The organism is Aeromonas sp. 62-46, assembly GCF_001898585.1.
Lineage (GTDB): Bacteria > Pseudomonadota > Gammaproteobacteria > Enterobacterales > Aeromonadaceae > Aeromonas > Aeromonas caviae.
Window position 1 is genome coordinate 285,818 of the sequence record NZ_MKUI01000058.1, and the last position, 230,686, is coordinate 516,503.

A 230,686-nucleotide genomic window follows, 5' to 3' on the forward strand; every position below is an offset into this window, starting at 1 on the left:
GGCCAAGCAAGCTTGGCCGTTCATCAACTAAATCAGCGCAGAGGCTAGATTAGAAGTTGTATTGCAGGGCAACAGTGAACTCGTCGTCCTTGTCGTTGATACCCTGGATTTTGTACTCGGTGTACGCCTTGAACTTGGAAGTGAAGTTGTACTGCACGCCCAGCAGGGTTTCGTCGACGATGTCTTCGTAAGAAGAACCGGCGGAGTTGGACAGTACCTTGCCTTCGGCGAAGTTGTAACCGGCCAGGAAGGTCCAGGCGTCAACGTTGTAGGAAGCAGCCAGCTCGTAGCCACGGCCCTTGTCCTTGTTGTTGCCTTGGGTGGTGTTGTCGTAGCTCAGGTCACCCTGGGTGTACATACCGGCGAAGTAGAAACCGTTGATGGCGTAGTGTGCGCCCAGGGCCCACTCTTTCTTGTCGCCAGAAGCGGTGCTGACGGTGCTTTCCAGGTCGGAGTAAGCGTAACCGGCGTTCAGGCCCAGACCGAAGTCGAAGTCGTAGCCAGCAGCAGCGGCGTAGCCGTAGTTGCGCTTGACGTTCGGACCGTAGACGTCGGTTTCCTTGATGCCTTGACCGATGTCAGTAACCTTGACGGCTACGTCATCGTTGGTCTGGTAGGACACTTTGCCCTTGAAGCCACCGAAGGTGTTGGAGTAGATGATCTGGCCTTCTTGACGACCGTCGTAGAAGTTACCTACGTCACCCCATTCGTTGAAGATATCGGTCGGCTCCAGCACGTCGTAGAACGCGGTGTCGGTCTGGCCGAAGATGATCTTGCCGTACTGGGTACCGTCCAGGCCGACATAGATGTGACGGGAGTTGAACTTGTTGTCAGAGTTTTCGGCGGATACTTGCCACTCGGTCTTGGCGATACCGGACCAGGTGTTGTTCAGGCCGACTTTGCCGGACCAGCCCAGACGGGAGGAACCAACCAGTTCAGCGTCGGTGTCGTCGTGGTCTGCGTACATGTTGGCTTGTACACGGCCGTAGATGTCAAAGGAGGTGCCGTCTTTGTCGTAAACGACAGCAGCGTTGGCTGCGGATGCGAACAGAGCCGGGATAGCAATAGCCAGAATTGTCTTTTTCATAGTTTCCAATGCCTACTGTAATTAAACACTAAGTCCTTGTTATTCCCTGTGTTAGCGATGTTCTTTGCATCACTATGGCGCCGAGACTATCACCGGGTTTTCGAATCCGCAATGAAAAAACTTGGAACTTTTTATGAAAACCATAGTCACAGGGAAAAATTTGTGAGCTGAATCTCACAATGTTTGCCCCATCAGGGAAAACGTTTACAGCGATACTCTCTGCCTGAATCCCTCTTTTTTGGTGGTTTATTGCAACCCCCTGTTCCCTCATAACATATGTGCAAAGCCGGGGCTGACCCGACTGCTTCTCCCCTGCCTCGACCCGGGCCGCCTGTTGCGGGTATCCTGTTGCCATCCACACCGACACGGCCACACCTTCTTTATGCTATCGACTCGCCTCAAAGCCACCATCCGCAATACCTATCGCCAGATTGCCGATGGTTTACCCGGTTTTGTGCCGCGCAAGGAGCAGAATTTCCTGGTTGCCGAAATCGCCAAGACCCTGACGGGAGAATATGACAGGAGTCGCCGCATCCTGGTGGCCGAGGCAGGCACCGGCATCGGCAAGTCCCTCTCCTATGCCCAGGGGGCCATACCAGTGGCACGGCTGACCCAGAAGAAGCTGGTGATCTCCACCGCCACCGTGGCCCTGCAGGAGCAGCTCATCCACAAGGATCTCCCCTTTTATCACCGTCACAGCGAGCTGCCGTTTCGTTTCATGCTGGTCAAGGGGCGCCAGCGCTACTGCTGCGAGCACCTGCTGGAGCAGGCGGCAAACGGCAGCGAGATGGCCAATTTCGAACTCGACTTCGGCGCATTGAGCAAACACAAGCCATCGGATGCTGACAAAGCGTGCTACCAGGGGCTGTGGCAGGCCTACACCGAAGGCAAGTGGGACGGGGATCGGGACAACTGGCCCAAACCCATTACGGACCCTTGCTGGGATCGCATCGCAGCCGACCGCCACACCTGCAACAAGGCCCTGAGCCACCATCAGCACTGCCCCTTCCATCGGGCCCGCAACGACATGGACGCAGCAGACGTGCTGGTGGTCAACCACGCCCTGCTGCTCTCCGACCTCACCATGGGAGGCGGCATCATATTGCCGCCGCCGGACGAGTGCATCTATGTGCTGGACGAAGCCCATCACCTGCCCACCATCGCCCGGGATCACGGCGCCGCCAGCGCCAGCATCAAGGGATCCCGCCGCTGGCTGGAAAAGCTGGTGCAAAGCGCGGGCAAGCTGGCAAGGACGCTGAACAAGGAGAGCCTCCTCGACCCCCAGCTCAAACTGCAGGATGCCCTGGCCTCTCTCCAGCCGGATCTCAAGGCCCTCGAACAGTGGCTCGCCAGCAATGATCACCTCTTTGGCGGCGAGCCCCACCACAGATTCGCCGATGGGGTGCTGCCGGATCCCCTGCCCATGCTGGCGGAAAACCTCAAGGAGGCGAGCAAGAAGGCACTGAGGGCGCTGGACAGAATGCAGGGGGCCATCGGCGAGGCGCTCAAGGATGGCGAAATCCGTCGCAAGGAGGCCGAGCCTCTGCTGGCGGAGAGTGGTTTTCACTTGCAACGGCTCGAGAGCTTCTGCGCCCTCTGGGAGATGCTGAGCCGCCATGTTCCCACCGGCAAGACGCCCCTCGCCCGCTGGATGGCCAGAAGCGAAGACGGAGACATCTGGCTGCACGCCTCCCCCATCGAGGTGGGGTATCTGCTGGAGGAGTGGCTCTGGTCCCGCTGTCTCGGGGCCGTGCTGGTGTCGGCGACCCTCACCGCCCTCTCCTCCTTCAGTTATTTTCGCCACCAGGTAGGGCTCAAGGAGCATGACGGCACCCGCTATCTGCGGCTGCGCTCCCCCTTCGACTACCACAAGGCCGAACTCTATCTGCCCAAGATGGCCCATGAGCCCAGTGCCCCCGCCTTCACCCAGGAGTTGATCGATACCCTGCCCCGCCTGCTGGCAGGCAAGGAGGCCAGCCTGGTGCTCTTCTCCTCCTATCGCCAGATGAACGAGGTGGCGGTGGGGCTGCGGGCCAAGGGGATGTCGCTTCTGGTACAGGGGGAAGCGTCCCGCAGCGCCCTGCTCCTCTTGCACAAACAGAAGTGCGACGGCGGCCAGGCCAGCATCCTCTTTGGCACCGGCAGCTTCTCGGAAGGGCTGGATCTGCCTGGCCACTACCTCACCAACCTGGTGATCACCAAGCTCCCCTTCGCGGTGCCCAACTCCCCCGTGGAAGAGGCAACCGCCGAGTGGATAGAGCAGCGCGGCGGCAACCCCTTCCTGCAACTGACGGTGCCGGAGGCGTCGCGCAAGCTCATCCAGGCCTGTGGCCGCCTCATCCGAAAAGAGGCGGATAGGGGGCGGGTCACCATCCTGGACCGGCGCCTGCTGACCAAGCGCTACGGCAAGGGCCTGCTGGACGCCCTCCCCCCCTTCACCCGACGCATCGAGTGACACGGCTGACGCCCGCCATGCGCTCCCCTGACCCTCATGTCAGGAGGGGGCAGGAAGATAGAAGAGCACGCTGCCCGCAGGACTCGGGGCAGCGGGATCCACACCCCGCACACCGGAAGGCGCCATAAACGGCTATTGCCGCTGTGGGGCAAACCTGTAAAAATGACCCCCTATTTTTCAGTGGGCAATTGCCTGACTGTTCAAGGAGATGAAATGAAACTGACTGTTCTGGTACCGGCCCTGGCTGGTCTGTTGTGGGCAGGTAGCGCCCTGGCCGCTAGCCAACTGGAAATTACGAATCCCTATGTCATCCAGCTGCTCGATGGCGAACCCGTCAACCCCCAGCTGCTCGACAAAGCCACCGTCTTCTCCCTGGAGCCCGGCAGGCACCAGGTCGTGGTCGCCTTCGAGGGCAACTACTCCAGCCGCAGTGAAACCAAGCTGGTCACCGCCGAGCCCCTGGTGATCAACTTCACCGCCGCCGACAACCAGCAACTCTTCCTCGACTTCAAGAAGCCCCGCAAGGAAGAAGAAGCCAAGCGTTTCGTCAAGGAACAGAACGTCGTTCTGAAAGACAAATCCACCGGCCAGGTCCTGAAATCCGAGCAGTTCGTCATGCCGACCGTGGGTGGCTTCCAGCTGACCCGTGACTATCAGCAGGAGCTGCTGAAGATGGGCAAGGCCTTCAACCAGCCCAAGACCGTTTCCGTCTCCACCGCCGCCGTGATGGCTGCCGCCAGCGCACCGGTGGAAGTGGCCCCGAGCAAGGCCATGAGCAACCCGGAAGCCCTGACCCAGCTGCAGAGCTGGTACAACAAGGCCGATGCGGAGACCCGCAAAGCCTTCCAGATCTGGGTGATCCAGCAGCAGTAAGGCGCATCGCACGCCTGCATCGAGGGGAGCCTGGCTCCCCTTTTTCATACCCGTTCATGGCCGATGCTTCATGTCACTGCGCATCTTCTATCACCCCCACTACTCCGCCCTGACACTGCCCGAGCGTCACCGCTTCCCCCTGGCCAAGTACCAGGCGCTGTTTGAACGCCTCGTCTCCCTCGACTATCCGCTGGCACAGGCCGCCCCTGCCAGCCGTGAGCAGATAGAGAAGGTGCACGATGCGGCCTATGTACAGGCCGCCCTCGCCGGTACCCTCGATGAAGGAGCCATTCGCCGGCTCGGCTTTCCCTGGTCTCCCCTGCTGATTGAACGTACCCTGCACTCGGTCGGTGCCACCCTGGCCGCCAGCCGCCACGCCCTTGCGCAGGGCTGCGGACTGCAGATCTCCGGCGGCTACCACCACGCACACCGGGGGTTTGGCAGCGGCTTCTGCCTCTTCAACGATCTGGTGATCGCGGCACGAACCTGCCTGGACGAGGGACTCTGCGAGCGGGTGCTGATCGTGGATCTCGATGTCCATCAGGGAGATGGCAGCGCCGCCCTGTGCACGGGCAGCCGCGACATCATCACCCTCTCCCTGCACGGGGAACACAACTTCCCCCGCCACAAGCCGGCCTCCCATCTGGACTTTCCCCTGCCAAGCGGCATGGAGGACGACGCCTATCTCGAGACCCTGGACCAGGCCCTCGCCCTGGCTCATCGCCTCTACGCCCCCGACTTCATCCTCTATCAGGCCGGGGTGGATGTGCACCGGGACGACGAGCTAGGCTACCTCTCCCTGAGCGACTCAGGCGTGCGCCAGCGCGATGCCATGGTCTTTGACTCTGCGCTTCGCCACGGGCTGCCCATCACCGCCGTACCGGGAGGGGGTTACCGGCGAGACTGGCAGCAGTTGATCCCGCTGCACCTCTCGCTCTTTGAAGTAGCAAGGCACCGGTTTGGTTGAGCGGCACCACCCGGCCCATGACGAAAAAGAGGCGACCCTTGGGTCGCCTCTTCTATATCCAGTGCGCAGGGATGATGACGCCGTCTGCCCTCAGGCATGGGCCATCGGCGTCGGGTGCTCGCCCATCTTGCGCAGCAGCATCAGCAGATAGACCAGGGAGACCCCGGCAATCACCATGAACAGCAGATGATCCGAGTAATGCTGCATCAGGAGCGCCGTCAGGGTCGGCCCGAGCAGGCTGCCGATGGTGTAGCTCAGCAGCAGCGCCTGGTTCATGGCCACCAGTTGATGCTGCTCGACCTTCTCGCAGGCCCAGGCCATGGCCACCGGATAGAGCGTGAAGCCCGCGGCCCCCAGAATGAACAGCGTCGGTCCCATGGCCGCGTTGCCGAGCATCGCCATGGCCCCCAGGATCACCACCAGCACCTGTACCCGCAGCACCGGCAGGCGCCCGAAACGATCTGCCAGACGTCCCACCGGCCATTGCCCCAGGATGCCGGCGCTCACCATCACCGCCATCCAGTAGCCGATGGCCCCGTCGCTCACCCCCTGGTGGTTCAGATAGAGCGGCATCAGACCATAAAGCACCCCCAGCACGATGCCGGAGAGGATGCAGCCGTTCACCCCCAGACGCGCCTGACGCAGGCGCAGCATCGGCCAGACCGGAGTCCTGGCCTGGTGGTTGCCTGACGGACTGGCGATGCGGGTGAACAAGAGCGGCAGCATGGCCGTCAACACCAGGGCGGTCACCCAGGGCAGCACCGCCATCAGCGACGTCGGCACCTTGCTCACCAGCAGTTGCCCAAGCACAGTGCCCACGTAATAGACCATCATGTAGGCGGCCAGCAGGCGACCCCGATTGCGGGCGTTGCCGCTGCACATCAGCGCGCTCTCCACCACCACCCAGATCATGGCGCAGCCGACACCGGCGATGAATCGCCAGGCGAGCCAGCTCCAGAACGTCACGGTAATGCCGAGCCCGACGCAGCCTGCGGCAAAGAGCGCACTGGCCAGGTAGTAACTGCGATTGAAGCCGCAGCGGGCGATGAGTCTGCCCGCCAGCAGGGTTCCCAGCAGGTTGCCGGTGAAATAGGAGGAGCCGACCATGCCGACCTGCCAGGTGGGCAGATGCTCATGGGCGAGCCAGAGCGGCACCAGGGTATTCAATACCGCGATGGCCAGGGTCAGCAACAGCAGGCCACAGAGCAGGAGCAGCACCGGGCGGGAGTATGTGGTCATGGATAGAACCGTGGGGAGAGGCAAAATGCGAGCGCATCATGCCACCGCCTGTGCCTTTGTCAATCGGCACTGAGGCCGGGTCGCAAGGTTTTTCTGCCCACCGTGATGGCAACGCGGCAAGGCCCTCCCCTGACGGGAGCCTCATCCCCTTGATTGGCCGGCACGTTGGTCATGATAAGGAGAAGCGGGCGGTTGAATATCGACCCTGTGCCTCCCTCACGCCAGAGCGCCATGACCAGAAGAGGCGACCCAGGGCCGCCTCTTCTTTCTAACAAGCACAACCTATCGTGCACAACGCCGGTCAGCGCTGGCGCTTCTTGGCGTACTTGCGACGAGCCCGGGCCTGGCGCTCCTCTTCCCGCTCCGCCTTCTCCCTGGCTTTCTGCTCAGCCTCGGCCTCGGCTTCCACTATCTCGACGCTCACCATCTCTGGCGTCTCCAGGGAGATCCGCCCCAGCATGCCGGACCGGAATTCATTGACCAGGATTTCCGAGGCCTTGTGCAGATCCGCAAGCCCCCCCTTGCGCATGAAGCCGCGCTGACGGGCAATGAGATCCAGCAGCTCGATCTCGGTCTCCGGCAGCTCGCTCAGCTGGTAGCGTGCCTTGATGCGCTCCGGATAGGCCTTGATGAAGTAGTCGGCGGCAAACATGGCGATGTCGGCGTAATCGAAGACGGTATCCTTGATGGCCGCCGTGATCGCCAGTCGATAACCGCAGGAGGGCGGGTTGAGCTTGGGCCACAGGAAGCCAGGGGTGTCCGTCAGGATGACGTGGTTGTCGAGCTTGATCCGCTGCTGGGACTTGGTCACCCCCGCCTCGTTGCCGGTCTTGGCGATGATCCGCCCCGCCAGGGTGTTGATCAGGGTGGACTTGCCCACGTTGGGGATGCCCATGATCATGGCGCGCACCCCGCGCAGCTCGAAGTTGCGCTCCGGCAGCATCTCGTGGCACAGGGTCAGCAGTTGCTTAATCTTCTCCGGCTCCTGCTGGGTCAGGGGCAGTGCCTTGATCCCCTTCTCCTGCTCCATGTGGGCCACCCACAGCTCGGTGATCTCGGGGTCGGCAAGGTCTGCCTTGTTGAGCACCTTAATCACCGGCGTCTCCCCGCGCAGCTCCGGCACCAGGGGGTTCTCGCTGGAGAAGGGGATGCGGGCGTCGAGCATCTCGATGATGACATCGACCTGGGGCATGACCTCTGCAATCTCTTTGCGGGCCTTGTGCATGTGGCCGGGGAACCAGTTGATGGACATATCCGTTACTCTCTCATTGGCATGCGGTCCCCTCTCGGGGCTGCGGGCGCTCGGGGTTGCGGGTGCGTGGTGATGCGCCAGACCGCTGGCACTCATCGCAAGGGGGCGCATTTTACCTGCTGCGGCCCCGATTTGACAGGCTATTCTGGCCGGGTGTTGTCACCCGGGTGGCCGGATGCCCGCCACGCCACCGGGAGGTGAGTGGCAGAACACAATCAACATAACCCATTGATATAAGATAACATTTGCAAGGCGCTTTCACCGTATTGTCATCTCTCTTCACTAAAAGTGTCATCTGCCCCCTCTAGGCTGCGCTCAGGTTTCACAAGGAGCGAACCCCAATGAGAAAGATGGCAGGACTTGCAGTGATGATAGGCGCCGCCCTGGCCGCCGGCTGCAACTCCAACAACGACAGCAACACCCCGGAACCCAGCGCCAAGAACGTGATCTTCTTCCTCGGCGACGGCATGGGTCTCAACACCCTCACCGCCTCCCGGATCTATGGCGTCGGCGAAGAGGGCAGCCTCACCATCGACACCCTGCCGGAAACGGCCTTCATCAAGACCTTCTCCCACGATGCTCAGGTGACCGACTCGGCCCCCTCCATGGCGGCCTACATGACCGGGGTCAAGAGCAACAACGGCGTCATCAGCATGGACAGCGACGCCACCCAGGAGAGTGATTGCAGCCAGAGCGGCGGCAAAGCGGTGACCACCCTGCTGGAGCTGGCCAAGGCCGATGGCCGTGGCACCGGCGTGGTCACCACCACCCGGGTCACCCACGCTACCCCGGCCGCCACCTATGCCCATATCTGCAACCGGGACCTGGAGGCTGATATCGCCGTCCAGATGGTGCCGGGGGGCAGCGGTTACAACAGCGCCCTGAAGGAGGGGCTGGACGTGGTGCTCGGGGGCGGCAGCGGCTTCTTCCTGCCCAGCGCCGACAAGGGCAAGCGGGAGGACGGTCGCAACCTCATCGACGAGATGAAGGCGAAGGGCTATCAGTTTGCCGCCACCCTGGACGAGCTGAACCAGGCCGATGCGAGCAAGCCGCTGCTGGGCCTGTTTGGCTCAAGCCACATGAAATATGACCTGGACCGACCCGCCAGCGAGCCGTCACTGGCCCAAATGACCCTGGCTGCCATCAAGCAGCTCAAGGGCAAAGAGAAGGGCTACTTCCTGATGGTGGAAGGGGGGCGCATCGATCACGCCCTGCACGACACCAACGCCAAGCGTGCCCTGCAGGATACCCTCGCCTTCGACAACGCCATCAAGGCCACCCTCGACGAGGTAAAGAAAACCGATCCCGAGCTGAAAAACACCCTGATCGTGGTCACCGCCGACCATGACCATACCCTGGTGCTCAACGGCTACGCCAAGCGTACCGGCAAGACCACCGCAGGCAATGCGGGCGTGCTCGGGCTGGTGAAGAACTACGAGACCGGCGAGCCGAGCAAGGATGCCGATGGCATGCCCTACACCATCATCGGCTTTGGCAACGGCTACAACCGGGTGGACGGGCCGCGCAGCAGCGTAGCGCCGCTGGATGACGCCACCGTCTCCGCCAACGACTATCACCAGGAGGTGGTGGTCAAGGTGGGCGAAATAGGCAACGAGACCCACGGCGGCACCGACGTCTTCCTCGGCGCCATCGGCCAGGGAGCGGATAGCTTCCACGGCTCACTCGACAACACCGCCGTGTTCGGCAAGATCAAGGCTGCGGCCAAGCTGTAAGGGATTATCAGGATGAACATCACCATGAAAAAGACGCTGGTCTGCACCGCCCTGCTCGGCATGCTTGGCGGCCTCTCCCAGGCGCACGCCGCCGATGCCAAGAACGTCATCCTCTTTATCGGTGACGGCATGGGCCCCACAGTGCTCACCGCCACCCGCCTGTTCAAGGTGGGGGAAGAGGGGGATCTCGAGATGATGAAACTGCCCCAGAGCGCGCGCATCAAGACCTTCTCCCACGATGCCCAGACCACGGACTCCGCCCCCTCCATGGCGGCCTACACCACCGGCGTCAAGATGAACAACGAGGTGATCGCCATGAGCAGCGACACCAGGGCCGTGGCACCGTCCAAGGATGCCAACGGCAACAAGGGCATCAACAACTGCACCAGCGACAACGGGAGCCCGGTGCCCACCCTTCTCGAGCTGGCCCAGGCGGCGGGCAAGTCGGTGGGGGCCGTCACGACCACTGAGCTCACCCATGCCACCCCGGCGGCGACCTATTCCCATATCTGCCACCGGGATGCGGCCTACGCCATCGCCGAGCAGGCGGTACCGGGCGGAGCCGGCTTCAACCAGGCGCTGGGGGATGGGGTCGATGTGCTGATGGGGGGCGGCGCCAACCACTGGACGCCCTACAGCGCCAGCAACAAGGGCGGCCGGGCCGACGGCCGGGATCTCACCGCCGAGCTGACCGCCCGGGGCTACCGCTATGTCACCACCAAGGATGAGCTCTCTGCCGTCAACTCGGGCAAGGTGCTGGGGCTGTTCAGCACCAAGTCCCACCTCGACTACGAACTGGACCGCGTCGCCAAGGGGGCGGCCAGTACCCAGCCGTCCCTCTCCGAGATGACCGCCAAGGCGATCGATCTGCTCAGCCAGAACAGCCAGGGCTACTTCCTGATGGTGGAGGGGGGGCGTATCGACCACGCCCTGCATGCCACCAACGCCAAGCGATCCCTGACCGATGCGGTGGCGCTGGACGAGGCGGTCAAGACGGCCCTCGGCAAAGTGGATTTGAGCGATACCCTGATCGTGGTCACCGCCGACCACGACCACACCATGACCATCAACGGCTATTCCGCCAAGGGCAATAAGGTGCTGGATCTGGTCAAGAACGCCGATGGCTCGACCCAGAACGACGCGGACGGCAAGCCGTTCACTACTCTGGTATTCGGCAACGGCCCCAACCGCCAGGACCAGCGCCCCACCCTTACCAGCGATGAGGTGATGGCGGATGACTACCTGCAGGAAACCGGAGTCAAGCTCGGCTCCGAGACTCACGGCGGCGGCGATGTGATGCTGTTCGCGGGCGGCGCAGGCAGCAGCCAGTTCAAGGGCACCCTCGACAACACCCGGGTGTTCGGCAAGCTCAGGGAGGCCCTCGGCCTGTGATAAAGGGGCCCGGCACCGCGCCGGGCACCTTTTCCGTCGAGCGAGAGACGATGATGAAATATCTGCTTTCTTTATGGCTGCTGGGCAGCGCCCTCTCCTTCCCCCTCCTGGCCGACGAGGTGCCCGATCTGGCCGCCCGCATCCGCTACGTGGACAGGGTGACCGGCAGCGACGGCATCACCCGGGAGAGCCAGTGGCAGGAGAAGTGGCTGCGGGTCGGTGACCAGGTGTGGAGTCAGCGGCTCATTCCCGTTCCCCTGGCCCGTGCCTATCACGCCACCCACGATGCCCGCCCCGGCCACAAGCACTTCACTCACCAGATGGCGGCGCGCTGGGTCACCCGCAGCGAGGGAGACGCACTCCAGTTGCGCTACGCCGATGCCTGGCACAACCAGCTGGTGGAGGTGCCGCAGGAGGAGTACGGCCAGGTGGCCTTCAAGCCGGAGTGGGCGCGGATCCGCCACCTCATCAACCCTGCCCTGTTAGAGGGAATGACACCGCTGGATGAGGCCGCCCCCGACCAGGCGAACTGGTATGAGACCCGTGAAGGTCGCCAGCGTACCCGCATCCTCTGGTCGAGCCGCTGGCAGTTGCCCCTGGTGGTGGAGTCGGCAAGCCTCGACGGTTATCGCAGCTACCGGATGGAGGTGACGCTCAAGCCGCTGCCAAAGACCCTCCCCTGGCAGCAACTGGCAGGGTACCAGACCCTGGATCTGCGGGATTTCTTCGACTGATCCCCCCAGGCGGCAATCGCCTGGCTGACATGGCGTAACGGGATGTTACACTCTCTGTACTCATCCCGGACCCGAACATCCATGCGCCTTGTTACTCTGCTTCTGCTGCTCTCCCCTCTGATCGTCTGCGCCTTTTCGGCCCGTGCCGTGGTCGTCGTGGCCGCGGACATTCCCCCCTATGTGATCCGCGCCCAACAGGGTGCGCCGAGCGGCATGGCCATCGAGGTGCTGGAGGAGGCTGCCCGCCGCCTCGGGGAACCGCTCGAGATCGAGTTGATACCGCTGGCTCGCGCCCTCAGCCAGGCCAGCCACCGCCCGGATGTCCTGTTGTTGCCCCCGGCCCGAAACCCCCAGCGCGAACCACTGTTTCTCTGGATTGCCCCCCTGCTGGAGGAGGCCTTCGTGCTGGTCAGCCATCGCCGTCACCATCCAGCGCCGCTCTCCATGAAGACACTGCCAGGCCTCACCGTTGGCGTGATGCGTGGCTCCCATAGCCAGAGCCTGATCCAGCCGCTGACAGGGGTTACCCGGGAGCTGGTCACCGAGGAGGTCAGCAACGCCAGCAAGCTGGCGCGCGGCCGTATCCAGGCCTGGGCGGTGGCCTGGAACACCGCCCGTTACAACCAGCAGCGGGCGGGTCTGCCGCTCCCGGATCTGGTGCGGGGCGAGACCTTGCAGCAGAGCACCCTCTACCTGGCCGCCAGTCCCCGCTTCTCCCGCAGCGAGGCGCTGCGCTGGCGCCGGGTCATTCAGGAAATGAGGGAGGATGGCAGTCTCGCGCGCATCCTGCACCAGTACGATTACCAGGCTCCCTGATGAGAAAGTCAGCCCAATTGCCAAACCACCCCAGAATGGTTATGGTATCTCCATGAAAGCAATCATGATTTTTTCCAGTACGCTCACACCCCGCTGAGCCCCCGCCCTCGCCCCGCTGCGCGAGTCGCTCGGGGGCATCGCTTTTGCTGTCTGCTTTTTACCCTTGCACCGTTTTTTGTCGACCAGTCTGCCCGTCATCCTGGTCCCTTCAGTCATTGATAAGGAAATACCCTATGAAACAGCCTCATCTCGTCATCTCCAGCCTGGATCTGGATCGCATCGAACAGCTGCTTGGCAACCACCCCCAGCACCTTGCCCTGCAAGAGGAGCTGGATCGCGCCGAGATCCGCGAACCCGCCGACATGCCGCCGGACGTGGTGACCATGAACAGCACGGTGCGCTTCAAGATGCAAAACAGCGGCAACGACTTCTGCCTGACGCTGGTCTATCCAAAGGATGTACAGGGGGACGAATCGAAGATCTCCGTGCTGGCGCCAGTGGGCAGCGCCCTGCTGGGGCTCAAGGTGGGTGACAGCATCGCCTGGCCGGGGCCGGCCGGTCGCACCATCCAGGTGGAGATCCTGGAAGTGGTCTATCAGCCGGAACGCGCGGGGGAGCTGCACCGCTGACAGGCCGCCATTCTGGTCTGATGCGACCAGGTGGCTGACTCGGTATGCCTTTGTCCGGTTGGAGCCAAGGGCCACCGGCCGGGCATGACATGACGGGAGATCAGGCCCCCTGACAGATCCGGTTCTTGCCCTCCCGCTTGGCCTGATAGAGAGCGCGATCTGCCTGGCTGAACAGGGTGTCAAAGTGCCATTCACGGGCGCTGGGCGCCCACCCCAGGCTGGCCGTCACCCGGACCCCCTTCAGCCCCAGCGTTTCTATCCCCTGGCGGATCTGCTCGCAGCGCGCCTGCTGGGCCAGGGGGTCCCGCTCGGGCAACAGCAGCACAAACTCTTCCCCGCCGAAGCGGCTGGCCACCAGATCCCGCTGGCCGGCAAGATAGCGACCCACCGCCTCCAGCACCCTGTCCCCGGTCTCGTGACCGTGGCGATCGTTGATCTGCTTGAAGTCGTCGAGATCCAGCACCACCAGCGCCCCCTGCCTTGCCATCGTCACGCAGTGGTCCATGAAGCCGCGCCGGTTCAGGAGGCCGGTCAGGGGATCCTGGCTGGCCTGTCGACGCAGGGCCAGGGCCCGGTACTGGGTACAGAGCAGCAGCACCCCGAAGGTCGACAGATAGTTGCCCATCAGCATGGAGAGGAAGGGGAGCACATTGACCGCATGCTGATCCATCAGGACCCGCACCTCGCCGCCGAGCAGGGCCCCCATGCGCACCAGATTGAAACCGTAGAGCAGGATATTGACCACGGTGAACACCAGCACAGCGGGCAGATAGTCAGGGTAGCCATGGCGCCAGATGAGCCAGACAATCACCGCCCCCACCATCATGTAGCTCAGGCAGGCCAGCAGCACCCGGGGGGCCATCTTGTCGTTGAAGATGACGCTCCAGCAGAGGACCAGCAGATAGACCAGCATGAAGAGGGTGAATGCCCGCCAGTTTGGCGGCTCCCCGAAGAAGCGCTGGATGGCGAGTGGCATCAGGGCGAGGCAGAAGGTGATGAGCAGGTTGGCCAGCCAGATCCCCGCGATATGGGGGGAAAATGCCTGCATGAAGAAGAGCGATTGCGCCGCCAGGGCACAGAGGCTGGACCACCACCAGAGCCCGAGACCGGGTATTTCCCTGTGGGTCGACCAGATGATGGAGAGGGTGATGAATCCCAGGCTGTAGCCCCCGAGGGCCATCAACATCAGGGTAAATACGTCCAGATTGAGCAGAATTGAGGCGTCCATTCCCGAACCTTCCAATGGGGATGGCTGAGTATATGGGAAGCCCATGACAAGACACAGAGGGAGCCTATGGGCCGGGCAAAAATATTTGCCCGACTCGCACGCCCCATTCCCCGTGAAGCGTGCCGGACAACGCCCTGTCTGTGCCCGGATTTTCCACCGAGACGGCCGCCGGATATTTTGCACTTGAACCGGCGCCATTAGATAGATATGTTGTTTTCATGTGGTTTTATGAGTCACCACGAGGGATAAAAGTCTCCATAACTTATTGAGTCTTCTGGCACAAACAGGTTTTGGTACATTTTTCATCCAACGAACCATTCATAGAATCTCATATGGGGCTTTTGCCCCGACCAAGACAATAATCCTGTCTTGCCTGCTGCCGGATGCAGCAGTCTCTTGTGCCATGGAGTCGCACGGGAGCAGGTTCAAGGCTGACCACATTTACGACAGAGACGTCATTTATGATCAAAAAACTCATTCTCTCTACCCTGCTGCTGTGCGGGCTGGCCAACGCCGCGCCCACTTCCACCCTGGATGCCGTGCTGGAGCGCGGTGTGCTGCGGGTCGGCTTCGATGCCGGCTATCAACCCTTCGAGATGACCAACAAGCAGGGCCAGTACATCGGCTTTGACGTGGATCTCGCCAAGATGGTCGCCAAGGAGATGGGCGTGAAGGTGGAGTTCGTCAACACCGCCTGGGACGGCATCATCCCCGCGCTCTTGACCGACAAGTTCGACGTCATCATGGGCGGCATGACCGTCACTCCCCAGCGCAACCTGCGCGTGAACTTTGCCGATCCCTACATCGTCGTCGGCCAGACCATCGTGCTTCGCAAGGACAAGGCGGGCGAAATCAAATCCTTCCAGGACCTCAACGATCCCAAATACAAGATCGCGGTCAAACTCGGCACCACCGGCGAGCAAGCGGTCAAGCGCATGATCCCCAAGGCCACCCTGCTGCAGTTTGAAACCCAGGATGACGCCAAGCTGGAAGTGATCAACGGCAAGGTGGATGCCTTCGTCTACGACCTGCCCTACAACGCCATCTTCGCGTCCCAGAACCAGGGCGCCGTGGTACACCTCGACAAGCCGTTCACCTTCGAGCCGCTGGCCTGGGCCATCCGCAAGGGGGATCAGGACACCCTCAACTGGTTCAACAACTACCTGCGCCAGATCAAGGGCGACGGCAGCTACGACCGTCTCTACAAGAAGTGGTTTGAATCCACCGCCTGGCTGAACCAGCTCAAATAACCTCTCAAAGGGGCGGCATGCCGCCCCTTCACGCAGACTCCCCACACGATAACGACAAAAGAGGTTGTGACAGTGATCAACCCCAAACTCACAAGACAGATGGAAAAACAGCCCAATCAGCTGCTCTGGCACGGGATCTTCCTGCTGCTGGTGCTGGCCGCCATTTTCGGCATCTACAAGGCCGTGCAGGCAGTGGATTACACCTGGCGCTGGGAACGCATTCCCCAGTACATCGCCTATCAGGCAGAACAGAAACACTATGCCGAGTTTGACGGCACCGTGGTGGCGGACAAGGGACAGCTCTTCCTGCAAGACGATCTCGACCCCAGCCGCCGTCAGGCCATCGCTCCCAAGGGCTCCCAGCTGGCTGAAGGGGATACCGTCTTCCTCGGCGATACCCTGGATGTGCAACTGAGCTGGACCGCCGGCCCCATTGCCTGGGGCGTCTGGGTCACGGTCAAGCTCTCCCTGGTGGCGGGCATCTTCGCCATCCTGCTTGGCACCCTGGCCGGGCTCGCCCGCCTCTCCCCCAATCCGGCCCTGCGCAACCTGGCCGTGACCTATGTAGAGCTCATCCGTGGCACCCCGTTGCTGGTGCAGATCTTCATCGTCTATTTCTTTATCGGCACCGTGCTGAACCTCGACCGATTCACCGCTGGTGTGGCGGCGCTCGCGGTCTTCACCGGCGCCTACGTGGCGGAGATCGTGCGCGCCGGCATCAGCTCCATTCACAAGGGGCAGATGGAAGCGGGCAGAAGCCTTGGCATGACCTCGGCCCAGACCATGCGCTACGTCATCCTGCCCCAGGCCTTCAAACGGGTGCTGCCACCGCTCGCGGGTCAGTTCATCAACCTCATCAAGGACTCCTCTCTGGTCTCCGTCATCTCCATCACGGATCTCACCAAGGCGGGGCGCGAAGTGGTCAGCTCCACCTTCAGCCCGTTCGAGGTGTGGTTCACCGTGGCTCTGCTCTATCTGGTGCTGACCGGCACTCTCTCCTTCCTGGTGCGTCGTCTGGAGGTGAAATATGCGCGCAGCAACTGATCCCGTTATCAAGGCGCCATCGGTGTCGAAACGTTCTGCCATCACCGGCACTCCCTGCCCCTTCCCGGTGCGTCGTCTGGAGGTGAACTATGCGCGCTGCAACTGATCCCATCATCAAGGCGACCGGTGTAGAGAAGTTCTACGGCACCGAGGTGCACGCCCTGAAAAACGTCAGCACCCAGGTGGCCGAAGGGGAAGTGGTGGTGATCGTGGGGCCGAGCGGCTCGGGCAAGTCGACCTTCCTGCGCACCCTCAACCAGCTGGAAACCATCAACGATGGCAATATCGTGGTCGACGGCATCAGCCTCACCGAACCCGGGGATGTCAACAAGCTGCGGGAAGAGGTGGGCATGGTGTTCCAGTCCTTCAATCTCTTCCCTCACCTGACGGTGCTGGACAACATCACCCTGGCCCCCCAGAAGGTGAGAGGGCTCTCTCGCCAGGAGGCTGAGGAGCGGGCCAAGGCCCTGCTGCTCAAGGTCGGTCTCTCCAACAAGGCCCAGAGCTACCCCTCCCAGCTCTCCGGCGGCCAGCAGCAGCGGGTGGCCATCGCCCGGGCGCTCGCCATGCAGCCGCGCATCATGCTGTTTGACGAGCCCACCAGCGCCCTCGACCCCGAAATGGTGGGAGAGGTGCTGGACGTCATGAAGGGGTTGGCCCGCGAAGGGATGACCATGGTGGTGGTGACCCACGAGATGGGCTTTGCCCGGGAAGTGGCGGACAGGGTGCTCTTCATGGAGAGCGGCGAGCTGCTGGTGGACGAGAAACCCGCCGACTTCTTCGACAATCCCCCCTCCCCGCGCCTGCGCCAGTTCCTGAGCCAGGTGCTATAACCCGCGATGCACCAGCACGAAGAGGGAGCCCATGGCTCCCTCTTCTATGCTTGCCTTCCCCCCAGATCATCTCCCTGGCGCATTGCTTGCCACAGCCTTTTGCCATCGGGTTGTCACCACGCCAACGAGCAAGGATGTTAATGAAATTTTAAATTCATCCGGTATGCTGACATCCAACTGGTCCAACCGGATGGCTCACATGGATGTGCAACTGCTCCTGCTCTACCTCTCGCCCCTCTTTCTGGTTTTCATCGGCTGGGAGATGCTCTACCTGCGAAAACACGGCGCCGCCTATCCCACGGCGGGCTACCAGTGGAAGGATCTCTTCGCCAATGCCACCCTGGCACTGATGCATCAGGGGGGCGATGCCCTGGCAGCCATTGCCATCGCCTATCTCTATGACACCCTCTGGGGCTGGCGACTATTCGATATCGAACTGAACCTCTGGAGCCTCTTGCTGCTCTTTCTGTTGCAGGATCTCTGCTACTGGCTGTTCCACTTCGCAAGCCACCATGTGCGCTGGCTCTGGGCCTCCCACGTGGTGCACCACAGCTCGGAGCGGCTCAACCTCTCCACCGCCTTTCGCCAGAGCCTGATGTATCCGGTCTCCGGCATGTGGCTGTTCTGGATCCCCATGATCCTCATCGGCTTCCCCCCCGAGGCGGTGGTGGCCACCGTACTCTTGAGCCTGGGTTTTCAGTTCTTCGTCCACACCCAGGTGGTGGGCAAGCTGGGCAAACTTGAATGGATCTTCAACACCCCCTCCCACCACAGGGTGCACCACGCCAGCAACGCCAGATACATCGATCGCAACTTCGCCGGCGTGCTCATCATCTGGGACCGGCTGTTTGGCACCTTCGTGGAAGAAGACTTTGGCGAGCCGTGCCGTTTCGGCATCACCAAGCCAATCCACAGCTTCAACCCTCTCACCCTCACCTTCCACGAGTGGCGCGACATGCTGCAAGAGGCCCGTGGCCTCCCCTGGCGGCAAAAGCTCGCCGTGCTGTTTGGCAAACCGGCGGGCCCCACCAGCGGTTGACCCACCGACCAGGATAAAAAAAGAGCGCCCAGGGGCGCTCTTTTTCATGACAGGGACACCCCCCGGGTCAGACGTGAACGAAGGACCAGACGGCGGGGATCAGGCTCAGCAGCGTCACCCCGGCCAGCAGCCGTTCGCGCCCGCTGAGCCGCTGTTCGGCGCCGAGCTGGCGACGGCTGTAGAGAAACAACAGCAGACCCGGCCCGTAGAGCAGAAGCGACAGCAGCAGGTACTCCACCCCGGCGGCGTAGAGCAGCCAGAAACCATAACCGCTCGACACCAGCGCCACCACCCGCATCAGGCCGCGGCCCTGCCCACCCTTGCCACTGAAGACCAGCTTGAGCAGGAAGAGGCCGATGAGCAGGTAGGGCACCAGGATCATGGAGGTGGAGATGAGCAGCAGGTTGGTGTACCCCTTGCCAAGCAGCCACACCAGCAGCAAGCAGCCCTGCACGGTCAGGCTGGTGAGCCAGAGCGAGGCGATGGGGGTGCCGTTGCGGTTCTCGCGCCGGAAGATGGCCGGGAAGGCCCCGTGACGCGCCGCGCTGAACGGCACCTCGGCCGAGAAGAGGGTCCAGCTCACGTAGGAGGCGAGCACCGACACGATGAGGCCGGCGCTGATGAGCAGCTTGCCCCAGGAACCCGTCATCTGGGCCATCAGTCCCGCCATGGAGGGGTTGGGCAGGGCCGCAAGCTCCGGGCGGCTCAATATTCCGAGCGCCAGCACCGAGATGAGCACATAGAGCAGCAGCGCCAGCACCACGCCGAGCACGGTGGCGGTGCCCACATCCCGCTTGTTTCTCGCCCGGGCCGAGAGCACCGCTGCCCCTTCGATGCCGGTGAAGACCCAGAGGGTGATGAGCATGGTGTTACGCACCTGCTCGGAGACCGGTACCGCCAGGGTGCTGCCCTCCTGATCCGCCGCAAAGGTGACCGGATCGAACCAGTAGCAGGCGAACAGGATGAACAGCAGCAGCGGCAGGCTCTTGGCCAGGGTCGCCACCAGATTGAACAGGGCCGCCTGCTGTACGCCTCGGGCCACCAGCAGGTGCACCGCCCAGAGGATGCAGGACTCGCCGATGAAGGCCGCCAGGGTGTTGCCCTCGCCAAACCAGACCCGCTCCGGCGTGTCGACGAAGCTGCCCAGCGCCGCGAAGGCGATCACCAGATAACCCACCACGCCGATGGTGGCACAGAGCCAGTATCCCCAGGCGGAGAAGAACCCCACCAGCTCGCCAAAGCCGGCCCGGGCATAGCTGTAGATGCCGCCGTCGAGCTCGGGTTTGAGCCGCGACAGGTAGAGGAAGCTCATGGCCAGCGCCAGTATGCCGACCCCGGTGACGGCCCAGCCGATCAGCACGGCGCGAGCGCCCGCCACATCGGCCATGTTCTGGGGCAGGCTGAAGATGCCGGCCCCCACCATGGAGCTGAACACCAGCGCAGTGAGGGACCAGAGCCCGATCTTGCTCTCTTTCATGGGCGCTCCTTAACGCAGCCGGCTGGCCAGCGCCTCGATGTGTTCCGGGCCGATGCCGCAGCAGCCGCCGATGAGGTTTGCCCCGGCTCTGCGCCAGCGCTCGGCCCAGCCGAGGTAATCCAGCGGCCCCAGATCGCCGCGGATCTCGTCCAGACCATCGTTGGCAGTCGCCTCCTTGGGCTGGGGCGGGAAGGCGTTGGCATAGGCGCCGAGGCGAACGTCGGTGCGCCCCTGAGCCTGCAACGCGGCGACGGCCACCTTGAGCGCCCCTTCAATCACCTCGGGCTGGCAGCAGTTGAACAGGATGGCGTCCACTCCGGTCGCCACCAGCGCAGTCACCGCATCCGCCACCCGCTCGCCGGAGCGCAGGGTGGGCTCGCTGCCCGGCGCCTCGTCTTCCAGAGTAAAGGAGACCCAGAACGGCTTGCCGTCCTCGGGCAGCAGGGCCTTGAGGGCCAGGGGCTCGGCGATGAGGCTCATGGTCTCCGCCAGCCAGAGATCCACATGGGGTGACAGGGCACGGATAAGCGGTGTCGCCAACTCGCTCACCCGCTCGGCCTGATAGAGGTCCGCACGATAGGAGCCAAAGAGCGGCGGCAAGGAACCGGCCACCTTGACGGCTCCACCCTGTTCGTCGGCCACGTCTCGGGCCAGTTGCCCGGCCAGAGCCGCAAGTGCCTCCCCTTGGGCGGCAAAGCGTGCCTCGCCGATATGGAAGGGCACCAGGGCATAGCTGTTGGTGGTGATCACCCGGGCACCGCTCGTCGCATAGGCCTGGTGTACCTCGCGCACCGTCTCGGGCGCTTCCATCAACGCCAGCGCCGACCACTCCGGTTGACGGAACGGCGCACCACGCCGCGCCAGTTCACGGCCCATACCGCCATCGAGTACCCACAAATCCTGCTTGTCCATCTCTGTCTCTCTGCGCCTCCCCGCCATGACGGGTGTTTATTGTGTGAAACCACATTAAGCCATCAAAACATCTAGACGGCTAGAAATCCCAAATATCATGACCCAAAGTAGAACAAGAGGCAATCGGGAACTACGAACAAATCCGGGCAAGCTCAGGATGATGGCGGCAAAGGGAGGTCTCCCCGGCACAGGCACCACCTGGCCAGGCACTGAAACGACAAGAGGCCACCCCGGGGGGGTGACCTCTTGTGAAACAGGGGATCAAGGCGGGCACAGCCGCCGATAACCAGAGGACTCAGCGCCCGGCCAGCACCCGCTTGGTCTGCTTGACCCAGTCGGAGACCCGGCCCTGATGGGGATAGCCCTGCCAGATTTGCTCCCACTGGGCGGGGCTGAGCGGGCGGCCCAATCGGCGCTGCACCCCGGCATAGAGGTAGTCGTGAGCCGTGGTGCGTGCCTGGGCGGAGGTGAGGAACTTGGCAACAGGGTCGGTGAGACGTACGTCCCGCATGCCGAGCAGCGGGTAGTCGCTGTGCACCGCCGCCAGCATGGTCTCGCGCATGGCGGATTCGATGTAACCCCGGGCAAACAGGGCGGTGACCGATTCAAGCGACCCTTGATCCGGGCCGTGATACTCCTCGTCGAACACCGGGCTGGGCTCTGCCACGGCGCTTTGCACCACCGCATCGGGATCCTGCTGCGGGACCACCACCACAGGCTGGGGAGCGACGGGTTTGGCAGGCGTCACTGGCTTGCGCGGTGCGCTCTGGCTGCAGGCACCCAGTGCCAGGGCGAGCGCCACACAGGCCAGCGCACGGGAATGAGTCTTCATCTTCATGATTGTTAACGAACTCCTTTAGGATTCCTGAGCGGGCTTCTCATTGCTCGCAGGTTCTACCCGGGTGACCAGCAACTGGTCAATCTTGTAACTGTCGATGTCCACCACTTCGAACTTGTAACCGGCATATTTGACCGAGTCGGTGCGCTTGGGGATCTTGCGCAGCATGTACATGATGAAACCGGCGATGGTCTCGTAGTTCTGGTTTTCCGGGAACTCCTCGATGTCGAAGGCGCGCATCACGTCGGAGATGGGGGTCACCCCGTCCACCAGCCAGGAGTTCTCGTCCCGCTGGACGATCTGCTCTTCCACCACGTGGGTGGCCCACTCCCCCATGACGGTACTCATCAGGTCATTCATGGTGACGATGCCCACCACCAGGGCGTATTCGTTCATCACCACCGCAAAGTCGCCGCGATGGTTCTTGAAGTACTCCATCGCCTCGTAGAGGTTGAGGGTGTCGGGAATGATGATGACGTTCTGCACCAGGGAGCCGCTGTTGAGATCGATGCTCTGGCCGCTGATGACGCGGATCAGCAGCTCCTTGGCATCCACGAACCCCTTGATGCTGTCGAGGTTGTGGTCGCACACCAGGAACTTGTTGTGGGGGTGCTCGGCGATCTTCGCCTTGATGCTCTCTTCCCCCTCTTGCAGGGTGAAGTAGATGAGGCTCTCCCGCGCCGTCATGGCGGAAGTGACACCCAAGGACTGGAGCTCGAACACGTTCTCGATGAGCTGGTGCTCCTCGCGCTGGATGACACCGGCTTCGGCACCTGCATCCATCACCGCATAAATATCGTCGGAGGTGATCTCGTCGTTGCGCACCATGGAGATGCGCATCAGCCGGAACAGGCCGTTGGCCATGCCGTTGAACAGCCACACCAGCGGCATCAGCAAGGTGACGCACAGCATCATGGGACGCACCACCACCACGGCGATCCGCTCGGGCATGGTCATGGCAAGGCGTTTGGGCATCAGGTCCGCTATCAGGATGAACATGCCGGTGACGAAGACGAACGAGGCCGCGGAGCTAATCTGGCCGAGCCAGGGCCCCTGGTAGAAGCCGGCTATCAGCTCCCTGATGGCGGGATTGAGGGCGGATTCCCCCAGGATACCGCCGAGGATGGCAACGGTATTGAGGCCTATCTGCACCACGGTAAAGAAGTTGCCCGGCTGGGCCTGCAATGCCAGCACCTTCTCGGCGTGGCGGTTGCCCTCGTCGGCCATCACCTGCAACTTGATCTTGCGGGAGGCGGCAAGGGAGATCTCGGAGAGTGAGAAGAACACGCTGCCGGCGACCAGCAGCATCAGAAAGAACAAACTATCGGCAAAACTCATGATTAACCTATTGCTACAGCCGCCTTAGCACAAGACGGCAAACTGGGCCCGGGAAACCGGACCGTGACTCCATCCGGGACTCACACAGGGGCCATATTCTAGCAGAAAAGCGCCCGCTGGGTGGCGTTATCTTGAACTGCCGTGCCATGCAATGAAAAAGGCGCTCAAAGCGCCTTTTTATTCAATCAGAGTTGGATTCCCATCGTGCAGCCGCGACGGGAACTCCACCCAAGGCGCCCCATCAGCCCTTGCCCAGCAGATCGCTCAGGTCATCGGCCTTGGTGTGACGCACATCCTTGCCCTTGACGTAGTAGACGATGTACTCGCAGATGTGCTGGCAGCGATCGCCGACCCGCTCGATGGCCCGCGCCGCCCAGAGCACGTTGAGCACCTGCGGTATAGTGCGCGGATCTTCCATCATGTAGGTCATCAGCTCGCGGATGATGGACTCGTACTCCCGATCCACCTTGTCATCTTCCTTGTAGACCGCCAGGGCAGCATCCAGATCCATGCGGGCGAAAGCGTCCAGCACGTCGTGGAGCATCTTGATGGTGCGACGCCCCATGTTCTCCAGCGACACCAGCGGTGGCTGGGGCTTGTTGGCGTTGTCGGTCAGCATGCGGGCAATCTTGTCCGCCACGTCGCCAATCCGCTCCAGATCCGTGATGGTCTTGATGATGGCCATCACCAGCCGCAGGTCGGACGCAGTGGGCTGACGCTTGGCGATGATGCGGGTGCACTCCTCGTCGATCGCCACTTCCATGGCGTTGACCTTGTGGTCGTTGGCCACGATCTTGCGCGCCGCATCCAGATCCTGGCCATGGATGGCGGCGATGGCGTCGGTGAGTTGCTTCTCCACCAGCCCCCCCATCACCAGTACCTGATTGCGCACGCTCTCAAGCTCGGCATTGAACTGACCGGAGATGTGTTTGTTGAGGTTCATATTGTCCATACCAGTAATCCTTGTTGCTCCGATTATGCCTTAGCCGTTGAACTGACTGCCAATCTGTTTGTTGATGCTCATCTTGCTCATCTTGCTCATCTCAATCAGCGGCATCCCTTAGCCGTAACGACCGGTAATGTAGTCTTCGGTCTTCTTCTTGGCCGGGGTGGTGAAGATGGTGTTGGTATTCGAGTACTCGATGAGTTCCCCCATGTACATGAACGCGGTCTGATCCGAGACCCGCGCCGCCTGCTGCATGTTGTGGGTCACGATCACCACGGTGAACTGGCTCTTGAGCTCGTTGATGAGCTCCTCGATGGTGAGGGTGGAGATGGGGTCCAGCGCCGAGGTCGGTTCATCGAGCAACAGCACTTCCGGCTCGATGGCGATGGCACGGGCAATCACCAGACGCTGCTGCTGACCACCGGAGAGGCCGAAGGCGTTGTCGTGCAGACGATCCTTCACTTCCTCCCACAGGGCGGCACCGCGCAGGGAACGCTCGGCGGCCTCGTCCAGAGTACGGCGGTCATTAATGCCCTGCAGGCGCAGGCCGTAGACCACGTTCTCGTAGATGGACTTGGGGAAGGGGTTGGGGCGCTGGAACACCATGCCCACCTGGCGGCGCAGGGCGGAGACATCCACGCTCTTGTCGTAGATATTGTGGCCGTGCAGCTGGATCTCCCCCTCGATGCGGCAGATCTCCACCAGATCGTTCATCCGGTTGATGCAGCGCAGCAAAGTGGACTTGCCGCAACCGGACGGGCCGATGAAGGCGGTGACCTGACCCTTGGGGATCTTCATGTTGACGTTGAACAGCGCCTGCTTGTTGCCGTAGTACAGGTTGAGATCCTTCACCTCCAGCGCAGTCTGCTCCGGGGTCAGGTTGAGCAGGTCGGTGGCGGTGTGCGGGGCCGAACTCGGTGTTACGTTGATCATCTGTTTACCTCAAATTCTCTTGGTGGCAGCGGGCAAACGTCTTGCCCGCTGCCGGAATATCTGGTTGGCAGGGAAGGTCCCTGCCCGTCTCTGTAATGGCTGGATTAATGTTCCAGCGACCGGAATTTCTCGCGCAGGTGGTTACGAATACCGATCGCCGTCAGGTTGAGGCCGACGATCACCGTCACCAGCAGGAAGGAGGTGGCGTAGACCAGAGGACGCGCCGCCTCGACGTTCGGGCTCTGGAAGCCCACGTCATAGATGTGGAAGCCCAGGTGCATGAACTTGCGCTCCACGTGCAGGTACGGGAAGTTGCCGTCCATCGGCAACGTGGGAGCAAGCTTCACCACCCCCACCAGCATTAGCGGCGCCACCTCGCCCGCCGCACGGGCAATCGCCAGGATAAGGCCGGTCATGATGGCCGGGCTGGCCATGGGCAGCACGATGCGCCAGAGGGTCTCGGCCTGGGTGGCACCCAGCGCCAGCGAACCCTGGCGAATGGTGCTCGGGATCCGGGCCAGCCCCTCTTCGGTGGAGACGATCACCACCGGCAGGGTCAGGATGGCCAGGGTCAGGGCTGACCAGATGACTCCGGGGGAGCCGAAGGTCGGGCTCGGCAGCGCTTCCGGGTAAAAGAGGCGGTCGATGCTGCCCCCCAGGGTGTAGACGAAAAAGCCCAGGCCAAACACGCCGTAGACGATGGAGGGCACCCCCGCCAGGTTGATCACCGCGATACGGATGATCTTGGTCAGGCTGTTCTTGCCCGCGTACTCGTGCAGGTAGACCGCCGCCACCACCCCGAGCGGGGTCACGATGATGGCCATCAGGATCACCATGAAGACGGTGCCGAAGATGGCCGGGAAGACGCCGCCCTCGGTGTTCGCCTCCCGGGGGTCATCGGAGACGAACTTGCCTATCTGGTGGAACCAGTGACCCACCTTGGCCATCAGGCTCATGTCGTTGGGCCAGACCACATCCAGCACCCGGGACATGGGCATGGTCACCAGCTCGCCGCGCATGTCCTTGACGGTGATGCTGTCTCTGTCCGCCTGGGTACGCAGGGAGAAGAGCTCTTTTTCCAGCACCTGATAACGATCGTTCAGGGCCTGACGCTCGCTCGCCAGCTCGGCTTTAAGCTGATCGGTCAGCTTGTCATCCAGCTCGGCCTTGCGCTCTTTCAGGCGCAGGCGCTCCAGCTGATAGTTGATGCTGCCGATGGCCCCTTTTTGCAGGTCGTTGGCTTGGCTTGAGAGGCCGTTGGCACGGGCCAGCACCCGCTGCAAGGCGGGATGCAGATCCGTGGTCAGCTCCTGGCCATCTTCCTTCACCGAGGTGATGTAACCATAGAAGTTGCCGTTGGTGGCGCGTTCCACCATGGCGAGCTCCGCCGGCTGGGCGCGCGATTTGATATCGGTCTCCAGCACCCAGCGGAAATCGAGGTCCACGAACTCCCGGTTGCCGGTCTTGACCAGATAACGGGTGATCTCTTCGCGATCCTCCCCTTCCAGCGCCTGGCCTGCGGCGCGCAGGCGCTCCACCGGCACCAGCTCCCGGTCGTTGATCTCGCCAATCAGGACGCTCTTGTTGCCGCTTGCATCTTCAAGTTGCCACTCATAGATGGGATGGGGCCAGAAATAGACCAGACCACGCCAGCCAATCAGCAACAACAGACCCAGTACGGCCACCAGACTCAGGCTGACGGCGCCCCCCGTCATCCAGATCCAGGGGGCCCCCGATTTAAACCACTTACCCATTGTCGATTCCTTAGTCCTTACAGAGAGCTGTACTTTTCACGCAACCGCTGGCGGACGAATTCGGCCAGGGTATTGAACAAGAAGGTGAACACAAACAGCACGAAGGCGGCGAGGAAGAGCACCCGGTAGTGGGAGCTGCCCACTTCCGATTCCGGCATCTCCACCGCGATGTTCGCCGCCAGGGTCCGCAGCCCCTGGAACATGGAGAAGTCCATGATGGGGGTGTTGCCTGTGGCCATCAGCACGATCATGGTCTCGCCCACGGCGCGGCCAAGGCCCATCATCACCGCAGAGAAGATGCCCGGGCTCGCGGTGAGGATCACCACCCGGCTCAGGGTCTGCCACGGGGTCGCCCCCAGCGCAAGCGAGCCCTGGGTCAGGTGCTTGGGCACCGAGAAGACCGCGTCTTCGGCGATGGAGAAGATGGTGGGGATGACCGCAAAGCCCATGGCGATACCGACCACCAGGGAGTTGCGCTGGTCAAACTTGATGCCCATGTCGTGGGTCAGCCAGATGCGCGAATCACCGTGCATGAAGGCGTTCTCGATGATGGGGCTCAAGGCGAAGGCGCCCCAACCGATGAACAGCAGCACAGGGATGAGCAGGATGGCGTGCCAGCCTTCCGGCAGCCAGGTGCGGCCGCGCTCCGGCAGATAGTTCCACACCAGGGCGGTGAGCAGCATGCCCATGGGCAGCAGGATCAGCAGCAGGATCACCCCGGGCAGGGCCCCTTCGATGATGGGCGCAAGCCACAGACCCGCCAGGAAGCCGAGGATGACGGTCGGCAGCGCCGCCATGATCTCCACCGTCGGCTTGACGTATTTGCGCAGCCCCGCCGACATGAAGTAGGCGGTATAGATGGCACCGGCGACACCCAGGGGCACCGCGAACACCATGGCATAGAAGGAGGCTTTCAAGGTACCGAACACCAGGGGCACCAGGCTCAGCTTGGCTTCGAAGTCGTTGCTGGCGGAGGTGGACTGCCACACGTACTGGGGCTCGGGATAGCCTTCATACCACACCTGTTGCCAGAGGGCAGACCAGGTTACCTCGGGGTGATCGTTCTCGACGTCAAAGACCTTGAAGTCATCCCCCTGCTGGGTCAACAGCAGGTTGTGGCGAGGAGAGATGGCAACAGCAGCCAGGTTGCCCCCGTCAACCTTCTCGCCAAGCAGCTTGGCTTCGCCGGTGGCATGGAAGAAGTTGATGGTGCCGTCGCTGCCTGCGCTGATGAAGCCCTTGCGAAAGTGCTCGGGGGTCAGCAGGGCGACCGGCGCGTCACTCTTGAAGTCACGGATCTGGGTGAACTGGCGCTTGCCATCCTTTGCCACCTCGAACCACTGGGAGATGACGCCGTTATCGTTGCCCACCAGCAGGGAGGACGCACCGGAGAGCAGGGCCACCTGGGTCACGCTGGCATTGGGGGCGTTGATCTCCATGACATTGCGCAGGGAAATGTCGCTCAGGTTGTGGATGTCATAGACCGACAGGCGGTTACCCTCGCGCACGAACAACAGGCGCAGGTTCGGGGTCAGCAGCATCTGGTCAACATGGCGTGGCAGGGACGGAATGGTGTAGGTCTGGTTGCTCCACTCGATTTCGCCGGAGAGGAAATTCTCCTCGCCGCTCATCACCATCAGCACACCACGACCATCTTCGGTCACGGCCGCGGTCGCCATCTTGTCCTTGGTCGCCTCGAAGACCATGCGCGTCAGCGCCTTGCCCTGGGGATCGATCACCACGGGGGTCTCGCCGAAGGGATATTGCAGGCTGGGCTCAATGACGCGCACGTCATTGGGATAGGAGATCTTGAAATAGGGTTGCACCACCTGAGCCTTGCCGTTGGCAAACCCATAGGCGATGAGTTTCTGGCCCGGCGCAGGCGGCGCGACCGCCGTGATCTCGCCGTTCACCTGCGCCTCGCCAATCACCTGTCCGGTCTTGATCTTGCCATCCGGTTGCACGGCAAAGAATTTGACCTTCCCCTGGTCGCTGAAGCGGTAACCTATCTCGTTTTGCTCCTCGACCCCGAGCCAGGCGGTTTTGCCCTTGATGGGCAGGGTGAAGGAAGCGGTGCTCTCCATGCTGGCGCCATTGAAGATGGGCTTCACCACATAAAGCAGGTAGAAGAAGATAAGCAACAGCGCCACCAGCACCAGGGCTCCCCCTGTGGTGACGCCATATTTGGCCAATTTATCCTTGATCCGGCGTTTTCGACTGCCCGCCATGACCAGATTTAACGATTCCGATGACATGCAAGACCTCAATGTGAGCTAGGCTTGGCGGCATTATATGGCGGATGCATGACAGTTTTGTTACATCAACAGCGGCAAAGAGCGCAGGCTCCATCGGGGGGTGGCAGTTGGTATTCGGGGGGAAGCAGGCAGCCGGTCTGGCAGTGAAATAAAAGCAAACGGGGCCATCAGGCCCCGCTGTCATCTTGAGGAAGCGCCTCTTTCGCGGCGAGTCTGGCCGCCTTCTTCTCGGCGCGGCGCCGTTTGAAGAAATCCGACAGCTGGGCCGAGCAGGCGTCGGCGAGCACCTCCCCCGTCAGTGCCACCTGGTGGTTGTGGCGGGGATCCAGCAGGATGTCGAACACAGAGCCTGCCGCCCCCGTCTTCAAATCCCGGGCACCATAGACCACCCGCTTGACCCGGCTGTGGATGAGGGCGCCGGCACACATGCAGCAGGGCTCCAGCGTCACATAGAGGGTGGTGTCGAGCAGGCGATAGTTTTCAAGCTGCTTGCCCGCTTCCCGAAGCGCCATCACCTCGGCATGGGCGCAGGCGTCGTGCTCGCTGATGGAGCGATTCCACCCCTCTGCCACTATCTTGTCCCCCAGCACCAGCACGGCGCCCACCGGGATCTCGCCTATCCCCTCTGCCCTGGCTGCCAGGGCCATGGCATGGCGCATCCAGCGTTCGTCCTGCTCGCGCTGGCTGATCTGTGCTGCAACTTCAGATGGTTTCACGCCCTGATCCTCTCGTCGATATGATGTCGGCTTGCCTGGCCCCTGCGCGGCATCGGCCGCGCACTCCCGGATTGCTGCGTCCCGGCTCTGGGCACACCGGGCCCCTTCCCCCTCGCGCTAGCCGGTAGCCCACGGCAGAAGATGCTGTCAATGAAAGAGAGGCCAAAGGCCTCGGCGACATCGGAACGCCCCGAGTTGGGTGTTCGCCACCCTGTGCCCGCCTAAGGGGGCGGCGATTATGCCAAAACTCCGGCCAGGGCCCAAGTTGCATCTTGGCTGAACAATAAAGAAGCAGTCGGCATCTCCCTGATAAAAAAGGAGTTGCGCCCGCCAAATCATCCGATTAGACTTCCTCCCCGTCAGCCGAGCTGACTCCGTCGGTGTGTAGCGCAGCCAGGTAGCGCATCTGCATGGGGTGTAGAGGGTCGGAGGTTCGAATCCTCTCACACCGACCAAATTCCCCGAAAATAGCCCAGTCAAACGACTGGGCTATTTTTTTGCCTGCACGCCCGACGCTTGCCTCTTTTTCCTCTCGCCTCCCCCGTTCATCGGGTCGCCGCTTTTTATTGGCATGAATTTTATACAGAACCACTTGAAGCTTTCATAAAGTGCCGCTAGGATACGCAACTTTTCCGCCGGCCATAAAAACAGGGAGGTGGACACTAGGGTGATGGAATCACCGACCGGCTTGCAATCAATGAGGCAAGCATCCATGACCCAAGCTGTTGACTCCCAGCCCGTTCAGCCCCTGATCTCCCCCACGCCCTCCGAGCTCGATTCCGCAGAGCACGGGTTTGGCAGTTCAGTGCACCTCGATGTGATCGATCTCGCCGCCCCGGATGAAGATTACTGAGACGAGCCCGTACCATAGTGCGGTTCAAGACGCCGGTTTTGCTGTCCGGCACCGCCCTTGACCCCGGCCAACAGACCGCCACCGCAAATAACGACAAAATGCTGGTTTTTCTTCAAAAATCAGTTTAATTGACCATCTTCTGCGCCCCAACCTCCCTCTCCTTCATGGACACGCCTTGATACAAACCTACGTTATTGCTCGTCATTTCCCTCTCTCCTGTTCGCCTTCGCCATTTTGACCCAATTTGACATTTTAGTTTTAAACGCCAGTTCACTACCCGGTTACTTCATAGCCCCCATGCAGGCTGGATTGAACGAAGGCATTTCATACAGCTGTTTTTGCAAAGCTTGGAGTAATGTCGGGATTTGTTTTTGCATTTGTAATTTTATTACGTAATTAGTTACATTTTTAACCCATCCCCTCTACCGAAATCCTCCCCCCTGCCGCCCCGGCAACCCAAGAGCATAACCATCTGCAAAGAGCTTTTGCACTAATCACATAAATCCATTTAAAACAGCATCTTAACTATCATCAAAAAACACCTGTTTTAAAAATCAAGTTGACGAATCCGCCATTCTTTTGCACCTTATGAATCGTGTTACCCCGCTGTTACGGGGAGTTTGAAAGAAAGGGATATAGACGTTAGTCGTAGTTAATAAATTCAAAATGTAACTTTTGGAGGAGTACCCACTATGTCGGCACCGGCCCAGACCATCAGCAGCACCCGCCTGCGCATTCAAGGCGAGATGCTTCCCGATTACGCGCAGATCCTGACGCCGGATGCGGTGGCCCTGGTGTCCGAACTGGTGGAACGTTTCGCTCCCCAACGCAATGAGCTGCTGAAGCAGCGAGTCGCACGCCAGGCCCGTATCGATGGCGGCGAGTTGCCGGACTTCCTGCCAGAGACCGCCCATATTCGCGATGGTGAGTGGACGGTGCGCGGCATCCCCGCCGATCTGCAGGACCGCCGTGTGGAGATCACCGGCCCGGTCGAGCGCAAAATGGTGATCAATGCCCTCAACGCCAACGTCAAGGTCTTCATGGCCGACTTCGAGGACTCCCTGGCCCCGGCCTGGAACAAGGTGATCGAGGGCCAGATCAACCTGCGCGATGCGGTCAACGGCACCATTGCCTACCAGAGCCCGGAGGGGAAGGCCTATACCCTGAATCCCAACCCGGCCGTGCTCATCTGCCGGGTGCGCGGTCTGCATCTGCCGGAGAAACACGTCACCTTTGATGGTGCCCCCATTCCCGGCGGCCTGTTCGACTTCGCCCTCTATTTCCTGCACAACCACAAGGCGCTGCTGGCCAAGGGCTCCGGTCCCTACTTCTACGTACCCAAGCTGCAGAGCCATCTGGAAGGGCGCTGGTGGAGCGAGGTGTTCGCCTGGACCGAGGACAAATTCGGTCTGCCCCGCGGTACCATCAAGGCCACCGTACTCATCGAGACCCTGCCGGCGGTATTCGAGATGGACGAGCTGCTCTATCAGATGAAGGATCACATCGTTGCCCTCAACTGCGGTCGCTGGGACTACATCTTCAGCTATATCAAGACCTTGAAAAACCACCCGGATCGCGTCCTGCCTGATCGTCAGGTGGTGACCATGGACAAGCCGTTCCTCTCTGCCTACTCGCGACTCCTCATCAAGACCTGCCACAAGCGCGGCGCGCTGGCGATGGGGGGCATGGCTGCCTTTATTCCGGCCAAGGACGCGGCAGTCAACGAACAGGTGTTTGCCAAGGTGCACGCGGACAAGCAGCGCGAGGCCGACAACGGCCACGATGGCACCTGGGTCGCCCACCCCGGTCTGGCCGATACCGCCATGGCGGTGTTCAACGCCACCATTCCGGCGGGTGCCCAGAACCAGATCGGCGTGCTGCGCGAGCAGGATGCCCCCATCACGGCCGCCGACCTGCTGGCCCCCTGTGAGGGCGAGCGCACCGAGGCGGGCATGCGCACCAATATCCGCGTCGCCCTGCAATATCTGGAAGCCTGGATCAACGGCAACGGCTGCGTGCCCATCTACGGACTGATGGAAGATGCCGCCACCGCCGAGATCTCCCGCACCTCCATCTGGCAGTGGATCCGCCACGGCAAGACCCTCTCCAACGGTCAGGCGGTGACCAAGGCGCTGTTCCGCCAGATGCTGGCCGAGGAGCAGGAGGTGGTCAGAGGCGAAGTGGGCGAGGCCCGCTGGCAATCGGGCCGTTTCGCCGAGGCGAGCGCCCTGATGGACGAGATCACCTGCGCCGACACACTCATCGATTTTCTGACGCTGCCCGGCTACGAGCGGCTGTGAGACCCGGGCCGGTAACGGCCCCCATTACAAGTCAATGGAAACGTGAAATCAATGAAAGAGGGAACTGATATGGCACTGACCCGTGAGCAACAGATCCAGGCTATCGAGAAAGACTGGGCAGAAAACCCCCGCTGGAAAGGGATCAAGCGCGGCTACAGCGCCGAGGATGTGGTGAACCTGCGTGGCAGCCTGCAGCCGGCACACACTCTGGCCCAACGCGGCGCCGACAAACTGTGGGAGCTGATCCACGGCGGCGCCAAGAAAGGCTATGTAAACTGCCTCGGCGCCCTGACCGGCGGCCAGGCGGTGCAGCAGGCCAAGGCCGGCATCGAAGCCATCTATCTCTCCGGCTGGCAGGTGGCGGCGGACAACAACCTATCCTCCACCATGTACCCGGATCAGTCCCTCTACCCGGCCAACTCCGTCCCCTCCGTGGTGGAGCGCATCAACAACTCCTTCGCCCGGGCCGACCAGATCCAGTGGGCCAACAAGGTTGGACCAGAGGACAAGGGCTTCATCGACTACTTCCTGCCCATCGTAGCGGATGCGGAAGCCGGTTTCGGCGGCGTGCTGAACGCCTTCGAGCTGATGAAGGGGATGATTGAAGCGGGCGCCGCCGGCGTGCACTTCGAAGATCAGCTCGCGTCCGTGAAAAAGTGCGGCCATATGGGCGGCAAGGTACTGGTCCCGAGCCAGGAAGCGGTGCAAAAGCTCATCGCAGCCCGCCTCGCGGCAGATGTCTGCGGCACCACCACCCTGGTCATCGCCCGCACCGACGCCAACGCAGCGGATCTGCTGACCACGGATGCCGACCCCTACGATGCCGGCTTCCTGACCGGTGAGCGCACCAGCGAGGGCTTCTACAAGGTGCAGGCCGGCATCGAGCAGGCCATCTCCCGCGGCCTGGCCTACGCCCCTTACGCCGACATGGTGTGGTGCGAGACCGCCAAGCCCGATCTGGACGAGGCGCGCAAATTTGCCGAGGCCATCAAGGCCCAGTACCCGGACAAGATCCTGGCCTACAACTGCTCCCCGAGCTTCAACTGGAAGAAGAACCTGGACGATGCCACCATCGCCCGCTTCCAGCAGGAGCTCTCCGACATGGGCTACAAGTACCAGTTCATCACCCTGGCGGGTATCCACAACATGTGGTTCCACATGTACGAGCTGGCCTACCAGTACGCCCGTGGCGAGGGAATGAAGCACTATGTCGAGATGGTGCAGCAGCCGGAATTCGCCGCCGCCGAGCGGGGCTACACCTTCGTGGCACACCAGCAGGAAGTGGGTACCGGTTACTTCGACAAGGTGACCACCGTCATTCAGGGCGGCCAGTCGTCGGTGACCGCGCTGACCGGCTCGACTGAAGAAGATCAGTTCCACTGATAGCTGTGTAATGCTCGCAAACAAACCCCGGCCAAGTCCCGGGGTTTGTCGTTATGGGGCTTAGAACCTATCCCAGTAGGCGTAATCGTTGAAGGCAGTTTGAACACGGACAGCGCGCAGAAACCGGAGCGTACTGTAGTACGTGAGGATTTCGAGCACTGCCCAGGTTCAAAATGGCGAATAAGATAGCCTAATGGGATAGGTTTTCAGAGCTCGAGGATCTCTTTGACGAAAGGGATGGTCAGCTTGCGCTTGGCACGGAAGGAGGCGTTGTCGAGACGATTGAGGGTGGCAAGCAGGGTGCGCATGTCGCGGGAGAGGCGGTTGAGCAGGAAACGGCCCACGTCGATGGGCAGCTTGAAACCCCGCAGCTCGGCGCGCAGTTGCAGGGCGCTGAGTTTGCCCTCGTCGTCCAGCTCGTCGAGGTGGAAGCTCACTCCCCAGTCGAGACGGGACGCGAGATCCGGCAGTTGCAGCCCCAGCTTGCGTGGCGCGCTGCAGCCGGTAACGATGAGCGTCCCCTCCCCCTTCTCCTTCCAGCGATTGTAGAAGTCGAACAGGGCCCGCTCCCACAGGGCGTTGCCGGCGATCGCCTCCAGGCTGTCAAGACAGACCAGGGGCAGGCTCTCCAGGGCATCGAGCATGCTGGGGTCAAGCTGTTCGAACTGATCGAGGGAGAGATAGGCCGCCGCCGCGTCGCGGGCGTTGACCTCGGCACAGGTAGCATGGAGCAGATGGGAGCGGCCCGACCCCTTGGCTCCCCAGAAATAGAGGAAGGGCGAGCCCTGACCAATGGCCGCATTCTTGAGGGCGGTGATCAGATGGGCGTTGTTGCCGGGATAAAAACTGACGAAGGTTTCATCATCCGGTAGTTGTACGGCTAAAGACAGTTGGGCCGGTTGCTTCACTCGTTGGGCTTTGACTGTGATATTTGCGGGCAAGTGTATCACCAGCGGGGCAGATAGAGAACCGCCCGGACCATGCCGGGCGGTCAGGATCCTTCCCCGGGATCAGGGCTGCGACCATTGATAGCGCAGGCCGCTCTCGTTGTCTTCCACCTGATGCAGGCGGCTCTCCAGTTGCAACCCCCTCACCAGCTCGGCCTTGTCCCCCTGCAGCGAGAGGTTGAAGGTCACCTTGTCCCCTTCCAGCTTGCCGATGGCCACCTTGGTGACACTGGCCATCCCCTGCAGCAGCTTCTGGATCTGGATCATGCCATCGATGTCGGACAGCCCCTCCACCACCAGGGTCTGGCTGGAGGCGACACCGGAGAGACGGGTACCGTACTGCTGCACCAGCCAACCGGCAAGGGCATCGGCAAAGCCCTTTGCCACCTCGGCCTGGGTACCTGAACCCGAGCCCTTGGTCAGCTCGGTCAGCTCTCCTGCCTGCGCCCCCGGCTTGGCCCCATAAAGACCCCAATCGATGCTCCAGGCCTCCCCCTCCGGGGTGAGTTTGCCGAGCACCACCATTTCGGCGCCGTAACGCTGGCTCGCCTTGAGCACGGGATCGGCAAAGCGGCCCCAGACATCGGTGGCATTGACCGCCATGTTGTCATCCAAGTCCATCAGCGGGAGACTGACCGGCAGCCCCATGGCCTGGGTCTGGGCACGCAGCGCCTCGGACCAGCCATCGCCGGACTGATCCGGCAGAATGCGCCGCTCCCCTTCGTCGACCACCAGCCAGATGGCGACCTGCGGCCGCACCGGGCCAAGCAGGGCAAACTTGCTCTGGCCGACCAGGGCGTTCACCTTGACCACATTGAAATCCGCCTTGAGAAACTTGACCGAGCCGATGTCCTGATAGCTGTATTGCTGCACGTAATCCGCCGGCGCCGCCAGGGCCTTCACCACATCCGGCTGGGTGAGGATATCGCGCTTGCCCGTCACCTTGACGAGCACATCCCCCAGCGCCTGGGACTGGGCGGCCGTCATGTCGCCACTGGTGGGAGCCTTGCCCTGATAGAGGTCGGTTACCTGGGCGGCCGACACCACGAGAGGCAGACAGCAGCAGAGGAGAGTCGCTAAGCGTTTCAGCATAAAGAAGATTCTCGAAATGGGGGATGGTGCTTATGGTAGCGGCAAGGCGCGCATGGCAGCAAGCAAAGGGGGGAGAAACAGCGGAGCCGGCAGGGTGCCGGCTCCGTTTGCGCGCCTTGGGCGCGGCGATGGGGTGATGCTTACTTGGTGCCGAAGATCTTGTCGCCAGCATCCCCCAGACCCGGGACGATATAGCCCTTCTCGTTCAGCCCCTGGTCGATGGAGGCACAGAACAGCTCCACGTCCGGGTGAGCGGCTTCCAGGGCCTTGATGCCTTCCGGCGCGGCAACCAGCACCAGCACCTTGATGGACTGGCAACCTTTCTTCTTGAGCAGGTCGATGGTGGCGATCATGGAGCCGCCGGTGGCCAGCATGGGGTCGATGACCAGGGCCAGACGCTCTTCGATGTTGCTGACGATCTTCTCGAAGTAGGGGACAGGCTGCAGGGTCTCTTCATCGCGATAGATACCGACCACGCTGACGCGGGCGCTCGGCATGTGCTCCAGCACGCCGTCCATCATGCCAAGACCGGCGCGCAGGATGGGCACCACGGTGACCTTCTTGCCCTTGATCTGGTCGACTTCCACAGGGCCGTTCCAGCCATCGATGGTCACTTTTTCGGTTTCGAAGTCAGAGGTCGCTTCGTAGGTCAACAAACTGCCCACTTCCTTGGCCAGTTCACGGAAACGCTTGGTGCTGATGTCGCCTTCGCGCATCAGGCCGATCTTGTGCTTGACCAGGGGGTGTTTGACTTCAACGACTTTCATTATTATCTCCTCTAACCGGCGCCAAAAAAATCGCGGAATCATACAACAAAAGCCACAGCTTGTAGAGCTTTTCGATTCAAAAACGCGCAAACGATTTTCTTTCTGGTTTTTCGTGCCCGCTGGTAGAATACGCCCCGAATTTTACCCTCCACTTCTTTATATGACGGGGAATACGCGTGACTGACAAAACCTCACTGAGCTACAAGGATGCTGGCGTAGATATCGATGCCGGCAATGCACTGGTTGAACGTATCAAGGGCGTGTCAAAACGCACTCGTCGTCCTGAAGTCCTTGGTGGTCTTGGCGGCTTTGGGGCCCTGTGTCAAATCCCTGCTGGCTACAAGGAACCGGTACTGGTCTCCGGTACCGACGGGGTGGGCACCAAGCTGCGTCTGGCCATCGACCTGAAGAAGCACGACACCGTGGGGATCGACTTGGTCGCCATGTGCGTCAATGACCTCATCGTGCAGGGCGCCGAGCCCCTCTTCTTCCTCGACTACTATGCCACCGGCAAACTGGACGTGGACACTGCCGCTGCCGTGGTCACCGGCATCGGCGCCGGCTGCGAACAGTCCGGCTGTGCCCTGGTCGGCGGTGAAACTGCCGAAATGCCTGGCATGTATGAAGGGGAAGATTACGACATCGCCGGTTTCTGCGTCGGCGTGGTGGAAAAGAGCGAGATCATCGACGGTAGCAAGGTTGGCGAAGGGGATGCCCTGATCGCCCTGGCCGCCAGCGGTCCCCACTCCAACGGCTTCTCCCTCATTCGCAAGATCCTGGAAGTCTCCAAGGCCGACGTGCAGCAGCCCCTGGGTGACACCACCCTGGCCAACGCCCTGCTGGAGCCGACCCGCATCTATGTGAAGCCCGTGCTCAAGCTCATCAAGGAGTGCGAGATCCACGCCCTGTCCCACATCACCGGCGGCGGCTTCTGGGAGAACATCCCGCGCGTGCTGCCCGCCAACACCCAGGCGGTCATCGACGAGCAGAGCTGGCAGTGGCCGGCGGTGTTCAGCTGGCTGCAGCAGGCTGGCAACGTCACCCGCCACGAGATGTATCGCACCTTCAACTGCGGCGTCGGCATGATCATCGCCCTGCCGGCGGATCAGCTGGACAAGGCCCTGGCCCTGCTCAAGGCCGAAGGCGAAAACGCCTGGCACATCGGCCACATCGCCAAGGCGGCCGATGGTGAGGAGCAGGTCATCATTCAATGAATGATCGTATCAACGGCCAGATGACCTCCATGAAACGCATCCTCGTCCTCATCTCAGGCAGCGGCAGCAACCTGCAGGCCATCCTCGATGGCTGTGCCGGCGGCAAGATTGCCGGTCAGGTGGTCGGCGTCATCAGCAACAAGGCTGATGCCTATGGCCTGGTGCGTGCCAGGGAAGCCGGGGTGGCCACCGCCATCCTGGCCCAGCAGCAGTTCGCCAGCCGGGAGGAGTATGATGCCGCCCTGCTGGCCCTGATGGCGGATTATCAGCCGGATCTGGTGGTGCTGGCCGGCTTTATGCGGATCCTGAGCGCCGACCTCGTGCGCCACTTCGCGGGGAGGATGATCAACATCCACCCCTCGTTGCTGCCGAAATACCAGGGTCTGCACACCCACCAGCGCGCCATCGAGGCCGGTGATGACGAGCACGGCGCCAGCGTCCACTTCGTCACCGAAGAGCTCGACGGCGGCCCGGTGATCCTCCAGGCACGGGTCCCCATCTTCGAAGGGGACAGTGCCGACGAGGTCGCCGCCCGGGTCCAGGTGCAGGAGCACAGCATCTACCCCCTGGTGGTGCAGTGGTTCTGTGAAGGGCGCTTGCAGATGCGAGAAGGGTCTGCCTTCCTCGATGGCAAGCAGCTTGGCCTGGCAGGCTATGCCAGCGAGTAACCGCTAGCAGCAGTAAGACACAACAAGGGAGGCTTAGGCCTCCCTTGTCATTTCCATCGACCAGCGCAATGGTTGTCATCACGTCCGATGACGCCGCTGCGCGGCTAATCGGCCCTACACCGGATTGTCGATATCGATAAAGTTCACCTCCAACCCGTGTACAGTGGCGAGCCACTCTCCCAGCGCCTTTACGCCGTAACGTTCGGTGGCGTGGTGGCCTGCGGCGTAGAAGTGCATGCCCATCTCGCGGGCGGTGTGGATGGTCTGCTCGGAGGCTTCGCCGGAGATGAAGGCATCGATGCCCTGCTCCGCCGCCTGGCTGATGTAACTCTGGCCACCGCCGGTGCACCAGGCCACGGAGCGGATGAGCTCGGGACCACTGTCACCACAATGAAGCGGCTCGCGACCGAGACGCTCGGCAATCAGCTTGGCAAAATCGCTGCCGCTCATGGGCTCCTCCAGCTTGCCCACCATGGCGACGCTCTTGCTGTTCCAGGGTTCGAGGCCGCGACGCACCTTGATGCCGAGCAACCTGGCAAGCTGGGCATTGTTCCCCACCTCGGGGTGCACGTCCAGCGGCAGGTGGTAGGCAAACAGGTTGATGTCGTGGGTCAACAGGGTCTTGAGACGACGCTGCTTCATGCCGGTGATCTGGGCCGGCTCACCGCTCCAGAAGTAGCCGTGATGAACCAGGATGGCATCGGCCCCGGCGGCCACGGCGGCATCGATGAGGGCCTGGCTGGCGGTGACGCCGGTCACCACCTTGCGAATGCGCTCACGCCCCTCCACCTGCAGGCCGTTGGGGCAGTAATCCTTGATGGCATGGGGTTCGAGCAGGTGGTTGAGCAGGCTTTCCAGTTTACGATGAGAGATCATGGGGGTCTCCTAGCTGGGCTCCCCACGCACTGTGCGGGGAGCCGGATTCAGATCGTCAGGGCCCATGATAATCGAGCCGGACCGGCAAGGCCATGCGCCTGTCAGGCCTAGGCGGGCAGCTCGATGCCGGCGTCACGCATCTGGGCCAGCTTGTAGCGCAGGGTGCGCGGGCTGATGCCGAGCTTGTCGGCCACCGCTTTGCGACTGCCGTTGCACTCCTGCAGGGTGTCCAGAATGATCTGGTGCTCCTGCTGCTTGAGTTCGCCGCCAAGCCCTTCCCCTGACAGCCGCTCGAGCGGCCGCACCAGGGTCTCGTCCGTCTCTTCCAGGATCAGGTGCTCACAGTCGATGAGGCCGTCTGGGCAGAGGATCAGGGCCCGCTGCACCACGTTGTCGAGCTCGCGCACGTTGCCGGGCCAGAGGTGAGCCATCAGACGCTCTCGGGCGTCCTCTGCGAGCTGCGGCGTCGGCAGCCCCATCTGGCTGGCATGCAGCGCCAGCAGATGCTCCGCCAGGGGAAGGATGTCCCCCGGGCGCTCCCAGAGCGCCGTCCAGCGCAGGGGGAAGACGTTGAGGCGGTAGTAGAGATCTTCGCGGAACTGCCCGTCCTGCACCGCTTTTTTCAGATCCCGGTTGCTGGTGGCAATGACCCGCACATCCAGGGGGATCATCTTGCGGCTGCCGAGCCGCTCCACCTCTTTCTCCTGCAAGACCCGCAGCAGCTTGGCCTGCAGCCCCAGATCCATCTCGGTGATCTCGTCGAGCAGCAGGGTTCCTCCCTGAGCCTGCTCGAACTTGCCAGGGCACCCCTGCACCGCACCGGTGAAGGCGCCCTTCTCGTAGCCAAACAGGGTCGCTTCCAGCATGTTCTCCGGAATGGCGGCGCAGTTGATGGCGACGAAGGCCTGCTCTGCCCGGCTGGAGTGGTCATGAATGTAGCGAGCCAGCACCTCCTTGCCCGTCCCGCTCGGTCCGGTCACCATGACGGTGGCTTCGCTTCTGGCCACCCGGGTCGCCAGCTGGAACAGCTCCGCAGTCCTGGGGTCCCCGTACACCACGGCCCGTTTCTCCACCTTCTGGGCCGGCACATAACGGCTGACCTGGTTGAGCAGTACCTCGGGGGAAAAGGGCTTGGCCAGATAGTCGATCGCCCCCTCGCGCATGGCGCGCACCGCCCCGTCGATGTTGGCGTAGGCCGTCATCAGGAGCACAGGCACCTGGGGATATTGCTGGCGGATGTTGGCGAGCAGAGTCAGACCATCCATGCCCCCCATCTGGATGTCGGAGATCACCATGTCAAAGCGCTGACGGGACAGGGCAAGCAGGGCCCGCTCGCCGCTGTCCACCTCGCGGCACTCATAGCCACCGAGCAGCAGGGTATCCATCAGCGCCTCGCGCAGGCCGTTGTCATCTTCCACCACCAAAATGCGAGCCTGGGTCATGCCACACCTCCTACAACCAACATGGCCTTGTCGAAAATCATCTTCACCGGCGCTCCGGCTTTTGCGCGCATCATGCCACGCCCCCCAACTGAACCTGTTGCTGATGCAGGGGGAAGGACAGGGTAAAACAGGTGCCCTCGCCAGGGACCGAGGCCACGCTCACCTCCCCCTGATGGGCTCGTACCACCGACTGCACCACCGCAAGACCGAGGCCCGTGCCCTGGGAACGGGTGGTAAAGAAGGGTTCGAAGATCTGGTTGAGCAGGGAGGGGGCCATCCCCTTGCCGTTGTCGATGACCCGCATCTCCACCCGGTTGCCGCTGCGCACAGCGCTCACCAGGAGCGAATCGGCGCCGGCCTGCCGGGCATTGGCGATGAGGTTGTTGATGGCCCCCGCCAGGGCACTGCTGTTGGCAAGCAGACAGAGATCGGGCTCAGGGGCCTCCAGATGCAAGGCGCAGCCCTGCTGCTGGCAGAAGGCTTCGGCCCCCGCCTGCACTTCCGCCAGCAGGCCCTGCACCGAGAGGGGCGCCACCACCTGGTTGTCGCCATTGCGGGCAAACAGCAGGATGTCGTTGATCTGTTTTTCCAGGTCTTGCAACCTGGCCATCAATTTTTGCTGGAACTGGCTGCGGGATTCAGGCTTGAGGGTGCGGTTGGCCAGATTGGCCGCATAGAGCATGGCGGCGGAGAGCGGGGTGCGGATCTGGTGCGCCAGGGAAGCCGCCATGTTGCCAAGGGCGGAGAGGCGCTTCATGTGGTTGACCCTGTCCTGCAACTGGCGGGTCTCGGTCAAGTCGGTAATGAATACCAGTTGGCCGGGCTGATCCGGCAGCGGCTGGGTCGACAGCTGGACCCGACGGCCGTCTCGCAAGGAGATCTCGTGACCGTCATCCTCACGGGGTTCGAAGCAGCGGGCGATGATCTGGCGCCAGGAAAGGCCTTCCAGTGGCTCTCCCAGCAGCGCCAGGGCGGCAGGGTTTGCGCGGGTGATCAGCCCCTCGCCATCGAGCAGCAGCACGCCGGTCGGCAGCGCCGTGAAGATGGCGTAAAGCTGACTCACTTCATGTGACTGGAGGGGGGCATCCTGCTGCAAGATTGTCATAAAGCTGACCTCAAACTGGCGATTGAGTCAGCTTATTCAATTTCCATGCCAGCAAAATAGACGTTATTTATTAATGTATTGGGTCAACGCGTCAAAGCATTGACCTCAATTGTCCTTGCTCATGCCGTACTTCTTCATCTTCTCCACCAGGGTGGTACGGCGCATGCTGAGCAGGTCGGCGGCGCGGGCCACCACCCCGTCCTGGGACTCCAGGGCCTGGCGGATCAGCTCCACCTCGAGATCGGCCAGCATCTCCTTGAGGTTGACCCCCTCCTGGGGCAACTGCATGGGCAGGGGCATGGCGATGCCGGGATCCAGCTCTGGTGGGGACTGGAACACGGCAGCCAGGGCGTCCCGCTCGTCCATCTCGGTGAGCCGCTCATCTCGTGGCTCGCAGGGCAGCAGGCGATAGCGGCCAGGTAGATCCGCCACATCGACGATCTGGTTCGGATAGAGGATGAGCAGGCGCTCGATGAGGTTGGACAGCTCGCGCACGTTGCCGGGCCAGGCGTACTGCATCAGGGACTCCATGGCGCGCTGGGTCAGACGGATGATCCCCTTGTGCTGTTCGGCATGGCGATTGAGCAGCTCCTGCAGCAGCAGCGGGATGTCGTCGGCCCGATCCCGCAGGGGGGGCGTCTCGATGGGGAACACATTGAGGCGGTAGTAGAGATCTTCGCGAAATGCCTGGGTGCGGATCATGGCTTCCAGATCCCGGTGGGTCGCCGCGATCACCCTCACATCTGCCTGGACGGCCTTGCCGCCCCCGACCCGGTCGAACTGGCGCTCCTGCAGCACCCGCAGCAACTTGACCTGCATCGGCAGCGGCATGTCGCCGATTTCGTCGAGGAAGAGGGTGCCCCCCTGGGCCAGTTCGAAGCGGCCGCGCCGGGCGGCAATGGCACCGGTGAAGGCCCCCTTCTCGTGACCGAACAGCTCGCTCTCGAGCAGCTCCGCCGGAATGGCGCCGCAGTTGATGGGCACGAAGGGGCCCGCGCTTCGGGCGGACAGCTCGTGGATGGCGCGAGCCACCACCTCCTTGCCGGTCCCGGACTCACCGAGGATCAGTACGTTGGCGTCGGTCTCGGCCACCTGGCCGATGAGACGGCGCACCTCCTGAATGCCCCTCCCCTTGCCCACCAGCAGGCGCAGCAGGGTCTGACCCTTGTCGTGGGTCTGATGACGGGGATGCAGGGAGATGAAGGCCTGGCAGAAGTGCAGATGACGGGTGAGGGACTCATAGGTAAAGGGCGCCTCGGCCACCCCGATGAAGTTGCTGCAGCCATGGCTCGCCGGCATCAGGGAGAGGAAGGGCAGACGAGGATGGGCGGCAAGCAGCTCACTCAGGGCGCGCTCGCGCAGTTCCCCGGCCAGAATCCCCTGCAAGGGCCCGGCAGTCTCGATGGCCACATCGAGATCGCTCTCCACCACCTCCTGCCAGGGGATCCCCATGAAGGAGAGCACAGTCCCCAGTTGCTGGCGCCGCACATCATCGGCATCAACAAGCAGCACACCCATAGCCATCCTATCCATATTTTCACACCTGACGCCAAGTTATTGTTTTTTAAGTGCTTATTAAAACCAATTTCGCACTGTGTCATAAGGGGGACAAAGTGCCAAAATTCTGGCGGATTGTCAAAACTTGTCGCATCTTCCCGGACCCTGGCGGGACGGGGATCACGCTTCCAGCCAGATTGAGTATCGGATGAAAACCAGCGAAGGGAAAAGAATGACGCCGACAGGGCGCGGCGTCAGAGAAGGGATCAGTGTTTCACGCTCTCCTGGGGTGCGGCATAGCGGCACTCGGGAAACCGGCTGCAGGCGAGGAACAGGCGACCAGCATGAGGACCCTTTCGTGCTTCCCGTGCCACCAAGGGCGCGGCACAGCGGGGGCAATGAGGGGTCGTCTCCCGGGGCTCCTCCTCATCCGGATCGAGGAAGGGATTCTCCCCCATCAACACGGGCATTGCCTCTTCGGCCTGGGGGGGCGGCCCCTGGGGCTCCCTGGCAGCCCCCGGGTGTGACGTGCCCAGATCGACACCATCGAGCAGCAGCGGGCTGAAGGTCGGTTCGCGGCGCTCGCCGGGCAGCAGGTCATCCACCGGCGCCGTCGTTCTCGCCAGCAGGGGCAGCAGTTGCTCCCGCAACTCGTCGACCTGGTAGTGGCTGCTGGCCGGGATCTGCAACAGCGGCAGGCCGGCGCCATCGCAGGCCGCCTTCAGGAAGAGATCCCGCGCCTTGCGCTTCTGGTGGCGATGCCCCTCGTCATCCAGCTCCACGGCACACAGGAAAGAGAGATCCGCCGGGTGGCAGAGCAGAAAATCGAAGTGCTTCTCCCCTATCTTGCCGAGCGCCTGCTGGCGCTTGCCTTTGCCAAGGTGCGCCTCGGGCGTCAGTACATAGGAGGCTCGTACCTTGGCAAAGACACGGGCCTTGTCCCCCACCGCCTGATCAAGCACCCCGAAGAAGGTGCGCTCCGCTGGGCTCATCAAGGTTTCCTGCAGATCATAGGGCTCGGCCTTGCCCCCTTTCTCCCTGCGCCAGACGATCACCAGCAGGAGCAACCCCAGCAACACGGCTCCCGATACGACAAGGCTATTCATACACGCACATCCCGTTTACAAGACAAATTCAGTTCACACCAGAGGAAGGGGCACACTCTACCACGGGGAAAGCGACTCAGGCAGCGCAGAAATCAAGCCCGTCCCGGCATTCGCGTTTTTTCACTGAATTTGCGCAAGGCGGGCTTCATATGGCCTGTCACAGCAGGCACAATGCTAGAGCCCATGGACGTTCTGGCGCACTCCCCGTCGCCGCCAGGCGTCAACGGACCCCACGCAGCCCCATTCAAGGAGAGCAGGATGCAAAAGCAATTGGTCGTCACCGTGATCGGCGCAGACAAACCCGGCATCGTCGAGAGCCTGGCCGATACCATCACCCGGCAGCAGGGCAACTGGCTGGCCAGCTCCATGAGCGAGCTGGCGGGGCAATTTGCCGGCATTTTGCACGTCGCCGTGCCTGACGAGCATTACCGTAGCCTGTGCGAGGCCCTGGTGATGCTGCCTGGCCTCACCGTGAGCTTCGCCGAAGGGCAGCTCAGCCCGCAACCGGCCCATCAGGTGATGCTGAGCGTCACCGGCAACGACAGACCGGGCATCGTCCACGAAGTGGCCAGCATCCTGCGACAGCTCAACATCAACGTCGCCGACCTCACCACAGGTTGCGAACCTGCGCCCCACTCAGGCGCCCCCCTCTTCTATGCCCACGCCCTGGTGGCCCTGCCGCCGCAGCTCGAACTGGACGATCTCGTCACGGCCCTGGAGTCCCTCTCCGACGACCTCGTCGTCGACATCGATCAGGATCTGAGCGAATAGTGTCGCCTGTCATAAATTTGTCATGGTTTGACGCCATAACTTCCGCGCAGACGCAACCAGAGCAAAGAGGCACCAGATGAGCACCGACAAGCAGTATGAAGAGAAAGAGCTTAGCTGGCTCTCATTCAATGAACGGGTGTTGCAAGAGGCGATGGACAAGACGGTACCCCTCATCGAGCGGGTCCGCTTCCTCGGGATTTTCTCCTCCAATCAGGACGAGTTCTTCAAGGTTCGGGTGTCGGACGTCAAGCGCCGCATCCTCATCAACGAAGTCCACGGCGGCGACGACGAGGCCAAGGTGCTGCTGCGCGCCATCCAGCAGAAGGTGATGGCGCTCGGCGAGGCGTTCGACAACACCTACAAGGAGCTGCTGATCGCGCTGGCCCGCCACAACATCTTCCTGGTGAACGAAAGCCAGCTCTCCGAGTCCATCCAGCAGTGGCTGCGGGTCTTCTTCCGGGAAAAGGTGCTGCGCCACATCATCCCCATCCTCCTCAACAAGGAGGTCAACCCGGTCAAGTTCCTGAAAGACGAGCACACCTATCTCGCCATCGAGATGAAGAAGAACGGCCAGGTGATCCAGTACGCCCTGGTGGAAGTACCCACCGACGATCTGCCCCGCTTCTTCCAGCTACCGCCGGAGGGCACCCGTCGCAAGAAGCAGATCATCATCCTGGACAACGTTATCCGCTTCTGTCTGGACGAGATCTTCAAGGGCTTCTTCGACTACGACGAGATTGCCGCCTACGCGGTCAAGCTGACCCGGGATGCCGAGTATGACCTCTCCGACCAGCTGGACCTCAGCCTGGTGGACAAGATGAGTGACGGCTTGAAACAGCGCCTCACCGCCATGCCGGTGCGCTTCGTCTACGAGCGGGAGATGCCGGCGGCCATGATAAGCTTCTTGAAGCTCAAGCTGCAGATCAGCTCCTACGACGCCATCATGCCCGGTGGGCGCTATCACAACTTCAAGGATTTCATCGGCTTCCCCAATGTGGGCCGGGATTATCTGGAAAACCCCAAGCTGCCGGCCCTCGATTGCCGCGACTTTGACGGCTTCGTCAACGCCTTCGACGCCATCGCCAAGCAGGACATCCTGCTCTACTACCCGTACCACAAGTTCCACCACTTCACCGAGCTGGTGCGCCAGGCGGCCTTCGACCCGGCGGTCAGCGCCATTCGCATCAACATCTACCGGGTGGCCAAGAAGTCGCGGATCATCCACTCCCTCATCGACGCCGCCAACAACGGCAAGAAGGTGACCGTGGTGGTGGAGCTGCGCGCCCGCTTCGACGAGGCGGCCAACATCGACTGGGCCAACATCCTGACCGACGCAGGCGTCAAGGTGGTGTTCGGGGTGCCCAGCCTCAAGATCCACTCCAAGCTCTGCCTCATCACCCGCCACGAGAACGGCGAGGCGGTGCGCTACGCCCATATCGGGACCGGCAACTTCAACGAGAAGACCGCCAAGATCTACACCGACTTCTCCCTGTTGACCCGCCATCCGGACATCACTGCCGAGGTGGAGAGCGTGTTCGAGTACATCGAGTACCCGTACCGGCGCTACAAGTTCAACCACCTGCTGGTCTCCCCCATCAACAGCCGCCGCCAGCTCTATCGCCTCATCGACAACGAGCTGGCCAACGCCAAGACGGGGCAACCCAGCGGCATCACCCTCAAGATCAACAACCTGGTGGACAGAGACCTCATCAACCGGCTCTATGCCGCCGGCCAGGCCGGGGTGCCCATCCAGATGATCATCCGGGGCATGTGCGCCCTGCGCCCGGGGGTGCCGGGTCTGAGCGACAACATCCGGGTCATCAGCATCATCGACCGTTTCCTCGAACATCCGCGAGTGATGGTGTTCCACAACAAGGGCAATCCCCAGCTCTATATCTCCAGTGCCGACTGGATGAGCCGCAACATCGACGGTCGCATCGAGGTGGGCACCCCCATCTATGACGAGCGGCTCAAGCAGCGCATCCTCGACATTCTCGAGCTACAACTGAGTGATACCTGCAAGGCGCGGGTGATCGATGCCGACCAGAAGAACGAGTACGTGAAGCGGGGCAACCGCCGCAAGGTCCGTTCCCAGGTGGCGATTTACGACTACCTCAAAAGCATAGAGTCAAACCATGGACAATAGTCTGTACGCCGCTGTCGATCTGGGCTCGAACAGCTTCCACATGGTCATTGCCCGCCTCACCGAGGGGCGGATGCAGATCATCGATCGCATCAAGGAGCGAGTGCGCCTCGCCGAAGGGATGGATGAGCAGCGCCGCATGTCCCCGGAGGCCATGGCGCGCGGGCTGGACTGCCTCGCCCTGTTCGCCGAGCGGCTCACCAACATCAAGCCGGATCAGATCCGCATCGCCGGCACCTACACATTGCGCCGCGCCAGCAACGCCCGCGACTTCGTGCGCGAGGCGGCCAAGGTGCTCAACCACCCCATCGAGATCATCAGCGGCCAGGAAGAGGCCCGCCTCATCTATCAGGGGGTCGCTCATACCCAGCACATCGAGGGCCAGGTGCTGGTGGTGGACATCGGCGGCGGCAGCACCGAGCTCATCATTGGCGAAGGGTTTGAGCACAAGGCGCTCACCAGCCGCAAGATGGGCTGCGTGAGCTTCACCCAGAGCTTCTTTGGCAACGGCAAGCTCGGCGAGAAGGCCTTCAACGCCGCCGTGCTGGAAGCCCAGCATCAGCTCGCCCCCATCATCAACCAGTACCGCAAACTGGGCTGGCAGAGCTGCCTCGGCAGCTCGGGCTCCATCCGCACCGTGCGCGACGTGTTGCAGGGGGAAGAGTGGACCGATGGTGCCATCACCATGGCGGGACTCGAGCGGCTGAAGGAAGAGATGCTCAAGCACAAGCGGGTCGACCAGCTCAAGCTGGCGGGCCTCACCGAGGAGCGTCAGGGGGTGTTCGCCGCCGCGGTGGCCATCCTGCTCGGGCTCTTCACCTCCCTGCCCATCGAACGGATGGAGTACTCCGACGGCGCCCTGCGCGAAGGGTTACTCTACGAGTTCGAGGAGCGCCTGCAGCATCACGACATTCGCGAACGTACCGCGCTTGCACTCAGCACTCACTATCGCATCGACAAGCGCCAGGCCACCCGGGTAGAACGCAGCGTCCTCTCCCTGTTCGACGCCCTGAGCGGCCCCTGGGAGATGCCGGAAGAGCCCTATCGCGCCATCCTCGGCTGGGCGGCGCGGCTGCATGAGATCGGCCTTGCCATCAACTACAGCGGCATCCACAAACACTCCGCCTACATCTTGCAAAACACCGACCTGCCCGGCTTCAACCAGGACGATCAGGCCCTGCTGGCGGCCCTGGTGCGCTTTCATCGCAAGGGGCTCAAGCTCTCCGAGCTGCCCGCCCTGCCCAACCACGACGAGCAGACGGTGCTGCGCTGCATCCGCATCCTGCGCCTCGCGGTGGCGGCCCACCACAGGCGTCAGGACAACCTGCTGCCCGAGTGGAACGTGCAGGCCGCCGGGGATCAGCTGGTGGTCACCCTGCCCCTGGACTGGTGCGACGAGAACAAGTTGCTGATGCAGAACCTGGAAAAGGAGCACCGCTACTGCCACGAGCAGGGTTGGCCCCTGCTGTTCCAGCTCGGGTGATCCGCCCCTCTGTGCAAAAAGGCAGCCGATGGCTGCCTTTTTTTGTCTCTTGTCTTTTCCTACTGCAGATCCGGCAGGATCAGCTTGGCTATCTCGAAGTAGATGATGAGGCCGGTACCGTCCACCAGGGTGGCGATGAAGGGGGCGGAGACCACCGCCGGGTCGATGCGAAAGCGACGCAGCACCATGGGGATCACCGAGGCGACGGTGGCACTCCAGAGCACGATGGCGACGATGGTCAGGGTCACCACCATGCCGATCTCGGGCCCCACCCCCAGGCTCCAGGCCCGCACCCAGGCCGCCAGCGCAATGGCGGCCGAGATGAGCAGACCGGTGGAGATCTCCTTTTTCAGCACGGTGCCGAGGTTTTTCAGGCTCACCTCCCCCACCGCCATGGCACGCACTATGGTGGTGGTGATCTGGGTACCGCTGTTGCCACCGGTGCCGATGAGGAGCGGGATGAAGAAGGCCAGGGCGATGGCTGCCTCCAGCTGCTCTTCAAAGGCCCGCAGCACGGTGCCTGTGTAGGCTTCCGCCACGAACAGGATCAGCAGCCAGCCCACCCGCTTGCGCCACAACTGCCAGGGGGTGGCCTGCAGATAGGGGGTATCCAGCGGCGAGGAGCCCCCTTGCAGCTCCGCATCCTCGGTGGACTCCAGCTCCAGGATGTCGGCGGCATCGTCCACGTGGAAGACCCCCACCAGGCGCCCCTGATCTTCCACCGGCAGGAGCGATAGGTCGCGGTCAATGAGCAGGCGGGCCGCCAGCTCCTGATCCGCCCGGGCGTTGATGCGCACCGCCTCCCCCTCCATCAGCTCCCCCACCGGCAGCAGAGGATCGGCGATCAGCAGCGACTTGAGGGAGACGCTGCCAAGGAGGCGCTGCTCGCCGTCAACCACATAGAGATGACCGAACAGCCTGGCCTGCTCCCAGGCCCCGTGGATCAGCTGCTTGGCGCTTTCCACCGTCGCATCGGCCTCCACTGCCAGGTATTCGTGGCGCATGTTGGCCCCCACCGACTCGTTCGGCCAGGCCAGCAGTGACTGGAAGGCTTTACGGGCGGGGTCTGGCAGCCGGGCGAGCAGGGTCTTGCGATCGTGCTCGTCGAGCCTGCGCAGGATGGCCAGCAGGTCCCGACGGGCCAGGGTGCCCTGCAGTATTCCCACGATGCTGCCATGCAGCCTGAGCAGCAGATGGCCGGCACACTCCGCCGGGAGGGAGGCGAGCAAGGACGCCCCTTCCGGCATGGAGAGGGTATCGAAGATGCAGTTGAGCTCTTCCGGGCGCAGGGTCAGAAGCTGATCGGCACGGGCCACCGGATCCAGGTTGTGAGCCAGCCAGTTGCGCAGGGCGACCGGGTCGAGCAGTTGATGACGATTGAGCAGGGTGTGTGTTTTCTTCATCACAGATGTCCTCATGTGATTTCAGGCGAACCTGAACGCCTCCGGCACCTGGCCGAATGCAACGGCAAGAAAACAGCAATTTGATTGACGAGTAACAGGCAGGAAATGACGCCGTCCGGCGTGTTTTCATCCCCACGTACCAGCTTTAGCACTGCATAACGTATCCGGCATGCCGGAAGCCACTTGGGTTGACACCTTAATCCGATGAAAACTGTCCTGATCTTGGGCGTCTCTGGACGTCGTGAGATCAGTGGCCTGTGTTTATGCAGGAGCCTCGCCTAACGAGATGCTGCGAACATTGATTGCACGGCGCTACCGTGCGGGCGGCATCATCTGCCCAGGCGCAGGTCGAGTCAAGGCAAACGGGCACCTGGCAACGGGTTGTTACAAATTGGCCGGACGACGGGCTCTTCATGAAACGAGGCTCCCCCGTGCGTGGCACGGGGGAGCCTGCGGTCAACGGACGAACGTCAGCGGATATAGTCGAAGAGGGTCAGCTTGCTTATCTTGCTGAAGGCGAGCTGGGAGGCGCTCATGGCTGCATCCTCCTTGGAGAGGGCCGCGATCACCTCGTACATGTCCGCCTCGGACACCTTGGCCCGCGCCTGCTGGTTCAGGGTGCTGAGTCCGTCGTTGGAGCTCATCACCTGCTCCAGGCTGTTCATCCTTCCCCCCAGCTCCCCCAGTCCCCGGTCTATCTTGGTTCTGGCGTTGCTCATGTGGGTGGTGGCATCGGAGACCGCCAGCTGAAAATCGCTCTCGGACAGGGTCGGATCGCGCATGGCGGAGATGAAATCGGACATGCCATTGAGGATGTTGTCGTTTTTCGGGGTATCCAGCACGAAGTTCTGGGTCGCCGACCCCGCTGGGAGGTCGAGGGTGAGCGCCAGGCCGTTGAAGGGGATCTTGTTGCCCGCCACATAGTCGCCGCTTTGCAGCAGGGTGCCACCGCTGTCACGGATCTCGTAGGTGTCCGGCGGCCCGGCCAGGGTGCTGACCGCATACTGGTTACTCGGCAGGGAAGCATCATAGTTGTTGCGATAGAAGCTCTCGAAGTTCCCCTGATCCGCCACCGACACCTGGATGTTGCCACTGGCGGCGCTGGCGGTGCGCCGGGTCGCCACCATCTCGAACAGATCGAAACCGGAGTCGTTGGCCGGGATCTGCACCGTGGGAGAGACCTGGATGTTGCGCTGCCCCGTGTCCCCCTGGAACACATAGTTGCCGCTGGCATCCTTGACGAAGGGCTGGGTCTTGCTCTGATTGCCGCCGAAGATGTACTCCCCCTGGGAGTTCTTGCTGTTCATCAGGTCGAACATCTGCTTTTGCAGCCCCTCGAGTTCGCTCGCGATGGCGTTGCGCTCCTCGGAGCCCATGGCGGAGTTGTTCGCCTTCTGGATCAGGGTCTGGGCACTCAGCATGGCGTTGTTGAGGGAGGTCAGCACCGTCTCCTCGTGGCCCAGGCTGTTCTCCAGCAGGCTGCCGTTGACGCCGTACTGCTTGAAGAGATCGATCTCCTTGGTCAGCGCCATCTTCTGGCTCATGCCGGCCGGGTCCTCCCCGGAGCGAGAGAATTTATCCCCCGTCATCAACTGGTTGTAGGCGGTGTTCTGGCGCTCGCTCACCTTGCTCATGGAGGCAAGGTTGCGGTCATAGATCATGTTGGTGGTGATGCGCATGACTTACCTCACGGAGGAGAGCAGGGTGTCGAAGATGGTCTTGGCGGTATTCACTATCTGGGCCGAGGCCGCATAGGACTGCTGGAAGCGGATGAGGTTGGCCGCCTCCTCCTCCAGATTGACGCCGGAGACACTCTCGAAGATGGCGGTACTCTGGGTCAGCTTCGCCTCGTTGGCCTGCAACAGGGTCTTGGCCTGGCTGGTCTTGTTGCCAATGCCGCTCACCAGACCCGAGTAGGCATCGTTGAAGGTCATCTTGTCGTTGCTGGTGGCGGCGTTGTTGTTCTTGCGCACCAGCTCCTTGTTCTGCAGCTCCGCCAGCGCCAGGCCGTTGGCGTTGTCCGCAAAGCCGTCCTTGTTGTAGCTGAGCGTGAAGCTGTCGCTGGCCTCCACCTTGCCGGTGATGCTGAACTCATAGCCCGGGCTCTGGGTTGGATCGGCGTAGACCTTGGGCCCCCCCAGGGGGCTCTCGAGGGCGGCCATCAGGTTCTTTCCCTTGCTGGAGGCGGGGGCCACACCGAGCAGGTTGTTGTTCTTGTCATAGACCTCGTAGTTGCCGCTGCCGTCGATCTTGATGACCTGGGGGGCACTCGGGTCCAGAGTGTTGGTGCCAAAACCCGAGCCCGTGCCGGTGTTGTAGACACCGCCCAGCGTTATCTCGCCCGAGCCCAGGTTCTGGGATCCCTTGTCCGCCTTCAGGGGGGATGCCAGCGCGATATCCTCGGGACGGGTGATCGCCTGCTCCAGGTTGGCAGCCGCATTCCGGGTGGGTTGCAACAAGATCTTGTCACCCGCGACCGGAGTGCCGGAGAGATCGATTTCGATGCCGTGCCCCGCCACCTCGAAGGTGGCTGGCGGCGTGGTCCCCGTGGCGAGCGAGGTACGCTGCCCGCTGCCGTCGATGGCGAATACCTCGTAACCGGTGGCGCTGTTGAACCGCACCTCGTAGTCGAAGGTGGTGACCTCACTCCCCTTGCCGGGGACGAAGTTGACGCTGGCCGCCCCGTTACCCTGGTTGCTGGCGTAGGGCAGCCCCTGGCTTCCCTTGAGGGTGAAGAGATCCCCCCCAAGCTCGTTGTCGAGATCCATCCCCAGCCGGTTCTGCTGGTTCATGGCATCCCCCAGGGCGACGGCCAGCTGCCCCAGCTCCCGCTTGGCGGGCTCCAGATCCCGGCGCGCGGTGAAGAGGCCACCGATGGCACCGCCAATATCCTTGTCGTTGATGCTGGCCTGGTTCTTGCCCAGGGTCAGCTGCAGGGAAGGCTCACGGGAATCCGGGTCCCCCGGCACCACCTTGAACTGGGCCACGCCGCCATCGAGCACCAGGGAGTGCCCTGTACTCATGTTGACCAGCATGCTGCCATTGGGCTGGGTCACGGTGCGGATCTCCATCTTCTCGGAGAGCTGGCGAATGGCCTCATCCCGCTGATCGAACAGCATCAGGTTCTCTTCAGGGGAGCCCTGGGTGCGGACGATGGCCTGGTTCAGATCGTTGATGCTGTTCAGCAGGCTGTTCACCCTGTCCGTCTCGTCCCCTATGGTGGCATTGATGGTATCGGACTGCTTGTCGAGCTGGGCGGAGAGGGTATGGAATCTGTCCACCATGCCGCTCAGTTCACTCAGGGTCGTCTTGCGCCCCCCGATCTCGGACGGTGACTCGTTGGCGGTGTGGAAAGCCTTGAAATAGGAGGTGATGGTGGTCCCCACGCTGTTGCTGGCATCACCGAGCAGGCTGTCGAGCCGGAACAGTTGATCGTAGCGGGTGTTGGCCGCCTGATAGGCGGACGTATCCCGGCGCACCTCGGCCTGGGCATAGGCGTTGATGATGCGCTCGCTCACCATGTCGCCCGTCCCCAATCCGACGGAATTGGTGTAGATCAGGGTGCGTTCACGTACATAGCCCTGGCTATTGACGTTCACTATGTTGTTGCTGGTGGTCTGCAGCAGTCGCTGCTGGGCCAACACACCCGAGGTCCCAATTCCAAGCAGATCGCTTGCCATAGCTTACAGCTCCATCTCTGTGTTCCTGTCTGCAATGTTGCCGGACGTCGAGTAACCGGCGATGGCATCACTGCGCAACACTTGTTTAAGTTTCCTGGCGTACTGGGGATCGGTGGCATAACCGGCCTGCTGCAACGCCTCGAAGTAACGATCCGGGCTGTCCACCTTGGCCAGCGCCCCCTTGTAGCGACTCCCAGAGGTCAGAAAATCCACGTAGTCGTTGAAGCTCTCTTCGAACGACTCGTAGGAGCGAAACGCCGCCTTCTGGCGCGAGGCCACCCCTTGCTCGTATTCCAGGGTGCTCACCACCGCCTTGGGGCCTTCCCAACGCGGATCGGCCTTGATGCCGAACAGGTTGTGCGTCACGTTTCCGTCTGCATCCTTGATCACCCGCTTGCCCCAGCCACTCTCAAGGGCGGCCTGGGCCACCAGCACCGCCGGGCTCAACCCCAGCTTGTCCGCCGCCTTCTTGGCCAGCGGCATCAGCCTGTCGACGAACTCTTCCGGGCTGTCAAACACCTTGGCGCTGCCATCCAGGGCCGAAGGCCTCTGGCTGCTGCCCATGGGCGGCACGGTGCGGTGGGGACGTCTTGGCATGGCCAGCGTACGCTCGGCCCCATTCAGCTCACCCTTCATTTCGTTATCAGCAAAATCTTTGCCAACTTTGGAGGCAGCAATCAGATCGTTGGAGGCACTGGGGGGTTGATAGGGCTTGTAGACCCGCTCGGTACGCTGGGGCAGCTTGAGTACCCGGCCATCCTGATGGGTGAAAGTCTGCTCGGGTGAGAGCTGCCTGGCCACCATCTCGGCAATGCCCAGCCCCCCCTTGCTCGACATGTCGGCAACCCGCTGCTCGTCCAGCATCCCTTCATAGAACTGGGTGTAGCTGCTGTTCATCGGGTTGCCCTCGGTGAGCACCGAGTTGGCCTGGCGCATCCCCTTGAACAGGGTCTGGGTGAAGATGGATTCGAACTGGCGGGCGGCCGCCATCAGGGCCCCTTGCTTCCCCTCCTTGCTCAGGCTCATCTGGCGCAGTTTGTCCAGGTTCTGGACGTCCTGCACCATGCCAATATTGATACCGCTCTGGGTGTCGAACTCTGCCATAACCTACCTCTTTGCCGCCCGTGGCAACCGCTTGCCGCTCACGAAATTACAGAATGACCAGTTGGCCCTGGATCGCGCCCGCCTGCTGCAGCGCCTCCAGGATCGCCATCAGATCCCCGGGGGCGACCCCCACCTGGTTCACCGCCCGCACCAGGTCGTCCAGGGTCGCGCCGGTATCAAGCTTGAACATCCGACCGGGATCCTGCTGCACGTTGATGGTGGAGTTGTTGGTGACCGCCGTCTGCCCGCCAGCGAGCGGATTGGGTTGGGAGACCTGCTGGTTCTCGGCGATGGTCACCGTCAGCCCACCGTGGCTGATGGCCGCCGGGCGCAGCTTGACCTCGCTGCCGATGACGATGGTCCCGGTGCGCGAATTCACGATGATCTTGGCGGACTCGCTCGCCGGGTCCACTTCCAGGTTCTCGATGGTGGAGAGGTAGGAGACCCGCTGGGCCGGATCCCGCGGTGCGAATACCTTGATGGAGGTGGCGTCCATCGCCTGGGCGGTGTTCGGACCCACCAGATCGTTGACCACGTCCGCCAGACGGCGGGCGGTGGTGAAGTCCGGCCGGTTCAGGTTGAAGGTGATGGTGTCGCCCTGGCTGAAGGAGTTGGGAACCTCCCGCTCCACGGTCGCCCCGTTGGCGATGCGCCCCACTGTGGGCGTGTTCACCACCACCTTGGAGCCGTCCGCCCCTTCGGCCCCGAGGCCACCGACCACCAGGCTGCCCTGGGCCACCGCATAGACGCGGCCATCCAGCCCTTTCAAGAAGGTCTGGAGCAGGGTGCCGCCACGCAGGCTCTTCGCCTCGCCGATGGCGGAGACGGTGACGTCTATGGTCTGGCCCGGCTTGGAGAAGGGGGGGAGATCCGCGTGGATGGCCACCGGTGCCACGTCCTTGATCTTGGGCTTGATGTTGTCAGGCACCTTGATGCCGAAGTTGTTGAGCATGGTCCTGAAGGTCTGCTCGGTGAAGGCGTTGTTCTTCTCCCCCGTGCCGGGCAGGCCCACCACCAGACCGTAACCGATCAGCTGGTTGCTGCGCACCCCTTCCACCGAGGCGAGGTCCTTGATGCGGGATGCGTGCGCCAGCCCGAAGGGCAGCAGGCAGCATAGCAGGGCAAGCAGACGGAATCGGTTCATGACATCTCCTAACAAAACCTTCCTGATCCAGGGCCCGTGAACGCCCCGGACTCTTGAGTCTTAAATGGGCCACCAGGGGCCGTTGAAGAAGCTGGTGAGCCAGCCCTGTTCCTGGGTGTTCGCCAGATCCCCGGTACCACCGTAATAGATACGCGCATTGGCCACCCGCTGGGAGGAGACGCTGTTTTCCGAGCTCACGTCCTCCGGGCGCACCAGACCGGTGATACGGATATATTCGTTGCCATTGTTGAGCATGATCCACTTCTCGCCGCGCACCAGCAGGTTGCCGTTTGGCAGTACCTTGACCACGCTGACCGAAATGTTGCCCTGCAGGCTGTTGCTCTGATCCGCCTTGGCCTGCCCCTTGAAGGCACTGTTCTGGCCGATGGAGGCCGACAGATCGTAGGGCCCCGCCGTGACCGGCACGCCACCCAGGGTGACGGGGTCGAGCGCCAGCTTGTTGTCCTTGCCGCTCTGGGTGTTGGCCTTTTTCGACGCCGAGGTCGACTCCGCCAACTGGATGGTGATGATGTCACCCACCCGGTGCGCCTTGATGTCCGAGTAGATGCCGTTGACCTGCTCGGGCTGGAAGATGGCGCCGGTCGGGCGCACCGACACCGGCTCCGACTCCCCGTAGACGGGGGCGAAATCCGGGTCATCCGGTTTGGCGGTATTGGGGGTACTGGTGCAACCCGCCAGGGTCAGCAGTCCCAGCATCCATATGGCTTTCATCATGACACTCCTTTCATCAGGTCCGCTGGGTCAGGAAGGACATCATGGAGTCGACGGCGGAGATGACCTTGGAGTTCATCTCGTAGACCCGCTGAGCCTGGATGAGATTCACCAGCTCCTCGGTCACGTTGACGTTGGAGGTCTCCAGCATCCCCTGCTTGATCACCCCCAGCCCGTCCGCACCGGCAGTCCCCTGAATGGGGGCGCCGCTGGACTGGGTCTCGAGGAAGAGGTTCTCCCCCATGGGCTGCAGGCCGGTGGGGTTGACGAAGTCCGTGGTGTTGATCTGGCCCACCACCTGGGACTGGCCATCCCCCTTGAGCTGGACGGAGACCTGGCCATCCTCCCCCACGGTGACGCTCTGGGCGTTCTCGGGGATCTGGATCTCCGGTTGCAGCGGGTAACCGTTGCCCGGGGTGACGATGGTCCCCTCGTCGTTCAGGGTGAACTGGCCGTTGCGGGTATAGGCGGCGCTGCCATCGGGCAGCTGGATTTCGAAGTAGCCGCGGCCGCTGATCATCAGATCAAGGGAGTTGTCCGTGGTCTGGACGTTGCCCTGACTGTGGTTTTTCTGGGTGGCGACCACCTTGGCCCCCGCCCCCAGCATCAGGCCGGAAGGGAGCTCGGTGTCCGCCGAGGAGCGACCGCCAGGCTGGTTGATGTTCTGATAAAGCAGATCCTCGAAGATGGCCCGCGCCTTCTTGTAGCCCACGGTGCTGGCGTTCGCCAGGTTGTTCGAGGTGACCGAGATGTTGGTCTGCTGGGCATCGAGGCCGGTCTTGCTGATCCAGAGTGCAGGATTCATGGGGGGCTCCTTGATTAGCTGATACGCAGCAGCTGGGTTTGTGCCTCGTCGTTCTCCTCGGCGGTCTTCATGATCTTGACCTGAGTTTCAAACTGACGTTGCAAGCGAATAAGGTTGGTCATCTCGTCGACCACGTTGACGTTGCTCCCCTCAAGGGAGCCAGCGATCAGGCCCACATCCGCAGACGCGGCCTCATTCTGGCCATCCTTGCGGCGAAACAGGCCGTCCTGACCTTTCTCCACCGCATCTGCCGCCGGGTTGACCAGCTTGATGCGCTGGAAATCTTCCGGCAGGTTGGCGGCGGCCCCCTCGGGACGGCCGCTGATGGTACCGTCACGATTGATCTCGATCTTCTCCATGGGCAGGGGCAGCACGATGGGCTGACCGGCATCATCCACCACGTTCAGACCGGTGGAAGTTTGCAGATTGCCGGTGGCATTGAGCTGCAGGTTGCCCATGCGGGTATAGGCTTCCGCGCCGTTGGGATCCTGCACTGCAATCCAGCCCGGCCCATCGACGGCAACGTCAAGATCCCGACCCGTGGTCATCAGCATGCCGTGCTGCAGGTTCTGGCCCGGCCGCTCGGTCATGGCGAACACCCGCGTGGGCAGCCCTTCGCCAAACGCCTGCATGCTGCGCGCCTGCTCGAAGTCAGACTTGAAGCCAATGGTGTTGGCGTTGGCAAGGTTGTTGCCACGAACAGCTAGGCTGTTCATGTTCTCCTTGGCCCCGGACATGGCGATGTAAAGCAGGTGATCCATGGGATCCTCCGTCAAACAGATGACTCTCACAGCTCAACTGCAAGTTGAATGCCAAGAGAGATGACGAAGACGGAATGAAAGGAGGAAATGAGGCAGGACGGAAATGACAAGGGGCGCCGAAGCGCCCCTTCCAACTACCCGTCGTCTTAGCGGATCTGCAGTATGTTCTGCTGCAGGGAGCTGTTCACTTCCAGGGAACGGGAGTTGGCCTGGAAGTTGCGCTGGGCAGTGATGAGATCGACCAGCTCGGTGGTGAGATCCACGTTGGACTGCTCCAGTGCCGACGACTTGATGGAGCCGAACGTGCCGGAGTTCGGGGTGCCGGGCAAGGCATCGCCAGAGAGCAGGGACTGGCGCCAGGAGGTGTCGCCGACCTGGGTGAGACCCTGGGCATTGGCAAACTTCGCCATGGCCACCATGGCCACCTTGACGGTGGTGGCGTTGCTGTAAGTGGCGGAGACTATGCCATCCGCCCCGATCTCCACCTTGGTCAGGCGGCCGACGGTGGAGCCGTCCTGGGTCAGCTTGCTCACTTCAAAGGGGGAGGCGTACTGGGTCACGGTACCAAGCTTGAACTCAATCTCCTGGGTGCCATCGGCGCCATTGGTGATGATACCGGCCCCCGCCGCCCCCAGGGGTTCAGTCTTGATGACCGCCGGGGTGGTGGGTGTGACCATCTTGCCGGAGGCATCGAAGGTCACCCGGGCACTCAGGGGGGCCTGGCTCAGGCCGGTCGCCATGGTGGTGGCCGTACCGCCTACGATGTCGATGGGCTTGTCCCCTTCATAGAGGTACATGCGCCAGGCAGTCGGTACCGCCGCTTGGGTAGGATCGGCCGGATCCGCTTCCTTGGTGAAGTACTGGGTGATGGTGTGTGGCTCGCCCAGGGAGTCATAGACCACCACGGAGGTGGAGGAGGAGTAGGTGGTCGAGTCCGTGGGATCGAATTTGGAGGCATTGACATCCATCAGCGTTTTCGTGCTGGAAGGCAGGTTGAAGCCAGCCTCGACCGTCGTGGTCTGCACCGGCTCACCGGCCTTGTCCGGGATCTGGATGGGCTTGGTGGCGTTGATGCTCACCGCCTTGGGGGTGCCGTCAGAGTTGATCTCGTACCCTTGCAGATAACCGCCGGAGTTGCTGACCATGTAGCTGCTTTCATTGAGCTTGAAGGCGCCCGCACGGGTGTAGGTGCGATCCAGGTTGGTCAGGCCGTCCGAGGTCACGAAGAAGCCGTTGCCCTGGATGGCGAGATCCAGCGCGTTGTTGGTGAATTGCAGCGCGCCCTGGTGGAACTGCTGGGCCACAGCGCCAGTCGCCACCCCGTTGCCGACCTGGGTCTTGGCGTTGACGAAGATGGAGTTGGCATAGACGTCGGCAAACTCGGCACGGGACTCCTTGAAGCCGGTGGTATTGACGTTGGCAATGTTGTTCGCGGTGACGTTCAGGTCTTTTTGAGCCGCATTGATGCCGCTGAGGGCATTGTTGAATGACATGTCTTTCTCCTTAGATCACTGCGTTAGAGGACGAAGCAGACTGGGTGGTGGTCTTGCCGGTCGTCGCGCCAATTTCCAATACATCGGTCAGGTAGATGCCACCCAGTCCCTTGAGTTTGAGGGTGCTGGGGTTGGTGCTCGTTCCCAGGGTGACGCTCTCCACCTTGGCGTAAGTCAGGGCGGGGACGCTCTCCGACTTGCCGTCGACGGTGGCATGCGCCTCTATCGAATATTTGCCGCTCTTGGCCTGGTTGCCGGACTTGTCCTTGCCATCCCATTCGAAGGCCACGTTCCCCTTGTGGCTCCCTTCGATGGCGAACTCCCTGATGACCTGGCCGCTCTCGTCCTTCACCGTCACCTTGATGTTGCTGCCGCCATCGCCGGTGGCGATGACCCCCGTGAGGGTACCCCCCTTCTCCACGTAACCCGTGTTGGACGGGATCAGCACGTTCTGCCCCACCAGCGCGGAGGCCTGCAGCGCCTGGCTGGAGGTCATCAGGCTGTTGAGGCTCTCCATCTGGGAGGAGAGACTGCTGATCCCCTGAGACGTCGACATCGAGGTCATCTGGGAAAGCATCTGGGCGTTGTCCACCGGTTTGAACGGATCCTGATAGGAGAGCTGCATGGTCAGCAGCTTCAGGAAGGACTCCTGATCCAGCTCCTTTTTCTGGGTACTGGTGTTGACCGTACTGGTCTGGGCCGACGTCGTCCGGTTGACGCCCAGCAGGCTGTCATAGGTATCTGCCACTTATGCTCCTCCCTCTAGGGCGTGCCCACTGGGCCGATTGTTGCCGCCTGGCAGGCGATCATGGGTCACTCTCATCCGGGTTCACCTCTGTCAGGACTTGCCCAGACCCAGGGTCTGCTGCAACATTTTCTTGGCCGCATCGGCCACCTGGACGTTGGTCTGGTAGCTGCGCGACGCCGCTATCATGTCCGCCATCTCTTCCACCATGTTGACGTTGGGCTTGAAGATGAAGCCATCCTTGTCCGCCATGGGGTGATTCGGGTTGTACTCCTTGAGCAGGGGCGCATCACTCTCGACGATGCCCTTCACATCCACCCCGACCGAGGCCTGCTTGTCGGACATGGCCTGATCCAGCTGGGCGGCAAAGACTGGCCGCCTGGCGTGGTAAGTTTTTTCCACGCTGGAGCTGACGCTGTCAGCGTTGGCCATGTTGCTCGCCACCGTGTTGAGGCGAACGGACTGTGCGCTCATGGCAGAGCCTGCAATGTCAAAGACCTTGAACAAACTCATCCTTGCTCTCCTTTCAGTGCCTTGAGCAGGCCACTTATCTTGCTGTTCATGAATTCAAGGGAGGCCTGGTATTCGAGGCTGTTGCGCAGGAACTCGCTGCGCTCCTGCTGCACGTCCACCGTGTTGCCGTCACCGGTATCCGGTTGCAGGGGGTTGCGGTACTGGGTCGTGCCCGGGGTATCCATCTGCAAGGCGAAGTGCTTCTCGCTGGTGGTGCTGAGCCCGAACCCTTGCTGGCCCTGGGCATCCTGCAACGCCTGTGAGAAGTCGATGTCACGGGCCTTGAAGCCCGGCGTGTCCGCATTGGCGATATTGCTGGACAACACCTCGGCACGCTTGGCGCGCACGCTCAGCGTGTACTGATGAACACCGAATGCCTTGTCGAATGAAATTGCCATAGCACACCTCCTGCTTCATGAATATTTAGCAAGAGGTGTGCCAAGAGGGTATTGAGCGGGGTTATTTGACCTTGTAGACGATGCCGGGGTTGCAGCGGATCATCTCGAACTTGTCGGTGAGGCCGGCCAGAGACTCGGAGGCCCCCAGCATCAGGTAGCCGCCAGGATTGAGGCTGCTGGCGAACTGGTTGAGGATCTTGGATTTCACTTCGGGCGCAAAGTAGATGAGCACATTGCGGCAGAAGATGATGTCAAACTTGCCGAGCAGGCTGTAGCTCTCCAGCAGGTTGAGGGGACGGAAGCTGGTCAATTTTCTGACACGCTCCACCACCCGCATCTTGTTGTCACCACAGGGTTCGAAAAAGAGTCGCTTGCGCTCGGGGGAGAGCCCGCGAGCCAGCGCCAGGCTGTCGTAGACCCCCTCCTTGCACTGGTTGAGCATGGTGCTGGAGATATCGGTCCCCACTATCTGCACCCCGCCCGGCAAGGTCCCCGGCCGCTTGACTTGCTGCTCCAGCGCCGTCATGGCGATGGAGTAGGGTTCCTGCCCGGATGAAGAGGCGGCAGACCATATCTTGATGGGACGACCGCTCTTGCCAAGCTCCGGGAAAATCTTGTCGCTCAGCAGCTGGAACGGATAGGTATCGCGAAACCACAGGGTCTCGTTGGTGGTCATGGCATCGACCACCGCCATCTTGAGCTCCCGCTCGCGCACGCTCATCGCCCGGGTGACCAGATCAGACAGACTCTCGATACCAAACTGAGTCATCAAGGGCGACAGGCGGCTCTTGACCAGATACTGTTTGTTGTCACCCAGCACTATGCCGCTCTGTTGCGCCAGAAAATTGCTGAATTGCCTGTATAAGTCGTCCGAAAGTGTCTTCATGCAGTTGTTCTTCTTGATTAGAGAGCGCCTTGTACGGCCTTGGCCAATTCATCCGGCTGGAATTTGGCAATAAAATTGTTCGCTCCGACTTTCTGCACCATGGCCTGATTGAACACCCCACTGAGGGAAGTGTGCAGGATAACATGCAAATCCTTGAGGTTGGGATTGTTGCGGATCTCGGCGGTGAAGGTATAACCGTCCATCTCCGGCATCTCGATGTCCGAAATGACCAGGGCTATCTGATCCTTGATGGGACCGTTCTTGGACATCTCCAGCAACATGTTGAGCGCTTCCCGTCCATCCTTGGCCAGCACGCACTGCACCCCGATAGCCTCCAGTGCCCGTTGAACCTGCTTGCGCGCAACCGAAGAGTCGTCCGCAACCAGCACGGGACGCCCGTGAGGATTGCGCTCTACGCTTGCTTCCACCAGTTCGGTGGACACCTCGGTGGAGACCGGCGAGATCTCGTTGAGAATGCGCTCCACGTCCAGGATCTCCACCAGCTCACCATCTACCTCGGTCACCGCCGTCATGTAGTTGATGCGACCTGCCCCTTTGGGTGGCGGCAGGATGGACTCCCAGTTCATGTTGATGATGCGCTCGACCGAGTGGACCAGGAAACCCTGAATGGAACGGTTGTACTCGGAGATGATGATGAAGCACTTGGAGAGGTCCTGGATGGGGCGCTTGCCCATCGCCATGCTGAGATCGATCACCGAGATGGTCTGGCCACGGATATGTGCCACGCCGCGAATGCAGGAGTTGAGCTTGGGCATGACTGTCAGAGGGGGACACTGCAGCACCTCGCGTACCTTGAATACGTTGATGCCAAATCTTTGACGTCCATTGAGACGAAACAACAGCAGCTCCAGCCTGTTTTGTCCCACTAGCTGGGTTCGCTGGTTGACCGAGTCCAGAATACTCGCCATAAACACTCCCTAAAAATGCTTGGCACTGATCGTGCATGTCATTATGCATGCACATTGGCTTGCATCAGATCATCGTTGTTTCAACAACCGAATAATTCTGGAGCAAGCATAGTTAACTACGGTGGTATACGTGAATAACTTATCGACCGGTAAGCAAAAATGATTAGTAGACTTTTCCTTATCTTACTGCCGTTTTGCAGTCTGTCTCACGCCATGGCGTCCGAGGTCACCGACTATCTGCAAGAACAGGCACAGGCGTTCGTGCTCGACCAGCTCGATATTCCCCTCGATGCACAGGCCGACGTCAAGGCCGGTACCATTGACGAGCGCCTCCCCCTCACGCGCTGCGAAGATGCCCTCACCATTTCCCTCCCCGCCAGGATGGAGATCCGTCGCAACACCACCGTCTACCTCAAGTGCGAGGGAGACAAATCCTGGGATCTCTATCTACCGGTCCGGGTCAGCATCCAGAAACCCTATGTCACCGTCGCCGTCCCGGTTGCCAAGGGAGACATTCTGAGTGAACCCATGCTGACCCTGGCATACCAGGACCAGACCCTGATCCGTGGCGACTACCTTACCGACCCGACCGCCCTCATCGGAGTACGCAGCAAGCGTGAGCTCAAACCGGGTCAGCCAATCAGGCTCACCCAGGTATGCGTGGTCTGCAAGGGGGACCAGGTCACCCTGAGCGCCGAAAACAGCAGCATGCAGATCAAAACCATGGCCCGCGCCTTGCAAGATGGCAGCTTCGGAGACATGATCCGGCTTGTCAACACGCGCTCGGGCAGAACGGTGCAAGGCCAGGTCAGTGCAGTGGGCTCCGTGGTCGTGACATTCTGACACAGGAATGCACTGCGCAATTTTTTTCTAAAGTTCTGACCGCCGTCACCGATACACAGGTAAGCGAACAGCAAAGCAGACGAAGGTAAACCTTATGGCTATCAACAATATCAACAACTTGGCTAACAACCGCCTGCAAAACAGCGGCAGCAGCCAAGGTGTAGCCACCAAGTCGGCGACCTCCAGCGAGAGCAGCCGTGCGACGACCGTCAAGAGCGACTCTGTCTCCTTGACCAGTGAGGCGCAGCAATTGCAACAGATGCAGAAGACCCTCAACACCGCCTCCACCGGTAACGAGAGCCGCGTCGAGAGCCTGAAGAAGGCCGTGGCCAGTGGAGAGTACAAGGTCAACAGCGAAGCCGTGGCCAGAAAGATGTTCAGCTTCGAAGCCGATCTGGATAAACGGTTGGGATGATGGACCTCCCTTCGCTGCTGCGCGCTCAGGACGACAACCTCTCCCAGATGCAAGGCTTGCTGGCAGAGGAGTTCGACCTCCTCAAGGCTCACCGGGCCCTTGCCTTGCCGGCACTCGCCGATCGCAAGCAGCAACTGCTGGTGGCCATCGAGACGTTGGACAAGACTCTGGCGGAGCTACCCGACCTGCAGCAACAGCTGGGCGCCTTCCCGACCCAATTGCAGGCCCTGCAAGCCAAGCTGGAAGCCTGCCAGGAACAGAACAACCTCAACGGTCGTCTGCTCGAACTCAGCATTGTCTCCAATCGCCGTCTCGCCAGCTTCCTCAGCAAGCTCAGAGACAGCAGCTCCCTGACCTATGACGCCAAAGGCAATACCCGCTCAGGCACCCGCTCTTTCGGGATCAAGGCCTGATCTCCTCTCCCCCTTCTGATTTTCTCTCCTTGTCAGCCCCTAGTCAGAGCACCAGCTGCATCAGGGTTTCTCCATCCTTGCAGGCATGGATGCTCATGCAGCCCTCGTCATAGCGCCCATAACTGGCCACCCACTCGCCCCTTGGAAAACAGATAGACCCCGGGTTCATCAGGATCATTTCTCTCTCCTGGCGCAGCACAGGCACATGGGTATGACCGCTGATGAACAGGCTCCCTGCTGGCAGGGGCACGTTGCCGGGCTCATAGAGATGACCGTGGCTGACAAACCAGCGCCGCCCATCCACCAGCAGCTGGTTGTAGGGCGCCGTGATGGGGAAGTGGAGCAGCATCTGGTCCACCTCCGAATCGCAATTGCCACGCACCGCCATGATGCGGGGGGCCAGCTCGTTGAGCCTTGCCGCCACGGCGGCAGGATCATACCCCGCCGGCACCGGATTGCGCGGCCCGTGATTGAGCAGATCCCCGAGCAGCAGATAGTGATCAGGCTGCCAGGGAGCGAGTTGCGCCAGCACCTGCTCGAGGGCTGTCAGACTGCCGTGCAGATCCGAGATAATGGCAATCTTCATTCCACACTCCTCATGGCTGGCTGAAATAGAGATCCTTGGTGGCGATGGCGCCCTTGAGGTTGCGGCTCGGCAAGCCGCGCAGTGCCGGGTCCACCAGTCGCATCTGGTTGTAGTGATAGACGGGGATGACGGGCGCCTCCTCCATCAGCAGTTGCTCGGCCTGATGATAGATCCCGGACCGGGCGTTGGCATCCAGGGTCTCGGCGGCCTGTTGCAGCAGACCATCGAAGGCGGGGTTGCAGTAGCCGCTCTCGTTCTGGGGATCCTGGCAGCGGAAACTGCCAAGCATGGACGACGGTTCGACATAATCACCAAACAAAAATGAACGAGCCAGCATGAAATCACCACTGTCCTTGGCTACCTGATAGGCATTCCACTCCATGTTGTTGAGGGAGACCTCGACCCCCAGCGGTTTCCACATGGCCGCCACCGCCAGGGCCAGCTTCTTGTGGTTCTCCGACGTGTTGTAGGTCAGCGTCAGCCTGAGGGGATGTGCGCTGTTGTAGCCCGCCTGGGTCAACAGCGCGGCGGCCAGGGCCAATCGGGTCGGCTGGTCTTCCCGGGAGAGGGGGATATCCAGCTCGTCATAACCCGGCATGGCGGGCAGCAGTGACCAGGCAGAGCGCTCTCCCTGGCCGCTCACCTTCTCGGTCAGCAGGTGGCGATCGATGGCCATGGAGAGCGCCTGACGCACCCGCACATCCTGCAACTCGGGGCGATTGAGATTGAAAGTGTAAAGATAGGTGCCAAGCAGCGGCAGACCCCAGATCCGCTCCGGTGCCTCCTGCATGGTCTTCTGGTAGTACTCCAGCGCCACCTTGTTGGTGAGCTGGATCTCCCCCGCTTCGTAACGCAGCCGCTCCCCATGCTGGGAAGCGAGCGGCAGGTAGGTCACCCGCTGGATCCGGGTATGGGCGTCATCCCAGTACTGGGGGTTGCGTTCGGCTTCGATGCGCTCGTTCACCACCCAGCTCGCCAGCTTGTAGGGGCCATTGCTCACCATCTTGCCTGGCTGGGTCCACTGCTTGCCAAACTGGGCGATGACCCGCTCGTTGACCGGCACGAAGGGGCGCTGGCTGACCAGTTGCAGGAAATAGGGAACGGGGCGCTCCAGGGTCACTTTCAGGATCTGGTCGCTTTCTGCCTCCACCCCCAGGGCATCGAGGTCGAGCGCCCCGGCATAGATGGACTGGGCATTGTTGATGCCGGTCGCCAGCAGCAGGCCGGCGGAGGGGGAAGCCTGCGCCGGGTTCAGCAGCCGCCGCCAGGCGTAGACGAAATCCCGGGCGGTGAGGGGCTCGCCGTTGGACCATTTGAGCTGGGGACGCAGGAAGAAGCGCCACACCAGCCCATCCTCGCTGGTCTCCCAGCGCTGGGCCTGGGCGGGCACTATCTTGCCCTGACCATCCTCGCTCACCAGCCCCTCGAACAGGTCCACCAGCACCACCTCCCCCGGGAAACCGGAGCGGATCAGGGCCGGATCGAGGGACTCGGGTTCGGCGCCATTGCCCTTGACCAGGGTCTGCCTGTCCGACAGCACGGGCTGCTGCACCACGGTAGTGGCCTGAAGCGGCGGCACCGCCATCAACCCGAACAGCAAGGGAGAGAGCCAGCGGCGGGCTGGCCTGGCGGCGAAACGGTAAAACATGACATCAACCTCGTTCAATTCTTTTGACTGCAATGGGGGGAAGGCCGGCGGCGCGCCTGGAACCGAATGCATCATGCCGCGCTTGTTATCCCCGAAGACGACCCGTATTGTATCGGGCCTGCCCGATAGAGGGAGTCTTTCGGGCTATTTTTTTCAAGGTTTTATGACGACATGGCCGCCACGGGCGGGCGCAATCGCCAGAAGGCGCACTCTCCTGCCCCGTTGGCAATCGGACCGGGGCGATGTGTCGCCTGCAAGTCCGGTTGTCGTCTACCGTTTCAGGGGTATCTATGGGTTACGAATGGCTGGCGCTGGCTGCCGCCAGTTTATGGGCGATCGCCGCCCTCATCTCCGTCAAACCGGCTCGCCATCTGGGGGCCTTTGCCTACAGCCGCTGGCGGATGTTCCTGGTCAGCCTGATGCTGGCCAGCGCAAGTCTGGTGACGGGAGGCTGGCAGACCCTCACCGAGAGCGCCCTTCCCCTGCTGGCCCTCTCCGGCCTCATCGGCATCTTCGTCGGCGACACCGCCCTCTTTGCCTGCATGAACCGACTCGGCCCCAGGCGCAGCGGTCTGCTCTTCTCCTGCCACGCCCTCTTCTCCGCCCTCCTCGGGCTCTGGCTCTTTGGCGAGCGGCTCGATGGTTGGCGCCTGCCAGGCGCCTTGCTGGTCCTGGCCGGGGTCATGCTCGCCATCCTGTTTGGTCGTCGTGGCGACAACCAGCAGAACGAATGGGAGCAGGTGCGCGGCCGCCTCGTGGTCGGCATAGCCCTTGGCCTCACCGCAGCCCTGTGCCAGAGCCTCGGAGCCATCATCGCCAAGCCGGTGATGATGAGCGGCACCGTGGACGCGGTGAGCGCTTCCGGCGTGCGCATGGGCAGCGCCCTCTTGGCACACTGCGTCTTGCGGGCACTGCGCCTGCCGCTCGCCATGCCGCACAACCCCATCAACCGGCAAGTGCTCGGCATGATAGGCATCAACGGATTTCTGGCGATGACGCTGGGAATGACCCTGATCCTGGTGGCCCTGCGTCAGGGAGATGTGGGCATGGTGGCCATCTTGTCTTCCACCACGCCGGTCATTCTGCTGCCCTTGCTGTGGTGGCACTCGGGGATGCGTCCCTCGCTCCCCGCCTGGGCCGGAGCCCTGCTGGCCACCCTGGGCACGGCCCTGGTGCTGGGAATGGGGAACTGAGCCCCGTCTCTCCTGCAAGAAGGAAGGACCAACACGCCCATCGGCGGCACTGAGCCGCCGATGCTCCCCCTTGCCGGACAGGGAGAGAGGCGATCGCGCCCCTAGAACAGAGCCACTTCCTCTTCGGTCAGCTCCCGGTATTCCCCCGGTGCCAGCTCATCGTCCAGAGCCAGATCGCCGATGCGTTCCCGATGCAGCCCGATCACCTTGTTGCCGATGGCGGCGAACATCCGCTTCACCTGGTGATACTTGCCCTCGTGGATGGTCAGGCGTGCTTCCCGCTCGTCCAGGATTTCCAGCTCCGCAGGGCGGGTCTTGTCGTTCTCGTTGCGCAGGTAGATACCGTCGGCAAAGAGCGAGATAGCCTCTTCACTCACGGGATCAGCCAGCCAGACATGGTAGGTCTTCGCGCACTCGTGCCGGGGCGACGTGATGCGATGGGACCACTGGCCGTCATCGGTGATCAGCACCAGCCCGGTGGTATCGAGATCGAGGCGCCCCACCACATGCAGTTTGCCCATGGCCGGCTCGTCGAGCAGGTGGAACACGGTGGCGTGATCCGGGTCCTCGTTGGAGCAGACATATCCTTCCGGCTTGTGCAGCATGAAGTAGCGATTCTGCAGGTTCAGGGTCAAGGTCACACCGTCAAACTCGATCTGGTGTTGCTCATTGATGTGAAAGGCGGGCTGCTTGACCAGCACGCCGTCTACCAGCACTTCCCCCTGACGGATCAGCTTGCCCGCCTGGGAACGGGTCAAATCGGAGCAATCGCAAAGAAATTTGTCGAGCCGCATGCAAAAACCTCGGAATCCATCATGATTGGGGGCGACATTATATCGGTCAGACCCGACAACACCAGTACTAAGCGACAGGGACTCAAGATGGCGCCTGACGCCATGATGTGCCAGTGATAGACTGCCGTCAGCAGACCGACATCACACATAATAATAAGCCCAGGATGTACCCATGAAGCCGACGAAGTCTCACCCCGTCATCCCCGTCAGCCAGTTGAAACCTGGCATGTACGTCATTGCCATTGCCAGCCAGACCGGCGCCATGGAGATTGCCCAGACCGGCATGGTGACCAACCCCCAGCAGGTGGAGGCGCTGATCCGGCGCGGCGTGCTGACGGTGCGGGTGGATCTTGCCCGCAGCAAGCTGCCGGGAGGGGGCTCGGCAAGCCCGGCGGATGTGGTGACAAACGGGGCGGGCTCCTCTCGTCAGATCGGCAGTGGTGAAGGGCGCGAGCTAAAGATCCGTCGGCTCTATCAGGAAGCGCGCGAACTGCAAGGCAAGTTCATTCGCCATCTCAAGGCCGGAGAGCCCATCGACATCACGCCCCTTGCCGCCGTGGCCGAAGAGATGGTCGATACCATGTTCACCCACGGCGATGCCATGCTCTGTCTGGCGCGGATCCGTGCCAAGGATGCCTACCTGATGGAGCACTCCATGAATGTCGCTATCCTCCTGGCGAACTTCGGCCGCTACCTGGGGCTGGATCGCAGCGTGCTCAAGGAGCTGACCCTCGGTGGCCTGCTCCACGACGTGGGCAAGATCATGACCCCGGACGAGGTGCTCAACAAACCGGGCAAGCTCACCGATGAGGAGCTGGAGGTGATGCGCGAGCACGTGGTCCACAGCCACGACATCCTGGCCGCCACCGCCGGCATCACCCCCATCATGCTGGAGGTGGCCGCCAACCATCACGAGCGGATCGATGGCACCGGCTACCCGCGGCGCCTCAAGGGGGATCAGCTCTCCCTCTACACCCGCATGAGCGGCATCGTCGATGTCTACGATGCGGTGACGGCAGACAGGGTATACAAACAGGGCATGCAGCCAACCCAGGCGTTTCGCATTCTGCTCAAGGGGGTTGATCTGCATTTTGATGCCGACCTGGTAACCAGGTTCATCAAGTGCATGGGGGTCTATCCGGTGGGTACCCTGGTGCAGCTCTCCAACCAGCGCCTGGCCATCGTGATGCAGCGCAACGAACAGCAACCGCTCAAGCCCGCGGTCAAGGTGATCTATCACGCAGGCCATCGCCATTATCTCGAGGTGCAGTGGCTGGATCTCGCCAAAAACGGGGTTCAGGAGACCATAGAGAGCACGGTGGACCCCAAGGAGTTTGGCATCAACCTGGCCAACTTCGTCTAACCTATCCGGCTTGTTGGCGGCTGCTCGCGGCAATGGCGAATCAGGAACTCCTCATCCAGCGGGGAGAGATCGAAGCGCAGGCAGGCCTCTTCGATGGCCCGGATGTCGTGTTGATGGTGTTCGCTGAGCCAGCGCACCGCGCGGCGCAAGTCTTCACCATGGGGCAGCAGGGTATGGTCGCTCATGGAATACCTCCGGTCAGCCATCGACGCCAGCCCGTCAATCCGGGCTCTCACTTTTAGCTTAGCCCGCCCGCACTCGCCCGGCAGACACCTGCGCCCTTGACGGTGCCCACCCTGTAGCAGGTATGCTCGACCCCTTCGGCGCCCTGCCGTGCCGGCGCCGCTCAAACAAGGATGCTGCATGCAAACCAAGGACAAGTGTCTGGCCGCCCTGGTCATTCTCTGCTGGGGACTCAACTTCGTTGCCATCAAGTGGGGGCTGGAAGGCATCCCCCCACTGTTGCTGGGAGCACTGCGTTTCGTCGGAGTCGTCTTCCCCGCCATTCTGCTGGTCCCCAGGCCTGCCATGCCCTGGCGCTGGCTGCTGGCCTATGGCGGTGCGATCAGCCTGGGCCAGTTTGCCTTCCTGTTCTGCGCCATGAAATTCGGCATGCCCGCCGGCATGGCCTCCCTGGTGCTGCAATCCCAGGTGGTCTTCACCCTGCTGTTCGCCATGATCTGGCTGGGAGAGCGCTGGCAGCCCCACCACTGGGTGGCACTGCCGCTGGCGGGAGCAGGTCTTTATCTCATTGCCACCCATGGCGAGGGCAACCTCACCCTCATCGGGTTTGTGCTGACGCTGTGCGCAGCCGCCTGCTGGGGCCTTGGCAACGTCATCAATCGCCAGATAGGTCTGCGCTATCGCACCTCTCTGCCGAGCCTGGTCGCCTGGGGCGGGCTGGTGCCCATCCTGCCCTTCTTCGCGCTCTCCTGGCTGTTCGAGGGGCCCGAACTCATCGCAAGCAGCCTGCTCAACATCCGTTGGCAGGGCGTCTTGTGCGTGCTCTATCTCTCGTTTATCGCCACCTGGCTCGGTTATGGCCTGTGGGGGAGGCTGCTGATGCGCTATCCGGTGGCCCAGGTTGCCCCCCTCTCCCTGCTGGTTCCCTGTGTCGGCATGGTGGCCGCCGCCCTGCTGCTCGATGAACACCCCACTCCCCTGCAATGGCTGGGCTCGGGTCTGGTGCTGCTCGGCTTTGTGGTGCATCTGCTGGGGGGCAAGATGCGCTTCTTGAAGACCCAAACCGAGGATTGACCTCGCCCGGGAAACTTCCCATCATGGGTCAGGCCCTCTTGGGCCCCCCCCATTATTTCGGCAGGATGCCATCATCAGGAGAGCAAGGACATGCGTCATCCGTCACTTTCGATCATTCCCTCTTTACCAGGTATCATGCGGGTCACGGCCATGCTGCTCCCCTTCTGCTGGAGCCCGTTCGGCTGGAGTGCCACCCTGCCGGCAGATCTCAAATGGGAGAGCAACGACACCGACCCCGTCTATGCAGACCCCGAGGCCAAGCGAGGCGGCACCTTCCGGGATTTCATGTCGAGCTTTCCGCTCACCTTGCGCAAATACGGGCCGGATTCCAACGGCGGTTTTGCGGCCTACGTGCGCGAGACCAACCTGCCGCTCCTGAGCACCCATCCCGTGACGCGCAATCCCATCCCCATGCTGGCCAACCAGTGGGCTTTCGGCGCGGATAACAAGACGCTCTATTTTCGTATCAACCCCAAGGCCCGCTGGTCGGACGGCCAGCCCGTCACTGCGGACGACTGGGTCTTCACCCTCAAGATGATGCGCAGCAAGGAGATCAACGACCCCTGGTACAACAACTACTACAGCACCCAGATAAGCGAAGTGACCAAGTTTGACGATCACACCCTCGCCATCACCAGCGGCACCGAGAAGAGCCGGGAAGATCTGCTCGAAGCTCTCCCCTTCACCCCGGAACCCAGCCACGCCATCAAGCTGACCGCCAACTGGGTCAAGGAGTACAACTGGAAGGTGCTGCCGGTCACAGGCCCCTACCAGATTGGCGAGCTCAAGAAGGGCAAGTCGGTTACCTTCGACCGGGTCAAGGATTGGTGGGGGAACGACGAGCGCTACTTCCAGCACCGCTTCAATCCGGATCGCATCGAGATCAAGGTGCTCAGGGATCAGAACATCGCCTGGCAGCACTTCCTGCGCGGTGAGCTCGACACCTTCCCCCTCGTGATGCCCAACTGGTGGCATGACAAGAGCAAAACCGCCGAATTCGAGAAGGGCTATATCGAGCGGCTCTGGTTCTACAACCAGACGCCTCAGCCCCCCATGGGGCTCTATCTCAACACCGCCGATCCCTTGCTGAGCAATCTCGACGTCAGACTCGGCATCCAGCACGCCCTCGCCCTGGACAAGATGATCGCGACCCTGCTGCGGGGGGACTACCAGCGTCTCAACACCTATGGCTCGGGCCAGGGAGATTTCACCAATACCGACCTCAAGGCGCGCCCCTTCGATCCCGCCCTTGCTCGCGAATTCTTTGCCAAGGCGGGCTTTACCAAGACCGGACCGGATGGCATCTTGCGAAACGACAAGGGCCAGCCCCTCTCCCTCAGCATCACCTACACCACGGCGGAACATGCCCAGCGCCTCACCCTGCTGCGGGAAGAGGCGAAAAAGGCGGGGCTCAACCTCGAGCTCAATCTGATGGATGCGTCTGCCGGCTTCAAATCCATGCTGGAGAAAAAACACCAGAGTGCCTGGATGGCCTGGAGCGGCGGTCGCTATCCCGCCTATTGGGAACACTTCCACAGGGTCAATGCCAACAAGCCCCAGACCAACAACATCATGAACATCGATGACGACAGGATCTCGGCCCTGGTGGAGCAATACGACAAGGCGTTCGATTTCGGCAAGAAGGCCGACCTCTCCCGCCAGATCCAGCAGCGACTCTATGAGCTCGCCAGCTTCGTCCCCGCCTATCAGGTGCCCTATACCCGGGCCGGCGCCTGGCGCTGGGTACGCCTGCCCAAGGTGCCGGCAACCCCCCAGAGCGACTTGCTCTACTGGCCCCTTGACGGCTCCAACTCGGGTTACAGCTTCGGCGGCCTGCTCTGGATTGACGAAGCGGCAAAGGCTCAGACCCGGGCTGCCATCAAAGGAGGGCAGACCTTCCCGCCGGTGACCATCACGGATACCACCTACCAGCAAAAATAGGGCAGCTGGCGCCGTCATCCCCAAAACAAAAGACCCCGCATTGGCGGGGTCTTTGTTACAACCGGGATGGCACCAGGCAGAGGGCGCTCAGCCGCGTTTGGCCTGCTTTTGCGCAATGGCGTCGGCGACGTCGGCCGGGTCCAGCACAATGCCTTCCTGATCCGGCGTCGGGAACACGGCCACGCAGAGATCATCCTGCTCCATGCCGTCCACCCAGCGATCCAGCCACACTTTGAGGGTGATGGATTGCGGCTTGCACTCGGCCCACTCCCCTTCGGCCCAGGCCTTGGCGTAGTCGGGATGCGGCCATACCGGGATGCAGTCTTCCTCTTCGGTCGTCAGCATCATGACGCCGTGTTCGTCGGTCAGGACAAACAGCTCTTCGTGCTCGACCAACTTGCTGATGAAGTGATCAAAGCGGTAATCGGCGTTCAGTTGCAGCGCGGCATTGCGCTCGGTGTCGCTAAGTTCATAGCTCATCGGTCAAGTCTCTCGTTCAATAAAGGGCGACATGTTCACATCTTGCCGACCCCTTGTCCAGCAGGAGTAATGGGTCATCCGTCTTTCCATCGCCTCACCCCAGCTCGGGGGTCAACAGCCGGAGTCCCGCGGTCTCACCCAGTCGCTCCCTCAGCCAATAGGCGGACTCCACCTCCACAAAGCAGAGCTGATCCCGCCCCGCAGCGACCCCCACCATGATCTGCTCAAGCCGTGCTTGCTGGGCGGCACTCCAGGCAGCAACCAGCTTGCCGCCATGGGCCTCGTCCACCACCTCACGGCGCAGCTCGAACAGGTTATCGGTGATCGGGCTGTTTATCTTGCTCGGGTGGCGCCAGTACATCTGCAGGTTGTCCAGCATCTCCTCATCGTAACTTGCCAGCGCATCGAGCTCCGGCGTCTCTTTGCTCTGGGCCGCGAATTCACACCAGCCTGCCGACAAGGTAGCCAGACTCTGGGCATCCTTGCCATGCTGACGCAGGGTTGTCACGTCTTCCCCACGAATGGCCGGCAGCCAGAGATCTCCTTGATGTTGCGCCAGGAGAGGGAGCAGCAAGGAGGGAGCATAAACAGGAAAACGGGGACCCAGAGAGTGCAGCAGAGAGACCAGAGTAACAGTGATCATGAGACGCGCCTTGAACAAGATGACCTGGCATCACGCCTGGTCATGAGGGTGAACGAGGGTGCCATTCTAGCATGTTTGCCTTGCTGGGGGCGTTTGCGTCCAGCCGGGCCGGTGATAGATAGCGTCCAAAAAAGCAGCGTTTGAACCAGAGCGGCCCCGATAAAGGCCAATTGTTTGAGCCAGCGCCCACTAAAGAGGCACCGGGGATGCTAGGTTGCATACATCTTTAGCGTAAGGAGTGCATCCATGAGTGGGATCAACCAGGTTTCTGACGATTTTGTGAATGAGCTGAAAATACTGGCGTGTTTTGATCCGGCCAACATGAGCCTGGGGATCAAGCTGCGCAGCGACATGTCGGAAGCGCTTTGCCAGGCGGCAGCGCGCCTGCACAGCCAGGGCCTGATCACCGCAGCAGATGGCGGCTATCTGACCCCTTTCGGCATGACCATGCTGGAGCATCTCCAACACCTGCTGGTCGCACTCAAGCCGAATTGAGCGGTTGTGGTGCCCAGAGCGAGAAGTTGAGCAACTCCCAGCGCTCTCCTTGTCGCAGCAGACAAGCAAACAGCAAAGGACCTTCGGGTCCTTTTATCTTGCCATCGACCAGCCACTCTCCCCCCCGTTTTGGCACCGGCTGTACCCTGATCTCATCGGGTTTCACCGCGTTTCCCAGGCGAACATGTACAAACTGTTGACACACGGACACGGCATCATTCACCGCAGGATCCGGCGTGGGCGTGCTGGCCTGACCGGTCAACGCCACGGTCAGCAAGAGGGAGGAGAGCAGGGTCATGACGCGTATTGATGAAGCCATGAAAACAAAAAGCCGTGGCACCAGAGGTACCACGGCTTTCTTAAATTCTGCAAGAATTACAGAGCAGTTACGTTCTCAGCCTGCGGGCCTTTTTGACCTTGGGTCACAGAGAACTGTACGCGCTGACCTTCAGCCAGGGTACGGAAGCCGTTACCTTGGATGGCGCTGAAGTGAACGAAAACGTCCGGGCCGTTTTCTTGCTGGATGAAGCCAAAACCTTTGGTTTCGTTGAAAAACTTAACGGTACCGGTGATCATGTTAGACATATCTTTAAACCTGTATTCAAAATAATTACTTATGCTTTTCAGCGGGTAAAGCTCAAAAAACGGGATTACTTATGAACAACAGGAAAAGATGTAAAACATCATATTCATTGACATAACTATCGCCCTTTCAAGCTGGTTGAGATTATACGTGCCTTTGTCGATTACGCAAACAAATTTGTACCCCGCCAGCGGCGGGGTACGGCGGTTTAGACCTGTGCCGACTCCAGTGCCTGAACCAGGGCTTTGAGGAAGCGAGCCGCCTCTCCACCGGTGCAGGCTCTGTGGTCAAACGTCATCGACAGGGGAAGTGCACGCACCGGGCGCGCCTCGCCGTGGATGAACACCACCTTCTCGAACAACTTGCCCGCTCCTATGATGGCCACCTGGGGTGGTGTGACGATGGGGCTGGCGTAACGGCCTGCGATGGCGCCAAAGTTGGTGAGGGTGATGGTTGCCCCCTGCAGCATTTCCCGCGGCACGGCACGGGCCTTCACATCGGCGATCATCCGATCCAGCCCCTGCCGTATGTCAGCCGGGTCCCGCTCTGCCACGTTCTCCATCACGGGCACATAGAGCCCATGCTTGGAGTCGACCGCGATGGCCACATTGACCTCCCTGAATAGACGCCGCGACAGGATCTCTCCGTCAAACCACGCATTCATGGAGGGTTCGGCCCGACACGCCACGCCGATCGCCTTGATGAGGCGCACCGTCACATCTTCATCCGGGCGCCAGTGGCGCAAGTCCACTTCGTCGGTGATGCTCACCGGCACCACAGTCCGGTGCGAGAGCTCCATCGCCTTGGCCATGGCCCGGCGCGAGCCTTTCAGGAATTCGTTGCCGCTCTCCTGCTGGGCCTCGAACGCCTGTTGCACATCCTGCTCGGTCACCATGCCAGCGCTGCCGGTTCCCTTGACCTTGTCGATGTCCAGCCCCAGTTTTTGCGCCAGCAGACGTACCGCTGGCATGGCTTGCACCAGCGTGCCGCCGGGCGCCATGGCCCCCACCACGAAATGATCCTCGATATGCTGCTGATGGGCGCTGACCTTGCCAACGACGGTGCCGTCATCCTCGCCCCCTTCAAACTCCACCAGCGGTGCCCCGATGTGGAGGATGTCCCCCTCCTGCCCGCACAATCTGGCGATGACCCCGGCCACCGGTGAGGGCACATCCACCAGCGCCTTGGCTGTCTCCACCGACAGCAGTACCTGATCTACCTGCACCGTATCACCGGCGCTCACCTTCCACTCGACGATCTCGGCCTCGGCCAGTCCTTCGCCCAGATCCGGCAATTTGAAAAATTTCATGACCTGCTCTCCCTCTGCTGGGACATCACCAAACATTGACAGACACCATGGAGCCCTGTGGCCCAGGCACTTGCGCATCCGTACCTGTCGCGCGTCATAGCCACTGGTTCTCCATCAGTTGCCGAGCCGCCTGCGCGATCTCCTGCTCGGTGATGAGGTAATACTCCTCGTTGCGATAGTAGGGGACGGCGGCATCCACGCCGGTGAGGCGTCTTGGCGGCGCCTTGAGGGCAGTCATCGCCTCTTCGGTCACCTGGGACACTATTTCGGCACCCACCCCGAAACTGCCACAGGCTTCGTGTACCACCAGCAGCCTCCCGGTCTTGCGTACCGAGGTCAGGATGCTCTCCATGTCCAGGGGTTTGATGGTGGCAAGATCCAGCACCTCGCACTGGATGTCCTGCTCCGCCAGCAGGTTCGCCGCACGCATGACTTCCTGGATGCAGGCTCCCCAGGCCACCACAGTGATGTCCCGGCCGGGACGCAGGGTGAAGCAGACATCCAGCGGCAGGCCGACGCCGTCATCCACCACATCCGACTTCATGGAGCGATAGATGCGATCCGGCTCGAAGAACATCACGGGATCCGGATCCCGAATGGCCGACAGCAGCAGGCCGTAAGCCCGCTTCGGGCTCGAAGGGATAACGACCCGCAGCCCGGGGATATGGGCAAACAGGGCCTCGACGCTCTCGCTGTGGTGCTCGGGCGAATGGATGCCGGCACCGTAGGGGGAGCGGTAAACGATGGGACAGGTGACGCGGCCACGGGTCCGGTTTCGCATCCGCGCCGCCTGGCAGATGATCTGCTCCATGCCCGGGAAGATGAAGCCCTGGAACTGGAATTCGGCCACGGGTTTGAGCCCCTGGGTCGCCATGCCCACCGCCACCCCGGCGATGAGTCCTTCGGCCAGCGGCGTATCGATGACCCGCTTGAACCCGAATTTATCGCGAAGCCCCACGGTGGCGCGAAACACACCGCCGTTGACCCCCACATCCTCCCCCAGTACCACCACATCAGGATCGCGTGCCATCTCGTGGTGCAACGCCAGATTGATCGCTTCGAGCAGCGTGATATCGCTCATAGTCCCTCCCCGCTCTGCTGCATACCCTTGGCGATGATGCGCTGGCGCTGGGCAAGATAGGCCTTCGGCAGCTCGGCAAACTGGTAATCGAGCAGGGTCTCCGGCGCCTGGGGCGTGATGGCCTCGTAGGCGGCAACGGCGCGTTCCACTTCCCGGCCCGCCTCTGCCAGCAGCGCCTGTTCCTGCTGCTCGTCCCACCAGCCCCGTTCAAACATGAACTGGCGCAGCCGCTTGACCGGTTCCCTGGCCCAGGCCGCTTCCACCTCGGCGCCGTCACGATAGCGAGTCGCATCATCGGCGGTGGTGTGATCCCCGAGCCGGTAGCTGACGGCTTCGATGAGCGTCGGCCCCTTGCCGCTGCGAGCCCGCTCGACGGCGGCGCGGGTCGCCTCATAGACCGCCACCACGTCATTGCCGTCCACCTGAAGGCTGCGCACCCCGGCTCCTATGCCCTTCTGGGCCAGGGTGGGCGCGCTCGACTGCAACTTGCGCGGCACCGAGATGGCCCACTGGTTGTTGTTGATGATCATCACCATGGGGAGATGCCAGACACCGGCACAGTTGAGCCCCTCGAGGAAGTCTCCCTTGGAGGTGCCGCCATCGCCGATGGTCACCACGGCGACCCTGGGCTGGTTGCGCAGCTTGAAGGCGGCCGCGATGCCGGCAGCATGGGTGATCTGGGTGGCGATGGGAACGCAGATGGGCAAGTCTTCCGACAACTCGCCATCGGCCTTGTAGAAGACACTGCCCCGTTCATCGCCGCCCCAATACTGCAGGTTCTGCTCCATGGGCACGCCCCTCACGTAGAGAGTGGGCATGTCCCGGTAGTAGGGCACATAGACATCCTCTGGCTGCATGGCGAGCCCGACCCCGATCCCCACCGCTTCCGCCCCGAGATGGGAGGGAAAAGTGCCGAGTTTGCCGGTTCGCTGCAGTGCTATCGCTTTCTTGTCGTAACTGCGCACCATCACCATGTTGCGGTAGAAGGTGTGCAGCATCGCCTTGTCCAGCCAGGTCGGCAGTGTCGCGACCGGGCGCCCCTCCTCATCGAGGTAACGAAGGAAGGGGATGTCGACATGGGTCATAACTGGCTCCTTGCCGTTGTCAGCGTCACCACCATGAGGTGACATTTAAAATGTAAACAACATGTTAACCAAAGGGCAACGAGATTCATCCAGGTAAGACCAGTAGAAACTTCTTTTATTTTCGAAGGTAATCGGAATTTTCGGCGAGCAGAAACAAAGAAGGGAGCCTGTTCAGGCTCCCTGTCATATCGAGTTCGGGATCACACCCATCACCGCCATGCTGCTTGCCACCGCCCGTGGCGCAGGGTCAGCATGACAAAAAGGCGTCAATTCACTCCCACAGACGGGTGGGTACCACCAGCAGCATGGTGCGCTGTCCGATGGCCACGTTGGCGTTGGGGAAGACCACCGCCTCCCGCGGTTTCTCTACCCTGTATTGCCGATCCCCATCTTCTGCCAGCACAAAACCCTGGGGAAATTCGGTGAAGTTGTCCACATCGCTGGCAAACAGGAAGCGGAACTGCTCCGACTGCTTGTTGATCACCCGATCTATGGCAAAAAGGGTGAAGTCATCGGCTCGCCAGGGCTCGAGGGCCACCTCATCCCGGGTCACCAGCTCCTGCAATGTCTGGCGCACCTCAATGAAGCGGGTCATGTCGTTTTCACCGAAGGGCCGCACCTTACCCAGCTCCACCGTAAAGGCATGGGCGCCGTGCTGGTGCGAGCTGTAATAGCTGAAGGTGGTGGTCGGGCCGCTCGAGAGCAGTATGGTGCGCACGCCGCAGGCACCGAGGAAACGTACCTGCTCCTTGCAGTGGGGGCGTTCGTGGGGAAAGGGATAGACGGCAAACTTCTCGTGGCGCGAGCCGCGAATGGCGGTATGGAGATCGTAGTGGTAACGGGGCCTGCCCGAGTCGGCAAAGAAGCGGCTCACATACTGCTCCAGACGCATGGCGCGGATGCGCTCCCGGTTGCACAGCCCCTCCCCCTTGCTGTGGGCGCCCGAGAAGAGGCGGTTCATGTTCTCTTCCACCTCCCTCACCCCCTGGTTCATGGCGGCGGGGTTGCCAAAGAGGAAGAGCACCCGGTGACGAACCTTGAGCTCCTCTGCGAGCAACCGGGTCAGCAACTGGTTGCAGATCTCGATGGGGGCTGTCTCGTTGCCGTGGATGCCACAGGAGAGGACGATGTCCTTGTGCCCGGGTTGCCCCGCCTCGGAAGCGGGTTCCAGGCAGATCACGCCGGTATCCCACACGCTCACCCGGGTACCGTCGGTCAGATTGAAGGCGAAAGGCTCGAGCTGCCACTCATGGCGGCGCGTCAGGGCCAAAAAGTCATGCTGGGGAATCATCCGTCTCACCCTTTAGTCTGGAATGCCATGGCCGGATTATACGCAAGGCAACCGGGCTTAAAATCAGTTTTTAAACAAATTCAAACAGTAAAGATACAAAAATGGCGAGAATGAGTGACAACTCATGCAACAGGATCAAGCGGGGGGAAACACGGGAGAGGGAAAGCGGTGAACGGGTATCGGCAGATGAAGACAGCATGCCTTCGGCAGACGGGTGGGCAGCATGCCCCTGGGATCAGCAGAAAAACAAGGCATCCATGCCCGGCTGATCAACCACGCCAGAACGGCTTGGTGGTCTCTTGATAGCGGTCGGCTTCGTTCAGACCGATGTCCTTGAGCAGGTAGGCGGGCAGCTCGGAGAGCTGGCGACGGCTGCGGCTGCGTTCCAGCCAGGTCAGGACGGTCATCTTGACGCGAGCAACCAGATTCGATTCGCTGGAATGCTGGTAACCGGCTTCGGTATAAGTCATGTTGGCCATGATATGGCTCCTCTCTCTAGTTCTGCGCAAGGCTCGGATTTGATGCGCAAAGCTTAGTCAGGGCGGGGAGGTGCCTCAATTGACGAATTTTGATACATGACATTAGTAAAAGTAATGGTTGATATCGCCAGGGCAATAACCATAACCATATGATTTTAAAATGAAATAATGCTGAAACTTTCCCCCTGGCAGCCTGACAGCATTTTCTCCTGCGCCACCCACTTCTAACTATGCACTTTCCCACGCTAGCTATGCACGGCACGACGGCGAGTCAGCAGGGTGCAAACTCTCGGCCACCAGGATTTGTTAACAAATAGATCGCAACAAGATCGTTATTTAACAAAAAGATACGAACAGGCAACCTGAACCGGATGCCCCCCATGTCACCCCCATCGTCAGGGTGGCACCGGACACTTGGCACCCTGCCATCATACTGGTATGGTTATTTATACAGTAGTTTATCATGCTGCCTCCCCACACTGCCCCAATATCATGCTGAACAGGGGAGCGGCACACACAGGATCTGCCGATGGACACCTTTACCCCCACCGCCGCCCTGCGTCAACAGATGGCCCTGCTGGAGGCGTCGCTGGCACGCCTTGCCCGGCAACTGGGCCAGCTCGACCTGCTGGAGGCTCATGTCTATCCCCTCCCGGCCGTGGCCCAGGGGGAAGAGCATGAGCCCATCGAGGCCATCGAGGTGGGCTATCTCTCGGGCGAGGCGGCCCTGGCCGCCACCCTCGCCGCCTTTCAGGGCCACAGCGCCCGCCCCGGCTGCTCCACCAAGGCGACCCACCGTCTGCCCGGCTGGCTGCGCTTTCCTGCCGCCTGCGCCAGGGAGCTGGCCCCCGTCATCGAGGAGATCAACGCGCACAAGCTCGCCTTCAAGGCCATGGTGCAGGCGGCGGGCGGGCGGGACGAGAAGTTCGAGCTGGTGCACGGCGCCCTGCCCGGTGTCATCACCCTGCAGGTCTATCGCAAGCTGACCTGGCTTCAGGGGGATCTCCATTCGCTGGGCTTCACCTGGGCCGACAAGCAGAGCATCAGCTGCCTCAGCCGGGAGCAGGTACTGGAGATGCTGGAGCGCAGCCGCCGGTATGTACCGGCGCTCTTTGACAACGAAGAGTGGAGCAAGATGGTGGATCAGGAGGTATACGACATTCGCCGCCTGCCGGCGGATGCCGCCCTGCGGATCCGCAGGCCGGTCAAGACCCACCCCATGATCAACCTGCTCTGGCAGGACCGGGAGCCCCGCAAGCAGCAGATCAAGGCGAGCCTGCCCCTGCTGCTCTGCTCCGATACCCAGCCGGCCGTCACCCATCTGAGCCACTACCCGCCCAAGCTGCGCCAGGCACGCCGGGATCGCAAGATTGGCGGTGACCCCATCATAGAGCGGCTGCACCTCTACCTCTATCAGGGGTAGCGCAGGCTCGGCACCGCCACAAACGACAAGGGGAGCATCACGGATGCTCCCCTTGTCACATCGGGCGACAGCCCATCGCCGTCAGCTCATCAGCAGTGCCCGCAGGCTCTCCACATCCAGCCCCTTCACCTCGGACTGGCCGCTCAGGAGGCCGTCGGCCAGTGCCCGCTTCTCGTCGTGCAGCGCCACTATCTTCTCCTCCACCGTCTGCTCGCACACCAGGCGATAGACGGTCACCGGCTGGGTCTGGCCCATGCGGTGCGCCCGATCGCTCGCCTGATCCTCCACCGCCGGGTTCCACCAGGGATCGAGGTGCAGCACGGTGTCGGCCTGGGTCAGGTTGAGGCCCGTGCCCCCCGCCTTGAGGCTGATGAGGAAGAGCGGCACCGCTTCGTGGCGAAAACGCAGGATGGACTCCTGACGGGACTTGGCCGAGCAGCCCCCATCCAGATAGCAGTAGTCCCACTGCCGCTGTTCGATACGGCTGCGCAGCAGGCTCAGCAGATCGACAAACTGGCTGAACACCAGCACCCGGTGGCCACCATCGATGGCTTCGTCCAGCAGCGCCATCGCCTCGTCCAGCTTGCTGCTGGTCTGGGACCACTCCGGCATCACCAGCTGGGGGGAACAGCAGAGTCGGCGCAGCCGGGTCAGGCCGCTCAGCACATGCATCAGGGCACGGCCATCGGCACTTTGCACCTGCTGCACCACCTCGCGCCGGGTCGCCTCGTAGAGCTGACGCTCCTCGGGGGAGAGGCTGATGTGATGGATGATCTCGGTCTTGTCCGGCAGCTCCGTCAGCACCTGTTGCTTCAGGCGGCGCAGGATGAAGGGGCTGATCACCGCCCGCAGCATCGCCATGTGCTGGGGATCCTTGACCGCCTTGCCAAAGCGGCGCTTGAACTCCCCGAGGCTCCCGAGCAGGCCGGGGTTGATGAAGCTGAACAGGCTCCACAGCTCCCCCAGATGGTTCTCGATGGGGGTGCCGGAGAGGGCGAGGCGAAAATCCCCGTCGAGCTGGAACAGCAGCTTGGCGCGCTGGGTACCGGCATTCTTGATCTGCTGTGCCTCGTCCAGCACCATGCTCGACCAGCGGCGGGACTTGAGCGCCTGGGAGAGACTGCCGAGCATGCCGTAGTTGACCAGGACGATCTGCCCGGCCCTGGCCCCCTGGATCAAGGTCTCCCGCTCGGCGGGATGGTCGAACACCACCACCTCGAGCTCAGGGGCAAAGCGGGCCACCTCCTCCTGCCAGTTGGTGACCACTGACTTGGGCACCACCACCAGCGCCGGGCCCAGGTGCTGGCGCATACGCAGCACGATGAGGGCCTGCAAGGTCTTGCCCAGGCCCATGTCATCGGCCAGACAGGCGCCAAAGCCGTGATGGGCCAGGGTCGCCATCCAGCGTACCCCCTCCTTCTGATAGTCCCGCAGCGCCGTCAGCAGCTCGGGGGGACAGCTCACCTCCTGCTGCCACTCCTGCTGAAGGTTCTGCCAGGCGGCATCCCCCTCGGTGGTGATGACGGAGAGCAGGCGGGCCAGCGGATAGGCCAGCTTGTTGTTGATGCGCTGCTCGTTGTCCAGCATGGCCCCGAGCACGGTGAGGCGTTCCACCAGCTTGTCGCTCAGCATCAGACTGGTCTTCTCGTCGAGCTGCACCGTGCGCTGGCCCGGGGTCAGCTGGCGCAGGATGAGGCGAAGATCGAGGATCTGGTGCTCGTCCAGCGAGAGCGCCCCCTCCACCTGGAACCAGTCCTGACGCCGCTCGATGCGCAGGCTCAGAGCCGCCTCATCAAGGCTCTTGAGGCGGGCGCTGTCCTGGTGCCAGTGCACTACCACACCGGCGTCCACCAGCTCGGGCAGGGCGTTGACCAGGGTGAGCGCCTGCTCCCCGTCCAGCTTCCACTCGTTGCCGGGCAGGCCGATGGGCAACTGGTTGCGAAGGCGTTGGGCATCGTCCTTCTCGGCAGCCAGATCCCGCTGCCAGTAGTGATACTCCCTGATACCCTGGCGCACGATGGCCTCCCCCTTGCCCAGAGGCAAGGGAGGCAGGTCCCCCTCCCGGGTCACCAGCTGGACCACGAGCTGCCCCTCCTGCCAGTCGAGCAGGACGGAGGGAACGCCGGGCCAGGGGGCCAGCTCGGCGTTGCCTCTGAGCCCCGCCACCTGGCTGTGCCAGGGGAGATCGGGGATCGCATCCAGCGTGCGTTGCAGCTCCTCGAGCCCGGCCGGCGGCAATGCCGGAATGGCCTCCAGGGCCGGTAATCTGTCCAGCAGCGCCTGCGGTGTCAGAATAAGCTGCCACAAATCCTGAGCCAGGGGGACGATGTGCGCACCGCGGGCGGCGGGAGCAGGATGTAGTCTGGCGCTCATGCCCTCCCCGCTCTGTACCAGTTGCAGCAGGGGGGCGCTGACGGCCAGTTGCAGCTTCTGCCCCTTGGCATTGAAGAGGCGAGGATGGTTTGCCAGGGGCACCCAGGCATCCCGGGGCAGCTTGCCCATGTTGCGCGGCAGGGTGCGCACCAGTGCCCAGTCAGCTTCGTCCAGCAGGCTGGCGTACTGGGTGGAAAGCAGGGCCGGATCGACCCTTCGCCCGGCGGTCCACTCCCCCTTGGTGCTCTGCTTCTGGATCTTGCACTCAAGCTCAGGCCCCTCCGCGTGGAGCAGCCAGACCAGCCGCTCCTGGGGTTTGCGCACCCCGCTCGAGCGTCCCAACCCCTGCAGCCAGTTGAGCCAGCTTGCCGAGGCGGGGGCCTTGCCTTCCTCCTCGGTGGCATCCTCTTCCTCCCCTTGAGCAGGACGCAACGCGCGCAGGGGCCAATGGGCGGCTTCCCGGCCAAGCAGGAGTCGCAGCAGATCCTGGCAGAAGGCCATCAGGCGATGCCGGGGCTCGGCGTCCAGCACGTGGGAGAGGTCCCACTTGTGCAAGATGGTCACCTGGGGGCTCTGCTCGCCGTGGCGCGCCAGGGCGCAGAGATCGAGCCAGAGGTAACCCCAGTGGAGCTCCTCCAGCGGCAGTTGCAGGGTATCGAACAGGCCGACCGCCTGGCCGTGGCGATCTCCGGCCCACTGCCCCAGCAGATCGGCCAGCAGGGGGGAGTGATGGCCCAGACTGCGCTGCCACTTCTTGCGCTGCTCGCTCCCCTGCACCGGATCTGCCTGTTGCAACCAGCCGAGCCAGAGCAGGGCGCTGAACATCCGGGGCCAGGGCGACGCCTCTTGCCCCTGCCACTGGCCAAGCGCCCCCAGCAGCCGCTCGGCCAGGGGTTGCTCATCCCCCTGCTGCGCCAGTTGTTGCAGTGCAGGCCAGTGAGTGGTTACCTCGCCCCCAAAGGAACCGCAGAGCCACTCCCATTCGCGGGCGCGAGCCTGGATCTGGCCAGAGAGCGCCGGGGAGCAGGAGGCGACCAGCGTTGCCAGCGGCCAGCCCTCGTCAGGCTCTGCGTCAAGCAGGGCCTGCAGGGCGAAGTGTTCGAGCAGCAGGGCCTGCCAGGCGGGGCTGGAGCCTGCCAGCAGGCGGGGAGCATCGGGGAGATCCAGGAGGCTCAGGAGCTCGGCACTCTGGTAATAGGCCGGGATCTGCCCCGCCTCCCCCAGACAGAGCTCGCGCACCACCTCCTGTGCCCGCTCCAGGCCCGTGACCGAGGGGATGCGGGACCACTGCGGCATGGGGCACTCCCCCGCACGCACCGCCAGGATCAGGGTCAGGGTTCCCTCTGCCGTCAGACTCCACTGCTGCTCCGTTCGTTGACGGACAAGCCCCCACTGCTGCAACTGATCGAGGGTATCGAGCAGCGCACGCCCGGGTGCGCCCGGGGCATAGAGGGTGTCTTGCAGGTAACGAGTGCTGGCGGCGCGCTGCAATTGCAGCTCGCACAGCAGGGCATGGCAATCTGAAGAGAGGGTGAAGGCTGACATCAGAACTCACGGGCAAGTGCAAAGGCGGAATTTTAACGGGAAAGCGGCGGCGGCTCGACCCTTAAGCGCGAAATAGTGCAAAAAAGCTGGCGCCTTTGATGGGTACGCGAGCGACAAGGCTGACAGGGCACTCGCCCCTGCCACCGGGCAACGGGCCGCAGGAGGGGCGCGGTCATCAAAAAAGGCGCCGCAGCGCCTTCTGGAAACAGATTGTTGGCTCAGCCTTCCAGCCGGGCCAGACGGGCTTCCAGCCCCTGCAACTGCCCCTTGAGGTGCTCGACCTCTTCTTCGAGCGCTGCCAGTCTGTCTGCCGCCGGTGACACAAGGTTGCCAGCGGGCGCCGCGTCGGCCAGCGCCTGCAGATCCACCTCGCCACTGAACAGGTGCGCGTAGCGGGATTCCCGCTTGCCCGGCTCACGGGGCAGTTTGACCACATAGGGCCCCCGCTCGATGAGAGTGGCCAGCACGGCATCCACTTCGGTCACATCGTCAAAGCTGCACAGCCGGTTGGTGCGCGAGCGCAGCTCACCCGGGGTCTGCGGGCCACGCAGCAAGAGTTCGCAGATAATGCCGAGCTCCTGGGCCGAGAACTTCAGCTCACCGAACTCGGTATTGCAGAAACGATGCTGATAGCGGGGCACCCTGGCGTTGAAACCGGCGGTATTGACCACCAGACGGCGGCGGATCAGCTCGTCGATCACGGCGCGAATATCCAGCTCGGCGAGCTCCAGCACGGGTTCCCGGTTGCTCTTCTGGTTGCAGGCATTGACCAGTGCATTGAGCGAGAGAGGGTACTGATCCGGCGTGCAGATCTCTTTCTCAATCAGGCAGCCGATCACGCGGGCCTCTAATGGGCCTAGTACTATCTCCATGTCATACTCCCTTGCCAAACAAGACGTTAAGACGTTTATCTTAACCAAGGCGCTTGCGCCGTCCAGCAGATAACCCCATTTTTGCGAGCCGATGAAACCCTTGCTGCAACCTTGTACAGCAAAACGGCCGCGGTGCGCAGGCGAGGTGAAGGGATGGCCGGGAACCTCTTTGGCAACCAGCCCCCTCCCCCTTCAACGAGGCGGGCACAAAAACCATCACGGCCGCAAAGGCGGCCGTGATGGTAGACAGATTGAAACGGCCCTCACGAAGAGGGCTTGCGCTCCAGGGTCGCGGCCACCTTTCTTGCGGCCGACACGGTGAGCAAAGGCTCACCCGGATAGAGCATCAGGGCGCTTGCCCGCAGGTTGTCGGCCTCCGCCGTGCGCCCCAGGGCATTGAGGGCGATCACCATGTTGGCGTAGATGTTGGCCCTCGGGGTATGGCGCACGAAGGCCTGTCCCCAGTCGAGGTAGGCTTCAAGCTCCGCCTTGTTATTGGCCTGCAGACCGACCATGAGGCGCACCGCGTTCACGTCGAACTCCACCCGGGTCAGCCAGGCCATGGGGTTGACGATGTCGAGCAGGAGCGCAGGCTGCTTGTAACCGCCCCGCTCATACTTGGTCACCACCCAGGCGGTATGCAGGGCGCTCAGCATGAAGGGGATGACGATCAGGGGAATGGCGATGGCCATGAAGCGCAGCAGCAACCAGGGGCGGCACAGATGGTCGCGCCAGTTGCCGTGGCCTTGCTCCTCCACCTCCGCATCCATCGCATACAGGAGCAGCAGCAGCGCCCACCACAGGGCAATGGCGTGGTAAAAGGGGTACTCGGTCTGGGTGTGCAGCAAGATGGGGGTCACCAGCGCAAGCAAGGCGGCGCCCTTGACCCAGCCCGCCCGGCTCAGACGCCACAGCAGGGCCCCGCCCATCAGCACCATGCCCAGCATGGGTGCCAGACCCCCTTCCACCGCCCAGTAGAGAAACTCGTTGTGGGGGTGATCCAGGTTGTACTCGATCTGCACCATGGCCGGGTTCAGCGCCTTGTCGGCCATGTAGTGATGGAGAAACACCGACTCGAAGCTGCCATAGCCCCAACCGGTCCAGGGCATCTGGGCAATCAGCTTGGCGGCGTAGGGCCAGTAGATGGAGCGCATGCCGCCGGACTGGTAGATCTCCAGCCCTCGTCTGGCTCCGGCCATCAGGTATTGCGAGGCCAGCCCGAGCAGAATGCCCAGGGCCACCAGCGCGAGCATCCGGCCCAGCCGCCGCTCACGCCCCAGCTGGGCGGACAGCAGCAAGAGAGCCATCACGCCGCCCAGTTGCCCGACTCGCGATTGCAGGACCACCAGCAGCAGAGAAGTGGCCAGGATCACCCCATAGCGCAGCCCCTTGAGCCAAGGGTTGGCATCACCGCGCAGCTCCAGCCAGATGGCCAGTGACAGGCCGGTCGCCATGAAGCTCGCCATCACGTTGGGTTGCTGGAAGATGCCATAGGGGCGGTTGGTCTGGGTGTCGTACCCAATCCAGTTGCCCGGCACCAGCAGGTAATACTGCACCAGGCCGAGCAGCGCCTCGATGGCGACGGCCCCCAGCAGCAGATAGAGCAGCCTGTCTCGCGCCTCGCGGTCGAATCGCCACTGATAGAGGCTTGCCAGAAACAGCAGGCCGGCAAACAGCCCCAGCAGCCGGGGAATGGCATAGTCCTTGAGCTCGAATCCCGGATAGGCCATGGGCAGCAACAACAAGATCCCCCCCAGCCACTGGGCCGTCAGCAGCGGCGAGACCACCAGTCGCTGGCTGAGGGTCACATGCCACAACCCCAGCGCCATCACCAGGCTGGCGAAGATCCAGCCCCAGGCATTGAACGGCAGATAGAGCCCTGCCCCGCCTGGGTTGTGCATGAAAAAATGCATGCCAAGCAACCAGTAAAGGAGGCTGACAACCCCCAATATCCCTGTCGTCGACGTCACCGTCACTGCTCCCTGTTGTGTCATGCTCATGCTCGTTTTCTTCCGACACGCCATACATGAAGGGGGGCAAAGCCCCCCTTGTTCACTTCAATCATCCTTGTGCCGATTCCGGTCGGCGAAACGCATGGCGCACCAGCACGATGCCCACCCCCAGCATGCCACCGAGCAGGGTAGCCAGCACCACGACCAGAGGACGCTTGGGCTGCTCGCGGCTCAGGGGTTCACTCGGCGAAGCCAGATAGGCGAACGACTGGAAGGGCTGTGCTTCAAGCTTGAGGGCCTCAAGACTGCCCAATTGCAGGCGCAGGTCGCTCAGCGCCGGGTTGAGGAACTCGGGGTTCTTGATCTCCTTGAGGATCTTGAGCTTCTCGGAGAGGGCGCGCGCCCCCAGATCGATGGGAAGGCTCCCCTGCTCCTGCAGATTCTGCACCGGCGCCTCCAGCCCGGCCGCCTGTGTAATACGCAGACCATATTCGGTACGCAGAATATCGTCTTGCAACTGCTTGAGGGTATCGGCCTTGGCACTCTCGAACTGGGTCTGCAGCGTCTTGATGCGGTTCTGCCAGATGGTATACAGCTCCTTGCCCTTGGCCGCCGACTCCTGATGCTGGATAAAGGCGATGTACTGCTCCAGCCGGGATTTGGCCTCCCCCGCCGTGGCCGCGGCAAAGGAGAGCGTCACATCTTCACGCAATTTGTCCGGTGCCTTGGCGCTGATCCCCTCGGCCATTTTCTTGAGCAGCAGCCGCTTGCCTTTGGGGTCTGTGACGTCGGCCTGCGCGGCCTCGGCATCCAGGTAACCCCTTTCTTGCAGGAACTGGCGCTTGTTGTTGAAGCTGTTGAAGTTGTTGACGAAGTCGCCATAGAGCGCCTTCTTGTCAAAGGCAGTAAAAGCCGCCACCGGTACCTGGGCATTGATCAGCTGATTGATGTTGAGCTCGAGGGACTCCACCTCCTTGAGGGTGGGCGACCTGATCTCGGCCTGGCTGACCCAGACCTGGGGGGCCAGCAGGGCATAGGCGATACCTGCTGCGGCAAAGACGCCTGCGACCAGCAGGATCAGTATTTTCTGGCGCCACAGGACCAGGATCAGCTCACGCAGATCGATTTCATCACCGGAAGAGGCTTGCCAACCCTGGGGCAGCTGACTGTCTGAATTATCGAATACTTGTTTGTTCATATCGGGCTCTGAAGATGAGGTGATTGCCAGAGAGGGGCGTGACGGTCTTTCTCTGACAAGCGTAATGGCACATTGTCCATGAGGGGCCACTCAATAGCCAGTGTCGGATCCGACCAGTGAAGGGAGGCTTCCAGCTCGGGAGCGTAATAATCGGTGCATTTGTAGAGCACCTGGGCCCATTCGCTCTGAACATAAAAGCCGTGGGCAAAACCTGGCGGGATCCAGAGGGAGGTTCCCTCCTCGGCCGAGAGCGACACCCCCACCCACTGGCCCAGGGTCGGGCTCCCGGCGCGCACGTCGACGGCCACGTCGAAGATGGTGCCTGCCAGCACCTGTATCAGCTTGCCCTGGGGCCGCTGACGCTGATAATGCAGCCCCCGTAGTGTCCCTTGTCGGGAACGACTCAGATTGTCCTGAACGAAGCAAAAATCACCGCATCTGCGGGTGAAGAGATCGTGGCGAAACAGCTCCATGAAGTCGCCCCGCTCATCTGGATGACGCTGGTGGCGGATCTGGATAACATCCGGAATCTTCAATGAAATAAAGTGCATAGGTGTTTTCTTTGGAATAATGGGCAAGGATATATCACCCAATGGAGTGCCTTATCAATCCCAATCGGGGTGCATTTTGCCAAAGGGCTCTTGCAGCAGACGCAACAGATAGGCGCCATACCCGCTTTTTGCCAGTGGCTGTGCCAGTGACGCCAGCGCCTCGTCAGAGATCCAGCCCTGGCGCCAGGCGATCTCCTCCGGAGCGGCCACCTTGAGCCCCTGGCGTTTCTCCAGGGTCTGGATGAAGCTGCTCGCCTCCTGCAGGCTGTCATGGGTCCCGGTATCCAGCCAGGCAGCACCACGCCCCATGAAACAGACCTCCAGACTTTGCTGTGCCAGATAATGGAGATTGACATCGGTGATCTCGAGCTCTCCCCGTGACGAAGGGCGCAGGTCCCGAGCAATCTCGCTTGCCGTGGCATCGTAGAAATAGATGCCCGTCACCGCGTATTGACTGGCAGGATATGCCGGCTTCTCGACGATCGACTCGACCCGCCCCTCGCCGTCGAACCCCAGCACACCGTAACGTTCGGGATCCTGTACATGATAGGCAAACAGGGTGGCGCCTTGCGTCTTGGCGCTCGCGCGCTGCAACTGGCGGGGCAGCTCGGTGCCATAGAAGATGTTGTCCCCCAGAATCAGGCAGCAGGGGTTGCCGGCCAGAAAGGATTCGGCAATGAGCAGCGCCTGGGCCAGCCCGGCAGGCTCTTCCTGCACCGCGTAGCAAAATTGCATCCCCCACTGGCTGCCATCCCCCAACAGCAGCTCGAAGCGGGACAGATCCAGCGGCGTGCTGATGATGAGAATCTCACGGATACCCGCCTGCATCAGGGTTGAGAGGGGGTAATAGATCATGGGCTTGTCATAGACCGGCAGCAGTTGCTTGCTGATGGCCAGCGTCGCCGGATAGAGACGGGTGGCGGATCCCCCGGCCAGGATGATGCCTTTACGCTGGTGCATGGAACACCTCCAGAGGAAAACAGAGAGCCATCAAGACACGCGTCACGTCATTCACCTTCACACTGACTGGCAAGCCAGCGGCTCATCAGCCCTTCCCAGGCCGGGATCTGGATCCCGAACACAGTGGCAAACCGTCGACAATCGAGCCTGGAGTTGGATGGCCGACGGGCTGCCTGGGGCCAGTTTGCAGATGGAATGGGTTTTATCGGAACGGGCTGCGCCAGCAGACCAAGCCGACAACCTTCCTCAACCAGGGCCGATGCAAAGCCATGCCAGCTCGTCTCGCCTGCGGGGCAGAGATGATAGAGGCCGCCCTTGTCTGGCGCCTTTACGACCTGTGTCAGCGCCAGGAGAACGGACGTTGCCAGCCAGCCCACCTGGGTCGGCGCTCCCCACTGATCCGCCACCACCTCAAGGGGCTTGCCCTCGTTGGCACGGCGCAAGATGGCTCGGGCGAAGTGTGCCTCTTCCCCACCATAAACCCAGCTGGTGCGCACGATCAGATGATGGGGACATAGCTCCTGAATGGCCTGCTCTCCGGCCAGCTTGCTGGCACCGTAGACATTGAGCGGGGCAGGCACATCCACCTCGCGCCAGGGAGCGCTGCCGGAGCCATCGAACACATAGTCGGTGGAAAAATGCACCAGCAGCGCCCCCCTGGCACCGGCTTCCCGGGCAAGCAGTGCGACGGCCAGATGATTGATACGCTCTGCCAGCTCGGGCTGGCTCTGTGCGAGATCGACTGCCGTATAGGCCGCACCGTTGAGGATGACATCAGGCTGATGGCGGTTCAGGGCGCTGATCAGCGCACCGGGGTCGGTGATATCACACGCATCCCTGCCAAGGGCCGTCACCTGCCAATGGGGATAATCCCGGCAAAGGGCAGAAAAAAGGGCTCGTCCCAACTGGCCACGAGCCCCCAGCAACAAGATCCGCATCGGGATTACCGCGCGCCAAAACCGGTCAGGATGGTGCGGATGGTCTTGAACACGATGAGCACATCCAGCCAGAGGGAGAAGTGCTTGATGTAGTAAAAATCGTGCTCGATCTTGATGCGGGTATCATCGGCATCGGCGGCATAACCGTGGACCACCTGCGCCCAGCCACTGATCCCGGGCCGCACGATGTGACGGTACATGTAGAAGGGGATCTCCCGTTCGAACTGATCGACGAACGTGCGCTGCTCCGGTCTTGGCCCAATCAGGCTCATGTCCCCTTTAAGGACGTTGAAGAACTGCGGCAGCTCGTCGATGCGCAGCTTGCGGATCACCTTGCCCACCCGGGTGACGCGCATGTCGCCGTCCTGGGCAAACTGGGCGCCGGCTTTTTCCGAATCCTTGCACATGCTGCGGAACTTGTAGATGCGAAAATCCTTGTTCCCCTTCCCTACCCGGTTTTGCAGGAACATCACGGGGCCCGGACTCTCCAGCTTGATGAGGATCGCCGTCACCAGCATCAGGGGGGAGAACAGCGGGATCGCGATCAACGCGGCCAGAATGTCCATTCCACGTTTGATGAAGGCATAGACGGGGGACGGCAAGAGGGAACCAAGCTGGTTCTCGTGCAGATGATCAATCTTCACGCGCCCGGTCAGGGTCTCGCTGATCTGCTTGATGTGGTAGACGGGGATATGCGCCAGGGCGCAGCGCGCCAGGAAACGCTCCCACTCACCCGCCAGCTCCTCATCTCGAAGATCTGCCACCACGGCGTCATAACGCACGGCCCCGAGATCGGGTTTGTCGAGCAGACGCCACTGCACACTCTCGTGCCGGGTCAGGGCCTGATAGTCCCCAAAGGGCAGCAAGGCGTATTTGGGGGTCCGGTAACGGCGGCCAATGAAGTAGGCCAGCCAGCAGCAAAGCAAGGCAACCAGATACGACTCGAACAATACCTGACGGCTGTAAGGCAGCCGCAGGAAGAAGAGAATGCCGACCAGGGCACCATAGAGGGTGGTCACCGTGGGGATCATATAGGCCACGGGACTTGCGCCCGGATAGCGCAGGAAGCGATGCAGCACAATCCCGGTCAGCAGAAACGCCACAAAGGCACCGCTCAGGGTATTGATCCGGACTGCATCGAGGTGATGCCAAAACGCCAAGCCCCATCGCTCAATCGCAGGCAGGCAAACCGCAAGCAAGGCCCCGAAGATGAACAAGGCAGGAGGGCTGAATAACACACGCTCATACCAGCGTGAATGACGACGTTGATAGCTCAAAGGAGGCCTCAAAAGATTTTTACAAAAGAAAGATAAATATCAGTCAGAACCAAAAAGATCACGAGTGTAAAGTTTGTCGATGACATCATCAAGTTCAGCTACCCGTCGGTTCGCCAAGATCACATCGCAATTTTCTTTGAACTCTGACAAATCAGTTATTACCTTAGAATGGAAAAATTCTTTCTCTCCCAGAGTAGGCTCATAGATTACGACTTCAATGCCTTTTGCCTTGATTCGTTTCATCACGCCCTGGATTGCGGAGGCTCGAAAATTATCTGATCCTGCTTTCATCACCAATCTATATACACCTACACGCTTTGGATTTTTACGAATCACCGAGTCGGCAATAAAATCCTTGCGTGTAGTGTTAGAGTCCACAATGGCGCGGATCAGGTTATTGGGCACCTTGTTGTAGTTGGCCAGCAGCTGCTTGGTGTCTTTTGGCAAGCAATAGCCACCATAGCCAAAGGAGGGATTGTTATAATGATTACCGATACGTGGATCCAGACCGATTCCATCAATCACTTGCCGACTATCCAACCCATGCAGTTGTGCATAGGTATCCAGTTCGTTGAAAAATGCCACTCGCATCGCAAGATAGGTATTGGCAAACAGCTTGATCGCCTCTGCTTCTGTGCTGTCAGTAAAGAGCACAGGAACATCCTTTTTGATGGCACCCTCCAACAACAGATTGGCAAACACCTGAGCCCGCTCTGAACGTTCCCCCACCACGATACGAGAAGGATGCAAGTTGTCATAAAGAGCGCGCCCTTCACGCAAAAACTCTGGCGAGAAAATCAGATTGGCACATCCCAACTCTTCACGCAGCCTAGCAGTAAACCCAACAGGAATGGTGGATTTGATCACCATTACCGCATTCGGATTAATCGCCATCACCTCCTTCACTACGGATTCAACCGTACTGGTATTAAAATAGTTGCTCTCGGGGTCATAATCCGTTGGCGTTGCAATAATGACAAAATCGGCCTGTTGGTATGCGTCTTTTTTATTCAGGGTTGCACGTAGATTCAGCTTGTGATCAGCAAGATACTCTTCGATCTCCTTATCCACGATGGGAGAGCGCTTCTGATTAATCATCTCAACCTTTTCAGCGACGACATCAACTGCGACTACCTCATGATGCTGTGCCAGCAATACTGCATTGGACAACCCTACATAACCCGTACCACAAATAGCAATTTTCACAAAAAACCTCGCTTACTGCTGCGCGTTATAATAGTTTTTATACCATTCGACAAAAGCCTTAACCCCTTTTTCAACAGACATGGCAGGACGATATCCTGTCGCTTCGAAGAAGTCTTCCGTGTCGGCCCAAGTGGCATAAACATCACCGGCCTGCATTGGCAACATATTTTTGATGGCTTCAATACCCAGGGCCTTTTCCAAGGCATCGATAAAGTCCATCAATTTGACCGGACTGCCATTACCGATATTGAAGATACGATAAGGGGCACTGCTATCTGCGGGTGAACCTGCTGCTGATTGCCAGTCAGGATTGCCAACCGGCACAACATCGGCAATACGCAAGATACCCTCAACGATATCGTCGATATAGGTAAAATCACGGCTCAACTGGCCATTGTTATAAACATCAATTGGCTGACCGGCCAGCATGGCTTTGGTGAATTTGAACAACGCCATGTCAGGCCGTCCCCATGGCCCATAGACGGTGAAAAAGCGCAGACCTGTGGTCGGAAGGCCGTACAGATGGGAATAAGTGTGCGCCATCAGCTCATTGGCCTTTTTCGAAGCAGCATAGAGTGAGACTGGGTGATCGACGGCATCTTGGGTGGCAAACGGCATTTTGCCGTTCATACCATACACAGAACTGGAAGAAGCATAGATCAGATGCTTGACACCGTTGTGACGGCACCCTTCCAGAATGGCCAAATGCCCTGCCAGATTGCTGTCGGCATAGGCAAAGGGGTTTTCCAGGGAGTAGCGCACACCGGCCTGCGCGGCCAGATGAATTACCCGATCAAATTGCTCCTTGACAAAAAACTCGGCCATTCCTTCACGATCGGCCAGATCAAGCTTGCGAAAATCAAAATTGGTTTCACACACCAGCTGAGCAAGACGGCTCTCTTTCAGTGAGACGTCGTAATAATCATTCAGATTATCAACTCCGACTACATCGTGCCCATGTTCGCAAAGGCGTTTAGCTACAGCACTTCCGATAAAACCAGCGGCACCTGTTATGAGATATTTCATTTTATTTCCTCTGTAAAATTTGTTCATATTTCTCAAAAACAAGATTTTCACTGAAATTATTTATCATATATTTCCGACTAGCTTCTCCCATGAGCCTCACATCATTATGTGATAACGAAATCATTTTCTTAATCGCATCAGTCAATGACACATAATTCTGAGGCATAACGAGGAAACCATTAACACCATCGATTACTGTCTCACGGCATCCAACAGAATCTGTTGTTATCAATGGCAAGCCACAACTTCCAGCTTCAAGCAAAGAACGGGGGACACCTTCCCGATAATAGCTAGGCAAAACAAAACAATCCACACCATGCAAAACACTAACAACATCATCAGTTACCCCCAAATATTGTATTACACCTTCTGAACAGGCTTTTTCTAATTCCTCCCTCGGTATTTCAGCCGTACTACCAGTATGCTTACCTAAGACTTTAAATTCAACACACTCAAACTCAAGGCAAATTTCACGAGCTGCATTTATGTATTCACGTATACCTTTCTCCAATAGAAGTCGAGCTGAAAAGAGAAACGTAAACTTAGTTTTTCGGAGGACGTTAACATCCGATGGTGTAAGTGAAGAAGCATGATTTTGGTAACTTTTCGGATTAAAACGATGTGTATTAACACCGGAACCAGGTAAAATAGAGCGAGTTCCCTTCCCAACTAAACCATTACTTTCAAACAATGCCAAATCATCTTTATTTTGGAAAAAAACATGATAGCTCTTACTCAAGCCAATGCGATACATAAATTGCATCAGACTCTGTAAAATGCCCTTACTTGAAAAAGTACGCCCTAAACCAGCAATATTATTTACTACACGACTTCCGAGCAGAGCCGCAATGTAACCACCGTATATATTAGGTTTAGCAGTAAAGCCCAAATAATAATCAGGCTTTATTTTTAGAAGCAAGGTTGCATAATTAAATAGAGAAACCAAATCTATAAAAGGTGATATGTTACTTGATGCCATCTTGATATCATGAACTATAAAACCAAGCTCACGAAGTTTATTACTGTAAGTGTCTTCAGGAGAAATAATCTCTATATGAAAACCTTTTGCAACAAGTTGCTTTATTAGCTCTAATCTAAAATTAAAAATGCTCCAACTGGTGTTAGATGAGATAACAATTTTTTTCAATTTAAAATCCTATTTTTAATTTCTTTCACATTACCATTTACATAGACACATGATGCAGGAATATCTTTACTTACCACTGAACCTGCAGCTATCACTGCATTATCACCAATACTAACACCTTTCAAAATGACGACATTAGAGCACAACCAAACATTATTACCAATCGTAATCCTTGATGTAGTAAATTCATTTTTTAACACACCTGTGGCTGCAGAGAACACATGATCATGATCATATATTTTCACCCCTTCACCAAATAAAACATCATCACCTATAGTGATAGAATCATGACAATTTATGGAGCAATAGTTGTTAAAAAAAACTCTATTGCCAATAGTCAAAACCCCAGAGGTTACATTAAAAGAAACTCCCGACCTGACTCTTAATGCCTTACCAATGAAAACCTTCGCCTTGGAAATATTAAAATTAAAAGGTAAATTACTATCAAAGAGACTAAACTTAAGTTTTTTTATGAAGAAAATGAAATAAAATAAATTAACAATTAAATACGTCGAAACCCGAACCAACTTAACTAACATTTAGAGTATCTCCCCACAACTGGGACTAGCGACTAAGTTTATAAATTCGTTCACTAAAAGTATTGATTACTGTGATGAAACAATGACGTCATAGTTTCTTGTCATACAACTTCAACCACTTGGAAACCGTAGCAGACAGAGAATAGTATTCTTCTATTCTCTGTCTTGCAGCAGCACCTAAATCAGCATATTCATCGGGTTTCAACGACAATGCAGCGATAATCGCTTCAACTAATTTCTCTGACTTACGGGGAGCAACCAGGAAACCACAATCACCTATTACTTCTTTTACTCCACCACAATCGGTTGCGACCACAACACGTTGACATGCCATGGCTTCAGCGACAACCAAACCGAAGCCCTCCCATGCAGATGACAAAACAAATACATCTGCAGCACTCATCCATTCACTCACATCTCGACGCAAGCCCAAGAAATGAACCCGGGAGCTGACGCCGCACTCTATAACCTGTTTATGGAGGTTTTCTTCTTCTTCTCCAGCACCGATGATTGCAAGATGTGCATGAGAAAACTCTTTAGGTAATAGGCCGAATGCAACCAATAAATTAGGGTAATCTTTAGCCACGGTGAGTCGCCCAACTGCAAGCAGCAATGGGGTTCCATTCGTCAGTCCAAGCTCACTTCGTAAACGTAAGCGACTGTCTTGGCTAAAAGTAAATTGCTGCATATCAATACCATTATGTACAGCAATCATATTTTCAGCAGAAGCAGCGCCACGTTTGATGGATATATCTACCGCTTCCTGACTAACGTTGGTGTTCAATTCACACAATCGTTCAGTTACACGATAAGCGAACATTCGCAAAGCGCCACCCTCGTTAGAACTGTGGGAAGTGCATATTAATTTAGGAAATGATGTCGTCAAACGCAGTAAACGGGAGAATAAATTTGCATGTACCATATGGCTATGAACTATATCAGGCTTAAAATCTATTATTATATTTCTCGCCTTCAAATAGGTACGAACAAAACTAAATAGTGACTTCTTCATGCCCAAAGATATCACACGAACGTCACTTGAACGCAACCAGTTCACTGGTTCATCGTTCATTGCAACAATCAACACTTGATGCCCTAGTTTTGCAAACTGTTCAGCTAGTTCACATACTTGCCGCTGAGCCCCACCCATTCCAAGGCAGGTTATTGTAATAACAATATTCATTTATCATCAACCAAACAAAAATTTAATCCCATCTACTGTCAGGCTATTGTTTTCAATTGAACCTTTAAATATCAATGAGTTTATGAAGACGATCAAGCCTAACAAAAGAAATGCTCTCGCATTGCCAAATTGGCACATTAAACAAATTATAAATGGCATAAAGGTGGTAATTAACCTACCTGCAAACGGACTAAAAAAATACATTCCAATATAAATTGACACACCAATAACACCAATGACATACAAACCATCATGAATAAATCGTTGCTTATATTGTGTTAGTGTAATTAAAAGAATTACTGAATATAGAACGAAGTTACCACCACTACCACCCATTGAAGCGGATTCATATCCATCAGCTTGTCGCATAGCTAATAATTCAGCTATGGGTAATATCAGAAAACTTGCCAGAGCCGATATGAAAATTGCGGCGAAAGAACGAAATACGATTTTTTCGCTAACAATTTTTATAAACACTCTATCCACTGTTAGAAACAGAAAAACCATGAACATTGAAGAATGGATAAAACCAATAAAAAAAACTAATGGTATAAAATATCTTTTATCCCATAAGAAATAAGCAATCCAAACCAAGATTGATGCAGCTAATGCCTGACGTAACACTACAAACTGCATATGAAATGCCTGAGGAATTAAAAGTAGAGCCAGAATACCTAGAATGCCAAAAAAAATATTTTTACTTTTTAATAAAATGAAGTAGCACGCAGTAAAAGAAACAAAGAAAACAAAAACCAGAGGCGTAACATCAGGACTAATAAATTGTGACAATAAGTTGTTGATAATAAGAAACAATGGTTCATTTGTAAACAAAGAAAGCCCATCATACCGCCCCATAATGTCTAAAGAGTTTTCGGCATAATTAATATAGCTGACTCTATCTCTAAACAACTCGTTAGGTAATAATGTTAACGACACCCCATAGATAAGTGAAAACAAAAAACAAATTATCACTTTCACATTGAATTTAGATACGTGCATATAAACTCACGAGGTTTGGATTAGTCGAACCCAAGTATCAACGATTGGTTTGGGTTTAAAACGCTCTACGTTTTGAATTGCTTGTTTAGAATAATTTATATACTCACTATCACATGTTGATATCTTTATAGCCTTAAGCATCTCATCACGCAAAGCGGATATGTTACCTGACTCACAGAGCCAACCTGTATGCTCATGCTTGACTACTTCCGCAGGTCCTGTATCACAATCGAAACTAATTATTGGCAAGCCATAAGCCTGGGCCTCTATCAATACTAAAGGTAATCCCTCAAAACGAGAACTCATTACGAAAAAGGCTGCCTGTTTATAATACTTTTCTATTTCATTCGTTTTTGGCAAAATTGCTGTATTACTCTCAATACCTAAATAATGACATTTTCTTTCTAAACTATCTCTGTCTTCACCATCCCCCACGATTCTAAGTTGCCATTCAGGGTGACTTAATGAAACTTCCCGCCATGCTTGAAGCAATAAGTCAAACCCTTTCTGATAAGCCAACCTACCAACCGCTAAAAATATTTTTTCTTTATTAAAATTAGAAATTATTGGTATTTCAATTGTAACTGGATTAGGAATGGCCGTAATTTTTGCCCGGCAAACAGTATTACAATTCCATAAGTTTTTATCTCTCTCAGTAAGCGTTATAACATCATCAGCGAAACGAGCGGCTAATTTTCTAGCTAGGCGACGAGGCCACTTACCAAGATCAACTTTATAATTGAAATGCTCCCAGCATATATGACGAGCACTCAAACCAACCATAGCAGGTATCGAATAGAGAGCCAACATAGAATCAACATCAACAAGTATGTCTATATTATGCTCCTTCAAGTATTTACGTAATTTAACAATTGCGTTGGGATATCGAGTTAAACCACGACCTTGTGAATTGAATATCTGGCTAACATGAATAGATTTTTCCAGCTCAAAAAATGGCTTATCACCACACTGTAAGCTTAAAATATAGGTTTGATAACCACGCAATTGTAATTCATTAGCAATAACCGAAGTGACACGCTCAGTACCACCCACATTATTAATATTCCCTATAAAAAAACATATTTTTTTCATATTTATCACCAGAGATATTCTTTTAGCATTAGACAATAAGGAATTAGAGCTCTGAAATAAGCTTTTTGCATACATTTACTGGTGAATGCAACATTCTTGCATGGACATAGCAATCATACTTAAGACTGTCTAGCTTATCCTTTTCAATTAACACCTTTCTCACTGCTTCATATATAGCATCCTCACTCGCCGAAATAGATATTACAGGTGAAGTTGGAATGCCTAGTGATTTACAGTGGTGTATATCAGCAGGAGCTAACACTACATGCCCATGCAACATCGCATAAATCGCATTCATGCCATAGCTATGACATTTACATTGGTCAATAGAGATATCTATTTCTGAAAATAAGCGAAGATAGTCTGACTGACTCATTTTTTCAGGCGTATATACAGTAACATTTTTAAATTCTTCTTCAATACGTTTTAAAGCAGAAAGTATATAATCAGTACCCTTTACATCCCGGCGGTTGATCCCATGCATTATTTTAATAGAATTGAAGTTTGTCTTTCTTAATTTGCTAATGGCATCAAGGTGACATGCTAGAGGAATAACTTTTGTTACTTTATTAGAAAACCCACTCAATTTCCATGGTAGTTCATAATCATACATTGTAGGTATTATTTTAAGCGCCGCTTTAGCACAGAGATAATTAACAACTTTATCTTCCACTGTCTTAAAATAATTTACAGATGGATATTTAATGCCATTAAAAACAAACTTCTCTAGAGCTCCTGACTCCCCTGCTTTAATGTACTCAACATCATCACCACAACATAATAGGTATATCTTTATTTTTTTTATTTTTAACAAAAGAAGAATAAGAGGACCAAGTAGTTTGAAATTGAAGAATGTGGGGTTCATTATATAGACAACATCAAACTTTAAAAACTTGGGAACAATAGAAAATAACTCTAACAATCTACCTATTTTACTTGATGATGAAAGGCTAATATCTGAATTTAAATTCTTCCATCCGTCACCATTTGGGGAAAAAACTGAAGCCTCATACCCAAGCTCTTTAAAACCAGCAGCCAATGAATTTCCATAACCACTATACTCACCATAAACAAGGATCTTCATAATTATAATCCATCAAACTCAAACTAACACTCATTGAAAACATGGCGATAAATAAACACCATATATTTCCACAAACATATTCTATTGAATGAGAAACATAACAAATTAAAACTTTTATGTTATGAGAGAAAAATTCATATCGCTGTTTATGTTCAACTAAAAACCATTAAAGCTACATACAGGCTGATACAAAAAGCCATGTAAAAATAGACCATGATGACGTCAGCTGGAAAATTAAAATATTTTATCGAGAAAACCTTTTGACATTTGCAAACACAAAAATAAAATACAATGAATAATTTATTGCATATGCAAGTGCCGCACCTTTTGTCCCCATTGATAGAATAAGCAGATAGGAAATAATCACAAATATAATGGAGAAAAATACTTCTGTAGTCATAAACCATTTAGCTGCACCACGAGAGAGCATAGGGTATGCATATAACCAACTAGCAATCTTCGCTACATCACCACACAATTGAATAGCAAAGAGATCCCTGGCCGATCTGAACTCCTCGGTAAAAAGCAACCAAATAGCCACATCACGCAATAGGTAAACACCCAACGCCATGACCCCGACTATCGGTATAATCACAAGTGCCGTTCTATGAATCTCATTGACAATCGCATCGACACCGACAAGAGAGGAGAGACGGGGTAAGTAATAGGTCCCCAGCGCCATGGTAATCACACCAAGGTAGACCTCTGATATTTTCCATACCGCCTGCCAATGGCCTGCAGCCTCCCAGCCGACTTGATCGACCAGGATAGTACGAACCAGAATCAGCGATATCGGAACGGTCAAGGCGGTAGTGATCGCCATCAGCATGTAGCCGCCAATAGCTTTTCTCGCTTCCTTGGTTGTACTCCCCCACCAGTATTGCACTCTCAACCAAGGTTGGCGCAGGTTAACAACCAGCATCACCAGCCCGATCAAAGCAGCCTGTACAGCTGCTGCCAACAAGGCTCCCTGGATATTGGCCATCACTATCATGCTCAACATGACGCAACCGGAAATAAGGGCAGATAGCATCCCTAAGCCAACATATCGGCGATACAGTTGCTGGCCGTTAATGACCGAATTACACAGTGTACCTATAGCAGATAATGGCAAGACACAGACGGTAGCCATTACAATCCAGGCGAGTGCTTTATCTTGAAATAGCCAGTTGGCGATGTGCTCAGCTAGCAGCAATCCGCTAGGAATCGTGATGGCAGAAATAATCAGTACCCACTGAACTGCCGCTCGCCACCAAGGCGCACACGCCTCAAAACCCTGCTCTTTCTTCTCAGCGGTATAACGAACAATCCCGCTACCTACTGGCGCATTGATGACCCCGTTGAGGCTACCGACCATACTCTGAACCTGGCCCAACATAGCCATCCCGGTGGGGCCAGTATAAATGGCCACCACCTTCGCAATAACAAAACCCATCGCCATTTTGAGGAGCGTTAACAGGCCCGTCATCGCGGTCACTTTAAGCAGGCGTCTCATGCTTTAAAGCCGTTCACCGCATCGATCACCCTTGTCACAGCCTCATCGCTCATCGTCGGATCCATTGGAAGAGAAAGGACTTGCTGATGGATCTGCTCTGTCAACGGCAGTCGATAATCCTGGAGCTCGGGGTAAGCTTTTTGTTTATGTGGCGGGATTGGGTAATGGATCAGCGTCTGGATACCTTGCTCAGACAACCATTGCTGCAGCTGATCACGTACCCCGCTACGTATAACAAACAAGTGCCATACATGTGCACTTTCATGTTCCACACTTGGTAATTTCACCAGAGAATTAGTAATTCGTGTGCGATAAGATTGGGCAATACTTTGACGACGAGCGGTCTCCCCTTCCAGATAAGGCAGTTTTACTCGCATCATCGCGGCCTGAATTTCATCTAACCGACTGTTGACTCCTTGATACAGATTCTCATATTTTTTGTGCGAACCATAATTACGCAGTGCTCTGATTGTCTGAGCCAACTCATCTTCATTCGTTGTCACAGCTCCTGCATCTCCCAGAGCACCCAGGTTTTTTCCTGGATAGAAGCTGAAACCGGCAGCATGCCCCCAGTTGCCTGCACGCTTGCCCTGAACTTCCGCACCATGCGCTTGGGCACAATCCTCCAGTACCAGTAAATCAAACTCTGCGGCAATAGCCATCAATTCTGGCATAGGAGAAAGTTGGCCATATAGATGTACTGGAAGTATGGCTTTGGTTTTTGATGTGATAGACCCTCTAACCTGCGCCGGTTCCAGGTTAAAGGTGTCTGGGTTTGGTTCCAGTAAAACAGGAACCAGGTCATTTTCAGTAATCGCCAGAATGGAGGCTATGTAGGTATTGGCCTGTACAATGACTTCATCGCCTGCTTGCAACTTGCCAAGTTCTTTCCATGCTCTCAGCACCAAGTTGAGAGCATCCAGTCCATTGGCTACACCAATTGCATGCTTGGTGCCGCAATAGCGAGAAAACTCAATTTCAAACTCACTTAACTCATTACCCATAATATACCAGCCAGAGTCAATTACTCTGGAGCAAGCATCTTTCAGTTCTTTCTGATATTGACTGTTAATAGCTTTCAAATCGAGGAAATTAATCATTTTTCCATCTCAATATAACGAATTACTTTAGCTGGATTTCCAGCAACGACCGCATAATCAGGTACATCTTTAGTGACGACGGCACCAGCCCCCACCATGGCATATTTTCCAACCGTAATACCAGGTAATAGGGTTGCGTTAGCGCCAACAGATGCACCCTGTTTTATTACCATTGTAGGAAACTCTACTGGGTACACTTTAGACCTAGGATGCCGATCATTAGTGAATGCTACACAAGGACCAATAAAAACATCATCCTCGATTCTTATACCATCCCAGATATAGACACCGGATTTTACCGTAACACGATCACCAATAATGACATCACCTTCAATTAGAGTATGTGCACATATATTACATTCTTGACCTATCTTGGCACCCTGAAGCACAACTGAAAATTGCCATATCCGAGTACCATTACCAATATCACTTGACTGTACGTCACTAAGAGCGTGGATGAACATCAGTCATGCCTCTTGGCAAAAGTTAAAAAATCATCATAGTTTCTGATGTAATCAGCTTCATCATAAACATCGCTTGCTAGCACCAACAAGATACAATCGCTGCTAAAATCATACATCTCATGCCACTGCATAGTATCAATCAACAGACCTTGTGATGGAGAATTCAAGACCACATCTGATTTTTCAACACCATTGTCCATCACAAAGCGACAACTTCCATTCAGGCAAATAGCGACTTGTTTTAACTCTTTATGGGCATGAAAGCCACGGGCAACACCATTTTGTGTACCATAGATGTAATATACTCGCTTTATATCGAAAGGTATGTTTTTATTTCCTTCCAAAGCAAGCAATGAACCTCGTTCATCTCCCAACACAGGGAAATCAATTAACTTTATCAATTCCATCATTAATCCTTTATGAGATCGAGCAAATACTGTCCATAGCTATTTTTTGCCATACGATTTGCAGTAATGGCTACGTCATTTTTACTCAACCAACTGTTTCGCCATGCAATTTCTTCAAGACAGGCTATTTTAAAACCCTGTCTGGCTTCAATGGTTGCCACGAAGTTTGATGCTTCAAGCAAGCTTTCATGAGTACCACTGTCGAGCCATGCAAATCCCCGCCCCAACAATTCAACATTAAGTTGTCCTCGCTCCAGATATGCTTGATTGATACTGGTTATCTCAAGCTCTCCTCGTTTAGAGGGTCTGACTTGTTTGGCAATATTGACTACTTGATTGTCGTAAAAGTAGAGCCCAGTTACTGCAAAATGTGACTTAGGTTGTGCCGGCTTCTCTTCGATTGAAATGACACTCTGCTTATCATCAAATTCCACAATCCCAAATCTTTCAGGATCTTGAACTTTATAGCCGAATACTGTTGCCCCTTCTTTTCTGCTAGCAGCATCTCGAAGCATGGGTGAAAAACCCTGGCCCCAAAACATGTTATCACCAAGTATCAAGCATACTGATTCATGCCCGATGAATTCCTCACCGATAATAAATGCTTGAGCAAGCCCATCCGGGCTTGGCTGAACTGCATATTCCAGTGAAATACCAAATTGACTGCCATCACCTAACAAACGTTGAAAGCTGTCTTGATCTTCAGGTGTCGTGATAATCAGAACTTCCCTGATCCCGGCAAGCATCAGTACGGACAGTGGATAATAAATCATAGGCTTGTCATAAACTGGCAAGAGCTGTTTGGATACTCCCATGGTGATAGGGTACAGACGAGTGCCAGAACCGCCAGCCAGAATAATTCCTTTCATTACTTCTTCTCCCCGTACTGCTTAGCTATCCAAGATTGGTAGGCACCGCTTTTGACATTGTTAACCCACTGCTGGTTATCCAGATACCACTGCACCGTCTTGCGGATACCAGAATCGAAGGTCTCTTGCGGTTGCCAGGCGAGTTCGGCGCTCATCTTGCTAGCATCGATGGCATAGCGGCGATCGTGACCGGGGCGATCGGTCACATAGGTGATTTGATCGCGGTAGCTTCTCCTCTCATCCCGGCCCTCTCCCCCAAGGTGCGAGGGAGACAGAGGCACCATCTCGTCGAGCAGATCGCAGATGGTATGAACGACGTCCAGATTCTGTTTCTCGTTGTGACCGCCAATGTTGTAGGTTTCACCGATCACACCTGTGGTGACCACGGTATAGAGTGCACGCGCATGATCCTCAACGTAGAGCCAATCGCGGATCTGGTCGCCCTTGCCATAAACCGGCAGCGACTTGCCATCCAGAGCATTGAGGATGACCAGCGGGATCAACTTTTCGGGGAAATGATAGGGGCCGTAGTTGTTGGAGCAGTTGGTAACGATGGTCGGCAGGCCATAAGTACGGCGCCAGGCTCGCACCAGATGGTCGCTGGAGGCCTTGGAGGCAGAATAGGGGCTGCTGGGGGCGTAAGGGGTGGTTTCAGTAAAGAGTGGCAATGGCTCACCAGCGGCGACTTCATCCGGATGGGGCAGATCCCCATACACCTCGTCGGTGGAGATGTGGTGGAAGCGGAAGGCCGCCTTGCGCGCCTCGTCCAGACCGTTCCAATAGGCGCGTGCCGCTTCCAGCAACATATAGGTGCCGACGATATTGGTCTCGATGAAGTCGGCGGGGCCCGTGATGGAGCGATCAACGTGACTCTCGGCGGCCAAGTGCATTACGGCATCGGGTTGGTGGGCAACGAAGATCCGATCCAGTTCGGCGCGGTTGCAAATGTCAACTTGTTCAAACGCATAGCGGTCGCTAGCAGAGACAGCCGCCAAGGATTCCAGGTTGCCCGCATAGGTCAACTTATCGAGGTTGACTACTGAATCTTGGGTGTGCCGGATGATATGACGAACAACGGCAGAACCGATAAAACCGGCACCACCAGTCACGAGGATCTTCATTGAAAGGTTCCCGATTGCAATCTGATTAAATGGAAAAGAGATTAAGAGATTCATGGTTGGCGGCCGTATGCCACCACATCTATAAACAAGCTAATGATGTAATGGCACAGACACTAGGACAGGTGTGGGAGGAGTCCATTTACCTCAATAGGTTGGCGCTTTATTTCAGGAGCGTGGAAAAACAACATTGATGGAAACGCAGATTATGCCGTTGTCAGCCCAGAAGGTGAACAAGGCTTATGCTACCGCCCTTGGGTTACAGCTCCCAACATGCTGCTTTTAACCTGATTGTCCGTGCTGTTGGCCATCACATCCTCCAGCTTCTTGTTTTGATTGATGTTTAACAATGTTGTCGTATTACATTGCACACCCAGGCAGTCCACAGCCTGCATTGCTCACATCTTGGGCTATCTGCGCCCCAAACCCGATTCGGGGTCAGATTCTATCTTGTTTAACCCAAAGATGAACAGTCAAAACAATAGGAAAGCGCCTATTGAAATCAGGATTCAAAAAAAACCATTCATGTGATACTGCCCGCCGTGAATCCACTCAGCCGTTGCCGGGGATTGCCCTGCTTTGTTCCAGCATCCAGGCCAGGGCATGTAAACATGTTTAATTTCAAACAATTAAATTCATACCTCAAGCGCTTGCAGGCACTCGGGGATGGCCTGACGCCAGCAAGGCCCCCCGCCCCTGTGTACCGGCAGGCTGAAAGCGGCAAGCCGCTTGTGCGATAAGAATGGTCGCGACCAGCCCCAGCACCGGCTCTGACCCTCAACACCCAGAAACCGGCAGGCACGGATAGCGAGCCTGAACACGAGGCTGATGACACAGCGTTGCATCATGGGAAATGCATGAGGAAAGAAGACAGGGATGATTCAGTCCCGATACAGCGGGGTCAGGTAGGATCCAGATTGACTCTCCCTCTTGTTGACCCTCTAATTGGCAGCCTGGACCCTCATCATCATGCATCTTATGAAAATCCTACTGGTTGAAGACGACAAGCTGCTCAATCACCACCTCTCCACCCTGTTGACCGAGGCCCAGAACCAGGTTTACAGCACGGACAATGCCCAGGTGGCGCTGCACTACGCAGCCGACTACCCCATCGATGTCGCCATCATCGATCTGGGCCTGCCTGACATGGATGGCCTTCAGCTCATCACCCGCCTGCGCGAGCAGCAGATCCCCTTTCCCATCATTGTGCTGACGGCCAGAGGCAACTGGCAGGACAAGGTGGAAGGACTGGAGGCCGGGGCGGACGACTACCTGGTCAAACCCTTCCAGAAGGACGAGCTGCTGGCCCGCCTCAATGCGCTGGTACGCCGCAGCGCCGGCTTCATCTCCCCCAGAGTGAAGGCGGGTGACTACGAGCTGGACCTCTCCCGCAAGGAGCTGACCATCGCCGGCGAGGTCACTGTGCTGACCAGTTTCGAATATCTGATCCTGGAATACCTGATGCGAAATGCCCGTCAGGTGGTCTCCAAACAGCAGTTGCTGGATCAGCTCTATGGGGATGGTGAAGGGGATCCCAACACCATCGAGGTGATGGTGAGCCGGCTTCGCAAAAAACTGGATCCGGAAGGGAGCATCCAGCCCATCTCCACCATCCGCCGCCAGGGCTACATCTTCAACCTCGCCTGCAGCTGATGCGCCTTGCCATGTTGCATCCCCTGACCCTGATCCGCCGCTCCCTGCACCTCAAGCTGATGCTGAGTGCCATGCTGGTCATCGCGCTCATCATGGCCTTCTCCGTCTACATCCTCTACCTCGGCCATGCCGAGGAGCAGGCCCAGAAAGCCAGTGTCCGCATGCAGGAGAACCTCTCCAAGCTGTTCTCGTCCAAGCAGCCGGAGCCCCACGCCATGACGGATCTAGGCAAGCTCACCCCGGATGCCATCGATCCCAATCTCGACACCCTGATCTGCCGCGCCGACGGAGTGCTGAGCTGGTCCAGCCTGCACATGCCGGAGGTGGTCTCCATCAAGGAGACCATCTGCCGGGATCTGATGAGATACCTGGGGGGACTGGATCAGGACTATTTCTTCAAGCTGCATACCATCAAGAACGGCGAGAGCTACTTCATCTACAGCCTGCGTTTCCTGCGCAATCATGGCGCCGGCCCCACCACCTACTACGTGGTGATGGTCGATTCCGCCCGGCGCTATCAGGCCCAGACCCGCGATTACCTCTACCGCTGCATTCGCCAGGCGCTGCTCGCCTACTGTCTGCTGGGCGCTCTGTTGCTGCTCACCAGTTTCTGGAGCCTCTCCTCCCTGCGCACCATGGCGCGCCAGATTGACGAGATCCGCGCCGGTACGCGAGAGGCGCTGTCAAACGACTACGAGCGCGAACTGACCCCCCTGACAAGCTCGGTCAACCAGTTGCTGGAGAACGAACGCCAGCAGACCCAGCGCTACCAGCACGCCCTCAACGATCTCGCCCACAGCCTGAAAACCCGGCTGGCGCTCATCCAGATCACCGCCCAGGAGCTCAAGCTCGGCCACGACATCCATGACAACATCAATGAACAGATCACCACCATGGATCAGATCATCCAGTACCAGTTGCGCCGCGCCGTCACCGGGCGAAAGCGCCTCGCGAGCAAGGGCACCGAACCGGTTCCCCTCATCGAGAAGCTGCTGGCCAGCCTCGCCAAGGTCTATCGCCACAAAAAGCTGCAGACCGGCTTCCAGTTTGACGACGATGTCTTCTTTCACGGCGAGCAGGGCGATCTGATGGAGCTGATGGGCAACCTGCTGGACAACGCCTGCAAGTTCGCCATCAGCGAGATCCGGGTTCATGTCCGCCACCGGGAGCGCGGCCTGCTCATCGTGGTGGAAGACGACGGTCCCGGCATCGATCCCGGCAAATCGCAGCAGATCTTCCAGCGCGGCGTGCGGGCTGACAGCTCCCCCGGCCAGGGGATTGGCCTCGCCGTGGTGACCGAAATCGTGCACAGCTACGGCGGCGAGATCCGGGTGGATGACTCCCCGCTCGGCGGCGCGAGATTCCACATCACCCTCCCCTGACAGCGCAGGGGCCAGTACCTGGCCCCTGCCGCATTCGGGCATTGCCATCCCGGTGCTTGCCCTGTCTCACGCCCCACTCCTTATGCTTCGACCAGGCCAAGCACATGGCAGCGAGGCTGACGAGCTTACGCCCCCATCAGAAGCTGGCCTGCCGCTCCCCTCGGCCCCATGCTCGCGCAGAAACAACAGGCATAAAAAAACCGGCCGCGAGGGCCGGTAAAACAGTTCAGGCTTGTCAGGTGACAATGCGCACCCAGCGGATGAAGACCGGTTTCAATTCCCTATGAAGCCCCGTCCTCTTGAGTACGTAGGTTCACTTTACGCCCCGGTCACTGAATCGGGACTGAACCATGTTCACACTGGCAAGGCTCAGAGACGGATCCCGAGTGACTGGCGCAGATAGGCGCCGGCACCGAGCAGCCCCGGTCCTTCGTGGGTGATGAGGAAGACCGGAATGTCTTTGAGATAAGGCTTGAAGCGCCCCTTGTCCTCGAAGGCGACCCGAAAGCCCGATCCGATGAAGAACTCCTGAAAGCGCGGCACTATGCCACCGGCGATGTAGACACCGCCGAAGGTGCCCATGTTGAGGGCCAGGTTGCCGGCAAAGCGGCCCATGAGCACACAGAACAGGCTCAAGGTGCGGCGGCAATCGAGGCAATCCCCCGCCAGCGCGCGCTCGGTGATGTCCTTGGGGGCAAAAGGTTCGGGCTCGCGGCCATCGGATTTGACCAGGCCGCGATAGAGATTGACGAGCCCGGGGCCCGAGAGGAAACGCTCCGCCGACACATGGCCCAGCTCGCCGCGCATCACCTGCAGCACCGCATCTTCCTCTTCCGTGTTGGCGGCGAAGTCCACGTGACCGCCCTCACCCGGCAGGCTCAGCCACTGCTCACCGGCCTGCACCAGGTGGGCGACGCCAAGGCCGGTCCCTGCGCCATAAATGGCGATGGGCTTGCCGGCTACCGGAGCCGCGCCCCCGAGCTGGATGCGATCGCTCTCGCCGAGCACGGGTACCGCCATGGAGACGGCAGTGAAATCGTTGATCACCTGCAGGCGCGCAAGGCCGAGGTTGGCCTGCATCTCGCGGATGGAGAACTCCCAGCTGTGGTTGGTCATGGCGACCCAGTCACCATTGATGGGACAGGCGATGGCGATGCACGCCTCGCCCACGGTGGCATCGTGCTCTTCGAGATAGAGGCGCACCACGGCCTCCAGGCTGGGATGGGCCAGCCCCGAATAGGTTTTTGCCTGGGAAATGGCGCCCGTCGCCAGTTCACAGAGGGCCAGTCGGGCATTGGTACCGCCAACGTCGCCCACCAGCGCATGGGTATGCTGCATAACAAACTCCTTCGTTACCGACTCGGGGCGGCCCTTACCGTCCCGACATTATTATTTGGCTGCAATACTACTCGAGCCCGCAGCCGGGCTGCGCGATTTATGCAGACAAGTGTGCGCCCGCTCACAGTGTTGTTGCTTTGCAACATTTGTAAGCGTTTTCAAGACGCAAATGGAAGTTTGCAACTAAAAACACGAAATAATTAGACATGAGTCATACTTTGCAGGGCCGAGATTAGTTCCGATAAGCGCTTGTCTTGTATAGTCATCGCGGAGACTGGAAACCTGCTTGAGCTGTGAATTTAGTGCACAGACACTGAAGTTAAATTACAAAAATGCCTGGTGGTAATGATGAATACCCTCGATAAAATTACGAACAATCTGGAAAGTTTCAGTAAATCAGAGCGTAAGGTGGCTGAAGTGATCCTGGCCTCACCCCAGACCGCCATTCACTCCAGCATTGCTACCCTGGCCAAGCTGGCCGATGTGAGCGAACCGACCGTCAACCGTTTCTGCCGTCGCCTCGATACCAAGGGTTTTCCCGATTTCAAGTTGCACCTGGCCCAGAGTCTGGCCAACGGCACCCCTTATGTGAACCGCCACGTGGAAGCGGAAGACGGCCCGGATACCTATACCGCCAAGATCTTCGAATCCACCATGGCCTGCCTCGATGCCGCCAAGAACAGCCTGGACATCTCGGCCATCAACCGCTGCGTCGATATTCTGACCCAGTCCAAGAAGATCAGCTTCTTTGGTCTGGGCGCCTCCTCCGCCGTCGCCCGGGATGCCCAGAACAAGTTCTTCCGCTTCAACATCCCCGTGGTGAGCTTCGATGACATCGTCATGATGCGCATGAGCTGCATCAACAGCAGCGAAGGGGACGTGGTTGTCCTCATCTCCCACACAGGCCGCACCAAGGCCCTGGTGGAAATTGCCGCGCTGGCCCGGGAAAACGATGCCACCGTCATCGGCATGACCGCCAAGGACTCTCCCCTAGCCCGCGAATGCAACCTGGTGCTCTCCATGGACGTGCCGGAAGACACCGACGTCTACATGCCCATGGCCTCGCGCATCGCCCAGCTCGCCCTGGTGGACGTGCTGGCCACCGGTTTCACCCTGCGCCGTGGCATGAAATTTCGCGAAAACCTGAAGAAAGTCAAAGAAGGTTTGCGCGAATCCCGCTTTGATACCCCGCACTCCTCCTGATCATTCGGGGGTCCGCCCCCGACTGTCTATGCCAACGGGCTTGGTGTAGTATCGAAATTCAATCAAACAAGGCCACCCAGATGGCCTGCCAGTTGGCGCCATGCCACATGCTTGACGGGGCAGTATTTCAAGTCATATCAACTTCACATTGGAGTCTTTCATGCCAAGACGTACAAAGATTGTTACCACACTCGGTCCGGCGACCGATCGCGACGGCATTCTCGAGGGGATCATTCGCGCCGGTGCCGACATGGTGCGGATGAACTTCTCCCACGGCACTCCTGAAGATCATATCCAGCGCGCCAACCAGGTGCGTGACATCGCCGCCAAGCTGGGCCGCCACGTGGCCATCATGGGCGATCTGCAAGGCCCCAAGATCCGCGTCTCCACCTTCAAGGATGGCAAGATCTACCTCGCCATCGGTGACAAGTTCATTCTCGATGCCGCCCTCGGCAAGGGCGAAGGCTGCCAGGAGCAGGTCGGCATCGACTACAAGAGCCTGCCGCAGGACGTGGTATCCGGTGACATCCTGCTGCTGGACGATGGCCGCGTGCAACTGAAGGTCGAACAGGTCGAAGGCACCCGCATCCACACCACGGTGACCGTGGCCGGCCCTCTCTCCAACAACAAGGGCATCAACAAGAAAGGTGGCGGCCTCTCCGCCCCGGCCTTGACCGAGAAGGACAAGGAAGACATCAAGACCGCCGCCCGCATGAACGTGGACTACCTGGCGGTCTCCTTCCCCCGCAGCGGCGATGATCTGCGCTACGCCCGCGAACTGGCCCGCGAAGCCGGCTCCAACGCCAAGATCGTGGCCAAGGTCGAGCGCGCCGAGACCGTCGCCAGCGACGAGGCGATGGAAGACATCATCCTTGGCTCCGATGCCGTCATGGTGGCCCGTGGTGACCTGGGTGTCGAAATCGGCGACCCCGAACTGGTGGGTGTGCAGAAGAAGCTCATTCGCCACTCCCGCCGCCTGAATCGCGTGGTCATCACCGCGACCCAGATGATGGAGTCCATGATCAACGCACCGCTCCCGACCCGTGCCGAAGTCATGGACGTGGCCAACGCCGTGCTGGACGGTACCGATGCGGTGATGCTCTCCGCCGAGACCGCCGCCGGCCAGTTCCCCATCGAGACCGTGACCTCCATGGCCAGCGTCTGTGTGGGCGCCGAGAAGCACCCGAGCCTGAACGTCTCCAACCACCGCATGAACTACACCTTCACCTCGGTGGAAGAGGCGGTGGCCATGTCCACCATGTATGCGGCCAACCACCTGGAAGGGGTCAAGGCGATCGTGGCGCTGACCGAGTCGGGCACCACCCCGCTGCTGATGTCCCGCATCAGCTCCGGCCTGCCCATCTTCGCCATGTCTCCTCACAACAAGACCCTGGCCTGGGCCAACCTCTACCGCGGCGTCACCCCCGTGCTGTTTGATGGCGACGAGACCAAGCCGGTCTACGAGGTGTGCCGCGACGCGCTGGACGTGCTCAAGGCCAAGGGACTGCTGCAAAGCGGCGACATGGTATTGCTCACCCACGGCGACAAGATGGAGACCGTCGGCAGCACCAACACCTGCAAGGTGATGATGGTCGAGTAATCGCCCCTCCTCCCTGCCACAAAAACGGCTCCCGCGGGAGCCGTTTTTTTATGGGATCTGCCCAGGTTCAACCGCGAAACAGCTCCACCTTGTCTCCATCCTGCAGGCTGCCGGCGCCGCGCACCACCACCTTGTCTCCCTGCCTGAGAGCGCCGCTCACCGCCACTTCCCGGCTGTCCCCAAAGAGCACGGTGACCGGCACCCGGTTCACCGTGAGCGCCTCGCCGCGCTGCTCCACCTGATAGACCACGCTTCCCTCGGTGCCGAGCACCAGGGCATCCCGTGGCAGCAGCATGGTGTGCTGCTCTCCCATCGGCAGCGCCACCCGCACTGGCGAGCCGATGATGAAGGTACCCGCTTCCGGCTTGAGGCGCAGCTCGATGAGCCGGGACTTGGGATCGGCGCTCGCCGCCCGCTGGTAATAGATGGCGTGGCTGCTGAGCTGCTCCCCTTCCACCCGCAACCGGGTCTGGGTGGCCAGTTGCCGGGCCCAGGCAATAGGCGCACGCAACCGGATATCCGGCTGATCCGGATTGACCAGTTCAAGCGCCTGTTCGCCCGCATCCACATGCTCCCCCGGCTGGATGAAGTGTTCATTCACCACCCCGTCAAACGGGGCAAAGATGCGGCTTCTGCGCAGCTGCTCCTCAATCTGGCGCACCTGCACCCGCGCCAACTGATCGGCCAGCTCAGCCTGCTCCACGTCATAGCGCGCCTTGTCATACTGGCTCTGGGAGGCACTCTTTTGCTGGTGCAAACGATCCAGGCGCTGGAACTCGGCGCGAGCGTAACGCAGGTTGCTCCCCTCTCTGGCTTGTTCCGCTCTCGCCTGCTCCAGCGAGAGGCGCAGAGTCGCGCTGTCCAGGCGCAGCAACTCGTCCCCCGCCTTCACCCGGCTGCCAAACTCGGCTATCCACTCCACCCGACCGCTCACTTCGGCGCTGAGCGCCGCCTGCTGGCGGCTCGCCACCGTGCCGCTGACCCAGATGCTGGCCCCCGCCTCTCCCTGGGCCACCTCCGCCAGCGTCACCATCTTGCTTTGTGCAAGCGCAGGCAGCCCGCCAGCCAGCAGCAGGGCCCCCACCACCATCCTTGTGAAACCTTGTGTCATCGATGAGCTCCTTGCTCAGGCACGCTGCCGAAGGGCGTGCGGTATGTCGGTCTGCTCCCCCAACCGCAGGAAGGCGGGCAACAGGATCAGGGTGAAGAGGGTGCTGCAACTCATGCCGCCGACGATGACGGTGGCCAGCCCCCGGTAGATTTCGCTCCCCTCGCTCGGACTCAGCATCAGGGGCAGCATACCGAAGATGCTGGTGAGGCTGGTCATGGCGATGGGACGCATCCGGCTTTGCAGAGCATCGGTGACTGCCGACTGTCGGCTCATCCCCTCCCGCTCGGCCATCCTGGTCTGGTGCACCAGCAGAATGGCGTTGTTGACCACCAACCCGAGCAGGATGACGAAGCCGATGATGGTGAGCAAGTCCATCGGCAGCGGCGCCACCAGACCGCTCAGGTGCAGCGCCAGCACGCCGCCTACGGTGGCGAGCGGCAAGGTGAGCAGCACCAGCACGGCATCCTTGAGGGAGGCGAAGACCCCCCACAGCAGAATGAGCAGTATCATCACGGCGAACAGGAAGATGCTGCCGAGGTTGCCGAGCGCCTGCTGCAGGCTGTCGGCATTGCCGGCGACCCGCAGCTCCCCCCCGGCCGGCAGCAACGGCCGGATGGCGGCAAAGCTCTTGTGCTGCAGGGTGTCGAGCACCTGCTCCATGCTCATCCCCGCAGGGGGGGAAATCTGCAGACTGATGCTGCGCCGCCCATCGGATCGGAAGATGCTCTCAGGCCCCAGTTGCGGCTCCACCCGCAGCAGTTCCCCAAGGGGAACGATGCGCCCGGACGGGGTAGCAAGCGGCACCGCCTTGAGCTCGTCCGGGTTGGCGGAGGCCTGCCCCATCAGCAGGATGTCGAGCCGCTCATCCCCGTCGAAATATTCGCCGACCCGCAGACCATCGCCGAAGGTCTGGATGATGGCGGGCATGGGGGAGCGATCCCAGCCCACCTCGGCCAGACGCCTGTCCTGGGGCACCAGCCGAAGCTCGGGAGCGGTGAAATCGAGTCCGGGCTCTGGCCTGACCTGGGCGCCGGGCAAGTCCCGCTGCACTATGGTCATGCTCTCCCTGGCCGCCTGATAGAGTTCGGGTAGCCCACCCCCCTGGATCAGCAGGGAGATGCTGTTTTCACTGTCAAAACCGCCAAACAGGGACCCCTGACCGCCAAACACCCGGGTGTCGGGGATCCCCACCAGCAATTGCTTCATCAAGAGCTGCTCCAGCACCTTGATCTGGTTATCCTCCTTTGGCCGCACCCCGATCTGGGCACCGCCCGGATAGCGCAGGATGTAGTAGTTCTTGAGGGCAGGCTCCTTCTCCCCTTTCATATAGGGGTCGAGGCGGGCAATCAGGGTATCGATCACCTCCTCCCGCTGGGCCTTGAGATTGACCCCTGGGGTGAAACTCATCCAAACGTCGATGGCGTCCCGCTTCACGTCCGGCAGGTAGTTCATCTTGGGCAACATCAACCAGCTCACCAGCACAGGCCCCGTCATCATCAGGACGATGATGGCCCAGCGCCTGGGGGCGGTGGCAGTCCAGCGGATCACATGGCGGGTGGCGCGGCACCACAGGCGCTCAAAGGGATCAATCAGCCGCTCGTGCCCCATCCAGCGCGCCGCCACCGCAGGCAACACCGTGACCGCCACCACCATGGAGACCGTCACCGCGCAGGCGATGGTGAGCGCAAGATCGGCAAACAACTGCCCTTCCACGTCGTTGAGCAGGAGCACCGGCAGGAAGATGGCGACCGTGGTCAGGGTGGACGCCACCAGAGCGGTCCACACCCGGCGGGTGCCCTCCAGCGCCGCCTCTCCCTTGCTGATGTCACCCCGCTCATGGCGCCGGTAGATGCTCTCAAGCACCACGATGGCGGCGTCGAGCACCATGCCGACCGCAAACGCAATGCCCGCCAGGGAGATGATATTGAGGGTTCGCCCCATCACCTTGAGCAAGCAGAAGGTGAGCATGATGCTGATGGGGATGGCGATCGCGATCATCAGGGTCGCCTTGAGCTGGCGCAGAAAGACCCAGAGGATGGCGCAGGAGAGCAGCACTCCTAGCCCCAGGTTGGCGGTCACCATGCTCACCGCCCGGTTGATGTAGAGGGAAGCGTCAAACGACTGCTCCATGTGCAGGCCGACCGGCTCCAGCACCTCCCGGTTGAGCTCCCCGACCTTGGCCTTGATCCCCTCGAGCGCCGCCAGGGCATTGGCACCGCTCTCCTTGAAGATCTGCGCCGCGATGGCGGTGTTGCCGTTCTGGATGCGCAGCACCGGGTTCTCCTCCCGGGCCACTCTGATCTCGGCCACGTCCCGCAGATAGATGGGCAGGCCGTCACGCCAGTCCACCACCTTGTCCCCCAGGGCCGCCACGTCATAGCGACCGGCAAAGCGCAGCTTGTACTCCCAGCGTCCGATGTCGAGGGTGCCGGCCGACACATCCCAGCCGGTCGTTGCCCGGCTGGCGAGCACCGGGATCTCCACCCCCAGCTCGGCGGCGCGGTAAGGGTCGAAGCGGATCTGGATCTGGCGCTCGTTGATCCCCTCGATGTCGACCGTGGACACCCCGGGGATCCGCTCCAGCTCGGACTTGACCCTCGCCTCGATCAGCGCCTGGTGATCGTCTATCTCCCCCTTGGCGCCGGGCAGTTGCTGAATGAAGAAGAAGGTCAGGGTGTCGTTGCTGCTGTAGTTGTTGACGTAAGGACCACCGATGTTGTCCGGCAGCCCCGAGACCCGGTTCAGGCGGGAGATGACGTCAAGCTGGGCCCGCTGCATGTCGGTGCCGAGGGCAAACTCCATGTCGATTTCGGTGAAGCCGGGGTAGCTGTTGCTGCTGAGACTCTTGAGCCCCTGTACCCCCTGCATCTCCTGCTCGATGGGATCGGTTATCTCCGACTCCATCTCCTGGGGCGAGGCCGAGCGCCAGTCCACCGTGATGTTGAGGTGAGGACGGTCTATGTCGGGAAACAGCTGGACGGGCAGTCCCCGGATACTGAGCAGGCCCAGCAAAAAAATCAGCACGACCGAGACCGCCACCCAGATGGGGCGTTCGATCGCCGTTTTGGCGAGGTTCATTCACTCTTCCTGAGTTGTTGTTATCGGCCATTCCGATGGCCTTGCTTCCTGCCCCAAGGGTGGGGGCCATTGCATTAAACTGGAATTAATCGACCTTGTAAATGCCTGGTTAAACAACAAAAAACCGGCCACTAGGGCCGGTTGTCGGTTTACGCTCCGGGTCAGGCTGCGTGCTCGACCGGGTTCGGTTGAGACAATCCTTCCAGCTCGCCAGGAGCGAAGTTGTCCACCTGGATAGCCTCGTAGCGCAGGGCATCGGCGGCCAGCAGCCTGTCCGCCTCCTCCTTGCCGAGGATGGACTGGGACAGGGCCGCAGCCACCAGCTCAGGCAGCGCCAGCTTGCGGGGCAGTCTGCCCTCTTTCTGGGCCTGCACCAGCTTCTTCTCGATGGGCTGCACCGAGACCATGGCCTGGAAGGCACGCTCCATCAGCCCCACCGGATCCGCCTCATCCTTGCCCACATAACAGAGCGCGGTCAGACGATCCCGGAACTCGCCCGGCGTCATCATGGCCAGACAGATGGCATGGCAGCGATCGTCCGCCGGCATCTTGTAACCGACGCCGAACGGGAACACCACCCGCTTGAGTACGGCACCCACCACCTTGTTCGGGAAGTTCTGGAAGAAGCCCTCGAACGCCTTGCCAATCAGGTAGAGGTTGCGCTCCACCGCGTACTGCACGAACGGCAGGTCAGAGACCATGCGGCCCTGATCCTCGTAATGCTTGAGGGTGGCGGAGGCCAGGTAGAGGTGGCTCAGCACGTCACCCAGACGGGCGGAGATCATCTCCTTGCGCTTGAGATCCCCGCCCAGCATCAGCATGGAGACGTCGGCGCACAGGGCCAGCCCTTTACTCATGCGAGAGAGCTGCTTGTAGTAGCGGGCGGTTTCGCCGGCCACCGGGGGACTGTTGAACTGACCCAGGGTCAGCCCCTGGAACAGGGCACCGAAGAAGTTGCCGGTACCGAAGGCGATGTGTTTCATCAACAGGGCGTCAAACTTCTCGAGACCGCGCTCCACATCGGTGTCGGCCGCCGCTTCCAGCTCGGCAAACACATACGGATGGCAGCGGGTGGCCCCTTGCCCGAAGATCATCAGGTTGCGGGTCAGGATGTTGGCCCCTTCCACCGTGATGGCCACCGGAATGCCCATGTAGGCGTAGCCGGTGTAGTTTTTCGGGCCCAGCTGGATGGCGCGACCGGCATGGATGTCCATGGAGTCATCCATCACCTGGCGGGCCATCTCGGTCATGTGGTACTTGGAAATCGCGGTGACGATGGCCGGTGCCTGACCCAAATCCAGGGAACCTGCGGTCATGCGACGAGCGCCTTCGAGCTGATAGGTGAGGCCGCCAATGCGGGCCAGCGCTTCCTGCACCCCTTCAAACTTGCCGATGGACATGCCGAACTGCTTGCGCACGTAGGAGTAGGCGCCCACGGTGCGGCTCGCCATGTGACCACAGGCGGTGCCAAGGGCAGGCAGCGAGATGCCGCGACCGGCGGAGAGGCACTCCACCAGCATGCGCCAGCCACGGCCGGCGTAATCCGGGCCACCGATGATCCAGTCGAGCGGAATGAACACATCCTTGCCGAAGGTCGGGCCGTTCAGGAACGCCAGCCCCATGGGGTAGTGGCGATCGCCGACGCGCACGCCAGGGTGACTGGTCGGGATCAGCGCACAGGTGATGCCGATCTCTTCCTTGTCACCCAGCAGTTTTTCCGGGTCATAGAGCTTGAACGCCAGCCCCAGCACGGTGGCACGCGGCGCCAGGGTGATGTAGCGCTTGTTCCAGTTGAGGCGAATGCCCAGCACCTCTTCCCCCTTGTGCATCCCCTTGCAGACGATCCCCTTGTCCGGGATGGCGCCCGCATCGGAGCCCGCTTCCGGCCCGGTCAGGGCGAAGCAGGGCACCTCCTTGCCGTTGGCCAGCCCCGGCAGCCAGAAATCTTTCTGGGCCTGGGTGCCGTAATGCATCAGCAGCTCGCCCGGGCCGAGGGAGTTGGGCACCATGACGGTGACCGCGACGCTCAGGCTCTTGGTGGCGATACGGGTGACGATGGTGGAGTTGGCAATCGCCGAGAACTCGCGGCCGCCGTAGGATTTCGGGATGATCAGGGAGAAGAAGCCTTCTTTCTTCAGATAGTCCCACACCGGCTCCGGCAGGTCCTTGGTCTCGTTGACGATCTTGAAGTCGTCCACCATGGCGAGCAGGGTTTCGACCTGGTTGTCGATAAAGGCCTGCTCTTCTGCGCTCAGTTCGGCCTTGCCGTAGCCGTGCAGTTTCTTCCAGTCCGGGTTACCGCGAAACAGCTCCCCGTCCCACCAGACGGAGCCGGCCTCCATGGCCTCCCGCTCGGTGGCCGACAGGGGCGGCAGTATCTTCTTGAAGATGCCGAACACGGGGCGGGTCACCACCTTTTTACGGATGGCGGGGACACCGAGCACCACGGCTATCGCCAGCACCAGCAGGACAAGCAATGTGATCATACCGAAGTTCCTTCTATTTCACTGTTTCCGTTGATTATTGTCAGGTGTTACACGGCCAGGGAGAGCCTGGTCGACTCCACGGGCGCCCCGACACCGGACGCCAGATAAGGAATAACGTTGCGCACCAGCCCTTCCACATCGAGCTGCTGGCCAAAATCGGCCTGGGCGATGTCACGCAGGGCATCCGCAGAGGCCATGGTGAAGACGACTGTGCCCAGGGTGAAGTGCAGGCGCCAGAAGAGATCCGCCGGCGACAAATCCGGATTGGCCTTGGAGATGGCCTGGGTGATCCCGTGCAGGGTCGCCCCATAATGGGTGGTAATAAAACGGCGCAGGTGGCCCTGACTGTCGATATAGCCGCGCCCCAGCAACTGCATGAAGAGCGCCGGACCATTCGCCCTGACGGCCGACAGTTTCATCAGGGGTTCGACAAAGCTCTCGAACACCTGCAACAGGGTCAGCTGATCCTGCGCCATCAACGTCTGCAACCGCCCGTCCAGTGCCGGCATGAAGAGGCTCAGATAACGGTCGAGCACCGCCTGGATAAGCTCCTTCTTGGAGCCGAAGTGATAATTGACCGAAGCCAGGTTCACATCGGCCTCGCTGGTGATCAGACGCAACGAGGTATCGGCGAACCCCCGCTCGGCAAACAGCACCTCGGCGGCGTCGAGAATACGGTTCTTGGTATCGATTTTACTCACTGGACACCTCACTTAAACGAATGTTTAAAAAGTACGTTTCACGCCCACCCATGTCAAGAGAATGTGAACAAGTGTTGGCTAAATGTTTTTAATCAAAAAAGAGGGAAGATGGCGGGAACTTCGCGGCGAGACGGCACTCTATATCTATGCCACTGCAATTAAACATTAAGTCTCGCCCAACCTGCGTCATGCTAGTTGGGCATTTTTTTGCCCTGCCGTCACCCGATGCGCCGACAGAGAACCAAAAAAAACCGTCGCAGGGGCGACGGCGGGGAAAACGGGTCTGACCATCCAGTGTCGACCCATCGATGGGTGTTCAGGCTTGCATCGATGTCGCCATCCTCGCAGTGAAACGTCATCAGACTTTGTCAGCACAGACCCAAATTGTGACAAAGTATGGCAACCAGCCACATGGCCCGGCTTCGCCAATCTTGCTATGCTGTCGCCTCATGCCAGAGGGGAGAGAAGATGAAGTATACGGTCGATACCCACACGCACACCGTCGCCAGCACCCACGCCTACAGCACCATTCACGATTACCTGCCCATCGCCAAAGCCAAGGGGATCAAGCTGTTCGCCACCACGGACCATGGCCCGGACATGGCAGATGCCCCGCATTACTGGCATTTCGTCAATCTGCACGTGTTGCCCAGGGTCGTGGACGGGGTCGGCATCCTGCGCGGCATCGAAGCCAACATCAAGAACATCGACGGTGAAATAGACTTCCCCGAGCGCTACGAATCGCGGCTCGACATGATCATGGCGGGCTTTCACGAACCGGTGTTTCCCCCCTGCGATCAGGCGACCCATACCCAGGCCATGATCAACGCCATTCGAAGTGGTCGGGTCGACATGATAAGCCACCCCGGCAATCCCGCCTTCCCCATCGATATCCAGGCGGTGGTCAAGGCAGCGGCAGAGTATCGAGTGGCGCTGGAGGTCAACAACTCCTCGTTCAGTCACTCCCGTGCAGGCAGCGAAAGCAACTGCCGCGCCATCGTCGAGGCGGCGCGCGATCTGGGTGCCTACCTCACTTTCGGCTCCGACTCCCACGTGGCATTCAGCCTCGGCGACTTTGATCACTGCCATCGGCTGGTCACCGAAGCCAACTTCCCACATGAGCGGATCCTGGCCCGCTCCCCCCGCGCACTGCTCGATTTTCTCGAGAGCCGCGGCCGTGCTCACATCCCGGAGTTCATTGACCTCTGATATGCCTTAACATCATGAGCCAACTCATAAAATCGAGTTGGCTCAATTGACTTGTCCGGCTTTTTTCACGACTCTGAACATCAAACCGCCGGTATAGCTCAGTTGGTAGAGCAGCGCATTCGTAATGCGAAGGTCGTAGGTTCGACTCCTATTACCGGCACCAGACAGACGAAGGGTTGACCTCAGTGCGAGGCCAACCCTTCGTGCTTTTTGTCCCGGGTCTCGGGCCAAGACGCCGGTGTGACTGTGCCAGAACACCCTCCCCTTCCAGGACACCGCCATCCGCGACGGTCCTGTTCATCTTTCAGAGCCTGACGCACCAACCTGGCCCCACCGACAGAGAGGGCTGCCAGGCAGCCACGCCCCGGCTGCACCTGGGTGAGCATCGTTATCCCGGGGCGCCTCAGCGCTGGGCATAGATCTGGTCGAACACCCCGCCCTCCTTGAAGTGAGTGCGCTGGATCACAGGCCACGCGCCGAAGGTCTTCACCACGTCGAGGAAGGTGGCGTTCGGGAAACGGTCTGCAAACTCGGCGAGGATCGCCGGGTTGCGCGGGCGTAGATAGTTGCTGGCAGCAATGCGTTGGCCTTCGTCAGACCAGAGATAGGCAAGATAGGCTTCGGCCTCCTTGCGGGTACCCTGCTTGTCGACCACCTTGTCCACCACTGACACCGGCAGTTCGGCCACGGCAGTGACGCTCGGATAGACCACCTCGAAGCTGCCACGACCGAACTCCCGGGCAATCATCTCGGCTTCGTTTTCGAACGTGACCAGCACGTCCCCTATGCGGTTCTGGATGAAGGTGGTGGTGGCGGCGCGGCCGCCGGTGTCGAGCACGGGAACCTGCTTGAACAGCTTCCCGACAAATGCCCTGGCCGCCTCTTCATCGCCCCCCTGCTCCAGCACATACCCCCAGGCAGACAGATAGGTGTAGCGGCCGTTCCCCGAGGTCTTGGGGTTGGGCACGATGACCTGTACCCCCTCCTTGAGCAGATCAGGCCAATCCTTCAACCCCTTGGGGTTGCCCTTTCGCACGATAAACACGGTGGCCGAGGTGAAGGGGGCACTGTGATCCGGCAGGCGATCCGCCCACCCCTTGGGCACCAGGCCCCCATGCTCGGCGAGGGCGTTGATGTCGGTGGCCATGTTCATGGTGATGACATCGGCGGGCAGGCCGTCGATGACGGCGCGCGCCTGCTTGCTCGATCCGCCGTGGGACATGTTGATCTGCAGTGGCTCCCCGCCTTCGGCCTGCCAGTGCTTCAGGAAGGCTCCGTTGTACTCCTTGTAAAAATCGCGCATCACGTCATAGGAGGCGTTGAGCAGGGTGGTCGCCTGGGCCAGCGGGGCGAGAGCCAGTCCTGCAACAAGCAGGGTGGCGGGCACGAGTCGTTTCATTTCACATCCTTGGAATGAGGGGCGAGTGACTGACTATAAGAGTCGACCATTTATTCTTTGAAAGAATAATTACGGCACAGCTTATGCGATAAATGGCATCTCCTGGGTCCAGCGCAACGGATGACGGCGATGAGGTGGTCACCTCCAGGCGGGTCATGATGGTTGCCGAGGGCGGCGCCCATGAGCGTGGGGATCCTCCTGCCCGCGCCCTGACCCGGGCAGGGAGCGCCGTTGTCACCTGCCTCGATTTGGCTTCTCGACATGACAGATAAAAAAACGGGGCGAACCTAGTGGTTCGCCCCTGATGCTTTTTACGTCAACCCCGAGGGGTCAACCCTGTTTGTCTGATGCCGGCTCTGCGTCCTTCGGCGCCTGCCAGCCGCCACCGACGGCCTTGTAGAGGGCGACCTGGTTACTCAGCTGGGCGAGCCGGGTGCTGATGAGCCCCTGCTTGGCGCTGAACAGGGAGCGCTGGGCATCGAGGCGGGTCAGGTAGCTGTCCACCCCTTGCTCGTAACGCACCTCCGCCAGCCTGAAGTAGGTCTGGTTGGCATCCACCAGCGCCTGTTGCGCCTGCAGCTGCTGCGCGTAGTCAACCTGGGCACCGAGGGTGTCCGCGACCTCCTTGAAGGCGGTCTGGATGCTCTTCTCGTAGCTCGCCACCGCCTGCCTGGTCCCCACCTCGGCCACGTCCAGATCCGCAACGCGCTTGCCGCCATCGAAGATGGGCAGATTGATCTGGGGCATGAAGGTCCAGGTGCCGGTGCCGCCGTCAAACAGACCGCTCAGCTGGTTGCTGGCGGTGCCCGCCGTCGCGGTGAGCGAGATGGTCGGGAAGAAGGCGGCGCGGGCCGCCCCTATGTTGGCGTTGGCCGCCTTCAGGTTGTGCTCCGCTGCCAGGATGTCCGGGCGTTGCTGCAACAGGCTGGAGGGAGCCCCCACCGGGATCGGCGCCAGTTTCACCTCGGCCAGGGTGGCCGGTTGTGCCGCCAGCACCGGGATATCGGTGCCAAGCAGCAGGGCCAGACCGTTTCTGTCCTGTTTCACCAGACGCTGGTATTGCGCCTGGCTGACCTTGGCGTTTTCCAGTGCCGTGCGCCCCTGGGCCAGCTCCATCTCGGAGGCAGCGCCCAGGCGGTATTTGTGCTCGGTCAGGGCATAGCTCTCCTGCTCGGTGGCGAGGGTCGCCTGGCTCAGGGCCAGCAACTCCTGATCCGCCAGCAGGGTGAAGTAGGCATTGGCCACCGAGGCCACCAGGGCGATCTGGGTGCTGCGCTGGGTCTCGATTTGCGCCAGATAGGTCTCAAGGGCCTGATCTTTCAGGCTCTGGATCCGGCCAAACAGATCCAGCTCATAGGCGGTGATGCCGATGTTGGCGCCATACTGGCTGCTGATGGTGCCCTGCCCAGTACTACTGAGATCATCGGATCCCTGCTGGCGGGTACCGCTGCCACTGGCGGCCAGGGTCGGCAACTGGGCCGCCCGCTGGATACGGTATTTCGCCTCGTAGGCCTCGACGTTGAGGGCTGCCAGGCGCAGATCCCGGTTGCTCTCAAGGGCGGTGCCGATCAGCGTCTGCAGGGCCGGGTCCTGGAACTGCTGGCGCCAGGGGGCAAGTTCCCCCTTGGCGGCCAGGTCAGCTTGCCAGGAGGCGCCTTGGGGCAGCTCGGGGCGCTGGTAGTCGGGGGCCATGGAGCAGCCCCCCAGCATCAGGGTCACGCCCAGGGCGATCAGGGTCTTAGTCATGGTTGATCTCCTTGGTGTGGACACTCTCTTCCCCGGCATGCTTGCGTTCGGTGAAATAGCGCATCACCAGCACGAAGAAGAGCGGCACGAAGAAGATGGCGAGCACGGTGGCACTGATCATCCCCCCCATCACGCCGGTCCCGATGGCGTTTCGGCTGCTGGCGCCCGCCCCGGTGCTGATCACCAGGGGCAGTACCCCCAGGATGAAGGCGAGCGAGGTCATCAGGATGGGGCGCAGACGCTGACGCGAGGCCTCCACCACCGCATCCCCGAGCCTCATCCCCTTGTCGTGCAGCTCCTTGGCGAACTCGACGATGAGGATGGCGTTCTTGGCCGACAGCCCGATCGTGGTGAGCAGGCCCACCTGGAAGTAGACGTCATTCTCAAGCCCGCGCAGGGTCGCGGCCAAAATGGCCCCCAGCACCCCGAGCGGCACCACCAGCATGACCGAGAACGGAATGCTCCAGCTCTCGTAGAGGGCCGCCAGACAGAGGAAGACCACCAGGAGCGAGATGGCGTACAGGGCCGGCGCCTGGGAGCCTGCCTGACGCTCCTGGAAGGAGAGGCCGGTCCACTCGATACCGATCCCTTCCGGCAACTGTTTCACCATCTCCTCGATGGCCGCCATGGCATCACCCGTACTCTTGCCAGGGGCCGCCTCACCGACGATCTCCATGGCGGAGACACCGTTGTAGCGCTCAAGACGGGGCGAGCCGAAGCTCCACTCCGTGCTGGCAAAGGCGGAGAAGGGCACCATCTGGCCCGCGCTGTTGCGCACGTACCACAGCTTCAGATCTTCCGGGTTCATCCGGAAAGGGGCATCCGCCTGCAGATAGACCTTCTTGACCCGGCCTCTGTCGACGAAGTCGTTCACATAGGAGGAGCCCCAGGCCGCCGACAGGGTGTTGTTGATGTCGGTGATGGAGAGCCCCTGGGCCAGCGCCTTCTCGTAATCGATCTTGATGTCGAGCTGGGGCGTGTCTTCCATCCCGTTCGGGCGTACCCGCACCAGGTTGGGATCCTGCGCCGCCATGCCGAGCAGCTGGTTGCGTGCCTGCATCAGCTTCTCATGACCCAGACCGCCTCGGTCCTGCAGGAAGAAGTCGAAGCCGGTGGCCGTGCCGAGTTCCGGAATGGGGGGCAGGTTGAAGGCGAAGACCTGGGCTTCCTTGATGCTGAACAGGAACCCCATGGCGCGGCCGATGATGGCATTGGCGCTGCGCTCTTCTCCCTTGCGCTCACTCCAGTCCTTGAGCTTGATGAAGGCCATGCCGCTGTTCTGACCGCTACCGGCGAAACTGAAGCCCGCCACCGTCAGCACGGAGTCCACGTTCTCCTTCTCGTTCTCGAGGAAGTAGTCGCGCATCTCCCCGAGCACCACCTCGGTCCGCTCCTTGGTCGCCCCCACCGGGAGCTGCACCATGGACATGATGACCCCCTGATCCTCTTCCGGCAGGAAGGAGGTGGGCATGCGCATGAAGAGCACCGCCAGCACCGCCAGCATGGCCAGATAGATGATGCCGTAGCGGGTGCCCTGCTTGATCACCTTGCGCACGCCGTTCTGGTAACGGTTGGCGTTGGTGTCGAAGAAGCGGTTGAACCAGCCGAAGAAGCCTCGCTGGGCGCCGAATTCACCGTGCTTCATGGGTTTGAGCAGGGTGGCGCACAGGGCCGGGGTCAGGATCAGGGCCACCAGCACCGAGAGCACCATGGCCGAGACGATGGTGAGGGAGAACTGGCGATAGATGGCACCGGTAGAGCCACCGAAGAAGGCCATGGGCACGAACACCGCCGACAGCACCAGGGCGATGCCCACCAGGGCGCCGGTGATCTGGGTCATGGACTTGCGGGTCGCCTCGAGGGGGGAGAGATCCTCCTCGCTCATCAGACGTTCCACGTTCTCCACCACCACGATGGCGTCATCCACCAAGAGGCCGATGGCGAGCACCAGACCGAACATGGTCAGGGTGTTGATGGAGAAGCCGAAGGCCGCCATCACCCCGAAGGTGCCGAGCAGGACCACGGGCACCGCGATGGTCGGAATAAGGGTTGCCCGGAAATTCTGCAAGAACAGATACATGACGCAGAACACCAGGAAGATCGCCTCGATCAGGGTCTGCACCACCTCCTCGATGGAGATCTTCACGAACGGCGTGGTGTCGTAGGGATAGACGATCTCCATGTTGGCCGGGAAGTACTCGGAGAGTTCACCCAGCTTGGTCCGCACGTGCTCGGCGGTGTCCAGGGCGTTGGCACCGGTCGCCAGCTTGATGGCGACGGCGGCGGTGGCCTGGCCGTTGTAGAGCGCGGTCGCGTCGTAGTTTTCACCGGCAAGTTCGACCCGGGCCACGTCCTTGAGCTGGACCTTGGATCCGTCCTGGTTCACCCGCAGCAGGATGTTGTTGAACTCCTCCACGGTGGAGAGCCGGGTCTGGCCCATGATGGTGGCAGTAAATTGCTGATCGCTCACCGCAGGGGTCCCCCCCAGCTTGCCGAAGGCAACCTGGGCATTCTGGGCCTTGATGGCGGCCTGAATGTCGGCCGGGGTCATCTGCACCCGGTTGAGCTTGTGGGGATCGAGCCAGACGCGCATGGAGTACTGGCTGCCGAACAAGGTGATGTCACCGACCCCGTCCAGACGGCTCAGGGGCTCCTTGATGTTGGCTACCACATAGTCCGCCAGGTCATCGTTGGTCATGGCGCCATCGGTGGAGATGAAGGCGGCCACCATCAGGAAGCTGCTGGAGGTCTTCTGGACCCGCACGCCCTGTTGCTGCACCTCTTGGGGCAGGAGCGACATGGCCTGTTGCAGCTTGTTTTGCACCTGCACCTGGGCGATGTCGGGATCCGTACCCGGCTTGAAGGTGAGGGTCACGCTGACGTTCCCTGACGAGTCGGATTGCGCCGACATGTAGAGCAGGTGATCCAGCCCGGTCATGTTCTGCTCGATGATCTGGGTCACCGAGTCTTCCACCGTCTTGGCGGAGGCCCCCGGGTAGCTGGCGGAGATGCCAACCGCCGGCGGGGCGATGGTCGGGTACTGGGCCACCGGCAGGCCGATGATGGCCATGGCCCCGGCCAGCATGATCACCAAGGCGATCACCCAGGCGAAAATGGGTCTATCTATGAAAAAACGTGCCATGAGGCGACTACTCCATCCTACTGCTTGGTTGCCGGGGTCTGTTGTGCGCTGTTGCCGGCACGTTCAGTGGGCGCCACCACGACCCCGGGTTTGACTTTCTGCAGACCGGCGACGATCACCTTCTCGCCAGCCTTGAGACCGGACTCCACCACCCAGCTGTCGCCGGACATGCGGCCGACCTGCACTTCACGCAGTTCCACCTTGTTGTCCGCCGTCACCACCATGACGGTGGCACCGCCCTTGGGGGTACGGGTCACGGCAGTCTGGGGCACCAGCAGGCCTTGCGGGCGCTCGCCCTCCTGCAAGGTGGCGCGCATGAACATGCCGGGCAGCAGCAGTTGCTCCGGGTTGGGCACGATCACCCGCAGGGTCACCATGCCGGTCGCCTCGTCCACGGTCACGTCGGAGAACTGGAGGGCCCCTTTCTCGCCATACTGGCTGCCATCTTCCAGCTGGAAGCTGACACCGGCCCCGTCCTTCTCCCCCTGGGTCAGCTTGCCCTCGGCCACCAGGCGCTTGAGACGCAGCAGGTCGGCGGTGGACTGGCGCACGTCCACGTACATGGGATCGAGCTGGGAGATGGAGGTGAGGCTGTCCGCCTGCTGGGCGGTCACCAGGGCTCCCTCGGTCACCGCCGACTTGCCGATGCGGCCGCTGATGGGGGCCGTGATGCGGGTGTAGGCCAGATTGATGTTGGCGGTCTGCAATGCGGCCTTGGCGGCCCCGATCTCGGCCAGCTGCTGTTTCCAGGCCGCGTCGGCGTCGTCATACTCCTGGCTGCTGATGGCTTTCACCTTCACCAGCTCGGCGTAGCGCTGGGCCTTGAGGCGGGCGCTGCGCTCGTTGGCCTCGGCCTTGGCGAGGTTGGCCTTGGCGGAAGCCACTTCGGCCTGATAGACGGCGGGATCAATCTGATAGAGCAGCTGACCGGCCTTGACGTCGCTCCCCTCGGTGAACAGGCGCTTGAGGATGATGCCGTTCACCTGGGGACGCACCTCGGCCACCCGCAGGGGGGCGGTGCGGCCGGTGAGCTCGGACAACAGTTGCAGGGGGGCCGTATGGAGGGTGACCACGTCCACGGCGGCGGGAGGCATCTCCCCCATGGCCTGCTGGGCCCCGTCCTTGTCACCACAGCCAGCCAGCAGGCCGCTTGCCAGCAAGGCAAGGCCGACCGAACGTGCGAGAATATGTTTATGCATCAAGTCTCTGAACCTCAGTTTCAATCAAAAAGAAGTGACAAAACCACAGGGTTTATAAGGCCCCTGTTGGTAAAACGGCGAAGATGAGGCAATATACATACATTCATGAATGTATGTAAGAAACTTTTTTCACTTTTAAACAGGACCGGAGTCAATGGCCAGACGCACCAAAGAAGAGGCGCAGCAAACCCGCTGCAACATCATGAGCACGGCCCTGGATCTCTTCTGCCAACAGGGGCTGGCACGCACCAGCCTGACCGATATCGCCAAGGCGACGGACCTCACCCGGGGCGCCATCTACTGGCACTTCAAGAATAAAGAAGAGCTGTTCGTCACCCTGTGGGAGGAGCTGTGTGCCCCACTCTCCCACCAGCTCGATGCCTGCGTCGACGAGGCGGAGCCGGATCCCCTGGGCAAGCTGCGCAGCTTTCTCAAGGAGGTGATGCTCAAGATCAGCACCGAGCCCGCCCACCAGCAGATGTTCACCATCATGTTCAATCTGGAATCCATGGAGGGAGAGGCCGCCGTCATGCGCGAGCACATGCACCTGCAATCCATGAATTTCTTCCGGGATCTGGAGATCACCCTGGCCAATGCCGTGCACCGCGGCCAACTGCCCGAGGGGCTGGATCTGCGCCGCGCCGCCACCCTGCTCCACTGCACCCTGGACGGCTACATCATCAACTGGCTGCACTTCCCGGATCGCATCGATCTGATTGAGGAGTCGGACTTTCTCCTCGATACCCTGTTCACCCTCATCGCGAGCCCCACCCTTCGCCGCCACCCCTGAGTCTGCAAGACGCGCCGCCCCCGCCAATGCTCAACAGCCGGGGGCAAACCTGCTAGAGTATCGCCCCCCATCACGATGAGCCCGACACCCTTGCCACACGCCCCCGCGCCGGCGCGCGACGCCGCCCCTCGCCCCGCCCTCGTGGCAGGCGCCCATGCCCCCTTCCTGGCCCTGCTGGGCAGCGGCCGTCATCTGCTGGAGGCCGGTTGCGGGGCAGGAGAGGATCTGCGCCTCTTTCGCCAGCAAGGCCTCACCGTGACCGCCTTCGATGCGAGCCGGGCGCAGGCCGCTGCCGCCTCGCGCCTGTGCGGCCAGCCGGTGCGAGTCTGCCGCGTCGAGCAGATGCAAAGCGTCGTTCCCTATGACGGCATCTGGGCCAGCGGCTCCCTCCCCTGTCTGCCCGAGCACGAGATAGCCCCGGCGCTCGGTCATCTGGCCACCCTGCTCAAGGCCGGGGGCCCCCTCTACGCCTCCTTCCCCCACGGGAAGGGCGAACCGCTGCCACGGTCGGGGGAATATCCCCTGCAGACCCGGCTCGACGAGGCGGGACTGCGACGCCTGATCGCTCCCCTCCCCTTCACCCTGCACCATGGCTGGGTGGGGGAAGATGAAGTGAACGGCCCCTGGCTGCACGCCTTGCTGGTGCGGCGCTGATCCGCGAAAGCCCCCGGGGACAGTGACACCTCACGGCATTCAGCCCATTAACAATATTTAACCCTGAGTTAACCACCATAAAGCAGACAAGATGCGGTGTTTGTGTTAAAAAGCGGCATTAAAATCAAAATTAAATAACAAATCAGACACCAACACCTGGATTCCCCCATGAAACTCGTTCTCAATCTGGTTGCCGGTATCCTCGCCGGCCTGCTGCTCGGTCTCTATGCCCCCGAATGGGTCGCCCGCGTGCTGTTCACCGCCAAGACGGTGATAGGCCAGCTCATCACCTTCACCATCCCGCTCATCATCCTCTTCTTCATCATGAGCGGCATCGCCAGCCTGCCGAAGAACTCCGGCAAGCTGCTGGGCAAAACGGTGGGGCTCTCCTACTGCTCCACCATACTGGCGGGCCTGTTCGCCTTCACCGTGGCGAGCCACCTGATCCCGCACCTGACCACGGCCGCCGAGCCCACCGCCGAGGCTGCCACCAAGCTCGCTTCCTACATCAACCTCGAGATCCCGCCCCTGTTCGGGGTGATGTCGGCCCTGGCCGCCGCCTTCGTGTTCGGCATCGGCATCAGCGCCACCCAGGCCACCGACCTGCGCCGGGTCGCCGATCAGGGCCGTGACATCATCGACCGCCTGCTGGCACGCGTGATCATTCCCCTGCTCCCCTTCTACATCGCCGGCGTCTTCGTCGAGATGACGGTGGAAGGCACCGTCTTCGCTACCCTCAAGACCTTCGGCGTGGTGCTGGTGATGGCCATCGTCATGCACTGGATCTGGCTCTGCGTCCTGTTCGTTGGCACCGGCCTCGCCCAGGGGCGCTCCCCCGTCATGCTCATCAAGAACATGCTGCCCGCCTACTTCACCGCCCTTGGCACCATGTCCAGCGCCGCCACCATTCCGGTGGCCCTGCAAGCCAGCAAGCGCAACGGCGTGAGCGACGGCATCGCCAACTTCACCGTGCCCCTGTGCGCCACCATCCACCTGTGCGGCTCCACCATCACCCTGGTAACCTGCGCCACGGCGGTGATGTTCCTCTCCGAACACCTGGCCATTCCGGGCTACGCCACCATGGTGCCCTTCATCATGATGCTGGGCGTCATCATGATTGCCGCGCCGGGCGCACCGGGTGGCGGTGTCATGTCCGCGCTCGGCCTGCTCACTTCCATGCTCGGCTTCGGTGAGGCCTCCATCGCCCTGATGATCGCCCTCTACCTGGCCCAGGACAGCTTCGGCACCGCCTGCAACGTCACCGGTGACGGCGTCATCGCCCTGTGGGCCGACCGCTTCGCCCGGGGCGAGCCAGCACTCAGCACCGAGCAGGACGCAGCCTGATAGCGCAGGCAATAAAAAACGGGAGCCATCGGCTCCCGTTTTTCGTTGGCGCAAGGGGGCGTCTCAGCCTCGGCGGCGGATCACCCCTTCCTGCATGGTGCTCGCCACCAATACCCCATCCCGGGTGAAGAACTGGCCGCGCACCAGACCCCGACCGCCGCTGGCGCTCGGGCTGTCCACCACGTAGAGCAGCCAGTCGTCCAGCCGGAACTCCCGGTGGAACCACATGGAGTGATCGATGGTGGCCACCTGCATGTCCGGCTCCCAGTAGGAGACCCCGTGGGGCTGCAGGGCGGCGAACAGGAAGTGGAAGTCGGAGGCATAGGCCAGCAGGTAGTTGTGGACCCGCTGATCGTCCGGCACCGGGCCATTGGCCTTGAACCAGGTGTAGCGAAGGGGCTCGTGAACATCCGGGCGAATGGGGTCCACCAGGGTCACGGGGCGAATTTCGATGGGCTTCTCGCACAGGATCTTGTCCCGCAGGGCCGCCGGGATCATCTGCTCGTAGGGACGCACCAGCTCCAGCTCGCTCTTGAGCTGCTCCGGGGGCGTGATGCCGGCCGGCATCTTCGCCTGATGCTCGAAGCCCTCGGCCTCCACCTGGAAGGAGGCGTTGAGGTAGAAGATGGGCTTGCCGCTCTGGATGGCCTTGACCCGGCGGGTGGAGACGGTCTGGCCATCGCGGATGTTCTCCACGTCGTAGACGATGGGCTTGTTGGCATCCCCGGGGCGCAGGAAGTAGGAGTGGAAACTGTGGACCTGGCGGTCGCTTGCCACCGTCTGCTTGGCGGCTGACAAGGCCTGCCCCATCACCTGTCCGCCAAACACGGATCGCAACCCGAGATCCTGGCTCTGGCCCCGAAACAGGCCCTCCTCGATCTTTTCGAGCGCCAGCAACGCCAGCAGCTCATCCAGTACCTTGCTCATTGGTTTCTCCTGTCTTTGTGCGCGAAAGGCTAACAAGCCCGTCCCGGCAGGGCAACAGCTCCCTCGGCAGGGTCGAAAAAAAGAAAGAGAAATTGATGAAAACAAAAATACATTAGTAAAAGGAATGAAAAAGCCCCCTGCGCCGCCCTCTTTGTCGTACCAGGCCGGGAACATGTCCGGAACACAAAAAAGCCCGCACCTTGGGGTGCGGGCTTGTGGAGTGTCCGGGGCGAGCGGCCCGTGGCGGCGGCTTACTTGCTGCCGGTGCCGGAATTGCGGGTGGAGGAGGTCGGCTTGCGACGGGCGGTGGTGGCACGGGCGCGCGGCTCCTTGCCCTGCATCTCCTTGTGGCGCTTGACGGCGCGACGGATCTGGGCGGCCTGCTTGTGGCGGGTGCTCTTGCCATCCTGCTGCAGATCGACCTTGGATTCGGTCTCGTTGGGCAGGTTGACCAGGCCGCGCAGGTAGTTCACTTCGGGCAACTTCAGCTCCTGCCAGCCGCCGCGGGGGATGCCGCGATCCAGCTTGACGTCGCCGTAGCGGATACGCATCAGGCGGCTCACCTGCACTTCCTGGGATTCCCACAGGCGGCGCACTTCCCGGTTGCGGCCCTCGGTCAGGGTGACGTTGAACCACTGGTTCAGCCCTTCACCGCCGGCCGGCTTGATCTTGTTGAACTTGGCCATGCCGTCTTCCAGCTGCACGCCCTTGCGCAGGCGCTGCAGCATGGCTTCGGTGATCTCGCCAAAGACCCGCACCGCGTATTCCCGCTCCACTTCGTGGCTCGGGTGCATCAGGCGGTTCGCCAGCTCGCCGTCGGTGGTGAACAGCAAGAGACCGGAGGTGTTGACGTCGAGGCGGCCGACCGCTATCCAGCGGGCGCCATCCATCTTGGGCAGACGATCAAACACGGTGGGACGTCCTTCCGGATCGTGGCGGGTGCACATCTCCCCTTCGGGCTTGTGGTAGGCCAGCACGCGGCAGATCACTTCCTCTGCGGCGCGGGTCTTGACCTGGTGGCCATCCACCCGGATCACGGCGTTCACTTCGACGCGATCCCCCAGCGTGGCGACCTTGCCATCCACGCTGACCCGACCTGCGGTGATCAGGGCCTCCATCTCACGACGGGAGCCTTGACCCGCGCGGGCCAATACTTTTTGCAGTTTTTCACTCATCGGGTTTACCTGATTGTTGATCGCTGCCCGCCGACATCGCGGACAACCTTGGCTCTTGTGGGACGGCCCCGTTGGCCTCCCCACCATGTTCATGCTCAGCACGGCCTGCCAGAGGCTGACCGTCACCGCCCTCGCCCGGCATGAGCGACAAGGGGGTCTGCAGCTCGGGATCCAGCTCGGGGAGCTGCTCCAGACTCTGCAGGTTGAAATAGTCCAGAAATTCACGGGTGGTGGCGAGCAGCTCGGGGCGACCCGCCACCTCCTTGTGGCCGATGCTGCGCACCCAGCCACGCTCCTTGAGGGTGTTGACGATCTGGCTCGACACCGCCACCCCGCGGATGGCTTCTATCTCCGCCCGGGTGATGGGCTGACGATAGGCAATCAGCGTCAGCGTCTCCATCACGGCGCGGGAATAACGGGGAGCCCGCTCGCTCCACAGGCGCGACAGCTCCTCGGCATACTCCTGGCGGGCCTGGAAACGCCAGCCGGAGGCCACTTCTTTGAGCTCGACCCCCCGCTCGCTGTAATCCTGTCTGAGCTCTGCCAGCAGCAACTGGACATAGCGGCCGGTGACCGGGTAGTCCGAGAGCACGCTGCCCTTGATTTCGCTCACCGTGAGGGGACGCCCCGCCACGAAGATCGCCGCCTCGATCAGGGTCTTCAATCGTTCAGCAGGCAGCGCCACGGTGGACCTCCCGGGTCCGCGCCCCTGGCGCAGCCCCTCGCTCAGTGTAGATGCTCATGCTCCTCCCCTTTCCCCTGACTGGCCAGGGCAAAATGGATGGGGCCCAGGGGCTCCGCCTGCAAGATCCAGATCAATTGCTCCTTGCACAGCTCCAGCAGGGCCAGGAAGGTCACCAGCACCCCCATGCGCCCCTCCTCGGCCCGCAGCACCTGCTCCAGGCGCAGGGTCTGGCCCAGGGAGAGCATGGCGAGGATCTCCGCCATCCGTACCCGGGTCGGGATCTGCTCGCGGCGGATCTGGTGATGTTCAAAATGAGTCGCGCGTTTTACCACACTTTGCATGTAAAGGGCGAGTTCAACCAGAGAAACATCGGGCGCCAATGGCTTCAAGGCACCAAAATCCGGCGCCATGGCGGCGGCGACGAAGATCTCCCGCTCCACCCTCGGCAGGGCATTGACCCGCTCCGCCCCCAGCTTGTAGCGCTCGTACTCCTGCAGGCGACGAATGAGGGTGACGCGAGGGTCTTCTCCCTCCTCCTCGTCTTCCAGCTCCGGGGCCTTGGGCAGCAGCAGGCGGGACTTTATCTCCGCGAGCCAGGCCGCCATCAGCAGGTATTCCGCCGCCAGCTCGAGGTTGAGACCCTGCATCAGATCCACGTACTCCATGTACTGGGCGGTGATCTGCAGGATGGGCAGGTTGAGGATGTCGAGCTGCTGGCGCCGGATGAGGTAGAGCAAGAGATCCAGCGGCCCCTCGAAGGTGTCGAGAAACACCTCCAGCGCATCGGGGGGGATGAACAAGTCCTGGGGCAGCTCATGGTAGGGCTGCCCCAGCACGGTGGCGATGGGCGGGGGAAGGGAAGCCTCCCCCGTCGTGCCCGCGGGGGTTGTCAGCGCGGGCACGGGGTCGGCAAGATCACTCAAACGGCGTCGGATCCCCGGCACCGCGGCGACGCAGCACGGGCTCGTCGTCGGAGAAGTCCACCACAGTGGTGGGCTGCTCGCCCAGATACCCGCCGTTGACCACCAGATCCAGCTGCTTGCCGAGCTTGTCGGCGATCTCCTCGGGGTCGAACTCCGCCATCTCGGAGCCCGGCAGGATCAGAGTGGTGGAGAGCAGCGGCTCACCGAGGGCCTCGAGCAAGGCCAGCGCGATGTTGTTGGCCGGGACCCGGATGCCGATGGTCTTCTTCTTCTCGTTCATGAGGCGACGCGGCACCTCCTTGGTGGCCTTGAAGATGAAGGTGTAGGGTCCGGGGGTGTTGTTCTTGACCAGCCGGAAGGCGGTGTTGTCCACCTTGGCATAGGTGGAGATCTCCGAGAGATCACGGCACACCAGGGTGAAGTCGTGGTTCGGCTCGATGCGACGGATGCGGCAGATGCGCTCCAGGGCATCCTTGTTGCCCATCTGGCAGCCCAGGGCGTAGCCGGAGTCGGTGGGATAGACGATGACGCCGCCGTTTTGCAGGATCTGCACCGCCTGGCTGATGAGGCGAACCTGGGGATTGTCGGGATGTACGTAAAAATGCTGACTCATATGCTCTTCTCGCGATAGGGGGCACGCTCGTTGCCCGCTTCATGGTCAAGGGCCCCTTGGCCCATGACACTACCTTAATCTGTTTGACGCTGACTCGCCTGCATCAAAGATGCCGGCCCGGGGGGTCAGCGGCTGGCCAGCAGGCCCGCATGCTCCTCGGGGGTGAGCCCGAAATGACCGGGGTGACCGAGCCACAGCGGCATCCCCTCCTTGGGGAGCCAGAGGTGGCGGCCAAGCTCGGTCCAGTTGGAGGGGAAGTGAAAATCGGACCCCACCGAAATATAGAGATCGTGCTCCCTGGCCCACTGGCCGAGATTCGCCCGCTCCTGGGGGCTCTGCTGGGGCAGGGAGACCTCCATGGCATCCCCCCCGACGGCCTTGAAGGCCACCAGCAGCCGCTTGATCCACTTGGCGGTGAGATTGTAGCGGCTCGGGTGAGCCAGCACCGCCAGCCCGCCTGCGGCGTGGATGGCCTCGATGGCCTCCCCCATCCCGGGCCACTCGGCGGGCACATAGCCCTTGTTGCCCCGGCTCAGGTACTTCTTGAACACCTTCTGCATATTGTCGGCCACCCCGCGCGCCACCAGCACCCGGGCAAAGTGGGCCCGGGTCACGGCGGCGTCACCGGCAAGCTGCTTGGCCTCTTCATAGGTGCCCGGGATGAGGCACTTCTCCAGACGACGCCCGATCTCCTCGGCGCGCGCCTCCCGGCGGGCCCGCTGCCCTGCCAGAAAGGCGAGCAACTGGGGATTTTTCTCGTCCACCCCGAGGGCCACGATGTGGATCTCGTGATGCTCCCACCCGGTGGAGATCTCCACCCCGCTCACCAGGCGCAGTGGCAACTGGTCGGCCGAGATGGTCTGGCGCACCTCCTCAAGCCCGTCGAGGGTATCGTGGTCAGTGACCGCTAACACCTCCACCCCTTTTTCGGCGGCGCGGCGCACCAGGTCGGCGGGGCTCAGCACCCCGTCCGAGGCGGTGGTGTGGCAATGCAGATCGAATCTCATCGGCGTGTTTCGCTCTTGTTTGGGACCTGCCTGGAAAAGGCCGGCAAAAAAGCGACTTGACTTGGCCGCGGCTTTATCGTTTTCTGTAGGCACTTCATTGCAAACATCTTTTTACAGGACTCAATCTCATGCAAGCGACTTCCATCCTGACCATCTGGTGGTGGCACACTCCCTGACATGCGGGCGTGTGGTCGTTGCTGTACCTGTAATCTGACAGCAAGTTAAGAACCCAAAGAAAAAGCCCGCTGACCCCAGCGGGCTTTTTTATTATCCGGCAAATGGACCTGTGATGAAACCGACAATTCAGAGAAGCACACTGACATGGCGATGGCGAACTCGCTGACGTGACCCGAACCCGACCCATTTTCAAGAGAGACAGCGCCATGACCATCGGTGACACACAACACATGCAAGGGAAGGCATTATGACAGGCAACAAGACCCGTTTGCCCCTGGGCGAATTCGATACCATCCGGCTCAATGCCCCCTATGTGACAGACCCCCTGGCACTCTATACCCGACTCTGCCAGGACAGACCCAACAACCTGCTGCTCGAATCGGTGGAGATCGACTCCAAGGCCGGCACCCAGAGCCTGCTGCTGGTGGACGCCTGCCTGCGCATCGAGTGCCGCGGCCGCGCCGTGCAGGTGCGCCCCCTCGGCGACAACGGCGCCGCCCTGCTGCGCCTGCTGGAGCAGCGCCTGCCCGCCGTCATCACCCAGACCCGGGTGGCGGACGAGCTGCAGCTCGACTTCCCGGCGTCCGATCGGGAGCTTGACGAAGACAGCCGCCTCAAGGGCAGCAGCGTGCTGGACGTGCTGCGTACCCTGCAGCGGGAGCTGCAATGCCAGCAGGGCAAAGAGGCCCTCTTCATGGCGGGCAGCTTCGCCTACGACCTCATCGCCTCCTTTGAAGACTTGCCCGAGGTGCCAGAGGGGAGCAACGACTGCCCTGACTACTGCTTCTATGTGGCCGAGACCCTGATCACCATCGACCACATCAAGCAGAGCACCCAGTTGGTGGCCTGCCTGTTCGGCGGCGAAGAGGATGAGCAGCTGGACGCGCGCTACGCCCGCCTGACCGCTCGCCTCGAGTCCTTCAAGCAGGCCTGTCAGCAGCCGCTGCCTGCGCCGCAGGGCTCGGCGCCGCTGACCGGCGTCCTGGCCGTCGACAAGGGGGACAAGCAGTTCTGCGCCGAGGTCGAGAAGCTCAAGGGCTTCATCCGCCGTGGTGACATCTTCCAGGTGGTGCCGTCCCGCAGCTTCTCCCTCCCCTGCCCGGATCCCGTCGCCGCCTATCGCCGCCTCAAGCAGACCAACCCCAGCCCCTACATGTTCTACGTGCAGGACGAGGGCTTCACCCTGTTTGGCGCCTCCCCCGAGAGCGCGGTCAAGTTCTGCGCCAACAGCCGCCAGGTGGAGATGTACCCCATCGCCGGCACCCGCCGCCGTGGCCTCAACCCGGACGGCAGCATCAACCTGGATCTGGACGGCCGCATCGAGCTGGAGCTGCGCCAGGACGAGAAAGAGGTGGCCGAGCACCTGATGCTGGTGGATCTGGGTCGCAACGACATCGCCCGCATCTCCGCCCCCGGTACCCGCTACGTCAAGGATCTGCTGAAAGTGGATCGCTACAGCCACGTCATGCACCTGGTCTCCCGGGTGGTGGGCACCCTTCGCGCCGACCTTGACGCCCTGCACGCCTACCAGGCCTGCATGAACATGGGCACCCTGACCGGTGCCCCCAAGCTGCGCGCCAGCGAGCTTATCCGCATGGTGGAAGGCAAGCGTCGCGGCAGCTACGGCGGCGCCGTGGGTTACCTGAACGGCGCGGGGGAGATGGACACCTGCATCGTCATCCGCTCCGCCTTCGTGAAAGAGGGGGTAGCCCATGTCCAGGCCGGCGCCGGGGTGGTCTATGACTCCAAACCCCAGGCCGAGGCGGACGAGACCCGTGCCAAGGCGGCGGCCGTGCTGGCCGCCATCGCTGCCAGCCATGGCACCTCCCTGCAGGCCCTCAGCGCCCAGCAGGAACAACACAAGGACGTGAGCCATGACTAACATCTTCCTGCTCGACAACTTCGACTCGTTTACCTACAACCTCGTCGACCAGTTCCGCACCCTGGGCTACCCGGTGCGCATCTACCGCAACAGCCTGCAGGCGAGCCGCATCATGAGTGAGATCGACGCCTGCGAAGGGGACGCCGTCCTGGTGCTCTCCCCGGGGCCGGGCGCGCCCCATGAGGCGGGCTGCCTCATCGACCTCATCAAGCTGGCCCGGGGCCGGGTGCCCATCCTCGGCATCTGCCTCGGTCATCAGGCCCTGTGCGAAGCCTACGGCGGCACCGTCGGGGCGGCGGGGGAAATCGTCCACGGCAAGCGCTCCCTCATCGAGCACAACGGCCATGGCGCCTTCGCGGGGCTGCCGAGCCCCTTGCCGGTGGCCCGCTACCACTCCCTGGTGGCCACCTATGTGCCACAAGAGTTGCAGGTGATTGCCCACTATCAGGGCATGCCCATGGCCATCGAGCAGCGTGACGAGCGGGTGCTGGGCTTCCAGTTCCACCCGGAATCCATCATGACCAGCGAAGGGGCCCGCCTGCTCACCCAGGCCCTCGCCCATGTCACCCGTCCAGAAAGCCACGTGCGGTAAGGAAGAGACCATGCATCAACATCTCAACACCCTCTATCAGGGTCAGTCTCTCACCCGCGACGCCGCCCGCGACGCCTTCGGCAAGGTGGTTCGTGGTGAAGTGGATCCCATCGTGCTCGCGAGCCTTTTGACCGCTCTCAAGATCAAGGGGGAGACCCCGGAGGAGATCGCCGGCGCCGCCGAGGCGCTGTTGGCCGAAGCCCGCGACTTCCCGCGCCCGGACTATGCCTTCTGCGACATCGTCGGCACCGGAGGGGACGGCCTCAACACCATCAACGTCTCCACCACCTCGGCCCTGGTGGCCGCCGCCTGCGGCCTGAAAGTGGCCAAGCACGGCAACCGCTCGGTCTCGAGCAAGTCGGGGTCGAGCGATCTGCTCGATAAAATGGGCATCAAGCTCGACATGAGCCCGACCCAGGCCCGCCGCTGCTTGGACGAGCTCGGGGTCTGCTTCCTGTTCGCCCCCCAGTACCACGCCGGGGTGCGCCATGCCATGCCGGTGCGCCAGGCCCTCAAGACCCGCACCCTGTTCAACGTGCTGGGGCCGCTCATCAACCCCGCTCGTCCCAGCTTCCAGCTGATGGGGGTCTATGCCCCCGAGCTGGTGCGCCCCATCGCCGAAACCCTGCTGGCACTCGGCCTGAAAACCGGTATGGTGGTGCACGGCGCCGGTCTCGACGAGATTGCCATCCACGGCCCGACCCAGGTGGCGGAAATCCGTGACGGCGAAATTCGCGAGTACTTGCTCACCCCGGCGGACTTTGGCCTCGACACCTACCCGGTCAGCGCCATCCAGGGCGGTGAGCCCGAGGAGAACCGCGCCATCACCGCCGCCATCCTGGAAGGACGCGGCAGCCCGGCCCACAACGCCGCCATCGCCGCCAACGTGGCGCCGCTCCTGGTCATGGCGGGCGAGGCCCCGGACTTTAGGCAGGCCGCCGCCCGGGTGCTGGCGGTGCTGGCAAGCGGCCAGGCCGCCCTCCTCGCCCGGGATCTCGCCACCCTGAGCCATCAGGAGGCATGATGTCAGCCACCACCGCAGCGTGCCCCAGGGGCACTCACCCAGAACGCCCGACGGGCAACAGCCAGCTTCGCAAGGATAACGAGATGTCAGATGTCATTGCTCCCCACGCCTTTCTGAACATGGCCTCCATCAGCCAGACCATTCTCGGCAAGATCGTGGCGGCCAAGCAGGAGTGGGTCGCCGCCCGCAAGGAGAGCCAGCCCCTGGCGAGCTTCCAGGACGCGCTCACCCCGAGCGATCGGGACTTCGAGGGGGATCTGCGCCAAGGCTCCACCCGCTTCATTCTGGAGTGCAAGAAGGCCTCCCCCTCCAAGGGCTTGATCCGCAACGACTTCAGCCCGGAGGCAATCGCCGACATCTATGGCCACTACGCCACCGCCATCTCGGTGCTGACGGACGAGAAGTTCTTCCAGGGGGATTTCGCCTTCCTGCCCCGGGTACGCGGCCGCGTCCAGCAGCCGGTGCTCTGCAAGGACTTCATGATTGACCCCTATCAGGTCTATCTGGCCCGCCACTATCAGGCGGACGCCATCCTCCTGATGCTCTCCGTGCTCACCGACGAGGGGTATCGCGCCCTGTTCAACGTGGCGAAAGAGTTGGGCCTCGGGGTGCTCACCGAGGTGAGCAACGAGGAGGAGCTGACCCGCGCCATCGACCTCGGCGCCCCGGTGATTGGCATCAACAACCGGGATCTGCGGGATTTGAGCGTCGATCTTGCCCGCACCCGGCAGCTGGCGGCCAGGATCCCGGGGGATCGGGTGGTGATCAGCGAATCCGGCATCAACCACCGCGCCCAGGTGGCGGCCCTGCGCCACCACGCCAAGGGCTTCCTGGTGGGATCTTCCCTCATGGCGGAGCCGGATCTGGAGGCCGCGGTGCGCAAGCTCGTGCTCGGCCAGAACAAGGTGTGCGGCCTGACTCGTCCCGAGGACGCCGCCGCCGCCCATCAGGCGGGCGCCGTGTTCGGCGGCCTTATCTTTGTGGCGAAAAGCCCGCGCTACGTGGACATTCCCGCCGCCCGCGCCGTGATGGCGGGTGCGCCGCTCTCTTACGTCGGGGTGTTTCGCAATGCCCAGCCCGCCACCATCGCCAAGACGGTGGATGCGCTGGGGCTCGCCGCCGTGCAACTGCACGGGGATGAAGATGCCGCCTATGTCGAGGCACTGCGCGCGCTGCTGCCGGCAGGCTGCCAGATCTGGAAAGCGGTTGGAGTCACAAGTGGCGAGTCCCTGCCCGCCCTCGACTACCCGGCGGATCGCCTGCTGCTGGATACGAAAGTCGGCAGCCAGAGCGGCGGCACCGGTCAGGCGTTCGACTGGACTCTGCTGGCCGGGCTCGACAAGAGCAAACTGATGCTGGCAGGGGGGCTCAACCCCGACAACGCCCTCGAGGCCGCCCGGGTGGGCTGTCTCGGCCTTGATTTCAACTCCGGGGTGGAGAGTGCCCCGGGCAGGAAGGATGCCCACAAGCTGACGGCCGCCTTTGGCGCCCTGCGCCAACTGTGAGCGCCCCCGTGACTCATTCAACGAATTAATGAACTGCGTTTGCCCATAAGCACAAGGAATAATGTATGACCCTGCTCAATCCGTTTTTCGGTGAATTTGGTGGTATGTATGTGCCCCAGATCCTCATCCCCGCCCTGCTCCAGTTGGAGAAGGCCTTCGTCGATGCCAAGGATGACCCGGCCTTCGTCGCCGAGTTTCAGGCGCTCCTGACCGAGTACGCCGGTCGCCCGACGCCGCTCACCCTCACCCGCAATTTGACCAAGGGCACCAAGACCCGCCTCTACCTCAAGCGTGAGGACCTGCTGCACGGCGGCGCCCACAAGACCAACCAGGTGCTGGGTCAGGCCCTGCTTGCCAAGCGCATGGGCAAGCACGAGATCATCGCCGAGACCGGCGCCGGTCAGCACGGTGTGGCGACGGCGCTGGCCTGCGCCCTGCTCGGCCTCAAGTGCCGGGTCTACATGGGGGCCAAGGATTGCGAGCGCCAGAAGCCGAACGTGTTTCGCATGAAGCTGATGGGCGCCACCGTGATCCCGGTGCACTCCGGCTCCAGCACCCTCAAAGATGCCTGCAACGAGGCACTGCGCGACTGGGCTGCCAACTATGAAACCGCCCACTACCTGCTCGGTACCGCCGCTGGCCCCCACCCCTTCCCCACTATCGTGCGGGAGTTCCAGAAGATGATCGGCGAGGAGGCCAAGGCCCAGTGCTTCGAAAAAGAAGAGCGCCTGCCGGATGCGGTGATCGCCTGCGTTGGCGGCGGCTCCAATGCCATCGGCATGTTTGCGGACTTTATCGATGAGCCGTCGGTGCGCCTTATCGGGGTCGAACCCGGTGGTCACGGCATCGAGAGCGGCGAGCACGGCGCGCCGCTGGGTCACGGCAGCAAGGGGGTCTTCTTTGGCATGCACTCCTTCCTGATGCAGGACAACCAGGGCCAGATCCAGGAGTCCTACTCCGTCTCGGCGGGGCTGGACTTCCCCTCCGTCGGCCCCCAGCACGCCCACCTGGCTGCCATCGGCCGCGCCGAGTACCCCTCGGTGACCGACAAGGAGGCGCTGGACGCCTTCCAGGAGCTGGCCAAATCCGAAGGGATCATCCCGGCGCTGGAGTCCTCCCACGCCCTGGCCCACGCCCTCAAGATGGCCCGCAGTGAACCGGAAAAAGAGCAGGTGCTCATCGTCAACCTCTCCGGCCGTGGCGACAAAGACATCTTCACCGTTGCCGACATCTTTGAAAAAGAAGGAACCTTGTCATGAACCGTTACGCACAACTCTTCTCCCGTCTGGACAAGGCCAATCAGGGCGCCTTCGTGCCCTTCGTGATGCTGGGTGACCCCACCCCCGAATTGTCCCTGGCCATCGTCGATGCCCTGGTCGAAGGGGGCGCCGACGCCCTCGAACTCGGCATTCCCTTCTCCGATCCGGTGGCGGACGGCCCCACCATTCAGGGTGCCGCCCTGCGTGCCTTTGCCAGCCACACCACCCCGGACGACTGCTTCGGCCTGCTCGCCCGCATCCGCGCCAAGTACCCGCAGCTGCCCATTGGCCTCCTGGTCTACGCGAACCTGGTCTATGTGCGCCACATCGACGGCTTCTACGAGAAGTGCCAGCAGGCAGGGGTGGACTCCGTGCTGGTGGCGGACGTGCCGGTGCAGATGTGCGAACCCTACAAGGCGGCCGCCGACAAGTTCGGCATCGACAGCATCTTTATTGCCCCGCCCAACGGCGATGCCGAGACGCTCAAGGCCGTTGCCGAGCTCGGCTCCGGTTACACCTATCTGGTGAGCCGCGCCGGCGTGACCGGTGCCGAGACCAAGGCCGGCATGCCGGTGGAGGGCCTCATCAACACCCTGCGCGAGTTCAATGCCCCCCCCGCCCTGCTCGGCTTTGGCATCAGCGAACCGGCCCAGGTACGTGAAGCCATCGCCGCTGGCGCCGCCGGTGCCATCTCCGGCTCCGCCGTGGTGAAGATCATCGAGACCCACCACCAGAATCCGGAGCATATGCTCACTCGTTTGAAAGAGTTTGTGGAAGGGATGAAGGCGGCGACCAATCGCTAAGGTTGGGTATGGGGTCAACTATCTGTGACCCTGCTCTGCCAGTTCACATAACCACGCCATAACCATGAGAAAGGGAGCCTGACCGGCTCCCTTTCTTTTTATCTCGCTCTCGCTCGCACCCGCTTGCAGCTCCCAGCTGTTTGCCCCCTCTCCCTCCGGGAGAGGGTTGGGGTGAGGGGAATTGTGCATACCCAGCCAAGTTGGGTGCTCACTCAGCGCACACCTTAGTGACTAATTTGTTGATACAACACAAATTCCCGCCAAAACGAGCTTCTCAACGCGCCCCCCTCGCCCTTAAGATACCCGAATGACAATCAACCTCTCGGAAAAACGCCATGAAAGCGATTGTTGCTAGCTCACGGATGAAAAGCAGCGAACTGGGGGCTGAAACTCAGGGGCGGTAGCCTTGCCTGAAGAGACAGACAAGCCAGTGAGAAAGAGATTTACCTCAACGGCGCTGACTTCCTGTGGGGTCGCAGTTGATGAAAATGTATGAAATTGCGGATCCAGTACCAGCAGGACTTTTCAGTAGGATGCTGTAGTGATACAAACACATCACTACCCTGACTTGTTCACGCAAACGGGATTTGGCGGCTCGCTCTATGACACGCCATAACTATTTTTATACAGCAATAATGTAAAAGTAAAAAAGGGGCAAGTGAATTCGTTTAGTTTTTATAGACAGACTGATAATGTTGCGATTTAATTTCAACTTTCCTTGGTGACTATTGTATAATAGTAAAATTATATAAAAACAATACTATTAAATTAATGCCAACTTATGTTAAACCTGTGTTTAAAGAGAAGGGGATTGAAGTGACGATAAAAGATGACTTTTCCTCAGAAATAAGAGAGGCGATTAGTCAGTGTTATGAATTAGGTTATCATCCATCTCGATTTGAAGAGATGATCGCTACAAGTCATCCCGTAGATGTGGCAAAAAAATTTGTTATTTCAGGTGAATTTCAGTCCGGTTTCAAACAACTAAAACGACTTGGAAAACTGAATCTCACTGTTGAAGGTTTAATGATAAACCCTAAGTATTCAGCACTGTTTACAAAAGGTGAATTGGAAGCAGCTAAATGGCGCCTAGAAAACGTCTGATTTTCGTATAACAAACTCGCGTGGCATTTTCACTATGCTTAATGGTTATTGTGGCATCGGTATTGTGTTACGCCTCCTTAATATGGCGTTATAACTCATTTGAGGTAAACTCATAAAAATGGCTAAACGGGATGACTTCAAAGCCGCTGTAGTGCGAAAGGTTGCTGAGCGCGCTGCATACATTTGCAGCAATCCTTACTGTCGCAGGATCACCATCGGGCCTGACCAAGCCGCATCGAATCTTTCAATTAAAACAGGGGAAGCTGCTCATATCTGCGCAGCCAGTCCGGGCGGCTCCCGTTATGACATGTCACAGACAATTCAACAAAGAGGTGGAATAGCCAATGCAATTTGGCTTTGTGGTGCCTGCGCTGACTTAATCGATAAGAATGGTGGGCATGGTTATCCTGCAGAACATCTCCGAAAGTGGAAGCGTGATCATGAGTCATTAATGAAGGAATGTCTCGAGGGTGGAAAAAGAGTAGTGTTTCAATTTCTTCCTCACCGGTCGGACGAGAAGTTAGCCAAACGATTGATTTGTCTGTTGGAAGATAAAGGCAGCCTTTTTGAACCGTATGATCAGGAAGACCCTAAAAGGGTATTTGAGTCTCTTAAGGAGCTGCGGCTACTCATCACAGGAATCCGAGCTGAGATTTCTCCAGATTCCCCGCTATTCATCATTGCCGAATCTATCGTTCGAGCTTGCCGACATTACATGAATTCAACGCCTGACAATCCGGACCTCCAAGAGCTCAATTTTTCCTTGGGTGCTGTGAGGAAAGTGGTTGGAGTAAACGTCGGTGATCTCATGAGGCATTATGAGATCACTATCAGTAGTGATCTCCAATCAATAGTCCCAGAATGAGTTCTAACAAACGCAGGTATTGGGACAAAATTTCCGCTGCGTTCCAATTTTACCCATGCTGCTAGCGTTATATACCTCGACGCCCTATTTAGATCACACACCCAAAAATAAGCAATAAGATATTTTCATATGGCAATTAGTACAAATTCAATAATTCACTACACTGGATCATACAAGGCTCTTACATCCATACTAGAAGAGGGATTTAAGGTCAAATACTGCCTTGAAAAACTTTATCTCCACGATGAAGTATCTAACGCAGCACATCCTATGGTTTCATTCTGTGATATACCTCTATCAGATTCAACTCAGCATTTCTCCGCATACGGTAAATATGGCATTGGACTTTCCAAGGAATGGGCTATAAAAAATGGTGTTAACCCAGTAATATATATAGATAGAAACTCATTATTCGCCAAGAGCATCGAAGGTCTAATAAAAGAAAGAAGAAGGGATGATAGCAATCTGACCGAACAACAGAAAGGTGAAATACTTAGAATTAAAAGCTATGCAAAAAATTACTCAGGTGAGTTAACCCGCAAAAATGTAAAAAAAAATGATTACAAATTCTATGACGAACGTGAATGGCGATTAGTTCCTGGGGCGGAGGATCTAAATAATACAAGCTTTTCAATAAGCGCGTCATACTATAAAAGAGACAAAGACAAACAAAATGAAAAACTTGCTAACATCCGAATTTCGTTTGACGCCCAAGATATATCATACATAATAGTAAAAGATACATCTCAAATACTTTCAATGGTAAATTTTTTACGTACCACTTACTCCAGCAGATGCACGGCAGATGAATTGGATATTTTATTAACTAAAATATGTTCCACCGAACAAATAATGCAAGACTACTAACATTGTATACGAGGTATATAACAAGTGGTTCAAATCGCTCTCTCCGCTTACTGGGGCCGGCTAAAGCCGGCTCCTTAATCTAACGTAAAATGGCAAAAAGGAATGCCAAAGGCACTCGAACAAAAAATTTAGGACACCCATCTTTCTGAGCGAGACGTTGCAGCTAGGCCCAAAAGATGGGTGTCCAAGTTTTTATTTTTGCTCAGCCGCAATATACCGATACCCCTTTTCAAGCCTACCACTACCGCCCCCTTCCCCACACCCGCCACCCTAACAATCCCAGCATCAATACAATCCCCGGCAACCAGACCCAGTAGAGCTCGGAGAGGATCACCGCTTCACCCCGGGCGGTGAGATAGGCCTCCGGCTTGAAGGGGGCGACCCGGATCATCTGCCAGGGGGCGAAGAAACGCTCGTCACGCCATGGCCAGAACCAACCTACCCCCTTGCCGCCGGTGGTAAACGAGTCGAGCAGGCTGTGGGAGAGCAGAGAGACCAGAGCGGTCGCGGAATGCTGGGAGTATTCCTATGGACAGCCAGGCTCGTCTCCATTCGTGGCTCAAAGCACTTGCCATGGGTATCCATCTTACGCATCATTCACCATTTATAGAGTCATACGAAAACGGAGTGGTGATGAAAAAAGGGTTATTCCTGCTTTTAATGCTGTTGCAAGCACAAGTTTTAGCCGAAGGCGCCCCTCTGAAAGCCAAAGATCCGCTCGATTTTATTCCCAAGGGATATGTTGTCTTTGAGAAAATCGAGGGGGATTTAAACAAGGATGGCCAGAGTGATATGGTCATCGTCATCAAAGGCACTAACAAGCGCAATGTCATTGTTGACGAATACCGTGGTGAGCTGGATCGTAATCGGCGAGGCCTTATCATCGCGTTCAATAAGGGGGATCACTATGAGCTGGCGCTCGATAATCCAAGCTGTTTCTCCTCGGAGAATGAAGATGGTGGTGTCTATTTTGCCCCTGAGCTTTGGGTCTCCGTAGAGAAAGGGATCTTGCAGATCCACTATGGCCATGGACGTTATGGTTACTGGTCTTACAAATTCAGATATCAGAACGTCGGTTTCGAATTGATTGGCTACGACCTGAGTGAAAACCGCGGCCCCCTCGTCGAGCGGGTGACGAGCATCAACTTCTCGACCAAGAAAATATTAATAAAGGAGAACATCAATCAGAATGCGCAAGAAGATGGTGACGAGATTTTCAAAGAAACCTGGAAACGATTCACCCTGCCAGCACCGTTTACCCTAAAAACGGTTGCTGACTTTGATGATTTTTACTACGACAAACTGTACAAAATCATTCTCTAGATACCTTGCAGGGTATCTGGATGCAAAAAACACAGATATGAGACACCGTGAATCCAAGCAAAAGTAGCGTATACCAAGGCTTTGTGTGAATTTGTACATACAAGGAAAAGTAATGAATACAAATCAATTTGAGATGAGAATCCACAATCAACAGATTGCTTGGATTGCTCCTATCATAGAACAATGGGGACTACTCCACAAAGAATTCACTGAACAGAAGCAGTATAATGACTGTCTCTACTGGTATAATGAACGGGCTAATGTAAGCGCCTTTTCAGGAGCTGTTTGGAGAAGTGGCGGAATTGCCTTGGAAGAGTACTCCAGCCAAAAAGGTAACATAGATAACACGGTTAACGGCCGTGTTGATCTATATTTTTCAAAGCAAACTAATATCGCTATTGCTGAAGCAAAGATGGAATGGCTTTATTTTGGTGAACGAGCTAAATCAGACCTAGATGAAAAAATAAACTCGGTGGTGGGAAAGGCAAAGAATGATATAGAACATAGCCTAGGCCCCAGCGCCTATCACCTCGGCATAGGACTTTCCTTTATCGCTCCATATTGGCGAAAAAATTATGATGGTTCACAAGATATGCTGTCACTTAGGGCGTTGATAAGGTCATACAACTGTGCCTTCTATGCAATATTTGAGTCCAGTCGTGATGTCATCAGTAGCAAAGGCAATGTTTGCAATGCAATAGTTCTTATTGGCACCATGCATGTAAAGTCAGAAAGCATTGTATAGACATATAAATACTGTTATTTTTTAAGGTTTGGTCGCATGGCCTGCCCACAAAAATGTGGCTTCCGACATCGCTCTATAACCGAATGTCATCATATAAAATGAAAAGGGAATTCTTGTGAGCTCTGAATATATTGAGTTAAGCAAACAGTTTTCTGTTGGGTGGGGAACATTGATGTTAATCAATGCTGTCCTCGCCCAAGGGAAGAACCGTAGCGGTTTAGTCTGGTTCTTCATTTCATTATTCTTAGGTCCTGTTACAACCTTGATATTGGCTTTGGTACCGAAGCTACCTGAAAATCAGTAAGAACATGGCAACCCCCGTCTTTCTGAGCCGGTTATAGCCGCTACCAGGGCAGCAACTGTAGCCGGACCTTGTCCACCCCCATGGGACGCAGCCCGGCCTTGAGCCCATGACGGGCATTGCCTACAATGACCCACTTTTTATCACACTCAGGTCTATAAAATGAGCGACAACAAACCTGCACTGCCCGACCGTCTGGCGGCCAACCCGCGCAGCCCGCACCATGTGGCAGAGTGCTTCGAGCACGAGATCGGCATTCGCGTGAACGGCAAGGAGCGCACCAATGTCGAGGAGTACTGCATCAGCGAAGGTTGGGTGAAGATCCCCTCCCCCAAGGCCAAGGATCGCTACGGCAACCCCATGCTGATCACCGTCAAGGGCACCGTCGAGGCTTTCTACGCCTAAGCGGCCCTGACCGCGCGCCCCGCCGGGCCCGCCGCCATGCTGTTCAGAACACCGGCCTTGCGCCGGTGTTCTGCTGTTGAGGGCGGCCCAGGGTGACAGGCGCCTCTCTTTCTTTGCTCTCTGTTGCCTTCCTGTTTCTTCCTTTCCCTCCCTTTCTTTCGCCTTTTCCTTTTCATCTGGGCCCTGATCCGACAGGCGAGCCGCCTTTGGCATCCAGGCAGGGCGACACTCTTGTCATCCCTGCCGGTTTACCCAGGCCATCACAGCATCACTCACCCTCGGGAGCACGACTTGCCGCCCTGCCAGCGTTGCAGCGCAGCCCCCGCCAGCACCAGCAGGATGCCGAGCAGATCGCTCGCGGCCAGCCGTCCGGCCAGGGCATCGAGCAGGGCGCCCCCTGCCAGCTGGCCCGTGACGATGAGCAGGGCGCAGGCCAGGGCGCCGATCCGACCGATGGCCCAACTGCTGATGGCGACGAACAGCGCCCCCAGCACCCCGCCGAGCAGCAGCCAGGGATCGAGCCCGGCTAGCCGCTCCCAGGGTGCCCCTTTGAGGATGAGCAGGGCGCCGAGCAGCCCGAAGCCGAGCAGGTGGTTGGCAAGGGAGGCCGTCATGGCGCCCCGGGCGCTGGCGAGGCGGCCATTGAGGGTGCGCGACAGGCTCACCGCCACGCCGTTCAGCAGTCCCAGCAGGATCAAGAGGGTCATGGTGTCTCTCCTAATGCAGCACGATAAGCAGGGCGCCAGCCATCACCAGCAGGGCGGCGAGCGCGTCCTTCCCCGAGGGGCGGCGGCGAGCCAGTCCGAGCCAGCCGAGGCCATCGCACAGGGCACCAAACAGCAGCTGGCCGAGCAGCAGCAGGGCCAGGGTGCCCGCCATGCCGAGGGGCGAGTTGAGGCACAGGGCTGCCAGCACCACGGTGAGCGCCCCCGGCAGACCGCCGAGCCAGGCCCAGGGCGGGGCCGCCTCCGGCGTCGGGGGCCTTGGGGAGAGCCACCACAGGAGCCCGGCCACCAGGCTGCCGACCCCGTGGGCCAGCCAGCTCGCGAGCCAGGGGTCGGTGGCGCGGGACAGGGCGCCGTTCTGGGCGATCATCAGCGCCAGCAGCAGGCCGGCAGCGAAGGCGGCCAGGGCGCCCAGGGTCTGGCCAAGTGTCTGTCCGAGGGCGGGGCGGCCGGGGCCGCGGTCAACAAGCGGGGGGATCATGGGGTTGCTCCTTGGTTGAACTGACGAGCAGGGTAAATTGTTTTTGATTTGAGGATAATCTACCCTTCTGGAACAACATTGTTTCCATATCGAGAACAACATGAACCAGGAAGCCTTCGCCCTGCTCCCGGCCTTCGTCGCCGTGGTGGAGTCGGGCACCTTCTCCGGCGCCGCCCGTCAGCTCGGCCTCAGCAAGTCGGTGCTGAGCAAGAAGGTGAGCCAGCTCGAGCAGGCCCTCGGCTGCCAGCTCCTCTATCGCACCACCCGCTCCCTCACCCTCACCGAGGCGGGGGAGCGCTACTTCGAGACGGTGCGACATGCAGTGCGCCTGGCCAACGACGGGGAAGATGCCATCGGCGCCCTGCAATCGGTCCCCCGCGGCCTGCTGCGGGTGACGGTGCCCATGGTCTATGGCCGGCGCCACATCGCCCCCCTTGTCCCCGAGTTTCTCGCCCTTCACCCCGAGGTGCAGTTGCAGTTGGAGATGAGCGACGCCCGGCAGGATCTGGTGGCCGAGGGGTTCGACGTGGCGGTGCGCATCGGCGAGCTGGAGGATTCGAGCCTGGTCGCCCGCCGCCTCGCCCCCTGTCTCAGCACCCTGTGCGCCGCCCCCGCCTACCTGGCGCAGGCCGGCACGCCCCGCACCCCGGCGGATCTCGAGCGCCACAACTGCCTCTTCTACTCCCTGTTTCGCGGCGGCACCCAGTGGCGGCTGCACGGGCCCGAAGGAGAGGTGGCCATCACCCCCAAGGGCAATTTCGAGGTCAACAACAGCGATGCCATCCACACCGCGCTGCTGGCGGGGCTTGGCATCGGCAACATGCCGGACTTCATCGTGGCGCGGGATCTCGCCATCGGGCGGCTGGTGCCCGTCCTGCCAGACCATGCCCTGCCCGAGCACGGCATCTGGTGCGTCTATCCCAAGCGCCGCCACCTGCCCGCCAAGGTGGAGGCCTGGCTGGCCTTCCTGCAGGAACGTCTGGGGCTGCGCTGAGGGGGGCATCGGGATAACCGGAACGGTTCACGTTTTTTTCATCGGGAAGGGAGTAGAGTAGGCAGCAAACCAAGCATCTGTTTTTATTGGAAAAGCATTCAGGGGACGAGCCACGGCATCGCGCCCCGCACCCCACAGGGAGCCCCATGATGAAGAAAACCGCGATTGCCCTGACCCTCACCAGCCTGCTGACGCTGCCGCTCGTTGTCTCATCCGATGCCTGGGCCGCCCCGGTACGCTCCCTGCAAAAGGAGCAGAATTACGAGCAGTTCATCAGCAAGCGCCAGGTGGTGGATCAGCTGCTGGCAGACGCCGCCCGCATCTTCCACTCCCCCGCCCGGGTCTCCGATGCGGGCTTTACCGCCAAGATGCCGAGCAACATGGAGCAGGTGACCACCCTGCTGCTGGAGGCCCACCAGCTCGAGCCCTATCGCACCGATCTGCTCATCTCGGCGGCCAACGCCCAGATCTACAACGGCAACGTGGACAGGGCCATCGCCCTGTTCGAGCAGGCCCTCACCGCCGCCCCGGACGATCTGGACATCAACACCTATCTGGCCACCTGGCAGCGCTTCAAGGGCAACCAGGCCAAATCCGATGGCTACCTCAAGCGGGTCGGCGAGCTCAATGCCGGTCGTGCCGCCGATCTGCAGCGGCTGTTCGCCACCGTGGACAGGGTGGTCGCCACCCCCCTCAAGGAGCGTCAGGGACGGGGCGAGAAGAAGGGGCGCCGCGCCATCGTCACCCTGGGCTATGCCCTCAATCCCGATGGCTCCATGCACGAGATCCTGCTGGGACGCCTCGAGACCACCCGCGCCCTGGCCCAGGCTGATCCGGCGGCCCTCGTCATCCTCACCGGCGGCGTGCCCCAGAACCGCCAGACCGAGGGCAAGCTGATGGCGGACTGGCTGGCGAAAAAGGGCATCGACCGCTCCCGCATCATCGAGGAGAACTACGCCACCAGCACGGTGGAGAACGCCCTCTACAGCGGCTATGCCCTCGCCCGCCACGAGATTGAGTTCGCCACCCTGGTGAGCTCGGCGAGCCATGTGCGCCGGGGCCAGACCCTGCTGGAAATCGCCTGCTGGCAGAGCGGCCCGGCGAACATCCGCATCGACAGCGTCGCCTACCCGGACAAGCCCCTCTCGGCCCTGGCCAAGGCGAGCCCGGAGGAGCTGCTTGGCATCTACCGGGACGCCCTGCGCACCTATGGCCTGTGGAGCTACCGCTCGGCCCCGCTGGTTGAGCGCTGATCCCCCGGCCCCGCCACCCTGGCGGGGCCTTTTCCTCTCTTCCCCCTGCCAGTCACTGCGCCCCCTGGTGGCTGGCCCCTGCACGCACCTGCTGGCCCCTTGCGTCAGCCACCCGATAGACGGCGGGTGAGCAAGCTATCCACTTTCTGGCATATCTCAATCAGATCATTGATTTACCGTTCTTTTTCTAAGAACCAAACGGCATGAGAGCACCCTTCTCGTTCCTTCGCCCCCGGGGATGTTCAGATAAAGATGTGGCTTCCAACCCCCCCAACAAGGAAGTGCATCATGACAGCAAAAGGCATCTCTCTGTGGCTCGCGGCCTCCATGCTGCTCGGCCAGTCCGCCCAGGCCCTCGACGTCACCGTGGCCTACCAGACCTCCGCCGAACCCGCCAAGGTAGCCCAGGCCGACAACAGCTTCGCCAGGGAGAGCGGCGCCACCGTGGATTGGCGCAAGTTTGACAGCGGCGCCAGCGTGGTACGGGCGCTCGCCTCCGGCGACGTGCAGATAGGCAACATCGGCTCCAGCCCCCTGGCAGTGGCGGCGAGCCAGAACCTGCCCATCGAGGTGTTCCTGCTCGCCTCCAAGCTCGGGGAGTCCGAGGCCCTGGTGGTGAAGCAGGGGCTCGCAAAACCCGAGGATCTCGCGGGCAAGCGCATCGCCGTGCCCTATACCTCCACCACCCACTACAGCCTGCTGGCGGCCCTCAAGCACTGGAACGTCGACCCCGCGACGCTGCAGATCGTCAATCTGCAACCACCGGCCATCATCGCCGCCTGGCAGCGGGGCGACATCGACGGCGCCTATGTCTGGGCCCCCGCCCTCAACCAGCTCACCAAGGAGGGCAAGGTGCTGACCGACTCCGCCCAGGTGGGTGACTGGGGGGCGCCGACCCTGGACGTCTGGGTGGTGCGCAAGGACTTTGCCAAGGCCCACCCCGAAGTGGTGCAGGCCTTCGTGAACAGCACCCTGGCCGCCCAGCGCGACTACCTGGCCAACCCCGACGGCTGGCTCACCAAGCCGGACAACCTCGCCAAGCTGGCCAAACTGAGCGGCGTTCCCGAGGCGGACGTTCCCGCGCTGGTGAAGGGCAACACCTACCTCGATGCGAAGGCCCAGAGTGCCGAGCTCGGGCGCCTCGTCAACCAGACCATCATCGACACCGCCCGCTTCCTCGAGAGCCAGGGCAAGGTCGCGAACGCCGCCTCGGACTACCGCCAGTTCGTGACCGATCGCTTCGTGAAAGCCGTGGCCTAGTAAATCCAAGGAGACGACCATGCTGCAGCTCTCTCATGTGTCCGCCGAGTACGCCGGCAGGCGGGTGCTCGACAACATCAACCTCTCCCTGTCCGAGGGGGAGCTGATGGTGGTGCTGGGGCCCTCGGGCTCGGGCAAGACGACCCTCCTCAACCTGGTGGCGGGCTTCGAGCCTTGCCACCACGGCCAGATAAGCCTTGAGGGCAAGCCGGTCACCGGCCCCGGCACCGAGCGCGGCGTGGTGTTCCAGAGCGAGGGGCTGCTGCCCTGGCGCAACGTGCGAGACAACGTGGCACTCGGCCTGCAGCTGGCGGGTGTGCCCAGTGCCGAGCGCACCGAACAGGCCCGGGCACTGCTGCGTCAGGTGGGGCTGGAGGGGGCCGGCGATCGCGCCATCTGGCAGCTCTCCGGCGGCCAGCGCCAGCGGGTCGACATCGCCCGGGCCCTGGCCACCCAACCCCGCCTGCTCCTGCTGGACGAGCCCTTCGGCGCCCTGGACGCCTTCACCCGGGAGCAGATGCAGACTCTGCTGCTGCGCCTGTGGCACGAGCACCGGCGTCAGGTGCTGCTCATCACCCACGACATCGAGGAGGCCATCTTCATGGCCACCGATCTGGTGCTGCTCTCCCCCTCCCCCGGGCGGGTGACGGAGCGGCTGACCCTGGATTTCGGTCGCCGCTTCGCCGCCGGGGAGCCCTGCCGCAGCATCAAGTCCGATCCGGCCTTCATCGAGCGCCGTGAATACGTGCTGGAACGGGTGTTCGCAGAGCGGGAGGCCTTTGCATGACTCTCGCCCTCGCCCGGCAACGGGATGTCACCCACACACGGGCAGCGGGCTGGCCCCTGCCCCGCCGTCTGACCCTGAGCCTCGCCACCCTGATCGTGCTGCTGGCCCTGTGGTGGCTGGTGGCCCACTTCGGCTGGGTCGATCCCCTGTTCCTGCCGCCCCCACAGCGGGTGCTGGCACAGCTCATCACCATCGCAGGCCCAACGGGCTTTATGGATGCCACCCTGTGGCAACACCTGGGGGCCAGCCTGGGGCGCATCCTGGTGGCGCTCGCTGCCGCGGCGTGCTTTGGCATCACGGTGGGCATCGCCATGGGGCTCTCCCCCACGGTGCGCGGCGTGCTGGATCCCCTCATCGAGCTCTACCGCCCGGTGCCGCCGCTCGCCTACCTGCCACTCATGGTGATCTGGTTTGGCATCGGTGAAACATCGAAGGTACTGCTCATCTATCTGGCCATCTTCGCCCCCGTGGCCCTGGCGACCCTGGCGGGGGTGCAGAGCGCCAACGCGGTGCGAGTGCGGGCAGCCCAGGCGCTGGGCGCATCCCGGTCCCAGGTGCTCTGGCACGTGATCCTGCCAGGGGCCCTGCCGGACATCCTGACCGGGCTGCGCATCGGGCTCGGGGTGGGCTGGTCCACCCTGGTGGCGGCCGAGCTTATCGCCGCCACCAGGGGGGTGGGCTTCATGGTGCAATCCGCCGGCGAGTTTCTCGCCACCGACGTGGTGCTGGCGGGCATCCTGGTGATCGCCCTGATCGCCTTCGTACTGGAACTGGGCCTGCGCGCCCTGCAGCGCAGGCTCACCCCCTGGCATGGAGAAGGACAATGAGCCACAGGCTGACCTCTTTCCTTCGCATCCCTTTCCTATTGGTATCGGGCCTTCACGCCCCCAGACATGGAGCAAGACCATGACCGACAAGTTGACCATTACCCCCCTCGGCCCCCACATCGGCGCCGTCATCGCTGGCGTCAATCTGGCCGAGCCCCTGAGCCAGGGGCAGTTCGAGCAGCTCCATCGCGCCCTGCTCAAATACCAGGTGCTGTTCTTTCGCAACCAGCCCATCACCCCGCGAGCCCAGCGGGCGCTGGCGAACCGCTTCGGGGATCTGCACATCCACCCCGTCTACCCCCACACGGAGGAGGCCGAGGAGATCATCGTGCTCGATACCCACGATGACAATCCGCCGGACAACGACAACTGGCACACCGACGTGACCTTTATCGAGACGCCCCCGGCACTGGCCATTCTGGCCGCCAAGCAGTTGCCCCCCACCGGGGGGGACACCCTCTGGGCCAGCGGCATCGCGGCACTGGCGGCCCTCTCCCCGCCCCTGCAAACCCTGCTGGCAGGGCTGGAAGCCGAGCACGACTTCACCAAGTCCTTCCCGGCCCATCGCCATGATGACAGCGAGGAGGCGCGCCAGCGCTGGCAGGCGGCCGTGGCCCGTCACCCGCCCCTGCGCCACCCGGTGATCCGCACCCATCCGGTGAGCGGCCGTCAGGCCCTGTTCGTCAACGAGGGGTTCACCACCCGGCTGCCCGGACTGCCCCCCAAAGAGAGCGAGGCCCTGCTCGGCTTTCTGTTCGAGCACATCACCCGCCCCGAGTTTCAGGTGCGCTGGCGCTGGCAGGAGAACGACATCGCCATCTGGGACAACAGGGTGACCCAGCACTATGCCAATGCCGACTACCTGCCGGCCCGCCGGGTGATGCACAGGGCCACCATTCTCGGGGACAAGCCCTTCTGGCGCCCGGGCTGAACGTCCCCCATGGAGAGCGACCATGAGATAACGCCCAGCAAAAAGCCCGCCGGCTGGCGGGCTTTTTCATCATCTGACGGGCCTGGGTGTTGCTATCGGCCCTTGCGCTCCGGCCACCAGGGTGAAGCCCCGATGGCAGGTCTCAGCCCTTGAGCTCCAGCACGGTGGTGAAGCCTCCGAAAATCATGCGGGCGCCGTCAAACGGCATGGTCTGGTGCAGGGGATTGGCGGGGTCCATCCTGGGGTCCTGCATCATCTTGCCCATGGCGTCGTCCCGCACCGCCTTGCTCGGCCACTCCACCCAGGAGAAGACCACGGTTTCATCCTCCCTGGCCGCCACCGCCCGGTAAAAGTCGGTCTGCTTGCCGTGAGGCACGTCGTCCCCCCAGCACTCCAGCACCCGGGTGGCGCCGTATTCGAGGAAGATGGGGTCAAACTGCCCCGCATGATCGATCAGGGCCTGCTTGTTGGCCGTCGGCACGGCGAGCACGAATCCGTCCACGTATGACATCAGAGGTTCCTCCAGTGAGTGAGGATCTCAGCATAGCAGCCGCCCTTCAGCCCGCGCTCTGCGCCGCCCCGCGCAGCCAGCCATCACAACGAGACCAGCCGCTCCAGATCGCTGCGGGTCAGGCGCTTGCTGTCCACCTTCACGTAGAGGGAGTGTTCCTCGCGCACCAGCAGCACGTCGCTTACCCCCTCGCAGGCGCGGATCCGCTGCTCCAGGGCCGGGGTGGCCTCGACCCCTTCCGGCAGCACGATGCGCAGGCTGCTCACATAGGGGGGCTCGGCCATGGTGAGACTCACCCCGAGCCAGGCGAGGGCCAGGGCGGCGCAACCGCCAAACACCAGGGGGCCACCCCCCAGGCTGTAGAGCAGGCCGCCGAGACTGCCGCCGATGGCAACCCCGAGGAACTGACTGGTGGAGTAGACCCCCATGGCGGTGCCCTTGTAGCCCGGCGGGGACTCCTTGCTGATGAGAGACGGCAGCAGTGCCTCCATCACGTTGAAGCCGATGAAGAAGAGCTGCAACCCGGCGAGCAGACCCCACAGCTGCTGGCCGCTCTGCCAGAGCACCAGCTCGGCGGCCAGCATCACCACCACGCACCCGATGAAGACCCGCTTCATCTGGCGGTGCTTCTCGGCATAGATGATGAAGGGCACCACGCTCACGAAGGCGATCAGCATGGTAACCAGATAGGCCTGCCACTGGCTGTCACGGGGTAGGCCCGCACGCTCCAGCAAGGGCGGCAGGGCCACGAAGCTCGACATCAGCAGGGTGTGGACGCAGAGGATGCCGAGGTTGAGCTTGAGCAGGCGAGGGTTGGTGAGCACGGTACGAAAGCTGCCTCGCACCATGGCGGACTCGCGATTTTGCAGGTGGGCCGCCGGGGTCGGCACCACCCAGAGCACCATGGCGATGGCGGCCAGGGCCAGCAGGGCGATGAGCCAGAAGAGGCCGGACAAGCCCAGGGCATGGGTGATGAGGGGGCCGGTCACCATGGCGATGGCGAAGGTGATGCCAAAGCTAACCCCGATGAAGGCCATGGCCTTGGTGCGATTCTGCTCCCGGGTGAGATCCGACAGGAGCGCCATGACGGCGGCGGAGATGGCGCCGCTCCCTTGCAGGGCGCGCCCGACGATGACCCCCCAGATGGCGTCGCTCAGGGCGGCGATGACGCTGCCAAGGGCAAACATCAGCAGGCCGCCAACGATGAGGGGCTTGCGCCCCACCTTGTCGGAGAGCAGGCCGAAGGGGATCTGGAACAGGGCCTGGGTCATGCCGTAGATGCCGATGGCAAGCCCGATGAGCGCCTCGGAGGCGCCCGCCAGGGACATGCCGTAGGTGGTCAGCACCGGCAGCACCATAAACATGCCGAGCATGCGCAGCGAGAAGACGGAGCCGAGCGCCCAGGTCGCGCGTCGCTCGCCCCTCGTCATGGTGAAATCATTCATGAGGGCCTCGATGAGTCAAAAAGAAGAGGAAAAGAAAGGGGTGACAGGCGCCCGGCCGCCCCCGAAAAATCGGCGATGCCCCTCGCAGGGCGGCGCCCATAATAGCAGAGCCGGGAAGATTCCCGGCTCTGGATTTCATGCATTTCAGGGGTGCAGTTCACACTATCAGGGCAGCATGCTCACCAGCACCGGCGCTGCGTCCGGCTGGAAGTCCACCGACATCATCACGCTCAGGCAAGTAATGGTGACGATGGAGAACATGAACAGCTTGCGCGCCCAGAGGGAGTCGTCCACCGCCGCCTTGTAGCCCGACAGCGCCATCCCCAGCCACCAGACGCTCACCGCGGTGGCCACCACCAGATACTTGTACCCGGCGTAGCCGCCGAGGAACAGCATCAGGGTCGGCACCATGAACGCCAGGATGTAGAGGGTGATGTGGAGCTTGGCCACCGGGATCCCCTTCACCACCGGCAGCACCGGGATGTTGGCGGCCTGGTAGTCCTTGAAGCGGAAGATGGCGATCGCATAGGAGTGCGGCATCTGCCACAGGCTGAAGATCGCCAGCAGGATCAGGGCCCCCGAGTCGAACTGCCCGCTCACCGCGCAGTAGCCGATGACCGGCGGCGCGGCGCCGGAGAGGCTGCCGACCAGGGTGCCATAGACCGAGTGGCGCTTCATGTAGAGGCTGTAGACCCCCACATAAACCAGGAAGCCCAGCACCGCCAGCAAGGCGGCCAACGGATTGGCCGCAAAGTAGAGCAGTGCAATGCCCGCAACGCCCAGCGCCGTCGCATACCAGAGGGAGACACCGGGGGCGATGAGCCCCCGCACCAGGGCGCGGTTCTTGGTGCGCTCCATGATGCAGTCGATGTCCCGGTCGATGTAGTTGTTGAACACGCAACCGGAGGCCACCACCAGTGACACCCCCACCATGGTCAGGATGAACAGGGGCACATCCAGGCTCCCCTTCGAGGCCAGCAGGAATCCCCCGATAACCGAGATGAGGTTGCCGAAGATGATGCCCGGCTTGGTCACTTGCAGGTATTGCTTCATCATCATCAACCCGCTCAGTGAACCATCATGTTGATGTTGAGGTTGTACATGATCCACAGGGAACCCACGACCACGATGGCGATGATGAGCACGGTAAAGACCAGTGCCACCAGGTTCCAGCGCTCCTCGGAGGAGGTGTTCATGTGCAGGAAGTAGACCAGGTGTACGAAGATCTGCACCACCGCCATGGCCACCACGGTGCCGAGCACCACGGCGTGGGAGGCGGAGCCGTCCATCACCATCCAGAACGGCACGGCGGTCAGGATGAGTGACAGCACGAAACCGATCATGTAGGACTTGACGCTGCCGTGGCTGGCGCCGTGATTGTCAACGGAATGACTCATTTACATGACCCCCATCAGATAGACCACGGTGAAGACGCAGATCCATACCACGTCGAGGAAGTGCCAGAACAGGCTCAGGCACATCAGGCGAGTGCGGTTGCGCTCGGTCAGCCCCTTCTTGGTGATCGACACCATCATCACGATGATCCAGACCAGGCCGCTGGTCACGTGGATACCGTGGGTCCCCACCAGGGTGAAGAAGGCAGAGAGGAAGCCGCTGCGATCCGGGCCCGCCTCGTGCACGATCAGGTGATGGAACTCGTAGATTTCCATCGCGATGAAGCCGGCACCCAGCAGGAAGGTGACGAACAGCCAGGTGTTGACTGCCGCGACCTTGTTCTTGTTCATGGCCAGCATGCCGAACCCGAAGGTGATGGAGCTCAGCAGCAGCAGCATGGTTTCGGCGAACACGAACGGCAGTTCGAAGATGTCCTTGCCGGTGGGGCCGCCAGCAGTGCCGTTGACCAGGACCGCATAGGTCGCGAACAGGGTCGCGAACAGGATGCAGTCACTCATCAGGTAGATCCAGAAACCGAATACCTTGGTGGCACCGGCATCGTGGTGCCCATCCTCATGGGCACCGTGAGAGTGATGTAGTACGTCAGTCGCCATGGAATTAAGCCACCTTGTTGATGTTGTCGAAATGCTGACCTTCGATGCGCTCGATCTCGTCAACCTGTACGTAGTAGTCCACATCGTCGTTGAAGCTGTGGATGATCCAGGTGGCGATCATGCCGATGAAGCCGGCGATGGCCATCCACCAGATGTGCCAGATCATGGCAAAGCCGAACACCACGCTGAAGGCGGCGATGATGACACCGGCACCGGAGTTCTTCGGCATGTGGATGGGGGCATACTGGGCAGGCTTCTTGTAAGCGCTGCCGTCAGCCTTGGCTTCCCAGAAGGCGTCCAGACCGGTGACCTTCGGCTCGATGGCGAAGTTGTAGAACGGCGGCGGAGAGGACGTCGCCCACTCCAGGGTACGGCCACCCCAGGGATCGCCGGTCAGGTCGCGGTTCTTCTCGCGGTCGCGGATGCTGACCACGATCTGGATGACCTGGCACAGCACGCCCAGGGCAATCAGGCCGGCGCCGCAGGCGGCGACCACCAGCCAGCCGTGGAACTCGGGATCGATGTTCTGGCTGACACGACGGGTCATGCCCATGAAGCCCAGCACGTAGAGCGGCATGAAGGCCACGAAGAAGCCGGTGATCCAGCACCAGAAGGCACGCTTGCCCCAGACGTCATCCAGCTTGAAGCCGAACGCTTTCGGGAACCAGTAGGTGATACCGGCGAAGCAGCCGAACACCACGCCGCCGATGATGACGTTGTGGAAGTGGGCGATGAGGAACAGGCTGTTGTGCAGCACGAAGTTGGCGGCCGGCACGGAGAGCAGTACCCCGGTCATGCCACCCACGGTGAAGGTGATGATGAAGCCGACGGTCCACAGCATGGGCGAGGTGAACTCGATGCGACCGCGGTACATGGTGAACAGCCAGTTGAAGATCTTCACCCCGGTCGGGATGGAGATGATCATGGTGGTGATGCCGAAGAAGGCATTCACGTTGGCGCCGGACCCCATGGTGAAGAAGTGGTGCAGCCAGACGATGAACGACAGCACGGTGATCGCCACGGTCGCCCACACCAGGGAGGTGTAACCGAACAGCTTCTTCTTGCAGAAGGTCGCCACCACTTCGGAGAAGATCCCGAACACCGGCAGCACCAGGATGTACACCTCGGGGTGACCCCAGGCCCAGATCAGGTTGATGTACATCATCATGTTGCCACCCATGTCATTGGTAAAGAAATGGGTACCCAGGTAGCGGTCTGCGGTGAGCAGGGCGATGGTGACGGTCAGGATCGGGAAGGAGGCGATGATCAGGATGTTGGCACACAGGGCGGTCCAGGTGAAGACCGGCAGGCGCATCATGGTCATGCCAGGGGCACGCATGCGGATGATGGTGGCGAAGAAGTTCACGCCGGTCAGCAGGGTCCCCAGACCCGAAATCTGCAGACTCCATATCCAGTAATCGACCCCGACCCCGGGACTGAACTCCAGCCCCGACAAGGGCGGATAGGCCAGCCAGCCGGTCTGGGCGAATTCACCGACCCCGAGGGAGACGTTGATCAGCACCACGGCCGCGGCGGTGAACCAGAAGCTCAGGTTGTTCAGGAAGGGGAAGGCCACGTCACGGGCACCGATTTGCAGCGGCACCACGATGTTCATCAGACCGATCACCAGCGGCATGGCCACGAAGAAGATCATGATGACGCCGTGGGCGGTGAAAATCTGGTCGTAGTGATGGGCGTTCAGGTAGCCTTCGCCACCCCCGGAGGCGATGACCTGCTGGCCACGCATCAGCACGGCGTCGGCAAAGCCACGCAGCAGCATGACCATGCCCAGAATGAGATACATGATACCGAGGCGTTTGTGGTCGACCGAGGTCAGCCACTCTTTCCACAGATATTGCCACTTGCCGTAGTAAGTGATGAGACCGGCGATGGCCAGGCCCCCCAAAATGATACCGGCTATCGTGACCATGATGATGGGTTCATGGTACGGAATAGCCTCGAGTGTCAATTTTCCAAACATCGATTATTCCTCGGATCCTGCTTTCACACTCTTGTCGGCCGACATGGCCATGTGTCCGGCATGGGCGTCATGGTTCATGGCCTGGTTCTCCATGGCGTCCTCTTGCGAGGCCTCATGGTTCATCCCTTCGTGGTCCATGGCACCCGCTTTCGGGGCGGCGTCATGGTTCATGGCCTCGTGGTTCATGCCCTCGTGATCCGCGGAGCCCGCAGCCGGGGTGGCGTGACCACCATGGGACATGCCGCCCATGAACTTGTTGATGATGTTGACGAACAGCTTGGGATCGGCGCTGGCGAAGTACTCCACCGGGTGGTTTTCGCTCTTCTTGGCCAGGGCATTGAACTCATCCATGGTGCTCAGGGCCTTGGAAGAGGCCTTCACCTTGGCTACCCAGGCGTCGAAACCGGCTTGATCCTGGGTCGCGATGGCCTTGAACTTCATGCCGGAGAAACCGGCACCACTGTAACCGCCGGAGATGCCCTTGTACTCACCCGCTTCGTTGGCAATCAGGTGCAGCTTGGTCTGCATGCCGGCCATGGCGTAGATCTGGCCGCCCAGTTGCGGGATGAAGAAGGAGTTCATCACGGTGTCGGAGGTCACCCGGAAGTTGACCGGGGTGTTGACCGGGAAGGCCAGCTCGTTGACCGACGCAATGCCCAGCTCCGGATAGACGAACAACCACTTCCAGTCCAGGGAAATGACATCCACCTGAACCGGTTTGACGTCCGATTCCAGCGGCTTGTAGGGGTCGAGGGAGTGGGAAGTTTTCCAGGTGATCACCGCCAGGATGACGATGATGATGACGGGTACAGTCCAGACGACTGCCTCAATCTTGTTGGAGTGGGCCCAGTCCGGCGCATAGGTGGCACTGGTGTTGGACGCCCGGTATTTGTAGGCGAACGCCACCGCCATGACAATCACGGGCACCACCACGATCAGCATCAAGCCGAGTGCGGTGAGTATCAGTGACTTCTGCTCCATACCGACCTGCCCCTTGGGGCTCATCAGTGCCATGTCGCAGCCACTCAGCAAGCTGGCGGTCGCGAGCAGCAGCAAAGCGCCCAAGCCCCTCTTCACATCAAAGAGTCTCATGCAATGTCCTCATCTTTTGAAGGCTTATTGGTATAAAAAAATGCAGCATTTTATTGCATCAGACCGGCATGTGAACAACATGAAAAATTAATCCCAAAAATGTTCAAAAGGTGATGGAAAGCGGTATCAGATGTTAATCCCTTGACAATGACCAATTTATTCAAGTTACACCGCGGCAATTCATCTTCCGTTAATCTCTCGCGCCACCAAAAGTGACCACCAATTAACCAAAAAGATCCATCTGGTCTGTTTTTAACCCGCCATTGCGATCAAAAAAGAGCCATACAGCCCCTTTTCGACTCACAGGTCATTTTTCCACACCTTGATCTGGATGGGTATTTTTCGGGGAAGATAAAAAAAATAATTAATCAAACGAATGTATGATTAACTTCCCGCCCCCCGACAACGGTCGCAACCCCTGGCACCAGAGGGCACACTTCGTAACAAAACGGGCCCTTGTGCGGGCCCGTTGATAATCGTTTTCTCTCCCTCCCTCGGAGTCGGAGTCAGGAGTGATCGTGTTCCATCCGGGTCGCCACGGCGATCCGGTTCCAGGCGTTGATGGTGACCACCTGCACCAGACACTGGGCCAGCAGGGTTTCCCCCAGTTGGGCCAGCGCCGCCTCATAGGTCTGCGTCGTGAGCCCCTTGTCGGCGATCAGGGTCACCTCGTCGGTCAGGGCCAGCACCGCCCGCTCCCGGGCGTCGAACAGCGGCGACTCCTGCCAGGCGGCCAGCGCCAGCAGACGCTGGGCGCTCTCCCCGTGCTTCATCGCCACGTCGGCGTGCATCTCGATGCAGTAGGCGCAGCCGTTGATCATGGAGGCGCGCAACTTGATGAGCTCCTTGAGCGACAGGGGAATGTCGGTGCCCCCGAGGTAGGACTCGAGGCCCATCATGGCCGAGACGGCGGCGGGCACCTGGTTGGCGAGCTGGATACGGTGTGACATGGCGAGACTCCTGTGATGGACCCCGGATGGGGCGGTGAGCTGATTGTTCACTCTTTCATTGTTGATTAGAATATCGTCATAACCTGCAACAGTTTTGCGTTTATCGCAAAGGTGAATCCATGCTGGATCGCATCCGCATCCTGGCCCAGGTGGTGGAATCGGGCAGTTTCTCCCGTGCCTCCCGCGCCCTCAACCAGGCCCCCTCCTCCGTGACCCGTGCCATCGACGCCCTGGAGCAGCAGCTCGGGATCCCGCTCTTCAAGCGCAGCACCCGCCAACTGGTGCTGACCGAGCAGGGCGCCTATTTTCTCGCCCGCTCCCTGCCCCTGCTGGAGGAGGCGGATCAGCTGGTGCAATCCCTGCAACCCCTCTCGGTGGCGCCAGAGGGGCCGCTGCGGGTCTCGGTGTTCGAGAGCTTCGGCGCGTCCTGGCTCTCTCCCCGCCTGCCCGACTTCCTCGCCCGCTACCCCGGGGTACGCCTGGAGGTTGCGCTGGACAACCGCATGGTGGATCTCGATGCCGAGAACGTGGACGTGGCGGTGCGCATCGGCAAGCCCGCCGACAGCAGCCTGCACACGCGCCATCTGCTCACCAACCGCTCGCTGCTGGTCGCCTCCCCCGCCTATCTGGCCCGCCATGGCGAACCAGCCCATCCCGCCGAGCTGGCCCACCACAACTGCCTCATTCGCGGCCATGGGCGCCAGCGCCAGCACTGGTACTTCCAGCAGGGCACGGAGCGCGAGAAGGTGGCGGTGCAGGGCAACCTCGCCTCGGTCGGGGGCACGCCCCTGCTCTGCGCCGCCCTCGCGGGATGCGGCGTGCTGCTGCTGTCGAGCTGGATGGTGCAGCAAAGCATCGACGAGGGCACCCTGCTGCCGCTGCTGCCAGAGTGGCTCGCCTCCCCCTACGAGGATCGCCAGGACGAGATCCACGCGGTGTTTCGTGGCGGCCGCTTCCTCAAACCCCAGACCCGCGCCTTCATCGACTTTCTGGTCGAGGCGATCAGGCCCCTGCAAGGGCCGCGCTGACCGCAACAGGGCCTCCTGGCGAAACGCTGAAAACGCAGACGCCGGGCACAGGGCCCGGCGTCTGGAAATGAGGGTCGCCACGGCGACCGCTCAGCGTGATTTTCGCCCGTCAGGGCTCGGGGAGAGCCCCCGGTAATCCCCGTAGGGGAAGATGTTGCGCAGGCGCTGGGCCACGGGCTCGGGGATGGAGCGGGAGAAGACCAGCCTCACCCCGTTGCCGTCCCGCAGACCCAGGATGCGCCCGCGCACCGGCTCATGGTGCAGGATCTGGGTCGCCTGGGTCACAAAGCGCGGCGGCACCGAGCCCCGCTTCACCACCACCTTGCCCGGCGCGAGCCGGACCTCGAACAGGGCGCCGCGCCCCAGCGTCATCAACCACCCGATCAGGGCTATCGCCACCAACAGAGACAACCAGGCCATTGCGTCTTCCTCCCGTCAACCCGATGTTCGCCAGTATAACCGGGGGCGCCTCATCATGACCCGGCCGCCATCACGCTTTCACTCACTGCCGGGCCTTATCGGCGCCCCTTGCCCCAGGCCACCAGGGTATCCCGATAGAGGGCGAGCAGGGCCTGATCCCGCACCGCGACCCCGACCTGCTGGGCCGGGCAGTGGGCCCACTCGTCATGGGGATGGCGGGTGTCGTCAAATTTTTGCAGGGTATGGCCGATGGCGGGCCCCTCGGTGATGACCCGCACCGGCCCCTTGCGCAGGGTGAACAGCGCAGGATCGATCACATAGGCGATGGCGGAGGGATCGTGCACATGGCACCCCGCCATGCCGATGCGCTCGGAATAGAAGCGCAGGTAGAAGCGGCTGACATCCCACAGGAAGCGGCCCGGCTCCCCCGCATCGTCCCGCAGGGCATCCAGATAGTCGGCGGTGAAGATGCTCTGCTGGGTGACGTCGAGCCCGATGATCACCAGGGGCCAGGGGGCGGTGAAGACCCGGTCCGCCGCATCGGGATCGTCGTGGATATTGGCCTCGGCATAGGGGGTCACGTTGCCGCGATGGCCGTTGACGCCAAAGGCGCCGCCCATCACGACCACTTCTTTCACCAGGGCGGCTACCTCGGGGGCCGCCTCGAGCGCCAGCGCCAGGTTGGTGAGGGGCCCGATGGTCACTAGCGTGATCTCGCCGGGGTGGGCCTTCACCGTCTCGACGATGTATTGCCAGGCCGGGCGGGGATCCGGGATGAGGGTCACCTCCCCCGCCTGGACGTCGCCAAAGCCGCTCGGGCCGTGCACCACCGTCGTCGGCCCCACGGGCTCGCGCAGCAGCGGCGCGGCGGCGCCCCGGGCCACGTCCGCCTTCATGCCATATTTTTGCTTGAGCCAGAGGGCGTTGCGGGTGCCGTTTTCGATGGTGGCATTGCCAAACACAGTGGTGATGGCGAGCAGGTCAATGGCGGGGTGCGCCTCGGCAAACAGAATGGCCATGGCATCGTCGATGCCGGGATCGGTATCCAGAATGATCTTGTGGGTCATGGGTCCTCCGTGAAACGAGAGGCCAGTGTAGCGGGCCGTCGCCGCTTTGACAGCACCGGGATCACAACCTCGGGGTTTCCTTTGCATCAGGCATGCTGGCGGGACCACTCGCCCCTGGGCTCAGGGCAGGGTCACTCGGAAGGGGCGACCACGGCCTCCTCTCCCCTGGCGGTGCGTTTCAGTTGCCCCATGAATTGCTTGAAATGGGGGAGAAACCCCTTGAACAGCTCCTCTTTGCGATGCTGCATCATGACTTCGCCAAACAGCTTCAACCCGACGATAAACGCCTGATGTTCCTGCTCCGACATGGGCAGCTTCCCCTTGCTGAGCGCCAGGATGGCAAAGATGTCGTCGTGATTCTGGCAGTCGAACTGCAACGGGGGCACCTCGCGGTCCAGCGCCTGGACCTGTACACGATAGGTGTGTGGCATCTTTCATCTCCTCTCGGGCTGGGCTTTTGCCCACATGGTTGATAAAATCAATTAAACCCTTTTAAGTTGACTTTATCAACCATGAAGTTGTCAAACCGCCTCTTCCGGATCCTCGATCAGTACAAAATCGCCATGACGCAGCATTTCCGGGCACAGCAGATCGCCCTTAGCCCCCTCCATTACAAGGTGCTGCAACTGATCCATGCGCTGGATCCCGCCACGCCGCAGCTCATTGCGCAGCGGTCGGGCCGCGACAAGGCGCAGGTGACGCGCCTGCTGCAGGAGATGGAGAAACAGGGGCTCATCGAGAAGAGGCCCCATCCCACTGACAGACGCAGCATCTGTCTGGCCTTGACCCCGCTGGCCTGCGAGCGGGTCAACCAGGGGGAGCAGGAGGCCGCACGGCTCGACGAACGGCTGTGTTCCCTGCTGACGCCGGCGGAGATAGCGCAGTTGCAGCAACTGCTGGACAAGATAGAAAAAGGGCTTGAGTCGACCGATTAGGGTCAGCGTCAGGGGCCCGCTGCCTGATTTGTGGCCAACCAGCGCGGCCTGCGCTGGCGGCGCCTTGTGAGCCACTCCCGGAGATGGTATCACTGGCCCCACTCTCCCCTTCCCGCCGAGGCGCCATCGTGATCACCCTGATTAAAGAGTCCGACCAGTTGAAAATGCCCTGGAAGAACAGGCAGGGCACCACGGCCCAGATCCTGATCTCCCCCCCTGGTTCGACCCTGGACAAGCTCGACTTTGACTACCGGCTGAGCTCGGCCCCCATCAAGGAAGCGGGGAGTTTCTCCCGCTTTCCCGGCTACCAGCGCATCCTGCTGCCCGTCAGCGGTGCCGGTTTCGTGCTCAACGGCCACCCCTACACCACCTTCGAGGCGGCCCACTTCAGCGGGGATGACGAGACCCGCTGCGAGCTGCTGAAAAAAGAGGTGACGGATCTCGGGCTCATCTACCACCCGGCGCGCATCAGCGCCAACGTGCGGGTGCTGAACCTGCCCTTCCCCCTCAGCCTCACCCTGGAGGCGGACAAGTGCTACCTCTGCCACCTGCTGGAGGGCCAGCTCACCGTGCAGGGACAGCAGGTCGCACCGGGCGAGACCCTGGTGGTGCAGGGGGAGGAGAGCATACGCTTCGAGTGTGGCAAGAAGACCACCCTCGCCTTCTTTACCCTGCAGCCCAAGCCAGCCGCCGTTTAACGCCGGGGGGCACGGCCCCCGCTGTCGAGGCAGGCCTGCATGGTGTCATAGGGGGTATAGTGCCTGGTGCGGCTGTAGTAGGTGCCGCCCTTGGGGTGGCAGATGCCGCTCCGGCTCTTCTTGACCGGGGGCTCGGCGGCCAGCGCGATGGCACACAACAGCATCAGGCAACAGCCAAGCATCCATTTCACTGCGTCCATGCTCTCTTTTCCGAAGGGGCGTAGGCGGACCACTGGCCCATTTGCGGCCTATTCTACGCCGCTCATCTCCTGGCCACCCCAGACCAGATCATGAAAGCACCGCGACGCAGCGCAAGCGAAGACAAAAAAGCCGGGACCCTCCCGGCTTTTGTTTGTGCTGGCGGCGACACAGTCCTTGGCACTACCCCACCTTGAAGCTGCCCTTCATCAGGGCGAAGTGGCCCGGGAAGGAGCAGAAGAAGGTGAGATCCTTGCCCGCCAGGCCGTCGGTCTTGAAGGTGACGCTGGTGCTCTCGCCGCCCCCCACCAGCTTGGTGTGGGCCAGGATCCTGGGGTCATCCTTGGGCAGGTAGTCGTGATCGACCCCGGCGCTCATGCCGGCGGTGGCGATGGCCTGATAGTCGGCGGTGTTGGCCAGCACCCAGTTGTGGCCCATGTTGGCCACCGGCAGCTTGCCCGTGTGATTGAGGGTCACCGTCACCTCCTTGCAGGTGGCCGGCACGCTCATCGCGGTCTGGTTGTACTGCATGGCGTCATTGCCTTCGATCACCAGTGCGCACTCGTCGGCCAGGACCGGGGTGGCGAGGGAGCCAAGAAGCAGCAGGGTTAACACCTTTTTCATCATTTTCTCCTTTGATTGACGAAGGATGACAGCACAGGCATCTCGCCCCCGTGGGCGCGACCCGCAAAGATGCTGTCAGGATCGATCTTCATTGTATTCAAATGTCGCCGAAGGACGATGGCTTTTGGGCCAGCCTGAGGGCCCGGTCACTTCTTTTCTCCCGACCCCGGGCCCAAAGCGGGTTGCTCACATCCCCGTCTGGCTTAATTATTTGCGGCCTTCCCGCCCACGGCCACTCGCCAACACCGCAGCCGTTGGCTAAGCTGCTCCCCCGTCGATGACTCCCGCGAGAATGAGAGATGAAGTTCCCCTTTGCGCCTGCGCTGACGCGCACCCTGCTGCTCTCCCTGATCCTGCTGCTTGGCGCCTGCCAGCCGGCCCCGACCCAGACCCGCATCCAGGGCAATACCATGGGCACCTATTATGCGGTGACCCTGAGCGACCCCTTCCCCGGCGGACAGGGGGCACTGCATCAGGAGGTGGAGGCGCTGCTGGCACGCCTGAACAAGGAGATCTCCACCTATGATCCGGGCTCCCTCATCTCCCGCTTCAATCAGGGAACGGGGCAGCCCCCCCAGGTCATCCCGGCCACCATGGCGAAGATTGTGCAACAGGGCATTGACGCCGGGCACCTCACCCGGGGGGTTCTCGATGTCACCGTGGGCCCCCTGGTCAATCTGTGGGGATTCGGGCCGGACAAGCGCCCGGTCAGGCGGCCCGGCGCAGAGCAGATCGCCAAGGCGCGGGAGCGGGTCGGCATCGACAAGCTCACCCTGACCCCCGAGGGGGATCACTTCCTGCTCGGCAAGGCCATCCCAGACCTCTATCTGGATCTCTCCACCCTGGGCGAGGGGGCGGCCTCCGACGAGATAGCCGGGCTGCTGGAGCAAAAAGGGGTCCACAACTACCTCATCGAGGTGGCGGGAGCGGTGCGCAGCAAGGGGCACAACGACAAGGGCAATCCCTGGCGGGTGGCCATCGTCGAGCCCTCGGACAGACCGGGCGCCATCGAGGACGTGGTGACCCCGAGCGGCATGGCGGTGAGCACCGCCGGCAGCTATCGCAACTATTACGAGCTCGACGGCAAGCGCTACTCCCACATCATCGATCCTGCCACCGGCGAGCCCGTGACCCACAAGCTGGTCTCCGCCACCGTCATCACCCCCACGGCCCTGGAGGCCGATGCCCTCGACACCGCCCTCATGGTGATGGGCCCCGAGCGGGCGATGGCCTTTGCCAGGGAGCACAAGCTGGCGGTCTATCTCATCGAGAAGACCACCACGGGCTTTGCCGCCAGCCACACCCCCGAGTTTGCCCCCTATCTGGTGCGCAAGCAGCCCTGAATGACGAGGCCCCGCAGTGCGGGGCCTCGTTCACTGACCGCCTATTCGATGGGGATGCGGTGGGGCGCGGGGCTGGCCGCCTGCTTGGGCAGGCGCAGGGTGAGGATGCCGTTGTCAAAGCGGGCGCTCACCTGCTCTGGCGACACCTCCACCGGCAGCTCGACGCTGCGCGACACGCTGCCATAGTAGCGCTCGCTGCGCAGGGCCCGTTCATCATTGTTCTGGCTGTCAAACTGGCGGATCTCCGCCTTCAGGGTCACCAGCTTGCCGTGCACGTCCACGTGGATGTCCTCCTTCGCCACCCCGGGCAATTCCGCCTGCAGCAGGTAGTCATCCCCGCTCTCCCGCAGATCCAGCTTGATCTGGCCGGGCAACGGGTCCCCGTGCAGGGGGCGGATGTAGAAGCCGGAGGCCATGTCGTGGAACAGGTCATCAAACAGGCTGGTGCGACTCGGTAGCAAACTCATCTGATCCCTCCTTGTGAGCGGGCAAGGGAGCAGACGGGCACCCTGCCCCCTGCCGCCTCCCGCATGCTGACGCTCTTCAAGTCTAAAAACCGGGACAGCGCCTGCCAGTGCCAACTCACCTTCCCTTGACCGGGATCAAAGGCAAGACACCCTTTTTTCACCCAAGGTCTGCGGGAAAAACCGGGGCCCCTCCCCATGTGCAATTGCCTGCCTGCGGACTTTGGTGGCACACTTCTCCCACCAGCCCGTAGCGCCTTGATGCCAGACAGATGCAGACACCGGACTCCGTACCCGAGAAGAAACCCCAGCCCAAGCCCAAGCGCATCCTGCTGGTCAACGAACAGCGTTCCTTCCAGATGATGATGAAGGCGATGCTGATCAACATCGGCATCAACCGCATCACCTACACCAACTCCGCCGACGAGGCGCGCCGCCGCTGCCAGAAAGAGAACTTCGACATCTATCTGCTCGACTATGAGCTGGGGGCGGGCGAGAACGGCCGCCAGTTGCTGGAAAGCCTGCGGGATCAGCAACTCATTCCGCCCCAGAGCGTGGTGATCATGGTCAGCAGCGACGGCTCCCGCGCCATGGTGCTGAGCGCGCTGGAAGCCGAGCCCGACGAATACCTGATGAAGCCCTTCTCCCAGGAGCAGTTCTCGTTTCGCCTCAAACGCGCCCTCGCCCGGCGCCAGGCGCTGGAGAGCGTCTTCAGCGCCCTTACCCGGGACGATCTGCCCGCCCTGGTGGAGGCCTGTGCCAAACAGGCGGACGCGGTGCCTCGCTTTGCCAACTTCTGCCGCTGCCTGCAGGCCGACACCCAGCTCAAGCTGGGCCAGGCCAAGGAGGCCCGCAGCCTGATGCGCCAGCTGCTGGCGGGGCAGGAGAACAGCTGGGCTCGCCTCACCCTGGGCAAGGCGTGCCATACCCTGGGTCTGCACGAGGAGGCGGTGAGCCACCTGCAAGCCACCCTGAAACACACCCCCCTGATGGTGGAGGCTTACCTCTGGCTCGCGGAGTCCCTGCTGGCGCTGGGCAATGACGAGCAGGCCCAGCAGGAGCTGCGCCGGGCGGTGGACATCTCTCCCCAGTCGGTGCAGCTCTCCCGCCGTCTGGCGGAGGTGTGCCTGCAACGGCACGACTACGCCCAGGCCAAGGACGTGCTGCTCGCCCTCATCGACTTGTCGCGCAACTCGATCCACCGCACGCCGCATTATCTCGGGGCCTATATCCAGACCCTCACCTTGTACGCCCTCAACAGCAACGACGGCTACCACATCGCCAACCTGCAAAAGCAGGTGAACTCCGCCCTGTCGCGCATCCGCGACTCCCTGATGATGTCGGAGTTCAACTACCCGGTGTTCGAGCAGATCTGCCAGGCCCGGGTGCGCATCGCCCTGGGGGAGCTGCTCAAGGGCAAGAAGATGCTCTATCGCGCCAACCAGAACTGGCTGGACGAGCCCGCCACCATGCCTCCGGCTCTCCTTGGCGAGACCATACTCGCCCTCTATCAGCTCGGGGAGTTCGAGTACGCCGAGAGCCTGCAACCCCTGCTGGCGGAGGATGAGGATCGGCTGCTCACCACCTGCATCCAGGTGACCCGGGATGACAAGACGGTGCAGGAGCGGCGCCAGCGCTATCAGCAGCTCAACGATCTGGGCATCAAGGCCTATCAGGCCGGAGAGCTGGAGCAGGCCCTCGGCCACTTTCGCGAGGCCCTGCGCCGGGCGCCCGCCAATACCGGCGCCGCCCTCAACAAGATCCAGGTGCTGCTGCAACTCATGCAGAAGAACCGCAAGAGCCCGGAGTTTGGCGCCGAGTGCAAGGAGACCCTGGAGGTGCTGGAGGGCATCCCCCTCAACCCCGCCCAGCAGGAACGTTTTCGCAAGCTGCGCCAGGAATATCATCAGCACAGCTGATATCCCCCCTCCTCCCCTCACCTATGCTGATACTGACTCAGGGAAGGGAGGGGCAACACCATGGCAATGTGCCGATACCTGGTGGCCGATGGCCGCCACTGCACCGAAGAGGCAGGGGATCATGATCTCTGCCGCTGGCACGACCCCGCTGCGGCCCACAACACCCCTGATACCGCCGAGGCGCTGGAGCGCTATGTGCGCCAGGGAGGCCTGTGCCACGGCCTGCAACTGGCCCGCGCCGAGCTGGCGGATCTCAACCTGGTGAACAGGCAGGGTCCGGAGGGATTCTTGCTGGAGCAGTGCAACCTCTATCGCGCCAACCTGCGAGGGGCACACCTCTATGGCATTCGCATCAAGGGCGGCAGCCTGATGAAGGCCGATCTGAGCGAAGCGAACCTCCATTGCGCCACCCTCGACGACGTCAACCTGCTCGGCATCCGCTGGAAGAACACCCGCCTCGACAACCTGGAGACGGGCAAGCGGCTGATGCAGGACAGAAAGGGGCGCCGCGAGCGGGACCCGGCGCAGGCCCGCGTCTGGTTCAAGGAGGCGGAGGAGACCTACCGGGATCTGCGCAAGGCCTCGGAGGCCCAGGGCATCTTCACCATGTCCGGTCGCTACATCCAGCAGGAGCTCACCATGCGCCGCCTGCAGATGCCGTTCTGGTCCTACCGCCGCTTCGCCTCCTGGATAGTGGATCTCTTCTGCGGCTACGGCGAGGCCCCCATGCGGGTGGTGCTCTTCTCCCTGCTGCTCATTGTCATCTGCAGCATTTTTTACTTCTTCTGCGGCCTCAACTTCGCGGGCACCCACCTCATCTATCGCCCGGACGCTCCTCTGGAGCAGAACGCCATCTTCCTGATGGAGTGCCTCTACTACAGCGTGGTGACCTTCACCACGCTGGGGTATGGGGACTTCACCCCGGTGGGGTTGTCGCGGATCTTCGCCGCCTTCGAAGCCTTTACCGGCAGCTTCACGCTGGCACTGTTCGTGGTGGTGTTTGTCAAGAAGATGACCCGCTAGAAACCTGTCCACGATCTTGCTGGGAAGCCGCTTCCAAGGCTCATGTGCTGCTCGCTTATGTGTCGCCAGGCGCTCTCATGTATACATATACACTCAGGTTCCTCTGCTGCGCGTCACCTTGCTGACAGCCTCACGCGACAGATCGTGAACAGATTCCCGAGCCGCTGCGCCAGTCACAGTCCCCGAACTTGCATCCATCGCGGATTCCTAGTCCAATAAGCGACGAACAAAAACGACATGAGCACCCCGAACATGAAGATCATCTCTTTCAATATCAATGGCCTGCGCGCCCGTCTTCATCAGTTGCAAGCCCTTATCGACAAGCACCAGCCGGACGTGATCGGCCTGCAGGAGATCAAGGTGCACGACGAAGCCTTCCCGGTCGCGGATGTGGAGGCCATGGGTTACCACGTGGTCTTCCACGGCCAGAAGGGGCACTACGGGGTCGCCATCATGAGCAAGCAGGCTCCCATCGAGGTGCAAAAGGGCTTCCCCACCGATCCGGAAGATGCCCAGCGCCGCATGATCATGGCCAGCTTCAAGCGGGAAGACGGCTCCGTCATCAAGGTGATGAACGGCTACTTCCCCCAGGGGGAGAGCCAGGATCACGAGACCAAGTTCCCGGCCAAGCAGAAGTTCTATGAAGACCTGCAGCACTACCTCGAGACCCACCACACCCCGGACGACCAGATTGCGCTGATCGGGGATATGAACATCTCCCCCACGGATCTCGACATCGGCATCGGTGAGGCGAACCGCAAGCGCTGGCTGCGGGATGGCAAGTGCTCCTTCCTGCCCATCGAGCGGGAATGGATGGAGCGCCTGAAAGGCTTCGGGTTGACCGACACCTTCCGCGCCGCCAACCCCACCGAGTGCGAGCGCTTCTCCTGGTTCGACTACCGCTCCAGGGGCTTTGACGAGAACCGGGGCCTGCGCATCGACCTCATCATGGCCTCCGACGCCCTCAAGGACAAAGTGACCGAGACCGGCATCGACTACGAGCTGCGCGGCATCGACAAGCCCTCGGATCACGCCCCAATCTGGACCTGCTTCGCCTGATCCCCACGTCAGGCTAGCCCTCGCCAAAAGAACCTGCCCCCGCCCATGCGGGGGCTTTTTTTGTTCACTGCCCCGCCCTTTCTTAATCCATATCAATTCCCAGGCAGACGGCGCTTGCCAGGCCTTGACCTTCTCCTTTCGGCAAGGTTTAGATTCGGCCCATCCGTCACAGGGAAGCCACCCATGCTCTCATCGAGATTGCCCACCACGTTCATCGCCCGGCTGTTGCTGGGGCTGATGCTCGTCTGCAATCTCACCCTGTGCATCGGCTGGCATGGGGCGGCCACCGCCCTGCCAAGCGACGCATCCGCATCCATCCTGACTCCGGCGCAGTCCCCCCTGTCTCATGGGCTGCACCAGAGCGAGCCTGTGCAGCACTCCGCCATGCACCAGGCCGACACAGCCTCTCTCTCCTGCCACGGCGGCCCCCAGAGTGAGGCGGCCCCGCCCGGGGAGGAGTGCCAGATGCAGAGCGGCGTCTTCGGCGCCACCAGTGCGCCGCCCCTGCTCGGCCTGCTGCTGTCACTGCTGCTTCCCCTGCTGCTGTTCCCTTCGTGGCGCCTCGCCCCCCTGCTGGACAACTGGTTGCGGGATCCCTTCCTGCGATCCCGCGGTACCCACCCTCCCTCCTGGCCGCGCCGACACCTGATGTTGTCGGTGCTGCGCCACTAGAAAGCGCTTCTCTCGCGGCAGCGGCAAGCCTCGCTTGCCCGTTTTCTGCCGCCTTGCCTGACCCTGCGCCCCGGCCAAGCCGGCCCGCTCGCAGGGAGCCGTGCGCGCTGACACAGCTGCGCCCCGTTTGCCGCCTCGTGGTGATGCCCTTCCCGCGCACACCACCACACTGGCGGCCTGACAGAAGAGAAGAGATATCATGTCATCCACCCCCGTTACCCGATCTGCCTGCACGCAGCCGTGCCAGCCCTGCCTTCGCCTCCCGTGCGTCGGAGGCTTGTCATGAACAAGACGTTGTTGATGTCCGCCCTGCTGCTCGCCCTCGGCGCCGGTGGCGGCTACTGGGCCGCCAAACAGACCCCCACTGGCACTGCGGCCAAGGAGAAGACGCCGCTCTACTGGGTCAACCCCATGGATCCCCGCGACAAGCGCGATGCTCCCGCCAAGGACAACATGGGGATGGACTTCATCCCCGTCTATGAGGAAAAACAGGGCGGCTCGCCGGGCACTGTCACTATCAGCCCCGAGATCCAGCAGAACCTGGGGGTGCGGCTCGCCAAGGTGGAGAAGCTCCCCATCCACCAGCAGATCGAGACAGTGGGATACGTCGGCTATGATGAGGACAGGCTGGAGGCGGTCAACGCCCGCATGGCTGGCTGGATCCGCACCCTCGCCATCAAGAGCGAGGGGCAGCAGGTGAGCAAGGGAAGCCTGATTTACGAGCTCTACGCGCCGGATCTGGTCAACGCCCAGCACGAATACCTGCTCGCTCTCAACACCGCCAACCCACTGCTGCTGCGCGCCGCCGAGGGCAAGCTCAAGTCCCTGCAGGTGCCGGCAGATCAAATCTCAGCCCTCAAGCGCACCCGTCAGGTGCGCGAAACCATCAGCATTTACGCCCCCAGCAGCGGTTATGTCTCCGAGCTGAAGGTGCGCGAAGGCCAGTATGTGGAGCCCGCAGCAGCGCTCTTTAACATCAGTACCCTCAAGCAGGTGTGGGTCAGTGCCGAGGTGTTCGAGCGCCAGGCGGCCCAGCTGAAGGTGGGCGATCCGGTCACCATGACCCTCGACTATGCCCCCGGCCGCCACTGGCAGGGCCGGGTCGATTACCTCTACCCGACCCTGGATGCCGCCACCCGCACCCTCAAGGTGCGGCTGCGCTTTGCCAACCCGGACGAGTTTCTGAAACCCAATATGTTCGCCAAGGTGAGCATTCGCACTGGGCAGGGAGAACCCCGGTTGGTGGTACCGAGCGAAGCGGTGATCCGCACCGGCAGCCAAGACCGGCTGGTGCTGGCGCTGGGGAATGGCAACTTCAAGTCGGTCGCCGTCACTCTCGGCCCCCAGTTTGGCGACAAGGTCGCCATCAAGGCGGGGGTGGAAGCGGGGGATAACATCGTCAGCTCGGCCCAGTTTCTGCTCGACTCCGAATCGGCCATCGATTCGGACTTTCAGCGCATGACGGCGGTACGCCCCGCCCAGGTGTGGACCCAGGGCGAGGTTGAAAGCGTCGATCTGGCCAACCGCACCCTGATGGTCTCCCACCAGCCCATCCCCGAGTGGCAGTGGCCCGCCATGGAGATGGAGTTCACCGTCGCCGACGGAGTCGATATCAGCAAGCTGGCCGAGGGACAGACCCTGCACCTGCAAGTAATGCAGGAGGGGGATGAGTACCGCATCACCACCATCCATCAGGAGCAAGCGCCGGCAACTGGCGACACCGCCAAGCCCGCAACGGATGAGATGGAGAAGATGGAAGGCATGGACCATAGCCAGCACGATATGGGAGCCAAGCCATGATCCCTGCCATCATTTGCTACCTTGCCGACAAACCGGCTCAGCTCTCTGCACCCAATGAGCAAGGAGCCCAATCATGATCCCGTCAATTATTCGCTGGTCAGTGGGCAACCGCTTTCTGGTGCTGCTATTGACCCTCATGCTCACCGCCTGGGGGCTCTGGTCGGTCAAGCAAACTCCGGTGGATGCCCTGCCGGATCTCTCCGACGTGCAGGTGATCATCAAGACGGCCTATCCGGGCCAGGCACCCCAGGTGGTGGAGGATCAGGTGACCTACCCGCTCACCACCGCCATGCTGGCGGTGCCGGGGGCCACCACGGTGCGCGGCTACTCCTTCTTCGGAGACTCCTTCGTCTATGTGCTGTTTGACGACAACACCGACCTCTACTGGGCCCGCGCCCGGGTGCTGGAGTATTTGAGCCAGGTTGCCCCCAACCTGCCCGCCTCCGCCCGCCCCCAGCTCGGCCCCGATGCCACCGGGGTGGGCTGGGTCTATCAGTACGCGCTGGTGGACAGAACCGGCAAGCATGACCTCAGCGAGCTCACCTCCCTGCAGAACTGGTTCCTCAAGTACGAGCTGCAGACGGTGGAGGGGGTCTCCGAGGTCGCCACCGTCGGCGGCATGGTGCGCCAGTATCAGGTGCGGGTCGACCCGGACAAGCTGCGCGCCTACGGCATCCCGCTCTCCCTAATCGAGACCGCCATCAAGCAGGGCAACCAGGAGATCGGCGCGTCCGTCATCGAGATGGCGGAAGCCGAGTACATGGTGCGTTCCAACGGCTATCTCAAGAGCGTCGAGGATCTGAAGCAGATCCCGCTCGGTACCAATGTGCGCGGCGCCCCACTGCTGCTGGGTGACGTGGCGGATGTAGTCACCGGCCCCCAGAGCCGGCGCGGTCTGGCCGAGCTCAACGGTGAGGGGGAAGTGGTGGGCGGCATTATCGTCATGCGCTATGGCGAGAATGCCCAGCACACCATCGACGGGGTCAAGGCACGGCTGGCGGAGCTGAAAAGCAGCCTGCCGGAGGGGGTGGAGGTGATCACCGTCTACGACCGCTCCGACCTTATCCAGCGCGCCATCGACAACCTCTCCGGCAAGCTGGTGGAGGAGTTCGCGGTGGTGGTGCTGGTCTGCCTCGCCTTCCTGTTCCACCTGCGCTCGTCGCTGGTGGTGGTCATCTCCTTGCCCATCGCCATCCTGACCGCCTTTATCGTGATGCACCTGCAGGGGATCAACGCCAACATCATGTCGCTCGGCGGCATCGCTATCGCCATCGGCGCCATGGTGGATGGCGCCATCGTGATGATCGAGAACGTCCACAAACACATGGAGCGAGAGGCGCTCACCGACAAGAACCGCTGGCGCATCATCACCGCGGCGAGCATAGAGGTGGGGCCCGCCATCTTCTTCTCCCTGCTGATCATCACCATCAGCTTCCTGCCGGTGTTCGCGCTGGAGGCGCAGGAGGGGCGGATGTTCCACCCCCTCGCCTACACCAAGACCTATGCCATGGCGGCGGCGGCCGGGCTCGCCATCACGCTGGTACCGGTGATCATGGGTTACTTCATCCGTGGCAAGGTGCTGGCGGAGCAGGCCAACCCGCTCAACCGCTGGCTGAGCCAGGGCTATGTGCCTTTGCTCAAGGCCGTCCTGGCCCGCCCGAAAACCACCCTGGCCATCGCCGCCGTGGTGACGGTGGCGGGCTTCTGGCCGCTCAAGTACCTGGGCTCTGAGTTCATACCGCCGCTCGATGAGGGGGATATCATGTATATGCCCACCACAGCGGCCAATATCTCGGTGGGCAAGGCGCGGGAGATTTTGCAGCAGACCGACAAGCTCATTCGCACCGTGCCCGAGGTGCAGAACGTGTTCGGCAAGGCGGGGCGCGCCGAATCGGCCACAGACCCTGCAGACCTGGTGATGATGGAGACCAGCATCCAGCTCAAGCCACGCGACCAATGGCGCCCCGGCATGACCCCGGAAAAGCTCAAGGAGGAGCTAGACTCCCTCATCCGCTTCCCCGGTCTCACCAACGCCTGGGTGCCCCCCATCAAGACCCGCATCGACATGCTGGCCACCGGCATCAAGACCCCGGTCGGCATCAAGATAGCGGGGCCCGATCTCAAGGTGATCCAGCAGCTCGGCCAGCAGCTGGAACAGATCATCGGCAAGGTGGAGGGCGCCTCATCGGTCTACGCCGAGCGGGTAGCGGGCGGCCGCTATGTGAAGGTGGACATAGACCGGCTCAAGGCGGCCCGCTACGGCCTCAATATCGCCGACGTGCAGGCGGTGCTCGCCACCGCAGTGGGCGGCATGGAGGTGGGCCAGACCATCGAGGGGCGCGAGCGTTACCCCATCAACCTGCGCTACCCCCAGAGCTATCGCGACTCGGTGGCGAGCCTCGAGCTGTTGCCGGTGGTCACTCCGAGTGGCGCTCGTATCGCGCTGGCGGACGTGGCCCGGGTCTACATCAGCGATGAGGCGCCCATGCTGCGCAGTGAAAACGCGCGCCTCAACGGCTGGGTCTACGTGGACATTCGCGGCCGCGACATCGGCTCTTTTGTGGCAGAGGCCAAGACCGAGGTGGACAAGCAGCTGGTGCTGCCGGCGGGCTACGCCCTCACCTGGTCCGGCCAATATGAGTACATGGAGCGGGCCAAGGCGCGCCTCGCCTACGTGGTGCCGCTCACCGTCGCCATCATAGTGCTGCTGCTCTATCTGGCGTTTCGCCGCTTCCAGGAGGTGTTGCTCATTCTCACCACCCTGCCGCTGGCGGTAGTGGGCGGGATCTGGACCCTCTGGCTGCTCGACTTCAACCTCTCGGTGGCGGTGGGAGTGGGCTTTATCGCCCTGGCCGGGGTGGCGGTGGAGACCGGCGTCCTGATGCTGGTCTACCTCAACCACGCCTGGGACGAGCTCGTTGCCAGCGGCAAGCCGGACCAGGCGGGCCTGCACCGGGCGGTGATCCACGGCGCCGCCCTGCGCCTGCGCCCCAAAATGATGACGGTGGTCACCATCATTGCCGGCCTTTTGCCCATCATGTGGAGCCAAGGCACCGGCTCCGAGGTGATGCAGCGTATCGCCGCCCCCATGATTGGCGGCATGGTGAGCGCCTTAGGTCTGACCCTCTTGGTACTGCCCGCCGCCTACTACCTGTGGCGCAGCCGCAGCCTTGGCAAGACCGAAACCCGGCAAGCCGATTGACCCAACTTCACCACCGACTTTGAATAAACGACGAGGAAAAGATCATGAATTACAAGACGTTGACCCTGACATTGCTGCTCGGCCTTGCCACCCACACCAGCCTGCAGGCAGAGGAGATGATGAACCACCAGGGGCACGACATGGCGCAAATGGAGGGGATGAACCATGAGGGCCACGGCATGGCCGCCATGCAAACCGAGCAGACCCTGATCAAGGGGACCATCACCCACCTTGATGCCGCGAATGGCAAGCTGGGGATCAGGCACGAAGCGATCACCAACCTCAAGATGCCCCCCATGACCATGGTGTTTCGAGTGGCCGATCCGGCCCTGCTCAAGGATCTGAAGGTGGGGGATACGGTGCGCTTTCATGCCGAGAATCCGGCCGGCAAGCTCACCGTGACCGCCATCCAGAAACAGTAAGCGGAGTCATTTCAATAAAAGACGGCGGGATCATCCCGCCGTCTTTATTTATGACATCACAACATGTGGCTATTTCAGCCACGAATATGCGCGATAAAGGCGTCGATCTGTTCGCGGCCGCAGGCGGGGTTCATAAAGACCGCCTTCTCGCCGGCGATGTAGGAATACTTGCCGCGCTCGTCGTATTCCGAGTGCGCCACCGCCTCCACCCAGTTGGTGTAGAGCCCCACCTTGCCGCGTCCCTTGAACAGGCTGCGGTGATACTCGGTGTTGCGGGCCAGCCGCGCCTTGTAGGCCGCATCCGGGCTGCGGGCCAGCTCGAAGGCGAACTCCGCCTCGGGGTCCTGTACCCACTCGGGGTTGTAGATCTTGAAGCCGACACTGGGCCCCTGGTTCTCCTGGGCCACCAGCTTGACGTTGCCGAGCTGGCTTAACCGGAAGCGGAAGTAGTTGGCGTTTTGCAGGCAGTGGGCCAGCACGGTGCGATAGCCCTCCACCCCCAGGTAGTTGAGGGCCGCATAGGCACCGAACAGGCCGCTCGCCCCCCGGGAACACTCGATGGTGGACTGCAGGTGGGTCTGACCCTGAATGTCCCGCTCAAAGTAGGAGAAGTTCTCCGGGTCGTTCTCCATCGCCTTGAGATCGCTCTGCTCCTTGATCATCACCAGGCTGGAGGTGTAGGGCACATAGCCCCACTTCTGGAAGTCGACGGTGAAGGAGTCGGCATATCTGAGCTCGGCGAAGCGGCTCACGTTGCGCTCGATCCCCGCCAGGGTGGCGGCGTTGATGGCCAGCGGGTTGGCGGCAAAGTCGTAGTCCAGGAAGAAGATCATCGACCAGCCGATGGCGGCGTCGACGTGGATGTGGGGCCTGACCGCCACCTCGAACCGCTCGCAGAGGCGATCCCGCAGCTCGACCACGGGTTTGACCCTATCCACCCCGAAGGTGTCGGTGGTGCCCATGGTGAGCATGATGGTGGGCACCACGTGATGAAGGGCGAAGCAGGCGGTCAGGGTACGCTCGAGGTGGTCGAGATCGATGTCGTTGTTCTCACCCACCTGGATGCGGATGGTCTTGTTCTCTATGTCCACCCCGAGCAGGGAGAGGTTGGTGATGTTGGAGTAGTGGCCGCCCTGAGAGTTGATGATGCGGTAATCCTGATAGTGGCCCAGCCCCTTGTGCTTGGCCTGTGGCAGGCTCTTGCGGATGCCGAGCAGGTAGCCGTAGAGGTTACAGAAGGTCCCCCCCTGGGTGAAGATGCCGGTGGCGCGGGCCGGGTCGTAACCCGCCAGCAGCGCTATCTGGCGCACCACCTTCTTCTCCAGCTCCTCGGCCACCCCGGCGTATTCGGAGTAGACCAGGTTGGGATTGGCCAGAATACCCATCTGGGCGCCATAGATGGCGGGATCCGCCGACATGGTGATGACGTTCTCGACGCTGGAGGGGTTCTCCCAATCCTTTGACAAGGCGCCGGCAAACAGCAGCTCCGCCATGGGCTCCCCCGGCGTGCGCATGGTGGCTGGCACCGGCATGGTTTCGCAGAGATCCGCCAGACGGGCGCGACCATCGGGCCAGGCATTGAGCCGCGCATCCGGCGCCAGTCCACGGGCGCGAAACTCGTTGAGGGTGGCAAAGCCGGGCTCGCGAAAGACCGGCCAGAGATCGGGATTGCGGGAGAAGAAATGGGCTTTGACGGTGGCAAAACGGCGGGCGAATTCGGGGGAGACGGCGTTGACGCCCTCATCTTTCAGATAGACCAAGTGATTCATTTTTATACCATTGATACTGCTGAGGTGCGGTTTTTATACTCCAGTGACACCTCTATCAACAGAGACAATAACTAATGGTCTGCCCTACTTTTTGTCATGTTGGCGCCCTGACGGGCGCCGCGCCCCCTCTTCCCTCTTTTCCCCTGTTCATCTTGTGATCCTGGTCATGGGCAAGGTCAGCGCAGGGCGGTCAGCAGCCATGCCGAAAACCCTTCCAGCTCGGGGTTGGCCGAAAACGTCGCCCGCCACTGACGCAGCAACTCGTCGATGGCCTCGGGACGATAGGCCACCCCGGGCAGGCGTGCGGCCAGGTCATCCAGGGGCGCAGGGTCCAGGGTGTCACTGAAGATCTGTGCCCGCCCTATCACCCCCTTCTCCACATCGAAATGCAGCTCGACCCCGCCCCAGGGGAAGCGCTCCTCCAGCAGGTGGCTGAAGGCGGGAGCATGGCCGAAGTTCCACTCCCAGCTGCGTTGGCGGGCAAAGATCTCGGCAAAGCCGGGCAGGTCGGGCATCCGCTCGGGGGAGATATGCTCGGGCTGCACCACCTCACCGTGATGGGCAAAGAAGGCGTCGCACAGGGCCTGCACCACCTGCTCATGACCCAGGCCAGGCAACAGCTCGCCAAGGTTCGCCACCCTGCTTCTCACCGAGCTGATACCCTTGGCCGCCAGCTTCTTGGGGTCGGGATTGAGGTAGTGGGCGAGGCGGCCGAGATCGGCGTCCAGCAGCAGGGTACCGTGGTGAAAGCCGCGATCATGGGTCTCCCGGTAGGCCGAACCCGACACCTTGCGATCCCCGTCCGGGGTCGCCACCAGCAGGTCGTTGCGCCCGGAGGCAAAAGCACTCACACCGAGCCTGGCGAGGGCATCAATGACGATGGCGGTGGAGACGCTCTTCTCATAGCCGGGCTTGCCCGCCATGAAGGTGAAACAGCTGTTGCCAAGGTCGTGGAACACGGCGCCGCCCCCGCTGCTGCGCCGGGCCAGGGTCACCCCGTCCTCTTCCATGCGGCGGGTGTTGCACTCCTTCCAGGGGTTCTGGGCCCGGCCTATCACCACCGTATTGTCGTTGCGCCACAGGAACAGCACCCGCTGGGCCGGGTCCATCTGGCGAAAGATGCACTCCTCCACCGCGAGGTTGAACAGGGGATCGTGGGAGTCGGAGAGCAGCAGGCGCAAGGAAGACATGACAGGACCTTCTCGGGAAACAGGAAACGGATGACTACCATACCACCCTGAACGAAGGAAGGCGTCCCCCGACCGCCACAGGTCGACACCCGATACGGACAAGAGCATCAACTTCTGATACGACAGGAGAAGATAAGAGGGAATTGCCGAAAACACGCAGTTTGTCATTAACAGGCGAGAATAGAGGCGGCAGCCATCCCTCCTGGAATGACACCTAATGCCCTTTTCACCGGGCCGGTGACGAGTCAACAAGGTTTCAAAATGAGCCGTGACGCCCATTGACGTGATGAATGACACAAAAATGACTTTTAATGCCTCCCGCGCCCCATCTTATTGGGGCTTGCTCCCCTTGCGAATAACAGGAAATTGTTTGACTCTAGCCAGAAGAGCACCTCCCGAGAGAACAGCGGTATGACGGAGTCCGATGCATCTCGCCAGCCTGTACGCTGGCTTCTGCCCTTCTGGGTGATGATTGCCACCCTGACCACGGCTCACCTCAGGGCGGATGAGCGCGTCATCCTGCAACTTCCCTGGCAGCACCAGTTCCAGTTTGCCGGTTACTACGCCGCCATCGCCAAGGGGTTCTACCGGGAGGCCGGCCTGCAGGTCACCCTGCGGGAGGCGGGGCCGGGCACCGACGTCATCAATGAAGTCACCACGGGTCGCGCCCAGTTCGGCATCCGCGGCAGCGATCTGCTGCTGGCCCGGGCAGCAGGCCGCCCTGTGGTGGTGCTCGCCGCCATGTTGCAGCACTCCCCCCTGATGCTCATCACCCTGGAGCGGCCGGATATCCAAACCCCGGGCGATCTGGCCAACAAGCGGCTGATGCTCGAACCCGGCTCCAACGAGCTGCTCACCTACCTGCATCGCTACACCCGCAGCCGGCAGTGGGAGACCCTGCCCTACGAGCGGGGGGTCCAGGCACTGCTGAGGGGCCAGGCGGACGTCATCAGCGCCTACAGCACAACCGAGCCCTTCACCCTGCAGCAACTGGGCATTCCCTTCCGGGTGTTCAGCCCCCGCGACATCGGTTACGACTTCTACGGAGACAACCTCTTCACCTCGGAGAGTGAGGTCATCAATCAGCAGGAGCGGGTCCAGCGCTTCTTGCAGGCCAGCCTCAAGGGGTGGCGCTATGCCATGGATCATCCCGAGGAGATGATCAACCTGATCCTGGAGCACTACCCCAGCGGGGCCGGGCGCGAGGCGCTCGCCTTCGAGGCCCGTGAAACCCGGACCCTGATGCAGCCCGACATCATCGAGCCCGGTTACATGCAGCAGGATCGCTGGCAGCAGATCGCCCGCACCTACCAGGAGGCCGGGATGATCAAGGCGGTGCCCAACCTCACCTCCTTCCTCTACAACAGTACCCAGGCGAGCCTTCGTCAGCAGCGCCAACTGCTCGACAGGAGCGTGGCCATCGCCATGCTGATCTCTTTCTCCCTGCTGGCCCTGCTCGGCGTCTTCCTCCACCTCTATCTGCGTCTGCGGGAAGAGGCCAGTGACCGACAGCGGCTCACCCGGGAACTGGCCCAGCGCGAGCAGCACTACCGCTTCGTGGCGGAGAACAGCGGCGACGTGATCTGGACCATGGATACCAATAGCCTGCGTTTTCGTTACATCAGCCCCGCCATCGCATCCCTGAGCGGCTATGAACCCGCCGAACTCTTTGCCCTCTCCCTGCGCCAGCTGCTCCCCGATGAGTCCTGGAAACAGCTTCGCGACGGCATCACCGTCTCCCTCGAGGCCTGGCAACGGGGGGATCATGGGCAGACCCGGTGCGTCATCCACTCCCAGCTGCGCCACAAGCAGGGTCATCTGGTGACCATAGAGACGGTCACCACCTTGCACGGCAGCACCAGCACAAGACCGGACGCCATTTTGGGGGTGACCCGGGATGTCACCGAACGTTCGGCCCGGGAGGAGATGATGCGCCGCCTCGCCTTCTATGACCCCCTCACCGGCCTGGCCAACCGCCGCCTGCTGCAACAGCGGCTCAAGGAGACCCTGGAGCAGGCTCCACAGCAGCCCCTGGCCCTGGTCTTCATCGATCTCGACCACTTCAAGCCCATCAATGACACCTTCGGCCACGAAACCGGCGACCTGCTGCTCAAGCTGGTGGCCGAGCGCATGGGGGAGTGCGTCAGGGAAGAAGACCTGGTGGCACGCCTTGGGGGGGACGAGTTCGTGATCATGCTGCCCGATACGGATGCCTCAGGCCTCGCGGTCGCCGACAAGCTGCACCGCTGCCTGCATCACCCCTTCCAGCTTGAACAACAGGCGCTGCGTATCTCCGGCAGCATAGGGGTCGCCCTCTACCCGGATCACGGCGCCGATCCCAAGACCCTGATGCACCACGCCGATCAGGCCATGTATCAGGCCAAGCACCATGGCCGGGGCAGAGTCTGCCTGTTTTCCTCCGGGCAGGAGCCCCTCCCCGGCACCCTGCAATGGCAGCCCGCCCACGCATGCGGCCACCCCCGCATCGATGAGGAACATCGCCAGCTCTTCTTGCTGGCCAACCGCTTGCTCGAGCACATGCAGGATCCCGGCATCCATCCGGATGCCTTGCTGGCAGACATGGCGCAGATATTCGAGATGGCGCGCCAGCACTTCCTCTTCGAAGAGCAGGTCCTCGCGCAATACGGCTATGAGGAGCTGGCGCCCCATCGCCAGGAGCACCAGCATCTGCTGAAAAAAGCCGGTCAGCTAATGGCGGCCGCACAGGCGGGCACCCTTGGCAACGACGCCCTGCTCAACTTCATCATCCAGGAGCTGGTCGTGGGCCACATGAGCCAGGCGGATCGCCGTTATTTCCCCCTGATGAAAACCTGCGATACCCGCGAGGCGGTGTGATACCAGAAAACAGGGGGCACGTGCCCCCTGTATTTACCTCTGACTTCGGCTAACGAGCAGGCTGTAGTAGAGCAGCGGGATCACCACCAGGGTGAGCAGGGTGGAGACCAGGATCCCGAAGATCAGGCTGATGGCGAGGCCATTGAAGATGGGGTCATCCAGGATGAAAAGCGCCCCTATCATGGCCGCCAGCGCCGTCAGCATGATGGGTTTGGCTCGCACCTGCGCCGCCTCGATCACCGCCTGCTCGAACGCCACGCCACTCGCCCGCAGCTGCTCGATGAAATCCACCAGCAGGATGCTGTTGCGCACGATGATCCCGGCCAGCGCGATCATCCCGATCATCGAGGTGGCGGTGAACTGGGCCCCCAGCAGGGCGTGACCCGGCATCACCCCGATGAGGGTGAGCGGAATGGGGGCCATGATGATGAGCGGCACCAGATAGGAGCGGAACTGGGCCACCACCAGCAGGTAGATGAGGATCATCCCCACCCCGTAGGCCAGCCCCATGTCGCGGAAGGTCTCGTAGGTTATCTTCCACTCCCCGTCCCACAAGAGCGCTACCTCCCCCAGCTTGTCGGGCTGATGCACGTAATACTGTGGCAGCGAGATGTCGGCACCGGCGGCAAACATGCCGTAGAGCGGGCTGTCGGCATGGCCGCCCATGTCAGCCACCACCATCACCATGGGCTGCATGTTCTTGTGCATGAGGTAGCTGGGGGCGACCTCGTCACGACGGCTCACCAGCTCGGAGACCCGCACCAGCTGGCCGCTCTGGCTGCGCACCTTGAGGGCCAGGATGCCGGTCAGATCCCGCTTGTCACCGGGGGCGAGCTCGATGCGGATCGGCACCGGATACTTGGCGCCGTGCCCCTGCAGCCAGCTGGCATCCTGATAACCCACGCCCCCGTTGAGGGTCGCCACCAGATCCCCGAGATCGACCCCGAGCAGGGCCGCCTGGGCGCGATCCACCACCAGCCGCCACTTGGGCTGGGGGTCGGTCAGATAGATGTCCACGTCCACCAGATCCGCCGTGGCCACAAAGCGGGCCTGTACGGCGCGGGCAGCGGCTTCACGGGCGGCCTGCGTCGGGCCATACACTTCCGCGACGATGGGTGACCAGACAGGCGGTCCCGGGGGCACCTCCACCACCTTGAGATTGCCCCCTGCCGCTCTGGCGATGGCCTGCAAGGGCGCACGCACCGACCGGGCAATCTCGTGACTGCTGCGATCCCGTTCATGCTTGTCCACCAGATTGACCTGGATGTCACCCACGTTGGCGCCGCTGCGGATGAAGTAGTGGCGCACCAGCCCGTTGAAGTTGATGGGGGCGGCGGTGCCGGCGTAGATCTGGTAATCCTTCACCTCGGGCACCCTGGCAAGCTCCCGACCCACCGCCAGCAGGGTGCGCTCGGTCTGCTCCAGGGTCGCCCCCTCCGGCATGTCGAGCACCAGCTGGAATTCCGACTTGTTGTCGAAGGGGAGCATCTTGAGCACTACCCACTGCACCATGGGCATGGCGGCGGCAGCCCCGACCAGCAGCAACACCACCAGCCAGAGCTTGCGTCTGGCGCGCTTGGCGCCATCACCGATCAGGAAAGGAGTCATCAGCCGGTGAAAGAGACCTGCCTTAGCCTCACCGTGGGCGACATGCCCCTCGCGCTTGAGCAGGTGATTGGCCAGCCAGGGGGAGAAGATGAAGGCCACCAGCAGGGAGATAAGCATCCCCATGCTGGCATTGATGGGGATGGGGCTCATGTAGGGGCCCATCAGGCCGCTGACGAAGGCCATGGGCAGCAGGGCCGCGATGACGGTCAGGGTCGCCAGTATGGTCGGCCCCCCCACCTCGTCCACCGCGCCCGGAATGAGATCCTTGAGCGACCCCTTGCCCAGGCCGCGATGGCGGTGGATGTTCTCCACCACGACGATGGCGTCATCCACCAGGATGCCGATGGAGAAGATAAGGGCAAAGAGGGACACCCGGTTGAGGGTAAAGCCCCATGCCCAGGAGGCGAACAGGGTCAGCGCCAGGGTGATGACGATGGCGACCCCCACCACCAGCGCCTCGCGCCACCCCATGCTCACCAGCACCAGCAATACCACCGCCGTGGTGGCAAAGATGAGCTTGCCGATGAGGGTGTTGGATTTGGTCTCGGCGGTGACGCCGTAGTCACGGGTCACCGTCACTTCGACGCCAGCCGGGATGAGCCGGTTCCTGAGGCTCTCCACCCGTGCCTCCACCCGCTTGGCCACCTCCACCGCGTTCTGCCCCGGCTGCTTGCCGATGGCCAGGGTCACCGCCGGGTAGCTGGCTTGCCCCTGCCCCATCCAGCTGCGCTGGACCGGGGTCTCTTCCCCAAGCGCCACCCGGGCCACCTCACCGAGGTAGACGGGCTTGCCGCCCTGCAACCCTACCACCAGCTCGCGGGCCTCCTGCTCGCTTTGCAGGAACTGCCCCACCTGCACCTTGATTTCCCGGTTATCCTGCACCATGGCCTGCTCGCTGCCCACCCGGTTGGCGGCCGCAAGTCGCTGGCTCAGCTCGCCCCAGCTGATGCCATGGGCGCTGAGGGCCGCCGGATCCGGCATCACCCGCAGCACGGCGCGCTGGCTGCCCAGCGTGTAGATATCGCGGGTACCGGGAATGCGCTTGAGTTCGGTCTCCAGCTCGTGGGCGACCCGGGTCAGATCGGAGGCCCCCAGCTGCTTGCTCCAGAGGGTCAGACTGACGATGGGAACATCATCGATCCCCCGGGGTTTTACCAGTGGCTGACCGACTCCGATCCCCTGTGGCAACCAGTCGCGGTTGGAGTCGAGCTGGTTGTTGAGATCCACGATGGCCTGCTCCCGGCTCACGCCTACCTTGAACACCACCACCAGCAGGGCGCCATCGGGTTGGGAGAAGGAGTAGAGGGTATCTATCCCCTTTATCTGGGAGACCACCTGCTCGGCAGGGGTGGTGACGAGGGACTCCACCTCTGCCGGGCTGGCTCCCGGGAAGGGAATGTAGACGTCGGCGAAGGTGACATCGATCTGGGGCTCCTCCTCCTTGGGGGTCACCAGCACGGCAAAGAGGCCGAGCAAGAGCCACACCAGCGCCAGCAGCGGGGTGATGGCCGAGCCCTGAAACAGGGCCGCCAGCCGACCCGCCGGCCCCAGGTGGCCATGGTTGCCGTTCAGCTCGCTACTCATGGGACACCTCCTGTTGACGGGTCCAGGCATCGGGGGCCAGGGTGTCACCGCCCTTGAGACCCGCCAAGACCTCGCACAGCCCAGCCTCGCAGTGGCCGACCCGCACCGGGGTCAGGGCCCAGCCCTCCCCCTCTTTGAGGTAGACGCCGTTGAACTCCCCCTGCCGCAGCAGGGCGGGCTCCGGCACTTGCAACACCTGACGCTCACCCTGTTTGAGCTGCACCTTGAGCCACATGCCGGGCAGCACCCCTGCCGTGTTCGGCGGCAGATCGAGGCGCAGCCGGAAACTGTGGCTCTGGCTGTCGGCGTAGTTGAAGCGGGTCAGCTTGACGGGAGTCACGGCCTTGCCACCAGGCAGCAGCACCTGCACATCCGACGGCTGGCCGGCGAGAGCCAGCGCGGACTGGGGCAGCTCCAGCTCCACCCTCAGCTCGCCCAGGGAGAAACCGGATAGCAGCGGCGTACCGGGGGCCACCGTCTCCCCCAGCTCCACCAGCCGCCTGGTCACCACCCCGGCGTAGGGGGCGAGGATACGGGTATAGCCGTAGGCTTCCCGGGCCTGGATGAGGGCGGCCTCGGCGGCATTGACCTCGGCGCGGGCGGCCCGATCCGTTGCCTGGGCGTTGTCGAGCTGGGCCCGGGTGATCACCCCCTTGGCGATGAGGGCCTGATAACGGGTGAGCTGGCGCTCGGCCTCCACCTGCTGGGCCTGGGCCCTGGCCACCCGCGCCTCGGCGCCGGTCACGGCGGCAGACTGCTCCTTGCCGCTTATCTCGAGCAAGGGTTGCCCGGCCTGTACCTCGTCGTTCACATCCACCAACATGCGGGAGACCCGGCCACTGGTCTGGGCCGCGACCGTCCCCTGATGAATGGCGCTCACGGTACCGCTCAGGGTGAGCCAGTCGGTGACGCGCTGCGGGGTGAGCGTCAGCGACCCCTTGGCCTCCTCGGCCGCCACCAGGGTGGATGTCATGACCAGCAGGGTGGTCACCAGCAACCGGATTGTGTTCATCATGATTCTCCTTCCCTGGCTCATGGGCACCTTGAAAACTCAGGCAATACGGTGCTGGCGAGCCTTCTCCAGCACCCTGTTCCAGACCTTGTCCACCAGCAGGATCCCGGCCGCCATGGCCCCGATGAACAACAATATCATGGGCTGTCCGCTGGAAATGAGACTCAAGGCAGGCCCTGGGCAGATGCCCACCAGGCCCCAACCGATCCCGAACAGTGCGGCCCCGCCAATCAGGCGGCGATCCAGCACGGGAGCGGGAACCCGGGCCATGGGCTCCCCCAGCAGGCTCAGACGACGGGGTTTCACCAGCAGGAAGTAGCCCGGCATGAAGACAGCCAGGGCCCCTCCCATCACGAAGGCCAGGCTGGGATCCCAGGCACCGGCCAGATCGAGAAACCCGGTGACCCGCGCCGGATCCATCATCCCGGAGAGGGCCATTCCCAGCCCGAACAACAGACCCGCAAACACACTTGTCAGCAATTTCATGGCAATCAACCCGTCAAAACATGTGGTGAGTAAAGAACACGGTCGCCACGCCCATCCCCATAAAGGTGAGCGTCGCCACCACGGAGCGCGTCGACAGCCGCCCCATGCCGCAGATGCCGTGACCGCTGGTGCAGCCATTGCCAAGGCGGGTGCCGATGCCCACCAGCAGGCCGGCCAGCAGCACCACGGGCCAGCCGGGCAAGGCATCAAAGGCGGGCATGGTGGCCCAACCCAGGGTCAGCGCCAGCCAGGCCCCCAGTCCCAATCCCAGCAGAAACAGCACCCGCCAGGGGGTCTTGTACTGCATTGCACCGGCCAGAATGCCGCTGATCCCGGCCACCCGGCCGTTGAACAACATCAGGATCAGGGCCGAGAGCCCCGCCAGCATGCCGCCCCCCAACGAGAGCAGCCATTGGCTTTCCATCATCGAATTTCCTCATCTGAGTGACAAAAATGGGTTTGCAGCGCCGCCAGCACATCGGCCGCCGCCTCGCTCACCAGGGAGTAGTAGATCTGCTGGGAGACTTTGCGCGAGCGGATAAGGCCCTGGCGCTTCAATACCGACAGTTGCTGGGAGAAGGCCGACTGCCCGAGCTGGCTGTGGGCCAGCAGCTCCCCGACCCCCTTCTCCCCTTCCACCAGCTGGCAGAGCACCATCAGGCGTTCGGGATGAGCCAGCGCCTTGAGCAGGCCGGCGGCGGCTGTCGCATGTCGGTTCATCTCGTCGAAGTGGCTCATAAGATTAAATTAGCAATTGCTGATATTTGTTCTATTGTATAAAACAACTCTAAATTAGCAATCACTAAACAAAAGGAGACGAGAAATGACCGTCGATAACGGAGTCAGAGTGGTCGCGGGTGGCATGTTGCTGCTGTCGCTGCTGCTCACGGCCTGGGTCCACCCGGGCTTTGTCTGGTTGAGCGTCTTTGTCGGGGTCAACCTGATCCAGAGCGCGTTCACCGGGGTCTGTCCCGCCGCCGCCGTGCTCAGGCGAATGGGGCTCAAATAGGCAGGCGGACATATTGGCTCACAGGAGCCGTGTAATAGAGCGGAGGCTCATTATGGCAACCATCATCATCATCGGGGCAGGGTTGGGGGGCATGTCGGCCGCCTACGAGCTCAAGGCCGAACTCGGCAAGCAGCACGACGTCATCCTGGTGAACGACAAACCCGACTTTGAATTCAACCCTTCGAACCCGTGGATTGCGGTCCGGTGGCGAGAGCGCAAGGATATCTCCCTCCCCATAGAGCCTCATGTGAAGAAGAAGGGGATCCGCTTCATCCACGCCGCCCTGACCGGGTTGCAACCCCTCGAACAGCAGATCCGCCTCTCCGATGGCCAGCACCTGCACTACGACTTTCTGGTGCTCTGCACCGGCCCCGCACTCGCCTTTGAAGAGGTGCAGGGAGCAGGCCCGACGGCGGGCGGCACCGCCAGCGTCTGCACCCTCTCCCACGCAGAGGAGTGCCTGCACAGTGTCAACGGGCTGCTCGACGAACCGGGTCCGGTGATCGTCGGTGCCATGCCCGGCGCCTCCTGCTTCGGCCCGGCCTACGAATACGCCTTCATCCTCGATCGCCACCTGCGCGACAAGAAGGTGAGAAAGGACGTGCCCATGACCTTCGTCACCAGCGAACCCTACATCGGTCACCTCGGCCTCAACGGCGTGGGGGATTCCAAGGGCATGCTGGAGAGCGAGCTGCGCATGCGCGACATGCAATGGATATGCAATGCCCGCACCGTGGCGGCCAGGGATGGGGTGATGACGGTGGAGGAGCTGGATGAAGATGGCAACGTCAAGCGCACCCACAGCCTCCCCTACAAGCATGCCATGATGCTGCCCGCCTTCGCCGGCATCAGCCCCCTGCGGGGCCTCGAGGGGCTGGTCAATCCCCGCGGGTTCGTCATCGTCGACGAACACCAGCGCAACCCTGTCTTCCCGCAGATTTACGCCGCCGGGGTCTGCATCGCCATCCCGCCCCAGCACAAGACGCCGGTCCCGACCGGGGTGCCCAAGACCGGCTACATGATCGAGGCCATGGTGCGCACCTTAAGCCACAACATCAAGGCGGAGCTGGACGGCCAGCCCCCGGTCACCCGGGCGGTGTGGAATGCCATCTGTCTGGCGGACATGGGGGACACAGGGGCCGCCTTCGTGGCCATGCCGCAGATCCCGCCGCGCAACGTCGCCTGGTTCAAGAAAGGGAAGTGGGTCCACCTGGCCAAGATAGCGTTCGAGAAGTATTTCCTGCACAAGATGCAGGTGGGCGACACCGAACCCGTCTATGAAAAACTGATGCTCAAATACCTGGGCATCGACAAGACCCGGTAACCCCCCAAGGGCCCGCCGGTGAAGGGAAGAGGGCTCCCTTCACCGGCGCTTTCATCTCTTTTTTATTATGTTTCAATATGTTGCTATCAAGGGCTCGGGGTTTACCCAGGCTGCCGTATCGGCTACCATGTTGCCTCTTTATCACTAGCGGAGACCATCGGTGGGCAACTCATCAAGTGACAGACGCACGCCGGCCCTCGTCGTCGGCCCCCTGGTCGCGAGCTAGCCGCAGGTTATTCTCTGCCGCGACTCGCCACCCTGCGAGAAGTGGATCCCTCTTTTCCCCGCTTTTCACACTTGACGTCAGGTGACGCGGACTCATCCCCCGACACCTTGCCTGCATAGTTTCTGCTTCCCAAAAGGAGGCTGCTATGCGCTTGATTTCAAACAACCCTGTCGCTGACAAATCCCCTTCCCTGCTGAGCAGACTGGGACGGGGCCTGCGACCACTCTGGCAACGTGGCAGACGGCGTCAGCACCTCTATCGGCTGCACATCCGCTGCGAAGACAGAGCCGACATGGAGCAGGTGCTGGCGGCAGTGAGCCACACCCTGCAACCGGCCGGACTCAGGCCTATGCAGTCCATGCAGCCCGGGCGCGGTGAAGGCCGCGTGCTGGTGCTGAGCCTCTACTGCACGCCGCCCCAGCGCCGCTATCTGGTGCAGTTCATCCACCAGGTCGGGGCTGTCCACCCGGTACGCTGGGAACTGCGCCCCCGCGCCGGGGGCGACGCCACCAGGCATTGACCCTCGAATGAGGCGAGGTCCTTCCCGGGCAACCGTGAAGGGCCTGTACCCTGTTCTGCGCCATCCCGCCCCGTCAGGAGGCGGGTCGCGCCCTTGCATTCACCACGATGTCGACCTTGCCCCCCATCTCTCACACAACCCGGGGGAGCAGGCTGGTCGGCATCCCCAGGAGGAGACCCTTCATGAGAATGTGGCAACAACTCGATTTTCTCGCCCTGCTCGACACCCTGGCCAGCCTGCTGCTCGCCTTCGTGCTGGGCAGCCTGGTCGGCCTGGAGCGCCAGTACCGACAGCGCACCGCCGGCCTTCGCACCAACGTGCTGGTTGCCGTGGGGGCGGCCCTGTTCGTCAACCTGGCCCAGCGCATCTATGACCTGCATGGTGGCAGTTACGGGGTCGTCCACGTGGTGGCCTACATCGTCTCCGGCATCGGTTTTCTCGGCGCTGGCGTCATCATGCGGGAATCCGGCAACATCCGGGGCATCAACACTGCGGCCACCCTGTGGGGCGTGGCCGCTGTCGGGGCCGCCTGCGGCGCCGGGTTCGCCCTGGAGGCCATCCTCGGCGCCCTCTTCGTGCTGGCTGCCAACACCCTGCTGCGCCCCCTGGTCAACCAGATAAACCGCGACCCGGTGGACAACATGGACACCGAAGTGACCTATCACGTGACCGCTCTCATCGGTCGCGCTCACCAGAAGGAGGTACTGCCCTGGCTCGAGCAGATGCTGGAGCAGGCCCACTACCCCCTGAGCGAGCTCGACATCACCCCCTTCGGTGATCAGGATCTCGAGATCTCGGCGGCGCTGCTCGCCACCGCCATCGATGGCACCAAGCTCGATGCCCTGATGAACACGCTCGGGGAGCACCCTCACATCAAGCAGATCTTCTGGCGGGCCAGCATCACCGATTGACGCCCTCATACCAGACGCAGCACAAAAAGCCCCGCCGGATCCGGCGGGGCTTTTTCACAGGAAAGGGAAGCCGTGTGCCTAGCGGCGGCTGCGCCAGCGCACCCTGGGGTTAATGACCTGGGCGGTCTGGGCTGGGGGATTGCCCGCGATGAGTTGCTGCATCATCTCGAAGGCGGCCCGGGCCAGGGCCGGGCAATCCTGGGCCACGGAATCGATGCGCATGGGGATGCAGTCGAGCAGATCGTGATCGTCGAACGTACACAGGCGCATGCCGGTCTCCATCAGTTCCGCCTCGTTGAGGTAGCGCAGCACCCCCTCCAGCAGGGTGAAAGAGGCGGTAAAAAGCCCCTTCGGTGGTGCCCCGAGTTCGTCCACCAGCTCAGACATCAGCTGATAACCCGAGCTCGGCTGGTAGTCACGGTGGCGGACCCGGTCTGAAGTGGCCTCCAGCCCGGCCCGGTGCAATCCGAGCTCGTAACCCGCCAGCCGGTGGCGGCTGGGGGAGAGATCCAGCAGACCGCCGAAGTAGTAGATCTCCTCCCCGCAATCCTCGGCCATATCCTGCACCAGCTCGGCGGTAGCCTTGCAGGCGTCCGAGATCACCATGGGCAGGCGCGACTCACCGATGTGGCGGTCGAGCTGCACCACCGGCAAGCGGTCGTGGATGCGGGCATAGATATCGTCACTGTGGCCGCTGGAGGCGACGATGAGGCCATCCACCTGGCGGCTGATGAGGTTGTCCACCACCCGCTGCTCCAGTGTGGGGTCATCCTCGGAGCAGGTGATGAGCAGCTGGATCCCCGCCTCCCGACAGCGGGCCTCCAGGGCACGGGCGATGCTGGCGAAGCCGAAGTTGGTGAGATCGGGGATCACCAGCCCCCAGGTGTAGCTGCGCACCTCCCGCAGGGAGCGGGCGTGGATGCTCGGCTGATAGTGGCACTCGTCCGCCACCGCCTGGATCCGCTTGCGGGTATCGTCGGCGATGCGGTATTCCGCACTCTTGCCGTTGAGAACCAGACTGGCGGTGGCCTTGGAGACCCCCGCAAGCGTGGCTATCTGGGCAATCGTGATCCGTTTCTTCTTCTCCACCTGACCTCCCGGCACACTGAGACCGGGCTATTGTACTAGGCAGGTCGCCAGCGGCCAGTGATCGAGGCAAATTTTGCTGCCATCACCGTCACAACGTGCGGAAAGTACTGGGTTTTCGCCGGGGAAGTAACGGGTCGACAAGCTCTGGCGCCCGCCATCGACGAAGCACTCCAGGCTGGAGCGGTCACACAAGACGGTGATCTTGCCCCCAAGCCAGGGGGCGCTTCGCTCCTCCCACTCCCCGCTCTGCCAGTTCTGGCGACGCAGCACAAGACGCCCCGGCTGCCAGCACAGCTCGACCACGGCCCCGAACCCGAGGCGCCCTTCACCGCACAGCGCCAGATCGAGCCAGGCCGAGTCGATGGCCAGGGCAGGCAGCTCATCCGGCGCCCCCTCGAAGCGGGTCTGCACCCCTTTCAGGGCGCCCAGCTCTGCCACCGGCCGCTGGCAGAGCCACTCATCCTGCCAGAACAGCTCCCGCGGGCAGCTCATCTGGTGGATCCAGCCGTGATCGAGAGTGGGCTGGCTCATCTCGTTCTCCTCCGGCAAGCCCAGCCAGCCGAACAAGAGGCGCCTCCCCTGACTGTCCTGGGTAGTCTGGGGGGCATAGAACTCGAATCCCCGGTCCAGTTCATGGAAGGCCCCGTGGGCGAAGTGCGTCCCGTCGAAGTCACCCGCCAGCCAGCCGCACTGGTAGAGGTTGCGATAATCCTCTCCCTGCGGGGCAATCCCCTGCGGGCAGCTGATCAGCACATGGCGATCTCCCAGGGGGAAGAGGTCCGGACACTCCCACATGTAGCCAAACTCCCCGAGACCGCCGCGCCCGCTGCCGGCGATGGGCCCCACCAGAGTCCAGACATCCAGGGTGTCACCGCGATAGAGCAGCACCTCACCCCGATCGTCCAGGGTACGAGCCCCCAGCACCATCAGCCACTGCCGACCGTCGTGCCACACCTTGGGGTCGCGCACATGGCCGCTGTAGCCTTCGGGTAGATCCAGCACAGGGCCCAGCTTCTCGAAGCCCCCCGCACCGTCGGCGCGGGCCAGACACTGGTAGGCGGTGCGGCTGCCGTCCGGGTATTTGACGTTCCCGGTGTAGATAAGGGTCAGACGCCCCTGCTCATCGCTCACCGCCGAGCCCGAATAGCAGCCGTGGCTCTCATAGGCCTCGGTGGGCAGCAGCGCCACCGGCTCGTGCTGCCAGTGCAGCAGATCGGTGGAGGTGACATGCCCCCAGCCCTTGTTGCGGTGCTCGCAACCGAGCGGGTTCCACTGGTAGAAAAGATGGTAGCGCCCGTCGTGCTCAATGAAGCCGTTGGGATCGTTGAGCAGCCCCACCGGGGCTGCCAGATGCCAGCGGGGCCGATGGGGATCGACCGCCGCCTTGAGCTGTCCGGCCAGCAGGGACCGGACAACCAGGTTCAGGAGATGGCTTTCCTTCATCACTCCACCTTGTACTTGAGCAGGTAGGAGGCGGTGAAAGCGGCACCAAAGGCGATCACCAGACCGATGACGTAGTGGATGAGGCTCATGGGCTGGACGATGGCCATGCCCGGGATGCCGGTCAGGCCCACCGCCGTCATGCCGACCTTGGCCGCCACCACGTAGGCGCCGCCGCAGGCCCCGCCGAACAGACCGGCCAGGAAGGGCTTGATGTAGCGCAGGTTGACCCCGAAGATCGCCGCCTCGGTGATGCCGAGCAGGCAGGACATGGCCGCCGGCACCGTGATGGCCTTGATCTTCACATCGCGGGTCTTGAAGTAGACCGCGAGGCAAGCCCCACCCTGGGCCACGTTGGCCATGGCCCAGATGGGCAGCAGGAAGTTGACGCCGATGGCAGGGTTGGCCAGCAGCCCCGCCTCGATGGCGTGGAAGCTGTGGTGGATGCCGGTGATGACGATAAGGGAATAAGTCCCGCCAAACACCAGACCCGCCAGCCAGCCTGCCTGCTCATAGAGGGCGCTCAGACCGAACGAGATGCCATCCCCCAGCACCCGCCCGGCGGGGCCGATGAAAAGCAGCGCCACGAAGCCGGTGATGATGACGGTCAAAAACGGGGTGAGGATCAGATCCAGGGCGTCAGGGATGCTCTTGCGCAGCTGCTTCTCCAGGTGGGACATGAACCAGACCGCCAAGAGCACCGGGAAGACAGTGCCCTGGTAGCCGATCATGGCGACATCCAGGCCGAAGAAGTCCATGGTCTTGAAGCCCCCGGCCACGCCCCAGGCGTTGGTCAGGGCCGGGTGGGTGAGGATGCCGCCAAGGGTCGCCCCGAGGTACGGATTGCCGCCAAACTCCCGCGCCGCCGTAAAGCCGATGAGGATCGGCAGGATGATGAAGGCTGCCGAGCTGAACATGTCGAGCATCACAAACAGGGCGCTGTCGGCGTTGACCCAGCCGTAGGTGCGCACCATGCCGAGCAGCCCCATCAGCAGGCCGGAGGCGACGATGGCCGGAATGATGGGCACGAAGATGTTGGAGAGGGTCCGCGCCAGACGCTGGGCCACGTTGAGCTTGGCCGTCGCCATGTCGGTCAGCTCCGCCTTGCTGGCGGTGCCGGTCCCGGTCAGGGTGACGAACTCCGCATAGACCTTGTTGACCAGGCCGGTGCCGAAAATGACCTGGATCTGGCCGGCGTTGCTGAAGCACCCCTTGACCCCCTCCAGCTTGTCGATGGCGGCCTTGTTCACCTTGCTGTCGTCCGCCAGCACCAGCCGCAGCCGGGTGGCGCAGTGGGCGGCGCTGACGATGTTCTCCTTGCCCCCGAGCAGGGGCACCAGATCCTGGGCTATCGCACTGATATTCATATTCTTCCTCTTATGACCCGCCACGCTGGCGGGCCCTTGTCACATGAGAGTAGGGGCTGTCGAGCCGGGCTTCTAGCCGCAGATCAACAGCCGTCTGCGCCTGATCGCAAAAATTCATCCAGCCGGGTGCGGGTGGGCAGTGCCGTCATCGCCCCCTTGGCGGTGGTGGCGAGCGCCCCGCAGCCGTGGGCCTGAGCCAGAATGGCGGGCAGCTCGGCCAGCATCGGCAGCGAGGTCCGTTCGGCCAAGGCCGCCAGCAGCCCGGCGACGAAGGCGTCCCCCGCCCCCGTGGTATCGAGTGGCGTCACTTTGGGCCCCACCCACTCCAGCAACTCGCCACCCAGACGGGCCACCACGCCCCCCGCCCCCCGTGTCACCAGCACCAGTGCCGGGCCTGAAAGAGTGGCAAGCCCCGCGGCCAGATCGTCCAGACCGCTCAGCAGTTGCAGCTCCTCCACCGAGAGCTTGAGCACGTCTGCGAGGGCCATGGCCTCGCGCACCACGGGCAGCATCTCGGCAGGGTTGCCCCACACCTCTGGCCTCAGGTTGGGGTCGAAGCAGACCCGCCCCCCGACGGCCCGGATGGTCGCCATGGCTTGCAGGCAACTGCTGCGCACCGGCTCGTTGGCGAGCGCAATGGAGCAGGTCAGCAGCCACTGCCCGGCCTGGAAGACCGGCAGATCGGCGTGGCTCAGGAACTGATCGGCGCTCGGGCGCACCATGAAGGTGAAACTGCGCTCCCCCGCTTCATCGAGATCCACCAGCACCGTGCTGGTGCGATGGGCCGGATCCTGGATCAGGTGGCGAATGTCGACCCCCTCCCTGGCCAGGGTCTCCCCCATGAAGCGGCCGAAGGGATCCGCGCCGACCCGGCCAATGAAGGCCGACTCCCCGCCGAGCCGGGCAACGCCCACCGCCACATTGGCCGGTGCGCCACCCGGACACTTGAGGTAGTGCTGCTCCCCTTCCGGGATCAAGTCCACTACCGCATCCCCCATTACCCACACACGATTCGTCACCTTGTTGCTACTCCACTGCTGCACAGGATTTGCCGGGGTCAGCCCCGGGTTCTGGGTCCACATTATCAGCTAAACCGTTTTAGCTAACCAACAGATCCCGGGGCCGCCTGCCATTTTTGTGATCGGGATAACGAACTAGAACCAGGTTTCCATCTGCACGCCAAAGTTCCACTCGCCCCCGGCGGTGAAGTTGCTCTGGCCCATGGCATCGGAGCTGGCGTAGTTGTCGAGCTCGGAGGACCAGTCCATCCAGGTGGCGAACACCCGAAGCTCGGGCCGCTCGAAGAAGCCGGCGGTCTGCGCCTTGAAGGTCGGCGCGAAGGTGAGCTTGGTGAAATCGCCGCTCACCGCCTGACGACCCTTGTAGCCCTTGGGATCGAGGTCCATGTACTGCCAGGTAGCCTCGTAAACCAGCTCGACGTTCTGGCTCAGCACCTGGGCCAGGCGGCCATTGAGGGTCACCCAGCGGTACTCGTCCCCTTTCACGTAACGATCCTGGCTGTGCTCGGCCAGCAGGGCCGGGGCCACACGCCAGCGGGGCGCAAGATCGGTGGCGCCAAACACGGCGACCCGCACCGCATCGGCATCCGGCAGCAGCTCGCTGTCGGAGCCCAGCCCCTTGAGCTCGGCACCCAGACCGTGGCCATACAGCACCGCCGCCTTGGAGAAACCGGGGTTGATGCCAAAGAAGCTGTCGGCGTGGTAGGCCACCAGGGTGTGGGCACCCTTGTTCGCCGCTTCGCTGCCCGCGCCGCCGTCGTTGATGCGCGCCTCGTTATCCTTGGCGGAGAGGCCGTTCAGCATCCACTGCCAGTTGCCAACGCGGTTGTTCATGGTGAGGATGTAGCTCTCGATGTCGGAGAGACCGCTCGCGCTGATGTCGCCGTAGTCGCGCCCGTAGAGGGAGAAGTTCGCCTTCCAGCTGTCGGCCAGCTGCACGTCGTAGACGCCGCCGCCGGTACCGGCCAGGAAGACCACGTCCGAGTCGAGCCAGTGGATGTCGAAGTTGTCCCGGTCAAAGCGCTTGCCCGCCCAGAGCACCGAGTGCTGGAAAGGACCGCTGAAGCTCGCCAGATCGCCGATTTCGGCAAACACCTGGCGGGTATTGAGGCTGGAATCGCTGGCGGTCCAGTCGTTGCTGGTCTCCACCCCGTCCGCCAGCATCAGCTTGTAGCGGGCCCAGCTGCCATCGTCGAAGGTCTGGGTCTTCAGCAGGTTGGCCTCCATGTAGGTGTCATCCTCGTTGCCAAGGCGACCCACGGCGCCGCCCACCGAGCCGGCCGGGGTGATGTAGGGGCCGCCGCGGCCACCATTGCCGTTGCCGTTCACCAGCAGGCCCGAGCGGGCATAGCCGTGGAACTCGAAGCCCTGGGCCCCGGCGGTCTGCTTGTCCACCTTCTCGCTCTGAGCCTTGGCCACCACGGCCGTCTCGCGGGCTTCGTTTGCCTTGCTCTGGGCCTCGTCGGCCCGCGCTTCGGCAGCGGTGGCGCGCGCCTCGGCTGCCTGCACCCGCGCCTCCAGCGCCGCCAGCCTGGCTTCGATACCACCATCCGCCGCCCACAGCGGGCTGCTCATTCCCAATCCCAGCGCCACGGCCAGCGCCAACTTGCTCTTGAACATCGTCATCGTCCTCACCTGTCTTCTGTCGCCCGTCCGGGCTCTGTTGTTGTTGACGAGCAGAGGATAGCTAAACCGCTTTAGCTGACTCAATATGCCAGCTAAACCGTTTCAGCAGGAGTGTGAGCGGGATAACATTTGTACAGGAGGAATTGGTGGAAGTTGTGAGGAGGATCCCTCATCGGGATCCACTCAATAAGGGGGGATCCAGGCCAGATGGCGGGCAAAAAAAAAGCCGGCACATCCGTGCCGGCTTGGGTAACGCGGGTCGCGTTTATTTGGTCAGGTCGTCGAAGAAGCGTTTCACCCCTTCGAAGAAGCCTTCGGATTTCGGCTTGTGAGTCTTGGCAGCGGCGCCGCTGAAGGAGTCGTCCAGCTGGCGCAGCAGATCTTTCTGGGTCTCGGTCAGCTTGACCGGAGTCTCGATCACCACCTTGCACATCAGATCCCCCACCTGGCCGGAGCGCACGGACTTGACGCCCTTGCCCCGCAGGCGGAACAGCTTGCCGGTCTGGGTCTCCGGGGTCACCTTGAGCTTGACCCGGCCATCCAGGGTCGGCACTTCAATCTCGCCGCCGAGCGCCGCCGTGGTGAAGCTGATGGGCACTTCGCAGTAGAGGTCGTTGCCGTCACGGACGAAGATCTCGTGCTCGCGCACGTGAACCTGTACGTACAGATCCCCCGCCGATGCGCCGGTTTCCCCCGCTTCCCCTTCGCCGGAGAGACGGATGCGATCCCCGGTATCGACCCCGGCCGGGATCTTGACCGACAGGGTCTTGGTCTTCTGGTAGCGCCCTTCCCCATGGCACTTGCGGCACGGATCCTTGATGATCTTGCCGCGACCGTGACAGTGGGGGCAAGGCTGCTGCACCGCGAAGAAGCCCTGGCGCATCTGCACCTGGCCGGAGCCGTGGCAGGTGGGGCAGGTCTGGGCCTGGCTGCCGGTATGGGCACCGGAGCCGTTGCAGACTTCGCAGTGGACCTGGGTCGGGATCTTGATCTCCTTGGAGACCCCGCGCACCGCCTCTTCCAGCGTCAGCTCCATGTTGTAGCGCAGATCGGCGCCACGGGCCGGGCCGCGACGACCGCCCCCGCGACCACCGAAGATGTCGCCAAACACGTCGCCGAAGATGTCGCCGAAATCGGCACCACCGCCAAAGCCGCCGTGGCCGCCACCCTGGCTCGGATCCACCCCGGCATGACCGTACTGGTCATAACGGGCACGCAGGTTCTCGTCGGTCAGGACCTCGTAGGCTTCCTTGACCTCTTTGAACTTCTCTTCAGCCCCGGCATCACCCTGGTTGCGATCCGGGTGATACTTCATGGCCAGACGCTTGTACGCCTTCTTGATCTCGCGCTCGTCGGCACCTTTCGATACCCCGAGCACTTCGTAGAAATCGCGCTTCGACATACTCATCCTGTTGCTATATCAGCAGTTACGCAGACGGGCGTTGGTTACCCAACGCCCGTAAATTCATTGACGAATCTGCTCACACTCTTACTACGAAGCCGTGATCAAGGCTCATGTGCAGCTCGCTTGTTTGTAACCAAGAGTGCTCATGTATTCACATACACTCCGGTTCTTGCGCTGCTCTTTACCTTGCTGACGGCCTCTCGCGACAGACCGTGAACAGATTCTGAGCCGATGGGCGAAGCGGACTTCGCCCATCCGGGTCGGGCTTACTTCTTGTCGTCTTTCACTTCTTCGAACTCGGCGTCGACCACGTCGTCGTCAGCCTTGGCAGAAGAGGAGGACTGACCGGCGTCAGCACCGGCGGCGCCTTGCGCCTGAGCCTGCTGCTGGGCAATTTCCATCAGCTTCTGGGACGCTTCCAGCAGCGCTTGCTGCTTGGCTTCGATGGCAGCCTTGTCGTCACCCTTGATGGCGGATTCCAGCTCGCTCAGGGCAGTCTCGATCTTGGTCTTCTCGTCGGCAGGCAGGGCTTCACCGGCTTCGGTGACCTGCTTGCGCACGGAGTGGACCAGACCGTCAGCCTGGTTGCGGGCCTGCACCAGCTCTTCGAACTTTTTGTCCTCGGCCGCGTTGGCTTCGGCTTCGCGTACCATGCGTTCGATCTCGTCATCAGACAGACCGGAAGAGGCCTGGATGGTGATCTTCTGCTCCTTGTTGGTCTCCTTGTCTTTGGCGGAGACGTGCAGGATGCCGTTGGCGTCGATGTCGAAGGTCACTTCGATCTGCGGCAGACCGCGCGGTGCCGGACGGATGCCTTCCAGGTTGAACTGGCCCAGGGACTTGTTGTCGCTGGCGCGCTTGCGCTCACCCTGCAGCACGTGAATGGTCACGGCAGACTGGTTGTCTTCGGCGGTGGAGAACACCTGGGACTTCTTGGTCGGAATGGTGGTGTTCTTCTCGATGAGCGCGGTCATCACGCTGCCCATGGTCTCGATCCCCAGGGAGAGCGGAGTCACGTCCAGCAGCAGTACGTCGGTCTTGTCACCGGACAGTACGGCACCCTGGATGGCAGCACCCATGGCCACGGCTTCGTCCGGGTTGACGTCTTTGCGCGGCTCTTTGCCGAAGAAGTCGGCCACGGTCTTCTGAACCAGCGGCATACGGGTCTGACCGCCCACCAGGATGACGTCGTCGATCTCGCCAACCGCCAGACCGGAGTCTTTCAGGGCGACACGAACCGGCTCCAGGGAGTCTTTCACCATGTCTTCCACCAGGGATTCCAGCTTGGCGCGGGTCACCTTGATGTTCATGTGCTTCGGACCGGTGGCATCTGCTGTGATGTACGGCAGGTTGACGTCGGTCTGCTGGGCAGAAGAGAGCTCGATCTTGGCTTTCTCGGCGGCATCTTTCAGACGCTGCAGGGCCAGCTGGTCGTTGCGCAGGTCAATGCCCTGCTCGCGCTTGAACTCGTCAACCAGGTAGTTGATGACGCGGTTGTCGAAGTCTTCACCACCCAGGTGGGTGTTACCGTTGGTTGCCAGCACTTCGAAGGTGGTTTCCCCTTCGACTTCGTCGATCTCGATGATGGAGATATCGAAGGTACCGCCACCCAGGTCGTATACGGCAACCTTGCGCTCACCCTTGACCTTGTTGACGCCGTAGGCGAAAGCCGCGGCAGTCGGTTCGTTGATGATGCGTTTGACATCCAGACCGGCGATACGACCGGCATCCTTGGTGGCCTGACGCTGGGCGTCGTTGAAGTAGGCCGGTACGGTGATGACGGCTTCGGTCACCGGCTCGCCCAGGTAGTCCTCGGCGGTCTTCTTCATCTTTTTCAGCACTTCGGCAGAGATCTGCGGCGGTGCCATCTTCTTGCCTTTCACTTCAACCCAGGCGTCACCGTTGTCGGCCTTGGCGATGGCGTACGGCATGATTTTCAGGTCACGTTGTACTTCGTCATCTTCGAAACGACGGCCGATCAGACGCTTGATGGCGAACAGCGTGTTCTTCGGGTTGGTGATGGCTTGGCGCTTGGCCGGCTGACCAACCAGGATTTCGCCGTCATCGGCATAGGCAATGATGGACGGTGTAGTACGGTCGCCTTCCGCGTTCTCGATCACGCGAGCATGGTCGCCATCCAGAATAGCGACGCAGGAGTTGGTAGTACCCAGGTCAATACCGATGATTTTACCCATTTGACGAATCTCCAAATACTTTGAATAAACTGGCGAGGGGCTCGCCTTGATACGTTAACGGCTAGGTGGGGCCTGCCACTGTGGCTTTCAAGCTCCCGGCATCAAATTTTTTGTGCCGCCGTGGCCTTGTAACCTATATGGGGTCTCAAGTCGGCGCTTCAAGTCCGGCCCTGAAAAAACCTGCATACAGACCACCTGACAGCCAAATGACGCCAGACACGTTTTTTTGGCGCCACATCCAACAAAAAGCCCGCCAAGCGGCGGGCTTGGTGAGAACAGCGTGATCAGTCAGCGGACTTGGACACCATCACCATGGCCGGGCGGATGACGCGGCCGTTGAGCTCGTAGCCCTTCTGCATCACGGCGATCACGGTGTTCGGCGCCACGTCGGCACTGGGCACCATGCTCATGGCCTGGTGGGCATTGGGGTCGAACGGCTGGTTGGTCGGGTCCAGCGCCACCAGGCCGAACTTGGCCACGCCGCTCTGCATGGATTTCAGGGTCAGTTCGACCCCTTCAATCATCGGCTTGAGGGTGTCGTTCTCCTTGTCCGCCAGCTCGATGGCGCGCTCCAGGTTGTCCAGCACCGGCAAGAGCTCTGCGGCGAACTTCTCCAGTGCAAACTTGTGGGCTTTCTCCACGTCCTGAGCGGCACGGCGACGCAGGTTCTCCATCTCGGCGACGGCGCGAATGGCGCGCTCGCGCTCTTCCAGGGAAGCCTGCTGGGCCGCCTCCAGCTGGGCCTCCAGCTCGGCGATGCGGGCCTGCTCGGCTGTCACTTCACTGTCTACATCGGTCGGCTCGACTGGCTGGGCTTCCACTTGCTCCATCGCTTCAACCTTTTGTTCTTCGTGGCTCATGACATCTCCAATATTCAGGGGTTGCGTGTGAGGGTGGCTGGCGTTCAGACAAGCGACACGCGCCAGCAGACCCTGTGTTGGCGCTATTATGGGGACACAGCCCCGGCTTTCAAGGGGAAAAGGGCAGATCGGGCACAATGGCGCCCATCCGCGTGCCAGGCAGCCCCTTTTCGGGGCCGATTGCACCAACCGCCACGGAGGCAGACAAATCCCCGGCAAAGCGCGGTATACTCCCCCCAAGACTCTCCCAGACCCGATAACCTATGGATTCTCCGTTCAAAACCGTTGCCCTCATCGGCAAGCCCCATCACGAGGGGGCCAACCAGACCCTGACCGGCCTGTATCAGTACCTGACCAGCCGTGGCTTTCGCGTGCTGCTGGAGAGCCGGGTGGCCCATACCCTGGGGCTGCTCGGGGAGAACGTGATGGATCTGGTGCAGCTCGGCGAGCAGGCGGATCTCGCCATCGTCGTCGGCGGTGACGGCAACATGCTGGGGGCCGCCCGGGTGCTGTCACGGTTCGATGTGGCGGTGATCGGGGTGAACCGGGGCAACCTCGGCTTCCTGACCGATCTCTCGCCCCAGGATTATCTGCTGCCCCTGGAGCAGGTGCTCTCGGGTCACTTCAAGAGCGAGCATCGCTTCCTGCTGGAGGCCGCCGTCTATCGCCACGGGGAGCGCAAGTCGAGCAACCTCGCGGTCAACGAGGCGGTGCTTCACCCGGGCAAGATCGCCCACATGATCGAGTTCGAGGTCTACATCGACGGCAGCTTCATGTACAGCCAGCGCTCGGACGGCATCATAGTGGCGACACCCACCGGCTCCACCGCCTACTCCCTGTCGGCAGGGGGCGCCATTCTCACCCCCAAACTCAACGCCATCACGCTGGTGCCCATGTTCCCGCACACCCTGAGCAGCCGCCCCATCGTGCTGGATGCAGACAGCGAAGTGCGGCTGCTGGTCTCGCCGGACAACCAGGACGACGCCATGCAGGTGAGCTGCGACGGCCAGGTCACCCTGGCGGTCCACCCGGGGGACGAGATCCTCATCAAGAAGAGCAGCCACAAGCTGCATCTGGTGCATCCGCTGGATTACAGCTACTTCCACGTGCTGCGCAACAAGCTCGGTTGGGGCAGCAAGCTCTTCTAGCCAGGCAACACCGGTGGCGAGGGTCTATCCCTCGCTGCTTTCGACCAGCCGAGGCAATGCCGGCTCGAATGCCAGATGCACCCCGTTTCTCCCCGCTTCCTTCACCCGGTACATGGCAGCATCGGCTTTGGTCAGCATCAGTGCCAGGTCAGCCTCGGCACTGGCGCACACGACCCCCATGCTCACCGTAACCCCCTCGCACGGCAGGCAGGCCCCCTGCCGGGAGCCCGTCTCTATCTGGCGGCGGATCCGGTCACAGATGTCGCGGGCCATCTGGCCGCTCACGCCCCCCATGATGATGGCGAACTCCTCGCCACCGATGCGCCCCACCAGATCATCCTTGCGTACCTCGGCCACCAGCACCCCGGCCACATAGCGAATGACCTCATCCCCGCAGCCGTGACCAAACTGGTCGTTGACCCGCTTGAAGTGATCGATGTCCAGGACCACCACGCAGCGCGTCTGGCCAGGCGTAGTACCCTCTCCGTGCCTGAAGAGGCCGCGCCGATTGAGCACCCCGGTGAGGGGATCCCGCTCCGAGAGCGCCAGCAATGCCTCCTCCGTCTCCACATAGGCCACCAGAGGCAGCAACAACACCGAGCCGATGGTCAGCACCATGTGCATGAAGAAGATGAGATCGAGCCAACCTCCGTCCCCCATCCGCTCTTCGACTCCCAGCAAGAGCAGCCCCCCCTGGCTCAGCAGGATGGTGAAATGCAGCAGGTAAATGAGCGCCACCGCATGGAGCACCCGCTTCTGGTGCCGGCCGAGAGAGACGATGAGGCAGGCGCACCACAGGTACAACATCGACTCCATCAGAGCCAGCACAATGCGCACGGGGGCGAGGCTGGACAATCCCAGATAGAGCAGCAGCAACACCGCCACGCCTCCCCTCACGGCACGGGGATGCCATGCGCGCTCGTAAAGCGCACAAAAACCGGCGAGCAACAGCAGGATGCTCATGAGCGAGACCAGGCCGCCGACCCGGATGCCCAGCGCCGGATACCCTCCCAATACCCCCAGACTGAGCAGCAGGATGGAGAGGGAGAAGAGAAAAGCGGAGAGGGACCAGTACAGAAAGTTGCCTCGACCCGGCTTCAGGGAGTGGATGAACAGCATGATCAGCCCCGACATCAGGTTGATTGCCAGGGAGATCAGCAGCAGGGTCGGGGTATGGATCATCGTGACGCATCCTTGCGAAGAGGTCTGTGCACAGCCCAGGCTCAACCAGGACTGGTTCGAGTGTGTCTCAGGCAGCCACTCACCACAAGAGAGCGCCTCAAGGTGGCTTCTCGCATCGCGTCAGCCCATGCCAGGTACGCAGGTTGATTTTGCAGGCCATCTGATCGGCTTCACACCCATGCCGCGGCCTTGACATCCTTGCCCTCCCCCTGTTTCGCAAAAATCCTCCCTGCCCACTTTACTGTATATAAGACCAGTATATACTGGATGCATACACAGTAATGTTGGCCCATACAGGATGAGACCATGCTGACCCAGCTGACCGTCAACAACTTCGCCATCGTCAAGTTTCTCGAGCTCGATCTGCAACCGGGGATGACCTGCATCACCGGGGAGACCGGCGCGGGCAAATCCATCGCCATCGATGCTCTGGGGCTGTGCCTGGGGGAGCGCGCCGAAGCCAGCATGGTGCGCCCGGGCAGCGACAAGACCGAGGTGAGTGCCCGCTTCCTGCTGGAGGGAAATCCTGCCGCCCGGGCCTGGCTCGCCACCAACGAGCTTGAAAATGACGGTGAGTGCATCGTCCGGCGGGTACTGTCCGCCGAGGGGCGCTCTCGCAGCTATATCAACGGGGTTCCCGTCCCCCTCGCCCAGCTCAGGAACCTGGGTCAACTGCTGGTCAACGTCCACGGTCAGCACGCTCACCAGATGCTGCTCAAACCCGATTACCAGCTCGCCCTGCTGGACGGCTACGCCGGTCATCATCTGCTCCTCGACGATGTTCGCCGTCACTACCAGCAGTGGCGCCAGTTGCAAAACGAGCTCAATCGGCTCAAGGCCGAGCAGCAGCAGCGGGAAGCCCGCCGTCAACTCATCGAATACCAGGTGCAGGAGCTGGACGAATTTGCCCTTCAGCCGGGGGAGTTTGAAGAGATTGAAGAGGAGCATCAGCGGCTCGCCAATGGCACCGAGCTGATGCAGGAGTGCGGGTATTGCCTCGATCTGCTCTATGACAATGAAGAGACCACCATCGCCGGTCTGCTGCAGACGGCGGTGGACAGAGCCGAGACCCTGGTCGGCATGGACAGCCGGCTTGGCAACGTGCTCGGCATGCTCAACGAAGCCCTGATCGGCGTACAGGAGAGCCACAGCGAGCTGCGCAGCTATCTCGACCGGCTGGAACTGGATCCAGAGCGCTTCAACGAGCTGGAGAGCCGCCTCTCCAAGGCCATCAACCTGGCACGCAAGCACCATGTCAAACCGGCGGAGCTGGCCCACTACCATCAGGAGCTGGCCGCCGATCTGGCCCGCCTCAACTCCGACGAAGAGCGACTCGAGGGGATGGAGGACGAGCTGGCCTCGGCCCGCCAGGCCTTCGTGCAGGCCGCCGAGGCCCTGAGCCAGAGTCGCCAGCGCTATGCCGAGGAGCTGGGCGCGAAGGTAAGCGCCAGCATGCACGAACTGGCGATGCCCGATGGCCGCTTCGCCATCGAGGTGCGACCCGATGCCCAGAGCAGCCTCTCGCCCCTTGGCATCGATCGGGTGGAGTTCATGGTCACCACCAACCCGGGTCAGCCCATCCAACCCCTTGGCAAGGTGGCTTCCGGCGGCGAGCTGTCGCGTATCAGCCTCGCCATCGTGGTGATCAGTGCACGCAAGATCTCAACCCCGACCCTTATCTTCGACGAAGTGGATGTGGGGATCAGCGGCCCGACCGCCGCCGTGGTGGGCCGCCTGTTGCGCCAGCTCGGCGAATCCACCCAGGTGATGGTGGTCACCCACCTGCCCCAGGTGGCAGGCAAGGGTCACCAGCACATGGTGGTGAGCAAACACACCGACGGCAAGACAACGGAAACCCATATGCAGGCGCTCACCCAGGGCGCCCGGCTCAACGAACTGGCCCGCCTGTTGGGGGGCGATCAGATCACCGACAACACCCTGGCCAACGCCCGTGAGTTGCTCGCAAGCTGACCACGGGGCGGACGGGACATCCTCCCGTCCATGTCGGCCCTTTCAGATTGACCGAGTCATCATCGCGGTGGCCAGTTGAAGCCTCTTGCCGACGGCGCGGGCTTGGTTGACCGATGCCGTGAACCGCAAGCAAGAACGAGGGGCGGCCCTGGCTAATCCGCGGCACGTGTCTTGATGCTCAGTCTGAGCCTGCCAGCCTGGTCATCACCCAGTCGGGCTTCCATCGCCATGGTCAGGACGCCACTCATCTTCGTTGCACTCATTCACATTTCGAACGGACCCACTCCTTCATTTTCCATTCAACTCAGTCTGTTATGATGATGTAAACGGACTCGGTACCTTCAGTTTCCATCGACAGAAGGTGACGCTTGATGCAAACACACCGGGTTCGTTTGAGCTGACATTTCGCGGGAAGGGAGGATGGGAGCGCGCTTCCGCCGTCTGACCCGCACCTGCCAAGGAGAACTGCTTATGAGCCCGACCAATATTGTGCTGTTGCTGGAAGGCAAGGATTACGAGCAGGAGACACTGGCCAAGGCGAGCCGTCTGGCACAAGGGCTGGGCGCCAACCTGACCTTGTTGCACCTGACCCACAGCAGCAAGACCCGTCGCAATAGTCTGTCCCTGTCACAAGAGGAGCGCAGCGCCCAGGGTACCCTGGATGCCAAGGCGATCATCAGTGAACTCATCACCCAGCTGTCTCATCCGGTGGATTACCAGTGTCTGGTGGTGGATGACGTGGTGCCGGATCTCCAGCACTGGCTGGCCGCCCACCCCGCCGATCTCTTGCTGGTCGGCAGCCGTCATCACTGGATGGAGGGCTCGCTGGCCCGCCTGCTCCTCTACAAACTGCCCCTCGATATCCAGATCTGCCACGAGCCTCACGCCGCCTTGCTCAAAGCCGTCGGTTGATGCCACAAGACCCGCTCCCTGAGCGGGTCTTCTTGTTTCTGACGCCCGCCGTCATCCTCCCCCAGCTTGGCCTCCTCCAGTGCGTCACCGCCAGAACCACACGATTTCTTACACATTGCTCGCTTCTTTTTGAGGGCCATTTGCTGCACGATATGGCCCTTGCACGCCTTCGCTCGTTTCGTTCAGGTGATAAATGAAAGCTCTTCGAAAACCCGGCAAGCTCGCCCTGCTCGCCCTTGTGCTGATCCCTCTCGTCACCTGGCTGGCCTGGCCAGGCAACACACCGGACCCGGTACTGACCGCAACGGTAACCCGCCAGGATGTGGAGCAGACGGTGCTCGCCAGTGGCGTACTGCAGGCAATCGAGCAGGTGGATGTGGGGGCCCAGGTCTCGGGTCAGGTCACCTATCTCGCGGTGGAAGCGGGTCAACAGGTCAAACAAGGAGAGCTGCTGGCGGAGATCGATCCCCTGATCGCCCAGAACAACCTCAAGACCGCCGAAGCGGAGCTGGCCAGCCGCCGCGCCCAGCTCAAGATCAAGCAGGCACAGCTCAAACAGAACGAGCTTGCCTGGCGCCGCCAGCAGCAGATGTTTCGGCAGGAAGCGAGCTCTCGTGCGGATCTGGAGAGCGCCGAAGCCCAGCTTGCCGTCACCCGGGCCGAGCTGCAAAGCGCCCAGGCCGACATCGACAACGCCATCATCAAGGTGGAGCGCGCCAAGACGGAGCTCGGCTACAACCGCATTCAGGCCCCCATGGATGGTACCGTCGTCTCCATCGTCACCCGGCAGGGGCAGACCCTGGCCGCCAGCCAGACGGTACCGACCCTGCTCAAGCTCGCCAATCTCGACACCATGACGGTCAAGGCCCAGATCTCCGAAGCGGACGTCACCCGTGTCAAGGCGGGCATGCCGGTCTATTTCACCCTGATAGGGGATCCGGATACTCGCTACCACGGTACCCTGCGCACGGTCGAGCTGGCCCCCACCAACATCAATGAGCAGACGGCCAGCACCACGGCCACCAGCAATGCGGCCATCTACTACTATGCCCTGTTCGATGTGCCCAACCCCGGCCATCAGTTGAGGGTCGCCATGACGACCCAGGTCACCATCGTGCTCGGCGAGCGCAAGCAGGTACTGGCCATTCCCCAGACCGCCCTCGGCAAGAAGACTGGCGACAACGAGTACGAGGTCAGCCTGCTCAAGGAGGGGGATCAGAGAGAGACCCGCCGCATCAAGACCGGCATGAAGGATGACATCAAGATTGAGGTGGTGAGCGGCCTGACCGAGCATGAGAAGGTGATCCTGGAGCAGGGCAAGCCGGCCCTGCACGATGAAGGGGAGATGGAGCCGTGAGCGAGCCCCTGATCCGTCTCAAGGGCATCGAGCGGCGCTACCAGAGCGGAGAGCACGAAGTGACCGTGCTGCACCCGCTGGATCTCGCCATCGATGCCGGGGAGATGGTGGCCATCGTCGGCGCCTCCGGCTCCGGCAAATCGACCCTGATGAACCTGCTGGGCTGCCTCGATCGCCCGAGCGGCGGCCAGTATCTGTTTCGCGGCCAGGATACCGCGACCTTGGATGCCCTCTCCCTGGCACGGCTGCGCTGCCACCACTTCGGCTTCATCTTCCAGCGCTATCACCTGCTGCCCCATCTGGATGCGGCCGCCAACGTGGAGATCCCCGCCATTTATGCCGGCACTGCCCGCCTTGATCGCCAGGCCCGAGCCCGCACCTTGTTGACCCGCCTGGGACTGCAGGATCGCAGCCACCACAGACCCGGCCAGCTCTCCGGCGGTCAGCAGCAGCGGGTCAGTATTGCCCGGGCGCTCGCCAACGGCGGCGAGGTGATCCTGGCGGACGAACCCACCGGCGCTCTCGACAGCCAAAGCGGCAAGGAGGTGATGGCCATCCTCAAGGAGCTGCACGCCCAGGGCCACACCATCATTCTGGTGACCCACGACATGGCGGTGGCAAGCCATGCGGATCGCATCATCACCCTGCGTGACGGGCGGGTGGTGGAGGACAGCGGCCATCGGGCGACCGATGACAACGCAGCCTCCCCATCCGGGGCGCCAGCCCACCCGCTGCCAGGTGACGGCAGCCAGCTGGCCGCTCCCTCTGTCGGGCAAGATGCACAGGGCACAGGCGCCGCCGTCCGCACCGCAAGCCGGGGCTGGGATCGCTACCGGGAGGCGGGGCGCATGGCCCTGCACGCCATGCTGGCCCATCGCATGCGCACCTTCCTCACCATGCTCGGCATCATCATCGGCATCGCCGCCGTGGTCAGCGTGGTGGCGCTGGGTCAGGGGGCGCGCGCCAAGGTGATCGACGACATCAACGCCATGGGCACCAACACCATCGACATCTTCCCCGGCAAGGACTGGGGAGACGAGAAGGCCGCCAGCATCCAGACCCTGAACGAGCGGGATCTCGACGCGCTGCTCGGCCAGCCCTATCTGGAGGGGGCCAGCCCCCAGATTGCGACATCCGGCCAGCTTCGCTATCGCAACAAAACCAGCAGCGGCAGCGTGATCGGGGTCGGCAACGACTTTTTCCGGGTCAAGGGGATGACGCTCACCCAGGGGCGCCTGCTCGATGAGCGGGACATTCGCAACCGGACGGCAGTCGCCGTGGTGGATGGCAAGACCATAGAGAGCCTGCTCGGCAAGGTGGACCCGGTCGGCCAGGTGGTGCTGGTCGGCACCCTGCCGGTGCGCATCGTGGGGGTGGTCACCCAGGAGACCGGCTTTGGCCGCAGCAGCCAGTCGGTCAATGTCTGGCTCCCCTACAGCGCCGTCATGAGCCGTCTCCTCTCCCAGCAGCACTTCACCCAGATCACCATCCGGGTCAAGGACGGCGTCCAGCCCGCCCTGGCCGAGCAGGCGGCAGTCGCCCTGCTGACCCAGCGCCACGGCGTGAAGGACTTCTTCACCTTCAGCAGCGACAGCATCGTCAAATCGGTGGAGAAGACCACCGCCACCCTGACACTGCTGGTCTCCGCCATCGCGGTGATCTCCCTCATCGTCGGCGGCGTCGGAGTGATGAACATCATGCTGGTCTCGGTGGTGGAGCGTACCCGGGAGATAGGGATCCGCATCGCCGTCGGCGCCCGCCAGTCCGACATATTGCAACAGTTCCTCATCGAGGCGGTGATGGTCAGCCTGCTGGGGGGGCTGCTCGGTATCGGCCTCGCCCTGCTCATCGGCGCTCTCTTCTCCCTGCTCGTGGAAAGCTTCCAGATGCGCTTCTCGCTTTTCTCCATCCTGATGGCCTTCGGGTGCTCCTCCCTCATCGGGATCCTGTTTGGTTACCTGCCCGCCCGCAATGCGGCCAGGCTCGATCCGGTGGAGGCACTGGCGAGGGAATGATGATGCACAACCTATCAAGGCTCGGGCTAAGCCTGATGCTCACCGCCAGCCTCGGTGCCTGCAGCCAGCAGAGCACCTATCACAGACCCGATCTCGACGTGGCGCCAGCATGGCAGCAGGAGAGCCGGGGTCTCACCGTGCAGCAGGCAGGCCCCTGGTGGCAGGGATTCCAGGATCCTGCGCTCGATCGCCTGGTCGAGGCGGTGCTGGCCGCCAACCCGGACATGCGGGTGGCCGGGCTCAAGCTCAAGAATGCCCTGCTCGGCGCCGACCTGGCTGACACCAACCTCACCCCCTCGGTCAGCGCCAATCTCGGGGCCAGCGGCACCAAGAACATGAAAGATGGCAGCGCCAGCAGCAACCTGGGCCCCTCCCTCAACCTCAGCTACGAGGTGGATCTCTGGGGCAGACTGGCCGCGGCAAGGGATCAGGCGAGCTGGGAGGCACAAGCCAGCGAACAGGATCTGGCCGCCACCCGGTTGCTGCTCATCGGCAAGACCCTGGAGCAATACTGGCAACTGGCCTACCTCGGCTCGGCCATTACCCTGGGCACCCAGCAACTGGCCAATCTGGAGCGCATTGAACGCCTGACCCGCGCCAAATACGAGGCGGGCGCCGTGACCCGACTCGATCTGGTACAGGCCAGCCAGCAGAAGGCAGGCAAGCAGGCGGAGCTCGCCACCCTCACCCAGCAGCGGGCACAGGCGGGCAATGCTCTTCGCCTGCTGCTGGGCCGCAGCAGCGGGCCGCTCGCTGACGCTCCCGACGCCCTGATCATGGGCCCGATCCCGTCCCTGGCGGCCGGCATTCCCGCCGATGTGCTGGCCCGGCGGCCCGATGTGCGCGCCGCCGAACTCAGGCTGCGCAAGACCCTTGCGAGGGGAGACGAGATCCGCACCGGCTTTTATCCCACCCTGAGCCTGACCGGCGGTGCCAGCACCACCTCGGATACCCTGACCCAGGTGCTGCAAAATCCAGTCGGCACCCTGGGCGCCACGCTGGCGCTCCCTTTCCTCGAGTACAACAAGACCCGGCTCTCCATCGCCAGCGCCGACATCGACTACCAGATTGCCGAAACCGAATTTCGCAAGCAGCTCTATACCGCGCTGCTGGAAGTGGAGGATGGCCTGGCCGCCCGTCAGCAAGGGGATCAGCGGCTGCGCTATCTGGAGCAGCAGAGGGCCTATGCCCGGGAGGCCGAGAGGCTGGCAGGCGCCCGTTTCCTGGCCGGAGCCACCGGGGTGCAACCCTGGCTGGATGAGCAGAACCGCCTGTGGGATGCCGAGCTCGCCCTGCTGGCACAGCAGCAGGCCCAGCTCAACAACATGGCAGGCATCTATCGGGCGCTGGGGGGAAGCGATCGAACCTGACCCAGGCAGAGAGTGTGGGATCGCGATGGACATCCCGAGGAGGTCAATCGCGACCCATTCTGCCCACAAACCAATTGATAATAGTTTTCATTTCATCAAGAATGGGCGCCATCATCAGCCAGGAGTATGCCCATGTCTCAACCCGCCCCGGCCAATCGCCCCCGCCTGCTCACCGTCAAGCATGTTCAGGATGTGAGCCCGCATCTGCGCCGAATCTGCCTGACCAGCCCCGAGCTTGTGGACTACCCCTTCAGCTGTGGCGGTGCTCATGTCAAGATCATGCTGCCCCGACCGGGTCAGCGCGAGATAGTGTTGCCCACCCCCACCGACAAGGGGCCTCGCTGGCTCGATCCCGCCCAGAAACCCGTCATTCGCACCTTCACCATACGCGCGTTTCGCCGGGAGGCGCTGGAGCTCGACATCGACTTCGCCCTGCACGGCGAGGCCGGCCCCGCCAGTCGTTTCGCCCTGCACGCCAAACCGGGTGACAGGCTCGCCATCTCGGGCCCGGGCGGTCCCGACCCCATGCTGCAAACGGCCGAGCACTATTACATGGCGGGGGATCTCACCGCCCTGCCCGCCATCAGCGCCATGGTGGAAGTGATGCCAGCCCATGCCCGCGGCCATATCGCCCTGCTGGTCCCCCATCAGGACGACGTGCAGGATCTGTCGCTGCCGGCCGGCGTCGACCTGCGCTGGTTCGTGGGCAATCCGGAGCAGGCCGCGACTCTGGTGGCGCATTTCACCGCCCAGCCTATGGTCGCCGAGGGGAGCTATTTCTGGTTTGGCGGGGAAGAGAGCTTGGTCGTGCCGCTGCGCCGCCACGTCAGACGCGCCCTGGATGCCGAGCGCCAGCGGGTCTACGCAGTCCCCTACTGGCGCAGCGGCAAGGATGAAGACGCCTACCATCAGGACAGGCACGCCGTGATGGACAGCTGATCCCCTCTTTATCTTGTGACTGGCGGGCTTCTTCCCTCGGGGAAGCGGCCTGCTTTTGCTGCGGTTCCCCCGCCATCGTTCTCTCTCCCCCCATCTTCGCCTGGCGATTTCATTGCACTTGCATTTGAGACAAACACCAAGATAATGACAATCATTCTCAACAACTGCGATGAGCCGTGAATCTGTCTGCTCCCAACAGGATGCCGCATACGGGTTCCCCATCGCACACATGCACAGCAAGGTAACTCCAGATGGCAGTTTTGAATTCGGTCATGCGCGCCTTCGCCATAGAGGCGCTACCCACCCCTGCCGAGCTGCTGGCGCAGCACCCCTGTCCGGCCGACATGGCCCGGCACATCGACAACCAGCGCCATCAGGCACGCCGGATCCTGGCAGGTGAAGACGATCGCCTGCTGGTCGTGATTGGCCCCTGCTCCATCCATGATCCCGTCGCGGCCCTGGACTATGCCGGACGGCTGGCACGACTCGCCACCGCCTATGAAGACAGCCTTCAGATAGTCATGCGCGCCTATTTTGAAAAGCCGCGCACCACGGTGGGCTGGAAGGGGCTGGTCTTCGATCCGCACCTGGACGGCAGCAACGACATCAATCGGGGATTGCATCTGGCACGCCAGGTGCTGCTCGACATCAATGGACTGGGGCTCGCCACCGCCACCGAATTCCTCGACACCACCAGCTTTCTCTATCTCGCCGATCTCGTCAGCTGGGGCGCCATCGGGGCACGCACCACGGAGTCTCAGGTCCACCGGCAATTGGCCTCCGCACTGCCCTGCCCCGTGGGATTCAAGAACGGTACGGACGGCAATATCCGGGTCGCCATCGATGCCATCCAGGCCAGTACCGCCTCCCATCTCTTCACCGCCCCCGGCAGCCAGGGCGGCATGGTAGTGATCAAGAGCGAAGGCAATCCCGACGGCCATATCATTCTGCGTGGCGGCACCCTGCCCAACTACCACCAGAGCGATGTGGCGGAGGCAGCAGACCGCCTCACCCGCCAGGGACTCCCCCCTCGCCTGATGGTGGATTGCAGCCATGGCAACAGCCAGAAGCTGCACACGAACCAGCTGAAGGTCGCCAAAGAGCTCTGTCGCCAGCTGAGCGAAGGGAGCCAAGCCGTCGCCGCCGTCATGGTCGAGAGCTTCTTGCTGGGAGGAAACCAGAAACCGGCTCCTCTGGGTGAACTGCAATACGGTCTGTCAGTGACCGATGCCTGCCTCTGCTGGGAAGAGAGTGAACACCTGCTTGCCATGCTGGCAGAGGCGGTCCAGGCCCGTCGCCGCACCCGGAGAAAATACACACACGCCGTTCAGTCTGAACTCGGACAACCCGTCATCTAGCATTCGGTTTATTTGTTTGCCACCAATCCGTGTCTGCCTCATCCGCACATTGTCCGGCATCGTGCGGATATATTGCAGAAGAGCGGTGTCAAACAGACCATAAATAGAGGGGATAAATTAATAGGCGGTGGGCGTCATGCATCAGCATGAAAAAGAGACGGGCCGCTCAGGCATACAGATGAGGATCCACCGCCGCTATTTCATTCTGTCACAGCAGGTATCCATGATCACTTCTCGCAAGGGACGAAGAAACACGGGCTGTATGAGTCCTCAGTGCGTATAAGTGGCGAAGTGGCATGGAAGATGATGCGCCAACTTTATTGGGCACATGATGGTTATGGCTATTCCAGACGAGGCTCTCCAATTAACCGGAGTAACCTGCGCAATTGGGTTTTACTGCGACATCATCTGAACCCTGAAAATAATAATGCCGCCCTGCAGGCGGCATTATCGAAAACCGGATCCGGCGATCAGATCAGGAAATCGTTCAGATCCTTGCCCAGCGCAACTTGCTCGGCGATGGCCTTGGGCATACGACCCTGACCGGTCCAGGTCTTCTCCTGACCGTCTTCCTGGTACTTGTATTTCGCAGGACGGGGAGCACGCTTGCTCTTGGTGGTGCCCGCCGCAGCCGGAGCCGCCACGCTGCCGATCAGCTCACGGGGATCGATACCAGCCTGTTGCAGCATTTCGGTGAATTCATTCAGTTTGCGCTGACGCTCTTCCTGTTCGGCACGTTCCTGTTCAACGGACTCGGCACGCTCGTTATATACCAGGTCAAACTTTTCTTTCGCTTCTTGCAGTTGCTCAAACGGCAGTTCACGAATGGCAGCGCGCAAGCTGCGAATGTTCAGCAGAACCTTCAGAAACTCGTTCATTACTTCCTCACAGAATTATTTTTGTATGTCACAGGGATAACACGATTTGAGAATAGCATGCCCATTGGATAACAACATAATGTTTTTATACCATCCGGCAAAGCGCTGACACCATATGGACATTATTCACCGTGGTTAATTCCCTGCCTGATACTTATTGGGAATACTCTCACAGACTTTATTTCCTATTTTCCCCGGTTAATCTCAGGCTCACCTCATCCGTTGCACACGGTGTTATCTCTTACCCGCGTCGCTCTGCGCCAGGTCATTTAGCAGCAGTGCCGGCACTTATTGTACAAATAGTGCGCTCATGGCCATGACCTTCGCGGACAATAAACCAGGTCCCGTTTCAGGATGCCCCTTGCGCCTGATCCTGTATCCAGCGGATGAATGCCTGGATCTTGGGACACTGGCGATGAGGGAGGGTCGCCAGGTAATAACGCGGCTCGCAGCGCACCGCCATATCCGGGAAGGGCATCACCAGCGCTCCGCTCGCCAGCGCCTGGCTTGCCAGCTGCCTGCGCCCCATGGCGACACCGGCGTGGTGGGTGGCGGCAAGGATCGCCAGATCCGCTCGATCAAATCCCATGTGTGACGAGCAGGCCTCCAGGGAGAGATGCCAGTGGCTCCCCCAGGTGCGCCACTCGTCGCTGTCGGTGTCCAGGCCCCAGGCCTGCCTGTCATGGAGCAGGCGGCACTGCTGCAGATTCCCCACCTCCCCCATCAGACCGTGGTCGCTGGCGTATTGCGGGCTGCACACCGGCACCATGTATTCATCCATCAGGGGGTGGATGGCCAGGCCCGTCGGGGTTCTGGCATCGAAGTTGAGGGTCAGATCGATGCCGTAGCCGTGCAGGTTTATGTGCTCGTTGCCCGTCAGCAGGTTGAGCTCGATGTGAGGATGCAGACGGGAAAAATCGGCGAGCCTTGGCACCAGCCAGCACTGGGCGATGGAGGGGCGCGAGTGCAGCGTCAGGGAGCCCGACAGCGCCTGCTCCCTGATCTCCAGCACCTCCTGATTGATGAACTCCAGGGAGGAGGTGAGCGCCCAGAAGATGCGCTGCCCCTCCGTGGTCAAGGCTACCTTGCGGTGAAAGCGCTGGAACAGCAAAAACCCGAGTGCCTCTTCCAGGGCCGAGATGCGGTGGCTCACCGCGCTTGGGCTCAAGGAGAGCTCGTCGGCGGCGAGCGCAAAGGAGCCGTGGCGGGCCGCCGCCTCGAAGGTGTGGAGCCTGGCGAGCTGATGACTGCTGAGCAGCTTGCTCCTCACCCCCGGGTGCTCATCGCGTTGCATGGTTGGGCCTCCCTCTCTTTTATCTGGCGGATGATACCAGAAGGGCGAGGTTTGCATTCACCAGGAAGACTCAACTCACCCGTATTCGAAGAGACAGCAGGGTAGATGACCATTTGCATCAACTGGGCTCATCCAAGCGACGCGTTTTATCATTTGTCACGGCAACGCTGGTGCCATTCAATGGGATGATTCCGTCACCACCCCGAGAGGCTTTCATGACACACACCGACATTGCCGGGCTCATCACCCGCTTTCCCCTGCTCGAGCCGCTGATCGCCCTCACCCCTGTGACCTGGTTCAATCCGGGGGCCACCTCCCTCGCGGAAGGATTGCCCCATGTGGGGCTCACCCGGCACGATGTGGCCACCGCCTCCGCCCGGCTCGCCCGCTTCGCCCCCTACCTGTGCGAGGCCTTCCCCGAAACCCGCGCCAGCCACGGCATCATCGAGTCCGGGATCGCCGCCATCCCGACCCTGCAGGGGACCCTCAATGCGCGCTACGGCGTCAAACTCACCGGCAGGTTGCTGCTCAAACAAGACAGCCACCTGCCCATCTCCGGCTCCATCAAGGCGCGCGGCGGCATCCACGAGGTGCTGGCCCATGCCGAACACCTGGCCATCCAGGCTGGGCTGCTGCGCGAGACGGATGACTATCGCACGCTGTTCTCGGACGAGTTCCGCCACTTCTTCAGCCAGTACAGCATCGCGGTGGGGTCGACCGGCAACCTCGGCCTCTCCATCGGCATCATGAGCGCCCGCCTCGGCTTTCGCGTCACCGTCCACATGTCCGCCGATGCGCGGGAGTGGAAAAAGAAAAAGTTGCGCGAACATGGCGCCATCGTGGTGGAATACGCCGAGGATTACGGGGTGGCGGTGGAGCAGGGACGCAAGGAGGCCGAGCGCGACCCCAACTGTTTCTTCATCGACGACGAGCACTCCCGCACCCTGTTCCTCGGCTACGCGGTGGCCGGTGAGCGGGTGAAAAAGCAGTTCGACGAGATGGGCATCAGGGTGGACGCCGACCATCCGCTCTTCGTCTACCTGCCTTGCGGCGTCGGCGGTGGCCCCGGCGGAGTGGCCTTTGGTCTCAAGCTGGCGTTCGGGGACAACGTGCACTGCCTGTTCGCCGAACCTACCCACTCCCCCTGCATGCTGCTCGGGGTCCACACCGGGTTGCACGATGCCATTGCGGTGCAAGACCTTGGCATCGACAACCTCACCGCCGCCGACGGCCTCGCGGTGGGACGCGCCTCCGGTTTTGTCGGCCGCGCCATGGAACGCCTGCTTGCGGGCTTCTACACCCTGAGCGATCAGGAGATGTACGACCTGCTGGGGCTCCTGGCCCGGGATGAAGAGATCCGGCTCGAGCCCTCGGCACTGGCGGGCATGGCAGGCCCCTGGCGAGTGGCCGCCAACCTTGAGTGGCAGAGTGGGCAGGGACTGGATGCAGCCAAGATGGCCGGTGCCACCCACCTGGTGTGGGCCACCGGCGGCGGCATGGTGCCCGCCGAGGAGATGGAAAAATACCTGGCCTGCGCCCGGATCTGATCTTTTTTTCGCCCCCGTGACCCGCCGACCTGGCGGGTTTTTCTGCTGCGAGATCAGCAAGATGGCACCTCAGCCCTCGCCCCCATGACACAGACGGCCAGACTGCTGGACAGCCTGATTTGGCATCCAGCCCCACCGACTGGTTATTTTGTGATACGATAGAGACCGTTTTTTGACATCTGCGCCCCGTTGTCCCCTTTTTCCGGTGAGATAACCACCGGTTCCGGCGACCAACACCTGCCGGGCGCAGCACAACATGTGCCCAGTTCGAATCGCTCCTGCGCGACCTTGACGCCTGGAGCACTCCCCTCTGGGCACCTTAGATAAGGAGATCGGGCGATGAAACAATATCAAAGCTGGTTGGGACAATATCTGATGAGCCGCCGTGACGGAGACCACGCCATGGCATCCGAGCTCGCCAGCTCCATCTGCGAATTCTGGCAGGCCCGTGGAGATGAGGCCGAGACCAGCAAATGGCAGCAGATCTACGAGCAGCACGTGGAAAAAACCACCTGACGACCTGCTCTCCTCCATAAAAAAACCGGCGCTCATGGCGCCGGTTTTGCATTTCAACGACCCGGATCACATCTGGTCGATCATGTCCTGGGCGAACTGGGAGCAGGAACGCAGGGTGGCCCCTTCCATCAGACGCTCGAAGTCATAGGTGACGGTCTTGTTGGCGATGGCCGCTTCCATCCCCTTGACGATGAGGTCAGCCGCCTCGGTCCAGCCCAGGTGGCGCAGCATCATCTCGGCAGAGAGGATGAGGGAGCCCGGGTTGACCTTGTCCTGGCCAGCGTATTTCGGCGCGGTGCCGTGGGTGGCTTCGAACAGGGCAACGCCGTCGCCGATGTTGGCGCCCGGCGCGATGCCGATGCCGCCGACCTGGGCCGCCAGCGCGTCAGAGATGTAGTCGCCGTTGAGGTTCATACAGGCGATGACGTCATACTCGGCCGGGCGCAGCAGGATCTGTTGCAGGAAGGCATCGGCGATGACGTCCTTGACGACGATGGTCTTGCCGGTTTTCGGGTTCTTGAAGGAGCACCAGGGGCCGCCGTCGATGAGCTGGGCATCGTACTCTTTCTGGGCCAGGGCATAGCCCCAATCCTTGAAGGCACCTTCGGTGAACTTCATGATGTTGCCCTTGTGCACCAGGGTCACGGAGTCGCGATCGTTGTCGATGGCGTACTCGATGGCGGCACGGACCAGACGCTCGGTACCGGCCTTGGACATGGGCTTGATGCCGATGCCGCAGGACTCGGGGAAGCGAATTTTCTTCACGCCCATCTCGTTTTGCAGGAAAGCGATCACCTTCTTGGCTTCATCGCTGTCTGCCTTCCACTCGATGCCGGCGTAGATGTCTTCGGCGTTCTCGCGGAAGATCACCATGTCGGTCAGCTCGGGGTGCTTGACCGGGCTCGGGGTCCCTTCGTAGTAACGGACCGGGCGCAGGCAGACGTAGAGGTCCAGCTCCTGGCGCAGGGCCACGTTGAGGGAGCGAATACCGCCGCCGACCGGGGTGGTCAGCGGGCCCTTGATGGCCACGCAGTATTCACGAATGAAATCCAGGGTTTCGGCCGGCAGCCAGGCACCTTCGCCATAGACATGAGTCGATTTCTCGCCGGTATAGATCTCCATCCAGGCGATCTTGCGCTCGCCTTTGTAGGCTTTCTCGACCGCAGCATTCACCACATTCAACATGGCCGGGGTCACGTCCACACCGATACCATCCCCTTCGATAAACGGAATGATGGGATTGTGGGGAACCTGCAGCTTGCCGCTGGCATCGACTGTGATTTTCTGGCCCTGGGTCGGGATAACTACTTTGCTTTCCATCGGCATCTCCTAACTTCCGTTTGTTATCAATCTGATCGTTGCGCGCGGCCATCTTAAGCCCATCCATTTGCATAATCAAATAGCGGGCGTGCATGTCAGACCATAGTCGGGGAGTGGATCACAGTGCGCCTGAGGATCCCCTACTCCCTCGCTGCCCTCTGGTCCTGACGAGGCGCAGGCCCCGTCCATCCGGGCCTCTTCCTCTAGTGATGACAGCGTCTTCCTGCCCTCGCCGCCCCGAAGGCGCCATTCCCCCAAATCCCGTTCGCCTTTACATCGTCCTAACCCCTTTGGCGAGGCAAGGCGCGCCGGGGGACAGGCAGCCGGATCCGGACTAGGCTCTTTGCCAGTGATCGGGGCGCCCGGGGCGTGGCCGATCATGAAGAGAGCACGACAACAAGGAGAACACCATGTTTATCGTCACCAACCGGATGGTCAACGAGCAGGGCAAAACCCCCAGCGAGATCTTTGGCGAAAAACCCGCAGAGGGCCCCAACGAACTGCGCCTCGCCGAGGCCCGGCGTCAGGGCAAACAGTGGCAGCTGGACCTGCTGCCGGATCAGATCACCGCCGAGATGGCCGCCAGCGTCGGCCTTGACCCCGACCTCCCCCACCCGGCCAGCGCCTATGTGGCGCGCAAGCTGCTGGAGCGCTGCGCCGGGACCGGCAGCACGGCCAAGCAGAAGCTCAAGACCGGCAAACACCTGCTGCTGTTCGTACACGGCTTCAACAACGATCTTGACGATGTGCTGGAACGGGCCGCGGGGCTCGAGGCCCGGTACGGCGTCGAGGTGCTCTGCTTCAGCTGGCCCGCCAATGGCGGCGGCGCCCGGGGCGTGCTGAGCTACAAGAGCGACAAGCGCGATGCCCTGGCCTCGGCCGGTGCCCTTGACCGGGTGCTGGAGAAGATGAAGGGGCTGCTCGACGAGTTCAACGGCCAGTATGTGACGCAGCTGGAAGAGAAGGCCCAGAAGAAGTTCGCCGACAACGGCGAGGCCTGGGATCGCTACTTTGCCAAGGAGGTGAACAAGCGCTGCCCCTTCACCATCAACCTGCTGCTGCACAGCATGGGCAACTACCTGTTCAAGCACCTGCTGGGCAGCACGACCTACCACGCCAACCAGCTGCTGTTCGACAACATCATCATGGCCGCCGCCGACACCAACAACGAGCTTCACGCCCAGTGGGTCGACCGCATCCAGTGTCGCAACCGCCTCTACATCACCATCAATGAGCGCGATGGTGCCCTGATGGCATCGCGCATGAAGATGGGGGAGCAGCAAAAGGCGAGGCTCGGCCACTACACCCGGCGGCTGGACGCCAGAACGGCCACCTATGTGGACGTGACCAATCAGCCCCATGTGGGGGACTCTCACGCCTACTTCGAAGGGGATGCCCTCGCCAACGAGAAGGTGCTGCGCTTCTTCCACACCGTCTTCAACGGCGGCACCGGCGAGAGCGCGGAGCTGTTCGATGCGGCCCAGAACCTCTATCGCCTCTAGCCACTGCGCAAAAAAACCACCGCCCCGAACAGGGCGGTGGTTTTTCATTATGCGCTCACTTGGTGGCCACAAGGCCGCCAGGGGCTAGTGTTCTGCCGCTTCCGGCTGGGGCGCTTCGCTGCGCTCCCGTTGCAGTTCATCGACCCTGGCCTGCCATCTGTCCTGGGCCTGTTTTTGCCCCTGGGACTCGAATTCCTGGCGCATGGTGTCGATTTTTTGGTCAAGTTTTTCCATCAGGATGTCTCCTTACATCTCGGGTTACACACTGGCTGACGGCACTGTTTGGCCAACCTGCTCACCCGATTGGACACCAGGTTTTCCCCAATTGTCCAACAAAATAAACGATTGATTATGCAAAAACTAATCTAGAAAATGGGTTAAAGCTCCTTATGAAGCCCCATCACCCTCCCTGTAAACGCCTGATAAAAACACTATTTTTACCATTTATATCAATACCTTGATATTTATGATTCGCTCAATGACTCCCTTGAGATCGGCATGACGAGTGTATGCACATTTTTTTTCACAAAAACTCCCCGCTCTCCGGGTTTTGCGACCGGAAAGGCCCCCTTGTCCATCCAAGAACACGATAGGTTATGACGCAACCCATCTCTTTAATGGATAGATAATCCCCAACCCCGGCCCTACGGCTTGCCAACCCGACCATCAGCAGGTTCGCTTGTTACCCATCCGGGCATATCCCGCCCCACTCCCGCCCCGATAAAATGGGGCCGCACCGCGCCTGCTGAGCGGGTTGTTGCCGCCCTCATCCCCTCTCGTCGGAGTCATGACATGGATCTCTTCTGGTGGTTTGCCCTGCCCGTCGCCGCAGGCACCTTCTATGGGT

Annotated in this window: 204 protein-coding genes, 2 tRNA genes, 3 pseudogenes and 1 riboswitch (1 of these 210 only partly in view); of the genes and pseudogenes, 86 read left to right on the forward strand and 123 right to left on the reverse strand. The window is 61.0% G+C overall.

Going from position 1 to position 230,686, the window contains the following annotated elements:
* Positions 1 to 49 precede the first annotated feature (49 nt).
* Positions 50 to 1,087 carry a porin gene (locus BGO64_RS19100; RefSeq protein WP_041214891.1) on the reverse strand — a complete coding sequence of 346 codons (1,038 nt, stop codon included), beginning with the start codon at positions 1,085 to 1,087 and terminating at the stop codon, positions 50 to 52.
* Positions 1,088 to 1,469: 382 nt separating this feature from the next.
* Here BGO64_RS19100 and dinG point away from each other — a divergent pair, with 382 nt between their 5' ends.
* From dinG to BGO64_RS19115, 3 genes are all read left to right on the forward strand, one after another.
* Positions 1,470 to 3,542, forward strand: a complete 2,073-nt coding sequence (dinG, locus tag BGO64_RS19105) for an ATP-dependent DNA helicase DinG (RefSeq protein WP_128318275.1) — start codon at positions 1,470 to 1,472, stop codon at positions 3,540 to 3,542.
* A gap of 213 nt (positions 3,543 to 3,755) precedes the next feature.
* The gene (locus BGO64_RS19110; protein WP_039040268.1) at positions 3,756 to 4,415 is read left to right on the forward strand and encodes a YccT family protein; all 660 of its coding nucleotides are present in this window, start codon (positions 3,756 to 3,758) and stop codon (positions 4,413 to 4,415) included.
* A 70-nt stretch (positions 4,416 to 4,485) separates the two neighbouring features.
* The gene (locus tag BGO64_RS19115) at positions 4,486 to 5,382 is read left to right on the forward strand and encodes a histone deacetylase family protein (protein WP_275873552.1); all 897 of its coding nucleotides are present in this window, start codon (positions 4,486 to 4,488) and stop codon (positions 5,380 to 5,382) included.
* Between the two features lie 90 nt (positions 5,383 to 5,472).
* Here BGO64_RS19115 and BGO64_RS19120 read toward each other — a convergent pair whose 3' ends face one another.
* Together BGO64_RS19120 and ylqF are read right to left on the reverse strand one after the other, a co-directional pair.
* Complete coding sequence (locus BGO64_RS19120; RefSeq protein WP_045524169.1) at positions 5,473 to 6,621, reverse strand: MFS transporter; 1,149 nt, start codon at positions 6,619 to 6,621, stop codon at positions 5,473 to 5,475.
* A gap of 301 nt (positions 6,622 to 6,922) precedes the next feature.
* The gene (gene ylqF / locus BGO64_RS19125) at positions 6,923 to 7,873 is read right to left on the reverse strand and encodes a ribosome biogenesis GTPase YlqF (protein ID WP_111896757.1); all 951 of its coding nucleotides are present in this window, start codon (positions 7,871 to 7,873) and stop codon (positions 6,923 to 6,925) included.
* 341 nt (positions 7,874 to 8,214) lie between these two features.
* Here ylqF and BGO64_RS19130 point away from each other — a divergent pair, with 341 nt between their 5' ends.
* From BGO64_RS19130 to rnk, 5 genes are all read left to right on the forward strand, one after another.
* On the forward strand, positions 8,215 to 9,606 hold the full coding sequence (locus tag BGO64_RS19130) for an alkaline phosphatase (RefSeq protein WP_286701205.1): 1,392 nt from the start codon (positions 8,215 to 8,217) through the stop codon (positions 9,604 to 9,606).
* Between the two features lie 24 nt (positions 9,607 to 9,630).
* Positions 9,631 to 10,998: an alkaline phosphatase gene (locus tag BGO64_RS19135; protein WP_286701206.1), complete on the forward strand. Its 1,368-nt coding sequence runs from the start codon at positions 9,631 to 9,633 to the stop codon at positions 10,996 to 10,998.
* Between the two features lie 50 nt (positions 10,999 to 11,048).
* On the forward strand, positions 11,049 to 11,732 hold the full coding sequence (locus BGO64_RS19140) for a hypothetical protein (RefSeq protein WP_048208747.1): 684 nt from the start codon (positions 11,049 to 11,051) through the stop codon (positions 11,730 to 11,732).
* An 81-nt stretch (positions 11,733 to 11,813) separates the two neighbouring features.
* Positions 11,814 to 12,548, forward strand: coding sequence for a substrate-binding periplasmic protein (locus tag BGO64_RS19145; RefSeq protein ID WP_286701207.1), 735 nt, complete (start codon positions 11,814 to 11,816; stop codon positions 12,546 to 12,548).
* A gap of 233 nt (positions 12,549 to 12,781) precedes the next feature.
* Positions 12,782 to 13,177, forward strand: a complete 396-nt coding sequence (rnk, locus tag BGO64_RS19150; RefSeq protein ID WP_010675253.1) for a nucleoside diphosphate kinase regulator — start codon at positions 12,782 to 12,784, stop codon at positions 13,175 to 13,177.
* A gap of 100 nt (positions 13,178 to 13,277) precedes the next feature.
* On the opposite strand, the gene BGO64_RS19155 is transcribed toward rnk, so the two are convergent.
* Positions 13,278 to 14,405 (reverse strand): GGDEF domain-containing protein, encoded by a 1,128-nt coding sequence (locus BGO64_RS19155; protein ID WP_286701208.1) that lies wholly within the window; start codon positions 14,403 to 14,405, stop codon positions 13,278 to 13,280.
* A 461-nt stretch (positions 14,406 to 14,866) separates the two neighbouring features.
* Here BGO64_RS19155 and BGO64_RS19160 point away from each other — a divergent pair, with 461 nt between their 5' ends.
* The 5 genes from BGO64_RS19160 to BGO64_RS19180 all read left to right on the forward strand — a co-directional run bounded on the left by BGO64_RS19160 (position 14,867) and on the right by BGO64_RS19180 (position 18,571).
* Positions 14,867 to 15,655 carry a transporter substrate-binding domain-containing protein gene (locus BGO64_RS19160; RefSeq protein WP_010675255.1) on the forward strand — a complete coding sequence of 263 codons (789 nt, stop codon included), beginning with the start codon at positions 14,867 to 14,869 and terminating at the stop codon, positions 15,653 to 15,655.
* Between the two features lie 99 nt (positions 15,656 to 15,754).
* The gene (locus BGO64_RS19165) at positions 15,755 to 16,699 is read left to right on the forward strand and encodes an amino acid ABC transporter permease (RefSeq protein WP_041201654.1); all 945 of its coding nucleotides are present in this window, start codon (positions 15,755 to 15,757) and stop codon (positions 16,697 to 16,699) included.
* Complete coding sequence (locus tag BGO64_RS19170; RefSeq protein ID WP_257692682.1) at positions 16,683 to 16,805, forward strand: hypothetical protein; 123 nt, start codon at positions 16,683 to 16,685, stop codon at positions 16,803 to 16,805. Before BGO64_RS19165 ends, BGO64_RS19170 begins: the two co-directional genes overlap by 17 nt.
* A complete protein-coding gene (locus BGO64_RS19175) occupies positions 16,789 to 17,532 on the forward strand; it encodes an amino acid ABC transporter ATP-binding protein (protein WP_010675257.1) in 744 nt (247 codons plus the stop codon). Before BGO64_RS19170 ends, BGO64_RS19175 begins: the two co-directional genes overlap by 17 nt.
* Before the next feature lie 199 nt (positions 17,533 to 17,731).
* Positions 17,732 to 18,571: a sterol desaturase family protein gene (locus tag BGO64_RS19180; RefSeq protein WP_202044492.1), complete on the forward strand. Its 840-nt coding sequence runs from the start codon at positions 17,732 to 17,734 to the stop codon at positions 18,569 to 18,571.
* Between the two features lie 67 nt (positions 18,572 to 18,638).
* On the opposite strand, the gene BGO64_RS19185 is transcribed toward BGO64_RS19180, so the two are convergent.
* From BGO64_RS19185 to tadA, 9 genes are all read right to left on the reverse strand, one after another.
* A complete protein-coding gene (locus tag BGO64_RS19185; protein WP_043153853.1) occupies positions 18,639 to 20,048 on the reverse strand; it encodes a basic amino acid/polyamine antiporter in 1,410 nt (469 codons plus the stop codon).
* Between the two features lie 9 nt (positions 20,049 to 20,057).
* Positions 20,058 to 20,960, reverse strand: a complete 903-nt coding sequence (locus tag BGO64_RS19190; protein WP_286701209.1) for a homocysteine S-methyltransferase family protein — start codon at positions 20,958 to 20,960, stop codon at positions 20,058 to 20,060.
* A 295-nt stretch (positions 20,961 to 21,255) separates the two neighbouring features.
* Complete coding sequence (locus BGO64_RS19195) at positions 21,256 to 21,798, reverse strand: hypothetical protein (protein WP_201985111.1); 543 nt, start codon at positions 21,796 to 21,798, stop codon at positions 21,256 to 21,258.
* A gap of 18 nt (positions 21,799 to 21,816) precedes the next feature.
* Complete coding sequence (paeA, locus tag BGO64_RS19200) at positions 21,817 to 23,136, reverse strand: polyamine export protein PaeA (RefSeq protein ID WP_041213150.1); 1,320 nt, start codon at positions 23,134 to 23,136, stop codon at positions 21,817 to 21,819.
* 241 nt (positions 23,137 to 23,377) lie between these two features.
* The gene (gene phoU / locus BGO64_RS19205; protein ID WP_029314752.1) at positions 23,378 to 24,088 is read right to left on the reverse strand and encodes a phosphate signaling complex protein PhoU; all 711 of its coding nucleotides are present in this window, start codon (positions 24,086 to 24,088) and stop codon (positions 23,378 to 23,380) included.
* A 108-nt stretch (positions 24,089 to 24,196) separates the two neighbouring features.
* Positions 24,197 to 25,015 (reverse strand): phosphate ABC transporter ATP-binding protein PstB, encoded by an 819-nt coding sequence (gene pstB, locus BGO64_RS19210; protein WP_010675264.1) that lies wholly within the window; start codon positions 25,013 to 25,015, stop codon positions 24,197 to 24,199.
* A gap of 104 nt (positions 25,016 to 25,119) precedes the next feature.
* Positions 25,120 to 26,769, reverse strand: coding sequence for a phosphate ABC transporter permease PstA (gene pstA, locus BGO64_RS19215; RefSeq protein WP_045524164.1), 1,650 nt, complete (start codon positions 26,767 to 26,769; stop codon positions 25,120 to 25,122).
* Positions 26,770 to 26,786: 17 nt separating this feature from the next.
* Positions 26,787 to 29,024: an ABC transporter permease subunit gene (locus tag BGO64_RS19220; protein WP_221365616.1), complete on the reverse strand. Its 2,238-nt coding sequence runs from the start codon at positions 29,022 to 29,024 to the stop codon at positions 26,787 to 26,789.
* Positions 29,025 to 29,191: 167 nt separating this feature from the next.
* The gene (gene tadA, locus BGO64_RS19225; protein WP_080770013.1) at positions 29,192 to 29,740 is read right to left on the reverse strand and encodes a tRNA adenosine(34) deaminase TadA; all 549 of its coding nucleotides are present in this window, start codon (positions 29,738 to 29,740) and stop codon (positions 29,192 to 29,194) included.
* A gap of 378 nt (positions 29,741 to 30,118) precedes the next feature.
* Between tadA and BGO64_RS19230 the strand changes: the two genes are divergently transcribed.
* The 4 genes from BGO64_RS19230 (at position 30,119) to aceA (ending at position 34,276) form a co-directional block, all read left to right on the forward strand.
* Positions 30,119 to 30,195, forward strand: a tRNA-Pro gene (locus BGO64_RS19230).
* Between the two features lie 257 nt (positions 30,196 to 30,452).
* On the forward strand, positions 30,453 to 30,593 hold the full coding sequence (locus BGO64_RS19235) for a hypothetical protein (protein WP_010675269.1): 141 nt from the start codon (positions 30,453 to 30,455) through the stop codon (positions 30,591 to 30,593).
* A gap of 692 nt (positions 30,594 to 31,285) precedes the next feature.
* Positions 31,286 to 32,893, forward strand: coding sequence for a malate synthase A (gene aceB, locus BGO64_RS19240; protein ID WP_286701210.1), 1,608 nt, complete (start codon positions 31,286 to 31,288; stop codon positions 32,891 to 32,893).
* Between the two features lie 69 nt (positions 32,894 to 32,962).
* On the forward strand, positions 32,963 to 34,276 hold the full coding sequence (aceA, locus tag BGO64_RS19245) for an isocitrate lyase (RefSeq protein WP_041214877.1): 1,314 nt from the start codon (positions 32,963 to 32,965) through the stop codon (positions 34,274 to 34,276).
* A gap of 206 nt (positions 34,277 to 34,482) precedes the next feature.
* Here aceA and hda read toward each other — a convergent pair whose 3' ends face one another.
* The 3 genes from hda to upp all read right to left on the reverse strand — a co-directional run bounded on the left by hda (position 34,483) and on the right by upp (position 37,082).
* On the reverse strand, positions 34,483 to 35,184 hold the full coding sequence (hda, locus tag BGO64_RS19250) for a DnaA inactivator Hda (protein ID WP_010675272.1): 702 nt from the start codon (positions 35,182 to 35,184) through the stop codon (positions 34,483 to 34,485).
* A gap of 102 nt (positions 35,185 to 35,286) precedes the next feature.
* Positions 35,287 to 36,315, reverse strand: coding sequence for a DUF2066 domain-containing protein (locus BGO64_RS19255; protein ID WP_161646558.1), 1,029 nt, complete (start codon positions 36,313 to 36,315; stop codon positions 35,287 to 35,289).
* 140 nt (positions 36,316 to 36,455) lie between these two features.
* Complete coding sequence (upp, locus tag BGO64_RS19260) at positions 36,456 to 37,082, reverse strand: uracil phosphoribosyltransferase (protein ID WP_005302745.1); 627 nt, start codon at positions 37,080 to 37,082, stop codon at positions 36,456 to 36,458.
* A gap of 176 nt (positions 37,083 to 37,258) precedes the next feature.
* Between upp and purM the strand changes: the two genes are divergently transcribed.
* A complete protein-coding gene (purM, locus tag BGO64_RS19265; RefSeq protein WP_010675274.1) occupies positions 37,259 to 38,296 on the forward strand; it encodes a phosphoribosylformylglycinamidine cyclo-ligase in 1,038 nt (345 codons plus the stop codon).
* 29 nt (positions 38,297 to 38,325) lie between these two features.
* A complete protein-coding gene (gene purN / locus BGO64_RS19270; protein WP_042017578.1) occupies positions 38,326 to 38,964 on the forward strand; it encodes a phosphoribosylglycinamide formyltransferase in 639 nt (212 codons plus the stop codon).
* Between the two features lie 114 nt (positions 38,965 to 39,078).
* On the opposite strand, the gene BGO64_RS19275 is transcribed toward purN, so the two are convergent.
* The 5 genes from BGO64_RS19275 to BGO64_RS19295 form a co-directional block, all read right to left on the reverse strand.
* Positions 39,079 to 39,840 (reverse strand): Nif3-like dinuclear metal center hexameric protein, encoded by a 762-nt coding sequence (locus BGO64_RS19275; RefSeq protein WP_353743897.1) that lies wholly within the window; start codon positions 39,838 to 39,840, stop codon positions 39,079 to 39,081.
* A 107-nt stretch (positions 39,841 to 39,947) separates the two neighbouring features.
* Positions 39,948 to 41,282 (reverse strand): sigma-54-dependent transcriptional regulator, encoded by a 1,335-nt coding sequence (locus tag BGO64_RS19280; RefSeq protein WP_286701211.1) that lies wholly within the window; start codon positions 41,280 to 41,282, stop codon positions 39,948 to 39,950.
* A gap of 70 nt (positions 41,283 to 41,352) precedes the next feature.
* A complete protein-coding gene (locus BGO64_RS19285; RefSeq protein WP_010675278.1) occupies positions 41,353 to 42,387 on the reverse strand; it encodes a sensor histidine kinase in 1,035 nt (344 codons plus the stop codon).
* 105 nt (positions 42,388 to 42,492) lie between these two features.
* Positions 42,493 to 43,911, reverse strand: a complete 1,419-nt coding sequence (locus BGO64_RS19290) for a sigma-54 dependent transcriptional regulator (RefSeq protein WP_041213159.1) — start codon at positions 43,909 to 43,911, stop codon at positions 42,493 to 42,495.
* A 239-nt stretch (positions 43,912 to 44,150) separates the two neighbouring features.
* The gene (locus BGO64_RS19295; RefSeq protein WP_286701212.1) at positions 44,151 to 44,990 is read right to left on the reverse strand and encodes a DUF2726 domain-containing protein; all 840 of its coding nucleotides are present in this window, start codon (positions 44,988 to 44,990) and stop codon (positions 44,151 to 44,153) included.
* Positions 44,991 to 45,248: 258 nt separating this feature from the next.
* Here BGO64_RS19295 and BGO64_RS19300 point away from each other — a divergent pair, with 258 nt between their 5' ends.
* From BGO64_RS19300 to ppx, 3 genes are all read left to right on the forward strand, one after another.
* Positions 45,249 to 45,761, forward strand: a complete 513-nt coding sequence (locus BGO64_RS19300; RefSeq protein WP_010675281.1) for a glycine cleavage system transcriptional repressor — start codon at positions 45,249 to 45,251, stop codon at positions 45,759 to 45,761.
* Between the two features lie 76 nt (positions 45,762 to 45,837).
* Entirely contained in the window at positions 45,838 to 47,907 is a 2,070-nt protein-coding gene (gene ppk1 / locus BGO64_RS19305) for a polyphosphate kinase 1 (protein ID WP_286701213.1), read from the forward strand.
* Positions 47,897 to 49,387: an exopolyphosphatase gene (gene ppx, locus BGO64_RS19310; RefSeq protein ID WP_221435852.1), complete on the forward strand. Its 1,491-nt coding sequence runs from the start codon at positions 47,897 to 47,899 to the stop codon at positions 49,385 to 49,387. Before ppk1 ends, ppx begins: the two co-directional genes overlap by 11 nt.
* A 59-nt stretch (positions 49,388 to 49,446) precedes the next feature.
* Here ppx and mgtE read toward each other — a convergent pair whose 3' ends face one another.
* The 14 genes from mgtE to BGO64_RS19380 form a co-directional block, all read right to left on the reverse strand.
* Complete coding sequence (gene mgtE / locus BGO64_RS19315; protein ID WP_286701214.1) at positions 49,447 to 50,790, reverse strand: magnesium transporter; 1,344 nt, start codon at positions 50,788 to 50,790, stop codon at positions 49,447 to 49,449.
* Positions 50,791 to 50,913: 123 nt separating this feature from the next.
* Positions 50,914 to 51,083, reverse strand: a riboswitch (M-box (ykoK) riboswitch).
* Positions 51,084 to 51,260: 177 nt separating this feature from the next.
* A complete protein-coding gene (gene flgL, locus BGO64_RS19320) occupies positions 51,261 to 52,469 on the reverse strand; it encodes a flagellar hook-associated protein FlgL (RefSeq protein WP_010675285.1) in 1,209 nt (402 codons plus the stop codon).
* Between the two features lie 3 nt (positions 52,470 to 52,472).
* The gene (gene flgK / locus BGO64_RS19325; RefSeq protein ID WP_010675286.1) at positions 52,473 to 54,470 is read right to left on the reverse strand and encodes a flagellar hook-associated protein FlgK; all 1,998 of its coding nucleotides are present in this window, start codon (positions 54,468 to 54,470) and stop codon (positions 52,473 to 52,475) included.
* A 3-nt stretch (positions 54,471 to 54,473) separates the two neighbouring features.
* Positions 54,474 to 55,574 carry a flagellar assembly peptidoglycan hydrolase FlgJ gene (gene flgJ, locus BGO64_RS19330; protein WP_010675287.1) on the reverse strand — a complete coding sequence of 367 codons (1,101 nt, stop codon included), beginning with the start codon at positions 55,572 to 55,574 and terminating at the stop codon, positions 54,474 to 54,476.
* A 46-nt stretch (positions 55,575 to 55,620) separates the two neighbouring features.
* Entirely contained in the window at positions 55,621 to 56,718 is a 1,098-nt protein-coding gene (locus BGO64_RS19335) for a flagellar basal body P-ring protein FlgI (RefSeq protein WP_010675288.1), read from the reverse strand.
* Positions 56,719 to 56,778: 60 nt separating this feature from the next.
* The gene (gene flgH, locus BGO64_RS19340) at positions 56,779 to 57,450 is read right to left on the reverse strand and encodes a flagellar basal body L-ring protein FlgH (RefSeq protein WP_010675289.1); all 672 of its coding nucleotides are present in this window, start codon (positions 57,448 to 57,450) and stop codon (positions 56,779 to 56,781) included.
* Positions 57,451 to 57,466: 16 nt separating this feature from the next.
* The gene (gene flgG / locus BGO64_RS19345) at positions 57,467 to 58,255 is read right to left on the reverse strand and encodes a flagellar basal-body rod protein FlgG (RefSeq protein ID WP_010675290.1); all 789 of its coding nucleotides are present in this window, start codon (positions 58,253 to 58,255) and stop codon (positions 57,467 to 57,469) included.
* 14 nt (positions 58,256 to 58,269) lie between these two features.
* On the reverse strand, positions 58,270 to 59,016 hold the full coding sequence (gene flgF / locus BGO64_RS19350; RefSeq protein ID WP_010675291.1) for a flagellar basal-body rod protein FlgF: 747 nt from the start codon (positions 59,014 to 59,016) through the stop codon (positions 58,270 to 58,272).
* Between the two features lie 146 nt (positions 59,017 to 59,162).
* Positions 59,163 to 60,509: a flagellar hook protein FlgE gene (gene flgE, locus BGO64_RS19355; protein WP_042017542.1), complete on the reverse strand. Its 1,347-nt coding sequence runs from the start codon at positions 60,507 to 60,509 to the stop codon at positions 59,163 to 59,165.
* A 10-nt stretch (positions 60,510 to 60,519) separates the two neighbouring features.
* Entirely contained in the window at positions 60,520 to 61,257 is a 738-nt protein-coding gene (locus BGO64_RS19360; protein ID WP_048207977.1) for a flagellar hook assembly protein FlgD, read from the reverse strand.
* A gap of 90 nt (positions 61,258 to 61,347) precedes the next feature.
* A complete protein-coding gene (gene flgC / locus BGO64_RS19365; protein ID WP_005329775.1) occupies positions 61,348 to 61,767 on the reverse strand; it encodes a flagellar basal body rod protein FlgC in 420 nt (139 codons plus the stop codon).
* Entirely contained in the window at positions 61,764 to 62,165 is a 402-nt protein-coding gene (flgB, locus tag BGO64_RS19370) for a flagellar basal body rod protein FlgB (protein WP_010675294.1), read from the reverse strand. Before flgB ends, flgC begins: the two co-directional genes overlap by 4 nt.
* A 61-nt stretch (positions 62,166 to 62,226) precedes the next feature.
* Positions 62,227 to 63,051, reverse strand: a complete 825-nt coding sequence (locus tag BGO64_RS19375; RefSeq protein WP_010675295.1) for a CheR family methyltransferase — start codon at positions 63,049 to 63,051, stop codon at positions 62,227 to 62,229.
* A gap of 17 nt (positions 63,052 to 63,068) precedes the next feature.
* On the reverse strand, positions 63,069 to 63,980 hold the full coding sequence (locus tag BGO64_RS19380; protein WP_010675296.1) for a chemotaxis protein CheV: 912 nt from the start codon (positions 63,978 to 63,980) through the stop codon (positions 63,069 to 63,071).
* Positions 63,981 to 64,217: 237 nt separating this feature from the next.
* On the opposite strand from BGO64_RS19380, the gene flgA reads away from it, so the two are divergent.
* From flgA to BGO64_RS19395, 3 genes are all read left to right on the forward strand, one after another.
* Positions 64,218 to 64,823 carry a flagellar basal body P-ring formation chaperone FlgA gene (flgA, locus tag BGO64_RS19385; RefSeq protein ID WP_029314756.1) on the forward strand — a complete coding sequence of 202 codons (606 nt, stop codon included), beginning with the start codon at positions 64,218 to 64,220 and terminating at the stop codon, positions 64,821 to 64,823.
* Between the two features lie 94 nt (positions 64,824 to 64,917).
* Positions 64,918 to 65,238 (forward strand): flagellar biosynthesis anti-sigma factor FlgM, encoded by a 321-nt coding sequence (gene flgM, locus BGO64_RS19390; RefSeq protein ID WP_010675298.1) that lies wholly within the window; start codon positions 64,918 to 64,920, stop codon positions 65,236 to 65,238.
* A complete protein-coding gene (locus BGO64_RS19395) occupies positions 65,235 to 65,651 on the forward strand; it encodes a flagella synthesis protein FlgN (RefSeq protein ID WP_039040232.1) in 417 nt (138 codons plus the stop codon). The genes flgM and BGO64_RS19395 overlap by 4 nt, the downstream gene beginning before the upstream one ends.
* Before the next feature lie 43 nt (positions 65,652 to 65,694).
* Here BGO64_RS19395 and yfcE read toward each other — a convergent pair whose 3' ends face one another.
* Together yfcE and BGO64_RS19405 are read right to left on the reverse strand one after the other, a co-directional pair.
* A complete protein-coding gene (gene yfcE / locus BGO64_RS19400) occupies positions 65,695 to 66,237 on the reverse strand; it encodes a phosphodiesterase (RefSeq protein ID WP_286701215.1) in 543 nt (180 codons plus the stop codon).
* Positions 66,238 to 66,247: 10 nt separating this feature from the next.
* Positions 66,248 to 67,885 (reverse strand): peptide ABC transporter substrate-binding protein, encoded by a 1,638-nt coding sequence (locus tag BGO64_RS19405; protein WP_286701216.1) that lies wholly within the window; start codon positions 67,883 to 67,885, stop codon positions 66,248 to 66,250.
* A 290-nt stretch (positions 67,886 to 68,175) separates the two neighbouring features.
* On the opposite strand from BGO64_RS19405, the gene BGO64_RS19410 reads away from it, so the two are divergent.
* Positions 68,176 to 69,078, forward strand: a complete 903-nt coding sequence (locus tag BGO64_RS19410) for a DMT family transporter (RefSeq protein ID WP_010675302.1) — start codon at positions 68,176 to 68,178, stop codon at positions 69,076 to 69,078.
* Positions 69,079 to 69,179: 101 nt separating this feature from the next.
* Here the strand turns inward: BGO64_RS19410 and rsuA are convergent, their stop codons facing one another.
* The gene (rsuA, locus tag BGO64_RS19415; RefSeq protein WP_124244230.1) at positions 69,180 to 69,872 is read right to left on the reverse strand and encodes a 16S rRNA pseudouridine(516) synthase RsuA; all 693 of its coding nucleotides are present in this window, start codon (positions 69,870 to 69,872) and stop codon (positions 69,180 to 69,182) included.
* 172 nt (positions 69,873 to 70,044) lie between these two features.
* Between rsuA and BGO64_RS19420 the strand changes: the two genes are divergently transcribed.
* Positions 70,045 to 71,235: a cyclic di-GMP phosphodiesterase gene (locus BGO64_RS19420; RefSeq protein ID WP_286701217.1), complete on the forward strand. Its 1,191-nt coding sequence runs from the start codon at positions 70,045 to 70,047 to the stop codon at positions 71,233 to 71,235.
* Here BGO64_RS19420 and BGO64_RS19425 read toward each other — a convergent pair.
* Entirely contained in the window at positions 71,232 to 71,420 is a 189-nt protein-coding gene (locus BGO64_RS19425) for a hypothetical protein (protein ID WP_042017535.1), read from the reverse strand. The genes BGO64_RS19420 and BGO64_RS19425 overlap by 4 nt on opposite strands.
* A 178-nt stretch (positions 71,421 to 71,598) precedes the next feature.
* Here BGO64_RS19425 and BGO64_RS19430 point away from each other — a divergent pair, with 178 nt between their 5' ends.
* Together BGO64_RS19430 and BGO64_RS19435 are read left to right on the forward strand one after the other, a co-directional pair.
* Positions 71,599 to 72,492: an EamA family transporter gene (locus tag BGO64_RS19430; protein WP_010675306.1), complete on the forward strand. Its 894-nt coding sequence runs from the start codon at positions 71,599 to 71,601 to the stop codon at positions 72,490 to 72,492.
* Between the two features lie 135 nt (positions 72,493 to 72,627).
* On the forward strand, positions 72,628 to 74,433 hold the full coding sequence (locus tag BGO64_RS19435) for an extracellular solute-binding protein (RefSeq protein ID WP_174217491.1): 1,806 nt from the start codon (positions 72,628 to 72,630) through the stop codon (positions 74,431 to 74,433).
* Positions 74,434 to 74,520: 87 nt separating this feature from the next.
* On the opposite strand, the gene BGO64_RS19440 is transcribed toward BGO64_RS19435, so the two are convergent.
* Positions 74,521 to 74,913, reverse strand: a complete 393-nt coding sequence (locus BGO64_RS19440) for a DUF2750 domain-containing protein (RefSeq protein WP_010675308.1) — start codon at positions 74,911 to 74,913, stop codon at positions 74,521 to 74,523.
* A gap of 94 nt (positions 74,914 to 75,007) precedes the next feature.
* Entirely contained in the window at positions 75,008 to 75,556 is a 549-nt protein-coding gene (locus BGO64_RS19445) for a hypothetical protein (protein ID WP_045524136.1), read from the reverse strand.
* 246 nt (positions 75,557 to 75,802) lie between these two features.
* On the opposite strand from BGO64_RS19445, the gene BGO64_RS19450 reads away from it, so the two are divergent.
* A complete protein-coding gene (locus BGO64_RS19450) occupies positions 75,803 to 76,051 on the forward strand; it encodes a TIGR02647 family protein (RefSeq protein WP_010675310.1) in 249 nt (82 codons plus the stop codon).
* On the opposite strand, the gene BGO64_RS19455 is transcribed toward BGO64_RS19450, so the two are convergent.
* The 7 genes from BGO64_RS19455 to BGO64_RS19485 form a co-directional block, all read right to left on the reverse strand.
* Positions 76,038 to 76,349, reverse strand: coding sequence for a hypothetical protein (locus BGO64_RS19455; protein WP_129146699.1), 312 nt, complete (start codon positions 76,347 to 76,349; stop codon positions 76,038 to 76,040). The genes BGO64_RS19450 and BGO64_RS19455 overlap by 14 nt on opposite strands.
* A gap of 77 nt (positions 76,350 to 76,426) precedes the next feature.
* Complete coding sequence (locus BGO64_RS19460; protein ID WP_005302803.1) at positions 76,427 to 76,636, reverse strand: cold-shock protein; 210 nt, start codon at positions 76,634 to 76,636, stop codon at positions 76,427 to 76,429.
* A 206-nt stretch (positions 76,637 to 76,842) separates the two neighbouring features.
* The gene (locus BGO64_RS19465; protein ID WP_202044398.1) at positions 76,843 to 77,943 is read right to left on the reverse strand and encodes a dihydrolipoamide acetyltransferase family protein; all 1,101 of its coding nucleotides are present in this window, start codon (positions 77,941 to 77,943) and stop codon (positions 76,843 to 76,845) included.
* 94 nt (positions 77,944 to 78,037) lie between these two features.
* Complete coding sequence (locus BGO64_RS19470; RefSeq protein WP_042864128.1) at positions 78,038 to 79,024, reverse strand: alpha-ketoacid dehydrogenase subunit beta; 987 nt, start codon at positions 79,022 to 79,024, stop codon at positions 78,038 to 78,040.
* A complete protein-coding gene (gene pdhA / locus BGO64_RS19475) occupies positions 79,021 to 80,109 on the reverse strand; it encodes a pyruvate dehydrogenase (acetyl-transferring) E1 component subunit alpha (RefSeq protein ID WP_041214862.1) in 1,089 nt (362 codons plus the stop codon). The genes BGO64_RS19470 and pdhA overlap by 4 nt, the downstream gene beginning before the upstream one ends.
* Positions 80,110 to 80,380: 271 nt before the next feature.
* Positions 80,381 to 81,400 carry a succinylglutamate desuccinylase gene (gene astE, locus BGO64_RS19480; RefSeq protein ID WP_041213176.1) on the reverse strand — a complete coding sequence of 340 codons (1,020 nt, stop codon included), beginning with the start codon at positions 81,398 to 81,400 and terminating at the stop codon, positions 80,381 to 80,383.
* Positions 81,401 to 81,669: 269 nt separating this feature from the next.
* Positions 81,670 to 81,879 (reverse strand): DUF1127 domain-containing protein, encoded by a 210-nt coding sequence (locus BGO64_RS19485; RefSeq protein WP_010675316.1) that lies wholly within the window; start codon positions 81,877 to 81,879, stop codon positions 81,670 to 81,672.
* A gap of 529 nt (positions 81,880 to 82,408) precedes the next feature.
* Between BGO64_RS19485 and BGO64_RS19490 the strand changes: the two genes are divergently transcribed.
* Positions 82,409 to 83,302, forward strand: coding sequence for a DNA replication terminus site-binding protein (locus BGO64_RS19490; protein WP_286701218.1), 894 nt, complete (start codon positions 82,409 to 82,411; stop codon positions 83,300 to 83,302).
* A gap of 81 nt (positions 83,303 to 83,383) precedes the next feature.
* On the opposite strand, the gene BGO64_RS19495 is transcribed toward BGO64_RS19490, so the two are convergent.
* From BGO64_RS19495 to rfbB, 23 genes and pseudogenes are all read right to left on the reverse strand, one after another.
* Positions 83,384 to 87,220, reverse strand: a complete 3,837-nt coding sequence (locus BGO64_RS19495; protein ID WP_286701219.1) for a DEAD/DEAH box helicase — start codon at positions 87,218 to 87,220, stop codon at positions 83,384 to 83,386.
* Positions 87,221 to 87,438: 218 nt separating this feature from the next.
* Positions 87,439 to 88,092, reverse strand: coding sequence for a YceH family protein (locus BGO64_RS19500; RefSeq protein ID WP_039040218.1), 654 nt, complete (start codon positions 88,090 to 88,092; stop codon positions 87,439 to 87,441).
* A 263-nt stretch (positions 88,093 to 88,355) separates the two neighbouring features.
* A complete protein-coding gene (locus tag BGO64_RS19505) occupies positions 88,356 to 89,993 on the reverse strand; it encodes a PglL family O-oligosaccharyltransferase (RefSeq protein WP_410488798.1) in 1,638 nt (545 codons plus the stop codon).
* A gap of 160 nt (positions 89,994 to 90,153) precedes the next feature.
* Positions 90,154 to 91,242, reverse strand: coding sequence for an LPS O-antigen chain length determinant protein WzzB (locus tag BGO64_RS19510; protein ID WP_225315730.1), 1,089 nt, complete (start codon positions 91,240 to 91,242; stop codon positions 90,154 to 90,156).
* A complete protein-coding gene (rfbC, locus tag BGO64_RS19515; protein ID WP_042017517.1) occupies positions 91,239 to 91,793 on the reverse strand; it encodes a dTDP-4-dehydrorhamnose 3,5-epimerase in 555 nt (184 codons plus the stop codon). Before rfbC ends, BGO64_RS19510 begins: the two co-directional genes overlap by 4 nt.
* 54 nt (positions 91,794 to 91,847) lie before the next feature.
* Positions 91,848 to 92,753, reverse strand: a complete 906-nt coding sequence (rfbA, locus tag BGO64_RS19520) for a glucose-1-phosphate thymidylyltransferase RfbA (RefSeq protein WP_286701221.1) — start codon at positions 92,751 to 92,753, stop codon at positions 91,848 to 91,850.
* Positions 92,754 to 92,800: 47 nt separating this feature from the next.
* On the reverse strand, positions 92,801 to 93,691 hold the full coding sequence (gene rfbD, locus BGO64_RS19525) for a dTDP-4-dehydrorhamnose reductase (RefSeq protein ID WP_286701222.1): 891 nt from the start codon (positions 93,689 to 93,691) through the stop codon (positions 92,801 to 92,803).
* Between the two features lie 5 nt (positions 93,692 to 93,696).
* Positions 93,697 to 94,851 (reverse strand): sugar transferase, encoded by a 1,155-nt coding sequence (locus BGO64_RS19530; RefSeq protein WP_286701223.1) that lies wholly within the window; start codon positions 94,849 to 94,851, stop codon positions 93,697 to 93,699.
* Between the two features lie 156 nt (positions 94,852 to 95,007).
* Positions 95,008 to 96,174: a nucleotide sugar dehydrogenase gene (locus BGO64_RS19535; RefSeq protein WP_266139836.1), complete on the reverse strand. Its 1,167-nt coding sequence runs from the start codon at positions 96,172 to 96,174 to the stop codon at positions 95,008 to 95,010.
* 12 nt (positions 96,175 to 96,186) lie between these two features.
* A complete protein-coding gene (locus BGO64_RS19540) occupies positions 96,187 to 97,200 on the reverse strand; it encodes an NAD-dependent epimerase (RefSeq protein WP_266139837.1) in 1,014 nt (337 codons plus the stop codon).
* Position 97,201: 1 nt separating this feature from the next.
* Positions 97,202 to 98,347 (reverse strand): glycosyltransferase family 4 protein, encoded by a 1,146-nt coding sequence (locus BGO64_RS19545; RefSeq protein WP_266139838.1) that lies wholly within the window; start codon positions 98,345 to 98,347, stop codon positions 97,202 to 97,204.
* A complete protein-coding gene (locus BGO64_RS19550) occupies positions 98,344 to 98,886 on the reverse strand; it encodes an acyltransferase (RefSeq protein ID WP_266139839.1) in 543 nt (180 codons plus the stop codon). The genes BGO64_RS19545 and BGO64_RS19550 overlap by 4 nt, the downstream gene beginning before the upstream one ends.
* 88 nt (positions 98,887 to 98,974) lie before the next feature.
* Entirely contained in the window at positions 98,975 to 100,069 is a 1,095-nt protein-coding gene (locus BGO64_RS19555) for a glycosyltransferase (RefSeq protein ID WP_266139840.1), read from the reverse strand.
* Positions 100,070 to 100,075: 6 nt separating this feature from the next.
* Positions 100,076 to 101,068 carry an EpsG family protein gene (locus tag BGO64_RS19560; protein ID WP_266139841.1) on the reverse strand — a complete coding sequence of 331 codons (993 nt, stop codon included), beginning with the start codon at positions 101,066 to 101,068 and terminating at the stop codon, positions 100,076 to 100,078.
* Between the two features lie 6 nt (positions 101,069 to 101,074).
* Entirely contained in the window at positions 101,075 to 102,160 is a 1,086-nt protein-coding gene (locus BGO64_RS19565; RefSeq protein ID WP_266139842.1) for a glycosyltransferase family 4 protein, read from the reverse strand.
* Between the two features lie 43 nt (positions 102,161 to 102,203).
* Positions 102,204 to 103,244: a hypothetical protein gene (locus BGO64_RS19570; protein WP_266139843.1), complete on the reverse strand. Its 1,041-nt coding sequence runs from the start codon at positions 103,242 to 103,244 to the stop codon at positions 102,204 to 102,206.
* A gap of 244 nt (positions 103,245 to 103,488) precedes the next feature.
* On the reverse strand, positions 103,489 to 104,739 hold the full coding sequence (locus BGO64_RS19575; RefSeq protein ID WP_266139844.1) for an O-antigen translocase: 1,251 nt from the start codon (positions 104,737 to 104,739) through the stop codon (positions 103,489 to 103,491).
* A complete protein-coding gene (locus BGO64_RS19580; protein WP_266139845.1) occupies positions 104,736 to 105,839 on the reverse strand; it encodes a DegT/DnrJ/EryC1/StrS family aminotransferase in 1,104 nt (367 codons plus the stop codon). Before BGO64_RS19580 ends, BGO64_RS19575 begins: the two co-directional genes overlap by 4 nt.
* A complete protein-coding gene (locus BGO64_RS20875; RefSeq protein ID WP_408813676.1) occupies positions 105,836 to 106,012 on the reverse strand; it encodes an LbetaH domain-containing protein in 177 nt (58 codons plus the stop codon). The genes BGO64_RS19580 and BGO64_RS20875 overlap by 4 nt, the downstream gene beginning before the upstream one ends.
* Positions 106,013 to 106,078: 66 nt before the next feature.
* Positions 106,079 to 106,303, reverse strand: a pseudogene (locus BGO64_RS20880) (LbetaH domain-containing protein); the annotation flags it as partial.
* Positions 106,303 to 106,710, reverse strand: coding sequence for a sugar 3,4-ketoisomerase (locus BGO64_RS19590; protein ID WP_266136621.1), 408 nt, complete (start codon positions 106,708 to 106,710; stop codon positions 106,303 to 106,305). The pseudogene BGO64_RS20880 and the gene BGO64_RS19590, both read right to left, overlap by 1 nt.
* Before the next feature lie 2 nt (positions 106,711 to 106,712).
* A complete protein-coding gene (gene rfbA / locus BGO64_RS19595; RefSeq protein WP_119197490.1) occupies positions 106,713 to 107,579 on the reverse strand; it encodes a glucose-1-phosphate thymidylyltransferase RfbA in 867 nt (288 codons plus the stop codon).
* The gene (rfbB, locus tag BGO64_RS19600; RefSeq protein ID WP_266139846.1) at positions 107,579 to 108,700 is read right to left on the reverse strand and encodes a dTDP-glucose 4,6-dehydratase; all 1,122 of its coding nucleotides are present in this window, start codon (positions 108,698 to 108,700) and stop codon (positions 107,579 to 107,581) included. Before rfbB ends, rfbA (BGO64_RS19595) begins: the two co-directional genes overlap by 1 nt.
* A gap of 975 nt (positions 108,701 to 109,675) precedes the next feature.
* Here rfbB and BGO64_RS19605 point away from each other — a divergent pair.
* Positions 109,676 to 110,350 (forward strand): response regulator, encoded by a 675-nt coding sequence (locus BGO64_RS19605; RefSeq protein ID WP_041207018.1) that lies wholly within the window; start codon positions 109,676 to 109,678, stop codon positions 110,348 to 110,350.
* Positions 110,351 to 110,361: 11 nt separating this feature from the next.
* Positions 110,362 to 111,732 carry an ATP-binding protein gene (locus BGO64_RS19610; RefSeq protein WP_214005469.1) on the forward strand — a complete coding sequence of 457 codons (1,371 nt, stop codon included), beginning with the start codon at positions 110,362 to 110,364 and terminating at the stop codon, positions 111,730 to 111,732.
* 369 nt (positions 111,733 to 112,101) lie between these two features.
* On the opposite strand, the gene glk is transcribed toward BGO64_RS19610, so the two are convergent.
* Entirely contained in the window at positions 112,102 to 113,070 is a 969-nt protein-coding gene (glk, locus tag BGO64_RS19615) for a glucokinase (protein WP_039041241.1), read from the reverse strand.
* A 348-nt stretch (positions 113,071 to 113,418) separates the two neighbouring features.
* Between glk and BGO64_RS19620 the strand changes: the two genes are divergently transcribed.
* Both BGO64_RS19620 and pyk read left to right on the forward strand, forming a co-directional pair.
* Positions 113,419 to 114,273 (forward strand): MurR/RpiR family transcriptional regulator, encoded by an 855-nt coding sequence (locus tag BGO64_RS19620; RefSeq protein WP_029314760.1) that lies wholly within the window; start codon positions 113,419 to 113,421, stop codon positions 114,271 to 114,273.
* A gap of 160 nt (positions 114,274 to 114,433) precedes the next feature.
* Entirely contained in the window at positions 114,434 to 115,873 is a 1,440-nt protein-coding gene (pyk, locus tag BGO64_RS19625) for a pyruvate kinase (protein ID WP_005324189.1), read from the forward strand.
* A gap of 67 nt (positions 115,874 to 115,940) precedes the next feature.
* Here the strand turns inward: pyk and BGO64_RS19630 are convergent, their stop codons facing one another.
* The 4 genes from BGO64_RS19630 to psrA all read right to left on the reverse strand — a co-directional run bounded on the left by BGO64_RS19630 (position 115,941) and on the right by psrA (position 123,249).
* On the reverse strand, positions 115,941 to 116,984 hold the full coding sequence (locus BGO64_RS19630) for an efflux RND transporter periplasmic adaptor subunit (protein ID WP_103261401.1): 1,044 nt from the start codon (positions 116,982 to 116,984) through the stop codon (positions 115,941 to 115,943).
* 15 nt (positions 116,985 to 116,999) lie between these two features.
* Positions 117,000 to 120,062, reverse strand: coding sequence for an efflux RND transporter permease subunit (locus BGO64_RS19635; protein ID WP_286701224.1), 3,063 nt, complete (start codon positions 120,060 to 120,062; stop codon positions 117,000 to 117,002).
* A gap of 161 nt (positions 120,063 to 120,223) precedes the next feature.
* Entirely contained in the window at positions 120,224 to 122,548 is a 2,325-nt protein-coding gene (locus tag BGO64_RS19640; protein WP_043155088.1) for an acyl-CoA dehydrogenase, read from the reverse strand.
* 47 nt (positions 122,549 to 122,595) lie between these two features.
* Positions 122,596 to 123,249, reverse strand: coding sequence for a TetR family transcriptional repressor PsrA (gene psrA, locus BGO64_RS19645; RefSeq protein WP_005324182.1), 654 nt, complete (start codon positions 123,247 to 123,249; stop codon positions 122,596 to 122,598).
* Positions 123,250 to 123,717: 468 nt separating this feature from the next.
* On the opposite strand from psrA, the gene BGO64_RS19650 reads away from it, so the two are divergent.
* Positions 123,718 to 124,458, forward strand: a complete 741-nt coding sequence (locus tag BGO64_RS19650) for a phosphatase (protein WP_039041236.1) — start codon at positions 123,718 to 123,720, stop codon at positions 124,456 to 124,458.
* 87 nt (positions 124,459 to 124,545) lie between these two features.
* Positions 124,546 to 124,621 (forward strand) — tRNA-Thr (locus BGO64_RS19655).
* Positions 124,622 to 124,861: 240 nt separating this feature from the next.
* On the opposite strand, the gene BGO64_RS19660 is transcribed toward BGO64_RS19655, so the two are convergent.
* From BGO64_RS19660 to BGO64_RS19675, 4 genes are all read right to left on the reverse strand, one after another.
* Positions 124,862 to 125,857: a sulfate ABC transporter substrate-binding protein gene (locus tag BGO64_RS19660; protein ID WP_286701225.1), complete on the reverse strand. Its 996-nt coding sequence runs from the start codon at positions 125,855 to 125,857 to the stop codon at positions 124,862 to 124,864.
* A gap of 330 nt (positions 125,858 to 126,187) precedes the next feature.
* A complete protein-coding gene (locus BGO64_RS19665; protein ID WP_202042253.1) occupies positions 126,188 to 127,603 on the reverse strand; it encodes an efflux transporter outer membrane subunit in 1,416 nt (471 codons plus the stop codon).
* Entirely contained in the window at positions 127,596 to 130,745 is a 3,150-nt protein-coding gene (locus BGO64_RS19670) for an efflux RND transporter permease subunit (RefSeq protein ID WP_041213203.1), read from the reverse strand. Before BGO64_RS19670 ends, BGO64_RS19665 begins: the two co-directional genes overlap by 8 nt.
* A gap of 17 nt (positions 130,746 to 130,762) precedes the next feature.
* On the reverse strand, positions 130,763 to 131,944 hold the full coding sequence (locus BGO64_RS19675) for an efflux RND transporter periplasmic adaptor subunit (RefSeq protein ID WP_151027377.1): 1,182 nt from the start codon (positions 131,942 to 131,944) through the stop codon (positions 130,763 to 130,765).
* 154 nt (positions 131,945 to 132,098) lie between these two features.
* Here BGO64_RS19675 and BGO64_RS19680 point away from each other — a divergent pair, with 154 nt between their 5' ends.
* From BGO64_RS19680 to BGO64_RS19690, 3 genes are all read left to right on the forward strand, one after another.
* On the forward strand, positions 132,099 to 132,734 hold the full coding sequence (locus BGO64_RS19680; RefSeq protein ID WP_045524073.1) for a TetR family transcriptional regulator: 636 nt from the start codon (positions 132,099 to 132,101) through the stop codon (positions 132,732 to 132,734).
* Positions 132,735 to 132,824: 90 nt separating this feature from the next.
* On the forward strand, positions 132,825 to 133,388 hold the full coding sequence (locus BGO64_RS19685; protein WP_286701226.1) for a class I SAM-dependent methyltransferase: 564 nt from the start codon (positions 132,825 to 132,827) through the stop codon (positions 133,386 to 133,388).
* A 168-nt stretch (positions 133,389 to 133,556) separates the two neighbouring features.
* Positions 133,557 to 134,732, forward strand: coding sequence for a dicarboxylate/amino acid:cation symporter (locus tag BGO64_RS19690; RefSeq protein WP_286701227.1), 1,176 nt, complete (start codon positions 133,557 to 133,559; stop codon positions 134,730 to 134,732).
* 63 nt (positions 134,733 to 134,795) lie between these two features.
* On the opposite strand, the gene tesB is transcribed toward BGO64_RS19690, so the two are convergent.
* The 6 genes from tesB to rnm all read right to left on the reverse strand — a co-directional run bounded on the left by tesB (position 134,796) and on the right by rnm (position 140,062).
* Positions 134,796 to 135,659 carry an acyl-CoA thioesterase II gene (gene tesB, locus BGO64_RS19695; protein ID WP_286701228.1) on the reverse strand — a complete coding sequence of 288 codons (864 nt, stop codon included), beginning with the start codon at positions 135,657 to 135,659 and terminating at the stop codon, positions 134,796 to 134,798.
* A 251-nt stretch (positions 135,660 to 135,910) separates the two neighbouring features.
* A complete protein-coding gene (gene rluB / locus BGO64_RS19700) occupies positions 135,911 to 136,834 on the reverse strand; it encodes a 23S rRNA pseudouridine(2605) synthase RluB (protein WP_039039190.1) in 924 nt (307 codons plus the stop codon).
* Positions 136,827 to 137,519: an SMC-Scp complex subunit ScpB gene (gene scpB / locus BGO64_RS19705; protein WP_286701229.1), complete on the reverse strand. Its 693-nt coding sequence runs from the start codon at positions 137,517 to 137,519 to the stop codon at positions 136,827 to 136,829. The genes rluB and scpB overlap by 8 nt, the downstream gene beginning before the upstream one ends.
* Before the next feature lie 41 nt (positions 137,520 to 137,560).
* Positions 137,561 to 138,442, reverse strand: a complete 882-nt coding sequence (locus tag BGO64_RS19710) for a segregation and condensation protein A (RefSeq protein ID WP_010673703.1) — start codon at positions 138,440 to 138,442, stop codon at positions 137,561 to 137,563.
* Complete coding sequence (locus BGO64_RS19715) at positions 138,435 to 139,055, reverse strand: L-threonylcarbamoyladenylate synthase (protein ID WP_010673702.1); 621 nt, start codon at positions 139,053 to 139,055, stop codon at positions 138,435 to 138,437. Before BGO64_RS19715 ends, BGO64_RS19710 begins: the two co-directional genes overlap by 8 nt.
* A gap of 125 nt (positions 139,056 to 139,180) precedes the next feature.
* Complete coding sequence (gene rnm, locus BGO64_RS19720; RefSeq protein WP_039039192.1) at positions 139,181 to 140,062, reverse strand: RNase RNM; 882 nt, start codon at positions 140,060 to 140,062, stop codon at positions 139,181 to 139,183.
* Positions 140,063 to 140,486: 424 nt separating this feature from the next.
* On the opposite strand from rnm, the gene BGO64_RS19725 reads away from it, so the two are divergent.
* The 9 genes from BGO64_RS19725 to BGO64_RS19765 all read left to right on the forward strand — a co-directional run bounded on the left by BGO64_RS19725 (position 140,487) and on the right by BGO64_RS19765 (position 150,140).
* Positions 140,487 to 142,121 (forward strand): anthranilate synthase component 1, encoded by a 1,635-nt coding sequence (locus BGO64_RS19725; protein WP_286701230.1) that lies wholly within the window; start codon positions 140,487 to 140,489, stop codon positions 142,119 to 142,121.
* Positions 142,114 to 142,713: an aminodeoxychorismate/anthranilate synthase component II gene (locus tag BGO64_RS19730; protein WP_069785302.1), complete on the forward strand. Its 600-nt coding sequence runs from the start codon at positions 142,114 to 142,116 to the stop codon at positions 142,711 to 142,713. The genes BGO64_RS19725 and BGO64_RS19730 overlap by 8 nt, the downstream gene beginning before the upstream one ends.
* 10 nt (positions 142,714 to 142,723) lie before the next feature.
* Positions 142,724 to 143,737, forward strand: coding sequence for an anthranilate phosphoribosyltransferase (gene trpD / locus BGO64_RS19735; protein ID WP_286701231.1), 1,014 nt, complete (start codon positions 142,724 to 142,726; stop codon positions 143,735 to 143,737).
* Entirely contained in the window at positions 143,737 to 145,242 is a 1,506-nt protein-coding gene (gene trpCF / locus BGO64_RS19740) for a bifunctional indole-3-glycerol-phosphate synthase TrpC/phosphoribosylanthranilate isomerase TrpF (protein WP_286701232.1), read from the forward strand. Before trpD ends, trpCF begins: the two co-directional genes overlap by 1 nt.
* A 65-nt stretch (positions 145,243 to 145,307) precedes the next feature.
* Positions 145,308 to 146,501, forward strand: a complete 1,194-nt coding sequence (gene trpB, locus BGO64_RS19745; protein ID WP_041214833.1) for a tryptophan synthase subunit beta — start codon at positions 145,308 to 145,310, stop codon at positions 146,499 to 146,501.
* Positions 146,498 to 147,304, forward strand: coding sequence for a tryptophan synthase subunit alpha (gene trpA / locus BGO64_RS19750; RefSeq protein ID WP_113725446.1), 807 nt, complete (start codon positions 146,498 to 146,500; stop codon positions 147,302 to 147,304). Before trpB ends, trpA begins: the two co-directional genes overlap by 4 nt.
* 792 nt (positions 147,305 to 148,096) lie before the next feature.
* Entirely contained in the window at positions 148,097 to 148,408 is a 312-nt protein-coding gene (locus BGO64_RS19755; protein ID WP_286701233.1) for a hypothetical protein, read from the forward strand.
* Positions 148,409 to 148,526: 118 nt separating this feature from the next.
* A complete protein-coding gene (locus tag BGO64_RS19760; RefSeq protein WP_286701234.1) occupies positions 148,527 to 149,273 on the forward strand; it encodes a DUF6650 family protein in 747 nt (248 codons plus the stop codon).
* A gap of 129 nt (positions 149,274 to 149,402) precedes the next feature.
* Positions 149,403 to 150,140, forward strand: coding sequence for an abortive infection system antitoxin AbiGi family protein (locus BGO64_RS19765; protein WP_134997262.1), 738 nt, complete (start codon positions 149,403 to 149,405; stop codon positions 150,138 to 150,140).
* A gap of 241 nt (positions 150,141 to 150,381) precedes the next feature.
* On the opposite strand, the pseudogene BGO64_RS19770 reads toward BGO64_RS19765, so the two are convergent.
* Positions 150,382 to 150,639, reverse strand: a pseudogene (locus BGO64_RS19770) (metal-dependent hydrolase); the annotation flags it as partial.
* 29 nt (positions 150,640 to 150,668) lie between these two features.
* Between BGO64_RS19770 and BGO64_RS19775 the strand changes: the two are divergent.
* From BGO64_RS19775 to BGO64_RS19785, 3 genes are all read left to right on the forward strand, one after another.
* Positions 150,669 to 151,463, forward strand: a complete 795-nt coding sequence (locus BGO64_RS19775) for a hypothetical protein (RefSeq protein WP_286701235.1) — start codon at positions 150,669 to 150,671, stop codon at positions 151,461 to 151,463.
* A gap of 112 nt (positions 151,464 to 151,575) precedes the next feature.
* Positions 151,576 to 152,208, forward strand: coding sequence for a hypothetical protein (locus BGO64_RS19780; protein WP_213320210.1), 633 nt, complete (start codon positions 151,576 to 151,578; stop codon positions 152,206 to 152,208).
* A 463-nt stretch (positions 152,209 to 152,671) separates the two neighbouring features.
* Positions 152,672 to 152,914, forward strand: a complete 243-nt coding sequence (locus BGO64_RS19785; RefSeq protein WP_010673692.1) for a DUF3297 family protein — start codon at positions 152,672 to 152,674, stop codon at positions 152,912 to 152,914.
* A gap of 272 nt (positions 152,915 to 153,186) precedes the next feature.
* Here BGO64_RS19785 and BGO64_RS19790 read toward each other — a convergent pair whose 3' ends face one another.
* The gene (locus BGO64_RS19790; protein ID WP_048208022.1) at positions 153,187 to 153,621 is read right to left on the reverse strand and encodes a DMT family transporter; all 435 of its coding nucleotides are present in this window, start codon (positions 153,619 to 153,621) and stop codon (positions 153,187 to 153,189) included.
* Positions 153,622 to 153,631: 10 nt separating this feature from the next.
* Positions 153,632 to 154,120, reverse strand: a complete 489-nt coding sequence (locus tag BGO64_RS19795) for a DMT family transporter (RefSeq protein ID WP_080769911.1) — start codon at positions 154,118 to 154,120, stop codon at positions 153,632 to 153,634.
* Positions 154,121 to 154,220: 100 nt separating this feature from the next.
* On the opposite strand from BGO64_RS19795, the gene BGO64_RS19800 reads away from it, so the two are divergent.
* From BGO64_RS19800 to tauD, 6 genes are all read left to right on the forward strand, one after another.
* Entirely contained in the window at positions 154,221 to 155,114 is an 894-nt protein-coding gene (locus tag BGO64_RS19800) for a LysR family transcriptional regulator (RefSeq protein WP_048208023.1), read from the forward strand.
* Between the two features lie 149 nt (positions 155,115 to 155,263).
* Positions 155,264 to 156,367: an ElyC/SanA/YdcF family protein gene (locus tag BGO64_RS19805; RefSeq protein ID WP_042881567.1), complete on the forward strand. Its 1,104-nt coding sequence runs from the start codon at positions 155,264 to 155,266 to the stop codon at positions 156,365 to 156,367.
* Positions 156,368 to 156,655: 288 nt separating this feature from the next.
* Positions 156,656 to 157,627, forward strand: coding sequence for a taurine ABC transporter substrate-binding protein (tauA, locus tag BGO64_RS19810; RefSeq protein WP_286701236.1), 972 nt, complete (start codon positions 156,656 to 156,658; stop codon positions 157,625 to 157,627).
* Positions 157,628 to 157,646: 19 nt separating this feature from the next.
* The gene (gene tauB, locus BGO64_RS19815) at positions 157,647 to 158,414 is read left to right on the forward strand and encodes a taurine ABC transporter ATP-binding subunit (RefSeq protein ID WP_286701237.1); all 768 of its coding nucleotides are present in this window, start codon (positions 157,647 to 157,649) and stop codon (positions 158,412 to 158,414) included.
* Positions 158,411 to 159,241, forward strand: a complete 831-nt coding sequence (gene tauC / locus BGO64_RS19820; protein WP_268452630.1) for a taurine ABC transporter permease TauC — start codon at positions 158,411 to 158,413, stop codon at positions 159,239 to 159,241. Before tauB ends, tauC begins: the two co-directional genes overlap by 4 nt.
* Before the next feature lie 79 nt (positions 159,242 to 159,320).
* Entirely contained in the window at positions 159,321 to 160,172 is an 852-nt protein-coding gene (gene tauD, locus BGO64_RS19825) for a taurine dioxygenase (RefSeq protein ID WP_043155533.1), read from the forward strand.
* A gap of 142 nt (positions 160,173 to 160,314) precedes the next feature.
* Here the strand turns inward: tauD and BGO64_RS19830 are convergent, their stop codons facing one another.
* From BGO64_RS19830 to BGO64_RS19865, 8 genes and pseudogenes are all read right to left on the reverse strand, one after another.
* Positions 160,315 to 160,683: a DUF1428 domain-containing protein gene (locus BGO64_RS19830; RefSeq protein WP_010673687.1), complete on the reverse strand. Its 369-nt coding sequence runs from the start codon at positions 160,681 to 160,683 to the stop codon at positions 160,315 to 160,317.
* Positions 160,684 to 160,766: 83 nt separating this feature from the next.
* On the reverse strand, positions 160,767 to 162,128 hold the full coding sequence (locus BGO64_RS19835; protein WP_041213223.1) for an MFS transporter: 1,362 nt from the start codon (positions 162,126 to 162,128) through the stop codon (positions 160,767 to 160,769).
* A gap of 165 nt (positions 162,129 to 162,293) precedes the next feature.
* Complete coding sequence (gene cyoE / locus BGO64_RS19840; protein WP_010673685.1) at positions 162,294 to 163,187, reverse strand: heme o synthase; 894 nt, start codon at positions 163,185 to 163,187, stop codon at positions 162,294 to 162,296.
* 8 nt (positions 163,188 to 163,195) lie between these two features.
* On the reverse strand, positions 163,196 to 163,525 hold the full coding sequence (locus BGO64_RS19845; RefSeq protein WP_010673684.1) for a cytochrome o ubiquinol oxidase subunit IV: 330 nt from the start codon (positions 163,523 to 163,525) through the stop codon (positions 163,196 to 163,198).
* A pseudogene (locus tag BGO64_RS19850) lies at positions 163,526 to 164,173 on the reverse strand (cytochrome o ubiquinol oxidase subunit III); the annotation flags it as partial.
* A complete protein-coding gene (gene cyoB, locus BGO64_RS19855) occupies positions 164,142 to 166,118 on the reverse strand; it encodes a cytochrome o ubiquinol oxidase subunit I (protein WP_041211612.1) in 1,977 nt (658 codons plus the stop codon). The pseudogene BGO64_RS19850 and the gene cyoB, both read right to left, overlap by 32 nt.
* Before the next feature lie 3 nt (positions 166,119 to 166,121).
* Positions 166,122 to 167,210 (reverse strand): cytochrome o ubiquinol oxidase subunit II, encoded by a 1,089-nt coding sequence (cyoA, locus tag BGO64_RS19860; protein ID WP_080767819.1) that lies wholly within the window; start codon positions 167,208 to 167,210, stop codon positions 166,122 to 166,124.
* A 506-nt stretch (positions 167,211 to 167,716) separates the two neighbouring features.
* A complete protein-coding gene (locus tag BGO64_RS19865) occupies positions 167,717 to 168,160 on the reverse strand; it encodes a carboxymuconolactone decarboxylase family protein (protein WP_010673680.1) in 444 nt (147 codons plus the stop codon).
* Between the two features lie 119 nt (positions 168,161 to 168,279).
* On the opposite strand from BGO64_RS19865, the gene BGO64_RS19870 reads away from it, so the two are divergent.
* Positions 168,280 to 169,188 (forward strand): LysR family transcriptional regulator, encoded by a 909-nt coding sequence (locus tag BGO64_RS19870; protein ID WP_286701238.1) that lies wholly within the window; start codon positions 168,280 to 168,282, stop codon positions 169,186 to 169,188.
* A gap of 90 nt (positions 169,189 to 169,278) precedes the next feature.
* Here the strand turns inward: BGO64_RS19870 and BGO64_RS19875 are convergent, their stop codons facing one another.
* The 3 genes from BGO64_RS19875 to BGO64_RS19885 form a co-directional block, all read right to left on the reverse strand.
* Complete coding sequence (locus BGO64_RS19875; RefSeq protein ID WP_039039207.1) at positions 169,279 to 169,608, reverse strand: DUF3634 family protein; 330 nt, start codon at positions 169,606 to 169,608, stop codon at positions 169,279 to 169,281.
* Between the two features lie 95 nt (positions 169,609 to 169,703).
* Complete coding sequence (locus BGO64_RS19880; protein ID WP_041213226.1) at positions 169,704 to 170,675, reverse strand: nucleoside hydrolase; 972 nt, start codon at positions 170,673 to 170,675, stop codon at positions 169,704 to 169,706.
* A 131-nt stretch (positions 170,676 to 170,806) separates the two neighbouring features.
* Positions 170,807 to 171,106, reverse strand: a complete 300-nt coding sequence (locus BGO64_RS19885; RefSeq protein ID WP_041214821.1) for a DUF3861 domain-containing protein — start codon at positions 171,104 to 171,106, stop codon at positions 170,807 to 170,809.
* 81 nt (positions 171,107 to 171,187) lie between these two features.
* On the opposite strand from BGO64_RS19885, the gene BGO64_RS19890 reads away from it, so the two are divergent.
* Together BGO64_RS19890 and BGO64_RS19895 are read left to right on the forward strand one after the other, a co-directional pair.
* A complete protein-coding gene (locus BGO64_RS19890; RefSeq protein ID WP_050498310.1) occupies positions 171,188 to 171,610 on the forward strand; it encodes a MarR family winged helix-turn-helix transcriptional regulator in 423 nt (140 codons plus the stop codon).
* Positions 171,611 to 171,738: 128 nt separating this feature from the next.
* Complete coding sequence (locus BGO64_RS19895; RefSeq protein ID WP_214005929.1) at positions 171,739 to 172,308, forward strand: HutD family protein; 570 nt, start codon at positions 171,739 to 171,741, stop codon at positions 172,306 to 172,308.
* On the opposite strand, the gene BGO64_RS19900 is transcribed toward BGO64_RS19895, so the two are convergent.
* Together BGO64_RS19900 and azu are read right to left on the reverse strand one after the other, a co-directional pair.
* Complete coding sequence (locus BGO64_RS19900) at positions 172,305 to 172,508, reverse strand: hypothetical protein (RefSeq protein WP_286701239.1); 204 nt, start codon at positions 172,506 to 172,508, stop codon at positions 172,305 to 172,307. The two genes, BGO64_RS19895 and BGO64_RS19900, sit on opposite strands and share 4 nt — an antisense overlap.
* A gap of 181 nt (positions 172,509 to 172,689) precedes the next feature.
* Positions 172,690 to 173,130, reverse strand: a complete 441-nt coding sequence (gene azu, locus BGO64_RS19905; RefSeq protein ID WP_041213229.1) for an azurin — start codon at positions 173,128 to 173,130, stop codon at positions 172,690 to 172,692.
* Between the two features lie 299 nt (positions 173,131 to 173,429).
* Between azu and BGO64_RS19910 the strand changes: the two genes are divergently transcribed.
* Positions 173,430 to 174,473, forward strand: a complete 1,044-nt coding sequence (locus tag BGO64_RS19910) for an FAD:protein FMN transferase (protein ID WP_286701240.1) — start codon at positions 173,430 to 173,432, stop codon at positions 174,471 to 174,473.
* Positions 174,474 to 174,514: 41 nt separating this feature from the next.
* Here the strand turns inward: BGO64_RS19910 and BGO64_RS19915 are convergent, their stop codons facing one another.
* Positions 174,515 to 174,940 carry an Hsp20/alpha crystallin family protein gene (locus BGO64_RS19915; protein ID WP_286701241.1) on the reverse strand — a complete coding sequence of 142 codons (426 nt, stop codon included), beginning with the start codon at positions 174,938 to 174,940 and terminating at the stop codon, positions 174,515 to 174,517.
* A gap of 269 nt (positions 174,941 to 175,209) precedes the next feature.
* On the opposite strand from BGO64_RS19915, the gene BGO64_RS19920 reads away from it, so the two are divergent.
* From BGO64_RS19920 to BGO64_RS19950, 7 genes are all read left to right on the forward strand, one after another.
* Positions 175,210 to 176,856, forward strand: coding sequence for a response regulator (locus BGO64_RS19920; RefSeq protein ID WP_286701242.1), 1,647 nt, complete (start codon positions 175,210 to 175,212; stop codon positions 176,854 to 176,856).
* Between the two features lie 60 nt (positions 176,857 to 176,916).
* A complete protein-coding gene (locus tag BGO64_RS19925) occupies positions 176,917 to 177,879 on the forward strand; it encodes an ion channel (protein WP_029314056.1) in 963 nt (320 codons plus the stop codon).
* A gap of 252 nt (positions 177,880 to 178,131) precedes the next feature.
* The gene (gene xthA / locus BGO64_RS19930; protein ID WP_010673667.1) at positions 178,132 to 178,938 is read left to right on the forward strand and encodes an exodeoxyribonuclease III; all 807 of its coding nucleotides are present in this window, start codon (positions 178,132 to 178,134) and stop codon (positions 178,936 to 178,938) included.
* Positions 178,939 to 179,121: 183 nt separating this feature from the next.
* A complete protein-coding gene (locus BGO64_RS19935) occupies positions 179,122 to 179,610 on the forward strand; it encodes a hypothetical protein (protein ID WP_043154755.1) in 489 nt (162 codons plus the stop codon).
* 282 nt (positions 179,611 to 179,892) lie between these two features.
* On the forward strand, positions 179,893 to 181,410 hold the full coding sequence (locus tag BGO64_RS19940; RefSeq protein WP_286701243.1) for an efflux RND transporter periplasmic adaptor subunit: 1,518 nt from the start codon (positions 179,893 to 179,895) through the stop codon (positions 181,408 to 181,410).
* 73 nt (positions 181,411 to 181,483) lie between these two features.
* Positions 181,484 to 184,612 carry an efflux RND transporter permease subunit gene (locus BGO64_RS19945; RefSeq protein ID WP_286701244.1) on the forward strand — a complete coding sequence of 1,043 codons (3,129 nt, stop codon included), beginning with the start codon at positions 181,484 to 181,486 and terminating at the stop codon, positions 184,610 to 184,612.
* A gap of 44 nt (positions 184,613 to 184,656) precedes the next feature.
* Positions 184,657 to 185,034: a copper-binding protein gene (locus BGO64_RS19950; RefSeq protein ID WP_286701245.1), complete on the forward strand. Its 378-nt coding sequence runs from the start codon at positions 184,657 to 184,659 to the stop codon at positions 185,032 to 185,034.
* A gap of 74 nt (positions 185,035 to 185,108) precedes the next feature.
* On the opposite strand, the gene BGO64_RS19955 is transcribed toward BGO64_RS19950, so the two are convergent.
* Positions 185,109 to 186,803, reverse strand: coding sequence for a pyridoxal phosphate-dependent decarboxylase family protein (locus tag BGO64_RS19955; RefSeq protein ID WP_286701246.1), 1,695 nt, complete (start codon positions 186,801 to 186,803; stop codon positions 185,109 to 185,111).
* A 176-nt stretch (positions 186,804 to 186,979) separates the two neighbouring features.
* Positions 186,980 to 187,993, reverse strand: coding sequence for a lipoate--protein ligase (gene lplA / locus BGO64_RS19960; protein ID WP_286701247.1), 1,014 nt, complete (start codon positions 187,991 to 187,993; stop codon positions 186,980 to 186,982).
* A 411-nt stretch (positions 187,994 to 188,404) separates the two neighbouring features.
* On the opposite strand from lplA, the gene BGO64_RS19965 reads away from it, so the two are divergent.
* Complete coding sequence (locus BGO64_RS19965; protein WP_447503428.1) at positions 188,405 to 190,849, forward strand: diguanylate cyclase domain-containing protein; 2,445 nt, start codon at positions 188,405 to 188,407, stop codon at positions 190,847 to 190,849.
* A 33-nt stretch (positions 190,850 to 190,882) separates the two neighbouring features.
* Here the strand turns inward: BGO64_RS19965 and BGO64_RS19970 are convergent, their stop codons facing one another.
* From BGO64_RS19970 to BGO64_RS19990, 5 genes are read right to left on the reverse strand one after another with little or no spacing between them, the layout of a single operon-like run.
* Entirely contained in the window at positions 190,883 to 194,041 is a 3,159-nt protein-coding gene (locus BGO64_RS19970; RefSeq protein WP_286701248.1) for an efflux RND transporter permease subunit, read from the reverse strand.
* A complete protein-coding gene (locus BGO64_RS19975; RefSeq protein ID WP_043154738.1) occupies positions 194,034 to 195,053 on the reverse strand; it encodes an efflux RND transporter periplasmic adaptor subunit in 1,020 nt (339 codons plus the stop codon). The genes BGO64_RS19970 and BGO64_RS19975 overlap by 8 nt, the downstream gene beginning before the upstream one ends.
* A gap of 39 nt (positions 195,054 to 195,092) precedes the next feature.
* Positions 195,093 to 195,539 carry a YeeE/YedE family protein gene (locus BGO64_RS19980; RefSeq protein ID WP_039039223.1) on the reverse strand — a complete coding sequence of 149 codons (447 nt, stop codon included), beginning with the start codon at positions 195,537 to 195,539 and terminating at the stop codon, positions 195,093 to 195,095.
* Between the two features lie 13 nt (positions 195,540 to 195,552).
* The gene (locus BGO64_RS19985; RefSeq protein ID WP_042881673.1) at positions 195,553 to 195,966 is read right to left on the reverse strand and encodes a YeeE/YedE family protein; all 414 of its coding nucleotides are present in this window, start codon (positions 195,964 to 195,966) and stop codon (positions 195,553 to 195,555) included.
* Positions 195,963 to 196,277 carry an ArsR/SmtB family transcription factor gene (locus tag BGO64_RS19990; protein WP_039039225.1) on the reverse strand — a complete coding sequence of 105 codons (315 nt, stop codon included), beginning with the start codon at positions 196,275 to 196,277 and terminating at the stop codon, positions 195,963 to 195,965. The genes BGO64_RS19985 and BGO64_RS19990 overlap by 4 nt, the downstream gene beginning before the upstream one ends.
* A gap of 85 nt (positions 196,278 to 196,362) precedes the next feature.
* Between BGO64_RS19990 and BGO64_RS19995 the strand changes: the two genes are divergently transcribed.
* From BGO64_RS19995 to BGO64_RS20010, 4 genes are all read left to right on the forward strand, one after another.
* On the forward strand, positions 196,363 to 196,548 hold the full coding sequence (locus BGO64_RS19995) for a YgaP family membrane protein (RefSeq protein ID WP_041213243.1): 186 nt from the start codon (positions 196,363 to 196,365) through the stop codon (positions 196,546 to 196,548).
* Between the two features lie 52 nt (positions 196,549 to 196,600).
* Positions 196,601 to 197,872, forward strand: a complete 1,272-nt coding sequence (locus BGO64_RS20000; RefSeq protein WP_048208041.1) for an NAD(P)/FAD-dependent oxidoreductase — start codon at positions 196,601 to 196,603, stop codon at positions 197,870 to 197,872.
* A gap of 371 nt (positions 197,873 to 198,243) precedes the next feature.
* Positions 198,244 to 198,618, forward strand: a complete 375-nt coding sequence (locus BGO64_RS20005) for a hypothetical protein (protein ID WP_286701249.1) — start codon at positions 198,244 to 198,246, stop codon at positions 198,616 to 198,618.
* 182 nt (positions 198,619 to 198,800) lie between these two features.
* Complete coding sequence (locus BGO64_RS20010) at positions 198,801 to 199,529, forward strand: MgtC/SapB family protein (protein WP_041213246.1); 729 nt, start codon at positions 198,801 to 198,803, stop codon at positions 199,527 to 199,529.
* Between the two features lie 78 nt (positions 199,530 to 199,607).
* On the opposite strand, the gene BGO64_RS20015 is transcribed toward BGO64_RS20010, so the two are convergent.
* From BGO64_RS20015 to grpE, 8 genes are all read right to left on the reverse strand, one after another.
* Entirely contained in the window at positions 199,608 to 200,618 is a 1,011-nt protein-coding gene (locus tag BGO64_RS20015) for a substrate-binding domain-containing protein (protein ID WP_286701250.1), read from the reverse strand.
* 27 nt (positions 200,619 to 200,645) lie between these two features.
* Positions 200,646 to 202,061: a glycoside hydrolase family 32 protein gene (locus tag BGO64_RS20020; RefSeq protein ID WP_286701251.1), complete on the reverse strand. Its 1,416-nt coding sequence runs from the start codon at positions 202,059 to 202,061 to the stop codon at positions 200,646 to 200,648.
* The gene (locus tag BGO64_RS20025) at positions 202,061 to 203,425 is read right to left on the reverse strand and encodes a sucrose-specific PTS transporter subunit IIBC (protein WP_286701252.1); all 1,365 of its coding nucleotides are present in this window, start codon (positions 203,423 to 203,425) and stop codon (positions 202,061 to 202,063) included. The genes BGO64_RS20020 and BGO64_RS20025 overlap by 1 nt, the downstream gene beginning before the upstream one ends.
* Positions 203,426 to 203,508: 83 nt before the next feature.
* Positions 203,509 to 204,444 (reverse strand): carbohydrate kinase family protein, encoded by a 936-nt coding sequence (locus BGO64_RS20030; RefSeq protein ID WP_502686735.1) that lies wholly within the window; start codon positions 204,442 to 204,444, stop codon positions 203,509 to 203,511.
* Between the two features lie 135 nt (positions 204,445 to 204,579).
* A complete protein-coding gene (locus BGO64_RS20035; protein ID WP_080944225.1) occupies positions 204,580 to 206,070 on the reverse strand; it encodes a carbohydrate porin in 1,491 nt (496 codons plus the stop codon).
* A 265-nt stretch (positions 206,071 to 206,335) separates the two neighbouring features.
* A complete protein-coding gene (gene dnaJ, locus BGO64_RS20040) occupies positions 206,336 to 207,472 on the reverse strand; it encodes a molecular chaperone DnaJ (RefSeq protein WP_010673647.1) in 1,137 nt (378 codons plus the stop codon).
* Positions 207,473 to 207,741: 269 nt separating this feature from the next.
* The gene (dnaK, locus tag BGO64_RS20045; protein ID WP_010673646.1) at positions 207,742 to 209,670 is read right to left on the reverse strand and encodes a molecular chaperone DnaK; all 1,929 of its coding nucleotides are present in this window, start codon (positions 209,668 to 209,670) and stop codon (positions 207,742 to 207,744) included.
* 284 nt (positions 209,671 to 209,954) lie between these two features.
* Positions 209,955 to 210,530 carry a nucleotide exchange factor GrpE gene (gene grpE / locus BGO64_RS20050; RefSeq protein ID WP_029314044.1) on the reverse strand — a complete coding sequence of 192 codons (576 nt, stop codon included), beginning with the start codon at positions 210,528 to 210,530 and terminating at the stop codon, positions 209,955 to 209,957.
* A gap of 263 nt (positions 210,531 to 210,793) precedes the next feature.
* Between grpE and nadK the strand changes: the two genes are divergently transcribed.
* The gene (gene nadK, locus BGO64_RS20055; RefSeq protein ID WP_010673644.1) at positions 210,794 to 211,678 is read left to right on the forward strand and encodes an NAD(+) kinase; all 885 of its coding nucleotides are present in this window, start codon (positions 210,794 to 210,796) and stop codon (positions 211,676 to 211,678) included.
* Between the two features lie 24 nt (positions 211,679 to 211,702).
* Here the strand turns inward: nadK and BGO64_RS20060 are convergent, their stop codons facing one another.
* Entirely contained in the window at positions 211,703 to 212,860 is a 1,158-nt protein-coding gene (locus tag BGO64_RS20060) for a GGDEF domain-containing protein (protein ID WP_286701253.1), read from the reverse strand.
* A gap of 306 nt (positions 212,861 to 213,166) precedes the next feature.
* Between BGO64_RS20060 and recN the strand changes: the two genes are divergently transcribed.
* The 7 genes from recN to BGO64_RS20095 all read left to right on the forward strand — a co-directional run bounded on the left by recN (position 213,167) and on the right by BGO64_RS20095 (position 222,782).
* Positions 213,167 to 214,831: a DNA repair protein RecN gene (gene recN / locus BGO64_RS20065; protein ID WP_286701254.1), complete on the forward strand. Its 1,665-nt coding sequence runs from the start codon at positions 213,167 to 213,169 to the stop codon at positions 214,829 to 214,831.
* A 471-nt stretch (positions 214,832 to 215,302) separates the two neighbouring features.
* Positions 215,303 to 215,743: a universal stress protein gene (locus tag BGO64_RS20070; RefSeq protein ID WP_010673640.1), complete on the forward strand. Its 441-nt coding sequence runs from the start codon at positions 215,303 to 215,305 to the stop codon at positions 215,741 to 215,743.
* A gap of 193 nt (positions 215,744 to 215,936) precedes the next feature.
* Positions 215,937 to 217,100, forward strand: coding sequence for an efflux RND transporter periplasmic adaptor subunit (locus BGO64_RS20075; protein ID WP_216986813.1), 1,164 nt, complete (start codon positions 215,937 to 215,939; stop codon positions 217,098 to 217,100).
* Positions 217,097 to 219,115: a MacB family efflux pump subunit gene (locus BGO64_RS20080; RefSeq protein ID WP_286701255.1), complete on the forward strand. Its 2,019-nt coding sequence runs from the start codon at positions 217,097 to 217,099 to the stop codon at positions 219,113 to 219,115. The genes BGO64_RS20075 and BGO64_RS20080 overlap by 4 nt, the downstream gene beginning before the upstream one ends.
* Positions 219,112 to 220,485, forward strand: coding sequence for an efflux transporter outer membrane subunit (locus BGO64_RS20085; RefSeq protein ID WP_124244882.1), 1,374 nt, complete (start codon positions 219,112 to 219,114; stop codon positions 220,483 to 220,485). Before BGO64_RS20080 ends, BGO64_RS20085 begins: the two co-directional genes overlap by 4 nt.
* A gap of 132 nt (positions 220,486 to 220,617) precedes the next feature.
* The gene (locus tag BGO64_RS20090) at positions 220,618 to 221,424 is read left to right on the forward strand and encodes a siderophore-interacting protein (RefSeq protein ID WP_124244881.1); all 807 of its coding nucleotides are present in this window, start codon (positions 220,618 to 220,620) and stop codon (positions 221,422 to 221,424) included.
* A gap of 251 nt (positions 221,425 to 221,675) precedes the next feature.
* Positions 221,676 to 222,782, forward strand: a complete 1,107-nt coding sequence (locus BGO64_RS20095; protein ID WP_045524002.1) for a 3-deoxy-7-phosphoheptulonate synthase — start codon at positions 221,676 to 221,678, stop codon at positions 222,780 to 222,782.
* Positions 222,783 to 223,252: 470 nt separating this feature from the next.
* Here the strand turns inward: BGO64_RS20095 and BGO64_RS20100 are convergent, their stop codons facing one another.
* Together BGO64_RS20100 and dsdC are read right to left on the reverse strand one after the other, a co-directional pair.
* Positions 223,253 to 223,660: an H-NS family histone-like protein gene (locus tag BGO64_RS20100; RefSeq protein ID WP_010673634.1), complete on the reverse strand. Its 408-nt coding sequence runs from the start codon at positions 223,658 to 223,660 to the stop codon at positions 223,253 to 223,255.
* Between the two features lie 349 nt (positions 223,661 to 224,009).
* Positions 224,010 to 224,954 (reverse strand): DNA-binding transcriptional regulator DsdC, encoded by a 945-nt coding sequence (gene dsdC / locus BGO64_RS20105; RefSeq protein WP_052814981.1) that lies wholly within the window; start codon positions 224,952 to 224,954, stop codon positions 224,010 to 224,012.
* Positions 224,955 to 225,169: 215 nt separating this feature from the next.
* On the opposite strand from dsdC, the gene dsdA reads away from it, so the two are divergent.
* Both dsdA and BGO64_RS20115 read left to right on the forward strand, forming a co-directional pair.
* Complete coding sequence (dsdA, locus tag BGO64_RS20110) at positions 225,170 to 226,501, forward strand: D-serine ammonia-lyase (protein ID WP_286701256.1); 1,332 nt, start codon at positions 225,170 to 225,172, stop codon at positions 226,499 to 226,501.
* Between the two features lie 339 nt (positions 226,502 to 226,840).
* Positions 226,841 to 227,017 (forward strand): hypothetical protein, encoded by a 177-nt coding sequence (locus BGO64_RS20115; protein ID WP_010673631.1) that lies wholly within the window; start codon positions 226,841 to 226,843, stop codon positions 227,015 to 227,017.
* Between the two features lie 66 nt (positions 227,018 to 227,083).
* On the opposite strand, the gene icd is transcribed toward BGO64_RS20115, so the two are convergent.
* Positions 227,084 to 228,337 (reverse strand): NADP-dependent isocitrate dehydrogenase, encoded by a 1,254-nt coding sequence (gene icd / locus BGO64_RS20120; protein ID WP_010673630.1) that lies wholly within the window; start codon positions 228,335 to 228,337, stop codon positions 227,084 to 227,086.
* A 410-nt stretch (positions 228,338 to 228,747) separates the two neighbouring features.
* Here icd and BGO64_RS20125 point away from each other — a divergent pair, with 410 nt between their 5' ends.
* The gene (locus BGO64_RS20125) at positions 228,748 to 229,839 is read left to right on the forward strand and encodes an alpha/beta hydrolase (protein ID WP_039039248.1); all 1,092 of its coding nucleotides are present in this window, start codon (positions 228,748 to 228,750) and stop codon (positions 229,837 to 229,839) included.
* 84 nt (positions 229,840 to 229,923) lie between these two features.
* On the opposite strand, the gene BGO64_RS20130 is transcribed toward BGO64_RS20125, so the two are convergent.
* Entirely contained in the window at positions 229,924 to 230,073 is a 150-nt protein-coding gene (locus BGO64_RS20130; protein ID WP_010673628.1) for a hypothetical protein, read from the reverse strand.
* 558 nt (positions 230,074 to 230,631) lie between these two features.
* On the opposite strand from BGO64_RS20130, the gene BGO64_RS20135 reads away from it, so the two are divergent.
* A protein-coding gene (locus BGO64_RS20135) for a hypothetical protein (RefSeq protein ID WP_042879347.1) crosses the window boundary here: on the forward strand, positions 230,632 to 230,686 show its start. It continues 239 nt past the right edge of the window; the window shows 55 of its 294 coding nt (coding positions 1-55); it begins with the start codon at positions 230,632 to 230,634; the stop codon falls past the right edge of the window.

Coding starts and splice junctions, on each gene's coding strand:
- BGO64_RS19975 (WP_043154738.1), bottom strand. CDS start 195,053: ATGAACACAATCCGGTTGCTGGTGACCACCCTGCTGGTCATGACATCC.
- flgE (WP_042017542.1), bottom strand. CDS start 60,509: ATGTCATTCAACAATGCCCTCAGCGGCATCAATGCGGCTCAAAAAGAC.
- BGO64_RS20090 (WP_124244881.1), top strand. CDS start 220,618: ATGTCTCAACCCGCCCCGGCCAATCGCCCCCGCCTGCTCACCGTCAAG.
- BGO64_RS19605 (WP_041207018.1), top strand. CDS start 109,676: ATGAAAATCCTACTGGTTGAAGACGACAAGCTGCTCAATCACCACCTC.
- BGO64_RS19405 (WP_286701216.1), bottom strand. CDS start 67,885: ATGTTTTACCGTTTCGCCGCCAGGCCAGCCCGCCGCTGGCTCTCTCCC.
- BGO64_RS19540 (WP_266139837.1), bottom strand. CDS start 97,200: ATGAAATATCTCATAACAGGTGCCGCTGGTTTTATCGGAAGTGCTGTA.
- BGO64_RS19120 (WP_045524169.1), bottom strand. CDS start 6,621: ATGACCACATACTCCCGCCCGGTGCTGCTCCTGCTCTGTGGCCTGCTG.
- cyoE (WP_010673685.1), bottom strand. CDS start 163,187: ATGATGATGAAGCAATACCTGCAAGTGACCAAGCCGGGCATCATCTTC.
- BGO64_RS19620 (WP_029314760.1), top strand. CDS start 113,419: ATGAATACCCTCGATAAAATTACGAACAATCTGGAAAGTTTCAGTAAA.
- BGO64_RS19945 (WP_286701244.1), top strand. CDS start 181,484: ATGATCCCGTCAATTATTCGCTGGTCAGTGGGCAACCGCTTTCTGGTG.
- BGO64_RS19570 (WP_266139843.1), bottom strand. CDS start 103,244: ATGAAGATCCTTGTTTATGGTGAGTATAGTGGTTATGGAAATTCATTG.
- BGO64_RS20875 (WP_408813676.1), bottom strand. CDS start 106,012: ATGGTAATAAAACAGGGTGCATCTGTTGGCGCTAACGCAACCCTATTA.
- BGO64_RS19290 (WP_041213159.1), bottom strand. CDS start 43,911: ATGGCTATGGGTGTGCTGCTTGTTGATGCCGATGATGTGCGGCGCCAG.
- trpD (WP_286701231.1), top strand. CDS start 142,724: ATGCATCAACATCTCAACACCCTCTATCAGGGTCAGTCTCTCACCCGC.
- BGO64_RS19510 (WP_225315730.1), bottom strand. CDS start 91,242: ATGAACAAACAAGTATTCGATAATTCAGACAGTCAGCTGCCCCAGGGT.
- pyk (WP_005324189.1), top strand. CDS start 114,434: ATGCCAAGACGTACAAAGATTGTTACCACACTCGGTCCGGCGACCGAT.
- BGO64_RS19715 (WP_010673702.1), bottom strand. CDS start 139,055: ATGAGTCAGCATTTTTACGTACATCCCGACAATCCCCAGGTTCGCCTC.
- BGO64_RS19180 (WP_202044492.1), top strand. CDS start 17,732: ATGGATGTGCAACTGCTCCTGCTCTACCTCTCGCCCCTCTTTCTGGTT.
- BGO64_RS20020 (WP_286701251.1), bottom strand. CDS start 202,061: ATGAAGGAAAGCCATCTCCTGAACCTGGTTGTCCGGTCCCTGCTGGCC.
- BGO64_RS19435 (WP_174217491.1), top strand. CDS start 72,628: ATGCGGGTCACGGCCATGCTGCTCCCCTTCTGCTGGAGCCCGTTCGGC.
- BGO64_RS19775 (WP_286701235.1), top strand. CDS start 150,669: ATGGACAGCCAGGCTCGTCTCCATTCGTGGCTCAAAGCACTTGCCATG.
- dnaK (WP_010673646.1), bottom strand. CDS start 209,670: ATGGGTAAAATCATCGGTATTGACCTGGGTACTACCAACTCCTGCGTC.
- BGO64_RS19335 (WP_010675288.1), bottom strand. CDS start 56,718: ATGAACCGATTCCGTCTGCTTGCCCTGCTATGCTGCCTGCTGCCCTTC.
- flgM (WP_010675298.1), top strand. CDS start 64,918: ATGGCTATCAACAATATCAACAACTTGGCTAACAACCGCCTGCAAAAC.
- xthA (WP_010673667.1), top strand. CDS start 178,132: ATGAAGATCATCTCTTTCAATATCAATGGCCTGCGCGCCCGTCTTCAT.
- BGO64_RS19730 (WP_069785302.1), top strand. CDS start 142,114: ATGACTAACATCTTCCTGCTCGACAACTTCGACTCGTTTACCTACAAC.
- aceA (WP_041214877.1), top strand. CDS start 32,963: ATGGCACTGACCCGTGAGCAACAGATCCAGGCTATCGAGAAAGACTGG.
- BGO64_RS19640 (WP_043155088.1), bottom strand. CDS start 122,548: ATGATCACATTGCTTGTCCTGCTGGTGCTGGCGATAGCCGTGGTGCTC.
- phoU (WP_029314752.1), bottom strand. CDS start 24,088: ATGGACAATATGAACCTCAACAAACACATCTCCGGTCAGTTCAATGCC.
- BGO64_RS19300 (WP_010675281.1), top strand. CDS start 45,249: ATGCAAAAGCAATTGGTCGTCACCGTGATCGGCGCAGACAAACCCGGC.
- BGO64_RS19650 (WP_039041236.1), top strand. CDS start 123,718: ATGAAGTATACGGTCGATACCCACACGCACACCGTCGCCAGCACCCAC.
- BGO64_RS19980 (WP_039039223.1), bottom strand. CDS start 195,539: ATGAAATTGCTGACAAGTGTGTTTGCGGGTCTGTTGTTCGGGCTGGGA.
- BGO64_RS19285 (WP_010675278.1), bottom strand. CDS start 42,387: ATGACAATCTTGCAGCAGGATGCCCCCCTCCAGTCACATGAAGTGAGT.
- BGO64_RS19420 (WP_286701217.1), top strand. CDS start 70,045: ATGAAGCCGACGAAGTCTCACCCCGTCATCCCCGTCAGCCAGTTGAAA.
- BGO64_RS19255 (WP_161646558.1), bottom strand. CDS start 36,315: ATGCTGAAACGCTTAGCGACTCTCCTCTGCTGCTGTCTGCCTCTCGTG.
- BGO64_RS20095 (WP_045524002.1), top strand. CDS start 221,676: ATGGCAGTTTTGAATTCGGTCATGCGCGCCTTCGCCATAGAGGCGCTA.
- BGO64_RS19430 (WP_010675306.1), top strand. CDS start 71,599: ATGCAAACCAAGGACAAGTGTCTGGCCGCCCTGGTCATTCTCTGCTGG.
- BGO64_RS19830 (WP_010673687.1), bottom strand. CDS start 160,683: ATGTCATACGTGGACGGATTCGTGCTCGCCGTGCCGACGGCCAACAAG.
- BGO64_RS19845 (WP_010673684.1), bottom strand. CDS start 163,525: ATGAGTCATTCCGTTGACAATCACGGCGCCAGCCACGGCAGCGTCAAG.
- tauB (WP_286701237.1), top strand. CDS start 157,647: ATGCTGCAGCTCTCTCATGTGTCCGCCGAGTACGCCGGCAGGCGGGTG.
- BGO64_RS19670 (WP_041213203.1), bottom strand. CDS start 130,745: ATGGCACGTTTTTTCATAGATAGACCCATTTTCGCCTGGGTGATCGCC.
- purN (WP_042017578.1), top strand. CDS start 38,326: ATGAAACGCATCCTCGTCCTCATCTCAGGCAGCGGCAGCAACCTGCAG.
- BGO64_RS20005 (WP_286701249.1), top strand. CDS start 198,244: ATGCGCTTGATTTCAAACAACCCTGTCGCTGACAAATCCCCTTCCCTG.
- dinG (WP_128318275.1), top strand. CDS start 1,470: ATGCTATCGACTCGCCTCAAAGCCACCATCCGCAATACCTATCGCCAG.
- dsdA (WP_286701256.1), top strand. CDS start 225,170: ATGACACACACCGACATTGCCGGGCTCATCACCCGCTTTCCCCTGCTC.
- aceB (WP_286701210.1), top strand. CDS start 31,286: ATGTCGGCACCGGCCCAGACCATCAGCAGCACCCGCCTGCGCATTCAA.
- BGO64_RS19455 (WP_129146699.1), bottom strand. CDS start 76,349: ATGACCCTGCTCTCCTCCCTCTTGCTGACCGTGGCGTTGACCGGTCAG.
- BGO64_RS20035 (WP_080944225.1), bottom strand. CDS start 206,070: ATGACGATGTTCAAGAGCAAGTTGGCGCTGGCCGTGGCGCTGGGATTG.
- BGO64_RS19550 (WP_266139839.1), bottom strand. CDS start 98,886: ATGTTAGTTAAGTTGGTTCGGGTTTCGACGTATTTAATTGTTAATTTA.
- BGO64_RS20085 (WP_124244882.1), top strand. CDS start 219,112: ATGATGATGCACAACCTATCAAGGCTCGGGCTAAGCCTGATGCTCACC.
- ppx (WP_221435852.1), top strand. CDS start 47,897: ATGGACAATAGTCTGTACGCCGCTGTCGATCTGGGCTCGAACAGCTTC.
- flgH (WP_010675289.1), bottom strand. CDS start 57,450: ATGAAAGCCATATGGATGCTGGGACTGCTGACCCTGGCGGGTTGCACC.
- BGO64_RS19950 (WP_286701245.1), top strand. CDS start 184,657: ATGAATTACAAGACGTTGACCCTGACATTGCTGCTCGGCCTTGCCACC.
- BGO64_RS19195 (WP_201985111.1), bottom strand. CDS start 21,798: ATGAAGATGAAGACTCATTCCCGTGCGCTGGCCTGTGTGGCGCTCGCC.
- BGO64_RS19490 (WP_286701218.1), top strand. CDS start 82,409: ATGGACACCTTTACCCCCACCGCCGCCCTGCGTCAACAGATGGCCCTG.
- pdhA (WP_041214862.1), bottom strand. CDS start 80,109: ATGACCCATGTCGACATCCCCTTCCTTCGTTACCTCGATGAGGAGGGG.
- BGO64_RS19220 (WP_221365616.1), bottom strand. CDS start 29,024: ATGTCATCGGAATCGTTAAATCTGGTCATGGCGGGCAGTCGAAAACGC.
- tesB (WP_286701228.1), bottom strand. CDS start 135,659: ATGAGCAAGGTACTGGATGAGCTGCTGGCGTTGCTGGCGCTCGAAAAG.
- BGO64_RS19900 (WP_286701239.1), bottom strand. CDS start 172,508: ATGGACGCAGTGAAATGGATGCTTGGCTGTTGCCTGATGCTGTTGTGT.
- BGO64_RS20130 (WP_010673628.1), bottom strand. CDS start 230,073: ATGGAAAAACTTGACCAAAAAATCGACACCATGCGCCAGGAATTCGAG.
- BGO64_RS19835 (WP_041213223.1), bottom strand. CDS start 162,128: ATGAATGATTTCACCATGACGAGGGGCGAGCGACGCGCGACCTGGGCG.
- BGO64_RS20100 (WP_010673634.1), bottom strand. CDS start 223,660: ATGAACGAGTTTCTGAAGGTTCTGCTGAACATTCGCAGCTTGCGCGCT.
- BGO64_RS20070 (WP_010673640.1), top strand. CDS start 215,303: ATGAGCCCGACCAATATTGTGCTGTTGCTGGAAGGCAAGGATTACGAG.
- BGO64_RS19880 (WP_041213226.1), bottom strand. CDS start 170,675: ATGACCCACAAGATCATTCTGGATACCGATCCCGGCATCGACGATGCC.
- flgJ (WP_010675287.1), bottom strand. CDS start 55,574: ATGGCAGAGTTCGACACCCAGAGCGGTATCAATATTGGCATGGTGCAG.
- BGO64_RS19560 (WP_266139841.1), bottom strand. CDS start 101,068: ATGCACGTATCTAAATTCAATGTGAAAGTGATAATTTGTTTTTTGTTT.
- BGO64_RS19805 (WP_042881567.1), top strand. CDS start 155,264: ATGAAGAAAACCGCGATTGCCCTGACCCTCACCAGCCTGCTGACGCTG.
- BGO64_RS19910 (WP_286701240.1), top strand. CDS start 173,430: ATGAAGTTCCCCTTTGCGCCTGCGCTGACGCGCACCCTGCTGCTCTCC.
- ylqF (WP_111896757.1), bottom strand. CDS start 7,873: ATGTCCATCAACTGGTTCCCCGGCCACATGCACAAGGCCCGCAAAGAG.
- flgK (WP_010675286.1), bottom strand. CDS start 54,470: ATGGCAAGCGATCTGCTTGGAATTGGGACCTCGGGTGTGTTGGCCCAG.
- trpB (WP_041214833.1), top strand. CDS start 145,308: ATGACCCTGCTCAATCCGTTTTTCGGTGAATTTGGTGGTATGTATGTG.
- BGO64_RS19495 (WP_286701219.1), bottom strand. CDS start 87,220: ATGTCAGCCTTCACCCTCTCTTCAGATTGCCATGCCCTGCTGTGCGAG.
- icd (WP_010673630.1), bottom strand. CDS start 228,337: ATGGAAAGCAAAGTAGTTATCCCGACCCAGGGCCAGAAAATCACAGTC.
- BGO64_RS19590 (WP_266136621.1), bottom strand. CDS start 106,710: ATGGAATTGATAAAGTTAATTGATTTCCCTGTGTTGGGAGATGAACGA.
- BGO64_RS19630 (WP_103261401.1), bottom strand. CDS start 116,984: ATGACACAAGGTTTCACAAGGATGGTGGTGGGGGCCCTGCTGCTGGCT.
- BGO64_RS19990 (WP_039039225.1), bottom strand. CDS start 196,277: ATGAGCCACTTCGACGAGATGAACCGACATGCGACAGCCGCCGCCGGC.
- BGO64_RS19425 (WP_042017535.1), bottom strand. CDS start 71,420: ATGAGCGACCATACCCTGCTGCCCCATGGTGAAGACTTGCGCCGCGCG.
- BGO64_RS19185 (WP_043153853.1), bottom strand. CDS start 20,048: ATGAAAGAGAGCAAGATCGGGCTCTGGTCCCTCACTGCGCTGGTGTTC.
- BGO64_RS19780 (WP_213320210.1), top strand. CDS start 151,576: ATGAATACAAATCAATTTGAGATGAGAATCCACAATCAACAGATTGCT.
- mgtE (WP_286701214.1), bottom strand. CDS start 50,790: ATGAAGAAAACACACACCCTGCTCAATCGTCATCAACTGCTCGACCCG.
- yfcE (WP_286701215.1), bottom strand. CDS start 66,237: ATGAAGATTGCCATTATCTCGGATCTGCACGGCAGTCTGACAGCCCTC.
- BGO64_RS19380 (WP_010675296.1), bottom strand. CDS start 63,980: ATGGCGAGTATTCTGGACTCGGTCAACCAGCGAACCCAGCTAGTGGGA.
- BGO64_RS19280 (WP_286701211.1), bottom strand. CDS start 41,282: ATGACCCAGGCTCGCATTTTGGTGGTGGAAGATGACAACGGCCTGCGC.
- trpA (WP_113725446.1), top strand. CDS start 146,498: ATGAACCGTTACGCACAACTCTTCTCCCGTCTGGACAAGGCCAATCAG.
- rfbA (WP_286701221.1), bottom strand. CDS start 92,753: ATGCACCAGCGTAAAGGCATCATCCTGGCCGGGGGATCCGCCACCCGT.
- BGO64_RS20025 (WP_286701252.1), bottom strand. CDS start 203,425: ATGAATATCAGTGCGATAGCCCAGGATCTGGTGCCCCTGCTCGGGGGC.
- cyoA (WP_080767819.1), bottom strand. CDS start 167,210: ATGAGACTCTTTGATGTGAAGAGGGGCTTGGGCGCTTTGCTGCTGCTC.
- grpE (WP_029314044.1), bottom strand. CDS start 210,530: ATGAGCCACGAAGAACAAAAGGTTGAAGCGATGGAGCAAGTGGAAGCC.
- BGO64_RS19190 (WP_286701209.1), bottom strand. CDS start 20,960: ATGGACAAGCAGGATTTGTGGGTACTCGATGGCGGTATGGGCCGTGAA.
- BGO64_RS19110 (WP_039040268.1), top strand. CDS start 3,756: ATGAAACTGACTGTTCTGGTACCGGCCCTGGCTGGTCTGTTGTGGGCA.
- BGO64_RS19465 (WP_202044398.1), bottom strand. CDS start 77,943: ATGAAATTTTTCAAATTGCCGGATCTGGGCGAAGGACTGGCCGAGGCC.
- BGO64_RS19915 (WP_286701241.1), bottom strand. CDS start 174,940: ATGAGTTTGCTACCGAGTCGCACCAGCCTGTTTGATGACCTGTTCCAC.
- BGO64_RS19660 (WP_286701225.1), bottom strand. CDS start 125,857: ATGAAACGACTCGTGCCCGCCACCCTGCTTGTTGCAGGACTGGCTCTC.
- lplA (WP_286701247.1), bottom strand. CDS start 187,993: ATGTCTTCCTTGCGCCTGCTGCTCTCCGACTCCCACGATCCCCTGTTC.
- rfbA (WP_119197490.1), bottom strand. CDS start 107,579: ATGAAAGGAATTATTCTGGCTGGCGGTTCTGGCACTCGTCTGTACCCT.
- rfbB (WP_266139846.1), bottom strand. CDS start 108,700: ATGAAGATCCTCGTGACTGGTGGTGCCGGTTTTATCGGTTCTGCCGTT.
- BGO64_RS19935 (WP_043154755.1), top strand. CDS start 179,122: ATGCTCTCATCGAGATTGCCCACCACGTTCATCGCCCGGCTGTTGCTG.
- rfbC (WP_042017517.1), bottom strand. CDS start 91,793: ATGCACTTTATTTCATTGAAGATTCCGGATGTTATCCAGATCCGCCAC.
- rsuA (WP_124244230.1), bottom strand. CDS start 69,872: ATGCGGCTCGACAAATTTCTTTGCGATTGCTCCGATTTGACCCGTTCC.
- BGO64_RS19170 (WP_257692682.1), top strand. CDS start 16,683: ATGCGCGCAGCAACTGATCCCGTTATCAAGGCGCCATCGGTGTCGAAA.
- BGO64_RS20125 (WP_039039248.1), top strand. CDS start 228,748: ATGTTTATCGTCACCAACCGGATGGTCAACGAGCAGGGCAAAACCCCC.
- BGO64_RS19680 (WP_045524073.1), top strand. CDS start 132,099: ATGGCCAGACGCACCAAAGAAGAGGCGCAGCAAACCCGCTGCAACATC.
- dnaJ (WP_010673647.1), bottom strand. CDS start 207,472: ATGTCGAAGCGCGATTTCTACGAAGTGCTCGGGGTATCGAAAGGTGCC.
- BGO64_RS19765 (WP_134997262.1), top strand. CDS start 149,403: ATGGCAATTAGTACAAATTCAATAATTCACTACACTGGATCATACAAG.
- BGO64_RS19610 (WP_214005469.1), top strand. CDS start 110,362: ATGTTGCATCCCCTGACCCTGATCCGCCGCTCCCTGCACCTCAAGCTG.
- BGO64_RS19130 (WP_286701205.1), top strand. CDS start 8,215: ATGAGAAAGATGGCAGGACTTGCAGTGATGATAGGCGCCGCCCTGGCC.
- BGO64_RS20115 (WP_010673631.1), top strand. CDS start 226,841: ATGAAACAATATCAAAGCTGGTTGGGACAATATCTGATGAGCCGCCGT.
- BGO64_RS19875 (WP_039039207.1), bottom strand. CDS start 169,608: ATGGCCTGGTTGTCTCTGTTGGTGGCGATAGCCCTGATCGGGTGGTTG.
- azu (WP_041213229.1), bottom strand. CDS start 173,130: ATGAAAAAGGTGTTAACCCTGCTGCTTCTTGGCTCCCTCGCCACCCCG.
- BGO64_RS19115 (WP_275873552.1), top strand. CDS start 4,486: ATGTCACTGCGCATCTTCTATCACCCCCACTACTCCGCCCTGACACTG.
- BGO64_RS19235 (WP_010675269.1), top strand. CDS start 30,453: ATGACCCAAGCTGTTGACTCCCAGCCCGTTCAGCCCCTGATCTCCCCC.
- BGO64_RS19575 (WP_266139844.1), bottom strand. CDS start 104,739: ATGAGACGCCTGCTTAAAGTGACCGCGATGACGGGCCTGTTAACGCTC.
- BGO64_RS19165 (WP_041201654.1), top strand. CDS start 15,755: ATGGAAAAACAGCCCAATCAGCTGCTCTGGCACGGGATCTTCCTGCTG.
- rnk (WP_010675253.1), top strand. CDS start 12,782: ATGAAACAGCCTCATCTCGTCATCTCCAGCCTGGATCTGGATCGCATC.
- BGO64_RS19675 (WP_151027377.1), bottom strand. CDS start 131,944: ATGCATAAACATATTCTCGCACGTTCGGTCGGCCTTGCCTTGCTGGCA.
- trpCF (WP_286701232.1), top strand. CDS start 143,737: ATGTCAGCCACCACCGCAGCGTGCCCCAGGGGCACTCACCCAGAACGC.
- BGO64_RS19985 (WP_042881673.1), bottom strand. CDS start 195,966: ATGATGGAAAGCCAATGGCTGCTCTCGTTGGGGGGCGGCATGCTGGCG.
- BGO64_RS19175 (WP_010675257.1), top strand. CDS start 16,789: ATGCGCGCTGCAACTGATCCCATCATCAAGGCGACCGGTGTAGAGAAG.
- BGO64_RS19410 (WP_010675302.1), top strand. CDS start 68,176: ATGGGTTACGAATGGCTGGCGCTGGCTGCCGCCAGTTTATGGGCGATC.
- flgL (WP_010675285.1), bottom strand. CDS start 52,469: ATGCGCATCACCACCAACATGATCTATGACCGCAACCTTGCCTCCATG.
- BGO64_RS19965 (WP_447503428.1), top strand. CDS start 188,405: ATGACGGAGTCCGATGCATCTCGCCAGCCTGTACGCTGGCTTCTGCCC.
- tauC (WP_268452630.1), top strand. CDS start 158,411: ATGACTCTCGCCCTCGCCCGGCAACGGGATGTCACCCACACACGGGCA.
- BGO64_RS19885 (WP_041214821.1), bottom strand. CDS start 171,106: ATGCCACACACCTATCGTGTACAGGTCCAGGCGCTGGACCGCGAGGTG.
- tauD (WP_043155533.1), top strand. CDS start 159,321: ATGACCGACAAGTTGACCATTACCCCCCTCGGCCCCCACATCGGCGCC.
- flgG (WP_010675290.1), bottom strand. CDS start 58,255: ATGAATCCTGCACTCTGGATCAGCAAGACCGGCCTCGATGCCCAGCAG.
- BGO64_RS19140 (WP_048208747.1), top strand. CDS start 11,049: ATGATGAAATATCTGCTTTCTTTATGGCTGCTGGGCAGCGCCCTCTCC.
- BGO64_RS19665 (WP_202042253.1), bottom strand. CDS start 127,603: ATGACTAAGACCCTGATCGCCCTGGGCGTGACCCTGATGCTGGGGGGC.
- BGO64_RS19870 (WP_286701238.1), top strand. CDS start 168,280: ATGCTGGATCGCATCCGCATCCTGGCCCAGGTGGTGGAATCGGGCAGT.
- flgF (WP_010675291.1), bottom strand. CDS start 59,016: ATGGATCACCTGCTTTACATCGCCATGTCCGGGGCCAAGGAGAACATG.
- flgC (WP_005329775.1), bottom strand. CDS start 61,767: ATGAGTTTGTTCAAGGTCTTTGACATTGCAGGCTCTGCCATGAGCGCA.
- BGO64_RS19580 (WP_266139845.1), bottom strand. CDS start 105,839: ATGATTAATTTCCTCGATTTGAAAGCTATTAACAGTCAATATCAGAAA.
- astE (WP_041213176.1), bottom strand. CDS start 81,400: ATGATTCCCCAGCATGACTTTTTGGCCCTGACGCGCCGCCATGAGTGG.
- rluB (WP_039039190.1), bottom strand. CDS start 136,834: ATGAGTGAAAAACTGCAAAAAGTATTGGCCCGCGCGGGTCAAGGCTCC.
- nadK (WP_010673644.1), top strand. CDS start 210,794: ATGGATTCTCCGTTCAAAACCGTTGCCCTCATCGGCAAGCCCCATCAC.
- BGO64_RS19500 (WP_039040218.1), bottom strand. CDS start 88,092: ATGGAGATAGTACTAGGCCCATTAGAGGCCCGCGTGATCGGCTGCCTG.
- BGO64_RS19440 (WP_010675308.1), bottom strand. CDS start 74,913: ATGAGCTATGAACTTAGCGACACCGAGCGCAATGCCGCGCTGCAACTG.
- BGO64_RS19145 (WP_286701207.1), top strand. CDS start 11,814: ATGCGCCTTGTTACTCTGCTTCTGCTGCTCTCCCCTCTGATCGTCTGC.
- BGO64_RS19955 (WP_286701246.1), bottom strand. CDS start 186,803: ATGAATCACTTGGTCTATCTGAAAGATGAGGGCGTCAACGCCGTCTCC.
- glk (WP_039041241.1), bottom strand. CDS start 113,070: ATGCAGCATACCCATGCGCTGGTGGGCGACGTTGGCGGTACCAATGCC.
- rnm (WP_039039192.1), bottom strand. CDS start 140,062: ATGAGATTCGATCTGCATTGCCACACCACCGCCTCGGACGGGGTGCTG.
- BGO64_RS19865 (WP_010673680.1), bottom strand. CDS start 168,160: ATGTCACACCGTATCCAGCTCGCCAACCAGGTGCCCGCCGCCGTCTCG.
- BGO64_RS19725 (WP_286701230.1), top strand. CDS start 140,487: ATGACAGGCAACAAGACCCGTTTGCCCCTGGGCGAATTCGATACCATC.
- BGO64_RS19155 (WP_286701208.1), bottom strand. CDS start 14,405: ATGGACGCCTCAATTCTGCTCAATCTGGACGTATTTACCCTGATGTTG.
- BGO64_RS19460 (WP_005302803.1), bottom strand. CDS start 76,636: ATGTCTAACATGATCACCGGTACCGTTAAGTTTTTCAACGAAACCAAA.
- BGO64_RS19795 (WP_080769911.1), bottom strand. CDS start 154,120: ATGATCCCCCCGCTTGTTGACCGCGGCCCCGGCCGCCCCGCCCTCGGA.
- BGO64_RS20010 (WP_041213246.1), top strand. CDS start 198,801: ATGAGAATGTGGCAACAACTCGATTTTCTCGCCCTGCTCGACACCCTG.
- BGO64_RS19275 (WP_353743897.1), bottom strand. CDS start 39,840: ATGATCTCTCATCGTAAACTGGAAAGCCTGCTCAACCACCTGCTCGAA.
- BGO64_RS19800 (WP_048208023.1), top strand. CDS start 154,221: ATGAACCAGGAAGCCTTCGCCCTGCTCCCGGCCTTCGTCGCCGTGGTG.
- BGO64_RS19970 (WP_286701248.1), bottom strand. CDS start 194,041: ATGAGTAGCGAGCTGAACGGCAACCATGGCCACCTGGGGCCGGCGGGT.
- BGO64_RS19940 (WP_286701243.1), top strand. CDS start 179,893: ATGAACAAGACGTTGTTGATGTCCGCCCTGCTGCTCGCCCTCGGCGCC.
- BGO64_RS20075 (WP_216986813.1), top strand. CDS start 215,937: ATGAAAGCTCTTCGAAAACCCGGCAAGCTCGCCCTGCTCGCCCTTGTG.
- BGO64_RS20060 (WP_286701253.1), bottom strand. CDS start 212,860: ATGATCCATACCCCGACCCTGCTGCTGATCTCCCTGGCAATCAACCTG.
- tauA (WP_286701236.1), top strand. CDS start 156,656: ATGACAGCAAAAGGCATCTCTCTGTGGCTCGCGGCCTCCATGCTGCTC.
- BGO64_RS19690 (WP_286701227.1), top strand. CDS start 133,557: ATGAAACTCGTTCTCAATCTGGTTGCCGGTATCCTCGCCGGCCTGCTG.
- BGO64_RS19445 (WP_045524136.1), bottom strand. CDS start 75,556: ATGATCACTGTTACTCTGGTCTCTCTGCTGCACTCTCTGGGTCCCCGT.
- BGO64_RS19450 (WP_010675310.1), top strand. CDS start 75,803: ATGAGTGGGATCAACCAGGTTTCTGACGATTTTGTGAATGAGCTGAAA.
- paeA (WP_041213150.1), bottom strand. CDS start 23,136: ATGAGTTTTGCCGATAGTTTGTTCTTTCTGATGCTGCTGGTCGCCGGC.
- flgB (WP_010675294.1), bottom strand. CDS start 62,165: ATGGCAATTTCATTCGACAAGGCATTCGGTGTTCATCAGTACACGCTG.
- BGO64_RS20000 (WP_048208041.1), top strand. CDS start 196,601: ATGGCAACCATCATCATCATCGGGGCAGGGTTGGGGGGCATGTCGGCC.
- BGO64_RS19785 (WP_010673692.1), top strand. CDS start 152,672: ATGAGCGACAACAAACCTGCACTGCCCGACCGTCTGGCGGCCAACCCG.
- cyoB (WP_041211612.1), bottom strand. CDS start 166,118: ATGTTTGGAAAATTGACACTCGAGGCTATTCCGTACCATGAACCCATC.
- BGO64_RS19160 (WP_010675255.1), top strand. CDS start 14,867: ATGATCAAAAAACTCATTCTCTCTACCCTGCTGCTGTGCGGGCTGGCC.
- BGO64_RS19485 (WP_010675316.1), bottom strand. CDS start 81,879: ATGGCCAACATGACTTATACCGAAGCCGGTTACCAGCATTCCAGCGAA.
- dsdC (WP_052814981.1), bottom strand. CDS start 224,954: ATGCAACGCGATGAGCACCCGGGGGTGAGGAGCAAGCTGCTCAGCAGT.
- BGO64_RS19565 (WP_266139842.1), bottom strand. CDS start 102,160: ATGAAAAAAATATGTTTTTTTATAGGGAATATTAATAATGTGGGTGGT.
- BGO64_RS19760 (WP_286701234.1), top strand. CDS start 148,527: ATGGCTAAACGGGATGACTTCAAAGCCGCTGTAGTGCGAAAGGTTGCT.
- BGO64_RS19920 (WP_286701242.1), top strand. CDS start 175,210: ATGCAGACACCGGACTCCGTACCCGAGAAGAAACCCCAGCCCAAGCCC.
- rfbD (WP_286701222.1), bottom strand. CDS start 93,691: ATGCGGATCTTGTTGCTGGGGGCTCGTGGCCAGTTGGGACGAGCCCTT.
- BGO64_RS19470 (WP_042864128.1), bottom strand. CDS start 79,024: ATGAGCGATATCACGCTGCTCGAAGCGATCAATCTGGCGTTGCACCAC.
- BGO64_RS19555 (WP_266139840.1), bottom strand. CDS start 100,069: ATGAATATTGTTATTACAATAACCTGCCTTGGAATGGGTGGGGCTCAG.
- BGO64_RS19135 (WP_286701206.1), top strand. CDS start 9,631: ATGAAAAAGACGCTGGTCTGCACCGCCCTGCTCGGCATGCTTGGCGGC.
- BGO64_RS19295 (WP_286701212.1), bottom strand. CDS start 44,990: ATGAATAGCCTTGTCGTATCGGGAGCCGTGTTGCTGGGGTTGCTCCTG.
- BGO64_RS19395 (WP_039040232.1), top strand. CDS start 65,235: ATGATGGACCTCCCTTCGCTGCTGCGCGCTCAGGACGACAACCTCTCC.
- BGO64_RS19635 (WP_286701224.1), bottom strand. CDS start 120,062: ATGAACCTCGCCAAAACGGCGATCGAACGCCCCATCTGGGTGGCGGTC.
- BGO64_RS19100 (WP_041214891.1), bottom strand. CDS start 1,087: ATGAAAAAGACAATTCTGGCTATTGCTATCCCGGCTCTGTTCGCATCC.
- BGO64_RS19375 (WP_010675295.1), bottom strand. CDS start 63,051: ATGAAGACACTTTCGGACGACTTATACAGGCAATTCAGCAATTTTCTG.
- recN (WP_286701254.1), top strand. CDS start 213,167: ATGCTGACCCAGCTGACCGTCAACAACTTCGCCATCGTCAAGTTTCTC.
- BGO64_RS19925 (WP_029314056.1), top strand. CDS start 176,917: ATGGCAATGTGCCGATACCTGGTGGCCGATGGCCGCCACTGCACCGAA.
- BGO64_RS19790 (WP_048208022.1), bottom strand. CDS start 153,621: ATGACCCTCTTGATCCTGCTGGGACTGCTGAACGGCGTGGCGGTGAGC.
- upp (WP_005302745.1), bottom strand. CDS start 37,082: ATGAAAGTCGTTGAAGTCAAACACCCCCTGGTCAAGCACAAGATCGGC.
- pstA (WP_045524164.1), bottom strand. CDS start 26,769: ATGGGTAAGTGGTTTAAATCGGGGGCCCCCTGGATCTGGATGACGGGG.
- BGO64_RS19995 (WP_041213243.1), top strand. CDS start 196,363: ATGACCGTCGATAACGGAGTCAGAGTGGTCGCGGGTGGCATGTTGCTG.
- ppk1 (WP_286701213.1), top strand. CDS start 45,838: ATGAGCACCGACAAGCAGTATGAAGAGAAAGAGCTTAGCTGGCTCTCA.
- pstB (WP_010675264.1), bottom strand. CDS start 25,015: ATGATCAACGTAACACCGAGTTCGGCCCCGCACACCGCCACCGACCTG.
- BGO64_RS19890 (WP_050498310.1), top strand. CDS start 171,188: ATGAAGTTGTCAAACCGCCTCTTCCGGATCCTCGATCAGTACAAAATC.
- BGO64_RS19505 (WP_410488798.1), bottom strand. CDS start 89,993: ATGCACAACCCAGGCGGGGCAGGGCTCTATCTGCCGTTCAATGCCTGG.